The following is a 217,543-nucleotide window of genomic DNA, read 5'->3' on the forward strand; positions in this document are numbered from 1 at the left end:
CGAAGGCTCGCCCATGCCCATGAACACGACCTTGGTGACGCGGCGGCGGGCGCGGGCCAGGGCCACCTGGGCGACGATCTCGGCGCTGCCCAACTGGCGCAGCAGGCCGTCCTTGCCGGTCATGCAGAACACGCAGCCGACGGCGCAACCCACTTGGGATGACACGCACAGGCCATCGCGGGGCAGCAGCACGCTCTCGACCGTCTGGCCATCTTGCAGGCCGATCAACAGGCGGGACGAACCGTCGTCGCCGGGGTGTTCAGAGCGCACCTGAGCCAGGGTGTTCAGGTCAGCCAACAAAGCGGGCAGGGCGTTGCGCACGTCCAGCGGCAAGAAGTCTTCCGGGCGGCGCTTGCCGCTGTCCATGGGCAGCGCCTGCGACCACAGCCGCAAGATTTTGTCTTCGTGGCAGGGCTTGGCGCCGTGGGCGCGCAAACGCTGGCGGATGTCGTCAATGCGCATGGGGTGGCAGTGTAGGCGCTGCGGCCTGGCGCCAGGTGCTCGGCGATGAGCCCGTCCAGCGCTTGAAGGCGCGGGTGAAGGCGCTGACCTCGGAGAACCCCAGCAGGAAGGAGATTTCGCCCACCGAGTATTGGGCGGCGGCCAGGTAATCCAGCGCGAGCTGGTGGCGCGTCTGGTTGAGCACGTCGCGGTAGCTGGTGTCCAGCTCGGCCAGGCGGCGCTGCAGGGTGCGCAGGGTCATGGCCAGGCGGCGGGCGACGTCGTCCTGGCGGGGCTCGCCACTGGGCAGCATCTCTTTCAGCACGGCGGCCAGTTGCTGGGGCAGGCCGCGATCAGGCCAGTGCGAGCGGTAGCGGTCCATGGCCTCTTCGCTGGCCTTGACGACTGCCAGGTTGGCGAAGGACAGGGGCTTGTGCAGCGTGGCGTGGTCAACCACCAGGGCGTTGTCCTCACAACCGTAGAGGGGCGTGCAGCGGAAGACTTTTTCGAACTTGGCGTGGTCTTTGGGGCGCTGGCGTTGCAGGCGCAATTCGAGCGGGACGAAGTCGCGGCCATAGAGCATGCGTGAGCCGCGCACCAGGGTGAGCATGGCGTAGTCGAAGATGCTCCAGACGGTGGCCGCGTTGGCGGTGCCCAGCAGGGCCTGGTCACCCGTGATGGTGAGGCGCCCAGCGCCCTCGTCCAGGTGAAAGCGCACGTCGGCGGCATCAGTCACCACGTGGGCGTAGCGCGCCAGGCGCAGGTACATCTGGGCCAGGTTCTCGGAGGCCATCAGGGCGTAGCCCAGGGCGGTGAAGTTCAGGGGCAGGAACTGCAGAGCCACGTCCACGCCCAGCAGCTCTTCGCCTGTGGCCTGCAGGGCTTTTTGCCAGAAGGCCAGGCCCAGGTGGGCGGGGTAGCGCGCCATGGGGTCGCTCAGGGTGGACAGGTCCAAGCCCACTTCGCGCAGCAGGGCGTCGGCGTCCACGCCGCGCTTGTCCACGGCGCTTTTGGCGGCCAGCAGCCAGCTGCGCAGGGCAGAGGCGTCGGAGGCGGGCAAGGCGGAAGGCGGCTGGGAACTCATGGCGACAGGGTGGGCGAGGCAGGTCAGGTCAAGTCGATTGGCGCAAAGGGGCAAGTATCGGCGACAGGCGGGGCGCAAGATCATGAGATCTCTCATTTCACGACCTCGACATGACATCGCTCACACGAATTGGACTGCGCACCCTCAGCCGCATGGCGGGCTCGACCAAGCTGGATTCGCTGGGCCTGCGCAAGCCGACCGAACAGGTGCTGTACCAGGGCACGAAGATGGGTTTCAAGGCCGTGACGGCCGCCAACCGGGCGTTCAAGTCGGTGAAGAACCTGGGTTCGCCGCAGCGCTTGCCCAAGCGCGGTGCCGGCGACCTGTTCGACCTGGCACCCACCGAAGACCAGCAGATGCTGCGCGAAGCGGCGCGCACCTTTGCCATGGAGCAGTTGCGCGAGGCTGCGGGCAAGGCCGACATGGCCTACGCCGCGCCGCCTGAGCTGCTGGCGCAATGCGCCGAGCTGGGCATCACCTCGCTGGGCATCCCCGAGGCGCTGGGCGGCATGGGCACCGAACGCTCGGCCGTGACGAACGTGCTGATCGCCGAAGCCATGGCCGAAGGCGACATGGGCCTGGCCTTTGCCGCGCTGGCGCCCTCGGCCGTGAGCACGGCGCTGGTGCTGTGGGGCAATGCCGATCAGCAGGCCGACTACCTGGGCGCTTTCACTGGCGAGAACGTGCCTGCGGCGGCCCTGGCCATCCAGGAGCCCACGCCCTTGTTCGACCCCTTCGAGCTGAAGACCCGCGCCGTGGCGCAAAGCGGTGGTGGCTATGTGATCAACGGCCTGAAGTCGATGGTGCCGCTGGCGGCCCAAGCAGAGCTGTTCATCGTGGCCGCGCACATCGAGGGCCAGGGCCCGGCGCTGTTCGTGATCGAGTCGTCCACCAAGGGCTTGTCGGTTGAAGAGGACCGCGCGATGGGGCTGCGCGCCGCGGGGACGGCGCGCTTGAAGTTGGAAGCGGTGGCGGTGCCTGCCAAGGCCTTGCTGGCCGATGGCGCTGCCGAGGTCTACCGCGAATGCATCCAGTTGTCGCGCCTGGCATGGTGTGCGCTGGGCACGGGCTGCGCGCAAGGCGTGCTCGATTTCATCGTGCCTTACGTGAACGAGCGCCACGCTTTCGGCGAGCCGATCAGCCACCGCCAGTCGGTCGCTTTTGCCGTGTCCAACATGTCGATCGAGCTGAACGCGATGCGCTTGCTGACCTGGCGCGCTGCCAGCCTGGTCGATGCGGATGTGGATTTCTTCGAGGCCGCCGCCTTGGCGCGCCGCCTGTGCACCGACAAGGGCATGCAGATTGGCAGCGATGGCGTGCAGTTGCTGGGCGGGCATGGTTTCGTCACCGAGTACCCCGTGGAGCGTTGGTACCGAGACCTGCGCGCGGTGGGTGTGATGGAGGGCGGGCTGCTGATTTGACCCACCGCCTACGCGCTTCGCGCGCCCCCTCAAGGGGGCAACACCAGCGGCCCGGCAAAGCCGGATCCACGGTGTTCGCTGGATGAGACTGGCTTACTGATGAGATTCACGCAATGATCAACCTCGAAATCCCCCGCAAGTTCAAACCCCTGGTGCGCCAGGCCCACGAGACCGCCGCCGAAGTGCTGCGCCCCATCTCACGCAAGTACGACCGCGCCGAGCACAGCCGCCCGGTTGAGTTGGACATGATGGCCGCCGTGATTGACGGCATGAACGAAGGCAACAGCGATGTGGGCGGCACGGGCGCCACCGGCGTGCGCCGTGACGCCAACGATGCGAACCAAGGCAACCGCAACGGCACCAACATCTCCACCTGCCTGTCCATCATGGAACTGTGCTGGGGTGATGTCGGCATGCTGCTGTCGATGCCGCGCCAAGGCCTGGGCAATGCCGCCATCGCGTCGGTGGCCAATGATGAGCAGCTCAAGCGCTTCAAGGGTCGCTGGGCCGCGATGGCCATCACCGAGCCGGGCTGCGGCTCCGACTCGGCCGCCATCAAGACCAGCGCGAAGCTCGACGGCGACCACTACGTGCTCAATGGCGAAAAGATCTACGTGACCGCAGGCGACCGTGCCGACCTGGTGGTGGTGTGGGCCACGCTGGACAAGAGCTTGGGCCGCGCCGCGATCAAATCCTTCGTGGTCGAAAAAGGCACGCCCGGCTTCGAGCTGGTGCGCCTGGAGCACAAGCTGGGCATCCGCGCCTCCGACACCGCGCACTTCATGATCACCAACTGCCGCGTGCCCAAGGAGAACCTGCTGGGCGACCCTGAAGTGAACCCTGAGAAGAGCTTTGCTGGCGTGATGCAGACTTTCGACAACACGCGTCCGCTGGTGGCTTCGATGGCCGTGGGCCTGACGCGCGCCTGCATCGAAGAGATGGGCCAGATCCTGAAGGACTGCGGCTTGACGGTTGATTACAGTCGTCCGCTGCATCGGCAGGCTTCGGCCGTGGCCGATTTTGTGCGCATGCAGGCTGACTATGAGGCGGCGCGTTTGCTGACCTTGCAAGCCGCCTGGATGGCCGACAACGGGCGGCCGAATTCGCTGGAGGCTTCGCTGGCCAAGGCGAAGGCGGGGCGCACTTGTGTGGATGTGGCGCTGAAGTGCGTGGAACTGGCGGGCTCGATTGGGTATACGGAGACGTCGCTGCTGGAGAAGTGGTCGCGTGATGCCAAGATCCTCGACATCTTCGAAGGCACGCAGCAGATCCAGTTGCTGATCATTGCGCGAAGGTTGTTGGGGAAGAGTTCGGCGGAGTTGAAGTAGGGGGCAACCTTGTGTCGGCTTCAGGCTGGTGCGCGAGTCGATGCTGCCTGAGATCCAGCACGGCGCTTGAAGATGTAGTGCGGATGCACTACAATGGGGCCATGAAAACCGCCGTCATCCCCCAAATCCGTGTCGAACCTGAGTTGCGCGCTGATCTTGATTCGGTGCTTCTGCCTGGCGAGACGCTGACTGACTTTGTCGAGGCATCGGTGCGTCGCGCCGTCGAATTTCGTCGCGTACAAACGGACTTCGCCGCGCGGTGCGAAGCATCATTGGCAGCGTACGAGCGCACCGGTGTTTCCATCCCGTCGGATGTTGTCTTGTCCAAGCTTGAGGCGAAGGTCGCAGCAAGGGTGAAGCAGCTTCGCAAATGACGTTCAGAGTCGAGTTCACGCCTGAGGCCGAGGCCGATCTGGATCGCCTTTTCGACATCATGCTGGATCGCGCCGAGACTGCCCTAGAAGCCATGCGTGCCTACGAGGCTGTCGAGGCCATTCGCACCGCTGCCAACAGTCATCTCGCGACCACGCCCTACAGCTATCGCAAGGTCGGTCAACGCCCAACATTGCGTGAACTCATCATCCCGTTCGGCTCCACTGGGTACGTCCTTCGCTTCGATATACGCACCCCTGAGTTGGTCCTCGTTATCGGCGCGCGCCACCAGCGCGAGGAGGATTTCCACTGACAGCGGCTCGCTGAACTGCGACAAGGGAAGGCCCGCAACCGCTGCATCGGAGCCGCCCGTGCTCGATACTGCCCACACCAGTCACGGTCAGTCCTTGCCCTTGACCTTCGGCTTGAATATATGAACGGTCTCACCCCGGCCGAGCATCTCCACGAGTTGGGCTATTCGCCTCGCACGCGTCTCGGCTTTCACGGCCGTTTGAATGCGCCACAAGACCGCATAGCGATTTGTCGCGTTGATCGTCGAGAAGAACGCTTTGGCCGTCGGTGCAGCGTCGAGCGCCGCGATCAGGTCTTCAGGGACCACGGCCGTGCGGGCACCGTCGTACGCCCGAGCCCATCGGCCGTCGGCCTGTGCGGCCTCGACCTGCACGAGGCCCGGTGCCTGCATTCGGCCCGCCTGGATGAGCGCCGCGACCTTGTCGACATTGATTTTCGACCAGACGCTGCGGGCGCGCCTGGGCGTGAATCGTTGGAGGAAATATTGCTCGTCCAAGCCCTTCTTCTGACCATCGATCCAACCCCAGCAGAGCGCGATCTCCACCGCTTCAAGGTAGGTGACGCTGGCATCAATGGCACCGCGCTTGGCGATCTTGAGCCACAGGCCTGCGGACGTGGCGTGGTGCTGTCTCAACCAGGTTTCGAACGCCTTGGCGTTCTTGAACACGGTCGGGGTGTCAGCAGGCTGGTCGATGGACATGCGCGAAGTATGCTTGCCTTGCAACCGCGCTGATCTTCTCCCCACCCCTGCCCCTAAAATGGCGCCCCGATCCCAGCAGTACCCGCCCCCGATGAACATCACCGTCCAAGAAGAACTGCGCGCCTACATCGACCCGCTGACCCCCGACGAACACGACGCGCTGGAGCGCAGCATCCTGGCCGAAGGCTGCCGTGATGCGCTGGTACTGTGGGGCGATGTGCTGGTCGATGGCCACAACCGCCACGGCATCTGCCAGAAGCACGGCATCCCCTTCAACACGGTGCAGAACGCCAGCTTCAAATCGATGGACGACGTGCACCTGTGGATGATCGACCAGCACCTGGGTCGGCGCAGCGTGTCTGACTTTCAACGCGGCGTTCTGGCCTTGCGCAAGAAGGACATCATGAGTGCCCGATTGCAGGCCAGCAAGGCGGCCGCGCCGTCGCCAGAGGCATCGGCTGCGGATGCGTCAGCCAGTGACGCTGCGCCATCCGCCTCGACCCCGCCCTGGGACGTTGACCCCTTGCCCACCCGAGAATCCATCGCCAAGGCCGCGCGCATCAGCAGCAGCACGGTCAGCCAGATCGAGAAGATCCAGAAGGAAGCCACGCCCGAACTGGTCGCGGCCGTGAAGGCGGGCGACATCTCCATCAACGCCGCGGCGGCGGTGGCCTCGCTGTCGGTGGACGAGCAAGTGGCGGCCGTGGCGGGCGGCAAGAAGGAGCTGCGCCAGGCGGCCCGGCAGGTGCGCGAAGCCAAGGCCCAAGCACGCGCCGCGAACGCGCCTGCCGATGCTTCGGCCCCTGAGGGCGATGACTCAGAGTCCCCCGACGCCGTGATCGCCCGCTTGAAGAAAACCGTGGCCGAGCTCAGCACCGAGAACGCCATGCTCAAGGCCCGGATTGCCGAGCTGATGGCGTGATGCGCGATCACCAGCCATGCCCTTGCCCTTGCCCTTGAACTACCTGATCTTCGACCACAGCGAGGACACCGAGGGCATCGGCACTTTCGAGGCCATGGCGTCGGTCACGGCCGACCACCTGGCGGCGGTCCATGCCGAAGTGGCATCAGTGCTGGCCTGGGCCTTCGCCACCTTCACCGACGCGCATGGCCCCTTGGACCAAGGCTTCGACTGGGACCATGACCTCCTGGTGCAGCAGGAGTCCACCACGCTGCACACGGTGACCTTGCTGCTCAGCGGCGGCACGGCCTTTTGCCGGGCCTTCGCCGAGCGCTTTCCGGCCGATTAGGCGGATACTCGGACTTCACCCTTTGGAGTCCCCATGTCGCAGATCCCTTTTTTCCACGAAGCGACCGGGGCCGTCAGGTTCTGGGTCATGGTGAACGATGCCCTGGTGGGCGCCAGCGTCAGCCGCGAAGCCCTGCATTACCGCTTCCGCCCCGATGGTCGTGGTGAAGACCCTCTGGAAACCTACAAAAGCCACTCCGCAGAGATTGACGAGGTGGTGCGGCGCCGGGTGGCACAAGGCTCGATCGAGCCCGTCATGCTGCGCGAGTTCGACCTGCGGCCGGTGGTGGCGCCCAAGGTGTAGCCGCTAGGATGCTGGATTCGCCGGAGCTTTCGGCCACTTCATCTTCCAGCGCCATGCCTTCAACCGTCCAGCCGGTCCTCCTGATCGCCAACCGTGGCGAGATCGCCATCCGCATCGCCCGCGCCGCGCATGAACTGGGCTGGCGCACCGTGGGCCTGGTGGCCGAAGACGACCAGGCTGCCCAGCATGCGTTTCACGTGGATGCGCTGCAAGTCTTGCCCGGCAAAGGCGTGCCGGCCTACCTGAACATCGACCACGTGGTCGCGGCCGCGCAGGCCGAAGGCTGCACGCACGTTCACCCCGGTTATGGCCTGCTGAGCGAGAACGCCGACTTCGCCCGCGCCTGTGCGGTGGCCGGCCTGGTCTTCGTGGGTCCCGCGCCCGAGGTGCTCGACCTGCTGGGCGACAAGGCGCAAGCCCGTGCCTTGGCGCGACGCTGCGGCGTGCCGGTCACCGAGGGCATCGACCGTGCCGTCACGGTGCACGAGGCCCAAGACTTTTTCGCGAGGCTGGGCCAGGGCGGCGCCATGATGATCAAGGCGCTGGCCGGTGGTGGTGGCCGTGGCATGCGCGTGGTCGAGGCCGAGGCCGACATCGCCACCAGCCACGAGCGTTGCCAGTCCGAAGCCCTGGCCGCGTTTGGCCGCGGCGATGTGTATGTGGAACAGTTGGTGCGCCGCGCGCGCCACATCGAGGTGCAGGTGTTGGGCGATGGCAGTGGCGCCGTCAGCCACGCCTGGGAGCGCGACTGCACCGTGCAGCGCAACCACCAGAAGCTGGTCGAGATCGCGCCCGCGCCTGATCTGGACCCGGCCTTGCGACAGCAACTCCTGGACGATGCCGTCAAGCTGGCGCAGGCCGTGAAGCTGCGCGGCCTGTGCACCTTCGAGTTCCTGGTGGACCTGGATCACTCCGGCCGACACTTCTTCATGGAAGCCAACCCGCGCCTGCAGGTGGAGCACACGGTGACCGAGGCCGTGACCAGCCTGGACCTGGTGCAATTGCAACTGCGCTTGTCACAGGGCGCAAGCCTGGCCGATCTGCACGCCACGCAGGCTGACATCGCTGCCCCACGCGGCGCGGCCATCCAGGTGCGCGTGAACGTCGAGCGCATGGGGCCGGATGGCCGCGCTTTGCCAGCGGGCGGCACCGTGCGGGCATACGAGCCACCCAGCGGCCCCGGCATCCGAGTGGACGGCCATGGTCACATCGGCATGCAGCCACACCCCGGCTTTGACACGCTGCTGGCCAAGGTCATCGTGCACCACCCGGCCGGGTTTGACGCGGCCCTGCAGCGCACCCGGCGGGCCCTGGCCGAATTCAGGCTGGAGGGGGTCGACAGCAACATCGCTTTTTTGCAAGCCCTGCTGGCTCATCCCGACCTGGCCAGCCACCGGGTCAGCACACGTTGGTTGCAATGGCACGTGGCCGCGCTGCTGGCGGCCGCGTCCCAACAGCCCAGGCCGCGCGAGCTGGCACATGCCGCTGCGCACCTGGCGCCGGAGGCCCTCAGCATCTCAGGCTTGGCCGAAGGTTGCATCCCCCTCGTCGCCACCGTGCCAGGCTCGCTGGTGAGCTTGCACGTCCACCCCGGCGACACTGTGCGTGCTGGCCAGCGCGTGGCCGTGATCGAGGCCATGAAGATGGAGTTCGAAATCACCGCCACGCAAGGTGGCCGGGTCGAGGCCGTGCTGGCCGAGCTGGGCCACGTGGTCAGCGAAGGCCAGGCCCTGATCGCGCTGGACCCCACCGGCGACGATGGCCAGGCCCACGCCAGCACCGACCAGGCGCACGACCTGGACCACCTCCGTCCCGACCTGGCCGAGGTGATCGAGCGCCACGCTGTGACGCGTGACGACCGGCGCCCCGATGCCGTGGCCAAGCGCCATGCCAAGGGTCACCGCACCGCCCGCGAGAACGTGGATGACTTCCTCGATGCCGACAGCTTCCTGGAATACGGCGCCCTGGCCCTGGCCTCGCAGCGCATCCGCCTCAAGGAGCCCGAGCTGATCGCGCGCAGCCCCGCCGACGGCCTGATCGCGGGCCTGGGCACCGTCAACGCCGCGCAGTTCGGCGAGCAGGCCGCGCGCTGCATGGTGCTGGCCTACGACTACACCGTGTTCGCGGGCACGCAAGGCATCATCAACCACAAGAAGACCGACCGCATGCTGCACCTGGCCTTGCAGCGCGAGCTGCCCCTGGTGCTGTGGGCCGAAGGCGGTGGCGGCCGGCCCAACGACGAATACCCCGGCGTCAGCCTGCTGGACAACATGACCTTCCTGGGCTTGGCGCGCCTGAGCGGCCTGGTGCCATTGGTGGCCATCGTCAACGGCCGCTGCTTCGCGGGCAACGCCTCGCTGGCCGGTTGCTGCGACGTCATCATCGCCACCAAGGACACCAGCATCGGCATGGCGGGCCCCGCCATGATCGAAGGCGGTGGCCTGGGCAAGTTCACGCCCGAAGAGGTCGGGCCCGTCAGCATGCAGGCCCCCAACGGCGTGATCGATGTGGTGGTGGACGACGAGGCCCACGCCGTGCGCGTGGCCCAACAGTACCTGTCGTATTTTCAAGGCGTGACCACCGGCTGGCGATGTGCCGACCAGCGTCTGCTGCGCCACGTGGTCCCTGAAAAGCGCACCCGCGTCTACGACATGCGCGCGGCCATCCACACCTTGTTCGACACTGATTCGGTGCTGGAGCTGCGCCGCGATTTCGCGCCCGGCATGATCACCGCGCTGGTGCGCGTGGAAGGTCGGCCGATGGGCGTGATCGCCAACGACCCGCGCCACCTGGGCGGCGCCATCGATGCCCACGGGGCCGACAAAGCCGCGCGCTTCATGCAGTTGTGCGATGCCTTCGACATCCCCCTGGTTTCGCTGTGCGACACGCCCGGCTTCATGGTCGGCCCCGATGCCGAGCAGACCGCCACGGTGCGCCATTTCTCGCGCATGTTCATCACGGCGGCCAGCATCAGCGTGCCTTACTTCACCATCGTGCTGCGCAAGGGCTATGGCCTGGGCGCGCAGGCCATGACGGCAGGCAGCCTGCTGGCGCCCGACTTCACCATCTCATGGCCGACCGGCGAGTTTGGCCCCATGGGCATTGAAGGTGCGGTGCACCTGGGCTTTGGCAAGCAACTGGCGGGCATCGAAGACGCGGCGCAGCGCCAGCAGGCTTTCGATCAATTGGTGGCCGCCGCCTACCAACGCGGCAAGGGCTTGAACATGGCCAGCCACCTGGAGCTGGACGATGTGATCGATCCGGCTGACACGCGCCGCTGGTTGGTGCGTGGTCTGCTGGCGATGCCCACCGTGCCGCACCGCCGTGGACGAAAGCGCCCATTTGTAGACGCCTGGTGATTTATTTATAGCTGCAAGTGGTGTCATTGATTGCCAGAGGTAACGCCGGTTGAGTCCTGGGCCCGTGTCCCGATACAGTGACCACCTGCATTTGATTGAAGACACCAATGGCCGATTCAGAACAAGACGTGGCAGGGGAGGCGACGGTGCAAACCGAGGCTGACCTGAGCAGCAGCCTGCACCGCCAGCACTCAGTCCTGAGTGGCGTGGCCCTGTCAACGCTCAGCGCCTGTGGCGGAGGCGGCAACGACGAGAAGCCCACGCTCCGCGATCCCAGCGCCTTGCCGACCGCCTGTTTGAGCGCCGGGGTGGCCGTGGCCCTGGCGGCCTGCGGTGGTGGCACTCAGCCCTTCGAGCCCATGACCGAAGCCCGCGCGGCCCGCCTGCTCAACCAGGGCGGCCTGGGTTCCACGCCCGCGCAAGTGACAGCACTGATGCGTGATGGGGCCGATGCGTGGTTCAACGCCCAACTGGCCATGCCTTTGTCGCCCTCGGTGTGGGATTGGGCGCGCGCGCAGGGCTTCGACAACCGCCTGTACGCACGTGGTGACTACGGCCTGGACCAGGCCTTGTGGTGGCGCCTGTGCACTGCCCCGGATGTGTTGCGTCAGCGCGTGGTCCTGGCCCTCAGCGAGCTCTTCGTGGTTTCGCCCTTGAACATGGTGGCCTACTGGAAGCAGTTCGCCTGCCTGGCCTGGTGGGAGCTGCTGGAGCAACATTGCTTTGGCAACTTCCGCGACCTGCTCACGCACATCACCTTGTCACCGGCCATGGGCGTGTACCTGAGCATGCGCGGCAGCAGCAAGGCCGACAGCAGCGGCCGCCAACCCGACGAGAACTACGCGCGCGAGTTACTGCAGCTGTTCACCATCGGCCTGACCACCTTGCAGCCGGATGGTTCACTCACCTCGCCGCCCGTGGACACCTACGACGGCCGGGCTGTCTCGCAACTGGCCAAGGTCTTCACCGGATGGGACGTCGATGGCTTCAACCCCTTCGACCCCGAAGGCCCTTTCGATTACCTGCGCGTGCCCATGGGCTTTCACGCTGATCGCCACGCGGACACCGACAAGAGCGTGCTGGGCGTCAACATCCCGGGCCAGACGTCCGGGCCCGAGTCCATGCGCCTGGCGCTGGACGCGGTCTTCAACCACCCCAATGTGGGCTTCTTCATCGCGCGCCAGCTCATCCAGCGCCTGGTGACCAGCAACCCCAGCAAGGACTACGTGTGGCGCGTGGCCATGGCCTTCAACAGCAATGGCGCCCCCGTGCCCGTGCGCGGCGACATGGCGGCGGTGGTGCGCGCTGTGCTGGCCGACCCGGAAGCCCGCCCCGAGATCACCTTGCCCCCGGCCAGCCAGCCGGCTCCGGCCCAGCCCACCTTGAGCGATGGCAAGTTGCGCGAGCCTGTGCTGCGCCTGCTGCAATGGCTGCGCCTGGTGAACGTCAGCTCCACCGATGGGCAATGGCGCTTCCCGGATCTGTCCGGCAGCGACCAGTTGGGCCAGGCCCCATTGCGCTCACCGTCGGTTTTCAACTTCTTCCGGCCCGGCTACGTGCCACCCAACACGGTCATCGCCACCAAAGGCCTGGTCGCCCCCGAGTTCCAGATCACCAACGAATCCAGCGTGATGGGCTATGCCAACTTCCTGCTGCGGATCATGCCCTTCGGGGGCAACGGCATCCTGCCCAACTACGACACCTGGCTGGCCATGGCCGACCAGCCCGCGCGCCTGGTGGACCAGCTCAACCTGCACCTGACCGGGCGCGTGCTGTCACCCATCACGGTGGACACCGTGGTGGTGGGCGTCAACTCCATCCTCGGCACCTCGGCCAACGAACGCCGCAACCGCGTGGTGGCCGCCTTTTTCCTCATCATGTGCTGCCCCGAATACCTCGTGCAGCGCTGAACGGTGTGACCATGACTTCCGACTCCCTCAGCCGCCGCGCCTTCCTGCAACGTGGCGCCGCCGTGTCCCTGGCCGGTGCCGCCGCGCCGTTCGCCCTCAACTTGGCCACCATGGCCGAAGCCGCCGCGCAGTCGTCGGGCAGCACCGACTACAAAGCCCTGGTCTGCGTCTTTCTGCAAGGCGGCAATGACCATGGCAACACGCTGATCCCATACGACGAGGGCAGCCACGCGGCCTATGCCGCCGCGCGGGGTGGCATCGCCTTGGGGCGCGACAGCCTGGCCGCCACGGCCCTGTCCAACAACCTGGGCGGGCGGCAACTGGCCATGGCGCCCAGCCTGGCGCCGCTCAAGCCCTTGTACGACGCGGGGCGCATGGCCTGGCTGCTCAACATTGGCCCCCTGGTTCAGCCAACCACGCTGGCCCAGTACCAGGCCCGTTCCGTGCCCTTGCCGGCCAAGCTGTTCTCGCACAACGACCAGCAATCGGCCTGGCAGTCCTACGGGCCCGAGGGCTCGCTGGCGGGCTGGGGTGGCAGGTCGGCCGATGCCGTGCTCTCAAGCAATGGCCGGGCCTCGCTGACCTGCATCAACACGTCGGGCAACGCGGTCTACCTGTCGGGCCGCACGGCGGTGCCCTACATGGTCAATCCCTCGGGCGTGCCTTCGCTGTACGCGCTCAATGGCGGCCTGTTCGGTTCGGCCACGTGCGAGACCGCTTTCCGGCAACTGGTCACGCAGACCTCGCAAGCCCATGTGCTGGCCAGCGAGCATGCCCGCGTCATGGCCCGTGCCATCGATGTCAATGCCCAGTTGCAAACGGCCATGGGGGCCACGCCCGCACTGGCCACGGCTTTTGACGGCGCCAACCCGCTGGCCAACCAGCTGCGGATGGTGGCGCAGCTGATCGCGGCGCGCGACCGCCTGGGCATGCGCCGCCAGGTCTTCTTCGTGTCGTTGCCGGGCTTTGACCTGCACGACAACCTGCTCAGCCGCCATGCCGTCTTGCTGGGCCAACTGGCCTCGGGCCTGGTGAGCTTTCAGGCTGCGCTGGACGAGCTGAACGTGGCCCGCAATGTGACCACCTTCACCGCCAGCGACTTTGGCCGCACGCTCAGCAGCAATGGCGATGGCTCGGACCACGGCTGGGGAGGGCATCACCTGGTGATGGGCGGTGCGGTGCGTGGCGCCAACTTGTATGGCCAGTTGCCCAACGCGGGCCTGGGCGGCGAGAGCGACACTGGCCAGGGGCGCTTGCTGCCCACGATGGGCGTGCAGCAACTGGCGGGCTCCCTGGGCCGATGGATGGGGGTGCCGTCTGGTGACCTCAACGCGATCAATCCGGGCTTGGCCTCCTTCAACGCTGGCACCTTGTCCAGCCTGCTCACCGCGTGATCCAGGCTGCTGATGCGGCTACCATGCGGCCTCGTGTCCACCTGGAGTCCGCATGAGCAGCAGCACCAAGCCCAATCAACTCAGCCGCACCATCGCCCGCTTTCAGGGCTTGCCCTCCGGGTTGCGGCCCTGGCTGACCAGTTTCATGCTGGGCAATGTGGTGCCCATGGTGGGTTCGGCCAGCCTGCGTTTCGAGGAGATCTCGAACGAGCGCGTGGTGGTCACCATCCGCAATCGGCGCAAGGTGCAGAACCACATCAAGGGCGTGCACGCGGCGGCCATGGCCTTGCTGGCTGAAACCGCCACCGGTTTTTGTGTGGGCATGAATGTGCCCGACGACAAGCTGCCGCTGATCAAGACCTTGAAGGTGGATTACCTCAAGCGTGCGCAGGGCGACATGAAGGCGGTGGCGCAGTTGCGGCCTGATCAGATTCATCAGATCCGCACGCAAGAGAAGGGCGAGGTCACTGTGCCGGTGAGCATCACCGATGAGTCGGGTGGGGAGCCCATTCAGTGCGAGATGGTTTGGGCTTGGGTGCCTAAGAAGCGTTGATCCTTCAGGCGTGTTGGCGTGCTGGGGGAGTTGCTTCGTGCTGGCAGCGCGGGGCGGGGATGAGTCGGAGGCGGGCGGGGCTCCTATGGTGGCGGTCCACCGCGTAGCGGCGGACTGCGCTCGGTGCTCGGCCACGGCGGGCGGCTGCGGAACTCGCTGTCCTGCGGCCAGCTCAAACAGTCCTCGCCGACCCCTCGCTGCGCGAGGGGCAACCCGCCGTGGCCTGCGCGCCTCGCCGCCCCCGAAGTCGCCCCAACCGCCTCCGCCTCATCCCTGATCGCCCCGCTGGTGGCGTGGCACGGTTCAGGGCGGTGGCATGTCAACGTTGTGGCGTTTGCAGCGTTCGTGCAGTTGGTGTCAAGTTGAGCCGCTGGCGGCCCGCCACCAACTGCCACCGTGGCATGCCACCAGCGGGACCACCAAGCTGAAGCCCTGCCGGAGACCGCCCCAGCCCGCGCCCCGCGCTGCCCAGAAAAAGCAAACTCACCAGCCCCGATGCTCAGCCCACATCCGCCATCCGGTTCACCCGGGCATGGCGGCCCACCGTCTTCACCAGGTCTTCAAGGTTGATCGGCTTGACCACCAGGTCCACCATGCCGACCGCTAGGCACTTGATGCGCTCTTCCGCCATGGCATGCGCGGTCTGCCCAATCACCGGCAAGTCCGGGGCCATCGCCTTGATGCGGCGCGTGGCTTCGTAACCATCCATGCCGGGCATCTGAATGTCCATCAGCACCACGTCAAAAGCCTGCGCACCGTTCTGCGCCAGGCACGCCAAGGCATCCTGACCGCCATCGACCATGGTGACCAGCGCCCCTTCGATCTGCAGCAACTCGTTCAGCACCCACTGGTTGACCTGGTTGTCTTCGGCCGCCAGCACGCGCAAACCCGCCAGGCGTTGCCCGACCTGCGCCACCGCAGTCCCCTCGTCGCCAACGGGCTCGCCCTCGCCGATCGGCACCGGGCGCACCGCAGCCGGTGGCGTGCTGACCAGCGGCAGCACCACCTCGAACCGTGTGCCTTGCCCCAGTTCACTGTGCGCATGGACTGCACCGCCCAGCATCTCCACCAGCCGCTTTGTGATCGACAAGCCCAGCCCCGTGCCGCCATACTGGCGCGTGGTGGAGCCATCGGCCTGCTCGAAGGGCCGGAACAACTCGCTCAACTGCTGCGCGCTCATGCCGATGCCCGTGTCGGCCACGGTCAGCACCAGTTGCCCATCCCGGGCGGCTGCCGACACGCTCACCTCGCCCTGCACCGTGAACTTCACCGCGTTGGACAGCAGGTTCAACAGGATCTGCTCCAGCCGCAAAGGGTCGCTGTCGCACAGCACGGGCAAATCGGGGCTCAGGTGGGTGCGCAAGCCGATGCCCTTGGCCTGGGCGCGCTCCTGGAACTGTGCGGTGGCGCGGGCCAGCAGCTCTTGCAAATTGACCGGCAGCGTCTCGATGTGCAGCTTGCCCGCCTCGATCTTCGAGAAATCGAGGATGTCATTGATGATGCCCAGCAGCAATCGCCCCGAGTCCATGATCTGCGCGAAGATCTGGTGGGCCGAGCCGCCATGGTCCCTGTGGCCGATCTGCGCCAGGCCCAGCACGCCATTGAGCGGCGTGCGGAACTCGTGGCGCAGGTTGGCCCGGAACTCGCTCTTGGTCTGGCTCAGGCGCTCGGCCACCTGGCGCGCTGTCTCCAACTCCACTGTGCGCTGCCGCACGGTCTGCTCCAGGTGCTCCTGCTGGGCCTGCAAGGCCAGCCGCGCCTGCTGCACTTCGCTGATGTCCTGGATGGCGCCTTCCACGCGCACCACCTTGCCATCCTCCAGGATGGGCTCGCCCTGGCTGCGGATCCACTTGCGCACGCCTTTCTCGCTGACCAATTCCAGCTCCAGGGTGTAGGACTGGCCCGAGTCGATGCAACGGCGCATGGTCTCGGAAATCCTGCTGCGCTCGCTGCCCTGGAAATAGCGCAGGCCATCCGTGATGGACATCGACTCGGGCAAGCTGGGGTCCAGGTCCAGGATGCGCGCGGCGCCATCGGTGCGGGTGCCGCGCAGGGTGCTCACATCGATGCTCCAGCCGCCGACCTTGGCCAGCGTGCTCATGCGGTCCAGCAGCGCCTGTTTGTCACGCAAGGCCTCTTGGGCGGTCACATTGGCGGTGATGTCCCGGGCCATGCCGAACATGCCCGCTATCTGGCCTTGAGCGTCGAACATCGGGCCTTTGGTGACCAGGAAGGTCAGCCGCCGACCATCGCGCATGGTCAGGCGGTCTTCGGTGGTCACGGTGACACCGTTGCGCTTGATCTCTTCGTCACCGGCCAGGATCAGCGCGGCGGATTCGGGTGAGAACAGGTCGTGGTCGTTGTGCCCGATGACCTGGTCGATGGGTCGACCAAGGAAGGCGGCAGCGGACTGGTTGACCATGACATACACTCCGGCCTGGTCCTTGACGAAAATGGCGTCGGTGGTGCCGTCGATCACGGCGCGCAGCAATTGTTCGCTGCGCAGCAAGGCCGCTTCGGTGAGGTGCCGTTCGCTCACATCCAGGGCCAGTCCGATGACCACCGTGCCGGTTTTGGTGGGCACGCTGCGGCCGTGGACTTCCAGTTGCACCACGCTGCCGTCACGGCGGCGCCCGGAAAAGGCGTGGCGCATTTCCTGGTCGAGGCCGTCCAGGCGCCGTTGCAATTGCTCGGTCACGCTGGCCAGGTCTTGCGGCATCACCAGATCTCGCCAAGGCACCTTGTTGATGAGTTGCTCGGGGTGGTCGTAGCCCATCATCCGCGCGAACTCGGGGTTGGCGTAGCGCAGGTGTTCGCCCTGAACGATGTAGATGCCCGCCAGCGACTGTTCGACCAGGGCCTTGAACCGGCTGTTGCCGGCCTGCTGTTCGGCCTGCCGAAGCCATTCGATCACCCGGCTCATCAGGATGCCCATGGCGAAGAACACGCCAATGGCCACCACCGAGGTGTTTTGCGCCGACATGAACAGGAACCAGGCCAGGCCCGCAGACAGCACGGTCGCCACGATGCCGGCCACGCCGCCACCCAGCCACGATGCCGCGAACACGGCCGGGTAGAACAGCAGCAGCGCGATGGGTTGGATGGCGGACCAGAAGGTCCACTGGATGGCGGCGGCCACCAGAGGGATGGCCAGGCCCCAGAGCACACCCGCCGCCGAAGCCTTGGGGAGGGGCTCATCGGACAGGCTGCCCTCGGTGTCGTCCGGCACATGCTGCAGGGTGAGCCACAGCATGAGCGCGGTCACCAGGATGAAGAAAAGACCTTTGAGGGTGGAAAAGTGCGTGATGGACGTCACGTCACTGAAGGTGGCCAGCACCCGGTCCGACAGGAATATCCACAATGCCGCGAACACGGCGTAACCCAGCGTTGCCCGAAGGCTGAATCGCTTCCGACGGGAAATCGGCATCAATGCGCTCCTGCACCACCCTGAGGGCTCAGGTGATTATGGTGCCGTGCTCAACGCCGTGCGTGAAAAGTGGCGTGCAGTGTGGTGCCTCGGTCACCTGGGCTTGCGATCAGGCTGCTTCGATGCGTGCCGTGACGGCCTTGCCGCTGCGCAAACCCAGTTTGGCCAGCAGGGCGCGGTCGCGTTCGACTTCGGGGTTACCCGTGGTCAGCAGCTTGTCGCCATAGAAGATGGAGTTGGCGCCCGCCAGGAAGCACATGGCCTGCACGGCCTCACTCATCTGCTGGCGACCGGCCGACAGGCGCACGCGCGCCGTGGGCATGGTGATGCGTGCCACGGCGATGGTGCGCACGAACTCCAGCGGATCCAGCGGTGGGGTGTCGGCCAGGGGCGTGCCGGGCACGCGCACCAGGTCGTTGATGGGCACCGATTCAGGGTGCGTGGGCAGGTTGGCCAATTGGGCGATCAGGCCAGCGCGGCCTTCACGTGTTTCGCCCATGCCGACGATGCCGCCGCTGCACACCTTGATGCTGGCCGAGCGCACGTGCGAGAGCGTGTCAAGGCGGTCCTGCATGTCGCGGGTGGTGATGATGTCGCCGTACAGCTCGGGGGCGGTGTCCAGGTTGTGGTTGTAGTAATCCAGGCCGGCGTTCTTGAGCGATTTCGCTTGAGGTTCGGTCAGCATGCCCAGGGTGCAGCAGGCTTCCAGGCCTTCTTCCTTGATCACGCCGATCAGCTCGGCCACTTTTTCGATGTCGCGGTCTTTGGGGGCGCGCCAGGCGGCGCCCATGCAGAAGCGGCTGGCGCCAGCTTCCTTGGCGGCCACCACGGCCTCGCGCACCTGCTCGGGCGACATCAGCTTGCTGGCCTTGACGCCGGTGTCGTAGCGGGCGGCTTGCGGGCAGTAGCCGCAGTCTTCTTCGCAACCACCGGTCTTGACCGACAGCAAGGTAGCGTGTTCGACCTCGTTCGCATCCCAATGCTGGCGGTGCACCTGCTGAGCCTGCCACATCAGGTCATTGAAGGGCAGGTTGAACAGCGCCAGTACCTCGGCGCGGGGCCAGCGGGCGTCGGCGTCGTCTTCCGGCGTGGTGCAGTCGCCGCCGCAACCATGGGCGTTGAGCACGGCCTTGGGCAACCATTGAACCGTTTGGGTGGTGGTCTGGGCGGACGAGGGGCTGGCGAGTAGGCTGGAAGGCATGGGCTGGACTGCGGACAAAGCAGTGCTGAAACGGTCAAAACAGGCCCCAGTGTAGGCCAGACGACGGGGGAGCGCCAAGCGGTTTGCCAGAGCGCGCTGCCCTGAAAATCGGCCACGGCCGGGGGGTGACGCGCGGGCTCTTTGCGTCAGATCGGCCTGGAGCCCCGGATCGGCATTGCGCTAAGCTCAGGCCATGCGTTTTGAACACCTGATCGAGATCAATGCCGCCAGCGTGGCCACCCAGACCGTGGTGCCACCCTTCACGCGCGAACAGCTCTGGCGCGGCCTGATGGCCCGTGTGCAGACGCCGCAGCGCTTTCCGCTGGGGCCAGACAGCTGCGACTGGCGCGAGGTCGAACCGGGCGTGATCCGGCGCACCGTGAGTTTCGGTGCCAATGCGATGAAGGACGAGGTGCAAGCCGACGCCTTTCAGAAGCTGGAATTCACGCCCGAACCGCATGGCGACACCACGCCCATCCGCCTGACCATCACGATCGAAGAGCCCCACCCTGCCCAGATGGTGCTGCGCTTTGTGTATGAAAGCGTCAGTGAGTTGTCGGCGGAAGAGGCTTACTTCAATGATTACCGCCACAACGCCTGGCTGCACAACGACCGCGACATGGTGCGCACGCTGCGACAGTGGCTGGTGGACGAAGGACTCTAGGAGACCCGAACGATGCGGAACGACGCTTTCATCTGCGATGGCCTGCGCACGCCCTTTGGCCGCTATGGCGGGGCCTTGTCCTCGGTGCGCACGGACGACCTGGCGGCGGTGCCGTTGCGGGCCTTGCTGGCGCGCCACCCCAGCCTGGACCCGGCCCTGATCGACGACGTGCTGTACGGCTGCGCCAACCAGGCGGGCGAAGACAACCGCAATGTGGCCCGCATGGCCGCCTTGCTGGCGGGCCTGCCCATGGACGTGCCGGGCGCCACCATCAACCGCCTGTGCGGCTCGGGCCTGGACGCCCTGGGTACCGCCGCGCGCGCCATCCGCTCGGGCGAGGCTCACCTGATGATCGCCGGGGGCGTTGAAAGCATGAGCCGCGCGCCGTTCGTGACGGCCAAAGCCGACAGCGCCTTCAGCCGCAACGTGGCCACGTTCGACACCACCATCGGCTGGCGCTTCGTGAACCCCTTGATGAAAGCCCGGCACGGCATTGATTCGATGCCCGAGACCGCCGAGAACGTGGCCCGCGAGTTCGCTGTGGGTCGCGAAGACCAGGATCTGTTTGCGCTGGCTTCGCAGCGCAAGGCCGTGGCGGCGCAAGTGGCGGGTTTCTTTGACACCGAGATCACGCCGATCAGCATCGCGCAGAAGAAGGGCGAGGCCACCGTGGTGTCGAAAGACGAGCACCCACGCGAGACCACCCTCGAATCGCTGGCCAGGCTCAAGGGTGTGGTCACGCCCGATGGCACGGTGACGGCGGGCAATGCCTCGGGCATCAACGATGGCGCCTGCGCCTTGCTGGTCGCCTCGGAAGTGGCCGCGCGCGAACACCACCTGACGCCACTGGCGCGCATCGTGGGCATGGGGGTGGCCGGTGTGCCCCCGCGCATCATGGGCATGGGCCCGGCGCCAGCCTCGCTCAAGCTGCTGGCCCGCCTGGGCCTGACCATCGACCAGATGGACGTCATCGAGTTGAATGAAGCCTTTGCCGCACAGGGCCTGGCGGTGATGCGCCAGTGGGGCCTGCACGATGGCGATCCGCGCGTCAATCCGAATGGTGGGGCCATTGCGCTGGGGCACCCGCTGGGCGCATCGGGCGCGCGGCTCGCGCTGACGGCGGTGAACCAGTTGCACCGCATTGGCGGTCGCTATGCCCTGGTCACCATGTGCATTGGGGTGGGGCAAGGCATCGCGGTGGTGCTGGAGCGGGTTTGAAGGGCTAGAGCACCGGGTGCGGCAGCTGCACCGGGCCGGCTGGCTGATGGCCTGCTCGCCCGCTGGACACCGCTTGCTGCAAAACCGGCAGCGCCGCTTGTGTTTGTGTGAGCGTGCTGCCCAGGCCACGCACCACGCAGACGGCGGCTGGGCCGCAACTCGCCGCTTGCCCAACATCATCCTCGTTCAACAGGCCACCGATCGCCACCACGGGCGCCGGGCTGTGGGCCACCCACCAGCGCAGGTTGTTATGGCCTTGCGGCTGCCAGGGCATGTCTTTGGTGGTGGTGGGCAGCACGGGCCCGCAGGCGATCAGGCTGGCGCCGCAACCGGCCGCGCGCGCCAGTTCCCACAGGCTGTGTGAGCTGAGGCCCAAGCTGATGCGGTGTCGAGCCGACAGCAGCAGGGCCTGGTCCTGGGGGCTCAAGGCCAGCAGATCCTCCTGGCCCAGGTGCAGGCCCAGTGAAGCGTCGGTGCTCGCGCTCAAGGCCAGGGCTTCGCGCCAATGGTCATTGATGAACAAGGTGGCCTGGGCCGAGGCGCAGGCGTCCAGGCTGGTGGCCAGTTGCTGGGCCAGGTCGGCTGCCTTCGACTTGCGGCGCAACTGCAGCAGGCGCAAGCCACTGGCCACCCCATCCTTGATGCGATCGGCGCTGTCAACGATGCCGTACAAGCCATCGGCCGGTGCGGTGAAGGGGGCAAAGCGGGTGCCTTGCAAGGCCCAGGGCAGTTGCTCGTCCAGGCCCAGCCAGGGCAAGGGCGCGCCGCCATGGTGCGGGCCTGCCGCAAAGCCTTGGCCCGCGATGACGGGCCCCGCGCCCTGGCCGGCCGCATGGCCTTGGCTCAGCGCATGGTGGGTGAGCATCTTGGCCAGCACCACGGCATCGGCCTCGACATGGCCCAGGGCCAGCGCGGCCGCGATGCCGGTGGCGAAGGTGCAGCCGGTGCCGTGCGTGTGGCGCGTGTCAATCCGGGGCGCCGTCAACCAGCCGGTGGCATGCGGGGTCAGCAGCCAATCGATCGCCTGGGCGGTGGGCGATGCGGGCTCGCCCACCGACACCGCATCGCCCCCGGTGATGACGACGCCGCGCGCCCCCAACTGTTGAAGCTGGCGGGCCATCTCGGGCAACTGGCCCTGGTCCAGGCCATGGCTGGCTTGAGGCCAGGCCAGCAAGCGCGCCGCCTCCAGCCGATTGGGCGTGATCACCGTGGCGCGGGGAATCAACAGCTTGCGGTAGGCGCTCAGCACCGATGGGTCGGCAAAGGTGGCGCCACCGGCCGATGCCCCCAGCACCGGGTCGATGACCAAGGCCAGTTGCCGGTGCGGGTCTTCGCCAGGCGGGGTGGCGGCGCGCAGGTGATCCACCCAGCGTGCCACCGCTTTGATCGCGGCCACGCTGCCCAGCAGGCCGGTCTTGATGGCGCGGGGTGGCAGGTCCAGCGCCAGTGCGGCCAACTGGGCCTCCAGGGTGCCCGCATCGACGGGGACCACGGCCTGCACGCCTTGCGAGTTCTGCGCCGTCACGGCGGCGATCACCGGGCACAGGTGCACGCCCAGGGCATCGGCCGCGCGTTGGTCGGCGCTCAGGCCAGCGCCACCGCTGCTGTCGTGGCCAGCGATGCTCCAGAGGATGGGAAGGCGATGGCTCATGGTCATCACAACAGCACGAAGGGTTGGCCCCCCACCGGCGTGGTGGCCACGGCCACGTCACTGGTGGGCATCAGGCCGGCTTCAAAGCCGGTGCGCCCGGCCTGCACCGCGTGGCGAAAGGCCGTGGCCATGCGCACCGCATCGCCCGACTGCGACACGGCCGAGTTCAGCAAAACGGCATCCATGCCCAGCTCCATCGCGGCCGTGGCGTGCGAGGGGGCGCCCAGGCCCGCATCGACGATCAGGGTGGTGTGGGGCAGGCGCGCACGCAAGGTTCGCAAGGCCCAGGGGTTGAGCAGGCCCAGGCCCGAGCCGATGGGGGCACCCCAGGGCATCAATACCCGGCAGCCAGCGTCAACCAGGCGTTGGCAGGTGACCAGATCGTCGGTGCAGTAGGGCAGCACCTCGAAGCCATCGCTGACCAGTTGGCGTGCGGCATCGACCAGCTCGAAAGGGTCGGGTTGCAAGGTCTGTTCGTCACCCACCACTTCGAGCTTGACCCAATGGGTGTCCAGCAGTTCGCGCGCCATGTGCGCCAGGGTGATGGCCTCGCGGGCGCTGCGGCAACCGGCGGTGTTGGGCAGCAAGTGGGCACCTTGCTCGCGGGCGGTGGCGCGGATGATGTCGACGAAGCCGTTGTCGCCGCCACCGGGCACGGCCAGCGTGCGCTTGAGGCCCAGGGTCAGCACCTGGCTGCCGCTGGCGATGATGGCTTCGCGCAGGACCTGCGGCGAGGGGTAGCCCGCCGTGCCCAGCAGGAAGCGGCTGGTCAGCGGTGTGTCGCCAATGAACCAGATTTTCATCTTCAGCCTCCTGTGATGGCGCTGAAACACAGCACCGCATCGCCATCGTGCAAGGTGTGTTGGCCGCGTTCGCTGCGCGGCACGAACTCGCCATTGACGGCGGTGGCCACGGCGGTGTCGTCCAGGCCTCTGGCCTGGTTCAGGTGGGCCAGCAGATCGGCCACGGTGCTGCCCAGGGGCAGCTGTTGGGTGCCTTGGTCGGTGTGAACGGTGATGAAGCTCATGTCAGCAGTCCAATCTGGTCCAGGGCTTCGTCCACCAACGATGGCGCCAGCAACCAGCCATGGCGGTACAGGCCGTTGATGCGCACGAGGCCGGGCTCGACATGGCACTCGGGCCGGTGGTCGGGCAGGGCTGGGCGCAGGTTGGTGTCCATGCGCAGGATGCGGCTTTCGGCCAGGGCGGGCAGCACGCTGTGGGCGGCGGCCATCAACTCGACCGCGCTGCGCAGCGACATGGGCGAGCGGTCTTCGGTCTCGATCTCGCTGGCGCCCACCAGCACCACGTCGCCGGGGCGGGGCACCACGTAGACGCGGTGACGTGGGTGCAGCAGGCGCACCGGGCGCTTCAAGCCCAGGCCAGGTGCGTGCAGCCAGACCATCTCGCCCCGCACACCGCGCACCGCGCAACTGGCCTTGGCGCCCACGCCGCGCAGGTCGAACACCCAGTCGTAGCGGCGGCCATCCAATTGGCCGGCCTGGATGTGCTGCACGGGTTGCGCCCAGTGCCATTGCACAGCGGGGGCGTCTGCATGCAGGTACTGCAAGGTGCGCACCGTGTCGATGTGGGCCTCGCCCGCCAGCATCCAGGCGTGCAGTCGGCCCATGGTGCTGTGCAGCGAGGGCTCCAGTTGGGTGAGGGCTGCCGCGTCCAGGGCCTGGGGTTGCGCCGCGGCAATCGGTTGAGTGACATCTACCAGGCGTGCGAGCACCCGCCGTGCCGCGCCCTGGTCGCTGCCATGGGCGACCAGCAGGCTGCCATGCTGCTCAAAGAGCCTGGGCATGCCGGGCTGACTTTGGCTGAGCCGATCGGTGATCGCCTGCCAGCGGTCGATGGACTGCCAGCCACGTTGGGCCAGGTCGGGGTCGGCGGTCTCGCGCTCGGCCATCGGGCTGAGCATGCCTGCGGCGGTGAAGCCGGCCGCGCCGTGCCCGTCAAAGGTGGGCACGGGGCCAGCTGCCGGGTCGAAGACGCTGACGCGGTGGCCCGCGTGCGCCAGGGTCCAGGCCATCAGTCGGCCCAGCAAGCCCGCGCCCGCAATGCCGATGTTCATGCTTTGCATGGTGCTGGTGCTCGCTCAGGCCTGGGGCGCTTCCGACTTGATCGGGATGTACAGCTCGCCACCCACCTGCTTGAACTCGGCGGACTTGTCGGCCATGCCCCGGGCGATGGCATCGCCATCGGCCACACCCTGTGCCGCCGCGAACTCACGCACTTCCTGTGTGATCTTCATCGAGCAGAACTTGGGGCCGCACATCGAGCAGAAGTGCGCCACCTTGGAGGCGTCCTTGGGCAGGGTCTCGTCGTGGAAGTCGCGCGCAGTTTCCGGGTCCAGGCCCAGGTTGAACTGGTCCTGCCAGCGGAAATCGAAACGTGCTTGCGACAGCGCATCGTCACGCGCGCGAGAGCCAGGATGGCCCTTGGCCACATCGGCCGCGTGCGCTGCGATCTTGTAGGCGATCAGGCCCTGCTTGACGTCGTCCCGGTTGGGCAGGCCCAGGTGTTCCTTGGGCGTCACGTAGCAAAGCATGGCCGTGCCCATCCAGCCGATCATCGCGGCGCCGATGGCCGAAGCGATGTGGTCATAGCCGGGCGCGATGTCGATGGTCAGCGGGCCCAGGGTGTAGAAGGGCGCCTCGTGGCAGGTCTTGAGCTGCTCGTCCATGTTGGCCTGGATCAGGTGCATGGGCACGTGGCCGGGACCTTCGATCATGGTCTGCACATCGTGCTTCCAGGCGATCTGCGTGAGCTCGCCCAGGGTGCGCAATTCGGCGAATTGCGCCTCGTCATTGGCATCGCTCAGCGAGCCGGGGCGCAGACCGTCGCCCAGCGAGAAGCTCACGTCATAGGCCTTCATGATTTCGCAAATCTCTTCAAAGTGCGTGTACAGGAAGTTCTCTTTGTGGTGCGAGATGCACCACTTGGCCAGGATCGAGCCGCCGCGCGAGACGATGCCCGTGCGCCGTCCAGCGGTCAAATGAATGAAAGGCAAACGCACGCCCGCGTGGATGGTGAAGTAGTCCACCCCCTGCTCGGCCTGCTCGATCAGCGTGTCGCGGTAGATGGCCCAGGTGAGGTCTTCGGCCACGCCGCCCACCTTCTCCAGCGCCTGGTAGATGGGCACGGTGCCAATCGGCACGGGGCTGTTGCGCACGATCCAGTCGCGCGTGGTGTGGATGTGCTTGCCGGTGGACAAATCCATCACGTTGTCGGCGCCCCAGCGGATCGCCCACACCAGTTTTTCAACTTCCTCTTCGATCGACGAGGTGACCGCCGAGTTGCCGATGTTGGCGTTGATCTTGACCAGGAAGTTGCGGCCAATGGCCATCGGCTCCAGCTCGGTGTGGTTGATGTTGGCCGGGATGATGGCGCGGCCACGGGCCACTTCCGATCGCACGAACTCGGGCGTGATCTCGCGCGGGATCATGGCGCCCATGGGGTTGCCGCGCAGGCGTGTTTCGCGCTCGGCATCCTGGCTGTACACGGTGCGCCAGTCGCCCACGCCATCGGCCATCTCCAGGCGGCGCTGGTTTTCGCGGATGGCCACGTACTCCATCTCGGGCGTGATGATGCCTTGGCGCGCATAGTGCATCTGCGTGACGTTGAGGCCAGACTTGGCGCGGCGTGGCGTGCGTTGCAAGGCGGCGGCCGCTTGGCGCAGGGCGGCCATGCGTTCATCGTGGCGCTCGTCGGGCTTGAGGCCATCGTCCACGGCCTGGATGCTGCGGCCGGGGTAGGACTCGGTGTCGCCCCGTGCCAGGATGGCGGCCTCGCGCACGGGCGGCAGGCCGCGCGTCACGTCGATCTCGACAGTCGGGTCGGAATAAGGGCCGGAGCAGTCGTACAAGGTGACGGCTTCGCCATTGGTCAGCGAGACCTCGCGCATGGGCACGCGCACGCCGGGCTGGCTGCCTTCCACGTAGATCTTGCGGGATGCAGGCAAAGGCTCGCGCGTCAGGCGCGTGAGTTCGCTAAAGCCGGCCAGGGCGACAGCAGGATCGGGTGCGTTCATGGGGCGGACTCCTCGGGTGGCAGTGTTGAATCACATGCTCCGAGGGGTGCCTGGGCGAGACGGAATGCTTCCATCGGCCGGGACCGCGCCATTGGCAGGCGTAAGGCCCCATCAGGTACAGCTCTTCTTTCGCCGGTATGAGCCGGATCAAGTTCAGCGGGTTCGGTCTTGGACCATCTCAGCGCAGCACGATGACGACATCATCGCGAGGCACACCCCGGAGCAGTGGCTAGTGTAGTGCCAAGTTGGCTTACTGGGCCAGGGTCGCGGTGGTGGTGGTCAGGTTGCCGGCCGGTTTGACCTGGGCAGGGCTGCCTTCGCGGTCAAACAGCAATTGCCACACCTTCGCGACCAGCGAGGGGCTGGCGGCGGATGAGACTTCTGTGGTGGTTGGTCCCAGGAGGACGAACGCCAGAGCCAGGGGTGCGATGGCAAACAGGGGGCGCATAGATTGGTAGAAAACCTGATATGAAGTTGTTGAGGCCAAGTGTATGGCTCAATTTGTCATCCTGGCACCCCCATTGCAAGGGGTGCACACCCCTAAGGCGGGGGGGTGTCATGCACCGACTGTGGCTATCGGCGTGGCCGCACGATCGTGATGCGGTGATCTCGCTGGGGCGTGGCACCCGACGAGCCACATTGTTGGCATGCGCCATTGGCTTGACCGCAGGCCGCTTTGGCCACAGAAGGTGTGGTTTTCAAGCCCAGCAGCGAGGCCAGGGCGGGCCACCAGCGCCGACCCAGGTAGGCCGCCGCCGCGAGCACGATGCCGAGGGCCACCAGGTCTTGCCAAAGCGGGCTGCCCGGCATGCTCAAGCTCCCCAGGCCAGGGCCAGGCGGTAGACCACCCAGCAGGCGGCGTAGGCCAGTGCGAACAAGTAGGCCGTCATGGCCAGGGGCACCGTCCAGCCGTTGGTTTCACGCTTGACCACGATCACGGTGGACAAGCACTGCGGCGCGAACACGAACCAGGTCATCAGGGACAAGGCAGTAGGCAGGGACCAGGCTTGCCCGATCACCGTGGTCAGCGCGCCGGTGAGGGCATCGCCGGTTTGCGACATGGCGTACACCGTGCCCAGGGCGCTGACCGCCACTTCGCGCGCGGCCAGGCCCGGCACCAGCGCGATGCAGATCTGCCAATTGAAGCCAATCGGCTCAAAAATCACCTGCAGCGCGCGACCGGCCATGCCCGCCAGGCTGTACTCGATGGCCGGGCCGGTGGCATCCAGCGGGGGCGCCGGGTAGGTTGAGAGAAACCACAGGATGACCATCAAGGCCAGGATGATGGTGCCCACGCGGGTGACGAAAATCTGCGCGCGCTCCCACAGCCCCAGCGCCAGGTTGCGCAGGTGCGGCCAGTGGTAGTCGGGCAGCTCCATCAGCAAGGGCTGCGCGTGCGACTGCCGCATGAACAGCTTGAGCACCAGCGCCACGATCAGGCCCGCCACGATGCCTGCGGCGTACAAGGCAAACAGCACCAGTCCTTGCAGGTTGAAGATGCCGCCCACCGTTTGGCTGGGGATGAAGGCCGCGATCAACAGGGCGTACACCGGCAGCCGGGCCGAGCAGGTCATCAGGGGCGCAATCAGGATGGTGACCAGGCGGTCGCGCGGATTGGCGATGGTGCGCGTGGCCATGATCCCGGGGATGGCGCAGGCGAAGCTGGACAACAGGGGGATGAAGGCGCGGCCCGACAGCCCCACGCTGCCCATGACGCGGTCCAGCAAAAAGGCGGCGCGCGGCAGGTAGCCGGAGTCTTCCAGGGCCAGGATGAAGAAGAACAGGATCAGGATCTGTGGCAGGAAGACGAGCACGCCGCCTGCGCCGCTGATGATGCCGTCCACCAGCAGGCCGCGCAGCATGCCTTCGCCCAGGTGCGCGCCGACCCATTCGCCCAGCGCGGCCATGGAGGTGTCAATGAACTCCATCGGCGCGGCAGCCCAGCTGAACACGGCCTGGAAGACCAGGAACATCAGCACGGCCAGGATCACCGGGCCCAGCACCGGGTGCAGCGCGTATTGGTCGATCCGGGTGGTCAAGCTGGGGCCGGTGGCGGGCATCACCACGCACCGCGACAGCAACTCGCTCACGCGCTGGTGGGTGGCTTCCACCGGGATGGCGGTGATGCGTTCGATGGGGCGGATGGCAGGCTGGCCGGACAGCTGCGTCCAGTCCAGCCGGTCCAGTTGCGCCAGCAAGGCTTGCTCGCCCCCGGCTTTCACGGCCACGGCTTCGATCACCGGTACGCCCAACTCTTCCTGCAGTTTGGCCACGTCAATGTGGATGCCGCGCTTGCGGGCCAGGTCCATCATGTTGATGACCAGCACCATGGGGGCATCAAGAGACTGCAGCTCCAACACCATGCGCAGGTTCAGGCGCAGATTGGTGGCATCGACCACGCAGACCAGCCCCACTGGGCTGGCTTCACCGGCGCGAGTACCCGCAATCACGTCGCGGGTGATGGTTTCGTCGGGCGTGGTGGGCAGCAGGCTGTAGGCGCCAGGCAGGTCCAGCACGCGCCAGGCCTGGCCGGCGGGCGACACGAACTGGCCTTCCTTGCGCTCGACGGTCACGCCTGCGTAATTGCCAACCTTCTGGCGGGCACCCGTCAGGCGGTTGAACAAGGCGGTCTTGCCGCAATTGGGATTGCCCACCAGGGCAATCAGCGGGGCGGTCAAGGGGGAAGGCGCGAAGGCCGCATCAGACATGACGGATACTGCCGGTTCGGAATATTCAGGCCTGGACCACTTCGATCAGGGAGGATTCCAGGGTGCGCATCGCGAAAGTGCTGGTGCCCACGCGAACGGCCAGTGGGCCGCTGCCAGCGAACACGCGGCGCAGCACCTCCACCCGCTCACCGGGCACGAAGCCCAGTTCCATCAGGCGGCGCTTGAGCGCTGCCCCGTCTTTGGTGGCGGTGCGGATGTTTCGGATGGTGGCCACCACACGCACAGGCAGCGTGTCCAGGGTGATGGACGAAGAAGCGGGTGTGGGGTGAGCAGCATTCATCTGCCCATTCTAAATCCAAATGCGAACGATTCGCAACTTCTTTGTCGAATGCGCTGAAAGCTGGCTCAAGCCAGGAGCGGCATCGGCAAGGTGTGTTTTTTCTGACCGCAGGCGGCCATGTTGTGGCGGCCGCAATCACATCGGTGTGCAAAAGCAGGGATCCGCGAGTCATCTTCGTCGATCGACGCTGTGAACGAGTCTGTCAAAGTGCAGCCGCTGTCCAGGTCGTCAGGGCCTGGCGTTCCGCCGAAAAACCACAACGCCAATCCATCCAGGCTGTTGGTGTTTGATTTCATGGGGGTCCTCCCTGTCATGGCAACGCCACCCTGAAGGCGTTCTACGACTTGTTCAGGGTGGCGCCACATTTCTTGGATTCAGATCAAGGGCGAACGGCGATTTCGTTCTTGACCGACTTCACGCCCTTGACATCGCGGGCGATGGCGGCGGCCGAGTCCTTCTCGGTCTGGCTCTTGGCGAAGCCCGACAGCATCACGGTGCCGTTCAAGGTTTCAACCTTGATGGAGGCGGCGTCCACCGACTTGGCGTCCACGAACTTGGCCTTGATCTTGGTGGTGATGGCGGCGTCATCGATGTACTCGCCCACGGTGGATTGATCGCGGGTCACGGCGCAGCCGGGAATGATGATCAGTGAAGAGGCGGCCAGGGCCAGGACAGCGGCGGTGCGTTTGTTGAAAAACATGGAAATTCTCCTTTGGGTGACTGGGAACAAAATCGAATCGTCTTGTCTATTTCTTGATCGCGCCGATGCCCAGCAAAGCCAAGCCCACCACGACGATGAACAAGACGAGGAACAGCACGAACAGGAATTTGGCGATGCCTGCGGCGCCTGCGGCGATGCCCGTGAAGCCGAACAGGCCGGCCACCAAGGCGATCAGTGCAAAAAACAGTGCCCACTTCAGCATGGCCATCTCCGAGAAATTGATGTCTGTCGATGTGGAAACTTTAGGTTTCTGCGTGCAGGCCAGGCATCAGCCTTCTGCGCATTCCCATGTAGGACGACGCCCCGTCCAACTGTCGTCGAACGGGGCGCGCGCGGGGCTTGGGCCCGGGCTGAGCAGCGGGGCGGATCAGGTGATCAAGGGCACCGTGGCGCCGATGCGCGTGCCCTGGCCCGGTGCTGATTGCAGGACCAGCTCACCCCCTTCGGCCTCGACCCGGTAGCGCATGCCAAGCAAGCCGTGCGCCGAGCTGGGTTGCTGCGAAGGATCGAAGCCCACGCCGTCGTCCTTGACGGCAATGCAGGCTCGGCCATCCTGGGCGCTCAGGTCCACGGTGACGGTTTTGGCCTTGGCGTATTTGGCGATGTTGGTGAAGGCCTCTTGCACCAGGCGGTACACGGTCAGCGAAGCCGACGGGCTCAGGCTGACGGAATTGAGGTGGCAATCGACCTGCAGGCCCGAGCGCGTGGCGAACTCGCGTGACTGGATCTCCAGGGCGGCCACCAGGCCCAATGTGCTCAAGGACGAGGGGCACAGGTCTTCGACAATGCGGCGCTTGAGCGCGATCACCTCGTTGAGGTTGTCGTTGAGGTGGGCCATGCGCTCGGCCAGCTCGGGCGTGAGTGTGCCCAGGCGCGACTTGATGCGTGCGGCATCGAGCTTGGCGGCGGTGAGCAGGGCGCCCAGTTCATCGTGCAGCTCGCGCGCGAGGCGGCCGCGCTCGTCCTCGCGGATGGTTTGCAGGTAGCGGGTCAGGTCAGTCAGGTGCATGGTGCGCCGCTTGACCTCGAATTCCAGTTGGTCGCGCTCGGCCTGGATGGCCTGGCTTTGGGCCAGGCGCTGGGCGTTGAGCGCGTTGGTCTGCGCCAGGAACATGGTCAGGGCCAGGAAGCTGATGGCGGTCATGGCGGCCACGCCGATGCGGTTGAGCATCAGGGTGTTGTGCACGTCCTCGCGCGCGGTGTTGACCTTGGTGGTTTCGCTCTCCAGCAACTGCGTGGCCACGGCACGCACCGACTCCATGTCCTGCTGGCCGATGTTGGACAGGACCATGGCCCGCCAGGCCTCCTCCTTGCCTTCGTCGTGCAGGCGGATCGTGATGGCCACCTCGCCCAGCTTGCGCTGCGTCAGGATCTGCAGCTCCTGGGCGCTTTTCTGGTTGGCTGCATCCTTGGCGTAATACTGGACCAACCACTTGAGGGCGGCATTGCTGTCGTCAATGGCGCCGTTCAGGGGGGTCAGGTATTCCTGGCGGCTGGTCAGCAAGTAGCCGCGCTGGCTGGTTTCTGTGTCGACCAGGCGACGCAGCAAGGTGTTGATCTGGGTGCGCGCCTGCGCCATCATCCCCATGTCGTCCATGGAATCCGTGGCCTGCCAGTACGAGGTCTCGCTGATGAAGAGCATGGCCAGCGCCGCCAATGCCGCCAACGGAAAGGCATAGGCACTGCGTTTGATCTGTGTCAGGCTTATCATCGTCATCATCCTACTTCCAACTGATCGATCGTCGACCATGATTCGAATTGCCATCATTGACGACCACGCCATCGTGCGCGCCGGACTGCGTCAGTTTTTCTCTGACCAGGTGGACCTGAAGGTCACCGGCGAAGCCTCCACCGGCCGAGAGGCCCTGGAATTGGTGCGGGCGGGTGATGTTGACGTGTTGGTGATGGACCTGTCCATGCCTGATCAGAGCGGTGTCGATGCCCTGGCCGCCATCCGGGCCCGCGCCCCTGACCTGCCGGTGCTGATCCTGAGCGGTTTCCCCGAAGAGCACTACGCCTTGACCTTGCTGCGCCAGGGCGCCAGCGGTTACCTCAACAAGGAGTGCGACCCCGAAGAGATCGTCAAGGCCATCCGCACCGTGTTCCGTGGCCGCAAGTACATCACCGCCGGTGTGGCCGAAATGCTGGCCGATGGCCTGGGCGGCGACCCTGACAAGTCCCTGCACGAGCAGCTGTCCGAGCGCGAGTTCCAGGTGTTTTTGCGGCTGGCCAAGGGCGAGACCATTGGCCACATGGCCGACAGCATGTCCCTGAGCGTGAAGACCGTGAGCACCTACCGCTCGCGCGTGATGGAAAAAATGAACCTGGCTTCGAACAGCGACCTGACCTATTACGCGCTCAAGAATGGGCTGATTCAGTGAGCATTGACCAGCGCCACGCAGTAGTCGATCAGGCTGTCGATCTCGTTGGATTTGTCGAAGACCTGGTCGGCCCCCAGTTCCAGGCAACGCCTTCGCATGTCGGGCGTGGCGTAGTTGCTGAGCACGACGTGCTTGCGCGCTGAAGCCACCGGTTGGGTTTTCTGAAGCACGCCCAACCCTGATCCCCGCTTGATGAAGATGTCGACGATGACCAGATCGCAGGCGTTGTTGCCATCGTTGAGCCAGGCCACGGCGTTGGCTTCGTCTTCCGCTGTGCCGACCACTTCCAGTGACACCATCTCTTCCAGAGTCGCGATGAGGTTCTCGCGAATCACCGGGCTGTCTTCAACAATGAAGGCTTTCAGGGGTGTCATGTCATTGACTGCTCGGTCTGTGGGGCGGTGCATGAAGGGGATTGATCAATTATCGCCGCAGCCCGGTGGGTGGCGCCATTGGAAGATCTCCTAGCTGTTTGTAGGAGCTCACCTACAGTTTCTTGCGTAGGACAAAAACTACGCCAGCTTGCGGCACCGTCCGGTTGGGGAAAGGCGGCGGCTTTTGGACACTGGCGTTCAGCCTGTCGTCAACGATGGGTTCATAACTTAACTACTCGCAAGGAACTCACCATGTCCAAAACCACCACCATCCAAGCCGCTGTCCTGGCCGCCTGCCTGAGCGCCGTGTCGTATGCCAACGCAGCTGGCATGATCACCAAGGCCGACTACCGTGCTGGCAAGGACGCCGCCACCGCCACTTACAAGGCTGACAAGGAAGCCTGTGACAAGTTGGGCGACAACGCCAAGGACGTCTGCATGGCTGAAGCCAAGGCCAAGGAAAAGGTTGCCAAGGCCGAGCTGGAGTACAAGTACACCGGCAAGGCGGGTGACCGCAAGCACCTGGCCGATGTGAAAGCCGAAACCGCCTATGAAGTTGCCAAGGAAAAGTGCGATGACAAGGCTGGCAACGACAAGGACGTCTGCGTGAAGGAAGCCAAGGCCGTGGAAACCAAGGCCAAGGCCGATGCCAAGCTGAACAAGGAAGTCGGCGACGCCTCCAAGGATGCCGTTGATGACAAGATGGACGCCAACTACAAGGTGGCCAAGGAAAAGTGTGACGCCCTGTCTGGCGATGCCAAGTCCAGCTGCATGGACAACGCCAAGATGCACTACAAGAAGTAAGCAAACGCAGGCCCCTTCGGGGGCCTGGTCTGCCAAGGCAAAGAGCCTGCACCCTTTGAAAGGTGCAGGCTCTTTGCTTTGAGGTGCAGTCAGCTCAGCGTGGCTGGCGAGGGTTGGACAGTTGGTGGAACCAAGTGATGAGGTTGTTGGCCAAGGTGCCGACAAAGGGCTGCTTGGCCAGGCCCAGCACCGATTGCGAGACCACGCCTTTGAGCAACAATGACTTGACCAGGCCGCGACCAGGTCGGAACCAGACCAGTGAGCCCCCGATGGCGGCGGCCACCAGCACCAGCGCCAAAGGATGTTTGTTGGCCAGGGGCTGGAGGGCCTCTCGCACCAAGCCGCCGGCCAAGTGAGTGGCAGGGCGCCAGGGATGGCTTTCCCACCAGCCCTGCAGGGCGTTGAAGGTCGAGGACAGGATGGGGTGTTCGCGCAGCTCTCGCATCCAGGCCTGCAGTTGCTCGGGCAGCGCGTGGCCCGATGAGGTGCCATCTTCGGGCGCCTCGTCGGGTGGCGTCAGCCAAAGGCGGATGCGTTCACGAGACTGTTGCAGGCGGAGTTCGGCGGGCAGGGGCGCGCGAGGTGTTTGGCTCATGGGGCGGTTGCTTGCTTGAGCATGGCCAGGTCGGCCGCGATTTGGCGGCGCAAGGCCTGGAAGCCGGGCGTGCGCTCTTCTTGTTTCATGATCACGGCGATGAGGGTGCACAGCGCCGCCATGCCCAAGGGCACCAGCCACAGGGCCCAGGGCATCTGCAGCTGTTGCAATTGAGCGCTGGGCGTGATGAGCCACAGCATGAGTCCAACGCCACCCAGGATCAAGGCCACGGTGGCCAGCAAAGCCAGCACCGCGAACATGATCCAGTGGCGTTTGAACTGGCCCTGGAAGCTGCCTACTTCTTCACCCAATAACTCCGCGTACGACTGCAAGTGTTCGCTCAGCAGTTCGGGCTCGGTGGCCATCAGTTGAAGCAGTGGACGCATCATGTGGCAACTCCCTGGGGCAAAGTTTGGGCTTTTAAACGCGGTCGCGGTTGCGGCTGCTCACCAGCTTGGCAATGGCGAACAGCGCGGCACCCGCAGCAGCCGCAATCAGCACGGACTTGACGGGCTCTTCCTTGATGTAGCTCACGGTGGAGTTGGCCGCGTTGGTGGCTTGCAGGCGCGCGCGCTTGGAGCCTTCGCGCACCGCGTCAACCGTCTTGCGGCTCAGGGCTTCGGCCTGGGCACTGAGGCGGCCAATCAGTGGGGCGGCCTGGTCACCAGCGTCATGCACCTTGTCGGACAGCTTGTCCAGCGCGTTGTTGGCGGCGCGTTGCGTGGTCTTGATGGCGTCGTCGGCGCTTTGGGTGGCGTCGTCGGCGAGTTGCGAGGCGGTTTGTTGGACGGACTTGATGGTAGTCATGGAAGTTCCTTTTGGTGAGTGATCAACAGCAATGCAAGGTCAACTGACGGAGGTCAGGTTTTCTTGATCAGGCTGACGAGAAAACTGGCCACGGCCAGCACGGCAAAAACCACGAACAGCAATTTGGCGATCCCTGCGGCGCTGGCGGCAATGCCACCAAAACCAAACAGGGCCGCAATGATGGCGATCACGAAAAAGACAACGGCGTAGTGCAGCATGAGGTGCTCCTGGTTGTGCAGCGTTGCAGGGCTGCGTTCAGACAGAGATCAGGACTTCTTGTCGATCTTCAGTTGGTTGTCCACGGTGACCACGCCGCTGACGGCAGAGGCCATGGTGGTGGCGCGGTCGCGGGCGGCGTCATCCGGGGCGGTGCCGCTCAAGCGGACGCGGCCATTGCTGGTATCGACGTCGATCTTGATGGCGCTGAGTGTGGGATCAGCCGCCAACTGCGCGTTCACGCGGGTGGTGATGGCAGCATCGCTCAAGGCTTCAGAGGTGTCCTTCTGGGCTTCGGCCGCATTCACTTTGGCGTCGGCGCTGAGTTGCTCCGTTTTCTGTTCGGTGCTGGCGATGACGCTGTCCAGCTTCTGGCCAGCCGTTTCGGTGGTGGGTGTCTTGTTGTCACAGGCAGCCAGGGCCAGCAGACCGGCGGTCAAGGGGGCAATCAGCAAAAGGCGGTGGTTCATGGTGTGTTCCTTCCGTGTTCAATGGGTCAGAGGGTTTGACGACTCAAGGTGTCAACCTGTGATCTCAGAATAGGCTGGAGGCCATGGCGTCGGCATCAGTCAACGCCACGGTGTGTTGTCAGACAACGCCGACAGGCTGGGTATTCAAACGGGATTAACCTCTTGGCACTCGCTTGACTACACCTGACAGGACACCCCCATGTTGCTCAAAGACAAGACCGCCTTCATCACCGGATCGGCCAGTGGCATTGGCAAGGAGATCGCGATGGTGTTTGCCAAGGAGGGCGCCAGGGTTGTGATCGCGGACATGAACAAGGTGGCGGCCGACGCGACTGCTGCCGAGCTGGTGGCCAGCGGCGCGCAGGCCATTGGCGTGGCCGTGGATGTGACCCAGGAAGACCAGGTCAACCAGGCCGTGCAAGCCGCAGTGGACCGCTTTGGATCAGTGGACATCCTGATCAGCAATGCAGGTGTTCAGATCGTGCACCCGGTCGAGGAGTTCGAGTTTGCCGACTGGAAGAAGATGCTGGCCATTCACCTGGACGGTGCATTCCTGACCACCAAGGCTTGTTTGAAGCACATGTACGCCGCAGGCCGCGGCGGGTCGGTCATTTACATGGGATCGGTGCATTCCAAAGAGGCGTCGATGTTGAAGGCGCCTTATGTGACGGCCAAGCACGGCCTGATTGGCCTGGCCAAGGTGGTGGCCAAGGAAGGCGCCAAGCACCAGGTGCGTGCCAATGTGATCTGCCCAGGCTTTGTGCGCACGCCTTTGGTGGACAAGCAGATCCCCGAGCAGGCCAAAACCCTGGGTATCAGCGAGGATGAAGTCATCAAGAACGTGATGCTGAAGGAGACCGTGGATGGCGAATTCACCACCACCCAGGACGTGGCCCAGGTGGCGCTGATGTTCGCGGCCTTCCCGACCAATGCGCTGACCGGGCAGTCGCTGGTGGTCAGCCATGGCTGGTTCATGCAGTGAAAACACCTTTGGAGGCGTGGTGCGCAAAGTCGGCGTCCGCTGACACGGATATCGGCGTCGTCCTACAGGGTTCTAAGGCATGCCCGACAGATCGTGCCTGCGCCCTTCGACACAATCACTTCCAATGTCTCCCAAGTTTTTAGTGTTGAAAGGAATGATCATGAATCGCAAATTGATGGTGGCTGCACTGGTGGTGTGTGCCGCGTTTGGCGTGTCGAACAATGTGCGTGCACAGAGCTTGCCGTCGATCACGGTACCGCCCTCGTCCACCAACACGCCTTACCTGCTCGATTCGCAACGCATGATCGTGCGGAACTCGACCGGTGAGTGCTGGCGCACTGGCTACTGGACGGCCGAACTGGCCCAGAGCACCCCGGTGGCGGGCAGTGACTTCCCCGCTGGTTGCATTTGCGACAAGCCCTTGATGCCCCAAGCGGTTTGCGAACCCAAACCAATGGCCGCCGTGACCCCGCCGCCCGAGCCCGTGGCACCGCCCCCACCCCCCATGGCCACGTCGCAAAAGGTGACGATCCCTGCTGACGCCTTGTTCCAGTTCGACAAGTCAGCCTTGTCAGCTTCGGGCAAGGACAAGCTCACCGTCTTTGCCGACAAAGTCAAGACGCTGAACCTGGAAGCCGTGGTGGCCGTGGGTCACACCGACCGCATTGGTTCCGAGGCTTACAACCAGAAGCTGTCCGAGCGCCGTGCGCAGTCCGTCAAGGACTTCCTGGTGGGCCAGGGCGTGCCGGCTGACCGTGTCTACATCGAAGGCCGTGGCGAAAGCCAGCCTGTGACAGGCACCGATTGCCAAGGCAAGGACAGTGGCAAGAACAAGAAGCTGGTCGAGTGCCTGGCACCTGATCGCCGCGTGATCATCGAAGCCGTGGGTTCACCCCGCTGAGCGGCAACGCTGACTGAGCTTTGAGACCTGACCCGGCCGGGGCAACCTGGCCGGGTCATTTTTTTGCTTGTGACAAGTCACAATGCGGGATCGGACAAGGAACAAGCACCATGGGCATCACATTGACATTGACGGGCCATCAGACCGATTTGGGCGGCGGTTTCGTGGTGCGCCGCATGTTGCCGGCCGCAGCGCGTCAGTCTGTCGGGCCATTCATTTTTTTTGACCACTTTGGGCCGGTGGTACAAGCGCCGAGCATGAACAGCGATGTGCGGCCCCACCCGCACATCGGGCTGGCCACGGTGACCTACCTGTACGAAGGCGCGATGATGCACCGTGACAACCTGGGCACGGTGCAGCGCATCGAGCCGGGCGCCATCAACTGGATGAGCGCCGGGCGCGGCATCGTGCATTCAGAGCGCACGCCCGATGACTTGAAGCACGCGGGCCGCCGCACGCATGGTTTGCAGTTGTGGGTGGCGCTGCCGCAAGCGCATGAGGAATCGGCGCCCAGCTTTGCCCACACGCCCGCCGACCAGATCCCTGAAGTGACGGTGCAAGGCGCCACCATCCGCGTGCTGGTGGGCTCGGCCTGGGGCTTGACCTCGCCCGTGCAGCCCTTGTCGCCCACCTTGTACCTGGACATCAAGCTGGCGGCCGGGCAAAGCCTGACCTTGCCCAAGTTGGCGGAAGAAGCGGCCCTTTACGCCGTGGACCAGGCCTTGACCCTGGATGGCGAGGCCGTGGCAGCGCACACCATGGTGGTGCTGGACGATGATGGGGGTGTGCTGGCCAATGGTGCTGGTGCCGAGGCACGCCTGGTGATCATCGGCGGGGCGCCCTTGGATGGGCACCGCTTCATGTGGTGGAACTTCGTGTCCAGCCAGAAAGAGCGCATCACGCAGGCCGCCCAGGATTGGGACAATGGGCTGTTCAAGAGCGTGCCGGGCGATGACCAGGAGCGCATCGACCTGCCGGCCAAGCGCCCGTATTGAGCTCAAGCCCTAGCAGGCATAAGACGTCACGAAAAGGGGATCGTCGGGTGCCTGGCAATGCACGGCTTGCGCCAGCACCGTCAGGGTGGTGCCGGATCGGAAGTTGAACTCGGCGTTGATGGTGCCAGACGCCGACCAACCCACGGGCAGGTGCCGGTGCAGCACGCCATCGACCATCACGAAGCTGTCTGACAAAGCCCCGATGCACAGGGGCACATCGCCTGTCCAGGTGACTTGGTCAAACCGCAGCACCACACCTTTGACATGGCCTTCTTCGGCGTGAAAGGTGTCCGCCTCCCCTTGCCGCACCAGCGCGGCTGAGAAGCACAAGCACACTTGCTGATCGGCCGTGTCGGTCAACTGCACTTCGGAGCTTTGAAGTTCGAGGGTCCAGTCCATCACCAGCTCAAGGGGTTCACGCGGTAGAAGCCGCACAGCTCATGGTAGAGGCTCGGGTACTGCTCGGCCATGGGCCCGGGGCGCTCAAAGAAGGTCTCGGAGGCCACCGCGAAGAACTCGGCCGGGTTGGTGGCGCCATAGGGGTCGAACAGCGATTCCTCGCCGCGATCGGCCTGCTCCTGCAACTCGTCAAAGGCGTCGTGCATGATTTTTGACCAGCGCCGATAGCGTTCAGGGCCAGGCAGGTTGGGCGCGCCATTGGCCAGGCCGGTTTCCTGGTCAAGCTGGTGCGCAAACTCGTGGATGACCACGTTGTGCGCATCGTCCGGGATGGCCGCGCCTTCGACCGTGTCCTGCCAGGACAGGATCACCTGGCCTTGCGACCACGATTCGCCGGACAGCACTTGCCGCTGGTGGTCCTGCAGCACGCCGGTCTCGTCGGTGTGCACTTTGTCGACGATGAAGGCGCCGGGGTAGACCAGGATCTGGCGCAGCTCGGGGTAGTAGTCGGTCTTGGCGCGGTTGAGGATGAGCAGACAGGCCTGCGCCGCGATGGTGACGCGGACCTCGTCGGTGATGACCAGGCCAGCGCAGCCGATGAAGGCCTTTTCAGCCAGGAAGACCTGGATGTGTTGCTTGAGCTGGAGCTGCAGGTCGGCGGGCAGGGCGCGCAGGTAGGGCACGCGTTTTTTCAGGATGGCGCGCCAAGCGGGCGGGAAAGGTTGGCTGCGCCAGTGGCGGCGGCGCCGTTCGGTCAGCCAGGGCTGCCCGATGAACCAAGCGACCAGCAAAAGGCCCAGGACGGTGACGATGAGCATGGGCAATGGGGCCTCCTTGGGCCGTGCGGGCCTGGCTCAGCAGGTGGGGCCGCCTGGCGCGGTTTCAAGCGCCGGGTGGTCCAGGTCGGGGCGGTGCCAGGGGTCCACATGCGTCATCAGGTTGAGCACCCGGTGGCGTTGCAGCACACGTTGGCGGGCCTCCACAGCGATGTCGTGGCCAGCTTCGACGGTGATCAGGGCATCGACCTCGATGTGCGCGTCCACGATGATCATGTCGCCCATCTTGCGGGTGCGCACATCGTGGACGTTGCTCACGCCTGGGGTGTCCATCAGGGTCTGGCGGATGGCTTGCACTTCGGCTTCGTCCACCGATCGGTCGACCAGATCATGCAGGGCGTCCCAGCCGAAACCCCAGCCCATGCGCGCCACCATGAAGCCGACGATGAGCGCGGCGATCGGATCCAGGATGGGGTAGCCTGCCAGGTTGCCCACGATGCCCAGCCCCACCACCAGCGAAGAGGCCGCGTCCGAGCGGGCGTGCCAGGCATTGGCCACCAGCATGCCGGACTTGACGCGTTTGGCCACCGCCAGCATGTAGCGGAACAGCAGCTCCTTGGCGATGAGGGCTGCGCCCGCCGCCCAAAGCGCGACCACGTGCACCGTCTGCACGGTCTCGGGCGACTGCAACTTGAGGGCGGCGGACCACAGCATGCCCACGCCCACGGCCAGCAGCAAGGCCCCGAGGATCAGCGAGGCGGCGGTTTCGAAACGCTGGTGGCCATAGGGGTGGTCCTCGTCGGCGTCTTTCTGACTGTGGTGGTTGGCGAACAGCACGACAAAGTCGGCCACCAGGTCGGACAGGGAGTGGATGCCGTCGGCGATCAGGCCCTGGGACTTGGCCAGGATGCCCACCACGATCTGGCCCACCGTGAGGACCAGGTTGACGCCCACGCTGACCCAGGTGCTGCGCGAGGCCGCGGTGGCGCGCTCTGCCGGGCTGTGCTGGGCGTCTTCGGAATCGTCGGCAAGGTCATTGAAGTTCATGGACGCATCTTAGCCATGGCTTAAGAAAGCCCTAAGACGCTGTCGGCATCATGAGTGGAAAGGAGCCACCCATGAACTTGCCCGCTGTGTCCCAGATGCCCTTGCGTACCCTGACCGCCTTCACGGCCGGGGTGGCGGCGTGCCTGGTGATGAATCCGGCGCTGGCGGCCACGCCAGCCGATCAACTGGCGGGCTACACCGCCCAGGCGGGCGCACCGGCGGTGCCCAGTCGGGGTCAGTCGTTCTTCACCGCCCGCCATGGACGTGAATGGAGTTGCGCCTCATGCCATGGCGCCGTGCCCACCCAGGCCGCACGGCATGCCTCGACCGGCAAGGTCATCCAGCCACTGGCCCCTGCCTTCAATCCGGAACGCTTCACGGACTCGGCCAAGACCGAAAAGTGGTTTCGCCGCAATTGCAACGACGTGCTGGGCCGCGAATGCAGCGCCGCTGAAAAAGCGGATGTGCTGGGCTGGTTGATCACGCTCAAACCCTGACCAGGAGAAATCATGACGTCGATCCGAGTTCTGTGGGGGCTGCTCATCGCCCTGTGCTGCCTGCAAGCGGCCATCGCCGACGACGGCGAACGCATGACGCGCGTTCCCTTGTTGCCCAAGTACCAGCAAGAATGCGCCGCCTGCCACCTGGCCTATCCACCCGGCCTGTTGCCAGCGGCATCCTGGTGGCGTTTGATGAACACCTTGCCCAAGCACTTCGGCACCGATGCCTCGCTGGACCCGGCCACGGTCAAACAGTTGGCCGACTGGCTCACGGCGAATGCGGGCAGCCACCGCCGCGTGCGCGAGGAGCCTGAGCAAGACCGCATCACGCGCTCGGCCTGGTTCCTGCGCCAGCACGACGAGGTGCCCGCGGCCACCTGGCGCCGCCCTGCGATCAAGAGCCCGGCCAACTGCATGGCCTGCCATGCCGGGGCCGACCGGGGTGATTTCGACGAAGACCGCATCCGGATTCCCAAGTGAGACCATCATGACCACCACGCCATTGAGTTCTTCCCGGCCCACCACCGTACCTGCCCGTCGGCGCATGGTGGATGCCACCACCCGCGCCTTGCACTGGTTGATGGCGCTGAGCTTCACCGGCGCCTACCTCACCGCCGATGGCGAGCGTTGGCGCCTGGTGCACGTCACCTTGGGCTACACCCTGGGCGGTCTGTTGGTGGCCCGCTTGCTGTGGGGGTTGTTCGGGCCACGCCAGGTGCGCTTGTCGGTGCTGTGGCGCAAGCTGCGCAGCCTGCCCACCTGGCTGGCCGCGCCCACCAATGCACGTTTGGGGCAGAACGTGCTGATGGCCTTGGCGGTGGCGCTCATCCTGAGCCTGATCCTGCCTTTGACCTTGAGCGGCTATGCCGTGTGGGACGAATGGGGCGGCGAATGGCTGGAGGAGGTGCATGAGTTCTTCGGCAATGCCCTGCTGGCCGTCGTGCTGCTGCACATCGGGCTGATTGTGCTGCTGAGCCTGTGGCGTCGCCAGAACCAGGCCTTGCCCATGCTCACCGGCCGTGGGCCGGGCCCCGGCCCCGATGTGGCCTCGCGCAACCATGGTTGGCTGGCGCTCGCCTTGGTCGGCGGTGTTGTGGCATTCTGGCTCTGGCAATGGAACGGGGCACCCGGTGCTTCTCCTTCCGACGCCAACCCAACCCTGTCCCGCCATGAGCGCCAGGCCGACCATGACGACGATTGAAAGCCCCCTGTGCCATGCGCCTTCTGCTTGCCGAGGATGACCCCCTGCTGGGCGATGGCTTGCAAGCCGGCCTGCGGCAACTGGGCTTCCAGGTCGATTGGGTGCGCGATGGCCTGGCTGCCGAGCGCGAACTGCGCACCCAGGCCTACGCGGTGGCCGTGCTGGACCTGGGCTTGCCCTTGAAGGACGGCTTGGCGGTGCTGGCCGCGGTTCGCCGTGATGGCATCTCGGCGCCGGTGTTGGTGCTGACCGCGCGTGACGCGGTGCCCGACCGCATCCAGGGGCTGGACGTGGGGGCCGACGACTACGTGGTCAAGCCGGTGGACCTGCAAGAGCTGGCGGCCCGCCTGCGCGCCCTGGTGCGCCGTGCCCATGGCCAGCCTCAGGAATGTCTGCAAGCCCAGGACGTGGTGCTGGACCCGGCCGCCCGCACGGTGAGGCAGGCGGGCACCTTGGTCACCTTGTCGACGCGCGAGTTCGACTTGCTGCAGGCCTTGATGCTCAACGCGGGCCGGGTGCTGTCGCGCGAGCAGATCGAGCAGCACCTCTACAGCTGGGGGCATGAGGTCGACAGCAATGCGGTCGAGGTTCACATCCACCACCTGCGCCGCAAGCTGGGCAGCAGTCTGATCCAGACCGTGCGGGGCGTGGGCTACTTGTTGCTGCGCGAAGCGCCCACCTTGCCATGATCAGCGCACCGCGTTCCATCCAGGGGCGTTTGTTGGCGTGGGTGCTGGGGATGGTCGTGGTCGTGTGGCTGAGCACCGCCGTCATCACCTGGTTTGACGCGCGGCATGAGCTGGAGGAGTTGCTTGATGGCCACCTGGCGCAGGCCGCGGCCTTGCTGGTGGTGCAGCAGCAAGGCGAGATCGAAGACGATCGCCATGACCTTGACGCACCCACTTTGCACCGCTATGCACCCAAGGTGGCCTTCCAGGTGTTCCATGAGGGGCGCCTGGCGCTGCGCTCGGCCAACGCACCTGCCGTGCCCATGGCGCCGCCAGGGCAGTCTTTCCGCGCTGGTTTTGACACCGTGCAGATCGATGGCCTGAGCTGGCGGGTCTTCGCGGCCGAGGGTGGTGAACAGGACGTGCGGGTCTATGTGGGCGAGCAGATGAGCTCGCGCCTGGAGATCCTGTGGGCGGTTTTGCGCAGCACCTTGTGGCCCATGGTCGTGGCGCTGCCGCTGTTGGCGTTGGCGGTGTGGTGGGCCGTGCGTCTGGGGGTGGCGCCCATGCGGCGTTTGGGCCAGGTGCTGGCGCAGCGCGCGCCGCAGGCGCTGCATCCCGTGGCGGTGGCCGGGGCGACGGTGGAGATGTTGCCGATGATCGAAGCCTTGAACGCCTTGTTCGCGCGCATCGACCAACTGCTGGCCTCCGAGCGTCGCTTCACCGCAGACGCTGCCCATGAGCTGCGCACCCCCATCGCCGCGATCCGAACTCAGGCGCAGGTGGCCTTGGCCGAGGCCGACGACCTGGCTCGGCGTCATGCGCTGCTCAACACTGTGCAGGGCTGTGACCGGGCCACCCGCCTGGTGGATCAGTTGCTGACCTTGTCCCGGTTGGAGGCGTCCGATGCCACGGCGCTTGAGGTGGTGGAACTGCGCGCTTTGACCCAAGGTGTGTTGGCCGAGCTGGCACCCAAGGCGCTGGGCAAGCACCAGACCTTGGAGTTCGAAGCGCCCGAGCCCTGCCGTCTGCCTGGCAACGAGACGCTGCTGGCGGTCTTGGTGCGCAACCTGGTGGACAACGCGGTGCGGTACAGCCCACCGTCGGCCCGCGTGACTGTGGTGCTGCGCCAAGAGGCTGGACGTGTGGTGTTGAGTGTGGAGGACAGTGGTCCTGGGTTGGCCGAGGCGGACCGGCGAAGACTGGGCGAGCGGTTTTTCCGGGTGCCAGGCAGCGCGGAGAGTGGCAGTGGACTGGGCTGGTCCATCGTTCAGCGCATTGCCCAGGTGCACCGCCTTGACCTACAGGTCCAGCCCTCGCCCCAGCTCGGCGGTTTGGCGGTGCACGTGAAGGGGGCTGCTTCGCCGCCCGCTTGACAAGGCTTGTAAACTACCTTATGGTAGGTAGTCATGAGCGCTCCCACCCTCACCGCCGAAGTCACCACCCGCAGTCACATCCTGCAAGTGGCGCGCGAACTCATGCAAACACGCTCCTACCTGGGCTTCAGCTTCCAGGACATTGCCGAGCGCGTGGGCATCCGCAAGGCCAGCCTGTACCACCACTTCCCCTCGAAGGAATCGTTGGGCGTGGCGGTGTTGGTGGAGGCCACGCAAAGATTTCGTGATTGGGCGGGCACTCGCGAAGGCCCCCCTGAGCGGCAATTACGGTCTTACTTCAAGATGCTGCGCAACGGCCTGGGCGCGGGCTCGCGCGTCTGTCCTGCGGGCTCTGTGGTGCCTGGTTGGGATTGCATGAACGAGGAAATGCGCGAGGCCGTGCGCCAGTTGCGCGCCGGGCAGGTGCAGTGGCTGACCGGCGTTTTGCGCCAGATGCCGCGGGTAGCCTCGCCCGAAAGCATCGCCGCCCATGTGTTCGCGCTGGGGCAGGGGGCCTTGCTGGCCGCCCGCGCCACTGGCCAGGCGAGTGATTTCGACCAAGCGGTGGCGCCCGCCTTTGCGCTGTTGGGCTTGCCGGATTAGGCCCGCCTTTTTTTACCCGTGAAGACTACCTACTGGATGGTAGAAGGAGATTGTCATGAAAGCCGTCATCGCTGGCTACGCCCGCTCACCCTTTCACTTCGCCAACAAGGGCGCGCTGGCCAAGGTGCGCCCCGACGACCTGGCCGCTCAGGTGGTCAAGGGGCTGCTGCAACGCACCGACCTGGACCCGGCCTTGCTGGAGGACGTGATCCTGGGTTGCGCTTACCCCGAGTCTTCGCAAGGCAACAACCTGGCGCGCATCGTGGGGCTGCTGGCTGGCTTGCCGCACGAAGTGCCGGGCATGACGGTGAACCGCTTTTGCGGCTCGTCCATGCAGGCCATCCACATCGCGGCCGCGCAGATCGAGGCGGGCATGGGCGAGGCTTTCTTGTGCGTGGGCGTGGAGTCGATGACGATGGTGCCGCAAGGCGGCTTCAACTTCTCACCCAGCCCCGAGTTGTTCGAGCATTCGGACGCCTACATCACCATGGGCGAGACGGCTGAGAACGTGGCCGAGCGCTGGAACGTGGCGCGTGCCGATCAGGAGTTGCTGGCCATGCAGTCGCACCAGAAGGCCGCCGCCGCGCGTGAAGGCGGGCATTTGAAGGACGAGATCATCCCCATCCGCACCGCCACGGGCGAGCTGATCGAGGCCGATGGTTGCATCCGGCCTTCAACGTCATTGGAGGCCTTGGCAGCGCTGCGTCCGGTGTTCCGCCCCACGGGCGTGGTCACGGCGGGCACCTCGTCGCCGCTGACCGATGGCGCCTCGGTGGTGCTGGTGACCAGCGATGAGTTCGCGGCGCGTCATGGCCTGAAGGCCACGGCCCGCATCAAGTCTTTTGCCTCGGTGGGCGTGGACCCGGCCGTGATGGGCATCGGCCCGATCCCGGCCACGCGCAAGGCCCTGGCCCGGGCCGGTTTGCAAGTGGCCGACCTGGACGTGGTCGAGATCAACGAGGCCTTTGGCTCGCAAGCGCTGGCCTGCATCCGCGACCTGGGCCTGAACCCGGCCACGGTGAACCTGGACGGCGGCGGCCTGGCCATTGGCCACCCGCTGGGTGCCACGGGCGCGCGCATCACGGGCAAGGCAGCGGCGCTGCTGGTGCGTGAGAATGGCCGCTATGCGCTGGCCACCCAGTGCATCGGCGGTGGCCAGGGCATTGCCACCATCCTGGAGCGTGTTTGATGGATTGCCAGCAAGGACCACCATGAGCCAAAAACTTTTCCTGGACGATTTTGAAGTGGGCCAGCGCTTCGTCAGCGACTCGCACCTGATCGACGAGGCGCAGATCAAGGCCTTCGCGGCGCAGTTCGATCCGCAGCCCTTTCACCTGGACGATGAGGCGGCCAAGTCCACCTTGTTTCGCGGCCTGGCCGCCAGTGGCTGGCACACGGCGGCCATCACCATGCGCTTGATGGTGCAGGGCGGCATGCCGGTTGAAGGCGGCCTCATCGGGGCGGGCGGCGACATCAGCTGGCCCAAGCCGACGCGGCCTGGCGATGTGCTGCATGTCGAGAGCGAAGTGGTGTCGGTGACGCCCTCGCGGTCCAAGCCCCAGCAGGGCATGATGACTGTGCGCAACGAGACCCTCAATCAGCATGGCGATGTGGTTCAAGTGCTGCTGGTCAAGATGGTGGTGCCGCGCCGGGTGTCCTGACATCAAGGGCTGGCGGGCTGGCGAGCTTCCTTGACGTGAGCCTGGCCGGGCACCGGCGGCAGGCCCTTGACGAAAGCGCTCACGTCCTTGAGTGCGGGTGACAACCAGCGCAAGGGTTGTGCGAATGAGCCCACCAGGGACACGTGGCCCACGTGGTCATAGCGTTCGAAGCTCACAGGCACGCCCGCCGCTTTCAGCTTCTCGGCCAACTGCGCGCTGTTGCGCTCGGGGTTGACCTCTTTGTCTTCCTTGGCCGCGCCCAGGAAGGTGCGCGGCGCTTTCGCGCTCACATATCGGATGGGCTGTGACTCCAGCGGCACCTTGGGGTGGTGGAAAACCACGCGTGTCTGCGGATCGATGATGGGGATGAAATCATAGGGGCCGGCCAGTCCGACCCAGCCCGCCAGCTCCGAGGCTTGATGGCCCTGTTGGCCGAGCCAGCGAGGGTCCAGCGCGATCATCGCGGCGTTGTAGGCGCCCGCGCTGTGCCCCATGACCACCACGCGGCGCGGGTTGCCGCTGAAACGCGCTGATTCGTTCAAGGCATAGACGACGGCTTTGGCGCAGTCGGGCAGGAAGTCCGGGTAGGTCACTTCGGGATAGAGCGGATAGTCGGCCACCATGGCCACCATGCCGTTCGCGGCCAGGGCCTCGCCCATGAATCGGTATTGGGCGCGCTCGCCCATGTGCCAGGTGCCGCCATAGAAAAACACCACGACCGGAAAACCACCTTCGGGGGGCTCTGCTTTGGGCTGGTAAACGTCCAGGCGTTGACGAGCCTGAGGGCCATAGGCCACGTCCGGGGTGAGCCGGTAGGTGTCGCTGGGCACCAGGGCATTGATGGCCTGGGTGGCGGAGCAACCCGCCAGCGCGGCCAGCACGCCCCACAGGGCGGCCAGCTTGAACCATTTCTTCAGCATGGCTGATCCGATCATGACTGCATGGAGAGCCCCAGTGTCCCGTGGCCAGGCGCTGCCGTCCATCGGTGAAGCAGAAGCGCGGGCGTAGGCTGAGGCCTACAGCGGTCAGGCTTGGTGGTCCGGAAAGATCGCCTTGCGGATGACGGCGTGGATGCCCAGGTTGCCATCCACGACTTGCGTGATGCCAAAGTCCACGGCCACCGAGATCAGCGAGATGGCCTCGTCTTCGCTGAGGTGGTGCGCGGTCATCAGGTAATGGCGGGCCTTGCGGAAGGCATCGCGCATGGCGGCTTCCAGCGATGACTTCTGGTAGACCTGGGTTTGCGCGTTGGGCCCGAGTTCGGCCAGGTGATTGGGAAAGCTCAGGCCCTGCAGCACCCACTCGTCGTCGGTCTCCAGGAAGGGGTAGTTCAGGTCGGCCAGGAAAGTGCCGGACATCTGCGTCTTCTTGTGCAGCACCAGTTGGAACACGCCAGTGAGCGAGCACTCGATGGCGGTGCCGCACAGCTCGGAGTCGCCTTGCGAGGCATGCGGGTCGCCCACGGAGAACAGCGCACCATCGACCGACACGGGCAGGTAGACCTTGCTGCCTTTGCCCGCACGCCAGTTGTCCAGGTTGCCGCCGAAGTAGCCGGGGGGAATCGAGTCCACCAGGCCCAACTCTTTGGGGGCGACGGCCAGCACGCCGAAGTGAGGGCGAATGGGCACGATGGCTTTGGACAGCACGCCGTATTGCTTGTCGATGCTCGCCTCGTCCACCGGCACACCGGGGTAGTCGATGGTGTCGTGGCGCACGCCGAAGGGATCGGTCTGCGGCGTCCAGCGGTAGTTGTAGACGGCCTTGGCGTGGGGTTGGGCGGCGGTGTCGTGGATCTCGTAGACGGTGACGACCTCGCGCTCCTTGGGCTCGGTCAGCAGGTCTTTGTATTGGAAGCCCCACCAGGTGGCGGCGTTGCTGCCAAAGAGCTTGCCATGGTGCTTGGGGTGGCAACTGGGGCGGGGCAGGATGTCGAGGATGCGGATCTCGAGCACGTCGCCCGGTTCGGCGCCTTGCACGTAGACCGGGCCGGTGCAGATGTGCACGCCGAAGCCTTCGCCCGCGCCGCGCCCGAAGATGGAAGCATCCATCGGGCCGGCGCCGCGACGGTCCACGCCTTTGCGGTCGGAGGTCCAGTGGAAGACGCTTTCGGCGCCGGGGTCGCCGTCGATCATGCGTTCGCGGTCGTCGCTGGCGTGCTGCGTGAGCGTCTCGATGGTCAAGATGTCGCCCGACTTGACCGAGATGGCGTGCTTGAGCGTGCGGCTGAAGTAGCCCCAGTGCACGGTCTTGTCGGAGGCGGGGATGTAGAAATGGTGGGGCGGCGCTTCGGTGGGCGAGGACGTGGTGGCCGATGCCGCGCGCTTGGGGGTCAGCGCCAACGCGAGGGCGTAGCGGGCGTGGTCGCTCAGCAGGTTCTCGAACTGGCTTCGGCGCGCCTCGCCGCTGTCCTCTCGTTGGTCTTGGGCCTGGGCGCTGAGCCGCGCATGTTCGCGCGCGCCCGCAGGCGGCACGCTGCCCAGCGTGGGTCGGCCGCGTTGCAGCACTTGTTGCGCGTCCAGGTTCTTCGGTGGTTCGGCGCGGTAGGCCTTGGGTGACAGCTTGAAGCGGGCCGTGAAGGCGCGGCTGAAATTGGCCGCGTCGTTGAAGCCCCAGCGGAAGCAGAGCTCGGCGATGGTGAAATGCGCCAGCGCGGGGTTGGCCAGGTCCAGCCGGCACCGCTCCAGCCGGCGGGCTTTGAGGTATTCGCTGAAGGTGGTCGATCCCACCTTGAACAGCTTCTGGATGTAGCGGGTACTCAGGCCTTCGAGCCGGCCGATGTCGTCGATCACCAGGTCGGGGTCGCCCAAGCGCGCTTCCATCGATCGGCACACGCGGCGCAGGTGGCCCAGTTGCACGGAGGTGGAGTCCTCAGCGCTGTCCTCGTCCATGTGCGACAGGCAGGCCACGAGCAACTCGGTCAGCGTGGCTTCAATGGGCGGCAACTCGTGGCGGCCCAGGTGGTCCAACTCGTCGGCGATGGATTGGATCAGGTTCAGGCAGACGGCGCCCACGCCAGTGCGCGCCGAAATCTTGTTGAGGTTCTGCTTGCTGGTGCGCACCAGGCGCAGCACGAAGCTGGCCGATTCGAGCTTGACGACCACGGCGCGGAAATCGGTGTTCAGCTCGATGCGCCAGGGGCGGGTGGGTTCCAGCACGATGATGTCGCCGCTGCTGATGGCGACGGTCTCGTCGCCTTCGATGACCAGGCCGCTGCCGGCCAGCAGGCTGAGCACCAGCACGGCGTTGCCATAGCGGTGCGCGTTGCCGGTGTGCGGCACCAACACCTGCGGTGACGAGGACAGCTTGATGAAGACCGAGTCGAGCGCCGAGCTGCACGATGACACGTGGCCATCCAGCGGGGGCAAGGCACGGCCGGGCGTGCCATTGCCCATCAGCACTTTCTCCAACACCTCGGTCCAGGCGGACTGGCGCAGCTCTTCAGGGAAGGCGTTGGTGGAAAAACGCCGCAGGTCGTTCAACATCGGTTCAGGGCTTTCGCGTGGATCGGAAGATCCTCACGGGCACGCGCAAGATCGGTGCCCGCAGTGGTCTGAAGGCCTGAGTTCAGACGCCGCGCGCCGGGAAGATGCTCTTCTTCACCACCGCGTGCACGCCCCAGTTGCCATCGACCACCTGGGTGATGCCGAAGTCCACCGCGATCGACATCAGCGAGATGGCCTCGTCCTCGCCCAGGCGCTGCGTGGTCATCAGGAAGTGGCGCATCTTGTGATACGCGTCACGCAAGGCCAGGTCCACCGATGATTTGCTGTAGATGGCGTTCTGCGCATCGGGGCCCAGTTCGGCCAGGTAGTTGGCGTAGCTGAAGCCGTGCAGCACCCAGTCGTCTTGCGTCTCGAGCAGGGGGTAGTTCAACTCGGCCAACGGGGTGCCGGGCAGGCTGGCCTTCTTGTGCAGGATGAGCTGGAAGGTGCCGGTGAGCGAGCATTCAATGGCCGTGCCGCACAACTCGGAGTCGCCTTGGGATGCATGCGGGTCGCCGACAGAGAACATGGCGCCGGGCACGGCCACCGGGTAATACACCGTGGCGCCCTTGCCGATGCGCCAGTTGTCGATGTTGCCGCCGGTGTAGTTGGGCGGGATGGAGGTGACCATGTCGGCCTCGGCCGGGGCCACGCCCATGGTGCCGAAGTGCGGCCGCACGGGGATGCGGATGTTCTGCAGGATCTTGTCGTTCTTGGTGATGGTGCTGTGGTTGACGGGCACGCCGGGGTAGTCGATGGTGGGGTGGACCACGCCGAAGGGGTCGGTCTGCGGCGTCCACTTGTAGTTGTAGACGGCGCGGGCCCAGTTGCGCTCGCCGGTGGCATCGACCTCGTAGATGGTGACAACTTCACGCTTCTTGGGTTCGGTCAGGGTGTCGCCGTAATGGAAGCCCCAGTTGGCGGCGGCGTTGCTGCCGAAGGCGCGGCCCTTGTACAGCGGGTTGGCACTGGGCCGTGGAGTGACGTCGATGATGCGCACTTCCAGGATGTCGCCCGCTTCAGCGCCCTTGATGTGGACGGGGCCGGTGCAGATGTGCACGCCCTGGCCGCCACCGGCGCCCACCTTGGCGTCCATCGGGCCAGCACCCCGGCGGTTCACGCCTTTTTTCGTGCTGTCCCAGTGGAAGACGCTTTCGGCCCCGGCGTCACCGCGCACCATGCGTTCGGCATCGTCATTGGCGTGGTGGGTGAGGGTTTCGATGGTGACGAAATCACCCGATTCGACCGTGACCACCGGCTTGGCCGATTTGCTGAAGTACCCCCACAGCACGGTGTTGGCGCTGGCGGGGATGTAGTAGTGGCTGGTCATGCCCGAGCCGGGCTTGGCGCTGGCCGCGAAGGCGCTGGGCGTCATCGACACGCTGAGCGCGCTGGCCGAAACGGCGGTGCCGCTGGCCACCATGGCGTCGCGCAAGAAAGACCGGCGCGCGACCTTGAACTCTTCCTTGACGTCTTTTTCGTCTTCGGGCGAGACGCCGTGGGTGCACGTGGGGCTGCAGATGTGTTTGAGCATGGGAGGCTTTCCTGTCGAAGGGATGAACGCGGGTGCTTGCGTTTCATTATTCGAGGCAGGGGGCTTTGGGCGCTTGTCGGACAACGCACAAAAGCTTGTCGCCGCGACCACGGGGTCTCGTTCAGGACTTGGTCGAAGGAGCCCGTGCTGGGTGGGGTGCTGCAGGGCGGCGCTTGATCATGTCCTGAGGGCCTTGTTCGATCATTGTGCCGCTGCGCTGATGCGCCGCAGCCACGAGTGGCGCGATCAATGCGGCTTCGGGCAAGTTGTGCCAATAGCGACGGGGCATCTCGCGCTCCATCATCTTCACCTTGAGCCGGGCGGGGTTGAAGATGTGCTCGTAATAGGTGAGCCACAGTTGCTCACCCGCATCCACGGGGGGCGCATCGTCGCGGTGGGCCCCGGGCTGGAACGTCAGGTGTGCGCCATCCCATTGAGCACAGCGTTCGGGCGTGAGGATGGCCCAGCGCATGTTGGTGAAGCGGCGCTGGAAGAAGGGCGCGGTGGCCTCGACGATGTGGTGGTCGGGCTCGAACCAGGCGATGTGCAGGGGGCCGCCGGCATGCTCATCGGCCACGGTGCGAAAGCGCACAAAGGCGGTCATCTTGTGCATGTCGCGGCGCACGACGCGGGCGAGGTCTTCGAGCGCGCTGCGGTCCGGGTCCAGCGTGTCGTGGCGCAGACCGGGCTGGTGTTGCAGGCGCCACAGCAGGCGGTACATCAGGGCGAAGCGGCGCGGCTCGCGGTGCAGTATGGCGGTCTGGCACAGGGGCAGGAAGAAGGCGGGCACCTTGGGTGGACTGGCCTCATGAGCGGATGCTGACTCGGGGTGCGTCACGGCGGCGTTGGATGGCGCTTCAGCGAACAGGTCGCCCAGGCCCTGGTAGGCCAGCGTCCACGTCACGTCCTCAGGTGGGACTTGCTCGGCCAGCAACTGGCGCGCGGCCTGCCGAAAGCCCGCCAGATCGATGGGCCCGGTCAGTTCAACGGTGCGGTTCAGCATGGTGCGGTGTCGAACAGATCGGTCTGCACGGCGGGCTGGGGCCGCAAACGCGTGGCCAGGTCAGGCGCGTCCAGGCTGCGACCGGGGTGGTGGTCGGCCACGATGACGAAGGGCAGCACTTTCTTGAGCGAGACGCGCAGCACCGACAGGTCGCTGCAACGCACCCGCCGCACGCGCCGGGTCTGCAGCAGGCGCTCGATGGTCTTGACGCCCAGGCCGGGCACGCGCAGCAGCGATTCACGCGGGGCGCGGTTCAGGTCGACCGGGAAGCGTTCGCGGTGGGCCAGGGCCCAGGCCAGTTTGGGGTCGAGGTCGAGCGACAGCATGCCATCCCCTGGTGGCACGATCTCGTCATGCGCGAAGCCGTAGAAACGCATCAGCCAGTCAGCCTGGTAAAGGCGGTGCTCGCGCATCAGGGGCGGCGCTTGAGAGGGCAGGGCGCGCGGCGCATCGGGGATGGGGCTGAAGGCCGAGTAGTAGACGCGGCGCAACTGATACGAGCCGTAAAGCGTGGCGCTGGTGCCCAGGATGGCGCTGTCGCTGGTAGCGTCGGCCCCGACGATCATCTGGGTGCTCTGGCCGCCAGGGGCGAAGCGCGGCGGCAAGGCCACCAGGGGTGCCGAGCGTGGCCGCGAGATGATGGGCGCAGGCGCTGAAGCTTCCTTGGCCTCGTCGATGTGCACACGCAGTCGCGCCATCGAACGCCGGATGGCGGCGCCGTCTTTTTCGGGGGCCAGGCTTTGCAGGCTCTCGGCCGTGGGCAACTCGATGTTGATGCTCAGGCGATCGGCGAAGCGGCCGGCCTGGGCCAGCAGTTCCGGGCTGGCATCGGGGATGGTCTTGAGGTGGATGTAGCCGCGGAAATCGTGCTCTTCGCGCAGCACGCGCGCCACCTCGACCACCTGCTCCATCGTGTAGTCAGGATTGCGGATGATGCCGGAACTGAGGAACAGCCCTTCGATGCAATTGCGGCGGTAGAAGTCCAGCGTCAGCTTCACCACTTCATCCACTGTGAAACGCGCGCGCGGCACGTTGCTGGTGACGCGGTTGACGCAATACAGGCAGTCGTACTGGCAATAGTTGGTCAGCAGGATCTTGAGCAGCGAGATGCAGCGGCCATCCGGGGCGTAGCTGTGGCAGATGCCAGCGCCTTCGGTGGAGCCGATGCCCCGGCCTTTGACCGAATCACGCTGGCTGGTGCCGCTGGACGAACACGAGGCGTCGTACTTGGCGGCATCGGCCAGGATGGCGAGTTTCTGCTGGATGTTCACTGTATAAATATACAGCTGCCAGCCCGCCTCCGCAAGCTTGGAAATTCAGCCGGTGACGGCCATGGTCATGGCCTGATGGATTCGACGGGCCGTTCCGGCAGGGGTGGTGGGCTGATGGCCGGGCGGTTGTCCGACGAGCGCCCCAGCCGGTTCACCAACTGGTCCAGTTCGTCCGATGTCTTGGGCGCCTCACCGTCATCGGCATCGCCGTCCATGGCCGGGTTGAGCGGTTGTTCGCCAGCCGGATCGGTGGTGATCGGGTTGCCCTCCGAGTCCAGCAGGGGCGCGCTTTCATCAACCTCTTCATTGGTGGGGCTCCATTCGCCGTTGCCGGTCACCGGGGGGCGGCGTGGGCTGGTGAACGCCGCCTGTGAATCCACCAGCTTCTGCTTGAAGGCGGTGCGCAAGAAATCGCCCACCAGCAGCAAGGCACTGTGGCCACCCTGGCCCCAGTAACTGCCGCGCATGGTGACGTGCTGGTCGTTGAAGCCCACCCACGCGCCCGTCACCAGTTGCGGGTGCATGACCATGAACCAGCCATCGGTGTTGTTCTGCGTGGTGCCGGTCTTGCCGGCCAGGTCGCCTTCAGGCACGAAGCGCGTGCGCAGCATGGTGCCGGTGCCATAGGTGACCACGCCGCGCATCATGTCGATCAGGTTGTTGACCGTCTCTGCAGACAAGGCCCGGTCCACCTTGTTGGGGCCGAAGACGGCCACTTCTTTGCCTTGTTTGTCGGTGATGCGCTCGACGAAGTAAGGCTGCTTGTGCTCGCCGCCACTGGCGATGGTGGCGTACACCGTGGCCATCTCCAGCAGGGTGACCGGGCTGGTGCCCAGGGCCATCGAAGGCACCGGGTCCAGCGTGCTGTCGGTGATGCCCATGGCCTTGGCCAGCGCGGTGATGCGCGGCAGGCCGGCATCCTGCATGACCTGGGTGGTGATGGTGTTCTTGGACAAGACCAGGCCTTGCCACATGGTCATCGATTCGCCGGTGCTGCCCGACATGTCGGTGGGCCGCCAGACCTTGCCATTGCCCAGGCGCACTTCGATGGGGGTGTCCACGTAGGTGCGGGTGGGCAGGATGCCGGATTCCAGCGCGGCGGCGTACACGATGGGCTTGAAGGTGGAGCCCGGCTGGCGCGCGGCCTGGCCCACGTGGTCGAACTGCTCGTCGGCAAAGTCGCGGCTGCCCACCCAGGCCTTGACCGCACCATTGCGCGGGTCGATGGCCACGAAGCCGGCTTCAAGCCGGGTCTTGCTGGCGCGCACCTTGGCCATCAACTCGGCATCGCCCAGCACGGCCTTCAAGGCCTCGGCGGGGGGCTGGCCTGACTTGATCAGCTTGCGGTAGTCGGGCGTCTTGCGCGCGGCATCGGCCAGCAGTCTGGGATGCTGGCGCCAGAAATGGGCAAAGGCCTTGCCACCTGGGGCACCCTGCGCATAGCTGTCCAGCGAGCGGGAGACCACCGGCATCGAGGCGGCACTCCACTCCAGATCGGCCACATTCTGCAGGGCCTGCGCCTGGCGCTCCACCGCTTTCGTGGCGGCTTCCTGCAGGCGCGAATCCAGCGTGGTGTGGATGACCAGGCCTTCGCGTGACAGGTCGCGGTCGTGCTGATCGGCCCAGTCGTCCAGCCAACGGCGCACCTGGGCGGCGAAGTGCGGGGCCAGGTCCAGGTCCACCGCCTGGTGGGTCAGGCTGACTTGCAAATCCTCTTGCCTGGCCGCGTCGTGATCGGCTTGGGACAGCACGCCGCGTTTGAGCATCTGCGACAGCACCAGATTGCGCCGGGCTTTGGCGCGCTGGGGGTGCAGCACCGGGTTGTAGTAGTTGGTGCCTTTCAGCATGCCGACCAGGGTGGCACTTTCGGCCACGTCCAGTTCGATCGCGGGCTTGTCGAAGTAAGTGTGCGCGGCGGCCTCGATGCCCACGGCGTTGTACAAGAATGGCACCGTGTTGAGGTAAGCCTCCAGGATCTGGTCCTTGGTGTAGATGCGCTCGATGCGCAGGGCGGTGACGATCTCCTTGACCTTGCGGCCCAGGTTGCGCGAGCGGCCGATGTCTTCGGGGAAGAGGTTGCGCACCAGTTGCTGGGTGAGCGTGGAGCCGCCTTCCATGCGGCCAGTGGCCGTGCGCAAAATGGCCTTGAGGCTGCGCAGCCAATCCACCCCGCTGTGTTCGCGGAAGCGGTGGTCCTCGGTGGCGATCAGGGCCTGGGTCACGTAGGGCGAGACCTGGGCCAGCGTGACCGGCTGCAGTCTTTGCTCCTGAAATCGGCCAATGGTCTTGCCGTCGGCCGACAGGATCACGCTGGGCTGCGGCACCTGGGTGGTTTTCAGCTCGGTGATCGGAGGGGCCTGGGTGACCTGGTAGCCCACGAAGATGGCAGCGGCGACGGTGAGGGCTGCAGTGGCCAGCATCAGCCAGGTCAAGGCCTGGCGCAGTGGTGAATTCATGTCAGCTTGGTTGTCCCATGGGTGAATGCCTGAGTGGGCAATTGGCGTGCCCACGGTGCATTGTGGTTCAGCTTGGGGGTCTGCAAAGTTGACATCATGCGCGCAAGAACCGCGGCTGGCTGGCGGTCATCCCCCATCCGCCTGGGGCACCCGGCCTGGTCGCTCAGTGCTCGTTGGGGGCGAGCGTGCCCGCGTGCACGGGCTGGGGGGTGTGGTGGTAGGCGGCGATCAGGGCCTGGTCCAGCTTGCTCTTGGAGAAACGCGCCAATGCATCGACCCGGGCCGCGGCACCCAGGCTGATGCGCAACTCGGGGTCGTCCACGAGCTTGCTGACCATCGCCAGGGCTTCTTCTTCCGAGTGGTAGACCAGGCCATTGATGCCATGCTGGATGAGGTCCAGGTGGTAGGGCAGGGCCGCGACCACGCAGGGCAGGCCCACGGCCATGGCGCTGGCCAGCATCACCGGGAACTCGGTGGATTCGCCCGCCGCGATGAAGACCCAACCGGTGGCCAGGCGGGACGCGATCCTGGCATCGTCGAGGATGGGAAAGGCCCCCACATTGGCGGCCTTGAGCCGCGCGGCCGAGGCGATGCCGACATCACCGATCCAGTTGAAGTTCAGGCCCAGCTCGGCGGCGCTGAGGATCACCGCCAGCCGGGACAGCATTTCCACGCTGCGCCGGTCGTCATGGTGGTCGCCCGAGACCACGAGCGGGCGACGGGCCTCGTTGCGTGGGGTGTTGAAGAACACTTCGTCGAGTGCAGCCTCGATGGTCACGACCGACTGAACGCCATTGACCGCCAGGCGCTGAGCGTCGGACTTGCTGCTGAAAATGATCTCCTGCCTGTGGGTGGGTGACCCGAGTGACAAGCACCATGCCAGCGCCGTCTGGAAAGGGCGCAGCAGGCCCAGCGTGCGCGAACCGTGGGGCGAGTAGAACACCGAGGCCTGCTTCGGGATGCAGCGGCCCATCTGGGTGCCCAGCAACCAAGGCAGAAAACCATGGAGGTGGATGGCACTGAACTGATGGGTGGCGGTGAGCGTCTGCACAGCGGCGGCCACGCCGATCCAGTGCCGGTGCCCAAGGGCATCGACGGGCACGGTCAGCAGTCGCACCTGCACGGGAAACTTGAAGGTGTGAGCATGCCGTGGGTCGTCCAGCATGACGATGGTCTGGTCGTAGCCCGCGTGGGCCAGCGCTTCAGAGGCGGGGCCCAGGAAACTGAAGACGGCTTCGGTGACGCGGCCGACCACATGCAACACGTGCGACGCACCGATTTCTGCTCTGCTGGATGCGTTCATGGCCTGCCTGCTCAGCGAGCGCCTCCTTTGCCCAGCACCACCAGGATGGTTTTCACCAGGATGACGGCGTCATGCCATAGCGTGTGCTTCTCAATGTAGGTGCGGTCCAGTTCCACGCGCTCTTCATAAGTGGTGTCGCTGCGGCCACTGACTTGCCACAGTCCGGTCATGCCGGGCCGAACATGAAGGTAGTGCCACCGAACCTCGCCGTACTTCTCAAGCTCTGCAAGGGTGATGGGGCGCGGCCCGACCAGGCTCATGTCGCCACGCAGCACGTTGAACAACTGGGGTAACTCGTCCAGGCTGGTCTTGCGCAGAAAGCGGCCGACGGGTGTGATGCGGGGGTCGTCGTTCAGCTTCTGATCGCGCTCCCACTCCTTTCGCGCTTCGGCGTTGGTGCGCAGCAACTCCTCCAGGATCTCGCTCGCGTTGAGCACCATGCTGCGGAACTTCAGGCACTTGAAAAGCTGCCCATCCTGCCCGACGCGGTAGTGGCCAAAGAGCACAGGACGACCGTCCTTGCGCCAGATCAGCCAGGCCACCATCAGCATGATGGGGCTGGTCAGCACGATGAGGATGGCGGCGCACAACTGGTTGAGCAGCCTGATCAATCGGTCGTAAGTGGGGCCTTGCTGGCGCAGTCGGGAGCGCACACTCAAGCCAGTGGCCACGTAGGTGGATGGCTTCATGAGTGGGCTTTCAGGCGAGGTTGTCGGCTCATCTTGTGCGCTGAGGTCTGCTTCACGAGGCTCCCCTGAGGTTGTTAACAACTTGCTACTAGCGAGAATCAGACCAAGGTGCAGAAGACGAAGCTTTTGCATCCAAATGGCGCATCAGGTGAAACCCGCACCGAAGTGATCTCGCATGACATGGCTCATGCACCGATCAAGACCAGGATCTGCGGGCGAAGTTGGTGCCATGGCGATTCGTGAGGAGGCACTGAATGTGCATGTCTTTTGGGCATGAGCTTCATGGCCCCCCTTGTTCTGCGTTCACCGGGCATGCCGTTGGCTGGCCGCCGAGCGACCTGGCTGGTGTTGTTGTGCGCCGCTTTGCTGGTGTATGGCCCCACGCTGCGCACTTTGTGGGAGGGCGTCTGGCAGGAGGACCGCCAGTCCCACGGCCCGGTGCTGCTGCTGGTGGCGGTGTGGCTGTTCTGGCATCGCCTTCATCAGCGGGCCGAGCCTGAGGGGGGCAAGGCCCAGTCTGGATGGGGCTGGGCCTTGTTGATCACGGGGCTGGTGTTGCACGCTTTGGGCCGATCGCAATCCTTCGTGACACTGGAGGTGTTGTCGGTGTTGCCGGTGACCGTGGGCATCAGCCTGATCTGCGGTGGCGTGCGCTTGTTCAGGGAGTTGGCGTTTTGCCACTTCTTCCTGCTGTTCCTGGTGCCCATTCCGGATCTGCTGGCCGACGCCATGACCCAGCCTTTGAAACTGGCGGTGTCGGTGACCGTGGAGCACTTGTTGCGCTGGAGTGGCCACGAGGTGGCCCGTGTCGGCGTGACGCTGGTGCTGCCGCCGTATCAATTGCTGGTGGCCGATGCCTGCTCGGGCCTCAGCTCCTTGTTCATGCTGGAAGCGTTTGGCCTGCTCTATCTGAATGTGGTGCGCCACACATCGGCGCGGCGCAATGTGTTGCTGGCCTTGCTGATCGTGCCCATCTCTTTCACGGCCAATGTGCTGCGGGTTCTGTTCCTGGCTGTGTTGACGGTTCATCAAGGTGATGCCGTGGCCAGCGGCATCGTGCACGGCATGTCTGGGGTGATCCTGTTCGTGCCTGCCTTGTTCCTCACGGTGGGGCTGGATGGTGTGTTGCGGCGCTGGGCGGGGCGGCACGAGCGGGCCTTGCCGCTGGGCATGTCGCCAGCAACACGCTCGTCGGCGGTACCGCTCTTGCCTTTGTCTTTGTCGGTGAGAGAGCTGGCGGCCGTCTGCATGGCTTCGCTGGCGAGCGTGGGGGTGGCAGCGGCCTGGACGCTGGAGCCCCAGGCCGACTGGATGTCGCCCCCAGGTCTGGCCCAGGCGATTCCAGAGAAGTTTGGTGCGTGGTCCATCATCCAGAATGCGCCCGTGCAGGTGAACCCGGCGGTGTCGCAACCGGGTGCGCGTACTCAGAAGCAGCCCTATGACGAGGTGGTCCTGCGCACCTACGGCAACCAGTCTGGTCGTCAGGTGATGCTCACCGTGGCTTATGCCTACCGTTTGCAGCAGGAGGTCAAGATCCACCGCCCGCCGGTTTGCTATGCCGCGCAGGGCTTTGAGATCAAGTCGCTCACGCCAGTCATCCTGGACCTGCCCTCCAGCAGGGCAGGTGAGCCTTTCACGGCCTTGCGGATGGAGGCTTCCCGTCATGGCTGGCAAGAGGTGGTGCTGTACTGGATCCGCGTGGGGGACCAGCACAGCGAGAGCGTGGTGGCCTCCCGCCTGCACATCCTGGCAAGGGGGTTGATGGGCCAAGCCACGGACGGCGTGCTGGTGCGGGTGTCGGCGGTGCGCCATCCTGGTGAGAGCGCGGCCGACATCAACCTTCGCCTGGAGGCATTTTTGCGTGAGCTGTACCCGGCCGTCGAGCGGTCGGGTGCGCCGTCTGGCCGCTTGTTGTGGTGAGGCTTCTGGCATGAACCATGCTTCGAAGGATGCATGACTGTCCCGCCCACGCTCATTGTCATCCCCACCTTGAACGAGGCCAGCCACATCGGCGAGGTGGTGACCAGCTTGTTGTCGGGCTTGCCTGACGATGAGGGCATCACGATGGTGGTGGCTGATGGGGGCAGCACCGATGGCACGCAGGACATCGTGATGAGCATGGCGCAATCGCGGCCTCAGCTCAAGTTGCTGTCCAACCCCAAGCGCTTGCAAAGCGCGGCCATCAACCTGGCTGTGCAGCATTTCGGCCAGGGCCGGGAGTTGCTGGTTCGTTGTGATGCGCATGCCAGCTACCCGCCAAAATTCGTTGAACGCCTGTGCCATTCTCTGGAAGCGAACCAGGCCGACGCGGTGGTGGTGCCCATGGATTCGATTGGCGACACACCTTTGCGGCAAGCCATTGCCTGGGTGTCTGACACGCCGGTGGGCTCGGGTGGTTCAGCTCATCGTGGCGGCAAGCAAAGCGGTTTCGTCGACCATGGCCATCACGCGGCTTTCCGCATGGCCTCCTTCTGTCGGGCCGGTGGCTACGATGAATCTTTCAGCCACAACGAGGATGCCGAGCTGGATTGTCGCCAGCGTGTGCTGGGCTCGCGCATCTTTCTGGACAGCACCATCCGCATCGGCTATTGGCCCCGCGCTGACCTGGGCGGGCTTTGGCGCCAGTACTTCAACTATGGGGTGGGGCGCTCCCGCACGATCCGCAAGCACCCTGGCTCCATGCGGTTGCGCCAGTGTGCGGTGCCAGCTCACTTGCTGTTGTCAGTGGTCGCGTTGTTGATCGCGCCCTGGTTTGCCTGGGCGCTGTGGTGGCCAGCTTTTTACCTGACGGTCTTGCTGGGTGTGGGTGTGGCCTTGTCTTTCAAGCACCGTTCTTGGGTGGGGTTGCTGGCTGGTCCGGCGGCCTTCGTGATGCACACGGCGTGGGCGTTGGGGTTCTTCAAGGGTTTGCTGGTGCACCGGGAATCGCCCTGGTCCATGACGACGGCGGTGCCCTCATGAAGGTGCTGTTGCTGGACCCCTCCTTGTTCACCGGGCCTTACGACGCCTCACTCAATGAGGGGCTGGTGGCCGCTGGCGTGCAACCACGCTGGCTGACACGGCCCACGCGCCGGGGTGACCGGCAGGAGATCCCAGAGCAGTACGTGGAGGCCATCTTCTACAAGCACGTGGATGACGCAGCCGCCTTTCCCAAGGCGGTCCGCACGGTGGTCAAGGGCCTGGCGCACCTGGTGGGCCTGGGCCGCATGCTGGGCGCAGTGTGGCGGCATCGGCCCGAGGTGATCCATGTGCAGTGGGTGGTGATCCCGCCGGTCGATCTGGTGGTGCTGTGGGTGCTCAAGCGCTTTTGCCCCATCGTGCTCACGGTGCACGACACCGTGCCCTTCAATGGCGAGCGCATCTCGTTGCTGCAGAACCTGGGATTCCATGGGCCCATCAAGCTGGCCAGCCACGTCATCGTGCACACCCAGGCCGGTCGGCAGGCCTTGATCCGGCACGGCATTGACGCGGACAAGATCGCGGTCATCCCGCACGGGCCACTGAAAGTGCATGCGGTGCCGGAGGTGGGCCGCCCTGCGCGTGATCCCCGGTGGACCTTTGTGCTGTTCGGCGAGCTCAAGCCCTACAAAGGCATCGACCTGTTGATCGAAGCCGTGGGTTTGCTGGCCCCCGCCATCCGTGCCCAGATCAGGGTGGTGATCGCGGGGCGCGAACGCATGGACCTGGCGCCGCTGAAGCAGCGCATCGCGGAGTTGCGTCTGATGGACACGATCGAGTTTCGTCCTCAGCGTCAGAGCAACCAGGAAATGGCCAACCTGTTCGACGACACCGACACCTTTGTCTTTCCCTACCGACAGATCGATGCGAGCGGGGTGTACTTCCTGGTGAAGTCCTTGAACCGGTGGATGATTGCCAGCCGGGTTGGCATCTTCTCTGAAGACCTGCGTGAAGGCGAGCAGGGCACCTTGATCCCGCTGGAATCGCCACAGGCATTGGCCAGCGCGATGGAAGAGGCCATGGCCTCACGCCGTCGGCCAGCGCCTTTGCCGACCAGTGGCACGTGGCTGGGCATTGGCGAGAGCACCAAGCAGATCTACGGCCAAGCCGTCAGCGCCCACCGGGCGCGCTTGCAGGGTAGCCTGGGATGAGCGGCCTGCACCGCAGCTCCTTGCGGCGAAGGGCCGCGCTGTTGATGCTGGCGGGCATGCCGATGGTTGCGCAGCGGGCGGCCTGGAGTGCCGAGCAGGCTGCGATTCGCCCGCGTGCGCCGGTGCGCGAGGCGGGCTACAAGCTGGTGAAGAATTGGGATTTCACGCGCGGCCACTGGACCCAGGACGATCTGCGCAAGGAGTTTCACACACGCTTCATCTACGACAACGGTCGGCTGGATCATGTCAACGATGAATGGTCCCGCTATCGGGACAATGACAACCATGTGTTCACCCGTGAAGGGCTGTCACTGGTGGCCCGTGCGGTCGGCAAGGCCGCCCCAGGGCGGGTTGAAAGCGGCATGCTGCGGTCAAGGTGGTTTGGGCAGTTCGGTGTGTTCGAAGCCCGCTTGAGGGTTCCCCGTGGACGGGGAACCTGGCCCGCGTTCTGGCTGGGGCCGCAAGACCTGGTCTGGCCACCCGAGATCGATGTGGTCGAAGTGGTGAACAACGGACGGGACGACACACGACGCAGTTTCCATTTTCTGCATGGCGTGGGGGCGGCCAAGCAGGCCCGCCGAACCTATGAGCTGGACAAGGGGGGGGCTTACAAGCCCGGCTTCGACTACGCCGATGGCTTTCACGACTTCGCGGTTGAATGGACGCCCACCAGCGTGCGCCACTATGTGGACGAAGTGCTGGTGGCTGACCGCGACTACCGGTGGGTGCACAACGATGGCAGACCGGGTGGTGACGCGCACTTGCTGGTGAACCTGGCCATCGGTGGCGGGTGGCCCGGAGCGCCCGCTGCTGATGCGCTGCCCGCCAGCCTGACCATCGGACACATCCGTGTCTGGCAGCGTTGAGGTCGATCGCGCCATGAACAAGCCGCCCCCCATCGGCCAAAGTAAGGAGCGTGCCGTGGTCAGGGCGGCCATCGTGCTGGTGCTGCTGTCCTGCACCTTGCTGGAGCGCTTTGGTCTCAACCCAGGCGGGGGGGGCTACGCACTGAAGCCCGCCATGTTCTCCATCTACCTGCTGGTGGGCGTTGCTGTCATCGCACGTCAACTGGTGCTGTCCACCGAGCGCCTGCTTTTGTACCTGGTGTGCCTGGGCGTTGTGGTCGCCAGCATGCTCATCAACCTCAACGTGGCGGATGTCGATCGCTCGTCGATGTCGTCCTTCCTGTTGCTGGCCGTGATGTACTTGCCGTTCGTGTTTGTGCTGAAGCAGGACTGGGCTGGTGCGGACCATGCCAACTGGGTGCTTGAGGTTTTCGCCAACATCGCCTTGTTCAGTGCGATGGCCGGCATCGCGCAGTTTGCAGCGCAGTTCGTGGTGCGAGACGCCTGGCTGTTCGATTTCACCTCGTACCTGCCGGAGGCCATTCGGGCCCAAAGTGGCTTCAACACGGTCATCCCCGTTGGTTCGTTGTACAAATCCAATGGATTTTTCTACCGAGAGCCTTCCGGCTTTTCTTTCATCATGGCACTGGCCATCGTGCTTGAAGTGGGGCGCGATCGGCGCTGGTGGCGAATCGCCTGCCTGGGTCTGGCCTTGTTGCTGACCTACTCGGGCACCGGCTTGCTGGCCTTGTTCATCGGGCTGCTGTTTCCTTTTGGATTGAAGACCTTGTCGCGCTATGTGGCGGCCATGCTGTTGGGGGGGCTGGTGCTTTGGTCGTTCGGCGATGCCTTGAACCTGTCCTTCACCGTGTCTCGCGTGGGCGAGTTCAGCTCCGAGCGCAGCAGTGCTTACATCCGCTACATCGCGCCACTGCGCCTGCTGAACGAGACCATGGCCCAGCAGCCCTGGTCCTTCTGGCTGGGATACGGCCCGGGCTCCATCACCCGGACCAGTGCAGACTTCCTGTTCCACGATCCCACCTGGGCCAAGCTGCTCTACGAGTACGGTTTGGTGGGGTTCTTGTCTTTCGTGACGTTTTTTGTCATGGCGCTGAACCGGCCAAACGTGCCCGTGTCGGCCAGGGTCACGCTGTTCTTCGCCTGGCTGATCATGGGAGGGCATTTGCTCAGCCCGGAGATGAACTACATGACCCTGGTCCTGGTGGGCCTGATGCCCTGGGTGGCCTCCCCGGGGCTGCGACCTCAAGCGAGCGTGCCGCCGCGTTCCCCGCCCACTGTCCATGCTGCCTTTAGGTCGGCAAGCTGTGCCCCCTGATTCGATGCACCCACCATGACCCAACATCCACCCCGCATCAGCGTTGTCATCGCCTGCTACAACTACGCGCAGTACGTGGCAGGGGCCATCGAGAGTGCGCTGAACCAGTCGCATCCTGACAAGGAGGTGGTGGTGGTCAACGACGGCTCCCGAGACCATTCACTGGAGATCATCCAGCGCTACGCTGACCGCGTGGTGGTCGTGGACCAGGTCAACCAGGGGCACATTGCCGCCTGCAATGCCGGCTTCATGGCGTCCTGCGGTGAGGTCGTCATCTTTCTGGATGCGGACGACCTGCTGGAGCCCGATGCCCTGGCCAGCGTGGCGGATGCCTGGACGCCAGCGTGTGCCAAGGTTCAGTACGATCTGAAAATCATCAACGGCGCGGGCGAAGACCTGGGGCGCCGCTTCTGTCACTTTGACCCGCGCTACAACGCCGAGGTGGTCCGGGCGCAGTTCGGGCTGACGGGCACCTACCGCTGGCCCGTCACGGCGGGCAATGCCTACAGCCGGTCGTTCCTGGATGAGATGCTGCCCCTGACCATCAGCGAAGCGCCCGATGGCTTGCTGAACACGGTGGCCCCCGTGTTTGGCGACGTCGCCACCATCCCGAGGGCTTTGGCCAGCTACCGGGTTCATGGCGCCAACCTGTGGTCCAACACCGGCAATGACAATGCCCGCTTGCCCAAGCGGATCCAGCACCGCCGACTGGAGGTGGACATCCTGCGCCAGCATGCGGCCAGGCGAGGCGTCGCCATGCCGGATGTCGATGTGCTCGACCACGAGTTGCCCTTCATCAACTACCGGCTCATGGCCTTCAAGCTGGGCCTGGACTACGCTGGCAGCCAGCGCGACACCACAGCTTCATTGGTCTGGCGGGGCTGTGCCTTGGCCATCAGGGAGCGATTGCCGATCAAGATGAAGGTGGGGCACATCGCGTGGTTCCTGGCCCTGGGCATGGCGCCCAGACGGTGGGTGGAGGCCTTGATCAGGCTGCGCTTCAACCGGTCGGAGGTCTTGCGATCCTTCAAGCGGCTGGCATTCAGGGGCTGACATGGCAGCTGGCGGAGGCCTACCCTTGGACTGGCTGCAGCATCGGTTTGAGTTGTCGCGGGGCAGCGCCGCGCACAACGTTCGCCCCATGGAAGGGTTGCGTGGGTTCGCCGTGTTCCTGGTCTTCCTGGTGCACTTTGCTTCGCTGGCCAGTCCCTGGCTGAGCCCGGGCTCGTCCCTGGAGGCGGTGTTTGAGGCCATGCAGGCCGTTGGCAACGCCGGCGTAGACCTGTTCTTCGTCCTCAGCGGCTACCTGATCTACGGATCGCTGATGTCGAGACACCAGCGATTCGCAGGTTTCATGGCGCGGCGCATCGAGCGGATCTATCCCACCTTCACGGTGGTGCTGGCCATCTACCTGGCGCTGTCCTTCGCCTTCCCGGCGGAAAGCAAGATGCCAGGGTCCTTCTGGGGTGGCCTGGTCTACCTTGTCCAGAACTTTCTGCTGCTGCCCGGCATCTTCAACATCAACCCGATGATCATGGTGGCGTGGTCCTTGAGCTACGAGATGTTTTATTACCTGATCGTGCCAGCGGCCATCGCCTGGCTGGGCTTGCGTGAGCGAACGACTCGGTGGCGTGTTGCGTTCTTCTTGATCGTGGCCATGGCCACGGCGCTTTACTGCGCCCTGCATGGCGGGCATGTGCGGCTCATCATGTTCCTGTCGGGCATGCTGCTTTACGAGGCCATGGCAGGCGATGTGGCGATGGCGCCCGGCAGTGGCCTCGGTGTGGCCGGACTGGCCGGGGGGTTGTTGGCCAACCTCTTGCCCGTGGCGGGCGACCTGGGCCTGGCGCTCAAGACGACCGTGCTGTTCGTGTCTTTCCTGGCGCTGTGCCTGGCCTGCTTTCGCGACCCGCACGTTGGCTTGTCCCGTGCCTTCTCATGGACCCCGCTGCGGTGGCTGGGCAACATGAGCTACTCCTACTACCTGCTGCATGGGCTGGTGCTCAAGGCCTGCTTCCATGCGCTGGCCGTGGTGGCGCCTCCAGGCAGCGGGGGCTTGCCTGCCTGGGTGCTCTGGGCCTTGCTGCCGACGCTGTTCGCCATCACCCTGTTGCCATCGGCCGTCTTGTTCCTGGCGGTCGAGCGCCCCTTCTCGCTGGCGCCGCGGCCCCGTCGGGTGCCGGGCTTGAGGGTCATGGGCTGACCTTGCGGTACGCGCGCACCCAGTCGATCTGCAAGGCCTGCGGAAAGGCCGTGTTGTCGATGCCATGGCGCCCTGCCCATTGCCCGCCAATGGCCAGGTTCAGGATGATGTGGGCCGGACCGGCCAAGGCGCCGTCGCTGTAGGTCCAGCTGTGCGTGCGGGTGTAGATCTTCATGCCGTCGATGTACAGCGTGACCGACTCGGGCGTCCACTCGGCCCCCACGGTGTGCCAGCCTTCATGGAAATGGAAGGGTGCGGCCCAGAAGGTCCACATCTTGTCGAACGCAGGGTCCGCGTACAGGTAGGCCGATGGGTACAGGGCCGATGCGCTGATGCCTGAGTGCAGCATGCGCGTGGTGTCTTCCACGCCGTTGTTCACGAATTCGAAGATGTCGATTTCGGGGGGCCAGGAGAGGCGGCCGGTGTCCGAGGCGTCCGAGTTCAGCCAGAAGGCGGGCCACACACCCACGCCGCCAGGCATCTTCACCCGGGCCTCGTAGTAGCCGTAGCGTGCGGTCCAGTCGGATCGGATCATGCCCGACTCGTAGGGCAGACCGGCGTTGGTGCTGCTGTTGACCGGGCGGGCGGTGAGGCTCAGCACGCCATTGGCCACCATGTGGGTGTTGTTGTCGGTGTAACGCTGCTGCTCATCGTTGAGCGTGTCCAGCGTGCCGCCAACCTGGATGAAGCGCGTGAACCACTTCTGCCGGTTGAGGGTGGTGCCATTGAACTCGTCATTGAAGGCCAGCGTGTAATTGGCGGGCACGTGCGAACCTTGCGACGATGCGATGGGCTCGGTTTGGCTGATGGTGGCCCGCATCGTGAGTGAGGTGCTGTCGATCACCGTCCGGGTGCCACTGGTGACCAAGGTGATGTCTGCTTTGCCGACATAGGCTGGCGCCGTGAAGTTGATCTCGTAGTCCTTGAAGGCACTCGAATCGATGGCGACTTTGTAGGTGCGAAAAACCTCCCACCCATTGGCAAGGCGAAAGTTGACGGACGCGGTCGATGCCTGGCCAGCGTTGGCGAGTTTGGCTTTGACCCTCAGGGTGTATGAGCGGCCTGGAACCAGCGTACTGCTGCTCAGCGGCTGCACGGCTTGCCAGCCCAGGTCGAGCGCCTGGCCGCCGGCGCGAAGCAGGCTGGGCGTGAGCACGCCATCCGTCACGCTCCAGAAAGCCAAGCCTTGGCTGAACTGGGGGTTGAGCGCCAACTCCGTGGCTGGAGGAGCTGGCAGGGATGGTGTGGGTGCCGGGGCTGGCGAGGTCACGGCCGCAGGTGTGGCGGGTGGGGTGGCGGATGAGGGGGGCGTGGTGGTTGAGGTGCCACCTCCGCCACCACAAGCCGTGGTCATGGCAACGAGAGAGAGTGCGCACACCCATTTGAAACCGGTCAAAGATCTGAACAACATCACAGCCAACTTCTTCAAGAATGGAAAGGGTCCTCCCTAGATTCGGAGGAAAGCCTTGAAGTCTGAAGAGGTGATCGGTAAGCAGGTCACCTGTCTTGCAACCAGATGTGGTGACTGCTTCGGCTGGCACAGCTTGTGCGTACGTCCTGTCGCAAAGCGTTCGTTGTTTCGTCAAGGATGAGTTCAGTGATCCCTAAAACATTCAGCTCCATTGAAGGCTTGCGAGGGTGGATGGCTTGGTGGGTGGTGATTGGGCACGCCATCCAACTTGCAGGATCAACAAGCTGGTTGCCTGTGGAGGCCACAAAAATACTGTTGAAAGGAGATGCTGCTGTCAATGTCTTCATCATCATCAGCGGGTTTGTCATCACGCACCTTTTGCTCGCCAAACCGGAAAGTTATCGCAAGTACATTGCCCGGCGATTCTTCAGGTTGTTTCCGGTTTATCTGGTTTGTGGTCTTCTGGCAATATACACATTGCCAGAATATATTTATGCCTATGCGGAGCTGCCGTTTGCTGACTATCGTGCAACCCGAGCCGAACGAATTCGCCTGACCGAGGCAAATTTTTCTGCTCATGTGTTCTGGCATCTCACGATACTGCATGGCGCCATTCCTGAATCCGTGCTCAGGTTTGCCAGTTCAAGCATATTGGCGCCTGCCTGGAGCTTGTCTTTGGAATGGCAGTTTTATCTGCTGGCGCCATTCATCGTGCCTGTTTTTGCAACTGGGTTTGCTCGCAAAACAAGGCTGCTTGCCACGGCCTTGGTGTGCGGATTTTTATTTGTGCTGTCCAAACTGTATTTGAAGGATCAGTATCAATATCCATCAATGCTTTTTCTTTCCATTCATTTCTTCATGTTTGGGATTTTGACGAGGATTTTCCTGGGCCTGAAAAGGTATCGAGCCTCGGTTTTGTTGATCCCCACCATACTCCTGATCTGGAAACCTCTGGAGGGCATAATCTGGATGGTCTGGTGTTGCTTCATATTTTGCGAGGCAGGCCTGATCCGCGAGGGGGCGTTGAGCAAGGCGATCGACATCGCTGCTCGGACGTTGGCCACCAACCCCATCAACACAATGCTTGGCCGGTGGTCATTTTCCACTTACTTGGTGCACATTCCCTTGTTTTCTGTGGCTGTTGCCACCCTGCCGCTTTTGCGGCCTACCGTTGCCCAAGACGATGTTTGGTCTGCGGTGTTGGTGGCGATGCTGATACTCCCCCTGGTGTCCTGGTTTCTCTACCGTTATGTCGAGATGACAGGAATCCGCTGGGGCGGTAAGGTGGCAGCACGTTTGAATTGATGAATTCGGAATTCCAAAATGATGAATCTGATTGATTCTGAAGTCAAAACCAAAATATGGGTGATCAGCTTGACCAAGGCGACCGAAAGGCGTGCCGCCTTCAAGGCCACCTTGGAGGGGGCGCCGCTGGATTGGGATTTTTATGATGCGCACACCGGGGTCTCCCCGGATTTGACTTACTCTGAAAAGACCTCAACCCGGCTGAATGGTCGCCCCATGCAGCGAGGGGAGTTGGGGTGTTATTCCAGCCACCACCAATTGTGGAAATGGCTGATTGACAGCCAAGATTACGATCAAATGCTGGTCATCGAGGATGACGTTCACATGGACTGGAACTACGTGCTTGACATCAAAGGCACTGATTTCGCCAAGCTGGGCATCGAATATCTTCGCCTCTTTGCAAAAATGCCGGCAGCCTGGCGCTTCATGGCGTCACCCTTCCTGGACAAATACCGCCATCTGGTCCAGTTCACAGGCTACCCCCTGGGCACCCAGGTTTACCTGTTGACCAAATCGGGCGCTCGAAAATTTGCGGCCAAAGCCAAGAACCTGGAGGCCCCCATTGATGTCTACATGGACCGCACCTGGGAGCACGGTGTGTTGAATCTGGCCATCTTTCCCTTTCCTGCTTTCGAAAGGCACCAGGCTTCCTCCATTGGTGAGGAACGATTCACACAAATCAGTCGGCCCTTGCATGAAAAAATACTGGGGGTTCCCCCCAGGGTTCGCCGCAGACTGCAGTCGCTTTGGTTGCAATGGGGCTTCAGTGGTCTTCAAGCGCGCAGGCTGAAAAAGTCCTTGAAAGCCAGCAGGCCTTGAATCAGCCCCTTGGCCTTGGCCCCAACGCGTCAATGATGGCCCTGAGGCTCTGGATTTTTGTCCGGAACGAAAAGTGTTGTTCCACGTGAGCCCGGCCCCGCTCCGCCCGCTCAGCGGCCGCGGGGGGGTTAGAAAGCGTTTCGATCAGGGCGTTGGCAAACTCTGCCGCCCCGTTGGCGATGATCAACTCACGGCCATGGGTGACGCCCAGCCCTTCGGCCCCAACTGTGGTGGCCACGACCGGGCAAGCGCTCGCCAACGATTCAAGCACCTTGATCTTCACGCCTCCGCCAAAGCGGTAGGGGGCGATGGAAACGGCAGCTTCATCCAGAAAGGCATCAAGGCTGTCCACGAAGCCCAGCATCTCCACGCCCTGCGCCAACAACTCGGGCGTGGCCTTGGGGCATGAGGGGCCTGCCACGCAGAGCCTGGCATGAGGGATGACCTGGCGCACCTTCGGCCAGACGTCGGCCAGCAACCAGCGCAAGCCATCCTCATTGGGTGGGTGTTCGAAGTTGCCGACCATCGCCACGTAAGACCCGGTCGTGGCGCGGGGCTCTGACCTGACGCGGGTGGCCACCGGGCTCAGCACACAAGGTGTGTCGGGCATGAAGGCGCGAAGCACGCCAGCATCGGTTTCGCTCAGCGCCAGCAACAGGTCGGCCTGCTGATAGTGGCGAAACTCGTACTTCACCCAAGACAACCAGGTGCTGCCCTTGGCGAGGAACTTCTTCCAGCCTTGCGCTTTGCGCCACTCCCGATGCGTGGACACGATGGCCACATCTTGCGTGTCCATGATCGTTGGCGCCCCCTCCGCCGCACCAAGGTACTGCGCCACATAAGGAAACTGGAAAATGACCGCCCGAACGCCCGGGCGCGTCGATCCCAGCTTGACGGCTTCCGCCATGGCCGGTGACCACATTCGCTGGGCCCCCACGGGCGCGCCTCCCAGGAGCTGGCGGGCCTTCAAGGCCCAGCTTGGCCCATGTTGCGAGGGGGTGATCGTGGTCACGCTGGCACAGAACTCCTTCAGTGCCCGCTTGCCCTCCTCCACGTCATTGGAGGTCACGTCGAAAGAGATCCAGTGGATGTCGTAGTGCTCGGCAAGGCCTTGAATGATCCTGAAGCAAAGCACCCCGCCGCCAATGCCGCACCTGAGGTGATACACCCAAGGCGCCACGATGACCAGCGCAGGGCGTTGGGTCGTGCGAGCTTCATGACTCAAAACATCGCTCATCAAGGGCTCCGAAGTGCGGCGGTCAAAGAACCAAGTTGTCGCTCATTCCAGGTGTTGGCCGCTTGCAAGGCCGAGCGCTGGAGTTCTGCCCGTCGCGCTGGTTGGGAGAGCAAGGCCATCAGTTGCTGGGCAAAGGCGTGAGGGTTCTGGTCGTCAACCACGACCATGGCCACGTCTGCCAACGCTTCAAGTCCACGCGCGCCTGAAGCCGTGGTGACGCACGGCATGCCGTGGGCCAGCGCATCCAGCAGCTTGATGTTGACCCCGGTGCCCATTTGCACCGGGTTGATGGCCACCGCACCTTGGCTGAAGGCCTCCGACAAGTTTTCAACGAAACCCAAGGGATGCAGCAATTTGCTGGCGGTGAAATGATTAGAAACGGACCCTGCCAGGAACAGCTTGAAGCCCGGGAAGGTGGCCAAGACCATCGGTGCGACTTCGTTGATGAAGTACTCGCAGGCTGCCACGTTGATGGCATTGCTGGAGCCCAGGAACACAGCGCTGGGTGCCTGGCTGGGCTTGAAAGGCTGGGGCTTGGCGATGAGGTGCCCCACCTCGATGACCCGGGTCGCGGACTTGGGGCCCAACCTTTGCCGAAAATCATCGGCCTCCTGCGCCTGGATGCCGATCACCAGGTGGGCCCGTCTGAAGCCTCGTAGCTCTTCCTCATCCGAGGTCGAGTACCACTCGGGTTTCTGTCCGGCCTGTATGTAGGACCGGTGACGCATGCCGAAGCGGTCGTGTGTGTCCAGGATCTTCATCCCGACATCTTCAAAGGCCTCGAAAGCCTTGGACATGAACACGTACTCCACCATGACCACGTCATACCGGTGTTCCGCCTGCAAGCCTTTGAGAAATGCATTGGCCTTGGCGTCGTACCAGTCGTCCAGGCGGTAGGCATGGGCGCGTTCCATCGACAAGGATTTGCCAATCTTTTTAAGAGCGCGCCGAAGCCATGGGCCCTTGGTGGCTTGCCAGGGTGGGACATGCAGTCGCCCGGGGCCGAAACGGACCTTCATGGCGTCAAGGTCCGCTGCTTCCAGCGGCAGGTAGGCAAAGTGAAGCTCATGACCATGGTCTTGCAGTGCGCTGGCGAGCGTTGCAATCCTGGCCCGGTTGCCCGCGCCTGCGGGGTCTGTGGGAACGGGTGAGATGAGGAGGACCTTCATGGACCGGTGTTCAGGGCTCAATGCAATTGCACGATCTCTTGGTCGCCCTTCCTGGCTGAACGAGGCACCATGGCGTCCGCTGCGGCATGCCCAACGGCCAGGTACATCACGATCCTTTCATGCTCCGGTATGGCGCCAACCAAGTGAGCTTTGACGTCAGTGTCTGGCTTGACGCACCAGTTCAGGCAGCACGAGGAAATGCCATGCGCCTGAAGAGCAAGGATCAAGCTCATGGAAAACAGGCCACCATCAATGTAGGGCTCATGGCGTTCCGTGCCGTCAAAGAATGACTTCATGTCAACCGTGATGATGAGCAATCTGGACAGCTGGTGGCCGAAACCATGGTTGCCATTTTGAAGTTGAAGCAAAGCCGTGATGAGATCAGCTTGGGTGTAGATGTGAACCCTCCAGGGCTGCCGATTGCAGGCACTGGGGCTGTACTGGGCACTGTTGATGCACTCGCGCAAGACACCGATGTCGACCTCTTGGGACGTGTACGACCTGACGCTCCTTCGCAGCAGCATGAGTCTGGTGAGTGACTCAAAATCCGTCGCTAGTGCAGTGCCGTGGGGCATGGGGGTTCTCAGATCGACAAGGATGTCCAGGTGCTGCTTCAAGAGGGTGTCGATGTCTTGTGCAAGCCCTTGAGCGCCATCGCTCTGAGGGGGATACAGGTCGATGTGGGCTCGGTATGAACGAAGGGCTTCAATGGCCCCCAGGTAAATGGTGGAGTCTTTTCGAAAGCCTTGTTCATGCCAGCGACGGATCAAGCTCAGCGTGGCCTTGGCAGGGTCAGCGCCAAAGAAGCGTTTGGGCCCGGGCATGCACAGCCCCTTTTCAAGCTTGTGATACTGAAATATCAGTTCCGCCCGGAGCTTCTCATGCTCAATCTCAGGGCCTTCCCAGTGCATGTACTTGATGACCAGTCGCGCATCATTGAAATAGTAAAAGGCCCGCTTCATCAGTTGGCCCTGGCGCAGCAACTTCTCAAAAAAAGGCTTGGAAGACGGCGCGATGGCGGTGACCAACCTTGACGACATGCTGACGACTTTGCCGATTGACATTTCATTTCCTTGAAGCGCTGACCAAGGGCTTGACGTTCAGTTGAGAGGCTGCAAGCACGCTGGGCAAGAACGAGGCCACTTTCTGCCTGAGTTCCTGGAGCTGCTCCGTGAATGCAATCAACAGCGCATACAGCTCTTGGGGGTTGGCCACCTTTGCGGGCGACAGCAGCAGTGAATGGGGCAGCTCGAAGTGGTCCATCAGCCCTTGAAACTTGTCTTGATAGGTCAATGCCGCCACTGGCACGCCCATGCCAAGGCTGGCAATGGCCAAATGCATTCTTCCGGTGATCACCCCGTCCAGCAGACCGGCCATGGCCTTCAACTCTGCCGCGCTCAAGGGTTCGGTGGTGTACCTGAGCGACTCCGGGAAGTCAGCTTTCAGCGCCTGATGGATGACGCGCAAGCAGGTGTCGTCGCCATCGGCCCCTCGGTAATCGTGAGAGAGCAACACCACGCTGACCGGGCGCTCCGTCATGAGCCGATGCAGTGCCGAGATGGCCGATGCATTGATCTTGGCCAGGGCTTCCTCTGTGCGGTCTTTCAAGAGCATGGGGTGGATGTTGAATGCGACCACCGTGTCGCCCGTGGCTCGCCTTGATTCGACCCACTGGGCCATGTCCTTGACGCTGGCCGAATCGACGCAGGCCTTGAGCATGAATGCGGAATCAGTCACCAGTTGTGCAGGTGCTTCGCAGAAATTGTTGAAACGCTTCAATGAAATGTTGTCTCGCACATTGATGGCCAATGTCGGGGTGAGGTTGTTGAAGGGAAACTTCAGATAAGGGCTGGGGCTTTCATTGAAGCTGAATCCCAGCAACGATGCGCGAACGCCTTGTCGGGCAGAAATGTCTGCGGTGGCCAGCAGCCGCAGGGTGGTGTGAGGGCTGTAGTAGCCATCCATGCAGTCGGCGCCCAGCAGCACCAAGGCATCCGGATCAAATTGCTCGATGGCATCAATCGTGGCGCTGAATCCGGCGTCCCAGATCTCGATGGGAATGAAACCCAGTTTCTTGGCGGCGGCGGAGGCTGGTGCAGTGGCGGTGACGACGCCCACCTCCAGGGGCTGTCCCTGGTTCGACAGCTGCCCCACCACGGCCTGCATCATTGCTTCATCTCCTTTGGCCCCGGTCAAGGTCCATGGATCGCTGGGGATGATGACCAGGCGTTTTGGGTGACCGCTGACCACGTGCGCTTTCTTGGCTTGCAAGGTTCTCAGCCGCCAGCCAATCGTCAGCCGTGTCATCGATTTCCAGAGCAGATAGCGTTCTCGCAAGGGCTTCTTTTCGATGGTCATGGGTGGCAGATTCCTGGTGTTGATGCGATCACACCGAAGCTCGGCGGTTCTTGAAGGCAGTGATCACCGCGATGGCCTGCTGGCGTGCCAGCAGGCCGACGAGCACGAAGTAGATGGCAAATCCCGCAGAGGTCAACAGCACCAATTGAGCCAGCGCCGATTCAGTCCACAAAGCGACACTGGGGCGTGCAGCTTGGACAAAAATGACGGCGCAGGTGGATGAAAAAATGAAGGGCCAAAGATTCAAGGCCAGCGTCCGAAGTGATATCCCGATGATTCGTCTGGCCACGATGAAGCTGATGGGCGTGATGCTGAGCTGGCTGAGAACAAACACCACCACGATGGTATTGAGCGTTTGATCCTTGGCCGCGTACAAGCACCCCAGGGTGATGATGGTTTTGGCCGTGATGAAGATCAGGCCAATGTCGGGGCGCCCCATGGCGTTGTAGGCAATGCCGTTGTAGAACTGCAATACCTGGACGGCGCCCAACAGCAGCATCGGCGCCATGATGCTGGCCGCGCTTGTCCATTTGGGGCCGAATACCACCAGCGTCAACTCCGGGGTCACTGCAGACGTGACGCAGAAGATGGGGACCGCGATGGCCGCGCTGACATTGATGGCAGCGTAGTAGGCTTTCTGCAGGGCGACCCGGTCATGGGCCAGGCGAGAAAATGCATTGTGGGCGATGTCCAGAATGGAGGTGCACAGCGTCTGCATCAGGGCTTGATAAATCCTGGTGCCAATGATGTACAGGCCCAAGGCGCTGGCACCCAGCGTGGCCGCGAAGAACAATTCGATGAACCGGGTGTTCGCAAAATCCATCAACGCGGTCAGCAACCTTTGAAAGCCATAAGAGACCATTCTCAGGGTGCCGGGGAAGTCGAATGCGAATGAAAAATTCCATTGAGGGTGGCGCCACAGGATGAGGGCGGTCAAGGCGGATGCGGACAACGACTGCGCGACCAGACTCCATGTGCCATGACCTGCAGAGGCCATCGCCAAAGCCAAAGCGCCAGAGACCAGGGTGGCGATCAGGGACGCCATGGCCAATGCACGGTATTCAAACTTCCTTCGGTACATCGCGTTCTGGCCGAAACAAGCTGCGCTGATCAACATGCCCAGACTGCTGATTCTCAGAACCCATGTGAGTTCTGGGAGCTTCATGACTGCCGCGATCATGGGCGAAAACAGCCAAAGCCCCAGCACGGCCAACATGGCCAGGCCCAGGTTGATGGCAAAGATGCTGTTGAGCTGGCGGTGATTGACTTCCGGTTGCTGTACCACTGCTTCACTGAGGCCCGACTCCACGAAGAGCGCGCAGAGCGCGACGACGGTGGTGGCGGCAGCGAACAATCCCAGTTCGCTCGGCGTCAGTACCCGTGCCAGGAACATGAACACGATGAGGCCGCCAAAACGCAGGCCCCAGTTCTGGACCAGGGACCACAGCAGCCCACTTTGAACTTTTTGGCGAAAGGTGGTGGAGGACATGGGTGATCTTTTCGACAGAGCTGCTAGCGCAACACGCCAACTGCTTTGAGGGTCTTGATCAGCAGTGGCGGCCGGGAGCCCGATGCGAATCGCCAAAGGATGACTTTGCGGGCCATGTGCTGTGGCAGCGTCAGTACCAGCATGGTCCATGCCGCGATGGCGATCTGCCCGTTGCGCCCCATACCCTGCGGCATGAAGGTACCGCGCATCAGATCGGCCAGCATCCGCAAGGCGTGGTCCTGAGGCCAGGGGTGCGTCTGAGGGGCCAGTTTGTAGGAAGCCACGCGGTAAGGCAGCAAGGTGAGGCTGTAGCGGATGGCCTCTTGATTCACCTCATAACCTGCGTTTTTCGCGATGCGTCTGGCGTAGTCGAACAGCTGTGTGGCCCGGGTCACTTCGCGTGCAAAGCGCTGCACATCAAGTCCGGAGAAAGCCCCGTCGTTTTTTCCGTGGATGCGGTAAGACACCAACGGTTTGGGAATGGTGATGACATCGCCCAGGTAAGGTGCGGCGGCAATGCAGCACGAGTCACTCGCGCGTCCACCCGCGTGGTCCAAAGGGAAGATTTTTTCCAGATAGTGGCGGTCATAGACATTGCCCGACCCTGGTGGCGTCGGGTAGGCGCTGGTGTGCATCACCCATTGACGAATCTGTCCAGGTTCGGGCGTCACATGGAATTGCGGCAGGAACGAGCCAATCGGGCGTCCGTCTGCACCAACACAGCGCATTTGAAACTGAACTTTGCTGATCCCTGGTCGCCAGACGCCAGCGACCTCGCGGATGACCGATGGTTCCAGGAAATCATCAGAATCGAGGAAGATGATGACCTGGCCGGTGCTGGCGGCAAAGCCTGTGTTGCAGGCACCGACCTGGCCCTGGTTGGCCTGGTGGATGACCTGGATTCGGTTCGCATGCCCGGCTGCATGGCGAGCGATCACCTCGCGCGAGGCATCGTTGGAGCCATCGTCCACCACGATCACTTCCACGTCCGGCCAATCCAGTGCCAGTGCGCTGTCGATGGCCTGGCCCACGTACTGTGCGTAGTTGTAGTTGGGGATGATCACCGACACTTTGAAGAGTCGGCTGTTGGAGGCGCTCATGGGGTGCTCACGTGCTGGGTGACCTGACTTTCCCGGCGACCTTCGAGAGGTACCAGTTTTCCAGCGTGGTGAGGATTTGTCGGCGGTCCATCACGGGCTTCTCGATCAGCCACCAGGAGCAGTAGGCGATCGCGATCGTGCAAGGCGTGGCCAGCAACATGTTGATGTACCACTCGCGATGCTGGGGCAGCAGCGCCACCACCATCTGCTGGATGGGGTAGCCATACAGGTAGATGCCGTACGAGTAGTCGCCACCGAGCAAGGTCGCTTGGCGAGGTGGGTTGAGCAAGCCCAGGTACACGGTGAAATAGGCGATGGGCAGGGCGGCAAATCGGATGCCATTGGGCAGGGTGATCAGCAGCAGCGACAAGGCGGCCATGGCCAGGGCGCACCGCGCTGACCACACCAACTTGTCTCTGAAGCGGTAGACCAGCAGGCCGGCGATGAAGGCCATCACGAGCGTGGTGCCACCGGCACCGTGGTAGTCCAGGTTAGGGCGCAGGATGGTGTTGCCGATCTGCAAGGCATGGAGCAGGACCATGAACCACAGCAGCCAGATGCGATCTTTGAAGATGCCCAGAACGGCCAGCATGCACAGGACGACGTAGCATGCCAGTTCATAAGGCACGGTCCACAGTTGGCCATTCACCGACTGAAGCGGGTTGGTCTCGAACAAACCGGGCAATTCGTAGTGGATGTGGCCCAGCACGTTCCAGAAGTACATGTGGAAATCGGGGTGGGTCAGGTACTCGCCCAGTGGCAGGGTGGTGAGCAGGGGGCCCAGGATCAGCGCCGACAGCAGCACTTCAACCGACAGCGCCGGCATGATCCGGAACACGCGCAGCCCCATGAAACTCACCAGCGTGCGAGTGCGCTCCAGGCTGCCTGCGACCAGAAAACCGCTCAACGCGAAGAACATGGGCACAATCAGGGTGGTCAGCGAGAAACCCATGTTGGCCAGGCGCCCGTACTGCACATCCGGACCGTAGCTCAGCAAGAAGGCGTGAGACGCGATCACGCCCAACGCCAGCACGATGCGCATGTAGTCAAAGCCGCTGGGGCGGTTGTTCGTGGCCATGAGCCGGGCCGCCAGGGTGGGTTGGCCTGCGGTGAAGAACGTGGTGATCGGGTTCGGCATGGCGGGTTCCCGTCAGAGTTTCAAATGGTCGAACAAGGGCTTCAAGGCCGTCCGCCAAACGCGGTAGCCGGCCTCGTTGATGTGCAACTGGTCAGCGTGGAAGTAACGTTCGTCAGGGCCGCCATCGGCCTTGGCCAGCAAACGGAATAGATCAAACAGGTAGACCCGCTCATGTTGGGCGGCCACCTGCCGCAGCTTGTCGTTCAGGTCGGCGATGTGGGCCAAGGGCACCTTGGCCTGGGGGTTGTTGCGCGGCGGGATCGTGCACAGCACCACCGGCACGTTGCTCGATTGCTGGCGCGCCATGTCCAGCATCAGTTGCAGGTTGACCACCGTGTCGGCGGTGGCTTGCTGGGCGCTCAAGTCGGCCGAACCGATCAGCAGCACGATGGCCTTGGGGTGCAGGGCCAGCACGTCTTCCTGGAAGCGGAACAACAGGCCTCGGCTGACGTCGCCTCCGACCCCTCGATTGGCCACTTTCAGGCCAGTGAACGCTTGTTCCAGATCACGCCAGCCTCCGGTCAAGGAGTCACCAGCGAAGACCACGGCGCCTTGCATCTTCTCCCGCTGCGTCCAGAAGTAGGCCCGGTTCTGGTTCATGTAGTCAAACACACGGATGGCGCCTTGGCCAGGCCAGTCGGCCGCGCGCATCGGATAGGGCGTGGGCCCACTGGATGCCATGCTGGCGGGCGCGGCATTCAAGGGGGCATGGAAGAGTCCGGCCAGGCTAAGGGCCAACGGCCAAAGTGCCCGGGCGGCCAAGGTCTTGTTCCGTGGCGTTGATGAGCGGGCTGGGCGCATCATCAATGCTCGTTCATCACCATGCCCAGCAGCTTGACGGCGCCCTTGTCCAGGCTGGCGGTAAGCTTCTCAAGCGATTTCATGGTGGAGTGGCCGTTGCGGCCCAGTGCGATCGCCGAGCCGCATTTGGCGGCAATCACCTTGGCATCGGCGCCATGCGCGGCGGCGGGTGTGTCCACGATCACGTGGTCGAACTTGTTCAGCAACTCCTGCATCAACACATTGAAGCCTGGACGCTGGAGCAACTCCAGGGGATTGGGTGGAATCGTCCCGGCCGGCAGCACATGCAGGCCGGGCAGGTCGGGCGCCTTGTAGATGGCCTGCACTGTGGTCTCGCGCCCCAGCAGCACGCCGCTGAGACCGGCACCATGGGCAATGCCGAACAACTCGCGCTGCCGGGGGGTGCGCAGGTTGGCGTCGATCAGCAGGGTGTGACCCCCCAGTTGGCTCAGCACGATGGCCAGGTTGGCGGTGAAGAAGGTCTTGCCATCGCCAGGATCGGGGCTGACCACGGCCAGCGCGCGGCGGGTGCCTTCCATGCTCAACGCGTCCGACAGCAACTGGCTGCGCAGATCGCGGAACGCTTCGGCCTGCTCGCCGAAGGGGTCTCGCGCGGCGATCAGCTCAGGCGATCGGTCCACGCCATCCTTGGTGTACGAGTAGTTGAATTGTTGTGAGAGGGCCCACAGCACCTCGTCTGCGCTGGCCAGGCGCAGGGCCACGGCCGCTTCGCCGAAGCGCATCTGGTGACGGCGCTGGTGCTGCACGATCTGCTCGACCTGAGCCTCCGTCAGGTTTTTGGAGCGGCGCAGCACTTCACCGATGGATTGGTCCTCCAGATTTCTCGGGTCTTCGGCGTTGTGGTCGGCGCCGGGGTGCTGGATGGGCGTGGAGGTGGCCAGCGTCAGGTTCATCTGAGGAGGGGGGGTGGTCATGGGATCGATTCAGCGCAGCAGGCGCCAGGGACTGACGTTGGCGGGTTTGACGAAGGACTTGGCCCGCTCGGAGACCTTCTGGGTGCTGGCGGCCGGTAGCACGACCAGCAAGGGGCGCATGAGCCGCTGTGTGATGTCCTCCTCGCTGCGCAGGTGCGGGGTGATCACCTCCAGGGCCAAGGCCACGCCCACGCCCAGCACCGTGCCCAGGATCAAGCCCATCACGATGTTCAGCCCCACGCGGGGCCCCGAGGGGAAGGGCGGCGGCGTGGCTTCTTTCACCACCGACACATTGGTCTGGTTGTTCTGGCTTTCCAGGCTGGTCTGGCTGACGCGGCTGAGCACGTTGTCGTAGGAGCGCTGCGCGTTCTCCACCTCGCGCTGCAGCACCATCACGTCGTTGCGCTGGCCCTTCAGGCGCAGCACCCGGAGGCGTTGTTCAACCAGGGCCGAGCGCACCTCGGCCAGTCGGATCTGGTTGACCTCGCTGTTGATGCCCAGGCTGGCTGACACTTTCTGGGTTTCGGTGTCGATCCGGGACTTCAGTTGGCGGATGTTGGCGCGCAACTCTTGCACTTGGGGGTGCTGGTCACCAAAACGCTCGCTCATCTCGTCCAGCTTGGCCTCTTCGCGCGCCAGTGCGGTGGTCACGCCCACGATCACCGGGTTGTTCAGGGCCTCGGTGACGCGTTCACCACCCTTGCCGGTGGCCGCCTGGTGGCGGGTGGTGGATTCGGTGGCGATGGCCTGCAGGGCGACCAGTTGTGTCGACAGCTCGGACAGCTTGGCGTTCTCGATGTCCAGGCGTTCGTCGGTCGAGGTGATGCCGGTTTCCTGTTGGTAGGCCGACAGCTTGGCCTGGGCTTTCTCAAGCGCCTCACGGGACAGGCGGGCACGCTCGTCGAAGAAGCTGTTGTACTGCCGGGCTGGCTCCGTGCGCAACTCCAGCGTGGTCTCTGTGTAGGCCTGGACGATCGCGTTGGCCATGGCCGCCACAAAACGGCGGTCCGGCCCGCTGAATGACACGTTGATGACGTTCGACTCGCGGGACGGGCGCACCTCCAGCTTGCTGGCGACCACGCCGGCCAGCCATGACTCGAAGTCACCTTCTCCGCGGGTGACTTGGGCCCAGCGCTCTTTCAAGGCGGGGTTCTCGGTGGTCTTGACGATGCGCAGGGCGCGCTTGACCACGCGCTCACTGGCGATGACGTCGGCCTGCGTGGCCACGAACACCGAAGCCAGGCTGGAGGGCACGGCCACGCCCGCGATCGGGTCGATCGAGCCGGTCTTGCCATCCACCAGCACCGACACCGTGGCGGTGTACTGTTTGGGCAGCAACAGGCTCCAGGTGGTCACCATCGCCACCACGATCAGCATCAAGGCCGTGACCAGGCGCCACCTGGCTTTGAGGACCAACAAAAACTGTGCGAAGGACAACATGCAGGTAGCCTGTGCGTGGATCGATACAAGTGATCCGAAGCACAGCCCGTGCCAGAGCCGACCTGGTGTTGCAGGCCACCCCCTCAGTTGCATGGCGCCCCAGCATGGTGCGGTTGATTTCGCAGGCCTGGCGGCCCTGGTCGGCAATTTGACTATCATGCGTGCAACAGTTTTCACACCTTGAAGCCACCTTCCACCCCCCCGGCCGATCCGGCGCGCCGCGTTCCGCTCCAGCGACGCTTGTTCCTGCTGGCCCTTGGCGCCATCCTGCCCCTTGCCGTGGCATCGGGCATCGGCTTGCAGGCATTGGTGAACCAGCAACGCCTGCAAGCCGAACGCGCCAGCATTGACCTGGCCCGGGCTTTGAGCATCGCGGTGGGCGGCGAGTTGCGCCTGAGCATTTCAGCCCTTGAAACCCTGGCCACGACGCCTGGACTGGTCCGGGACCTGGATGCCCCGGGTTTCGAAGCGGTGGCCCGAGACGTTCTCAAGACGCGGCCCGAGTGGCTGCAGATCATGCTGGCCCGCCCGGACGGTGCGGTGATGGCCTTGGGCAAACCACTGCCGGCTGGCCAGTCATTGGCCCATCTGCGCACGGCCGAACCGCGGAGTTTTCAATGGTTGATCGAGCACCGGCAGCCCGTGGTGGGCTACCTCACGGAGGGCTACGGCGGCCGTTGGGGCGTGCCGGTGCGTGTGCCCGTCATCCGCGATGGCCAATTGGTCTTCGTGTTGACGGCCGTGCTGCAGCCCGAGGCCTTGAAGACCCTGATCGAGCGCCAACAAGTGCCCCCGAACTGGCTGGTGTCGGTGTGGGACGCCCAGACCAGGCGCGTGGCCCGCTCCCGTGCGCACGATAAATTCCTGGGGTCGGGGCCGTCGGCAACCTTGCAGGTGCTGTTGGCCAGTGGGGGCATCGAAGGCATCGGGCCCACGCACACCCTGGAAAGCGAGGACGTCTACACCGCCTTCACCCACCAGCGTGATTTCGGGTGGACGGTGTCGGTGGCCGTGCCTGCCAAGGAAATGGCCATGGGCGCCAGCCAGTCCCTCATCGCCTATGGCGGTGGCGTGCTCCTGTCGGTGGTCATCGGCTTGATGGCCGCTTGGACCATGGCCCGCCGCATCAATGGGCCGATGGGTCAGTTGCGCGACGCCGCGCAAGCCTTGGGCCAGGGGCAAGTGGTGCAGGTGCCCCGGGGGGACATCAGCGAGATCCAGGAGGTGGGTGATGCCTTGTTCGCCGCGGCCCACCAGCGCGCCCACAGCGAGGCCGAGCGCGAACGCCTGCTCGCCGCCGAGCGGGTGGCCCATGCCGAGGTGCAGTCCGCCATGCTGCAGGCGCAGACGGCCAACCAGGCCAAGGACGAATTCCTGGCCATGCTGGGCCACGAGCTGCGCAACCCGCTGTCACCCATCGTCACGGCGCTGCACCTCATGTCGCGCCGCGATGCGCATGCCCATGAGTTCGAGCGGCGCATCATCGAGCGGCAGGTCAAGCACATGGTCCGCCTGGTTGACGACCTACTCGACGTCTCCCGCATCACGCAGGGCAAGATCGAGCTGCGGCGCGAGCCGGTGGACATGAAGGCCGTGGTGGAGCAGGCGGTGGAGCTGACCAAGCCCTTGCTGGATTCGCGCGCCTGCCCCGTCCGTTTTGACATGCCGGATCAGCCGGTCATGGTCTGGGGCGATTGGGTCCGCCTGGTGCAGGTGGTGGGCAACCTGCTCAGCAACGCGGCCAAGTTCACGCCGCCCGATGGCTTGATCGAGGTGAGCTTGAAGCAGGGCGTGGATGCCGTGACGTTGTCGGTGCGTGACGAGGGCAATGGCATCGCGCCCGAGTTGCTGCCGCAGGTGTTTGACCTGTTCACCCAAGGCAAGCAGGCCATCCACCGAGGATCTGGCGGCCTCGGGCTGGGTCTGGCCATTGTCAAGACCATGGTGCAGTTGCACGGCGGGCGTGTGAGTGCGGCCAGCCAGGGGCCCGGCCTGGGCAGCACATTCACGATCACCTTGTTGCCCATGGATGCCATCGTGGCCTGGGCCCAGCTCGAGGATGTCCGGGACCCGGCCCTGCAAGGCCAGGAGCGCATCCTGGTGGTCGATGACAACCAGGACGCGGCCGAAACCGTCGCGATGGTCTTGCGCGACATGGGCTACGACGTTCGCACCGCGCACGATGGCCTGGCCGCTTTGGCGGTGCTGGACGAGTTCGTGCCGGAGTTGGCCATGCTGGACATCGGCTTGCCCTCGATGGACGGGTACGAGCTGGCCAGCCGCCTTCAGGCGGACCAGCGCACGCGGCACATTCCCTTGATCGCGGTGACGGGCTATGGCGCCGAATCGGACTTGGCGCGTGCCCTGCAGGCGGGTTTCCTGGAGCGCCTGGTCAAGCCGGTGGCCACGCCGCAGCTGCTGCAGACGATTCGCCGCTTGCTGGCCGCCAAGCCGGTCACGCCACCACGGCCTTGACGCGGTTGCGGCCTTCGCGCTTGGCCTCGTACAAAGCCTTGTCGGCCCGGGAGATCATGACTTGTGGCCCGGCCGATGGGGCTTCGGCACGCACGGTGACCAGCCCCACGCTGATGGTCACCCAGTCGGCCGTGCTGGAGCGCTCGTGTGGCAGGCGCAGCGCGGCCACGGCCTCGCACACACGCTCGGCGGTGAGTCGCGCGGTCTGTGCGCTGGCCTGCTGCAACAGCACGCCAAATTCTTCGCCGCCCAGGCGCGCCACCAGGTCGTTCGGGCGCCGCGTGCTGCTGTTCAGGGCCTGGGCAATCGCTTTCAGGCAGGCATCGCCGGCCTGGTGTCCGTAGAAATCGTTGTAGGCCTTGAAGTGGTCCACGTCGATCATCAGCATGGACAGGGGCGATCCCTCCAGGCTGGCCCGCGACCAGGCCTGCTGCAGGTGCTCGTCAAAGTGGCGGCGGTTGGCCACCTGGGTCAGCGCATCGCTGCGTGACAGCCGTTGCAGTTCTTCCTGGGCGGTTTGCAGTTCCGCCAGGATCAGTTGGTCTTGCAGCCCCAGCAGGTAGCGGCGCCGTTGGCGTTTTTCCGCCAGGTAGTTGGCCATCAGGCTGATGCCCACGGCAAACAGCACCATGTCCACCATGGGGATCAGGATGGCAGTCGGCATGGGCGGGCCATACAGCCCGGCCACGCCATGCATGGCCAGGATGCCTGTGGCCGTGACCACCGCCACGGCGAAGCGCGTGGACTGGACCAGGGTGGCATACAGCAGCACCACCATCAGGCCCGCATGGTAGAAGTATGCGTGGGGGCTGTGGCTGGCCAGGAGCAACGCCAACAAGGTGCCCGCCGCCGCCCATCCGCTGATGACCGCGGTCCAGTCCGCGAAAGCGGGGCCGAACAGCGCCACCAGCCGCGCCATGTGCCGGTGGGCCAGGTGGATGGTCAACAGGCCCAGTGGGGTGATCACGGCCAGCCGCAAGGTCAGCGCCAGCTCGAACACATCGGGCACCACCAGCCAATCGACCAAAAGGAAGGACACGTACAGGACCAGGCCGAAGCCGCCACTGGCCAGGGCCGCTTGAGTTCGCTGTGGGCCAAGGTCCTGCTTGAACTGGTTTTCCAGCGCGGGCGCAAACCGAAGGCCGACGCGCCGGGTCGACAAGGCGTGCGCCAGTGCGGGCTTCAACGCGCTGTTCATGCAGCAGCCTGGCCTTGTCGCGCGTTGGCGCAGCGGACGCAGTCTCGGCCATTGCGCTTGGCATCGTACAAAGCCTGGTCGGCGGCGGCCACCCAGTCATGGACCGAGACCCCGCCACCGTCAATCTGACCGCTGCACAGGCCGACGCTGATCGTCACGTGCAGCTTGGGCGAGTCTTCGTGAGGAATGGCCAGATCACGCACGGCCTGGGCGATGCGCTCGGCGGTCCTCAGGGCCTCATCGGGCGGCACGCCGTGCAGCACGGCGATGAATTCTTCGCCGCCATAGCGGGCCAGCAAGTCCCCGGCTCGGCGCAGGTCGTGCTGCAGTGCCTGGGCCACGGCGCGCAGGCAGGCATCGCCCGCCGGGTGGCCGTGGCGGTCGTTGTAGGCCTTGAAGTGGTCAATGTCGATCATCAGCACGGCCAGATGCCCATGGCCATGTTGCGCGCGTTGCCACAGCTGGCCCAGGTGCTCGTCGGCGTGTCGGCGGTTGGCCACCAGCGTCAAAGGGTCCAGGCGCGCCAACTGGTCCAGCTCGGTGTTGAGGTCGGCCAGGCGTGTCCTCAAGAGCCGATGGCGCAGGCTCATGAGGTAGTTGTGGCGCTCTTCGGCCTCCAGCTGGTACAGGAAGTAGAGGCTGCAGCTGGCGGTGGCCGCGGTGGCCACCAGCACCGGCAGCAGCCGCCGCAGGTCGCCCATGGCTTCGGTCAGTGACAAACCGGTCCAGCTCACGGCCAGCAGCATCAAACCAGTGGCCATGGCGGCCAGTTGGAACCGGGGTCGCAAGAGCACGTTGAGGTAGAGGATCACCATGGCGCTGCCCAGCAATTGCAATTGCCGCAACGGGCTATCGCTTTGGGACAGCAGGTACAGGTTCAGGCCGACGATGCTCAGGCCGATGCCCACGGCCTGCCATTCGGGCGCCCGGCGGCCCACCGTCACCTTGAAGGTGAGGGCGGTCAGCAGGGCGACCGTGGCCAGGAATCCCAGCCGCAGCCACAGGGCCAGGGTGAAAACGTCCGGCGTCATGGCATGGTCCGCCAGCAAGAACAGGCACATGAACGCGCTCATCAGCACCCCGGCCAGTTGCGTGGCCTTGAGCTGTTCACGGCGCCTGGCATCGCGAAAACGCCGTTCGATGGCGGGCTCGAAGCCGAGCAGTCGGCGTGGTGCGCGCAATGCCGCATCCACCTGCTCGAGCAGGGCGGGCTCATCGGGGGGCAGGGGCGAAGGAGGCAGCATGCAGTGCAGCTCATGAAAAACATGGAATGGGACTGTTCCATGATCCGCGAAGCGTCGGTCTGAAAACCTGTGTTGCCCGCCGGCCCGGCCTCAGCTGTGCCAACTATCGCACGGCGCGATGAGCCTACTCCCCTGTTCGCGGGGTGGGCCTTTGCCTAGTCGGCCCATGAGGATTGCCCTCCTGGCCTCGTGAAGCGCCTTGTGGCGCGCCCATGAAAAAGGCCCCTCCATCACGGAGGGGCCCCAGGGCCGACAACGGGGTCAGCCAAAAATCATCAGAACTTCACGGGGGCAGGTGGCTTCACGGCGAACGAGTAGGTCTGGCCGGGGCCGGACATGAAGGCCGACAGGATGGCCGAGATGCCGCAACCCTTGATCTGCGGGAAGGTCGTCGTGCCGGAGAAGCTCAGGCCACCATTGCCCAGCGAGGAGACCGGGCCCGTGAACTTGATGGGGAAGGCCACTGGCGTGACGGTCTTGCATTCGCCAAAGGAGATGCCCGACAGCGACGTGATGGTGATGTTGGCATAGACGACGCCGTCAATGTTCAACTGGCCTTGGTTGTCCAGGACCACGGTGCCTGTGGCCTGACCCACTGGCGTGATCCGCAGGCCGACGGCCGAGCCGATGCCCAGGATCTTCAGCGATTGCTTGAAGTCAGGCACCACCAGGTCACCCGTCAGGCGCTTGGCCGTGACGTCGGCGTTGGCCGAGAAGGTCGAGGTGGCTGGCAAGGTCACCGTTTGCGCCAAGGTCTTCAAGCCCACGGTCGCGGTCAGTGGCCACTTGTCCAGCGTGACCACGAAGTTGCCGCCGCCTGGATTGGCGGTGGACTGGGGATCTGCGGCCACGGTGTTGCAGGTGCTGGTGGCAGCCTTGCCTGCGAAGCGGTCGCCCAACCAGGTCAGCACGGTGGGCGCAGCCTGGAACTGGGTCACGATGTGCTCGCTGGGGTACACGTCGAAGCTGACGTTGGAGAACTTGCTGCAGTAAGCCTTCTTCAGGTTCACGGCCTGGTCGATCGGGATGAACTCGTCAGCCTTGCCGTGGTACTGGTACAGCGGCACGGAGACCTTGTCACCACCCAGATCCTGCGCCTTCAAGGTCGCGTTGATGGCGGGGATGGCCGTCAACTGGTCCAGCGTCTGATTGCCCGTGGTGTACTCGGACAGGTTGTCGTTCATCAATTCGAACAGGGACTCGAACACGCACTGTGTCTTGCCCTTGGCAATCGCGGCTTGGCCCGCAGCATTGGCCAGGGTGTCCAGCGGGATGGCGGTGGGGTACTGTTGGGCCAGGCCGATCACGCCGCCGAACAGGAAGGAGGCACCTGCGCTGCCGTCAAGGTAGTCGGCCGTGCGCAGGAAATCAGCCGGCACACCGCCAGCGGCCACGCCCACCAGGTTCACGCTCGGTGCATAGGCGGCGTGGCGTTGGGCGGCCCAGGCAGCGCTTTGGCCACCTTGCGAGTAACCCCAAATGGCGGTCTTGGTGCTGGCGCTGATGCCGCCAAACGGGATCTGGGTGGCGGCGCGGACGATGTCCAGCACGGCATTGCCTTGCGAGGCACCGGCCAAGTAGGTGGGGGTGCTGCCCGTGGTGTAACCCTGGTAGTCGGACACCAGCACGGCGTAGCCAGCCTTCAAGGCGGCGGTGATGTTGGCGGCTTCATAGTCAGTACCACCCACCATTTGCAGCGAAGGTGCGCAATTTTGGGCCAGGCCGTGTGTGCCAACGGCGTAGGAAACGGTGGGGCGTGTGCCGCCACCCGTCCAAAGGGCGATGGGCACCAGCACGGTGCCGGTGACGACATTGGGGGCGCCGAGCGAGTCGGTCGACTTGTACATGACGGCCCAGGCCTTGGTGCTCGGCGCGTCGGCGCCCAGCTTGACCGTGGTGCTGCGGTAGGAAATCAGGTCACCGTGGACGCCGCTCGGGGTGGACGCGGGTGCTGTGTAGAAAGCGAGGCCGGCGGGGCCGACGGATGGGGCAGCATAGGCGCTCGTCATCGCCAAGGTCAATGCGGCCAGGGGCAGGGTCAATGCCCGGATGTTTGAATGGGTGCAGTTCATGTTCTCTCCAGAGTCACTAGGAAGCCGGTCAATAAAACGTAAGCCGGTTATCAGCAATCGATTAATCGCTTGCAGGTAGTTTGACAAAGGAGAAAAGCAGTTTCGCAAAGGGTTTTCCGCTAAAAAGTCACGCCAGGCGGGTGGGGCCCCTTGAACATGGGGTTGGAAAACACCATGGCAAAGGATGAACGCCCGCCAGCTTGCTGGCGGGGCCGTGGTCAGCGTATTTTGGCCGGCACGAAGGGCAGGTAGAACTCGCTGGCGACAAATTGCTGGCCCTGGCCCGCCGGTCCGGTGATGGTCTGGTGGGTCCCCACAGCCAGCACGCCCGTGCTGCCCAAGGCCTGGAAGCCCGCATCCACACGATCAGGCTTGGCCCCTGAAGCGGCCAGGTCCAGCCCGTGGATGTTGCGGCCGATGGGGTAGTTGAGCACCGTCTCGCGGATGGACGGGCAAGGGGTGGTGATGCAGACGATGCCGCTGTTCTTCAAGGCCGAGAACACGCCGGAGGGCTTGCTCAAGGCCTGGCCCACCCAGGCCTCGCTGATCACCAGGGTGTCCACCTTGGTGGCGCCGTTTTTCAAGGCCACCAGCTTGCCCCCGGCCAGCGCGTGTCCGGGCGTGAAAGATTGTTCGAAGGCATCGCGGTCTTCGGGCGACCAGCGCAAGGCGCTCGTATTCAGGGTGGCCACATGGCAATCCTTTTGCAAAGTGCCATTGGCACAGCGGGTCAGCGCGCGGTTCACCGCCTTGACGAAGTAGCCGCCGCACACCGGGTAAGCGCATTTGCGCAGGTCCAGGCGCGTCACGATGTAGTGGCTGGAAAAGGGTGTCGGACTGACGATGGGGGCCGATTGAGCCAGGGCCGTGCTGCTCAGCACCAGGCAGGCCAGGGCGGACGAAGCGAATTTGTTCAACATGGCGAATTCCTCAGTTTGTGGGTGATCAACCCCGTGGCAAGGGGCTGGCGCATCTTAGGAACGATCGATTCGCCTGAACAAGCCCCAATGTGTGTCAGGACGTGGAAACCCCACCCATTCCGGGGAAATTCTTCATTCATCACTTCCACACCCCTCTGCAAGTCCTTATTTCATAAGGACTTTTTTTCTGAGAATCTTCTTGCAAAAACTTCCTAAGTCTTTGATTTCATTGAAGATTTTTTCACTTCTCCCCTTGTTTCAGGGGAGGTGATCGGTTAAAGTGGGATTTAGTGCACTTTTGTGGAGTTTTGTGTGAGTCTGGTCTTTCAGGGTGCTTCGGCGTTGGCGTTGGATGCGAAGGGACGGTTGGCCGTGCCTGCGCGGCACCGCGACGTCCTGCAGGCCCTGTGCGAAGGCCAACTCACCCTGACCAAACACCCTGAAGGCTGCCTGATGGTGTTCCCTCGCCCCGCCTGGGAAACCTTCCGCGACAAAGTCGCCGCCTTGCCCATGTCCGCCTCCGGCTGGAAGCGCATTTTTTTGGGCAACGCGATGGACGTCGAGATCGACGGCGCCTCGCGCTTCCTGGTCTCGCCAGAATTGCGCGCCGCTGCCGGTTTGAGCAAGGAAGTGATGTTGCTGGGCATGGGCAGCCATTTTGAACTGTGGGATGCCCAGCGCTACGCCGCGCACGAGGCCGAAGTCATGGCCCAGGCCATGCCCGACGCCCTGCAAGACTTCACTTTCTGACCGCGATGCACCAGGAGCAAACACCTTGGCAGCACACCACCGTCCTGCTGCCCGAGGCGGTCAATGCCTTGTGGGGTCCGGAGGTGGGCCCGCATCCGCAAGGTTTGTACGTGGACGCCACCTTCGGGCGCGGCGGCCATTCGCGTCTGCTGTTGTCTCACCTGGGGCCGCAAGCAAAACTGCTGGCGCTGGACCGCGATCCGGAGGCGATCGCCCATGCGACCGCTGGTCCGCAAGCCATCACCGACCCGCGTTTTCGCATCGAGCATGCCGCCTTCTCCAATTGGGGCGAAGTGGTCAGCGAGCTGGGCTTGGGGCCTGTGCACGGTTTGCTGATGGACATCGGCGTGTCGTCGCCGCAGATCGACAACCCCGAGCGCGGGTTCAGCTTCCGCTTCGATGCGCCGCTGGACATGCGCATGGACACCACCCAGGGCGAGAGCGTGGCCGACTACCTGGCCCATGCCTCCATCGATGAACTGGCAGAGGTGATACAGACCTATGGAGAAGAACGGTTTGCTCGCCCGATTGCAAAGGCGCTTGTGGCTCGCCGCGAGGCAGGGCAGCCCGTGCGAACCACGGCCGAGTTGTCCAACGTCGTGGCTGGTGCGGTCAAAACGCGTGAAGCCGGCCAGAACCCCGCCACACGCACCTTTCAAGCTCTACGGATTCACGTCAACCGCGAGCTTGGTGAGTTGCAAGACGCGCTGGAGGCAGCCTTGAAGATGCTGGCCCCTGGCGGTCGTTTGGCGGTCATCAGTTTTCATTCGCTGGAAGACCGCATCGTCAAGACCTTCATCGCCAAGCACAGCCGCGATGAGGTGGACCGCCGCGCGCCGTTTGCGCCACCCAAGGCCAAGTTGCTGCATTCGCTGGGCCGCATCAAGCCGTCTTACGACGAGGTTGATGGCAACCCGCGTTCGCGTTCTGCCGTGTTGCGCGTGGCCGAGCGCTCTGACGTGCCTTGGTCGCATGAGCTGGCGCAGCCCGAGGGTGCTGGAGCGGGCAAAGGCCGTGGCAAGGGTGGGCGAAAGTGATGGCGCGGCTCAACCTGCTCCTCGTGGCCATGCTGCTGTGCAGTTGTGTCTGGCTGATCCGCTCCAGCTACGATTCGCGGCGGCTGTTCGTCGAGCTTGAGCGGGCCCAGAGCCGCGAGCACGAACTGCAAAACGAGCGTGAGCGCTTGTTGTTGGACAAGCGTGCGCAGGCCACGCCTTTGCGCGTTGAAAAACTGGCCCGAGAAAAGCTGCGCATGTTCAGTGCCACGCCTGCCGTCACGCACTACGTGAACGAGTCGGCTTCTGCGCCGGTGGGGGGGGCGCCATGAGCCGCGTGGGCGACCTGATCCGCCGGTTGTTCAGCCTGCCGCGCAGGCAGAACGCCTCGGCCATGCCCACGGTGCGCTATGCCACCAGCCCTTTGCTGGCCTCGCGCACGCCGCCTTGGCGCGTGAAGTTTCTGATCGGTGCCATCGGCCTGGGCTTTGCCGTGCTGATCGGGCGTGCCGCCTGGATCCAGATCATCCACAACGATTTCTATTTGCAGCAGGGTGCCAGTCGCTACGAGCGCCGCATCGAGTTGCCGGCCAACCGTGGTCGCATCCTGGACCGCAATGGTGAGTTGCTGGCCTCCAGCGTGCCCTCGCCCTCGCTGTGGGTCATTCCCAAGGATTTCGAGGCTACACCCGCGCAGTTCAAGGCCTTGGCCAAGCTGCTGAACATGAAGTCCTCCGAGCTGAAAAAACGCCTGGGCGGCAATCAGAACTTTGCCTGGCTGCGTCGCCAGGTGGATGACAGCGTGGCCCAGCAGGTGGCCGCGCTCGGCATCAAGGGCGTGCACGAGATCAAGGAAACCAAGCGCCAGTATCCCGAAGGTGAAGCCGCCGCGCACATCGTGGGCTTCACCAACATCGAGGATGAAGGCCAGGAAGGCATCGAGCTGGCCTACCAGAAGCAGTTGATCGGCCGCGATGGTGTGCGTCACGTCATCAAGGACCGATTGGGCCGGGTGGTCGAATCCGTGGGTGACCTGATCCCTGCCGACGACGGCCGCGAGATCCGTTTGTCGATCGACGCCAAGATCCAGTTCTACGCCTACCAGCGCATCCGCGACGCCGTGGCCGCACAGAAGGCCAAGGCCGGCAGCGTGGTGGTGCTGGACGCGCAGACGGGCGAGATCCTGGCTCTGGCCAATGTGCCCAGCTACACGCCCTCGGATCGTCGCAACCTGACGGGCGCGCAACTGCGCAACCGTGCCCTGACCGACACCTTCGAGCCCGGCTCGACGATGAAGCCTTTCATCATCTCGTGGGCGCTGGAGACCAACCGCGTCAAGCCCGAGACCGTGATCAGCACGGGCGCTGGCCGCATGACCATCGATGGCGCCACCATCAGCGATTCGCACCCGCATGGTGACCTGACGGTCGAGCAAGTCCTCCAGAAGTCCAGCAACATCGGCACGGCCAAGCTGGCGTTGCAGTTCCAGCCCAAGGAAATGTGGGAGCTGTACACCGCGGTGGGCATGGGTCAGAAGCCGCAGATCGGCTTCCCGGGCGTGGTCACGGGGCGTTTGCGGCCTTACAAGAGTTGGCGCCGCATCGAGCAGGTCACCATGAGCTATGGCTATGGCCTGTCGGCCAGCTTGCTGCAGCTGGCGCAGGCCTACACCGTGTTCGCTCGCGATGGCGAGCTGATCCCGATCACGCTTCTCAAGCGCGATGATGGCGATGAAACTGCGACGCCCCAAAGCCTGGCTTTGCGAACCGACTACAAGCCTGGTCAGGGTATGCCGGCAGGGGAGTTGGTGCCCGTTCGTGGCACGCGCGTGTTCTCGCCCGAGACCGCACGCGAGGTTCGCAAGATGCTGGCCATGGCCGCCTCCAATGGCGGCACGGCGCCCAAGGCCCAGGCCATGGGCTACAGCGTGGGCGGCAAGACCGGCACCGCGCACAAGCAAGAAGGCAAGGGCTACTCCGGCAACAAATACCGTTCGTGGTTCGTCGGCATCGCGCCCATCAGCCATCCGCGCATCGTGGTCGCGGTGATGGTGGACGAGCCGGGCAATGGCGTTTACTTTGGCGGGGACGTGGCCGCGCCCGTGTTCAGCCAGGTGGTTGAGCAAACCCTGAACCGCCTGGGCGTGATGCCCGACCTGGACGTGCGGCCCGACATCACGGCCATGCAAAGCGTGGAGGAAAGCTTCTGATGGGCCTGATCCTCACGTCCGTCGATGATGCCCTGGCATGGCTGCGCCAGCAGGGTGTTCGGTCGCTCACGGTGAACAGCCGCGCGGTGGCCGAGCAGGCGCATCAAGGCGTGGGCTTCATCGCCTGGCCAGGTGCCGCGCGCGATGGCCGTGCTTTCGTGTCGCAAGCCTTGCAGGATGGCGCCCGCGCCTGCCTGGTCGAGGCCGATGGCGTTCAGGCCTTCGCGTTCAGCGATGCCCGTGTGGCCGCGTTCAAGGGCTTGAAAGCCGCCAGTGCCGAGATCGCCCATGGCTTCTATCACGAGCCCAGTGCGCAGCTGGACGTGGTGGCCGTGACGGGCACCAATGGCAAAACATCGACCTCGTGGTGGACGGCGCAGGCGCTCAGCGCCGTGGGCCGCCAATGTGGTGTCATCGGTACCTTGGGCGTCGGCCAACCTGGGGCGGGCGACTTTGTGCCCACGGGTTTGACCACGCCCGACCCCGTCACCCTGCACGCCACCTTCCGCCACTTTGCGGATCAAGGCTGCCAGGCCGCGGCCATCGAGGCCTCGTCCATCGGCATCGAAGAGCAGCGCCTGGGCGCCACACGGATCAGCGTGGCCCAGTTCACCAACTTCACTCAGGACCACCTGGACTACCACGGCAGCATGGCCGCCTACTGGGAAGCCAAGCGGGCCTTGTTCGATTGGCCTGGCCTGCGCGCGGCCGTGGTCAACCTGGACGACCCGGCGGGCGGCTCGCTGGCCGATGGCGTGAGTGCACGCGGTCTGGACCTGTGGACCTATGGCCTGGTGCACACGGCACGGTTGCAGGCCACCGGCCTGACGCACCACGCCGAGGGCATGGCCTTCACCCTGGTCGAGCGCGATGCCGACCTGGACGCCGCGCTGGACCACGTCGAGGTCCACACCCACCTGGTGGGCGAGTTCAATGCTTCGAACCTGCTGGCGGTGATCGGTGCCTTGCGCGCTTTAGGTGTGCCCTTGAGCCAGGCCGTGGCTGCTTGCGAGAACCTCACGCCCGTGCCCGGGCGCATGCAGCGGGTGGCTTTGCCGCAGTTGGCGCCAGAAGGCCAACCCGTCGTGGTGGTGGACTACGCCCACACTCCCGATGCCTTGAAGAAAGCCCTGTGCGCTTTGTCGCCCTTGGCCAAGGCCCGGGGTGGCCAGTTGTGGTGCGTGTTCGGCTGTGGCGGCAACCGCGACCCGATCAAGCGCCCGCTGATGGGCGCGATTGCCGAGCAGTTCGCCGACCACCTGGTGCTGACCAGCGACAACCCGCGCGACGAGAAGCCCTGCTTCATCCTCTCGCAGATCATGGCCGGCATCGCGCGCCACGACGACGTCGACGTGCTGGATGATCGCGCTGAAGCGATCGCCGATGCGGTCTCGCGCTGCGACCCGAAAGACGTGGTGCTCATCGCGGGCAAGGGCCATGAAACCACCCAGGAAGTGGCGGGCGTCAAAACCCCGTTCTCCGACACCGACCAGGCTACTCAGGCTTTGGGGCGCCGCTTTGGCGCACCTGTTCAAGGCAGTGCACCCATGATGACCCTTGGTTTGGCCCAACAGCTTTTGCCAGGCTCGACCTTGACGGGTGATCCGGCCACGCCGCTGATGCGTGCCCACACCGACACCCGCACCCTGCAACACGGCGACCTGTTCGTGGCCCTGCGTGGTGAGCGTTTCGACGCGCACGACTTCTTGCCGCAGGCGCGCGAAGCCGGAGCGGTGGCTGCCCTGGTGCAGCGCGGACTGGGCAGTTCGGGCTTGCCGGGTTTGACCGTCAGCGACACGCGCGCGGCCCTGGGCTGGCTGGCCGCGGGCTGGCGTTCGCGCTTTGACATCCCCTTGATCGCCGTCACTGGCAGCAATGGCAAGACCACCGTCACCCAGATGGTCGCCTCGATCCTGCGGGCCTGGGTGGTTGAGCAAGGTCTGCCCGAGGCGGCCTTGTCCACGCAAGGCAACTACAACAACGAGATTGGCGTGCCGCTGACCTTGTTGCGCTTGCGCGAAGGCCAGCACCGCTGCGCCGTCGTCGAGTTGGGCATGAACCACCCGGGTGAGATTGCGCAGTTGTCGGCCATCGCGGCCCCCACCGTGGCCCTGGTCAACAACGCCCAGCGCGAGCACCAGGAGTTCATGCACACGGTCGAGGCCGTGGCGCGTGAAAACGGCGCGGTGTTGCAGGCTTTGTCGCGCGGCGGCGTGGCGGTTTTCCCGGCCGATGACGAGCATGCCCCGATTTGGCGCAAGCTGGCCAACGGGTGCCGCGTGCTCGACTTTGCCACCGAAGGCCAGGCGGCGGTGACCGGCCAGGCCACCTGGCAAAGCCAGCCCTCACCGCATTGGGTGATCGCGCTGAGCACGCCGGCAGGCCAGGCCGATGTCAAGCTGCCCATGGCGGGTGCGCACAATGTGCGCAATGCGCTGGCCGCCACCGCTTCCGCCTTGGCGGCAGGCGTGCCTTTGAGCGCCGTGGTTAAGGGCCTGGAGGCCTTCGAGCCGGTCAAAGGCCGCTCGCAGTTGCATGGCATCCAGCGCCAAGGCCGCGATGTCACCCTGATCGACGACAGCTACAACGCCAACCCGGATTCGGTGCGCGCCGCCATCGACATGCTGGCTGGTTTGCCCGGCCCGCACTGGCTGGTGCTCGGCGACATGGGCGAGGTGGGCAACCAGGGCCAGGCCTTCCACGAAGAGGTGGGGCGCTACGCCCGCGAGCGTGGCATTGAGCAGTTCTGGGCCGCTGGCACTTTGTGCGCCCACGCGGCCCAGGCCTTTGGCGCCAGCGCCCGCCATTTCCACAGCGCCGCCGACATCGTGGCCGCGCTCAACACAAAGACCGGTGCGCCTGAAGCCGCTTCGGTCCTGGTCAAGGGGTCTCGCTTCATGAAGATGGAACAAGTCGTCGCCATGTTGTTGGGAGGCGCCCATGCTGCTTAGCCTGACCGAATGGCTGCAAGTGTTGCACCCCGAGTGGGGCTTCCTGCGCGTCTTCCAGTACCTGACCTTCCGCGCGGTGATGGCCGCCATGACCGCTTTGCTGATCGGCCTGGCGCTGGGCCCCACCCTGATCCGCAAGCTCACCGAGCTGAAGATCGGCCAGCCCATCCGCGACTACGCGATGCAAAGCCACCTGACCAAACGCGGCACGCCCACCATGGGCGGCGCGCTGATCCTGCTGGCCATCGGTGTGTCCACGCTGCTTTGGTTCGACTGGTCCAACCGCTTCGTGTGGATCGTGATGATCGTGACCACGGGCTTTGGCGCCATTGGCTGGGCCGACGACTGGCGCAAGGTGGTGCACAAGGACCCGGAAGGCATGCCCTCGCGCGAGAAGTATTTCTGGCAGTCCATCATTGGCCTGGTCGCGGCGCTGTACCTGGCCTTCAGCGTGTCCGAGACCAACAACCTGCGCGTGCTGGAGTTGTTCTTCCGCTGGATTGGTTCGGGCTTTTCGAACGACCTGCCGCCCAAGGCCGACCTGATCGTGCCCTTTTTCAAAACCGTGAGCTACCCGCTGGGCGTGTGGGGCTTCATCGTGCTGAGCTACATCGTGATCGTGGGCACCAGCAACGCGGTGAACCTGACCGACGGCCTGGATGGCCTGGCCATCATGCCGGTGGTGATGGTGGGCTCGGTGATGGGCATCTTCTGCTACGTCACCGGCAACGCCGTGTTCTCCAAGTACCTGCTGCTGCCGCACATCCCGGGGGCGGGCGAGCTGATGATTTTTTGCGCTGCGATGGCGGGGGCGGGGCTGGCCTTTTTGTGGTTCAACGCCTACCCGGCCGAGGTTTTCATGGGTGATGTGGGCGCACTGGCCTTGGGCGGCGCGCTGGGCACCATCGCCGTGATCGTGCGCCAGGAGATCGTGCTGGCCCTGATGGGCGGCGTCTTTGTGCTGGAGGCGCTGTCCGTCATGGTGCAAGTCGGTTACTTCAAGTACACCAAGAAGAAATTTGGCGAGGGCCGTCGCATCTTGCTGATGGCGCCCTTGCACCACCACTTTGAAAAATCCGGCTGGAAAGAAACGCAGGTCGTGGTCCGCTTCTGGATCATCACCATGCTCTTGTGCCTGCTGGGCCTGTCCTCTTTGAAGCTGCGCTGAGCCGCACCAACACGAAACACATGCACTACCTCCGCGACATCACCGTGCTGATCCTGGGTCTGGGCGACTCCGGCCTGGCCATGGCGCGCTGGAGTGCTCGCTGCGGGGCGATCGTGCGCGTGGCCGACACGCGCGAGGCACCACCGCAGGCGGCTACCCTGGCGCAGGACGTGCCGGGCGCGAGCTTGCACGTGGGCTTGGGGCTTGACTTGCTGAACGGTGTCAAGCTGGTGCTGAAGAGCCCGGGCCTGGCCCCGACTTCGCCCGAGGTGGCCGCCTTGATGGAGAAAGCCGATGAACTGGGCATCCCGATGCGTGGCGAGTTGTCGCTGTTCGCCTCGGCCCTGGCTGATCTGAAGGCCGATCGGGGTTACGCGCCCAAGGTGATCGCCATCACGGGCACCAATGGCAAGACCACGACGACCTCGCTGACCGCCCAGTTGATTGAACGGGCGGGCAAGCGCGTGGGCATGGCGGGCAACATCGGCCCGACTTTGCTGGACACCTTGGGCGCGGCGCTGGACATGGAGCCTGAGCCGTTGGGCGAGATAGAAGCACCCGTTGCCGAGGTCGCTCCAGCCACCGACGAAGAAGCCGTGGTGGCCGAATCGCAGCCTGAAGTTGCAGCTGATGCCGAACAGGAACCTGAGCGTGAACTGGACGCCCCCGGCGAAGAGCCCGCGCCCACCGCCATCCCCGACGATGCCGATGCACCCCTGATCGTCCTGACCCCACCGCCACCGTCCGCCCCGGTGTTCGAAGTGCTGCCCGAAGTCTGGGTGCTGGAGTTGTCCAGCTTCCAGCTCGATGGCGTGAGCAACTTCGAGCCCAGCGCGGCCGTGGTGCTGAACATCACGCAGGACCACCTCGACTGGCACGGCACGATGAAAGCCTATGCCGCCGCCAAGGCCCGCATCTACGGCAAGCACGCCATCATGGTCATCAACCGCGATGACCCGGCTGTGCTGGCCATGGTGCCCGAGCCCGAGGTCATCAAGTCCGGGGTCAAGGGTCGTCCGGCCAAGGTGGTGCACCGCCATCTCGTTAACTTTGGTCTTGATGCGCCACAGCGCCCCGGCGACTTTGGCCTGGTCACCGAAAGCGGCATGGCCTGGCTGGTGCGCGCCCTGGAAGCCGATCCCACCATCAAGCGCAAGAAGGGCGACGAGGAAGAAATCATCCTGCAGCGCCTGATGCCGGCTGATGCCTTGCGCATCCGCGGGCGCCACAACGCCTCCAATGCCCTGGCGGCACTGGCCTTGGCCACGGCGGTGGGCTGCCCGCTGGCGCCCATGCTGCATGGCTTGCGCGAGTACCGTGGCGAGCCGCACCGGGTGGAGCACGTGGCCAGCGTGGCAGGCATTGACGCCATCGACGACAGCAAGGGCACCAACGTGGGCGCCACCGTGGCCGCGCTGCAGGGCCTGGGTTCCGACCTGTCGCCCGGCAAGCTGGTGCTGATCCTGGGCGGCGATGGCAAGGGCCAGGACTTCGCGCCTTTGGTCGATCCCGTGGGCCGCTATGCACGCGCCGTGGCCTTGATCGGCCGCGATGGGCCAGCCTTGCAAGAAGTCCTGTCAAGCGCCAGCGGCGCGAACGGTGAGGCTCTGAGCCTGCAAGGCCACGACAGCCTGGAAGCCGCCACGCGCTGGGCGTTCGAGCAGGCCCGGCCGGGTGATGCCGTGTTGCTCAGCCCCGCTTGTGCCAGCCTGGACATGTTCCGCAACTACGGCCACCGTGCCCAGGTGTTCATCGACACCGTGCGCGAGTTGGCCATCGAACGGGGAGAGGTCGCATGAACGTCAGCGCCTTCAATCCGATGTCCTGGCTGGGTGGTTTGCGCGAGCGCTTGTCGAGCTGGCGTGGCCAGCATGGCGAGGGCCACGGTGCCTTGCCCGTGCGCGACCGCATCAACATCCTGGCCCAACCTTCCAAGGTGATGGGCTTTGACCAATCGCTGGTGTGGGTGGTGCTGTCGCTGTTGGCCCTGGGCCTGATCATGGTCTATTCGGCCTCCATCGCCTTGCCAGACAGCCCCAAGTTCGCCAAGTACACGCCCGCCTATTTCTTCAGCCGCCACCTGTTCTTCCTGGTCCTGTCCTTGATGGTCGCCGCCGTGGTCACGCAGATTCCCTTGTCCACCTGGGAGCGTGTGGCGCCGTGGTTGTTCGTCCTGTCCTTGTTGCTGCTGATGCTGGTGTTGATCCCGCACGTGGGCAAGGGCGTCAATGGTGCACGCCGCTGGCTACCGCTGGGCGTGATGAACTTCCAGCCCTCCGAGTTGGCCAAGCTGGCCATCACCCTTTACGCGGCCGACTACATGGTGCGCAAGATGGAGGTGAAGGAACGCTTCTTCCGCGCCGTGGCCCCGATGGCCGTGGCCGTGGCCGTGGTGGGCTTGCTGCTGCTGGCCGAGCCCGACATGGGCGCCTTCATGGTGATCGCCGTGATCGCCATGAGCATCCTGTTCCTGGGCGGTGTCAACGGGCGCATGTTCTTCCTGATCACGGCCGTGCTGGTGGGCGCCTTCGCGCTGATGGTGTCGCTCAGCCCTTGGCGGCGTGAGCGCATCTTTGCCTACCTGGATCCGTGGGATGAAAAGAATGCGCTGGGCAAGGCCTACCAGCTGACCCACTCGCTGATCGCCTTCGGGCGTGGTGAGATTTTTGGCGAAGGCCTGGGCTCCAGCCTGGAGAAGCTGCACTACCTGCCCGAGGCGCACACCGACTTCCTGCTGGCCGTGATCGGCGAAGAGCTGGGCTTCATTGGCGTGGCCGTCGTCATCGGCGCCTTCTTCTGGCTGGTGCGCCGCCTGTTCCACATCGGCCGCCAGGCCATCGCGCTGGACCGGGTCTTCTCAGGCCTGGTGGCGCAGGGCGTGGGCGTGTGGATGGGTGGCCAGGCCTTCATCAACATGGGCGTGAACCTGGGGGTGTTGCCGACCAAGGGCCTGACCTTGCCGCTGATGAGTTACGGCGGCTCGGGTGTCATGCTGAACTGCATCGCACTGGCCATCGTATTGAGGGTGGACATCGAGAACCGCCAACTCATGAGAGGAGGCCGCGCATGAGTGCTCACCACCTCGTGATCATGGCGGCTGGCACCGGCGGGCACATCATGCCGGGCCTGGCCGTGGCCAAAGAGCTGCAAGAGCGTGGCTGGACCGTCAGTTGGCTGGGCACCGACACAGGCATGGAAAACCGCCTGGTGCCGCCCACCGGCATCCCGCTGGACACCATCGCCTTCAGCGGCCTGCGCGGCAAGGGTATGTTGCACACCATGACCGGCGGCATGCGTCTGCTCAAAGCCTTCACTGAATGCTTCAACATCCTGGGCAAGCGCCGGGCCTCCGCCGTGCTGGGCATGGGTGGCTACGTGTGCTTCCCCGGCGGCATGATGGCCGCGGCCCGTGGCCTGCCCCTGGTGCTGGTCAATGCCGATGCCGCCATGCTGATGAGCAACCGCGCTTTGCTGCCGGTGGCCGATGCCGTGGCTTTTGGCTTCGACGGCCCGGCGGCCAATAGCACCAAGCTGGCCCGCGTCACCGGCAACCCGGTGCGCGCCGAGATCGAAGCCATCGCCGTGCCAGCAGAACGCTTCCAGGGCCGCACCGGGCCGCTGCGCGTTTTGATGGTCGGTGGCAGCCTGGGGGCGGTCACGCTCAACAAGGTCTTGCCGCAAGCCTTGGCGAAGATCCCAGCAGGCCAGCGCCCCAAGGTCACTCACCAGACCGGCATGGCCAACTTCGACGACGTGAAGGCTGACTACGCGGCTTTGGGCCTCGACACCGTGCGCGATGTCGAGGTCGTGCCCTTCATCAACAACATGGCGCAGCGCCTGGCCGACTGCGATGTGCTGGTGTGCCGGGCCGGTGCCATCACCGTCAGCGAATTGTGCGCGGCGGGTGTGGCCAGCATCCTGGTGCCGCTGGTGGTGTCCACCACCTCGCACCAACGCGACAACGCCGCCTACATGGCCGAGCACGGCGCGGCCGTGCACCTGCCGCAAACCGAGCTGACGGCGGAATCGCTGGCCCAACGCCTGCAGGCCCTGACGCGCGAAGGCCTGCAGGCCATGGCCACCCAGGCCCGCGCCCTGGCCCGCCCGAACGCGGCGGCCGCCGTCGCCAATGAGATCGAGAAACTTGTGACCACCAGTTCGAAAAGGGCGTCCGCATGAAGCACGCCGTCAAACACATCCACTTCGTTGGGGTTGGCGGGGCCGGCATGAGCGGCATCGCCGAGATCCTGCACAACCTGGGCTACACCGTGTCCGGCTCGGACCAGAGCGACAGCGCCACCTCGCGCCGCCTGGCCTCTCTGGGCATCAAGGTGTTCATGGGCCACGACGCCGACCATGTGCTGGGCGCCGAAGCCGTGGTCACGTCCACCGCCGTGCGGGGCGACAACCCCGAAGTGATCGCTGCGCGCGCCAAGCGCATCCCCGTGGTGCCGCGCGCGGTCATGCTGGCCGAGCTGATGCGCTTGAAGCGCGGCATCGCCATCGCCGGCACGCACGGCAAGACCACCACCACCTCGCTGGTCACCTGCATCCTGGCCGAGGCCGGGGTCGATCCGACCTTCGTGATCGGCGGCAAGCTCAACAGCGCTGGGGCCAACTCAGCCTTGGGCAAGGGCGACTACATCGTGGTCGAGGCCGACGAATCAGATGCCTCCTTCCTGAACCTGCTGCCCATCCTGGCCGTCGTCACCAACATCGACGCCGACCACATGGACACCTACGGCCATGACTTCGCCAAGCTGAAGCAGGCCTTCGTTGATTTCCTGCACCGCATGCCTTTTTATGGCGCGGCCATCTTGTGTGCGGATGATCCCGGCGTGCGCTCGATCATTCCGCTGATCTCGCGCCCGGTCATCAGCTACGGTTTTGGTGAAGACGCCCAAGTGCGCGCGGTCGATGTCGAAGCCCTGCCTGGTGGCCAAATGCGTTTTGTGGTCCAGCGCCGCAACGGCAGCGTCATGCCCGACCTGCCCGTCACCCTGAACCTGCCCGGCGTGCACAACGTGCTCAACGCCCTGGCCGCCATCGCCGTGGCCACCGAGATCGAGCTGCCCGACGAGCCCATCGCCAAGGCTTTGTCCGAGTTCACCGGCGTGGGCCGCCGCTTCCAACGCTATGGCGAGTTGCGCGCCGCCGATGGTGGCCGCTTCACCCTGATCGACGACTACGGCCACCACCCGGTCGAGATGGCGGCTGTGATCAGCGCGGCTCGCGGTGCCTTCCCAGGCCAACGCCTGGTGCTGGCCTTCCAGCCGCACCGCTACACCCGCACGCGCGATTGCTTCGAAGACTTTGTGAAGGTGCTGGGCACGGCCGATGCCGTCTTGCTGACCGAGGTTTACTCCGCGGGCGAGCAACCCATCGTGGCCGCCGATGGCCGCGCCTTGACCCGCGCCGTGCGCGTGGCTGGCAAGGTCGAACCCCTTTTCGTGGATGACATGGCCGAGCTGCCCAGTGCCATCGCGCACAACACGCGCGATGGCGACGTGGTGATCTGCATGGGCGCCGGCTCCATGGGTGGCGTGCCGCCCAAGGTTGTCGAGCTGTTGAAGGATGTCCAACCATGAGCCTGATGAACTTGCCTGTCCCCACCATCGATGCCAAGTCGCTGGGCAAGGTCGCCGTGCTTTTCGGCGGCACCTCGGCCGAGCGCGACATCTCGATCATGTCGGGCTCCGGTGTGCTTCAGGCCCTGCAATCGCAGGGCGTGGACGCGCACGCTTTTGACCCGGCCGACCGGCCCTTGCAAGACCTGAAGACCGAGGGCTTTGACCGTTGCTTCATTGCCCTGCACGGACGCGGTGGTGAAGACGGCACGGTGCAAGGTGCGCTCGAACTGCTGGGCATCCCGTACACCGGCTCCGGCGTGATGGCCTCCAGCATCGCCATGGACAAGATCATGACCAAGCGCATCTGGCGCTTCGAAGGCTTGCCCACGCCCGACTGGCGCATGGTCTCGTCCGCCGAGGAATGCTCACAGGCTTTGGCCATCCTGGGCGCGCCCATGATCGTCAAGCCCTCGCGCGAAGGCTCGTCCATTGGCCTGACCAAGGTGACCGACCCAACGCAGTGCGCCACCGCCTACGCGGCCGCCGCCCAGCACGACCCTGAAGTGCTGTGCGAGCAGTTCATCGAGGGCGAAGAAACCACCTGCCCGGTGCTGCTGGTACAGGGCGAGGCGCAGGCCCTGCCGGTGATCCGCATCGTCGCGCCTGGTGGCAATTACGACTACCAGAACAAGTACTTTACCGACGAGGTCAAGTACCTCTGCCCCAGCCAGCTCGGCGCGGACGAAGAGGTCGAGATCCGGCACCAGGTGCTACGTGCTTTCAAGACACTGGGTTGCCGGGGCTGGGCGCGCGCCGACGTGATGATCCGCCACACCGACCGCCAGCCCTTTCTGCTCGAGATCAACACCTCGCCCGGCATGACCAGCCATTCCTTGGTCCCGATGTCGGCCAAGGCGGCGGGTCTGAGCTACGAACAACTGTGCCTCACCCTGCTGGCCTCGGCCACGCTGGACTCTGCCAAGTAACCGACAAGACCTGACCTGACCATGTTGGCCAACGCCGCCCTCAACCCCCACCCCAGCGAGATGCCGCAAGACGTCCGCTGGATGAATGCCGCGTCTGCCGCGCTGGCAGGGTTGGCGCTGGCCGTGGTGTTGGCCTCCGGTCTGGTCAAGTTGTCGCGCCTGCCATTCTTCAACATCCAGCAGTTGCAGATCGATGGTGAGCTGCAGCGCAACAACCTGGCCACGGTGCGCGCCAATGCCTTGCCGTACCTGAGCGGGGGCTTCTTCAACCAGGACCTGTTCAAGGCTAGGGACGCCTTCGAAGCCGTGCCCTGGGTGCGCCGCGCCGTCGTGCGCCGCGTGTGGCCCAACCAGTTGCGCGTCACGCTGGAAGAGCACCGTCCCGCCGCCTACTGGCGCCACGAAGCACGCGACGACCAACTGGTCAACACCTTCGGCGAGGTTTTCGACGCCAACCTGGGCGACGTGGAAGACGAGCCCTTGCCCACGCTGGCCGCGCCTGCCCATCCTTCGCCTGACCAGTCGCGCGTGATGCTGGAGATGCTGCGCCGCCTGCAACCACTGGTGGCGCCTTTGCAAGCCGAGATCGACACCCTGCGCCTGACCGACCGGGGCTCGTGGAGCCTGGAGTTGGACAGCGGCGCTGGCATTGAACTGGGTCGGGGCACCGCCGATGAGTTGGCCGAGCGCCTGCAACGCTTCGTGCGAACCGTGCCCGAATTGCACCGCCAATACCCTGCGCCGCTGGTGCAAGCCGATTTGCGCTATCCCGAAGGCTATGCCGTCAAGCTGCGTGGCGTGGCCACTTTGCAGGAGGCGGCCAGCAAGGCAGCACTCAAGGCCAAGCTGGCGGCGCAAAACGCGGCCTGGGCCGCCCGCCAACGTCAGCAGCAAGCACAACATTAACCGAACACCACACACACCATGCCCAAGGAATACAAGGATCTGGTTGTCGGACTCGACATCGGCACCGCCAAAGTGATGGCGGTGGTGGCCGAAGTCATGCCCGGTGGCGAGTTGCGCCTGGCCGGCCTGGGCGTGGCGCCCAGCCACGGCCTCAAGCGCGGCGTGGTCGTCAACATCGACGCCACGGTGCAGTCCATCCAGCAGGCTTTGAAAGAAGCCGAGCTCATGGCCGACTGCAAGATCAGCCGCGTCTGGACCGGCATCACCGGCAGCCACATCCGCGGCCAGAACAGCACCGGCATGGTCATCGTGCGCGACAAGGAAGTGGCGCCCATCGACGTGCAACGCGTGGTGGAAACCGCCAAGGCCATCAACATCCCCAACGACCAGCGCCTGCTGCTGGTCGAGCCGCAAGAGTTCATCATCGATGGCCACGAGGTCAAAGAGCCCATCGGCATGAGCGGTGGGCGGCTTGAAGTCAAGGTGCACATCGTGACCGGTGCGCAAAGTGCGGCCGAAAACATCGTCAAGTGCGTGCGCCGCTGCGGCCTGGAAGCCGAACAACTGGTGCTCAACCCCAGCGCGTCCAGCGCGGCCGTGCTGACCGAAGACGAAAAATCATTGGGCGTGGCCCTGATCGACATCGGCGCTGGTACCACCGACGTGTCCATCTTCACCGATGGCTCGGTGCGGCACACGGCCGTCATCCCGATCGCTGGCGATCTGATCACCAGCGACATCGCGATGGCCCTGCGCACGCCCACGAAGGACGCCGAGGACATCAAGGTCGACCATGGCGTGGCCAAGCAGATGTTGGCCGATCCGAACGAACAGGTCGAGGTGCCCGGCCTGGGCGACCGCGCCCCGCGCATGCTCTCGCGCCAGGCTTTGGCCGGTGTGATCGAGCCGCGTGTTGAAGAGATTTTCTCGCTGGTCCACCAGGTGATCCGCGAGTCTGGATACGAGGAACTGCTGTCATCGGGCATCGTGCTCACCGGCGGCTCGGCGGTCATGCCGGGCATGGTCGAGCTGGCCGAAGACATCTTCCTCAAACCCGTGCGCAAGGGCATCCCCTTGTACTCGGGTGCACTGCACGACATGGTGGCCAGCCCGCGCTCGGCCACCGTCATGGGCTTGCTCGAAGAGGCAAGACTCGCGCGAACGCGCGGGATGAAGGCGGCGCAGAAGGCCGGGTCGGTTCAGACCTGGTTCGGACGCATCCGCGATTGGTTCATTGGTAATTTTTAAACAAGAGCTTCACTGGCTCGACTTTATTCATTCACTGGCAACTGCTTGAAATATTGGAGGTACGACATGGCAATCGAAATGATTGAAAACTTCGACCTGGGAACCCAGATCAAGGTGATCGGGGTGGGTGGCGGCGGCGGCAACGCAGTCGACCACATGATCGCCCAGGGTGTTCAGGGTGTGCAGTTCATCTGCGCCAACACGGATGCACAGGCATTGAACCGCTCCAGCGCGGACATGCAGATGCAGCTGGGCAACAGCGGGCTCGGCGCCGGGTCGAAACCCGAAGCCGGTCGCGTGGCGGCTGAAGAGGCGGTCGAGCAGATCAAAGCGGCCCTCGATGGCGCACACATGGTCTTCATCACCGCCGGCATGGGCGGCGGCACGGGCACGGGCGCAGCACCTGTGATCGCGCGCGTGGCCAAGGAAATGGGCATCCTCACCGTCGGTGTGGTGACCAAGCCTTTCGAGTTCGAAGGCGGCCGCCGCATGAAGCAGGCCGACGCTGGTCTGGCCGAGTTGGAAGCCAACGTCGACTCGCTGATCGTGGTGCTGAACGAGAAGCTGCTGGAAGTCCTGGGCGATGACATCACCCAGGAAGAAGCCTTCAAGCAAGCCAACGATGTGCTGAAGAACGCCGTCGGCGGCATCAGCGACATCATCCACATCCCGGGCCTGGTGAACGTGGACTTCGAAGACGTCAAGACGGTGATGAGCGAGCCTGGCAAGGCGATGATGGGCACGGCCACCGCGTCGGGCCCTGACCGCGCCACCAAGGCGGCTGAATCGGCCGTGGCCTGCCCGCTGCTGGAAGGCATCGACCTGTCGGGCGCGCGTGGCGTGCTGGTGCTGATTGCCGCGGGCAAGAGCAACTTCAAGCTGAGCGAGTCGCGCAATGCCATGAATACCATCCGCCGCTATGCCGCGGAAGAGGCTCATGTCATCTACGGCACCGCCTACGACGAAAGCCTGGGCGACCAACTGCGCGTGACCGTGATCGCCACGGGCCTGAGCGCTGGCCGCCGTGCGCAAGCGCCGATGTCGGTGGTGCACAGCGCCGCGCAAGCGCATGGCCAGGTCTTTGCCCGCACGGGCACGGACAACCTGCCGGTGTTGAACCACCAGGTGCATGGTGGCTCGTCCGGTCTGGGCATGGGCGCCACCTCGGGCCACAACGACTTCAGCGGTTTGAACACGCCCAGCGTGTGGCGCTCTGGTCGCACCCAGGCGGCTGCGAAGGTGGATGCTTTGGCCAGCAATGGCATGGACGAGATCGAGATTCCTGCTTTCCTGCGCAAGCAGGCGGACTGATCTCTACGTTGCTTAGATAGTCAGTCGTACCGAAGTCCAGTGAACTCCAAGGCGCCCTGCGAATGCGCAGGGCGCCTTGAGTCCATGGCTCGCTGAATCAATTCTTGCGGCCCTCAGCCCGGGATTTCGCCCACGCGATCTCGATGGCCGTGACGCGCGCATCCTGGATCGCCTTGCCGATGGCCGGTCCCTGCTTGCCCGTCTCCATGCATTTCGAAGCCACCTTGGCCGTGTCCACGCCCAAGGCGATGTCCAGCGCCGCTTGCAACCGCGCGGCCTGGGGGTAGGGTTCCTCGTCCATGCCCAGTCGGCCGCGTGCATCGCACTCGCAGGCCAGGAGCACTTGCTTGAAGCGCTGAGGCTTGCGGATGGCATCGCATCGCTCCAGCAGCCGCAAGGTGGGCGCCGCTTTCAAATCCCCACTGCGGTGGATGTTGCCGTGCTCGCGAGCGACCACGTCGGCCAGCTCCCGGCAATCAACCGGCGCCCGCAGGCGCTCGCTCACCGCCTTGAGCAGTCGGGCGCTGCGCTCTTCGTGCCCGATGTGGCGCGGCAGGAGGTGCTCGGGTGTGGTGCCCTTGCCCAGGTCGTGGCCCAGGCAGGCGTAGCGCACGGCCAGGTCGGCTTGCAGGCGGGCGCTCATGTCCAGCACCATCATCAGGTGCACACCGGTGTCGACCTCGGGGTGGTACTCCGCCCTTTGCGGCACGCCCCACAGGCGTTCGACCTCGGGCAGCAGGCGGGCCAGGGCGCCGCAGGAGCGCAGCACCTCGAACATGCGCGAGGGCTTGCTTTCCATCAGGCCTCGTGAGAGTTCCTGCCAGACGCGTTCGGGCACCAGGTGGTCCACCTCGCCGTGCTCGACCATGTCCTGCATCAAGGCCAGGGTTTCGGGCGCCACGCTGAAATCGTCAAAGCGAGCGGCGAAGCGGGCCAGGCGCAGGATGCGGACCGGGTCTTCCGAGAAGGCGGGCGAGACGTGGCGCAGCACTTTGGCGGCCAGGTCACGTTGGCCACCGTGGGGATCGACCAGTTGCCCGGATTCGTCTTCGGCAATGGCGTTGATGGTCAGGTCACGGCGCGCCAGGTCTTCTTCCAGGGTCACGTCGGGCGCGGCGTGAACGACGAACCCCCGGTAGCCGGGCGCGGTTTTGCGTTCGGTGCGGGCCAGGGCGCACTCTTCCTTCGTGTCGGGATGCAGAAAAACCGGGAAATCACGGCCTACCGGGGTGTAGCCCAGCCCGATCAACTCATCGGGCGAGGCGCCCACCAGCACCCAATCCCGGTCGCCGGCAGGCCGACCCAGGAGTCGGTCGCGAACGGCACCACCCACTAAAAAACGCTTCATGGGTGGGAGTGTATCGGGGCGGACGCACCTGTTTGGAAAGGGGGGGTGAACACATCGTGGTGCCGTTTTACCCCCTCTTTCAAGGGGGCCTTGTGCCATTGCAGTGCAAATATGGCCGATTTTCCGAGCTCAGTGGCACGTTCAGATTTGGCACGCTTCGTGCAGTTAAAAAAGCACTTGCAGTAGGTATTTTCTCGGAAGGGATTGATCATGAAAATGACTTCATTGGGCAGTTTGACCAACTCGGCCTTCAAACACACCAAGCGGGTGGCCGCTGTGGTGACGACGGGCCTGGCCTTGGCCACCGCCAGCGTGTCTTCGCAGGCAGCGGTCGAGGTGGTCACGGGCACCTTGGACGCCACGACGGTGCCGTTCGGGCTGGACTTGCTCGCCTACGATTTCTCGTCGGGCAACTATGCGTTGACGGTGCTTGGTTCACCGGTGTTGAGTTTGTTCACAACCAGCTATGCACCGGTCAGCCCCATCACTTCAGGCGTGCCGGGTGTCACCACCTACTCGTTCGCCGGACTGTCGGGCAGCTACCTGATCAGCTTGTTCGGCGTGGCGGACTCACCCTATACCCTGGTGATGTCGGGCACGGGCACGATCACCCCCACGGCCGTGCCTGAACCTGAAAGCTATGCTTTGGCCTTGGCGGGTCTGGGTGCGGTGGCCGTCTTGATGCGCCGCCGCCGTCACGGCGACGACAAGCGCGACTGAGGGTCTCCCGGCAGTGGTGCCGGGCATCTTCTCAACCCTGGCAATGCTTGGCCAGCGCCAGGTACTCGGCCACCGGCACCTCTTCAGCGCGGCGTGTCACGTTGAACTCGACGCTCACCCCGCGCGCGGTCAGCCAGGCGCCCAGCGTGTGACGCAGCAATTTGCGCCGCTGAGAAAACGCCACGGTCACGATCTCGCCCAGCAGCTTCTGGTTGATGCCCTCAATGGGCGGCAGGGGCACCATGCGTACCACGGCGGAATCCACCCGGGGGGGCGGATCGAAGGCGGTGGGCGGCACGTCCACCACCGACTCCATGTGGTAACGCCACTGCAGCATCACGCTCAGGCGCCCGTAGTCTTTGCAGCCCGGCCCGGCCACCATGCGGTCCACCACTTCCTTTTGCAGCATGAAGTGCTGGTCTTCCACCTGGTCGGCCCAGGGCAGCAGGTGGAACAGGATGGGCGTGGAGATGTTGTAGGGCAGGTTGCCGATCACGCGCAATTTTTGCGGTGCGTGTGTTTGCGCCAGCGCGCCAAAATCGACCTTGAGCACGTCGGATTCGATGACGGTCAGCTCCGGGCGCTGGCGCAAGCGTTGCACCAGGTCCCGGTCCAGTTCGATCACGGTGAGGTGCTCGCACTCGGCGACCACGGGGTCGGTCATCGCCCCCAGGCCGGGGCCGATCTCCACCAGTGCCTGGCCCGGCTTGGGCTTGATGGCGCGCACGATGTCTTCGATGACGCCGACATCGGCCAGGAAATGCTGGCCAAAGCGCTTGCGCGCGAAGTGGCCCTTGTGGCTGCTTTGGCGATCAGGGGGCATCGCGCAGTTCCACGTACGCGGCAGCGCGCAGTTCCTTGGCCCATTCTTCGTAGGTGGCCTCGAATTGCTGCTCGCGCAGCACGCTGCGGGCTGCTTCCTTCTTTTGCTGCTCGCTCAACTCGACTTCCTTGCGCTCGATCAGCTGGATCAGGTGCACGCCGAAACGGGTCACCACGGGTTCGGAGACCTGGCCGGGCTGCAGGGCCAGCAGCGCTTTCTCGAACTCGGGCACGAACTGGCCGGGGGCCGTCCAGCCCAGGTCGCCACCTCGCATGGCGCTGCCATCTTCGGAGTATTGGCGGGCCAGCTGCGCGAAGCTGGCCTGGCCGCCCACGATCTGCTTGCGGATGTCGTCCATGCGGCGAGCGGCCATCCTGGCGTCCAGTTGCGGCGTGGTGCGGATCAGGATGTGGCGGGCCCGTTGCTGGGTGTAGGTGGCCTTGCCCGAGTTCTCGCGCTCGACCAGCTTGACCACGTGGAAACCGGCGCCCGAGCGGACCAGGGGCGCCACCTTGCCCACGGCCAGGTTCTTGACCGCGTCGACGAACAGGTCGGGCAAGCGACTGGCCGGGCGCATGCCCACCGTGCCGCCTTGGTCGCGGGTGTTGGTGTCGGCCGAATTGGCCTTGACCAGTTGGGCAAAGTTTTCACCCTTGCTGGCCCGTTGTTGCAGCTCCAGTGCCTTGGCTTGAAGCGCCTGAACCTGGGCCGGGCTGCTGCCTTCGGGCACGACGATCAACAGGTGGGCGATGTTGTAGGAGGTCTCGCCCAGGCCTTCGGCGCCCTTGGCATAGAACTCGGCCACATCGGCATCGCTGACCTGGATGCGCGCGTTGACCTCGCGCTGACGCACCCGCTCCAGCAGGATCTGCTCGCGCAGGCTGTCGCGGTAGCGTTGATAGTCCAGGCCGTCGGAGCGCATGCGGTCTTTCAGGTCTGCCACGGTGATCTTGTTCTGCGTGGCGATGTTTTCGATCGCCGCGTCCAGTTCGGCCTCGGGCACCTCCATGCCTGAGGTTCTGGCGAAGGAGAGCTGCACCTTCTCATTGATGAGGGCGTCCAGCACCTGCTGGCGCAGGGCTTCGCCCGCAGGCAGGCGCGAGCCGGCCGGGGCCGATTCCTGGATGCGGCTGACGCGCTTTTCCACCTCCATGTGGGTGATGGGTTCCTGGTTGACCACGGCCACGATGTAGTCGGCGGTGCTTTGCACGCCGGCCAGCTTGAGCTCGGTGCTCAGGCCGCGGTTGCCCGAGATGCGTGGCGACACCGAGGGGGCGTCGTTGCGCTTGAACCCCTGGGCCTGGGTTTCAGGGCCCGCCATCAGCAGGGCCATGATCAAGCACAGCCCTGGGACAAGCCGGTGGCGACGGGGCTGGCAGGGCGCGGTGTGGGTGGGGGGCGTGGAGTGGTCAGTCATCAGAGGAGGGGGGCAAGGTGCTCGGGGCCGTCAGCACGCTGTGGTCTTCGCGCAGCAGCCGGTAGCCAGGGATATTGTCCTTCAAAGCGCGCAGGGGGCTGGAACCCAGGCGTGACAGGCCGACCAATTCGAGTTGGAACATGAAACGGGTGCTGGCCTGGTCGCGGCCCACCGACAGGCGTTCGGCCACGATCCGGCCGATCCAGCAGCCAGCGTCGTACTCGAAACCATACAGGGTGTCGGCGAAACGGCTGTCGCGCAGGCTGTAGTTCAGGCGGCCCACGCTGTACCAGGTGCCTTTGCAACTCGATCCGCCAGCCGTGGGCTTGTCGAAGTTCATGGCGGTGGTTTCCGCAACGGCCTGCCTGGCCATGTCGTTCATTGGTGGCTTTTTGCCGAAGATGGGCCATTGCCAGCCCAGGGCCAGTTGCTCACTGCTGTCACGGGTGTAGCGGTAGTCGGCGCTGATGGTCCGCCAGGCGCCCGGCGAATAGCGCACGCCAATCACCGAGCGTTCGTTGCGGTGCCCTTGGGCGCTGAACTGGGCGGTGCCGCTCAAGGTCCAGTGAGGCGCCACGGTGGTGGAGCCCAGCAACAGCAGGTCGGACAGCTTTTGCCGGACCGGGGCTTCGTCGTTGGGCGTGATGCGCTGGGTAGAGAACAGCACCCCTTGCACCAGGCCCAGGCGCATGGCTTCGGCGCCGGTCAGCGGGTTCAGCAGGCGGGTGGTCACGCCCAGGTTGATCTTGTTGGCGTCGGAGATCCGGTCAACGCCAGTGAAGGCGTTTTCGTCGAAGCTGGAGTACTGGTTGAAGTCGCGCGGCGCGCTGTCGAACAAGGGCAGGTCCGACTGGTTGCGGTAGGGCGTGTAGACGTACTCCACGCGCGGCTCCAGGGTCTGGATCAGGTCTTGCCCGAAGTAGTTCGCCTGGCGTTCCAGCGTGGCGCTGCTGTCCACGCTGAAGGTGGGGATGAAACGCGAGGCTTCTTTCCGGCCAGTGGCCAACGTGCGGTCCAGCGAATAGCTGACCGCATGCAGGGTGAGGCGGGGCGTGATGGCGATGCCGCTGTCGCCCATCGGGCGCTCCAGCCTGGCGATGGCGTGCACGCGGTTACCGCTGATGCGGGTGGTGTCTTCGTTGGTGAAGCGGTTGAATTCGCCGGTCAGGTTCCAGGCCCAGCCGGTCTCGGAGGTGCTGCGGCTGTGCACGCCCAGTTGGGGTTCGCGCCGGTAGGGCGAGATCACCTGGGTCTCGGCATCGGCGGTGGGCGACAGGTCGCGCAGCGTCTGCCAGGTCTGCACATTGGCGTACAGCGAGGTCTGGCTGTTGCCCAGGCCCCAGTTGCGCGTGTTGAGCTGGCGTTCGATGCTGGCGTGGCTGTCGTACAGGCGAGGGGTCAGCGAGGGCAGGCCGCGCGGGAAGTCTTTCCAGTAGTCGTCGTCCGAGACGCGGCGCCAGCGCAGTTCATAGTTGGTCACCGTGGGGTTGCCGCTGGTGTTCAGGTCGCCCTGGTGTCTGAAGTCGACCAGGCCGCGTGAGCGGCCCGCCACGTCGTCATGGGGCAGCATGTAGGCGTGCAGGGTGCCCGAGTCACTGCGCAACAGGTAGCGGTACTCGCTGTCCAGACCCACGCCACGCCGGGTGGAGATGGTGGGCGTGAGGGTGGCGTCCTGGTTGGGCGCGATGTTCCAGTAGTAAGGCTCGGCCAGTTCGAAGCCGCTCTTGTTGTCCACGTCGAAACTCGGCGGCAGCCAGCCCGATTTGCGCGCGTCCGACAGCGGAAAGGTCAGCACGGGTGCGCCCAGGATGGGCACGCCCAGGAAGCGGATCACGGCCCCTTCAGCGCGGCCTTCATTCGCGTCGATGTCCATCGTCACCTTGCGCGTGCTGAGCACCCAGTCGGGCTCGCCCGGGCTGCCGTCGGCGGTGTTCTCGGGGGTGCAACTGCTGTAGGTGGCGTTGGTGGCGCGCAAGCGGTTGTTGCCCAGGAACTCGACCAGTTCGGCGTGCCCGCCTGCGTTGGTGCGGGCAAAGCGGTAATTGGGGTTGACGAACTCGCCTTCCAGGGTGTCCAGCTTGAGGGTGAGCTCAGGGCCGCTGTAGAAATCACCGCGCCGCGTGATGCGCACATTGCCCACCGCCTTGGCCGTGTTGTCGGCATAGGTGTGGGTGACTTCGTCGGCACGCACGATCAGGTCGCCTTGCTTGAGCCGCACCGACCCGGTGGCCCGCATGCGGTCATCGGGCTGGCCTTCCAGGTGGTCCGCCTCGAAAAACAAGGGCAGGGCCGGGTTGCCCTGGCCGGCGATGGGCACGTCCAGGTTGAACGAGAAGCGCAGCGGGTCGGCCGACGCTGATGCCGATGCGGGTGGCGCGGCATTCGCCGCCGCAGCCTGAGCATGCACGGGCGTTGAGAAACCCAGCGGGGCAGCCACCAGGGCAGCGGCCAGGGCGATCGGGGTCCAGCGGGCGGACAGGGGGCGGGCGGTGGATCGGGTCACGGTGTGGGGCGGGCGCTGTCCTGGATGGAAGGGGCGCCGCTTCGGCAGCGGCCTTGCCTACAATCGGGGGATTATTTCACGCGCTCACACCCATGCCTTCTTTTGATTCCATTGTCTGGCTTGAAGCCGATCGCCAGGCGGCGTTTCACCAATGGTTGAACGGGCTGGCGCCCGTCCATGGCCTGCGGCCCGAGACCTTGCGTTCGGCCAGCGCCGATGCCAGTTTTCGCCGCTACTTCCGGGTGGATGCGCAGGGCGCTGCGGCGTCTTTCATCGTCATGGATGCGCCGCCCGCCAAGGAGGATTGCCGCCCCTTCGTGTCGATTGCGCGCCTGTTGCATGCGGGGGGGGTGAACGTGCCCGAGGTGCTGGCCTGGGATGAGATGCAGGGCTTCATGCTGCTGACCGACCTGGGCGAGCACACCCTGCTGTCGACCCTGAATGCCGGGGTGGAAGTGGGCAACCTGGAAACCCCCGACAGCCGGGCCCGCTATGTGGCGGCCCTGGATGAGCTGCTGCGGCTGCAGGCCGTGGCCCCGCCCGCCAACATCCCGCCTTACGACGATGCCCTGCTGCAGCGCGAGATGGACTTGTTCCCCGATTGGTACCTGACGCAACTGCGCGGCCAGAAGCTCGACGAGATCCAACAGGCGATGCTGGCCAAAACCTTCGGCCTGATCAAGTCGCAGGTGCTGTCGCAGGCCACGGTGCTGGTCCACCGCGATTACCACAGCCGCAACCTGATGGTGAACGTCGACGACACGAAGGCCCGCCCTGGCGTCATCGATTTCCAGGACGCCGTGGTGGGCCCCTTGACTTACGACCTGGTCTCCCTGCTGCGAGACGCCTACGTGTTCTGGGATGAAGAAACCCAGCTGGACCACGCCGTGCGTTACTGGGAGCGGGCGCGCAAGCAGGGCCTGCCCGTGCCCGCAGATTTTGGCGATTTCTGGCGCGATCTGGACTGGATGGGCCTGCAGCGGCACCTCAAAGTGCTGGGCATCTTTGCTCGATTGGCCTTGCGCGACGGCAAACAGGGGTATTTGGCCGACATTCCCCGGGTCTGGACGCATGCGCACAAAGTGTGTACTCGCTATCAAGGATTGGGCCCATTGGCCAAGCTGTTGGAAGCGGCCGAGGCCAGCACCATGGGCATCCAGCGCACGGTGGGCTACACCTTCTAGGCGCTGGCTTGCGCTGGGGGTACGCAGAGGGGATAATGTTCGACTTGATGAATCAAAACACACCCCTCGCGGCAGAGTTGCCGCCCACGCCCTCGACCGTCCCAGAGACAGTTTCCGCAGAGGCCGCTCCCATCCCCAGCGCATTGTCCGCTGACGTGGCACCCGAAGAACCCCTGCGGTTCGACACGTTGCCCCTGGACCCGAAACTGCTGCGCGCCATCGTGACGCAGGGTTACCTGTCCATGACGCCCATCCAGGCCAAGGCGATTCCCCTGGTGCTGCAAGGCCGTGATGTGATGGGCGCCGCCCAGACCGGCACTGGCAAGACCGCCGCGTTCTCGATCCCGCTGCTGCAGAAGATGCTCAAGCACGAGAACCCCAGCATGTCGCCCGCCCGCCACCCGGTGCGCGCCATCGTGCTGGCCCCCACGCGCGAACTCGCCGTGCAGGTTGCCGCCAACGTCACCAACTACGCCAAGCAGACCAATCTGCGCGTGGCCGTGGTGTTCGGTGGCATGAACATGAAAGAGCAGACGCTTGAGCTCAAGGCTGGCGTCGAAGTGCTGATCGCCACCCCAGGCCGTTTGCTGGACCACATCGAAGCCAAGAACTGCAACCTTGGCCAGGTTGAGTACGTGGTGCTGGACGAAGCCGACCGCATGCTGGACATCGGCTTCCTGCCCGATCTGCAGCGCATCCTGAGCTACCTGCCCAAGCAGCGGCAGACCTTGTTGTTCTCGGCCACGTTCTCGCCCGAGATCAAGAAGCTGGCGCAAAGCTACTTGCAAGACCCGATCCTGGTGGAAACCGCCCGCCCCAACGAGACGGCCACCAACGTCGAGCAACGCTTTTACCGCACCACCGACGACGACAAGCGCGCCGTGATCCGTCAGATCCTGCGCGAACGCGGCATCACGCAAAGCATCGTCTTCGTGAACTCCAAGCTGGGGGCATCGCGCCTGGCCCGTTCCTTCGAGCGCGATGGCCTGCGCACCTCGGCCCTGCACGGCGACAAGTCGCAAGACGAGCGCCTGAAGGCCCTGGCCGCCTTCAAGGCCGGTGAAGTCGATCTGCTGGTGGCCACCGATGTGGCCGCGCGTGGCCTGGACATCGCGGCATTGCCAGCGGTGTTCAACTTCGACATTCCTTTCGGTGCCGAAGACTACGTGCACCGCATTGGTCGCACTGGTCGCGCTGGTGCCTCCGGTTTGGCCGTGTCGCTGGTCACGTCATCCGATGCCCGCCTGATGGCCGACATCGAAAAGCTGATCAAGAAGAAGATCGAGGTCGAGCCTTTCGAACTGGAAGCCGAGCGCCGTCCGCGTCGCGAATCGCGCTATGAAGAGCGTTCGGAGTCCTCTCCCGCGCCGTCGTTCTCGCCGGAGGCTGATCGCGCTGAATCGCCGCGCGAAGCTGGTCGCCCGACGCGCCCTGCGCGCCCGGCCTACCGTCGAGCCGAGTCGGCCGATCCTTTTTTCAACAAGCCCTACGAGCCTGCGCCCGACGCCGATCCTGTCTGGGAAGACAAGAACGCCGGCCCCAGCACCAGCGCTGGCAGCAGCGTGTCGCGCTTCATCAAGCCCAAGCGCAAGGTCGCGGCCTTGCTGGGCGGCCCCGGCTCACTCTGCCGTTGAAGTTTCGCGGGTGCGCTGCTGTCGCCACACCGAGGGTGACACGCCGTACTCGCGCTTGAAGGCCTGGCTGAACGCAGCCTCCGAGGCATAGCCCACCTGGTCGGCCACGCGGCTGACCGACATGCCGCTGTGGTTGCCCAACTGCCGTGCGGCCAGCCGCATGCGGTGGCGGGTCAGGTAGGTCAGAGGCGGTTCGCCCAAAGCCTGGCTGAAACGGTCAGCAAAGGCTGACCGAGACAGGCAGGCATGCTGCGCCAGCTCGGGCACGGTCCAGTTGTGGCGCGGGTTCTGGTGCATCTGCGCCAGGGCCACCGACAGGGCCCGGTCCTTCAAGGCGGCCAGCCAGTTGCCCGAGTCTTCAGGGATCGACTCCACGTAGTCCCGCAGGCATTCCATGAAGAGGATGTCGCCCAGGCGGTTGATGATGGCCTGCTGTGCAGGTCGGCGCGCGGACACTTCCTGCGCCAGGAACTGCAATCCGATGCCCAGCCAAAGGGGTGGGGCCTCGCCCAGGCCATGCAGGTGCATCAGTGGGGGCAGGGCGGCGATCAAAGGTGCCGCCATGTCGATGTCAAAGCGTGCATGGCCGCTGATCAGTCGGCACACCGGGCCGCCGCCACCGAGCTTGAGGGCGTCCAGGTCCGAGGTGCTCAGGTGGGGCACGAGGTCTTCTGTCTGCGCCATGGTGTGGGGCTTGTCCTGCACTTTGTGCGCGCTGCCGGCGGGCAGCACCAGCAGGTCGCCGGTCTGCATCAGCAAGGGCTCTTCACCCTCGCGGATCAGCCAGCATTGGCCGGCGCCCACCGTGTGGAAGGCTGCCAGGCCGGGCGTGTGCATGTGCAGCGACCACGGCGCGGTCATCTCGGTGTAGGCAAACACGACACCATTGAAATGCATGTCGTCCAGGATCAGGCTGAGTGGGTCCATGGCGTGAGCATGCCATGCTCTGCAAGTGCCGAGCCGCCGCGGTTTTTGTGCGATCCGCCAGCGTTGAAGCGGCTCAGGGTTAACGTGGATGGGTGGGCGGCGTATCAGTGAAGCGAAGCGGCTTTCTGGTGCTTCACACACAAGCCGCTTCGTTTGACACTGCGGTCAGCTTCTACAGGAGTTCACCTTGCAACAACCCACCACCCTCCCCGCCGTCTGGGTCGATTCAAAGCGCTACATGTGGCTGCTCAGCCCGGCCGTCACCCTGGTCGCGGGCGCTGGCCTGCTGGCTTTCTGGAAGTACGAGCAGACCTGGCTGCTGTGGCTGGGCTTTGGCATTTTGTATGGCGTGATTCCCGCGCTGGACTGGCTCATTGGCGAAGACCGCAACAACCCTCCCACCGAAGCCTTGGCCGAACTGGAAGCCGACCGCTACTACAGCTGGGTCACCTACGCCTTCGTGCCCATGCAGATGGCCATCCTGTGCTTGGGTGGCTGGCTCGCCGTCACCCACGACCTACCCTGGTACCACCTGCTGGGCCTGAGTCTGAGCGTGGGCATCATCAACGGCATCGGCATCAACACGGCGCATGAGCTGGGCCACAAGAAATCCAAGTTCGACCGCTGGCTGGCCCGCATCGCGCTGGCGCCCACCCTGTATGGCCACTTCTTTGTCGAGCACAACCGCGGCCACCACAAGAACGTGGCCACGCCGGATGACCCGGCCAGCTCGCGCTTTGGTGAATCGTTCTACGCCTTCCTGCCCCGCACCGTGATTGGCAGCTTCCGTTCGGCCTGGCACCTGGAGGCCGAGCGCCTGGGGCGCCTGGGCAAAAGCGCCTGGAGCGTGCAGAACGAGAACCTGCAATCGTGGGCCATGTCGGTGGTGTTGTTCAGCGCCATGGTTGCCGTGCTGGGCTGGGCCGTGCTGCCCTTCCTGATCATCCAGGCCGTGTATGGGTTCTCGCTGCTGGAGGTGGTGAACTACCTGGAGCACTATGGCCTGCTGCGCCAGAAGGGCAAGGATGGCCGCTTCGTGCGTTGCGAGCCCGAGCACTCCTGGAACAGCAACCACATCGTGACGAATCTGTTCCTGTACCACCTGCAGCGCCACTCCGATCACCATGCCAATCCGACGCGGCACTACCAGTCCTTGCGCCACTTCGACAACAGCCCGCAATTGCCGTCCGGCTATGCCGGCATGATCGTGCTGGCCTACATTCCGCCACTGTGGTTTGCCTTGATGAACAAGCGCGTGCTGGCGCACTACAAGGGCGACATGAGTCTGATCAATCTGCAACCGTCCAAGCGCGCCGAGTTGCTGGCCCGCTACCAGGGGTCGGCCCAGCAGGCCCGCGCTTGAGGAGGAGCGCGCCCATCATGCGATACCGCTGCCCCAATTGCGACCATGTCTATGACGAAGCCCAAGGCGAGCCTCACGATGGCTTTCCCCCGGGCACAGCCTGGTCCCTGATCCCCGAAGACTGGTCCTGCCCTGGTTGTGCCGTGCGCGACAAAGTGGACTTCGAGGTGCTGGACACCTGATCTGCTTGTAAAGTTCGTGGTGATGCCACCCTGAGGTCTGCCAGACCGCGCCACCCATGAGCACCGCTGCTGCTGTCCCGGACGACGACCTGCTCGATTCGGGCTACCTGAGTGCGCTGCGCCAGCAAATGGTGAAGTTCGCCCAGATGCACCTGGGCGATGCGCATTTGGCCGAAGACGCCGTGCAAGAGGCCTTGGCCGGTGCCTTGGTGGGCGCTCAGCGCTTCGCGGGCCGCGCCGCCCTCAAGACCTGGGTGTTCGCCATCCTGAAGAACAAGGTGGCCGACGTGCTGCGCCACAAGCAGCGCATGGTCGACGCCAGCAGCCTGTGTAAGGAAAACGAGGAAGGCGCGACCAATGATTTATTTGACCAGCGCGGTCATTGGTTGTCGGACAGCCGACCCACCGCCTGGGACAACCCGCAGGCCTGCCTGGAGCAGCAGCAGTTCTGGTTGGTCTTTGAGGCGTGCCTGGATGGCGTGCCCGCCCAGTTGTCGCGCGTGTTCATGATGCGCGAGTTCATGGGCTTCGAGACCGACGAGATCTGCGACACCGTGGGCATCACCCAAGCCAATCTGTTCGTGATGCTGCACCGGGCGCGCCTGCGTTTGCAGGCTTGCCTGGGCCAGCGCTGGTTCGATGCCAAAGATGCGCCGAAGAAGAAGGGACGTCGATGAATTGCGATCGAGCCACCCGCCTGATGTCCGAGTCACAGGACCGCCCGTTGAGCCGTGGTGAGCGCACGGCGCTGGAGGTCCACGCCTGGATGTGCGTGGGCTGCCGCAACTTCCGCAAGCAGGTGGGATTTTTGCGCCAGGCCATGCAGGCCTTTGCCAAGCGTCAGGACGATGACGATGAGGAGCCGGGTGCGGGCCGGGTGTAAGAAGTCGGCGGCTTGAGCGACTCATGCATGAGCAACATCTTTCAGGAGCCTCGGCATGACCTCACTCATCGAACGCTGGATTGAACCCGCCGTGCAACTCGCCCAGCGCGCCGAGCCCTGGGCCCAGTCCCTGGCTTTGTTGGCCGCGCGCCTGTACTTGCTGGACGTGTTTTTCAGATCAGGCCTGACCAAGCTGCAGGATTGGGAGTCGACCTTGTTCCTGTTTGCCGAGGAATACCACGTGCCTGTCTTGCCCCCCGAACTGGCCGCCTGGCTGGGCACGGGCGGTGAGCTGGTCTTCCCGGTGTTGTTGGCCGTTGGCCTGCTCAGTCGTCCGGCGGCATTGGGCGTTTTCTTCCTCAATGCGGTGGCGGCCTACAGCTACCCGGACATCAGCCTGGCGGGCATGAAGGACCATGTGCTGTGGGGCGTTCTGAGCTTGGCTCTGGTGCTGTTCGGGCCGGGCCGACTGGCCCTGGACGCGTGGTTGATGCCCCGCTGGCTGCCTGCTCTGCGCAAGCATTGATCAGGGCAATTCAACGCCCTGCAATCGCGCCGCGATGGTGGCGCCCCGGCCCGCCACATAAGCGGAATGAGGGTTCTTTTCAAAGCGTTTGGGAGCCGGCAGCATCACCGCTAGGCGGCCCGCAGGCGTGGCGCTCAACTGGCTGGCATCGACGCGGAAATAGTGGCGTGCGGCCGCTTGCGCGCCAAAGATGCCCTCGCCCCATTCCACGTTGTTGAGGTAGACGCCCAGGATGCGTTCCTTGCTGAGCAGGCCTTCCAGCATGAAGGTGATCGCGAACTCCTGGCCCTTGCGCAGGAAGTTGCGCTCGCCACTCAGGAACAGGTTCTTGGCCAGTTGCTGGGTGATGGTCGAGCCACCGATGACCTTGGGCGTGGCACCGAGGGCGCGCGCGGGCGGCTCGGGCGGCTTGCGCCCGCGCGCCTGGGCCCGCGCCACGGCCCGTTCATAGCGGGCCTGGGCCTGTGCGCGGGCCTTGTCCACCCTGGCTTGCGCCTGGTTGTTGCGCTTCCAGGCGTTTTCCAGCGCATCCCATTCGACGCCGCTGTGGTCCGCAAAGTTGGCGTCTTCCGAGGCGATGACGGCGCGCTTGAGGTTGTCGGAGATCTCGTCATAGGGGCGCCATTCCTGGCTCCACAGCACCTGGTGATTGTCACGCGCCAGCCTGAACACCTCGCTGCGCTGGAAGGTAGTGGACTGCGGATCGACCACTGTCATCAGCGCGATGCGCGCCAGGAAATACAGCTGCAGCGACAGGCCGCCCAGCACGATCAGGACCACGATTCGCCAGACGTTGCGCATCACAGAGGTTTCTTGTTCTGGAGGGTTGAAGGCGCATCGATCTGCGCCCGCAATGCGGCCAGGACCGGCCCCGTGTCAGGCCGGACGCCGCGCCACAGGGCGAAGCTTTCGGCCGCCTGTTCGACGAGCATGCCCAGGCCATCGCGCGGCACGGCATGGTAGTGGTGCGCCCATTGCAAAAAGGGCTGCGCGGCCGGGCCATACATCATGTCCAGGGCCAGGGTGCCGGGGCGCAGTACGCCCGGGCCCACGGGCACGTCACCGCCTGACAGGCTGGCCGCCGTGCCGTTGATGAAGACGTCGTAGGCTTGGCCGGCGTTGTCCAAGGCGCGGGCGGTCAGGCGCACGCCATGCGCGGCCGCCCAGTCGGCGTGCCGGTCGACCAGGGCCTGGGCCTTGTCGAAGCTGCGGTTGGCCAGGACGATCTCGGCAGGGCCTGCTTCGATCAGCGGGCCCAGGGCCCCCGCGCTGGCGCCGCCAGCCCCCAGCAGCAGCACGCGCTGGCCGCTCAGGGCCACGCCCGCGTTGACGGTGATGTCGCGCACCAGGCCCACGCCATCGGTGTTGTCGGCCAGCCAGCCGCCTTCTGCCTGGGCATCAAAACGCAGGGTGTTGGCGGCCTGGGCCAGCTCGGCGCGCGGTGTGCGTTGCGCGGCCATCTCGAAGGCTTCGAACTTGAAGGGCACGGTGATGTTGCAGCCCCGCGCGCCGCTGTCGGCAAAGGCTTGCAGCGCGGCCTTGAAACCATCCAGGGGGCACAGCAGGCGCCCATAGTCCACGGCCTGCCCCGTTTGTTGGGCGAACTGCTGGTGGATGGCGGGCGAGCGGCTGTGCTCCACCGGGTTGCCAGCGACGGCGTAGCGGTCACTCATGGGGCGCTTCCTGAATTGGGCATCACCGCCTGGGTCGAGGCTTCCAGCGCGGCATCGCGCGTGAAACGGAACCGAGACGAGATCAGCAGCAGGTCGCGGCCCTGGCTCACTTCCAAAGGCACGGCGCCAAAAGGCCCGGCCTTCTTGACGATGGATTGCGCGCGCTTGTCGAGTTGTTTGTTACCCGAGCTTTGGGTCACGATCGCCTCGACCACCTGGCCCCTGCGGTCGATCCACGTCTCCATCACCAGCTCGCCATACAGCTTCTTGCCGTTGTTGCCGGTGGGGAAGTGCTCGGTGCCAGCCCGCTCGATGATGGTGCGGAAGTGGCTGTAGTACATCGCGTCGGTCGACTTCAGCGTGGCCGGGCTGAGGTAGCGCTTCTTGGGGCGCGAGTTTTCAGCGCGGATGCGTTTGTCGATCTCGGCCAGCAGCTCGGTGAGCTGGCGGCGGCGCTCTTCGTCGGCGCGGTTCTGGGTGCTTTCCAGCTTCTGGCGGGGTTGTGGCGGTGGCAGGCTTGAGAGCTCGTTCTGGATCTGGGTGAGCAGTTGCTGCTGCTCAACCTGCATCATCTCGACCATGCGCTGCGACTCGTCGAGCGCCTCGCCCACCTCGGTTTGAAAGGCGGGTGGCAGCGGCGAAGTGGCCCGGCCTTCGCCTTCGCCACCACCGACCAGGTTGTGCTGGGCCAGCGCCTGGGCCTTGTCAGGCCGCTGCTCGCTGCCGGCGTTGACCAGGATCACTTCCAGCGGCGTGTCCTTGAAGACGCGGTTGAAGCCTTCTGGGTCGACGAAACGCACGGTGAGCCCTACGGTATGCACGGCGATGGACACCCCCAGACAAATCTGGAGCAGTGTCAGCTTGACCAGCATTGGCTTCAGGCGTTGCAGCATGGATGCTCTTGGGGTTGGCTTCAAGCCTCTGGGCTGGCGGGGGCTGGCGCATCGGCGTCGGTCACGTCGATGGCCAGCGTCAGCGGTCCTGCATTGTCCAACGCTTCGTCGGCATCATCACCCTCGGCATCACCCTGATCGGCGGTGGCCGCAGTTTCATCAATGCGGGCGATGACGCTGGCATGCACGTCCAAGGTCAGCTCGTCCACACCGGTGACGCGAACACGCACCCGGGCATTGCGCGGCAGGCTGTCGGCGCCAATGGCCCTGAACACCAGGGGCAGGCTGTCGGCGCGCACCAGGCCGTTGATCATCACGGCGCAATCCAGCTCGGTGATGTTCTGCTGGCCCAGGTGGCGCAAGGTCCAGTAGCGCTCCAGGTTCGACTGGAAGCCGTTGTAGGTGCTGTAGGCCGCGTCAAAATTGGAGATGATCGAGAACAGGTCGGCATCCTTCGGCTTGAAGGGCGCCACCAGGGCGGCGGTGCGGCCATGCTTGGCCACGGCGATGATCTGCCACTGGTTGACCAGGTCCACATAACGTCGCAGCGGCGAAGTGGCCCAGGTGTATTGCGCCACGCCCATGCCGGCGTGCGGCAGGGCCTTGGTGCCCATGCGCACCTTGATGCCGGGCTGCAGGCTGGCCTGGCTGCGGTAGATGCCGGGCAGGCCGAAATCGTTGAGCCAGCCGCCCCAGGTGTTGTTGGCCAAAATCATGGCTTCGGCCACGATCAAATCGAGCGGCGAGCCGCGCTGGCGCGTGCCGATGACGACCTGCTCGGTGCCCGTGGGCTCAGTGCGATCTTCGGTGGTGTTCTCGCTGCCGTCGGGTTCGACCAGCTTGAAGGTGTAGTCGGGGCGGTTGAAGTTCTCGGGCTTGCCTCGCACCACTTCACGCTGGGCCTTGAGGTGCTTGGCCAGGCGGAAGGCGAAGGTCAGCTCGGGCGCGAAGGCATAGGTGGCCTCCAGCTCACCGTTGAGCGTGCCTTCGGTCACCACGCCATCGAGTTTGTCGTGGCGCAGGTTGGCGGCGATCGGCACGGTCTCCAGGCGCGTCTCGCTGCCTTTGACTTCGAGTGTGGCTTCGTCATAAGTGACGTACAGCGACACGGCGGGGCAGTTTCGGCCTTCTTGCAAGGTGTAGCGCTGCACCACCTCGTCGGGCAGCATGGTCAGCTTGTGGCCGGGCATGTAGACGGTGGACATGCGGCTGCGCGCGACCACGTCCACCGGCGTGCCGGGCGCGATGGCCAGGCCGGGCGCGGCGATGTGGATGCCGTAGATGACCGTGCCCGTGCCCAGGCCTTGCACCGACAGGGCATCGTCGATCTCGGTGGTGCTGGAATCGTCGATCGAAAATGCCTGCACGGGGGCCAGGGGCAGCTCGTCCTTGATGGGCGGTGCGTCCAGGGCCGGGAAGCCCGTGCCCTTGGGGAAGTTCTCGAACAAGAAGCGCCGCCAGTGGAACTGGTAGGGGCTGTCGATGGCACCGGCGTCTTTCAGCAAATCCAAAGGTGCGCGTTGCGAACGCTTGGAGGCCTCGACCACGGCCTTGTACTCGGCGCCGTTCTTGTCGGGCTTGAAGAGGATTTTGTAGAGCTGCTCGCGGATGGGCGCGGGGCAACTGCCCTTGACCAGGTCTTCGGTCCACGATTCGATTTGCGCGGCGATTTGCTTTTTGCGCTCGATGGCGACCAGGGCCTGCTTGAGGATGTCTTCTGGCGCCTTGCGGAAGCGGCCCTTGCCACGGCGGTGGAAATAGTGCGGCGCGTCGTACAGGCGGAACAGCATGGCTGCCTGCTGGATGGCGTCGGCCTTGTCGCTGAAGTATTCCTTGGCCAGGTCTTCAAACCCGAACTCGTCCTCCGGGGCGACTTCCCAGACCAGGTCCAGGTCGATCTCGCCCGCCTGGGCGGCGCCCTGGGCCAGCACCTCGGCCGGGTTCGGCTTGGCGAACTTGATCAGCACGTTGGCGGTTTTCGCCTTCACGCGCTTGCCCGAATCAAGCTCGATTTGCATCGAGCTGTCGGCTTCGGACATCACACGGCCAGCCTGGAATTTTCCGGCGTCGTCAAAAAGGGCAAACATCAAATGTGGTTTTCGGCAAAGGAATCAGCCGCCATTGTCCTACGCCCCGGTGTTGTTCGGAACAGCCCAGTTTTCGACCTTCAGGCCGGGCACGCGCTCGAACTCACGGGTGTTGTTGGTGACCATGGTGAAGCCCAGGGCCAATGCATGGGCGGCGATCTGGGTATCCAAGGGGCCAATCGGTGTGCCTGAGCGTTCAAGGTGGGCGCGCACGTTGCCGTAGACGTCTGCCGCTGCTTGGTCAAATGGCAGGATCTGCAGGCTGGACAGGAACTGGGACAAGGCCAGGCGGTTGCGGGCAGAGCCGCTCTTGGCCACGCCGAAATACAACTCTGCTGCCGTGATGCTGGAGACGGCCAGGGTGTCGGACGCGTGCTGGCGCAACCGCTCGATCACAGCCAGGGGCGTCTGTTTGATGGTGTAGATGCAAATGTTCGTGTCGAGCAGGAAGCGGGCTGTCACAAGTCCTCCCGCGCGTCGGGCTGGGCGGGCTGCTCGCGGTCAGGAAAGTGCTCAAACAAGGCCAGGGACGCGATCAACCGCTCGACGCGGTTGGAAGATGCCGGGCGCAAGATCAGGTCAGAGCCCACGCGCTCAATCTCGACCTCGTCGCAGGCCAGCTGGAATTCGAGCGGAATGCGAACCGCCTGCGAGTTGCCGCTTCGAAAAACACGTGTGGTGGTCATGGTGGAATCTTGGTATATATATTGCAAGTATATACATGCATGGGCATTACCGCAAGAGGCCTAGAAACCGCGAAACGGCGGGTATGTGCGGGGCGAAATCCGTCAGGGCGTGGTCCCCGCCATCCAGCAAGGTCATCGGCGTGCCGGGGTAGTGCGCCACCATTTCGCGCCAGTCCAGCACCTCGTCGCCCTTGGCGATGATGGGCAGGTAGCGCTCGGGGCGGGTGATGGGGTAGGGCGCTATGGCCTTGAATTCGTCGATGAATTCAGGGCGGAAGAAAAATTTGGCGTCGGGGTCGTGGAAGTTGCTCAGCTCGCCGATGTAGCGGGCCAGATCGCGCGCCGGGGCCACGGCTGGGTTGATGAGCACCGCTGGGCAGCCGGTTTTTTCCGCCAGCACCGTGGCGTAGAAACCGCCGAGGGAGGAGCCCATGACGGCCATGGTGTGGTGGGGCCAGTCGGCCACTTGCGCCCGGATGTCGGCCCAGGCCTGCTCAGGCGAGGGGGGCAATTGCGGGCAGGCCCAGGTGACGGACTGGCCTTGCGCGTTCAAGGCTTCAACGATGGCGGCCATCTGTTGCGCCTTGGCAGAACGCGGCGAGGATCGAAAGCCGTGCAGGTAGAGCAGGTGCGTGGTGGTCATGGGCCATCACTATGACACCTGCCAGCGCCGGGGCGCGCGTCAATGGTGTCGCTGTTTCGAAAGCTCTGCCGTGCTGTGCAGGCCGCGGGCAGCCAGGTGGGTGACGACGGTGATCATGACGAGGGACATCAGTGCGATGGTCAGCATGGGAGCCTCCTGTTTTGTGAGTGACCAGCATGCGCTCATCCATGACCCCGCGAATGAGGGATTTACCTTAATAAAAATGTCATATTGATTTGTTATTGCGTTTTGTGTGGGAAGTGCGCATCAAGCCATGAGCCATTCAGCTCATGCGCCGACGCGACAGCAGCATTGCGCTCAGGCCCGCCAGGATCAAAGCGGCCGTGGCAGGCTCTGGCACCGTGGTGGCCGTGTCCACGCCCGACAGGTTCAAGCGCCAGAAGGTGCCTTTCTGGTCGTTGGCGTTGACGTTGTAGCTGGGCTGCATCCATTGCGAGATCAAGGTCGGTGTGCTGCCGTCCAAGGCAAAGCCTTGGGACAACTGCGTGCCGTTGGCGTAGTTGGGCGCTGCACCCAGGGTGACCAGGTACTGGCCCGCCATCAGGGTGGCCAGTGACAAACCGGCGTCGTAGAAGCCTTGGGCCGGGCCGATGGTGTGGTCATCGTCGTTGTCGCCGACCAGGTTGTAGCCGCTGCCGTCCTTGATCCACAAGGTCAGGGTGGGGTCGAAGTTCAGGCCGTCGGTCCACGAGTCGGTCCACAGGCGGACCTGGCTGCTGGCCGCGTTGAGGGTGAAGGCCACCTGCACCACATCCGTGTTGTAGGCGAGGTCGCCATCAAAGCTGAAGTTGGCGGCCTGCGCCTGCAGGCTGCTCAAAGCCAGGGCAGCGGCGGCGATGGCCGCAGGGCGAATGAAGGGTGACAGGGCTTGCATCATCTGGTCCTTTGAAGGGGGGCTGGTGGCCGGGGTGATTCACTCAAGGCGCCAGGGCCGGGGCGTTGGGGCGTGGTGTGGTCTGGGCCGAGGGCGCCAGTCGGTTGCTGCCGTCCCGCACTTCAAACGCGGTGCCGAAGGTCTGCACATGGCTGATGCTGGCCACGGTGTCCACGAACCACCACTCGGCCACCACGCGTTGGGGGTTGGCATCGACCAGCATGTAGCCGCGCTGGTTCAGGTCGATGTATTTGAAGTGGGGGTTGACGCCGCGCAGGAAGGCGGCGGTGCTGCCTTGCGGGTCGGCGATGCCGGGCGAGGTGATCGAGGTGCCGACGAACTCGACCGCGTGCGAGCCCTCGCCAGTCAAGGGGTTGTAGCCCCCTGCGGCCACGATGGGGTTGTTGGGGTCCTGGCTCAGGTCGGCGGCCCAGGAGCTGTGGATGTCTCCTGTGAGCACGACCACGTTGTTGACGGCGGGTTGGCTGTTGCTGCCCTTGAGGATGTCGTAGACGCGGTTGCGGGCGGGCTGGTAGCCGTCCCATTGGTCCGAGTTCAGGAACAGGCCGCCACCCGCAGCATTGGCCGCCGCGACGCCTTTGAGCTGGGCGAACATCACGCCTTGGCCCAGGAAGCGCCAGCGCGTGGCCGAGCCGCGCAAGCGTTGGGCCAGCCAGGCTTCCTGAGTGGCGCCGAGCAGGCTGCGGGCTGGGTCGGTGAAGCTGCCGCTTTGGGTGAAGAGCGTGCCCAGGCCTGGCACCGGGATCGTGGCCTGAAGCTGCTGAGATCGGCCGCTCAGGCGCTCTTCCAGCATCACCAGGTCGACCAGGTCGCCGTACTGGAAGGCGCGGTGGTTGCGTGCCAGGTCGGTCGGGTCCACCGGTCGCACCGGCATCCACTCGTAGTAGGCCTGCAAGGCGGCGTTGCGACGGCCAATCCAGGTGCCCTCGGCGCCTTCGGTGTGGTTCTGCGCGCCATCCTTGTAGGCGTCGTTGGCGGTTTCGTGGTCGTCCCAGATGATGACCCAGGGGTGCTGGCGGTGGGCCTCTTGCAGGTCGGCATCGCGCTTGTATTGGGCGTGGCGTGCACGGTAGTCGCTCAGGGTGATGATCTCGGTGGCAGGCTCGGTGGGGCGCACGTTGCCGTACTGGCCACTGCCATACTCGTAGAGGTAGTCGCCCAGGTGCATGACCAGGTCCAGGTCGGCGCGTTCGGCGATGTGTCGATAGGCGTTGAAGTAGCCGTGGGCATGGTTGGAGCAGCTGGCCACGGCCATGCGCAGGCGGTGGGTGCTGCCCACGGGCAAGGTCTTGGTGCGGCCGACGGGCGAGCTGCTGCCTTCGGCGCTGAATCGATAGTAGTAGGTGGTGTTGGGCTTGAGCGGGCCAGCATCGACCTTGACGGTGAAGTCTCTGGCCGGGCTGGTTTTGGTGCTGCCGCGCAGCACGACCTGGGTCAAGGCAGGGTCGGTGGCCACGGTGTAGCTCACGGTGATCGCCGCGTTGCGGGGCGATGAAACACGGGTCCACAAGATCACGCGGTCGGCGAGTGGGTCACCGCTGGCCACGCCATGCTGAAACAGCGGTCCGGCGTTGGTGGCCGCCAGGGCTTGGCCGATGGGCAGCGCTGGCGCGGTGGCCAGGATCATGGCGGCCGATCCGGAACGCTTGAAAAAATCGCGGCGATTGGTGCCCTGGGGGCGTGGCGTTTGGCGTTGTGGGCGGCCCATCTCGTTTCCTTCCTTGCTGGCTGACAGTGCGCCAAAGCGGGCATCGCTTTGGCGCCAGGCAAGTATGGAAACCTTGTTTGACAGGGCGGCGACAGTGGCCAGCCGGAGGGATCATGGGCCGCTGGAGCGGGCCCTCACTGAGGCTGTTCGGTGGTTCGCCACGGCGCCCGCATGCCGTCTTCGTGTCGTCGCTCTCGGGCTTCTTCGATCAGGCCAGACGATTGCAGGATATCCGCCACGTCTTGCGGTCCCTGCTGGAACTTGCAGACGCGGGCCAGGGCCTCCAGCGGCGTGAAACCATTGACGAGGAGCAGCAAGCGGCGGTGCTCGTCGTTCATGGTGGGCGTCACCGATGGCATGGCCGCCGCTTGCCCTTTTGGGGTGCGGCGGTAGACAACATTGGTGCGTGAAGAAGAGACTTGCGGGTTCATGTTCATTACTCCAGTGCATTGGGTGAATGAAGAAGCATGGTGGTGCATTCCCAGCAGGTGTCCGGGAACACCTGCTGGGTTAAGCAAGACGCATGCTTGCAAGTCCGCCAAGCCGCGCGTGGGTCAACACGCGGCCCGGGTCATGCCTGGCGACGGCGGCGCAGCAAGGCGATGGTGCCCAGGCCCAGGGCCGCCAGCAGGATGCTTTCGGGTTCGGGCACGGCCTGCGTGTAGGCGAAGTTGTCCATCACCACGCCATCACCTTGCACGGTGATGTAGGCGATGTCGGCATGGGCCAGGCGGATGCCTTGCGTCACCGAGAAGTTGGTGGAATAGATCAACTGGCTGTCATCCAGGTCCACGCCATCGAGCGAGGTCGCGAACGAACCCAGGGTGAAGGTCTCCGAGCTGCCGTCGATGCCGTAGGCCGTGACCGTGGTCAGGCGGTCGTCACCGGCTTCTTCGTACATGCTCCAGTCGGCCAGGAAGGCGCGGGTCTTCAAGCCGTTGAAGTCGATGCGCAGGGTCATGTCGCCAATCTTGTCGAACGACAGGAAAGACTTGCCAGCACCCCAGCTGCCATTGATGCCCAGGTCGGTGGCAATGCGTTGGCCAACGGTGAAGTCGCCGTCTTGCGAGCTGAGCGTGACGGGAGGGACGTTGGCGCTGTAGGACGAGCCGATGCCGATGAACAGGCCGTCTTCCGCGTTGAAGTCAATGACTTGCGCGGGGGCGGGCAGTTGGCTGGTCTGGTTGATGAGCGCAGCTTGGGCCTGGAAGGCCACAGAGGCCAAACCCAGGGCGGCGATGGTGAAAATGTGACGCATGTGGATACTCCTTGATGGGTGCGGATCAATCAGCTGCCGACGATGCCGCCGTTGGTCTTGGTGATGACCACGACGCCCGAGCGGGGGCGGCCGCCGACGACGGTTTGACCCGCCGAATTGGTGGCGAACTGGCTGGCGGGCCAGTTCGAGAACTGGGTGGGGTTGGCGGGGTTGGTGGCCTCTTCGCCGGGATGCTGGATGCCCAGGAACATGGACTTGCCGTCGGGTGTCATCACCACGCCCGTCACCTCGCATTGCAAGGGGCCGGTGAGGAAGCGCTTGGTTTTGCCGGTCGCCGGGTCGGCGCACACCATGCTGTTGGCACCGATGTTGGTCCAATCCCCGCTCGCGTCGCCTTGTTGGTCGGTCTGCACCCACAGGCGGCCGTACTTGTCAAACCAGATGCCGTCCGGCGCGCCGTAGTCTGCCGAGCCGTTCGGTGCATCAACGATGTTGCCGGTGTACTGGGCGGCGGGCGTCTTCGAGGTAGCGGTGTCACCAGCCTGGACAAAGAGATCCCAGGTGAAGGTCAGCGAGGTGACGTTCTTGCCATCTTCGCGCCAGCGGATGATGTGGCCATACAGGTTGTTGGCACGCGGATTGGCGGCATCGACAGCGGGGCGGGCTGAAGCGGCGGTGGTTGAACCGTCAGGGTTGTTGGTGGTGGGCGTGGCTGATGAGCCTCGGCGGTTGTTGTTGGTCAGGGTGCAGTACACCTCGATGCCATCAAAGCCACAGCCCTTGGGGCGGGCTGCCGTCCATTCAGGGCGGTCCATCATGGTGGCGCCAAGTGCATCGGCGGCCATGCGGGTCTTGATCAGGATCTTGGCCAGCACTTCTGTGTCGTCAATGCCCGCAAAGTTGGGGTTGTCGCGCAAAGCCACGCCATCGACGCCGATGCTGCCGGGGACCAAAGGCAGCCAAGTGCCTGTGCCATCAGCATTGAACTTGGCCACGTACAGCACGCCGTTGTCCAGCAGGGTTCGGTTGGCGCCGCGGTTGGTCGGGTTGTAGCGGCCAGCGCTGACGAACTTGTAGATGTACTCGTTGCGCTCGTCATCGCCCATGTACACGCCAACTTCGTTGTTGGGGCCCAGCACGGTCCATGCGCCTTCGTGTTTCACGCGGCCCAAGGCCGTGCGCTTGACGGGCACACTGTAAGGATCGAAGGGGTCGAGCTCAACCACCCAGCCAAAGTGGTTCGGCTCCAACGGGTTCTGCGCCAGGTCAAAGCGTGGGTCCACCGTGTGCCAACGGTATCCAAAACCACTTGCATTCAGTCCGTAGCGGTTGTTCAGTTTGCCCAGCTCAGTGGTGCTGGCTGGCAGGCTGCCGTTGCTGCCGAAGTAGCCGTTCCAGTTCTCTTCGCCGCTGAGGTAGGTTCCCCAAGGGGTCACGCCATGGCCGCAGTTGTTGAGCGTGCCAAAGCAATCAAAGCCGCTGTTGCTGCCAATCTCGTGTGAGCCGGTGGCGGTGATGTCGTACTGCTTGGACTTCATCAAGGCATGACCGGCGGCCGGGCCACTCAAGCGCATGGGCGAGTTGCCCGTCAGGCGGCGACCATAGGCCGAGCTGCTGACAACGCCCCAGTTGCCTGAGGTGTTCTGCACCTCGACCACGGCGAGCCCGTGGGCGGCTTGTGACTTGCGGGCCTTGGCAATGCTGTAATTGGCCTGGCCGTCGGGGTGAAGCACGGCTTCGTGGGTGTACTCATGGTTGGTGACCAGCAAGCCGCGCTGGCTGGATTCCACGCCCCGGCTCACAAAGCCAAAGTAGTGCATGCCGTCAATGTGGGCACCAAACTGCTTGCTTTGCTGTGCGGCTGTTTCAGAGGCGGTGCCTGAGAAAGGCAGGCCGCCAGGCATGATGGGGTCTCCCCAAGCCACGAGCAGCTTGGTGGTGTGGCCCGCGGCAACGCGCACGGCGTCTGGCACGGGGGCCAGGGCTGCTGGCAAGTTGTCAAAGCCGATGGGCACTGCGGTGCCATCAACGCAAGCGGCTTGGACGGTGCCGACCAGGCCAGACAGGGTGACACCACCCACCATGGCCAGAACTGGGGCGCTGGCTGCACCCTTGATGAACGTGCGGCGCGATGAGCTGACCTTGTCGATCACGTCATGAATGGACTCATTGCCTGACAAGTTGAGCGTCAGGTCATTGGTCGGGTGAAAGGAACCTTTCATACTGCGTCTCCGGCTGGTTAAGAGAAGAATGAGGCGCAGCATAGAAAAACTTCGTGTCAGCACGAAGACAAGCGGCGCGCTGAAGGATTGGCGCCAAAGGGCTTGTCACAAAGCTGTCAGCAATGGGCCGATAGGATCATGGCTCTCCCCGTCGCGAGGTCTGGCGGGGCATGAAGGATCCCCCTGATGAACAAGTGCAAAACGCCCCGGGCTGGGGTGTTGGTTGAGCTCGTCCCCAACTTTCGCCAGTCGGGCTTCACCTTGCTCGAACTGCTGGTAGTGCTGGTCATCATTGGCCTGCTGGCGGGCTACGTGGGCCCGAAGTTCTTTGCGCAGATTGGCAAGTCCGAAGTCAAGACGGCGGCCGCGCAGCTGGACGCGCTGGGCAAGGCCCTGGACCAATACCGCCTGGACACCGGCCACTACCCCGCGACCGAGCAGGGCCTGGGCGCCTTGTGGGTCAAGCCCGGTGACGAGACCCGTTGGTGGGGGCCCTATTTGCGCAAGGCCCCGCCCAAAGACCCGTGGGGCCGCGAATACCAATACCGCGCACCAGGCGAGCATGGCGACTACGACGTGTTCTCGCTGGGCAAGGATGGCCGCGAAGGCGGCGAGGGCGAAGACCAGGACATCACCAATTGGTGATGCTGCAGGGTCCCACAATGAGCCTCCCATCTTTGAATGCCTTGTTCGCGCCGCGCACCCCTGCTTTGCGGGCCAAGGACTTTCCGCGCCGCCTGTTCTGCCAGGAACTTGCGGTGCTGCTGGACGCGGGCATTCCCCTGTTGGAATCGTTGATCACGCTGCGCGAGAAGGAAGCGGCCAAGCCCGTGGTCCAGGTGCTGAGCTCCTTGATCGACGCTTTGTCGGAAGGCAAGACCTTGTCGCAGGCCATGCGCTTGACGCCGGTGGCCTTCAGCTCTTTGTTGATCGCCTCCATTGAAGCCAGCCAACGCACGGGCCAGACGCCCGAGGCCCTGCGCCAGCATGCCGTGTACCTGGCCTGGTTGAGTGGCCTGCGCGACCAACTGGTGGGCGCGGCCATCTACCCGGCCATCCTGATCAGCGCCAGCTTCCTGGTGATCACCTTCCTGACCGTGTTCGTGGTGCCGCGCTTTGCCGACATCTACGAAGGCATGGGCGGCGAGTTGCCCTGGTTGTCGGGGGTGTTGCTCAGCACGGGCAAGGCGGTGGGCGAGCACCCCTGGCTGGTGCTGATGGGCTTGGGTGCCCTGGTGGCCGCGGCCATGGCCGCCTGGCGTGCGCCCACGGTGCGCGCGGCGGTGTCCGACTGGCTGTGGCAGGTACCTTATGTGGGCGAGCGCTTGCGCCTGGTTGAGCTGGCCGCGCTGTACCGCACCTTGGGCTTGCTGCTGCAAGCTGGTGTGGCCGTGGTGGCGGCCCTGGAAGCTTCGGCCGAACTGGTCAGCCCCTCACTGCGCCCGGCGCTGTCCTTGGCCACGCAGCGGGTGCGCGAGGGCGCCCGCCTGTCCGACTGCCTGCACCAGCATCAACTGACCACGCCGGTGTCATTGCGCATGATGCGCGTGGGCGAACACACCGGCGAGCTGGGCCCGATGCTGGACCGGGCCGCGACCTTCTATGACGAAGAGCTGGCCCGTTTCACCGATTGGGTGGGGCGTGTGGTCAGCCCGGTGCTGATGCTGATCATGGGCGTGTTGATTGGCGGCATCGTGGTGCTGATGTACCTGCCCATCTTCCAGGTGGCGGAGCAGATCCAATGAGCGCGGTCTTGCAATCGGTGCCTCACCAAGTGCCTGGGCCGGTGCCTGCGCAGGATCACCAGCCGGATTGGTCCCGCTGGTCCTTGGCGCAGGCGATGCGCTTGCGCGTGGTGGTGGCCCGCGATGCCAACCAGGTCTTGTGGGCGCTGAGCCCCACGCCCGACGATGTGATGCTGCGCGATGCGGTGGGCCGCCAAGTGGCCCAATCATTGCGCTGGCGGCAGGTGAGCGACGAGGTCTTGTCCGGTCTGCTGGCCCTGGGTGAAGAAGACTTTGAAGCCCGGGGCACGTTTGCCCACGTGGGCCACGATGAGGCGGGTGCGGAAGAGGCCGGTCACGCGTTGTCGGTGGACACCATCAGCCGCCAGAGCAGCCCCGTGGTGCGTCTGCTGGACGCCACCTTGTTTGACGCGCTCAAGGCCCAGGCCAGCGACCTGCACCTGGAATCCACCGCATCGGGCATGGTGATTCGCCACCGTCTGGACGGTGTGATGGTGAAGGTGGGCGACGTGGGCTCGCGCGAGGTGGCCGAGCAATTGGTGTCGCGCCTGAAGGTGATGGCCGAGCTGGACATCGGCGAGCGCCGCTTGCCGCAAGATGGCCGCTTCAAGCTGCGCGTGCAGCAAAGCACCGACAGTGGCGTGCGCGATGTCGATTTCCGCGTCTCGATCATGCCGTCCAGCTTTGGCGAAGACGCCGTGCTGCGCATCCTGGACCGATCGCGCTTGTCGACCGAGGCCGAAGCCCTGAGCCTGGAAGGCCTGGGCTTTGACGCCGACGACAGCGCCGTGGTGCGCCGCCTGGCGGGCAAGCCTTACGGCATGCTGCTGGTCACCGGCCCCACCGGCAGCGGCAAGACCACCACGCTGTACGCCGTGGTGCAAGAGATCAACGATGGCCGCGACAAGATCATCACCATCGAAGACCCGGTGGAGTACCAACTGGGCGGCGTGGTACAGATCCCCGTCAACGAGAAAAAGGGCCTGACCTTCGCGCGCGGCCTGCGCTCCATCCTGCGGCACGATCCAGACCGCGTCATGGTCGGCGAGATCCGTGATGCCGAAGCCGCCCAGATCGCCTCGCAAGCCGCGCTGACCGGCCACCTGGTGCTGTCCACCATCCACGCCAACAATGTGTTCGACGTGGTCGGCCGCTTCATGCACATGGGGCTTGATCTGTACAACGTGGTGTCGGCCCTGAATGGTGTGGTGGCACAGCGCCTGATGCGCAAGCTGTGCACCCACTGCGCCAAGCCATGGCAGCCACAGGCCAGCGATCTGAAGGCCGCCATGCTGCCGCTGGACACGCACGGCAAGTTCCACCAGGCCGTCGGTTGCCCGCAATGCCGTGGCACCGGCTACCGGGGGCGCAAGGCCATCTCCGAGATCCTGTTGATGGACGACACCCTGCGCGACCTGATCGTGAGCCGTGCTTCGCTGATCAGGATCAAGGCGCATGCGCGCTCCAGCGGCACCAGGCTGCTGCGCGAATCGGCGTTGGCCTGCGTGTTGCGGGGCGAGTCCACGCTGGACGAACTCAACCGCGTGACCCTGGCGGAATGATGCGCTTGACGACGAGCTGGCGTCCCCACCAAGTGTGCTTGCGGCCCTTGAGCCCGCAGGCGGGGCACGAGGTGGCGCTGAAGGCGTGGGCCCAATGGTGCGAGCAGAACGCGGGCAGCACCTGCGAGCTGGCCTTGTCGGGGCACTGGTTGATCACTTGCGCCGCACCGCCGGAGCAGGCCTTGGCGCAATGGGACCATTACCTGGGCTTGAACGCCATCGCCCTTGAGCAAGGCTGGGTGCTGCGCTCGGTGTCGATGCCGTCCTGGAGCCTCAGCTGCGCCGCGCCACGCGCCCTTGTGGATGGCCTGAAGAACACCGCGCGTGAGCACTCGGTGAAGCTGCAGTGGGTCGGGCCTTGGTGGGCGCGCGATGCACAGCGGTGGCTGACAGCATTGGCCAAAGTGCCAGACCCGTCCTCGGACGAACACACCTTCAACGCGATGGAGGCTGGTTTGTGCACTCACCTCACGGTGGGCCTGGATGGCCAGGGCAAGCGCTGCCTTCGCCAGGTTTGGGCGGAGGCCTCTGACGAGGCCGGTCTGCCGGAGGCCGTGGCGCCCACTCAAGCGCGCACTGAACAGACCAGGCTGGACATGGCCGCCGACACGTCGTTGGCTCCCTGGCCCAACCCGGGATCGAACACCTGGCAGTCCGGTTGGGCCGACGAGCTGGATTTTGCGGGGCCGCGTGTGCGGACGGCGTTGTGGTCCTGGGCCCTGTTGATCATGGGCGTGGCCGCTTGCATGGCTGTGGCCGAGCAAGCCCAGGAAGCCACTGTGGCTCAAGCCGAGGCCCAGGCCATGTTGCACCGGCTTGAACGTGCCAAGCACCAGCAGACCATGGCGCGCGCAGCACCTCGCGCGGCTTCGGCGGCAGGCCTGCCTACGCGCCAGAAACTGGATGAAGCGTCCACGCGCCAGGCGGCCCAGGTGGCGCAGTGGCTGGCCTATCCCTGGTCAGCGGTGATCGGACGCGTGGAGCAATCAGCCTTGCAAGAGCAGGCCGTGTTGACCGGCTTCAGCCTGGACATCAGCAGCCTGGGCGCCAAGCTTGATGCTCGCCCGCCCGTTCGCCTGCAGGCCGCGCTGCGCGACGATGCGTCGGCTTTGCGCTGGGTGGCGGCGCATGGTGACGGCGCCCAGATGTTGGGGCGCAGTGCCTTGAGCGCGCCCTTCGAGGCCATGACAGGCCACTATGCCCTGCGCGCCGAGGCCACCTGGCCTGCGGGGGTGCAGCCATGATGGCCAGCACGGTGGTGAAGCGCCTGGGCCTGCCAGGACTGCTCGGCACCTTGTTGCTGGCCGGTGCGGCTTGGTGTCAGTGGGACTGGTTGCCTCAGCAGCGGGATCAGGCCGAGGTGCAAGCCTCCAAAGCGCGTCAGCTTCGACACGAGTTGCTGCAGTCTGCGCAAGCGATCGGAGGGCCAGCCAGCACCTTGACACCCGCCGAGGCCTGGCAGGCCTTGTGGCAGAAAATGCCTGAAGCAGCGCAGCGCACACCCTTGCAATCTGCCGTGATGGCCTCGGCCCGCGACCGTGGCTTGATCTTGACGACGGTGCAGTTCAATGGCACCGCACAAGGCAGCACCGGCCTGTGGCGCCAGCGCCTGATCCTGCCGGTGGAGGGGCGCTACGCGGACGTGCGCGCCTGGCTGGGCCAGTTGCTGAGCGAACCCGCCTTGAGTCTGGACGCGCTGGACATCCAGCGAGCCGATGTCATGAGCGATGCCGTCAAGGCCAAGGTGAGTATCTCGCTGTGGTGGCGTCAGGCGCCCGTCCTGACCAAGGGAGTGCGCTGATGCGGCCGCCCATGTTGATCGCCTTGACCCTGGCTTTGGCATTGACTGCCTGGGTGGCCTTGCAAGGTGACGACAGCACCGTGGAGCCCGTGCGCCAGGGCGCCAACGCTGAGCGGCGAGGTGGCGGCAGCGCCCCTGCCAAGCGCCCCGCCAAAGTGGACGAAGACCAAGCCCAGCGGCTGGTGGCCAGCGTGGCGCAATGGCAGTCTCGCCAGCCCCTGCCACCTCTGACGCCGGACACCGCCATGCCGTGGGGATCGCAACGGCCCCCGCCGCCACCGCCCCCTGAAGTGGTGTCAGTCGCCCCGCCACCGCCCATGGTGCCGCCATTTCCTCACGCCTGGGTGGGACGCTTCAACGACCCGGCCCAACGCGCCATCGTCTCCGGCACCGATTCGACCTGGGTGGTGGCCGTGGGCGACGTCATCGACGGCCAGTGGCGCATCGACCAAATCCAGGAGCGGCAGATGAAGTTGACTTACCTGCCGCTGCAGCAACACCAGACCGTTGCCATGAAAGCACCATGAAGTATTTGCTACCAACACTCGCCTGCGTGGCGGCCTTGCTGCTGAGCGCCTGCGCCAACCCGGCCTTGCGCGATGCCCAGGCCTTGAGCCAGGCCGGGCAGCACGAGGCCGCCCTGGCGCAATTGCAGGCCGCCCTCAAGCAACAGCAGGACGACCGTGAGCTGCGCATCGCCGTGCTCAAGCAAACCGACACCACCGTGGCCTACCTGATCTACCAGGCCGATGTGGCCCGCGCGGCAGGCCGCCTGGACGGGGTAGAGGCCGTGCTCAAGCGCCTGGAGGCTGCCGCCCCGGAACATCCGCGAACTGTGTGGCTGCGCAGCGAGGTGGACCGGCTCAAGCGGCACCAGCGCCTGCTGAGCGAGGCCCAGCAATCCTTTGACGCAGGCGCCTACGAGCGCGCCGAAATCACCTTGCGAACCATCTTGAGCGAAGACCTGGGCAGCACCTCGGCCCGCAGCCTGCTGACGCGCGTGGAGGAACTGCGGGCCAATCAGACGCGCCAGGTCAGCACGGTGCAACTGGCCACGGCGGGCAAGCCGATCACGCTGGAGTTCCGCGAGGCCAGCCTGCGTACCGTCTTCGAATCCTTGGCCCGGGCCGCCAACGTCAACTTTGTGTTCGACAAGGATGTGCGCGGTGACGCCAAGGTCACGCTGTTCTTGCGCAACACCACCGTGGACGAGGCCATGCGGGTGATCCTGAGCACGCAGCAATTGGGTTCCAAGCTGCTCAATGACAACACCATGCTGGTGTTCCCCAACACCGCGCAAAAGCAGCGCGATCTGCTGGACACCGTCACGCGCAGTTTCTACTTGGTCAATGCTGATCCCAAGCAGGTGCAGACCTTGATCCGCACGGTGGCCAAGTCCCGCGATGTCTACGTGGACGACCGGCTCAACCTGCTGGTCGTGCGCGACACGCCCGAGGTGATCCGCCTGGTCGAACGCCTGGTGCAAAGCGTGGACCTGCCCGACCCCGAGGTCATGCTCGAGGTCGAGGTGATGGAGGTCTCCAGCAAAAAGCTCACGGAGATCGGCATCACCCCCGTGGACAAAGCCAGCTACGGCGCGCTGCCCACCACCATCAACACCCTGAGCTCGCTCAAAGGCCTGCAGTGGAGCACCACCAACCCACTGGCGATTGCCACCCTGCGGGGCACCAGCGGCAGCACCAACATGCTGGCCAACCCCAAGATCCGCGCCCGCAACCGCGAGAAGGCCAAGATCATGCTGGGCGAGAAGCTGCCGGTGTTCACGTCCAACCTCGTGGCGGGCACGGGCGGCGGTGCATCGACCACCATCACCTACCTGGACGTGGGCCTCAAGCTGGACATCGAACCCCAGGTGCAACTGGACAACGACGTCACCATCAAGATCGCGCTGGAGGTGAGCACCGTCACCGGCCGGGTGGATGGCCCGGCGGGCTCGGGCTCGTCAGCCTACCAGGTGGGCACGCGCCAGGCCACCACCACCTTGCGTTTGAAAGATGGCGAAACCCAGATCCTGGCCGGCCTGATCAACGACGATGAAAGCCGCAGCTCGGCGGGCATCCCCGGCTTGCATGACCTGCCCGTGGCGGGCCGCCTGTTTGGCACCACCAAGGACGAGCACAACAAGACCGAGATCGTGCTGCTGGTCACGCCGCACATCGTGCGCAACCTGCCGCAGCCGGACACCTCCGGGTCGGCCATGCCTTCGGGAACCGAAGCCCAGCCAGGCGCGGCGCGCTTGTTGATCAAGGAAGGCACGGCGGGCTCCAACGCTGGCCAAGGGGCGTCGCCCCGTGGCGTGGTGCAAAACCGTTTCCGACCCGGCGCCGCCGCCAAAGCCCAGCCCGAGATCACGGGCCCCGAAGAGGTCATGCCAGGCGCCAGCTTCCAGGTGACGGTGCGCAACCCCACCGACCTGCCTTTGCAAACCACCGTGCTGTTTGATTCGCAATGGCTGGCCGGGCCCGGGGGGGCGGAGGGTGGTGTTGCGATCGAAGTCCCGCCGCAGGGCAGCCAGGTGCTCACCTTGTCGGCAAAACCCGCCAGCGCCCCGGTTGAAGCGACGGTGAGCCTGGCCAGTGGTGGCGCATCGTTGTTGCTGCGCATTCGCCCCAGCGGTGCCGAAGCCCCGCCCGCGGCCGAAGAACCTGCGCCTCCCGCCCCGGACCGTTGACATGACCGCCCGGCACGCCCATCGAACGCGCGGCTTCACCCTGATCGAGATGATCGTGGTGGTGATGATGGTGGGCATCCTGGCCAGCGCGGCCATGCCGCTGGCCGCCTTGCACAAACGCCGCGCGCAAGAGGCCGATCTGCGCCAGGCACTGCGCACGGTGCGCACCGCCATTGACGACTACAAGCGCGCCTGGGACCAAGGCCGCATCGAGAAGAGAGTCGATGAAACGGGCTACCCACCCAGTCTGGAGGTGCTGGTCCAGGGTGTGCCGGATGCCACCTCACCCAAGGGTGATCGCATCTACTTTCTGCGCCGCCTGCCCCGCGATCCATTTGCGGATGACCCCAGCGTGCCAGCCGCCGCCACCTGGGGCTTGCGCAGCTACGCCAGCCCGCCCGATGCGCCCGCGCCGGGCAAGGATGTGTTCGATGTCCATGTCTTGCGAGACGGGGTGGCCATGGACGGCACGTCTTACCGTGATTGGTGAATGAGGTGCCCATGAAGCAAGCCCGCGGCTTCACCCTGATCGAGCTGATCGTGGTGCTGGCCATCATCGCGCTGCTGGCCAGCATCACGGCCCCACGCTACTTCAGGTCGGTCGAGAACGCCCGCGAGGCCAGCTTGCGCACTTCGCTCAACGTCATGCGCGATGCCATCGACAAATACCTGGGTGATCGCGGCACGTATCCCGCCTCCCTGGATGATCTGGTGCAACGCGGCTACATCCGCCAGATCCCGCAAGACCCGGTCACCGGGCGGCCTGACAGTTGGCAAATGCTGCCGCCGCCTGCCGACAGCATCAACCAGGGTGGCATGGCCGATGTGCGCAGCGGCGCCGCAGGCAAGGGCCAGGATGGCGTCCCCTTCAGTGAATGGTGAGTGCGTGCCCATGCTTGCACGCACCCGACGTCTTGGCGGCTTCACCTACCTGATGCTGCTGTGGTGGGTGGCCGTCAGCAGCGTGTTGCTGGCGGCCTTGGGTCAGAGCTGGTCCATTGAGGCACGCCGCCAGCGTGAAATGGAGCTGGTGTTTCGTGGCGAGCAGATCAAGGCCGCCTTGCTGTCTTACCAGGAATCCTCGCCCACATTGCCCAAGACCTTGCCAACGCGATTGGAAGACTTGATCGAGGATCAGCGTGGCCCCGACATCAAGCGCCACCTGAGGAAGTTGTGGCCCGATCCCATCACTGGCTCCAGCCAATGGGGATTGGTGCGCGAGGGCGGAGTCATTCGGGGCGTCTACAGCACCTCAGACCGGCAGCCTTTGCGCGCCCCCCAGGGTGTCAGCACCTACCAGGAGTGGCGATTCGAGGCGGATGAATCAACCGTCAACAAACCGTCACCTGATGTGCCTAGTATCGCCCTCCCATGAGCCTCCTATCCCTTGCGCCTGAACAATCCGAATCCCTGTTGCGCCTGATCGAGGCCTCGGTGCAGGTGTCGCGACGCTACCAGTTCTACCTGTGGACGCAAGGCGACCTGCAGCGCCTGATGCAGCACAAGCTGGCCAGCTGCGGTGCGTATGACATCGGCATGCGCGAGTTGGCCTTTGATGTGCTCAACAGCGTGGTGGTGCCCCCCGAGCTGATCGCCGCCTTGTCGGATGGGCACTCACCTGTCATGACCTACTTGTTGACCGAGTGGGGCAAGTCACGCCAGCAAGCTTGCTGGATCGATTTGACCGACTTCGCGACGATGGATGCCGTGGCCGCGGGCTTGTGTGACATCGGCTACCGCTGCCTTCTCACGCACGGCGCCAGCCGGCCAGGGCGACCCAACGACATGGAGAGCTTCTTCGTGTTTGGGCTGCCTGGGGCCAAGCCCGATGACCAGTCGGCCTACGCCCTCAACATCATGATGCCCTACCTGCATGCCACCTACCTGCGCGTGCACACCACCGAGCGCGAGATGGCTGGGCCGGGGCGGGCAGGCCGTGGCGGGTTTTCCGAGCCGCCCGGTCGTGCGCGTTCAGCGGTCTCCATCACCGAGCGTGAGCGCGAGATCCTGCGGTGGGTGCGCGATGGCAAAAGCAACCAGGCCATCGCTGATGAGTTGAACATCAGCGCGCTCACGGTCAAAAACCACATTCAAAAGATCTTGCGCAAGCTCACCGCCGCCAACCGTGCGCAGGCAGTGGCCAAGGCCATGTCCATGAATTTGTTCGGGGCAGGGCAGGAGTCTGCGTCTTCAACCCCGGTGGTGCAGTGGACGGCGTGATCCGAACGGACTACGAAACAACCCCTGGGCACTGCATGGCGTGTCACTTGCGTATCGAAGAATCCGAGTTGTTGAGAAATTAACAAGAATTTGAATTTCACGCGTTCTTTGATGAGTTTGCCCTGGCGGGCAAGCCGCCCAACGACATCACCGCACAAGACCTCACACAGGGGGGCTTCGCTTGCCAGTGGTTGCGATCAGGCGGTTGTTCACAACCTTTCCTATTCACTACCCTTTTGGAGAAACAAGCATGATGAAGATCAAGACCCTGGTGGCTGCCGCCGCCTTCGCTGTGACCGGTTCCGCTTTCGCTGCCATCGGTACTCCCACCACCACCGCCACTGGCGGCGAAATGTCCCTTCACATCTTCAGCCAATCTGCTGAAGCCACCTACCAGCTCGACTCTGGCGTTCTGTTCAACGACTTCAATCTGGCCGCGCTGGCTGCCACGCCTGGCACGCCTTACACCTGGAACGCCACGCTGGACGCTGCCACTGACACGGCCTTCGCCTCGTTCCTGGCTTTGGCTGGCTCGGCTTCGGACCTGAAGTTCGCCTTCTGGGGTGGCGACAACAATGGCGTGACTGCTTCTGCGCGCAACATGGTTTCTACCGTGAGCGTTGGTGGCAATGCTGGCGTCATCACCAATGGCAACATGCTTGACAGCATGAACCAGATGCAAAACTACATTGCCATCGTCAATGGCAAGCAAGGTGGTGGTTTTGCCGCCAACGGCTCCAGCTTCTTCACCCAGTCTGAAGGCGCCGGTCACTACTATGTGAACGACAAGCCCACGATGAACACCAAGTTCCCCATCGGCAACGATGGCTCGGTTGGTACCACATTGAAGGTGTACAGCTTTGCTCGTTCGAGCACTGCGTTGCTTGGCGATGCCATCGAAACCGAAATTGGCGAGTTCAGCATCAATCGCCTGAACGACACGCAATACAGCGTGGCTTTCACCACCCCGGTTCCTGAACCCACCAGCATGGCTCTGGCCCTGGTTGGTCTGGGTGCCCTGGGCATGATGGCTCGTCGCCGCCGCGCCAAGTAATCCTGGCAGGCCTTGGGCCTGTCGTTCCACCCGCATGTCTGACTCAACCTTCTGGGCCGCTCTGGTCCAGAGGGTGGTCTGAACACGTCCCCTCGCTGAAATTTTCAAGGATTCCACCATGAAACTGCGCATCGTTACCCTGGCCGCTCTGGCCGCCATCGCTGGTCAAGCTCACGCCCTGACCATCGCCGACATCGCCACCAAGCGTGCTCTGCCCGCCACCAACCCCGACAAGCTGTTTGAAGTTCACTTCTCCGGCGCTTCGGCCCTGTCGGCTGTCATCGGCGGCCTGTTCACGCAAAACTGCGTGGCCGGCACCCTCGACACCTACGTCAGCAACTTCACTGACGGCGCATTCGCTGGCGACACCGCCAACGGCCAATCTGTCAAGGCCTACACCTGCCGCATCATCGTTGACACCGCTTCGGTCAAGAACGACTTCGGCCCGGCCTTCAGCGGCAAGTACGTGGTTTTCCAGAAGTCTGACCAAGGTGGTTCGGGCAATGGCGTGTTCCCCGTGGCTTACAGCCAAACCCTGCCTTTCCTGAACCTGACGGCCGCCAACTGCGCCGGTCTGGTCTGCAACAGCAACGGCTATGTGAAGGCCCCTGATGGCGGTGTGTCCGACGTGGCCCCCACCGGCTTCAACCCTGATCAAAATCGCCCTGCCGTGCCGGTGGACTTCACCGACACCAGCTTGTTCCCCAATGTCTCCAACAGCAATTTTGCCCGTGTTGATGGCGTGGTGAACACCGTCTTCGGTCTGGCTGTCAGCACCCCTTTGTACACGGCCCTGCAAGCTGACCAAGGTTTGGCTGCCACTGTACGCCCCACGGTGCCCAAGGCTGTGATCGCTTCTATGTTGGCCAATACGTTTGACCCCAGCATCAGCTGGAAGGCTTTGTTGCCCAACAGCCCTGCGGTCAATGAGCAACAAATCAACATCTGCCGCCGTGTCAATGGTTCAGGCACCCAAACGTCTGCCAACGCATTCTTCCTTGAGTATCCCCGCAATGCTCTGAGCCTGCTGCCTGCCACCAATGCTGGCAATTCCGAGTTCGCCAACGACATCAACAACATTGGCAACGCTGGCCTCATCATGGTGTACGAGGGTTCTTCTTCGGGCAACGTGCGTTCTTGCCTGGACAAGGCCAACGACACCGCTTCGTTCGCCATTGGCCACATCTCGCTGGAAAATGCTGAAACCGCCAAGTGGAAGTTCGCTGCCGTTGACGGCGCTGTTGCCAGCCGCGACAACGCCAAGAAGGGCCACTACCACTACGCGTTTGAATCGACCATGCAAATCAACAACGCTGCTCCTGCCACGCAGAAGAGCTTCTTGAACGGCATGATTGATTCGGCCAAGAAGTCGGTCAACCTGAACTCGCTGCCTGCTGCTGCTCAAAATGGCGTGATGGCCCTGCCCACGGCGGCCGATTGCGCTGCTGCTCCCTTCGGTGGCTACGCTGCCGGTTCCACCGCTGAGAAGTTCTGCTCACGCGTCAGCCGCCCTGGCGTGGATGACGTGCTGATCATCGCTCGCTGAATGAGTGATTGATTGGCCGCCTGGATGGGGCCAATGCAAGCCTGAAGCAAAACCCGCGGTGCCTCATGGCCTGCGGGTTTTTTTATGTTTGTACATGTCCTGGAAAAACTGATTGCGCGGTTGACCCTATTTAATAATTCAACTATTATTGAATAATGGAAGAAAAGGCCGTCGTCAAATCCCTCGCAGCACTGGCCCAGCCCGTGCGCTTGCGCGTCTTTCGCGCCTTGGTGGTCGCTGGTCCCCAGGGTCTGACGCCTGGGGACTTGGCTGCACAGTTGGAGGTGGCCGCCACCACGCTGTCGTTCCACCTCAAAGAGCTGATGCACGCTGACCTGGTCAGCCAGGAACGCGATGGCCGGCACCTCATCTACCGGGCGGCCTTTGATCACATGGATGGTCTGCTCGGTTATCTGACCGAGCACTGCTGCCAGGGCCAGCCCTGCATTCCCACCCCTGCCACACCGTCCGGCAAGCCCGCGCGTAAGGGGGCTTGCGCCACCTGCTGAAACATTGATTTCTGTTGAGGTTAAAAATGAGCGATCAGTTGTTGAATGTTTTGTTCATCTGTACCGGTAACTCGGCGCGTTCCATCCTGGCCGAGGGCATCCTCAATGCCATGGGCGGCAAGCGCTTCAAGGCCTATTCGGCGGGCAGCCACCCCAAGGGTGAGGTCCATCCGATGGCGCTGGATGTGCTGCAGCGCCTTGGCATGGCACAGCAAGAGGGCTTTCGCAGCAAGAACTGGGACGAGTTCGCTTCGCCCACTGCACCCGTGATGAACTTTGTCTTCACCGTTTGCGACAACGCGGCAGGCGAGGTCTGTCCGGTCTGGCCAGGGCAACCCTTGACGGCTCACTGGGGCGTGTACGACCCCGCAGCCGTTGAAGGCAGTGAAGACAAGAAGTACCACGCCTTCAATGATGTTGCGCAGATCCTCAAGCGTCGCATCGAGCTGATGCTGTCGCTGCCGCCTCAAAGCCTGCAGTCCTTGTCCATCCAGGCCCAACTCAACGCCATTGGCCAATCCTGAAGCCCGCCATGACCACCCACGTTCTGATCCTGTGCACGCACAACTCCGCCCGCAGCGTGCTCTCTGAAGGCATGCTCAACCACCTGGCCGCCAAGCTGGGCAAAGACGTCAAGGCCCACAGTGCGGGCAGCGCCCCCAGTGGCCGCCTGAACCCCTTCGCCATCGAGGCGCTCAACAACGCGGGCATTGATACTGCGACCTACCGCAGCAAGAGTTGGGATGAGTTCAGCGTTGATGGCGCGCCACCCCTGTCCATCGTCATCACGGTGTGCGACAGCGCGGCGGCCGAGACCTGCCCGGTCTTCTTCGGTGGCCAGGGCCAGCCGGTCAAGGTGCACTGGGGCTACCCCGATCCGTCCAACGCCGAAGGTGGGGATGAGGGGAAGCGCCGCGCGTTTGAGCTGACGCGTCAGGCCATTGGCTACAAGATGCTGCAGTTGCTGGCCTTGCCACTAAACACGATGAGCAAAGAGGCCTTGCGCACGGCATTGGAGGACATCGGCCGTGCGTGACAACACCATGAAATCGCCGCACCCGCTGCTGGGCCGAGCGCTGCTGGCCGAGGCCCTGGGCACCATGCTGCTGCTGGCCATCGTCATCGGCTCCGGCATCATGGCCGAGCGCCTGTCTGGCGGCAACACGGCCGTGGCCTTGCTGGCCAACACGGGGGCCACCGTCGGCGGCCTCTACATCCTGATCGAGGTGTTTGGCCCGATCAGTGGGGCGCAATTCAACCCGGCCGTGTCACTGGTGATGATGCTGCGCGGCGCCTTGCCCAAATCGCACGCCTTGGCTTATGTGCCGGTTCAACTGGCCGCGGCAGTGGCGGGTGCCTGGCTGGCCCACGCCATGTTCGACATGCCATTGCAGCAGATCTCCAGCAAGCTGCGCACGGGCCAGGGCCAATGGATCGCCGAAGCCGTGGCCACGGCGGGCTTGTTGCTGGTGATCCTGCGTGCCCCGGCAGGCAAGGCCAGCGCCATGGTCGCGGCTTACATCGGCGCAGCCTATTGGTTCACCGCCTCCACCTCGTTTGCCAACCCCGCCGCGGCGGTCGGCCGCATGATGAGCGACACATTCGCGGGCATCGCACCCAGCAGCGTGCCCGGTTTCGTGGCCTCGCAACTGGTGGGCGCCTGCGTTGGCTGGGCATTGGCCTACGCGCTCACGCCTGCTAATACACCCACACCATCCAAGTCATGAGCGAAGTCACCATCTATCACAACCCGAAGTGCGGCACGTCGCGCAACACCCTGGCTTTGATCCGCAATGCGGGCATCGAACCTCAGGTCATCCACTACCTGGAGACGCCGCCTACGCGCGATCAACTGGTTCAACTGATTGCTGCCTGCGGCATGTCCGTGCGCGAGGTGCTACGCAGTAAGGGCGAGGTCTATGACGAGCTCAAACTGGATGACGCCAAGTGGACCGACGATGAGCTGTTGGATTTCATGATCGCGCACCCGATACTGATCAACCGCCCCATTGTGATCACCGCCATGGGCACGAAGCTGTGCCGCCCTTCGGAGCTGGTGCTGGACATCTTGCCGCTACCCCAGCAAGGGCCCTTCACCAAAGAGGACGGAGAAGTGGTGATTGACGAGCAGGGGCGCCGCCTTGTCTGACGCCGTTGCTCAACTGCAGGGGCTGCCCCAGGTGGCTGCCGAGCATTTTCAGGTGCCGGACCTGGCCCGTTTGATGTCCGCTCAGACATCGACCCACGCGCCGCGCTTCTTGCTGCTGTATGGCTCTTTGCGCCAGCGTTCCTTCAGCCGTCTGGTGGTCGAGGAGTCGGCCCGTTTGCTGCAGGCCATGGGCGGCGAGGTGAAGATCTTCAACCCCAGCGGCTTGCCGCTGCCAGACGATGCGCCTGACACCCACCCCAAGGTGGTTGAACTGCGTGGGCTGGCCCAATGGGCCGAAGGCATGGTCTGGTGCTCACCCGAGCGCCATGGCGCGATGACCGGCATCATGAAGGCGCAGATCGACTGGATCCCCCTGAACAGCGGCGCCGTGCGTCCCACACAAGGCAAGACCCTGGCGGTCATGCAGGTCAGCGGCGGCTCGCAATCGTTCAATGCCGTCAACCAGATGCGGGTTCTGGGGCGCTGGATGCGGATGATCACCATCCCCAACCAGTCGTCGGTGGCCAAGGCTTTCCTGGAGTTTGACGAGCACGACCGCATGAAGCCCTCGGGCTACCACGACCGTGTGGTGGATGTGCTGGAGGAACTCGTCAAGTTCACCTTGCTCACGCGTGACGTATCGCCCTACCTGGTGGACCGCTACAGCGAGCGCAAGGAGAGCGCTGAAGCCTTGATGAAGCGCGTGAACCAGGCGTCGATCTGACGGCTTTTGACCATACCTTGATCACGCGCAGGAAAATCTTGGTGAGCAGGTGCCACAGTGTGGGCTCTCAAGGAGCGCACGATGGACATCAAGGTATTGGGGTTGGGGTGCAGCAAGTGCCGCATCACCGTCGAGATGATTGAACGGGTGGCCAAAGCTTCTGGGGTTCCCGTGGAGATCACCAAAATCGAGAACCCGGACGAGATCAGGCGCCTTGGCGTCCAGGCCACCCCCGCCGTCATGATCGGCGACCAGATCGTGCACAGCGGCGGCTTGCCGTCACATGAAGAGGTGCAGTCCTGGCTCAAGCCCCAGTCACTGGGGTTTCTCCGTCACCCGACCCGGCACTTGTTCTTCACCGGCAAAGGTGGCGTCGGGAAAACATCGCTGTCCACCGCGACCGCCCTCACGCTGGCGGACGCCGGAAAAAAGGTACTGCTGGTCAGCACCGACGCGGCCTCGAACCTCGATGAAATGCTGGGCATTGAGCTTCGCAACATCCCCACCCCCGTGCCTGGTGCACCGGGGCTGTCGGTGCTCAACATCGACCCCGATGTGGCGGCGGAGACCTACCGCCAGCGCGTGCTGGCGCAAATGGAGGCGCGAACCACCGAGGCCGAACGGGCCACGGTGCGTGAGCAGTTGTCCGGCTCATGCACGACCGAAATCGCCTCGTTCGACGAGTTTTCTAACCTGCTGGCCGGTGATGCTGCCGATTACGACCACATCGTGTTTGACACGGCGCCAACCGGACACACATTGCGCCTCCTGAGCCTGCCCAAGGCCTGGAGCGGTTTCCTCAAAGACAACGACCGAGGCGCCTCCTGCCTGGGGCCGCATTCGGGCCTGAAAATGCAGGAGGAGCGTTTCAATGCGGCTCTCGTTGCCTTGTGTGATCCCGCGCTCACCACCATCGTGCTGGTGGCACGTGCCGAGCGCAGTGCGCTGGCCGAGGCCGCTCGCACCTCCGATGAATTGCGGGTGCTGGGCCTGAGTGAGCAGCAGTTGGTGATCAACGGCGTGTTCAGGGCCACCGATCCGAACGACGGCGTGGCGCGTGCCATTGAGGCCTTGGGCCAGCAAGCGCTGGATGCCATGCCGGATGCTTTGCGGGCCTTGCCCCAAAGCACGGTGCCTTTGCGCGCCTTTGACACGGTGGGCTTGCCCGCCTTGCGCGCCTTGCTGAGCGATTCGCCGCCGACCAGCGGGCAAGCTCGCTCACTGGTCGATGAACCGCCACTGGCAGCCGGGCACATTGACCAACTGGTGGACGAACTGGCGGCGGCCGGGCGCGGCTTGATCATGGTGATGGGCAAAGGCGGCGTGGGTAAAACCACGATCGCAGCCGCCCTGGCCATTGGCCTGGTCAAGCGCGGGCACGCTGTTCACCTCACCACCACCGACCCGGCCGCCCACCTGGCCATGACGCTGGATGGCGAGTTGCCGGGGCTGCAAGTGGGGCGCATTGACCCGAAGCTGGAGACCCAGCGCTACATCGACAAGATCATGGCCGCGCGTTCGCCGGGCCTGGATGAGCAGGAGCGTGCCTTGCTGCTGGAAGACCTGCAGTCGCCTTGCACCGAAGAGGTCGCGGTTTTTCATGCGTTTTCCAGAACCGTTGCCGAAGCGCGCAGTGGCTTTGTGGTGCTGGATACCGCGCCAACCGGTCACTCCCTCCTGCTCATGGACGCCACCGGTGCCTACCACCGCCAGATGACGCGGGAGTTCGAGGGCAAGGCCTCGGTGCATGTGGTCACACCGCTCATGCGGCTGCAAGATGCCAGCTACACCCGCATCATCCTGGTGACGCTGCCAGAGGTGACGCCAGTGTCCCAAGCCGGGGCGCTGCAAGACGACCTGCGCCGCGCCAAGATTGAACCTTATGCGTGGGTGGTCAACAAATCCATCCTGGCTGCAGGCACCCATGACCCTTTGCTGCAAGCCCGGTTGGTCGGAGAAAGGCAGCAGATGGGCAGGTTGGCCGCAGGGCTGGCGCAGCGCACATTCGCTGTGCCGTGGGTGCCGGAAGCACCGGTGGGCCTGGCTGGTTTGTCAAAGCTGTTGAACGCATGAAATGAGCTGAATGGTTGATGCCTTTGATGTCATTTCCATGACACTCGTTCGCGGGGGAGCCTGCCGCATCACGGGATGAATGAGCCGAACGGCTCATGATGGCGCGCGGAAGTTTCATGGCGGCTGGTCAGACTCGCGGCCACCATGAAGTTCATTTCTCATCCCGTGCGCCCGTGTTTCAAAGCCATTTGCGTGGCCATCGCCGTGTGTTGGGCGCCGCTGGCCCAGGCCGCCGAGCCTGACGCCATCAAGGCCAGCCGCTTCGACATCCAGGAATTCGAGATCGAGGGCAACAGCGTCTTGCCCGTCACCTTGGTCGAGAAAGCCGTTCAACCATTCCTGGGGCCCGACAAAGCCCTCGCGGACATGGAAGGCGCCCGGGCCGCCCTGGAAAAGCTTTACCAGGACACTGGCTACATCTCCGTTTATGTGGAAGAGGCCAGTGGCCGCATCCCGGAAGACGGCATCGTGCGTCTGCGGGTGGTGGAGGGCACGATTGGCCGCGTCAAAGTCAGCGGCTCGCAGTACCACAGCCAGGCTTACATCCGCGACAAGGTGCCCGAGATGGAGCCCGGCAAGGTGCCCAACTTCACGCTGGCCCAAGCGCAGCTGGCCGATTTGAACCGCACCGAGGAGCGGCGAGTTCAACCCGTGGTCAAGCCCGGCCAACTGCCCGAGACGGTGGACATCGAGCTGCAGGTGATCGACCAGTTGCCAATGCAGTTCAATATTGAGTTGAACAACCGCCAGGTGCAGTTCACCGAGCCGTGGCGCTTGCAGGCCACGGCGCGCTACAACAATCTGTGGCAGGCCGATCATTCGATGTCGCTCACGGCCATCACCACGCCGCAGAACATCGACCAAAGCAAGGTGTTGGCGATGTCGTACACCATCCCTCTGCAGGGCAGCGATGCCTGGTTGGGCTATGCCGTGCTGTCCGACAGCCTGGTGGAGCCGCTGGGCTCGGCCAATGTGGTGGGCAAGGGCTTTGTGCTGGGCGTGAAACGCATTTGGGGCTTGCCAGGCAGCAGCACCTTGCAACACACCTTGGCAGTCGGCGTGGATTACAAGGATTCGCAAGAGCGCATCAAGGCCGATGGCAGTGAGTTGTCGAGCCCATTGCGCTACGTGCCGGTCAAGCTGGACTACAACGCCAATGCGCAGACCGAGGACACCAGCTCGACCTTGTCATTGGGTGGGGTGCTGGCCTTGCGCGGTGTGGTGCGCCAGTCATTGGACTGCGCCGACACGGGGGCGGTGGACCAGTTCGCCTGCAAGCGCGAGGGGGGCGACGGCAGCTTTGCCGCCATGACGATTGATGCCACCCACACCCGCCCCTTGTGGCGCGGGGCACTGGAAGGTTGGCAGACCCGGTGGCGACTGGGCGCGCAGATCACCAGCCAGCCGCTGGTGGGGGGCGAACAGTTCTCGATTGGCGGCACGGACTCGGTGCGCGGCTACTACGAGGCCGAAGCCATTGGCGACGTGGGGGTGCACACCGGCGTCGAGCTGCGCACCCCCAATGTGGCCAAGCGAGAAGGGTATGGGCTCAGCGCTCTGGACGAGTTGCAAGGGCTGGCGTTTGTTGAAGGCGGCCTGGTGCGCACCTTCAACCCTGGCTTTGCCTACGCCCGAACGGGCCTGGCCTCGGTAGGAGTGGGCCTGAAGTTCAGGGCCCGCAAGGTGTTCAGCGCCCAGGTGGACCTGGCCTGGCCCCTGCGCGCCACCGACGCCACCAAGAAAAACGATCCCCGTGTGCATGCCCGCTTGGGCCTTGATTTTTAAGCTTGCCCGCCGTTCGCCTGTTGTTTGCTGTTGACCCGAGATTTGCCATGACCACCTCACGCCACCCCCGCCGCCGCACTGCGCCTGCCACCTTGCCTCGTCTGCGTCCGCTGGCCTGGGCCGTGGCGGTGTTGATGGGACCAGCTTGGGGTGCGCCGGGCTTGCAAGAGATTCCGGTGAAGTCCGATGTCTGGATCAAGCCTGGGCAAGGGGCCGGAAGCTATGTGGTGAACCAAGGGCTCAACTCCGTGACAGCCACGGTGCAGCAGGTCAGCCGGCGCGCCATCTACAACTGGAAGTCGTTCAACATCGGTGCCAATGCCACCGTCAATTTCGACATGCAGGGTGGGGCGGGCTCCAGTGCGTTGAACCGCATCCACGATCAGAACCCCAGCCAGATCTTTGGCAAGCTCAATGCCAATGGCGAGGTGCTGCTGATCAACCGCAACGGGATCATCTTTGGCAAGGGCGCTCAGGTCAATGTGCAGGGCTTGATCGCTTCCACCCTGGACATCAATGACGACGTGTTCTTGGGGGGCTTCACCACCATCGACACTATCAATCCGACCTTTGAGTGGAAGGATGCCGAGGGTGTGGCGACCTATGCGCCAGAGGATAACTTTGTGAGGGTGGAGGCGGGTGCGGAGATCACCACGGCTTCCGGGGGGCGGGTGTTCCTGATGGCGCCCAAGGTTGAGAATGCGGGCGAGATCACCACGCCGGGTGGGCAGACCGTGCTGGCGGGGGGTGAGAAGGTCTGGTTGAAATCGCCTGACAAGGGAGCCATCTATGCTTCGGAGGCCAACCCCAAGTTCACAGCCACGCGCGGATTGCTGGTGGAGGTGTCGGGTGCGGGTAGCGCTACCAACCTGGGCAAGATCCTGGCCCAGAAGGGCAATATCACCTTGGTGGGCTATGCCGTGCGCAATGCCGGAAAGCTGCAAGCCACCACCTCGGCCACGTCCAATGGGTCGGTCTTTCTGCAGGCTCGCCGGGTGACCGAAACGCCCGCGGCGAACAAGCCAGTGATGGCAGACCAGGGGGGGCAACTGACCTTGGCGGAAGGCAGCCGCATCGAGATCACACCCGACAACAGTGAGGCCTATGACAGCAACAGCACCTTCACGCGGTCGCGGGTCCACCTGTCTGGCCAGACCATCTCCCTGGAGCAGGGCAGTGCTATCTTGGCCCAGGGCGGCATGGTCGATGTGCGTGCGGAGGACAGGCCCAGCTATACCAGCAGATCCGTCGCGTTCGAAGGCGCGATAGGAGATGACGGGGCTGATCCGTTCATTGGCGCGGGGGCGGCGCCTTCAACCACCGCCCGCGTTGTGTTGGGCAAGGACGTGGTGATTGATGTGTCCGGCACCACGGACACCACGGTGGGCGTGGACCGAAACTTTGTGACCACCGAGCTGCTCGGCGCCACTGACCTGAAGGATTCGCCCTTGCAAAAGGGCGGTGCGCTTTACCCGGGTCTGGCACAGACCAAGCTTACCTTTGACATCCGTGATTCGGCCGCTGTCATCGGGCACACCAAAGACGATGCCGGCAGCAGCTACCTGTTGGGCGTGAAGAAAACCGCGGGCGAACGCCTGGCGGATGCTGGCAGCGTGGTCCTGGCGTCCACGGGTGCGGTGGTCACGCACCAGGACAGCTTGGTCAATGTGTCGGGTGGTCAGGTGAACTACACCAGCGCCGTGGTCAAGCCCACGCAACTGCTGGGCGCAGATGGCAAGGTTTACACCGCCAACACCGCGACCAAGGATGTCCTGATCACGAAGGTGCTCACCAAGGCGGTCACCGACGACACCCGATTTGGCCCAGTCACCGCTCCGGGCACCAGCTTGCAGGGCCGTTTGGAAACGGGCTATGTGGAAGGCCGCGCGGGTGGTGAACTGGCCATCTTCGCGCCCAAGGTGGTGGCAACCGGGCAGGTCAAGGCGGGCACCGTGGCGGGCGAGCGACAGCGCCTGGGCAAAGACAAGCTGGCCATCGCCTCGGCGATCAGGCTGGGGTCGTTGAAGATGATGAACGCTTCCAGCGCCAATGCCATCTTGCAAGGCATGACCATCACCGCGGATGCGCAACCCTTGTCCCCAGATTTTTGGGACGATGCCATCGAAGGCGAGATCACCGGGGGCAACCGCGTGTCGGCGGCGACCCTCAATGCCAGCGGTGCAGGCGTGATCGAAGTAGCGTCGGAAGGGTCCATCACTGTGAGCGACGGCGCTGATCTTCGCTTGGCCGATGCAGCGCAGCTGACCTTGCGTTCGCGGGCCATGGCTCCTGGTGATGGCATCTCGTTGGGCGGCAACATCACAGGCCGTGGCGCCAGTGTCAACGTGAGTTTGGTTCCGGTGTCGGTCGACATTCAAGCCGGAAGCATCACGCTCAAGTCCGGCAAGACGATTGACGTCGCCGGCAACTTTGTGAATCGCCAAGTTGGCGGTGCGAACCAACAAGCCGCGTGGGCAGGTGGCAACGTGACGCTGGCGTCGGCGGGTGGCCTTGACCTTCAGGATGGCAGTGCCATCAACGTGTCGGGAGGCGCCACGGTGTCTTCAACGGGCGCGATGGTGGGGACCCGGGCCGGGGCCATCATCCTTGAATCACAAAATGCTGTGGGATCTGAGCAGCCCTTGTTCGGGGATGTTCACCTGGGGGCCACCTTGCTGGGCCAGCAGATGGTCAACACCGCAAAGTCGCTGAACGACAGCAGCCGAAGCGACGCGGAAAGCGGCAAGCTGCGCATCAAGGTGGGCGATGTCCGCGTGGTGGCCGCTGACGGTGGCCCTGCCATCCGTGAAGGCCTCACCCAGGATGGCATGACGATCAGCACGGATCTTTTCTCGCAAGGGGGCTTCAGGAACTTTGACCTGGAAGGTGTGCGCCATCTGGACGTGGCTGGCAATGCCGTCATCGATCCGCAGGTCAGGCAATGGACGCCCAAAGCCAGTGCGGCATGGGCTGCTTCGGGCAGCGCGATGAATGCCGTGACGACGGCGGTGGTGAACCCGCAGGGGCAGCGTCCTTCAGTGAACCTCAGCCTGTCCTCCAAAGGCCATCTGCCCAATGATGCGGCTAACATGCCAGACAACGGCAGCTTGACATTGAACGCTGGCAGCCAGATCAAGCTGGGCCCCAAGAGCGCGGTCAACCTGACGGGGGGCAACGAGTTGCTGGTCAATGGTCTGGTGCAAGCCGCGGGTGGGAAAATCGCCCTGGACATGGTCGGCATGCCCAATGACAAGGATAGAACTGTCTCGGAGAAGTATGTCGGGCGGTATCAGCTCGGCAGCACGGCGGTCCTCGACGTGTCGGGTACCACCGTGCTCAAGCCGAGCAGCAACGGGTTGCGCCAAGGTGAGGTCCTGAATGGCGGCAGCATTAGCCTGGGGCTGACTTCAGGCACCGGCAGTGTCGTGACGGTGGCGCAGGGCGCCAAGCTCAAGGCCAACGGCGCCATCGACCAGTTGTACGTGAGCCTGCCTTCGGTGAGTGGCGGCACCGTCACCCAACGGCAAGCCGTGGCCAGCGATGGCGGCAGCATCAGCGTGGTCGCTGGTGCGGGGGGAGGTGTGCTGGCGGGCGATCTGCAAGCCAAGGCTGGTGGTGCGCAGGCCATGGGCGGCACCTTGTCCGTGAGCAGCACGGAGACCGTGCGCCTGCAAACGGGGTTGGTGGATGACCAGCAAGCCACTGAGGCAGGCGTCATCACGGTGTCGGCCGACATGGTGAGACAGGGCGGCTTTGCCGACCTCAAGCTCAAAGCCAGAGAGCACATCGAGCTGAAGGGTGCCGTGGACTTGGCCATGCGCCGCAACCTGGTGCTTGATGCGCCCGTGTTGATGGCCAAGGATGCAGCGCAGTCGCTGCTGAAAGCGGCCTCCGTTCTGGCATGGACCAGCACCACCAATGGCCAGCCCGCCGCGGGCGAAGGTGTGGGGGCCTGGTTGACCTTGCAGGGCGGATTGCTGGACCTGTCAGGTCAAGTGGCCACGGATGGCGTCAGCCAGTTGACCCTGGTGGGTGATCAGGAAGTTCGTCTGCGAACCTTGGCCGCGGGCGCGGGGGGCGGGGGATTGACCACGGCGGCCGATGTCGTGATCAAGAGCCCGCAGTTGGTGGGCAGTACCGGCAGCAGCTACACGCTGGATGCATCAGGCCATGCCTTGTCCATCGAGGGCGGTCGGCCTGCCGCAGCGTCACCTTTGTCTGTCGGCGCCAGCCTGGCGTTCAAGGCAGCCACCATCGACCAGCGGGGCACCATCCAGGCCCCCTTTGGCCAGATCACCTTGAGCGCCACCGAGCGTGTGACCTTGCACGAAGGCAGTGTGACCTCGGTGTCGGGCGATGGGATCACCGCGCCATACGGCACCACCACGGGTGGTCAGGACACCTGGCAGGTCAACGGCCAGACCATTGACCGTTTGCCGGAGAAGACCATCACCGTGGAGGCACCCGGTCAGTTGGTGGAGTTGAAGGCGGGTTCCACACTGGACCTCTCTGCAGGGGGCAAAGTGGTCGCGTGGGAGTTCGTGGCCGGGCCCAATGGCTCCAAGGACGTTTTCACAGGCAGCTTTGACACCACGGGCACCTTTGCCGTGGTGCCGACGGTCAAAGGCTACGCTCCGATTGACGCTCAGTTGCTGAGCGACACCGCCGGGGTCAACGACTTGCTGGGCTTCAACACCGCGCGCCAGATCACCTTCGGGGCTGGTGGGCCTCTGCCGGCGGGTACTTACACTGTCCTGCCAGCCCGCTATGCATTGCTGCCGGGGGCCTTCCTGGTCCGACCCAGCAGCAAGGCCAACCTGGCCGTGGGGCAGAGCGTGACACAGCCCATTGGATCCACCTTGGTGGGCGCGACGCTGAGCACCTTGGGTGCCGGGCCATCTGCTGCTGCACCGGCGACCTACGAGGTCATGGCGCAAGCCGTGGCCAGACGCTCCAGTGAAATCCGTGAAGCCAACGCCGACACCTTCTTCGCAGGCAAAGCGGCGGCGGCTGACCAGGCTGCACCACGGGGCACGGCCCAAGGCGGCACGCTCAACCTGGCGGCCACGCGTTTGAGCCTGGAGGGCCGAGCGCTCTTCAAGAGCGGTGGGGAGTTGAACATCTCTTCCGACAAGATCCGCGTGGTGAGCGATGGCACAGCGGCCAATGTGGCCGCGACCAACCATCCTGATGCGCTGATTCTGACGGCGGACCAACTCAATGCCACCGGTGCCGGTTCGTTGATGCTGGGCGGCACGCGCCAAGGGCAGAGCACCACGGTGGCCAGTGGCGATGCATCGGGCGGGGCTCGCCAGACGGTGGTGTCCGCCTCCGACGTGGTCATTGACCAGGACGTGAGCCTGCATGCAGGCGCAGACATCATTCTGGCCGCCAACGGCAAGGTCTTGGTGGCCGATGGCGCCCAGATCGAATCCCGGGGAACAGGGGCTTCGGAAGCCCTGGCCTTTGAGGGGGATGGTGCCTTGGTGCGCGTCAGCGCGGACAGTTCCGCCACCAGCGCGCGCACCAACACCCTCCGAGAAAAGGGCGAGGTCGTGCTGGGCGAGGGCGTGATCCTCAAGGGAGGTGCCGTGACCGTGGAGGCGACACAACGCACCGAGGTGGCAGGTACCGCCAAGCTCGCGGGCGACAGCTTGACCCTGGGGGCCGGCCGCATGGCAGTGGGCGATGGCGCGGCACAATCGCTGGCCGATGCCGGCGACACCAGCACACTGCTGTTGAACCCCACCTTGACAGCGCAGTTGTCCGCGGCCAAAGCTTTGACCTTGCGCAGCTTCGATGGCATTGACTTCATCGGGCAGGCTCAGTTGGGAAGCGCGAATCAAAGCCGCCTGACCTTGGATTCGGCTGCCTTGCGAGTGCTTGATGGCCCCAGTGGTCAGCCTTCGGTGGCGCATGTTCAGGCCGGCAGTGTCAGTTGGACCAACACCAGTGGCAGCAGTGCGGTCGCGGCAGAGGCGGGCACCGTGGGCAGCCGTTTGACGCTGTCGGCCACCGGCCAAGGTGGTGCGGATGGCCATGTGCGTTTGGGCAGTGGCACGCTGGCCATGTCGGGCGCTGAAACCAATCGCATTGAAGCGGCTGGCAGCGTCGTGGTGCAAAGCCGACGCCAGGCAGTGACCAACACGCAGGATCAGGTGGTCTCCACCACCCCGGTGGTCACGCAACTCAGTAGCACGGGTAACCTCACGTTGCAGGCCAAGTCCATCACCACGCGCACGGGTGACAACGGTGAGATCGCGGCGCAAGGGGCTTTGAGGATTGAACGACCTGGTGATGCCACTGGCAAGCTGGCGGCCACCGCTGGCTCGGGGGGGCGATTGACCCTCAAAGGCCAAAGCATTGAGCAAGCGGGCACGGTCGAACTGTCATCGGGGGCCTTGCGTTTGCAAGCCAGTGGCGTTGACGGCCAGGATGCCATCACCTTTGGAGCTGGATCCATCACCAACCTGGCGGGGCGCAGCAAGGTGATGGACGGCATCACGGTGGCCACGCCCGGCGGAGACTTGAGCGCCACGGCGGCCGCAGGGCACATCCGCTTGAACGAAGGCAGCGTGATCGATGTCTCGGCAGGGACTGGCGCCGCAGGCATCAGCGCTGGCAGCGTCACCCTGAGCGCGCCCACAGGACAGGTCAGCCTGGACGGGACCATCAAGGCCTCGGCAGGGGTGGGGCAGACCGGTGGCAGCTTGTCGATTGACAGCCTGGAGGCCGTGGACCTGGCCAAGCTGGCCAGCCGCATCGCGGCGCAGCAAACAGCCCAGCAGCGCAATTTCAGCCAGGCCTTGACTGTGCGGCAGCGCGCGGGTGACATGACGGTGGGCTCGGAAACGACCCTGCGCGCGGCCGACATCAAGCTGGTCAGCGATGGCGGTGCCTTGACCGTCAACGGGCAACTGGACGCCAGCGGCGCCCAGGCCGGATCGATCAAGCTGGCTGCCAAGGGCGACGTGATCCTGGTCGGCAGCGAGGGCCAACTCGCTGCCATCAAGGCGAGCGCCACGCAGGCTGGTGCCCAGGGTGGCGAGCTGACCATTCACAGCGATGGCGGATCGATCGGCCTTCGTCAGGATGCCGTGGTGGACCTGAGCGGCGGCGCGGCAGGCCAGGGTGGTCAGGTGGATCTGCGGGCGGTGCGCACAGCGGGCAATGAGGTGCCCATCGAAGCCATCGCCAGCCAGATGACGGGTGTTGACCGCATCACGGTGGAGGGCGTCAAGGTCTACCAACAAAGCACGATCAACCAGACCTTCATCGACAAGGTCAAATCCGATAACACTTCGTTCATCGGTGCCACGGGCCAGAACGCCAGCAAGATCGTGGACCGCCTGGCATCGGTCAACATCGACCTGGCCACCAAGCTGGCGGTGCGCTCGGGCGCTGAAGTGCGCAGCACGGGCGACATGACCGTCTCGGCCGACTGGAATCTGCTGAGCTTCAATGCCAATGGCACCGTCAAGCCCACTGGCAACGGCCAGCCCATGAACCTGACCTTGCGGGCGCAAGGAGATCTGAAGGTTCAGGCCAGCTTGAGTGATGGCTTCCGCTCCTCGGGCACCAGCGCCACGACGGCGGCCAAGGTGGCCCCCTTGGGGTTGATCACCCCTGGGGAGGGCGCTGACCTGACCTTGGTGGCGGGGGCGGATTTGGGTTCGTCTGATGTGACCGCCATCAAGCCTGTTCTGACGGGTGACGATGCCGCCAGTGCCAAGGGCAACGTCATCATCGGCGCGACCAACAAGGACGTGTTGGTTCGCACCACCACCGGGGACATTGCGGTTGCCGCGAGCCAGAAGGTGCAACTGCTCAACGACCGGGCGGTGGTGTACACCACAGGACGTGTGGCCACGGAGGCCGAGGTGGGCAGCCCGGTTGCACCGCCTGTGAATGCGCTCAACAATGGCCTGTTCATCGGCGAAGGGTCCGGCTTCAACCTGGTGCGTCAGGGCCTGTACCTGACGGACGCTGGCAGCGTGCAGCTCACAGCGGGCAGCGATGTTGAATCGTTGGCAACGGGCGCCGCGCAGTACGGCACCGAATGGTGGTGGCGCGCCGGTGGCACCGTGGACGAAAAATTCGACCTGACCTGGTTCAGCCGCTACGACAAGTTCCAGCAAGGCATTGCCAGCTTTGGCGGGGGTGATGTTCGCGTGCAGGCTGGCGGCAGTGTCAGGAACATCGGGGTGTCGTCGGCCAGCAGTGGCTACGTGAACGCTGAAACTGGCACCACCACGCAGTTCGCGGGCGGCGCGGTGGCGATCAAGGCCGCTGACGACGTCGAAGGCGTGTTCATCCATGCGGGTGGTGCCAGCCTGAACGTGGCCGCAGGTCGGGACATCAAGGCCAGCCCGACGCGTGCGGCGCCGCAGATCCACTACCAGGACACGTCGGCCAGCATCTGGTCTCGTCAGATGCTGAAGCTGGGCGCGATCACCGAGGTGGGCTCCGTGAACTCGGCCAGGCAGAACAAGGCCAAGTCGAGCTTCCAGGTGGTGGGCTTGGCCCCGAATGCGAGCATGGCCGTGCTGTCTTCTGGTGGAGATGTTTTGTTGAGTTCTGAATTGCCCGCCAACGGCGAGGTGATACAGAGCACGGACCTTGGCGTGGCACACCTTTTCCCCAAGGTCACTCAGGTGGCCGCGCCCGAGGGCGCCCTGCAAGTGGCCACGCTGAACCAGGCCAGCGGCACGGGTGCCGACTTGAGTCTGTTGGCGCAGGGGGCACTTCAGGTGGACAAACTGCGGGTCAAGGTCCTTGATTCCGGCGACACGCCGACCGTCCTCCTTGTGCGAAACGACAAAGGTGGCGACGGCCCTTCGGATCTGACCTCGGTTTTCCTGCAGAAGGCATTCGAGCTCGGGTCGAGAGAGCCGGTGCGGCTCCTGTCGGAGACTGGATCCGTGTCCTTGAACGAGGCGCTCGTGAGTAACCCGGTCCGGGTGGTGGCCGCCAAAGACATCACCGCAGGGTCTGTGGTGCTGCAGCACCAATCGGACCAGGAGCTGTCGCTGATCCAGGCGGGACGTGATGTGAACCTCATCACCAGCGCGACGGGCTTGAAGACGCACGGACCGGGTGACGTGGTGGCGGCTGCGGGCCGTCATCTGAACGTGCTCGCGGTGCCAGGTGTCACCGCTCTGGGCAACCGCGAGAACGACTTGCTGCCCGAAGGCAGTGCCAACCTCACCTTGTTGGCTGGCGTGGACTTGGCCTCCGGGCAGAACTATGGCAAGGCCGCGCAAGACCATTACGAGTTGCTCGGCGTGGCCGGTATCGGCAAGCTGTCGGGCACGGCCGAAGAGCGGCGAACGCAAGCCTTGGCTTTGGCTGCAGAGATGGGCCTGGACGGTGCCGAACTCAGGACTTTTGTTCAACACCGACTGATGTTAGAGAAGGCCCCCACGCTGGCCGAGGCCCTGGTGGCTTTTGACGGCATGCCTGTGGAGCAAAAGCTGTTGTTCATCAACCGCAAGCTGACGGCGGACGTGCGCCAAGCGGGCCGAGCGGCCGCGGTGGCCGCCGATCAGCAAGCCAAGGACCTGGCCTATTTGCCGGGCTACCAGGCCATTGATGCCGTGTTCCCTGGTTTGACCGACGGCAAGGCCACGGCCAACGTGCTGATGGGCGCCAGTCAGGTCAAGACTTTGCAGAACAGCCCCATCACGGTGATGGCGCCCGGCGGCGGCATCAACGTGGGCCAGTTGAGCGGCAGCGATCTCAGCGCCGCGCCTGAACTGGGCATCGTCACCACCTCGGGCGGCAACATCACAACCCTGGTGCGCGACAACATCGACATCAACCAGTCGCGCATCTTCACGGTGGCCAAGGGCGATTTGTTGCTGTGGTCTTCCAAGGGCAACATCGATGCGGGTCGTGGTGCCAAGACCGTGACGGGCGCACCGCCGCCGGTCTTCCGCCTGGAAAACGGGCAGTTTGTGGTCGACACCTCCGGATCGTTCTCGGGCAGTGGCATTGCCGCCTTGGACGAAGACAGCGCCCTTGACCTGTTCGCGCCGCGCGGTGAAATCAACGCGGGCGATGCCGGCATCAAGGCCGTCGGTGCCTTGTTCCTGACGGCGATGCAAATCGTCGGCGTAGACAACATCGCCGCAGGCGGCCCGTCCATCGGCGTGCCCGCTGCCCCTCCCGTCGGCAACGCCGCCACCAACGTCGGCTCCCTGGGCCAATCCGCCACCGCGGCCGGCAACGACGCTGGCGAAAACAGCGCCTCCAAACGACGCAACCGACGCCAGGTGTTGCTGGAGCTGTTGGGTTTCGGTGGCGAATTACCCGACCCAGCCGCCGGTTGTCGTGATGGTGTCACGCAAGAAGGCGATTGTGCTGACTCTGTGAAGTGAGCCAATCGGCTCATCGCCGACTTCTCTCTTTTTGATTTGATGATTGATTGAAATGACCATGCGCAAATTGACGATGGCCCTGGCTTGGGCAGCCTTGGTGCCGGCCCTGGCCCCACAGACCGCTCACGCCTGGTGGAACCCCGATTGGACGCAGCGCACGCGCGTCACCCTCAACACCACGGCGCAGGGCGTGGAGACCAAGGAAGCCGTGGCCGCCACGGTGGTGCCGGTGCGACTGCACTCAGGCAACTTCGACTTCCTGGCCGCCAAGCCCGATGGCAGTGACCTGCGCGTGGTGGCGGGCGATGACAAAACGCCCTTGAAGTTTTGGGTGGAGCGCTTTGACGGCACCAACGAGCTGGCCTTGATCTGGGTGCAAGTGCCCTCCATCCTGCCGGGCACCGACAAGAACGAGATCCACGTCTACGCCGGCAATGAGACGGCAGCGGCCGAGCCAAGCGGTAGCGACTTGCTGGACGCATCGACCGCTTTGGCGGTTCACTTCTCCGAGAAAGACGGCCCTGCCGCTTCCGTGGACCGAGACCCCAATGGCCTGATGGCTTCGGCCGCGCGCCTGAGTGGCCAGGCCCTGGTGTGGCCAGCCTCTGACAAAACCCGTGCGCCAGCGGCCGGCCCCTGGAGCGTGAGCTTGTGGGTCAAGGCGGCCAACGCCAATGGCGTGTTGTTCCAGCAAGGGCCCGTCAAGGTGGCACTGGCCAATGGTCAGGTGCAGGCCTCGGTCGGTACCACGCAGACATCTGGCGGGCAAGTGCCGGTGGATGCCTGGGCCCACATTGCCGCCACCTTGGGTGGTGGCAAGTGGACCTTGTACGTCAACGGCGCCCAAGCAGCGCAAGCCGATGCTGCACCTGGCACCGCCGCCATTGAAGGTGATGTGGCCGTGGGCACCGGCTTGCAAGGCCTGGTGGATGAAGTGCAGGTGCACACCACAGTGCGCAGCGCTGAATGGATCAAGCTGGCCCATGCCGCCCAAAGCGCCGATGCCAAGCTCGTGGCCACCAAAACCGAAACCGCTGAAAATGCGGAAGCCGAAGAAGGTGGTGAGCAAGGCCACATGGGCATCCTGGTGAGCAACCTCACCGTGGATGCCTGGGTGGTGATCGTCATCCTGGGCATCATGATGGTGCTGGCCTTCTGGGTGATGATCAGCAAGTCCATGCTGGTGGGCCGCACCGACAAAGGCAACCGCGCCTTCTTGTTGAAGTTCCGCGAAGCCAAGGACGTGATGGCCGTGCAGGGCTCCTACCAGCACTCGTCGCTGGCCCGCTTGTACGCGGCTGGTTTGCATGAGCTGAAGAAGCGCGACGTGGGCAAGGCCGAAGCCAAGCCTTTGTCTGGCGCCTCCATCGATGCCGTGAAAGCCGCCATCGATGCCGACCTGGTCCGTGAAAGCCAGGAGCTGAACTCGGGCATCGTGCTGCTGACCATTGCCATCGCCGGTGGGCCCTTCCTGGGCCTGCTGGGCACCGTGGTGGGCGTGATGATCACCTTCGCGGCCATCGCCGCGGCGGGCGATGTGAACGTCAACGCGATTGCGCCCGGCATCGCGTCGGCGCTGCTGGCCACGGTGGCGGGCCTGGCGGTGGCCATCCCGGCCTTGTTCGGCTACAACTACCTGGCCTCGCGCATCAAGAACATCTCATCCGACATGCAGATCTTCATTGATGAGTTCGTGACCCGCGTGGCCGAAGTTCACGGAGCGCGCTGATGTCCGCTGACATCAAGGGCGACCTCCAGGCCTACGACGACATCAACATCACGCCGATGTTGGACCTGGCGTATGTGCTGCTGGTCACCTTCATCATCATGACCACGGCCTCGGTGCAGGGCGTGAAGGTGAAGTCGCCCGTCACGCAGGCCGCCAACAACCTGGCCAAGCCGCAAACCCGCGGCATCACCATCACCACCGATGGCCAGGTGTACCTGGACGCCTACCCGGTGACCATGGACCAGCTGCGCAGCAGCCTGGCCCAGTACAAGGCGGCCAACCCCAACCTGCCCGTGGTGCTGAAGGCCGATGCCTCGGCGCAGTACGAGAAGGTGATGGACGTGCTGAACGTGGCCAAGAGCCTGGACATCACCGAAATCGGCTTGGTCACCAAGCGCGCGCAGTAAGTAAGGAGCGCCGGCGATGAAAGTTCAAGACGAAACCAAGCCCTACGACACGATCAATGTCACGCCCATGCTGGACCTGGCTTATGTGCTGCTGGTGGTGTTCATCCTGATGACCACCGCCTCCGTGCAGGGCTTGAACGTGAGCATGCCCAAGCCCAGCAACAAGCCGGTCACCGAGCAGCACGATCTGCGGATTGTGCAAGTGCTGGCGGATGGTGGCGTGACGATCAATGGCGTCGGTGTCAGCCTGACCGAGCTGGAAAGCCAGTTGGGCCAGGCCAAGGCGGCCGACCCCAAGATGACGGTGGCCATCAAAGGCGATGCCAAGGCGCATTACGACAAGGTGGTGTCGGTGATTGACCTGTGCAACAAGCTGGAGGTCAACATGGCGTTGGTGACCACCCGCATCGGCACGTGAGCGCGTCCAGCATGAACGATTCAGCACAAGTGAGCCCTCATTTCGAGGCAGCCGCCACGGTGTCATCCACCCGCGATTGGCGAACCATCGCCATGGGTTTTGGGGTGCTGCTGGCACTGGCCGCCCTGGTGTGGTGGGGCATGAGCCAGGTCGGAACGGGCAAAGGTGCACCCAAGCGGCAGACCGCCAAAGTGGCCTTGATGCCCGACACTCCGCCACCTCCCCCCAAGGAAGAGCCCAAGAAGGAGCCACCCAAAGAGGAGCCCAAGGAGACCGTGCAGCTCAACCGGCCACAGCCTACGCCCACCCCGGCGCCACCTGGCCAGCAGCTCAAGGCGGAAGGCGCGGCGGGTGAGGGCGGTAGCCCCTTCGCGGCGGGCAGTGTGAGCAAGGACTACACCGAAGGCAAGCCGGGTGGGGGCGGCGCCAGCGCGCCATCGGCACCGGTCGATCGCCAGAAGTTCCGCTTGTTCGCCGATGGATTGACGCGCCGACTGCAGTCGGAGTTGGAGCGCCAACTCGGCAGCTCCGAGTTGCCCCGGATGAAATTGTCCCTCCAGGTCTGGCTGGACGACACGGGTGAAATTGCCCGCTACGAGATGAGCGGCCTCAGCCGTCCGGAGCTTGACCGTGAAGTGCGCGAATCGCTGGACAAAGCCAAGGCCAACTTGCGCAGCCGTCCCCCGGCGGGCATGCCCCAACCCATCAACTTGAGCATGACCGTGATGCCCCAAGGCGGCTGATAGCGGCCTGACTCACTTGCATTAATCAGAGAATTTTCATGAACGTTTTCCCAACCTGCCCCCTTCCTCGTTCCTCCGTGGCGGTGATGATCGCTTTGGCTTTGACGTGCTCGATGAGCACCGCGCAAGCCCAGGTCCCCACGGACGAGAAAGCGCAGCTTGAGCAGTTGCGCAACACCACCTATGGCCTGATCCAGGCCTTGATCGATGCTGGCCTGCTCACCAAGGAGAAGGCCGATGCCTTGCTGCTGGCGGCCAAGCAGCAGGCCCAGGCCGCGCCTGCACAACCGTCTGGCACGGCGGCCGCTGCCGATGGCGCCAAGCGCTCGGTCATCCGCGTGCCCTATGTGCCTGAATCTCTGAAGGCCGAGATGCGCGACGAGGTCAAGCGCGAAGTGCTGGCCCAGGCGCGCACCGAGCGCTGGGGTGAGCCTGGCGCATTGCCGTCGTGGTTGAACCGCATTGCCCTGGAGGGCGATGTGCGGGTGCGCTGGCAATACGAAGATTGGGCCAATGACAACGCCACCCCGTTCACCTTTTATTCGCAGGCCGACACGCCCGCCTGGGCACCTGATCTGGTCAACACCACGGGCAACCGCAACCGGCTGACCATGCGCGCGCGCCTGGGGATCACCAGCGACCTCAAGTTCGGCTTCAAGACGGCCTTGCGTTTGAGCACGGGCAATGCGGGGCCGGTGTCCACCTCGCAGACCTTGGGCGGAGGGGACGGCAACTTCAGCAAGTACGCGGTGTGGGTCGACCGTGCCTCCTTGCAGTGGGATGCCTACACACCGGATGTCACCTTGACTGCGGGGCGCATGGCCAATCCGTTCGCGGGCTCTGACCTGGCCTGGCCGGATGATCTGAACTTCGATGGCGTGTCGGCCCGCTACCAGCTCAAGCTCAATGACACCAACCAGGTGTATGCCACCGCTGGTGCTTTTCCCTTGCAAGAGTTTGAAGTGGCCAGCACCGACAAGTGGCTGTATGGCGTGCAGATGGGGGCCAACCTGGACTTGAACCCCAAGAACAAGTTCAGCCTGGGTTTGGCCTTGTATGACTTCAAAGGCGTGGAGGGTTTGTATGACGGCGCCGACACGCCGACCGCCGTCGTGGCCAAGGCCGGTGGCTACCTGAGTTCGCAGTACCCCACATCGGTGCGGCAGAAGGGCAACACCCTCATCCGCCTGAACACCACGAACGGATTGCCTGCGCCGGCCTGGGGCTTGGCCTCCAAGTTCCGTCCCCTGGTGTTGAACCTGGGCTACCAAACCACCGCGATGGAATCGGTGACCTTCAAGACCTCGCTTGACTTGATCAAGAACACGGGCTTTGACCTGGCTGAGATCAACAGCCGAACGGCCGCCCCCATCTCATTGGCCGAGAAAACCACGGCCTTGCAAGTGCGAGCGCAGCTTGGCAGCCCCAAGCAAGAGTTGCGCGGCGACTGGACGGCCTTCCTGAGCTGGCGAAAGTTCGAGCGCGATGCCTGGGTGGATGCGTTCACCGACACGACCTGGCACCTGGGTGGAACCAACTATTCCGGCTGGTCCATTGGCGGCGCCTACTACGTGGGCCCCCGCACCTCGGCCGGCTTGCGCGTGACCAGCACCCGCAACCTGGAGGACGGCGTCCTGATCGGTGGTGTGTCCAATGTGAGCAGCGCGCCCTTGAAGATCGACGTGATTCAGTTGGAGTTGAATTCGCGCTTCTGAAGCTGAATCGGCAAATCCAAGGACACGAACATGAATCAGCTATTGAACAAAAAAACCCCGGTGATGCTGGCATTGACCTTGGCGTTGTTGGCCTCGGTCTTGCCTGCGCAGGCGCAGGAGAAAGCCAGCCGCGAACGGGAGGCCTTGCGCCGCGTTCAACAAGCCCTGCGCACCGCCCAGGAAGAGCAAGGCACCTTGCAGCGTGACAAGGCCAAGCTGGCCGCTGAGAAAGACAGTCTGTCGCAGGACATGAGCAAGCTGGATGGTGAGCTCAAACGCACCGCCTCCAAGGTGAGTTCGGCCCAAGCGGAAGCCCGTGCGGCGCAGTCCCGATCAAGTCAGCTGGAGACCGAACTCACCGCCGTCAAGGCTGAGCTGGACATGCTGAAGGCGCAGCACGAAGAGCAGGGCCGAAAGCTCCAGGAAAGCCAGTCACGTGTGGCGGCCGTCACGGCCATGCTGGAGCGAAGCACTCAGGCCCAGAAGGTGCTCGAGGCGCGCAATCAGCAGCTCTACAAAGTGGGGGTGTCGGTGGTCGAGGTATACCGCAGTCGCAAGCCGGCCGACACCTTGGCGCGCCAGGTGCCCGTGTTGGGCATGGGTGAGGTCACGCTGGAGAACGTGGCGGAGTCCTGGCTGGACCGCCTGGAGGAAGCGCGCTTCAAAGAGTAGAGCGCGCTTCGAAGCCTCAGGTCACGAATCGATGGTGATGGGATCAGGGGCCAGCAACTCATCCAGCTGCTGGATCCACTTGCCCAACACAGACTTTTGCGCCAGGTGGTCTTCGGCGAACCGCCGTGCCAGCACGCCCAACGCCTGGCGGGCATCCGGTTGATTGGCCAGCGACTCAATCGCGCCTGCCAGCGCCACCTTGTCATCCGGCGGCACCACGATGCCGCAGCGCGACACCACGTGGGCCATCTCCGTGCCCTCATGGCAGGTGGCCACCACGGGCCGACCGCTGGACAACATGCCCGACAGTTTGGAGGGCAGCACCAAGTCTTCGGCCTCGGGGCATTGGGGCAACAAGTGGATATCGGCCAGGCCCAGCAACTCGCCCAGGCGCTCAACGGGTTGCAAGGGAAGCAGCCGCACATTGCCTAGTTCTGCGCACGCTGCTTCCAACTGAGGCTTCATCACCCCATCGCCACAAATCACAAATTCAACGTCGGTGCGGTGCGCCAGCAGCCTGGCGGCTTCGGGGATCATCATCAAACCTTGCTTGCTGCCCAAGGTGCCCGAGAACAACACGACCGTGGCGCTTTGCGAGATGCCCAGCTCTTCCCGATAGGCGCTCACATGGCCCAGTGGCTGCACCTTGTCCACATCAACCCAGTTGGGAAAGTGCCGAATGCAGTCGCGGTCCACGCCCTTGTTCCGCAAGCGGTCCACCATGCGTTTCGAGATGGACGACACCACATCGAAGCGCCTGAGCATGCGCCGCTCCAGCCACAGCAGGGCCTGGCGCGCGCCTCGGCCTTCCATCAGGCCCATCTTGAAGGCCACGTCGATCTCGAAGTCCTGCACATGCAGCCAGGCCTGGGCGCCTGACAAGCGCGCGGTCAGCCAACCCGTGGGGGCGCACACAAAGGCGGGGGCCACGGTCAACACCACGTCTGGGCGCCAGCCCACTTGCCGCAGCATCACAGGCAAGGATGAGGCAGCGAAGGTCAACAGGTGAAGGATGCGCTTGAGGCCGCTCGGCCTGGAGGGCACCCACAAGGGCGCGCGCCACACGCGTGCGCCTTTCCACACCTCGTGGCGATAGGGTGGCCAGGCGTAGCCTTCGGCGATTCTCCAGTCGGGGTAATAGGGCGGTGCGGCCACCACGCGAACCTCGTGTCCTTCTGACACCAGCCACTCGGCCATCTCGCCAGAGTACTTGCCAATGCCGGTGGGTTCGGGGGCGAAATTGGCGCTGTAAATGAGAATCTTCACGGATGTTCTTTCAGCGCTGCGTGACAAGGCTGCCCAGTGGTCCGAACGGACCATGGGTTCTCTCGTTTTGAATGGGGATGACTCGACCTTTGGCGCCGTGCCGCGTTGCGCTTCAGGTGCTACGAATGGTGACAACCCGGGGTGTCACGTTCATGAACCGGCGTGGGCCGTATGGCGTCAGGCGGTGACTTGCGCTTGCGTGCTGTTGGCAAAGACCGACTGGTAGATGGACAGGTAGCGCTCGATGGCGCTGTGCGTGGTGAACTGCGCGGCCCAGGCGACTCGGCGTTGGCGCTGTTCATGGTCATCCTGGGTGAGCACCGTTTCCAAAGCATCGGCGCCGTGCTCGGCCCAAGGGCGAAGATCCTCGCCCGCTTGCAGCAAAGGCAGGTAAGAAGCCAGGGGGCCCGCGATCTCATTCATCGGGGCATCGTTGGTGGTGATGACCGGGCAGCCACAGGCCTGTGCTTCCACGAGGGGCCAGCCAAAGCCTTCGGCCAGGCTGGGGAACAAGAAGGCGCTGGCGACGGAGTAGGCCGCCTCCAACGCGGCGTTGTCGATGCCCTGGTAAAAGTGAATGCGGCCCTGGGGCGGCACTTGGGCGAGTGCTGCCAGGGTTTCGGCGCTGGAAGGATGGGGGCTGACCATCCACAAGGGCAAGGGTTCGGCATGCCTGGCGGCATAGCGCGCATACAGGTGAATGATGCCGACGGTATTTTTGTACCACTGGCCGCCCCCCACGTGCAGGATCATGCCCTGGGCACTGCCGGTGAGGCCTGCGCGTTCCAGCATCTGGATGGCCTGTTGGCGCGGCACGGGCTTGTAGGGGTAGTTCAGGCCGTTGTAGACGACGCGCGATGTCTGGGCCCTCACCAGGCCGTGTTCCACCAGATCGGCCTGCGTGCGTTGCGAGACGCAGATGAAGTGCTGCGCCCGTTGAAAGCCCCAACGGATGTACCGTTGGTAAAGCCGGCCCGTGGCCGAGGTGGGGTTCTGCGGGATGTGGCCCAAGGCCGATCGCAAGGCCAGCAGATCATGAGCATGGACCACGTGGGGCAGGTGTCTGACCAGGGGCACCCACGGGCCCAGGGCCTGATCGCACAGCACATAGAGGGTGTCTGGCGCCTGCTTCATCAGGCGCACCTTCACCTGCAATGGAAAGATCAGGTACTGGTCCACATACCCCGCCCACTTGGCCAGGCGCGTGTGCTGGAACAGCGCGTGGGCATGGGCCTGTGGTGCCCAGTAGTCCACGTCGTAGCCTTTGGTCTGCATGGCCGTGCCAATCATCCGAGCGAAGCGCGGCATGCTCTGCGAACGCATGAAGGGTGGGTGGCAGAAAAATACGAACTTCATGCGGCCATTGTGGGCAGCGCATGTGACGGCATCACTACGGTGCTCAACGGGTAAGCAGGCGTAAGAACAGTTCTGCGTGTGCTATTTCAACGCTCGTCCATGCTCATCCGGACCGATCATGGCGCGTTGCGGCGGCCACCGCGGTTCACCAAGAGATGGGGCATGGGTTCGAGATTCTGGACATTGACGCAAGCAGGCTTGATGGCCGCGGCCCTGGTGGCTTGTGGTGGCAGCGGTGCGGATCACTGGGGTGCTTGTGAAACCTCGGGGTCAGCGCAGGCGGCCACCGTGACACCCGTGGCCCCAGCCGTTCTGCCTGCAGCCCCCGCCGCCGTCACGCCGAAGCCCGGCCAGCCGACCCGGCAAGAGGCGACCCGATTTTTGACCCAGGCCACCTTTGGCCCCACCCAGGCCGAGGTGGCGCGTGTGATGGCGGTGGGTTACCAGGCGTGGCTGACAGAACAGTTCGCCTTGCCCGCATCGGCCACCTCGCACACCGCGGCTTGGGATGCTGCCAACCGTGCCATCATGGCCTTGGACGCTGGCCAGAAAGCCAGCAGTGGTGAAGTGAGCAGCAGCTTCTGGCGCCAGGCGGTCACATCGCCTGACCAGCTTCGCCAGCGGGTGGCCTTCGCCTTGTCCGAGATATTCGTGGTGTCCACCAGCGACAGCTGCGGTGGCAATGGTTACAGCCGCGGCGCGGCAGGCTACCTGGACATGTTGGGCCGACAGGCCTTCGGCCACTACCGTGATCTTCTGCGTTCGGTGGCCTTGCACCCGGTCATGGGCTGCTACCTCACCTACTTTCAGAATCAGAAAGAGGACATGAGCACGGGGCGCCTGCCCGACGAGAATTTCGCCCGCGAGGTCATGCAGCTGTTCTCGATCGGCTTGTACCAGCTCAACCAGGATGGCAGCTTCAAGCTTGATGCCAGCTCGCAGCCGCTGGAGGCTTACACGGCCAGCGATGTGTCGGGCCTGGCCAAAGTGTTCACCGGCTGGAGCCTGACCTGTGCCGAGGGCTTGACCGCCAGTTGCTTCTTCTCCAACCCCAGTTGGCCAGAGCAGTTCGTCTCGGACCTGCGAGGTTTCTCGCCATACCACTCGGGCGCTGAGAAGCGCTTCTTGGGGGCCGTGGTGCCCGCCAGCGCCCAGCCCTCGCCCGAGGCCGCCCTGAACGTGGCGCTGGACACCTTGTCTGCCCATCCCAATGTCGGGCCATTCATCGGCAAGCAGTTGATCCAGCGCCTGGTGACCAGCAACCCCAGCCCCGCCTACGTGGGCCGGGTGGCCTCAGCCTTCAAGGCCTCGGGCGGCAGTTTGCGGGCCATGGTCTCGGCCATCTTGCTGGACCCTGAAGCGCGCGACATGTCCGTCCTGGCCAGCCCTAGCTTTGGCAAGGTGCGTGAACCCATCCTTCGGTTCTCGGCGGTTCTGCGTGCCTTCGAGGCGCGCTCGGACAGCGGCATGTTCCTGATCACCACCACCACCGATCCGGGGGATTCTCTGGGGCAGTCGGCATTGGCCTCGCCTTCGGTGTTCAACTTTTTCAGGCCCGGTTACGTCAAGCCAGGCTCCTTGTCGGCCGCTGCCAAGCTGGCGACGCCCGAGTTGCAGATCGCCACGGAGACCAGCGCGGCAGGCTATGTGAACTTCATGACCCGCTTCATCTGGAGCGGCACGGGCCGCCATGGGTTTGACAACCAGGCCAAGCGCGCCGATGTCCAACTGGACTACAACCTGAACCCGAACAGCCCCTGGCTGGCCATGACCGACACACCGGCCTCGTTGGTGGACGAGCTCAACCAGCGTTTGATGTACGGCACCATGCCGACCGCCTTGAAGTCGGAAATCGTCCAGGCCATCACCGCCCTGGACTTCCGATCATCCATGCCACCGACGGCTGAGCAGATTGCCGACACGCGGCGGCATCGGCTCTGGTCGGCCCTGTTGCTGACCGTGGCCTCTCCTGAATACCAGGTTCAAAAATGAACGACCCATTGTCTTGCGCTGGCCGCCGTCTGTTCTTGAAACAGGCGGGCGCTTTGGCCACCTTGGGCGCGGGCGCTCCCCTGGCCTTGAACCTCGCTGCTGCTGGCGCTGCGGCGGCGGCCACCGCTTCCGATTACAAGGCACTGGTCTGCGTGTTCCTGCACGGTGGCAATGACGCCTTCAACACCGTGCTGGCCACCGATGACGACTCGTGGGGCAGCTACACCGAGGTTCGCCACCAACTGCCCGACTCCATCGCCTTGCTGCGCAATGCGACCGCCAACCGCACTGCCAGACCGGGCACACCCGCCTGGCTGGGCGGGGTTTTGCCCATCACGGCGGCCACCGCACAAGCTGGGCGAAGCTTCGCCTTGCACCCCTTGCTGGGCGACCTGCAAGGCCTGTTCAACACCAGCAAGCGCCTGGCCGTGGTGGCCAATGTGGGCCCCTTGCTGGAGCCTTTGAGCAAGGCCGATTACCTGCAAGGCCTCAAGCGCAAACCCCGCAAACTCTTTTCACACAACGACCAGCAGAGCACCTGGATGGCCTTGGCGCCCGAGGGGGCCTCCGTGGGGTGGGGCGGGCGCATGGCCGACATGCTGGCCAGTGCCCAGGGCGGCAGCCTGTTCACCGCCATCTCGGCCAGTGGCGATTCGGTGTGGCTCACGGGCCAGACGGTGCGCCAGTACCAGGTCAGCCCCGCCGGGCCCATCCGCCTGGGCACCATGCCTGATTCAAAAGGCGTCAGCCGGGTTTACGGCTCAGACGTGGTCGGCGCCGCCTTGGAGCGCGTTGTGTCCAGCTCGCGCAACAACCACGTCATGGCCGCCGACCTGGCCGGGGTGACCCAGCGCAGCATGCAGGCCGAGCGCATCCTCTCCAGCGCCTTGCCCAGTGCGGCCTTGGCGCCCTTTGGCCCCGCCACGGCCTTGCAATACACCACCTTGGCGGGCAGCCGGGCCCCCAACCCTTTGGCGCAACAGCTGCAAGTGGTGGCGCGCACCATCGCGGCCCAGCGCACCTTGGGCGTCAAGCGCCAGGTGTTCTTTGTCAGCCTGTCGGGATTCGACACCCACAGCGATCAGAACCGCGCCCACGCTGATCTGATGGCGCGCCTCAACCACGGCCTGCAGTACTTTGACAACGCCTTGATGGCCCTGGGCGTGTCGCCCCAGGTGACCACTTTCACGGCCTCCGACTTCGGCCGAACCTTCACCAGCAATGGCGATGGCTCTGACCATGGCTGGGGCGCGCACCATTTGGTCATGGGCGGGGCCGTGCAAGGCGGCGATGTGCACGGCGACTTTCCCATGCTGGGCAGGAAGAACCGGCGCGACAACCTGTTCGATGCCAGCCCGGACCAGATCCACAACGGCATCCTGCTGCCCAAGGTTTCGGTGGACCAGTACGGCGCGGCCCTGGGCCAATGGTTCGGGTTGGGCGCCGGTCAGTTGGCCGACATCTTTCCCAACCTGGTCAACTTCTCGGGCGCGAGTCGGTTGGCGTTGATGAAGGCGTGAGCTTGCTCAGGGCTTGTCGCTGTACTCGCGCACCTTGAGCGCGATCATGTGCTCGTAGATGGCGCGCAGCACGGCGTAGATGAAGCCCGAGCGGCCATCCAGGAAGCCGCGCTTGCCGACGTACAGCAGCAGGAACATCACCAGCGGCCGAAACGGCAGGCGGTAATACAGCTCCTTCTGGTGGAAGCGGCGCACATTGGGGTCGCGGGCCGTGAAGGCGCTGACCACGCTGAAGCCAGACTGGCCCTGCCGGTTCTCCATGATCTGGCGCGCCTCCAGCGTGCTGTACCAGTTGTGCTTTTCAAACCAGAAGCCGATGCCTTTGCTGAAGGGCAGGTGGTTGAAGTGCGCCTTCAACTCACCCACCGGGCCATCAACCCTTGTCACCGGGTTGGTCAGGCGCTCATAGCGGATGCTGGCGGGCTTGAACAATCGGATGTTGAAGGGCGAAGGCGTGACGTGCTTGAGCCAGGTGCCAAACAGGTAGTCGCGCCTTTGCACCCGGAAGGCCACACAGTCACCGGCATGCCGCACCGCATGCTGCATCGCGGCGATCAGCTCGGGCGTGAGCCGTTCGTCGGCGTCGCTCTGGTACACCCAATCGTGCTTGAACGGGATGTGGGCCAGCCCCCAGTTCTTGTGCGTGGACTCGTTGTCGTACACGCGCTGGGTCACCTTGGCACCGTAGCGCTGCGCCACCTCCAGGGTCCGGTCGGTGCTCATGGAATCGAACACGTGGACATCGTCCGACCAGGTCATGGTGTCCAGGCAGCCCGGCAAATCCTGCTGCTCGTTCTTGGTCAGGATCAGGATGGAGATGCCGCTCATGGCCGCGCCACCTGCTGGTCACGCTCGCCCACCCGGCGCACGGGCACACCGGCCCAGACGCCCCACCCTTCATGCAAGGATTTGGACACCACACCGCGCGCGGCCACCACCGAGCCTTCGGCGATGACCACGCCGGGGCACACAAAGCTTTGCGCACACAGCCACACATGCCGCTTGAGCGTGATGGGCGCAGTGGTCAGTTGCAGGTTGGGGCTGTTGAAATCGTGGGTGCCCGCGCACAGGTAGCTGCCTTGCGACACCACGGCGTAGGACTCGATGTGGATGTGGTCCATGCTGTAGAGGACCGCCCCTTCGCCAATGCCGACGAAGCTGTCGATCGTGAGGTGCCAGGGCGCCCAGACCTTGACGGAGGGGTGCACATGCACATGGTCACCAATGCGGGCCCCAAAGGCGCGCAGCAAGGCGCGCCGCCAGGCGTGCAGGGGCCGGGGTGTGGGGCGGAACAGCACCATCCAGGTGATGTCCCACAGTTGCCTGGCCAGGCGTTGCCGGAGCGAAAACGAGGGCGCGGTGTAGGAGTCGGTGCCTTGGAGGATCATCGTGATCGGCATTGTCTGGGGGCAATGTGACAAGACACCACATGCATGCCTGCACGTGCCGTCACATGCGTTTGCTAGCGTGGCGGGATGAGCAAGCCATCCCAACACCATCCCTGGTTCGACGTGGTCCGTGGCCTGAGCGCGCTGCTGGTGTGCGCGGGGCATCTGCGCGCTGTGCTGATGGTGGATTTTGCCGACATCGAGCACCCCGCGCTGTGGCATCAGGCCTTCTATGCCCTGACCGGGTTGGGCCACCAGGCGGTGATGGTGTTCTTCGTGCTCAGCGGCTTCTTCGTGGGTGGGGCGGTCCTCAAGCCGGGCTTTGAGGCGAGGGCGTATGTGGTGGCCCGCCTGGCCAGGCTGTGGGTGGTGCTGCTGCCCTGCTTGTTGATCACTTGGGCGCTGGACACCGTGACCCTGCAGGTGGCGCCCTCGATCATGGTGGGGGCGCACCAGGCCCAATGGCACTCTGGCCCGCAGGCCGGTCTTTACGACGCGGGCGCCCTGACCTTCCTGGGCAATGCCTTGTTCTTGCAGACCGTGGCCGTGCCCATCTTTGGGAGCAACAGCCCGCTGTGGAGCCTGGCGCACGAGTTCTGGTATTACGTGATGTTTCCCTTGCTGGCCGTGGGCGCGGGCTGGGCTGCCCATGGCACCGGCAGCATGGTGCGCGCCTTGGCCTTGGGCGCGGCCTTGCTCCTGCTGGTGGGCTTGCCCCGTGAGCTGGTCCAGGGCTTTGCGGTGTGGCTGATGGGCGTGGTGGCCTGGTGGTGCACGCAGTTGGCGCCGGGCTGGGTGCGCTTCATGGCACAGCGGCTCATGCCCTTGACCACGGGGCTGTTCCTGGTCGGCCTGGCCTACAGCAAATCCAAGGCCTGGCAAGCTGCGCTGGGCGTGAACGCGGACCTGTTGCTGGGGGCGCTGTTCGCCTTGTGGTGCCTGTCTTTGGCCGGGCCGGGGCCTGCGCTGTCCGGCTGGTCAGGCCGCCTGGCCAAACGCCTGTCCGACCTGTCGTACTCGCTGTACTTGTCGCACTTTCCCTTGCTGATGCTGTTGGCGGCGTTGTTCGTGAAGGCGCCTGATCGTCTGCAACCAGGCGGGCCAGCCCTGCTGACTTTTGCAGGCGCCTTGGCACTGTTGCTGGGTCTGGGCTGGCTGGTGTGGTGGTTGTTCGAGCGGCACACCGCCCAGGTGCGGCGGTGGGCAGTTCAGGCGTGGGCCGGTCTTTGGAAGAGCATCAGGCTGTAGCGCACGCCAGCGTAGACCAGCAGGTAGAGTGCCAGCCGCTGTGGAAAATCCCGCAGGTAGAAGCCGATGTTGTAGACCAGCGAATCGCCGCCCAGCCCGTAGATGAAGATCACCCAGGTCGAGCACATGGCCATGGGCGCGATGTCAAAGCCGTTGCCCCGCCGTGAAAAGCTGTCCAGGATCACGTAGGTGGGCAGCAGCGTCAGGCACACCACCAGGGGTGCCCAATCCAGGCCGAACAAGGCGATGGTGTGGGCCCACACCGAGCCGGTGGCATAGCCGCCCAAGGTGCCGTCCGGCCCCTCGCTCAGGTAGCGGTTGAAATCGGCAAAGGTGTACATCAGCTCGTTCTTGTCCACCTTGAGGCCCAGCGCATCCAGCATCGGCTGGGGCAGGATCGCCAGCACCTTGTCCTCGGTCAGTTGCCAGATTGCTCGGCGGTCTGAAGCGGTGGTGGTCGCGAAGTGGATGTTGTTGTCGTGGAACTTGGTCTCCGAAAATCGTGCGATGACGGGGTTGTCCAGGTAGGCCTCGTCATAGCGCTTGAACTCGGCGCCGTCTTGCGCGGCTTGTCGGTACTGCTGCAGGCGCGTGCGGTCGGCCAGCGTGCGGAGGGTTTCTTCGACCATCTCCATGCGCTTGAGTTGAGCCACCTTGTCGCGGTTGATGACCATGGCCACGGCGAGGTCGGCGAACAGCACGATGGCGATCGACGCCGCGACGGTCAGCACGGCCAGGCGGTGGATGGTTCGGCGGGTGATGGGCGTTGGGTCTTGCAGAAAGTAGACCAGGAAGATCAGGCAGGCCTGCACCGGGCCGATGGCCATGAGCTGGCGGCCATTGCGGGCCATGGCCACCACGATGAGGATGGCCAGGTAGGCCAGCAGCAAGGGGCCTTGCTTCCTGATGTCGCAGTAGGCCTCGCCAAGGCGCCGGTGGTAGATCAGGATCAGGAAGGGCATGTAGGCCAGGAAGCTGAAGGCCTGGAAGGCCTTGCCGCCCACATCGCCGGTGGCGGTGCCGCCCGCCGTGGCCATGGCCACTAGGCCGATGGCGGTCATGATCCACAGCGTGTTGATGGGGGGGATCGACAAGGCGCCCATGGGGGCCAGCACCTGGTGGGCGATGAAGTCGCGGATGGCGTTTGTCACGGCCAGGTGGCGGTACACCCAGTGCGTGCCCACGGCCAGCACCTGCACACAGGCCAGCACCGCAAAGGTCACCTCGGGCCAGCGCAGCAAAGCGATGAAGGGGGTCCAGCTCAAGGTCTGGGCCAGCAGGGCTGCGTACTGCGTGGTCACACACATGCCCAGGATCGCCAGCGATGAGATCGGGTAATCGATGGGGGCTTTGGAGCGCCACAGGTACTGGATGACCAACGACGAGGAGGCCACCACCAGCGCGACGCAATTGAGGTTGGCCACGCTGGGGTCGATTCGCAGTTGGCACAGCGCGCACAGCAGGCTGAGGGCCTGCATCAGGCCAAAGAACAGGTCGAGCTTGTTGGCGCGCATGCTCATGAAGCCTGGAGGTTGGCCAGGCGCTTGAGAACCGCACGGCACAGGTCTTCGTTGCCGACCTGGTTGGCCAGCAGCCGACGTTGTCCTGCCTGCCTGATCTTCTCGCGCAGGCTGGGGTTGGCCAGCAGGGCTTTGCAATGCGCGGCGCATTCCTGGGCGGATGACCAGAACACCGCTTCTTCGCCATCGCGGTAAAGCTGCAGGTGTTCGTCCGTGCGTTGCGCGCACAGCAAACCACCGGCCGCCGGGATCTCCATGGTGCGGGTGGTGTGCTGGTCCCGGTTGCCTTTGGACAGCATGCCGATGCACAGGCGTGCACCACGGATCGCATCGACGTAGGCCTGGCCCGACAGGCTCTGGCCACGCCAATAGGGTTGAAGCGCAGGCCACACATCGGAGCTTTGCCAGTTGTCGCCCCAGATGGCGGGCTTGAGGCCTTGCCGGATCAGGTCCAGCATGAACAGGTCGCGGCCTTCACCCTTCATGCGCCGGCCGATGAAAACGATGTCGTTGTCGTAGAGGGGGTCAACCGGGCGGGCTTCGTCGATGGGGCGGTGGGCCACCTCGTCGTGGCTCATCCAGACGCGGAGCACGTCGCGCGCCCCCAGCGCCTGGAACTCGGCCACGTTCATGGGCCGCACCACCACACACAGGTCGTAGGCGGGGATGGCGCTGCGCAAGGTCATGAACCGTGCCCGGTCGCGCGTGCCCGAGGGATCGTCGTGGTTGAAGAGCACCAATTGCGTGGCGTGGGCTTTCAGTTGCTGCAGGGCGGTCAGGCTGAGCAGTTCGCCGTTGTCGACCCAGCACAGGTCGTGGCCAGGGTGGCGTGCCAGCTGTGTCTTCAGCCATTGGTTCACCACCGACCGGATCATCAGGTAGCCCGTGCGGTAGTGCAGGGCGCCGAGAAGTCCTCGGGTGTGCGGCTCGACGGCCTGGTAAGGGTCGAGCACATCGACGTGGCAGCCCAGGCGGCGCAAGGCCTCGGCGCGGTGCCCCGAGGTGGAGGACGGGCTGGAGGCACCCAGGTACAGAACACGCATGTCATGCCCTCCCAAGGGCTTGGTAGATGCTGCGTGCGCTGGTGCCATAGTCGCGCCAGCCGCCAGCATCCTTCACCTTGAGCAGGGCCTGGCGGCTCATCTCCGCGCGCTTGGCGGGGTTGTCGGCCAGCGACTGCAGGCGTGCGGCCAGGGCTTCACTTTGGCGCGTGGGCACGATGAAGCCTTCCCGCCCATCGGTGAGGAGGTCGCGCGCCCCGGTGTGGTCCGTGCCGATCACGACGCAGCCACAGGCCATGGCCTGCGACAACACCATGCCAAAGCCATCCTGAACACTGGGCAACACCATCGCATGGCTTTGGCTCATCAGCGACTTCAACTCGGCCTGTGGCACGTGGCCCAGCAAGCGCAGCTCATCGGGCCACAGGCCGTGGGCCTTCATGCGCTCGATGAACACGGGCGATGGTGCGCCAGCGAAGGTCAGCGATTTGCGCGGATGCCTGATCATCTTGTAGGCCTGGAGCAGGTAGGGGAGGCCTTTGTTCAGGTTCATGCCGCCCACGTACAGCACATCGAACTGCCCGGGCACCGGCTGACCTGTCGGTTTGAACATCTGCAGGTTGACGCCGTAAGGCAGCATGCGCAGCTTGTGCGCTGGCACGCCGGCCTGGATGAAGGACATCACGCTGAAACTGGACGGCACGGTGATGCAGTCGGCCATCTCGTACTCGGCCTCCTCGCGGGCGATGACGCGCGGGTCGATGCCGTCAAAGGGCACGCCCCAGCGGTCAGATTCTTCGCGCAACAGGGTGTCTTGCACGCGGATGTGCGAGGAGCCCCGATCACAGACATACCGGGCCCCGCGTGCTTGCGCGGCCTGGCCGCTGCGAAGGCCGGAGCCCGACAGGCCGACAAAGACATCGCAGGCGGGCAGGTGGCGTGCCACGTGGGCGTCCAGCGAAGTCTTGCTCAACCACTCCCATTCGCGCACGAGGCGCTTGCCCAGCAGGTGCCGTTTGGGCATGGCCATGTAAGACGCCTGAACCCAGGGCCAGCTTCGGACCTTGTCGGGGGGCAATCCTTCACGCCCCAGCTTGAAGCGCGGGTAGCCCGTGAAGAGGGCCTCCAGGCAGCGGTGGGCGTGGAGCTCGCGGGCCAGGTCGAAGGTGTGGAACCGGCCGGGTGCGGACAAGACAACTTTCATGGTGCGTGAACCAGGCGATGCGCCATGAACAGGCACAGCAGGGCGATGGCCGACTCGGCCGCGAGCATGCCCAGGCCGACACCGTTGATGCCCCAGATGCCGCCCAGGGCGTGTGACAAGGCAAACGCCAGCGCCGCGGCCAGCAAGGACCACTGCGCCAGCGCGATGTGCTGGTTGGTGGCCATGAGCAGAACGCGGGGCACGTGCCAGCTGCCGCAGATGGCGGCGTAGGCCAACAGGGCCCACATCAGCCCGGCCTGGTACCCGATGGCGTCATGGGTCCACAGGCGCAGCAAGTTGGGGCCGATCAGGCACAGCACCAGGCTCAATCCCACGGACAGCGCCAGCCCCAGGACCAAGGAGCGTTGATACAGGGGCTTGGTGGCCGGGCCACCACCCAGCCCGAACAGGCGCGAGAACTCGGCCCACAGCGCGTGCCCGAAGGTGGCCGTGACTTGCACCGCCACACGCGCGATCGTGCGGTAGGTGTTGAAGAGGGCCACCACGGCCGGACCGAACTGTTGGCCCACCAGCAAGGTGATGCCCTGGAAGCTGATGGCATTGGCCAGCGGAAACAGCATGAAGGACAAGGCCGGTTTGAGCATGGCCCGCACCTCGCCCCAATGGGCGTGTTGCGTGCCCCAGCGCAGGCCAGCACTGTCCTGTCGGCTGATCAGGCCGGTGGCCACCACGCCCAGCAGCCGGGCGCACAGGCCCCCCACCGCCACGGCGGTGAAGCTGCCCCACACCCACAGCCCCACCATCCACCCTGCCCATTCCAGCAAGCGGATGAGGGTGCCCAGCGTGGTGCCCAGCGCGTATCGGCCGGTGGCCTTGAAGATGGCCTCGGCCAGGCCACCAAACAGGGCCAGCAGCACACCGCCCACCAGGGCGGCCAAGGCCAGTCGCTCATCGCTGCTGTCCAGGCCGGGGATGGGCGCCAGCATCACGGTTGGCAAGCTCAGCAAGGCCACGCCGGTGCAGGTCAGCAGCATGAACACCAAAGCGCTTTGAAAGACCGTGTTGGCCTGCGGTGCCTGGCCTTGGCCCATGGCCATGGTCATGCGGTTGCCCGCGGTGGCCACCATGCCCACGTCGGCCATCGACAGGTAGGCCGGCAGGGCCGACAGCATGAGCCAGGTGCCATACGTGGCCACATCCCAGTGGTGCAGGAACAGCGGCAGGGATGCCAGCTGGATGCCGATGCTGACGGCTTGTCCAAACGCATTGGCCCCCAGTGCGGCCACGATCCGGCGAATGACCGGGCTCACCTCAGGTGTCCTGCTGGCCGATGATGCGTCGGCGATCTTCGGGATTCATGGCGCCCAGCAAATCCTGGATGAAGCGATCTTGAAGTCCGAAGGGCTGGGGCAGGCGCGTGACCTCCGAAACCCGGAACAACATGCCATCCGATCGGTAGCCCTTGAGGGCCATCTTGATGCGGGCCAGGTTGCGATCACGCGATCCGCGCGACACCTCGTCACCCACGCGAATGAAAAAGGTGAGGGGCTCGGTGCGCCGAGGGCCCATGGTGGTGATCAGTTGCACGGCCTCGATCGGACCAAAGGCTGAACTCACCGTGTGCTCCATGCGCTTTTCCACCCGGAAGCCTTGCGAGGGGTAGCAGGCCTCGGGTGTGTGCAGCTGGGTGTCGTTGGATTGGTCCCGACCGTAAGCGATCGACAGCATGATCTTGCGTCCGGTGGGGCGGTGCAGGTAGGTGCGCGCGAAGGTCTCGCTGTACAAGCGCATCAGGTTCTCTTCCTGCACGGGATTGACCACTGATTTCTGCGCGTAAGGCAGCTCCTGCCATTCACCGAAGCGTGTGGGGATCAGGGTAGCGTAATGGGGCTCGCCAATGACATCGGCCCAGTACTGGCGTGGCTTGAGCAGCTCGGCCGCCGCGACCGAGCCCACCATGATGAGCACGGCGATGAACAGCGCGCTGGCCTTGATTCTGGAAGGTCTGGGCAGCATGGCATTCACCTTGTGGGGGCCGACAGCCATGCCGATGCCCAGCGCAGCAAGCCATCGATTGAGACGATCAGGATCAGCGCGACCAGGAAGAGCACGGCCCCGGCGAACCCGTGCAGGAAGCCTTGCCCCACCTCGTCGCCGAAGTGGTAGGTGAGCAAGGCCAGGAAGATGACGCGGATCATGTTGGCCGTGAACGAGATGGGCACGATCAGCAGGCCCAGCGCGACATTGCGCAGCAGCGATGAATGGCGGGCCACGTTCAGGTAGAAGATGCCCATGGCCTCCAGCATGAACAAGGTGCGCATGCCCGCGCAAGCGTCGGCCACCAGCAACTGGTACTGGCCGATGTTGATGACCACCCCGGTGTGGGTGATGGGGTAGCCCGCGGCCCACAGCAGGTTGCTCACGGCGATCGAGATGTTCAGCTTGATGAACTGGCTGATCGGGTCCAGCAGGAAGCCGGGGATGGGCACCATGAAGAGCAGGAAGAACAGCGGGAACTTCAACTGGTTCAGCAGGGGCGTGCCACCGGCCATCAGCACCACGCCCAGCATCATGGGGATGAAGGCGAACACCTCGAAGTAGATGACGCCCAGCGCCCTGCCCGCCACGTAGAACAGGAAGCCCACCGCGAACGCTGGCCAGCACCAGCCGCGGTGAGGTGGCTCCCCTGGTGGGGCGGTGTATTCACGCCAGCGCGTGATCAGCAGCCACATCGACATGGCCAGCATGATCGGGCCATGGCTGTGCTCGCCTTTGGCCCACAAGCCGGTTTCGTTGTCTTGCAGCAGGTCCCACAAGGTCAGCGCGAACATGGCCAGCAGGCCCAGGGCCAGCACCACCATGTCCAGCGGGATGCTCAAGGGTGCGGATTTTCCGGGCAGCGTGTTGGCGGCCAGGGACGGATTACTCGTGGTAGTCATAGGTCTGGAAGCCGGCTGATTTGATCAGGCTGTCGCGTTGGGCCGAGGCATGGTCGCTGCGGACCATCTCGCCGACCAGCTCGCGCAAGGTGGTTTGCGGGCTCCAGCCCAGCTTGGATTTGGCTTTGGAGGGGTCGCCCAGCAGGGTTTCCACTTCGGTCGGGCGGTAGTAGCGCGGGTCCACCCGCACGACCACGTCACCCACCCGGCAGGTTGCCAACAGCTGGCCGTTCACCGAGCGGATGTCGGCCACCATGCCGACCTCGCGCTCGCCTTGGCCTTCAAAGACCAGGGTGATGCCCAGCTCCTTGGCCGCGAACTCCACGAACTGGCGCACGCTGTACTGCACGCCGGTGGCGATGACGAAGTCTTCGGCCACGTCCTGCTGCAGCATCAGCCACTGCATCTCGACGTAGTCGCGCGCATGGCCCCAATCGCGCAGGGCGCTCATGTTACCCAGGAACAGACACTCTTGCAGGCCCAGCGCGATGCGGCTGATGGCCCGCGTGATCTTGCGCGTCACGAAGGTCTCGCCGCGCACCGGGCTTTCGTGGTTGAACAGCACGCCATTGCAAGCGTACATGCCATAAGCCTCGCGGTAGTTCACCGTGATCCAGTAGGCGTACAGCTTGGCCACCGCGTAAGGGCTGCGCGGGTAGAAAGGCGTGGTTTCCTTCTGGGGGATCTCTTGCACCAGGCCATACAGCTCGGAGGTCGAGGCCTGGTAAAAGCGCGTTTTCTTCTCCAGACCCAGGATGCGGATGGCTTCCAGCAGGCGCAGGGCCCCGATGCCATCGGCGTTGGCCGTGTACTCGGGCTCTTCAAAGCTCACGGCCACGTGCGACTGCGCGGCCAGGTTGTAAACCTCGTCGGGCTGCACCTTCTGCATGATGCGGACCAGGCTGGTGGAATCGGTCAGGTCGCCGTAGTGCAGGATGAAGTTGCGGTTGTCAACGTGCGGATCCTGGTAAAGGTGGTCGATCCGGTCGGTGTTGAACAGGCTGGAGCGGCGCTTGATGCCATGCACCTCGTAGCCCTTCTTCAGCAGAAACTCCGCCAGGTAGGCGCCATCCTGCCCGGTGACGCCGGTGATCAATGCAGTTTTTCGGGATGTCATGGGGTGGCTTTCAGAACTCGTTCATCAACACGCCACCGAACTTGACGGAGGCCTTGTTCAGTTGCTTGACCAGCTTTTGCAGGTGAGGCACGCGGCTGCGGTTCTGGCGCGCGATCACCAAAGCCGAGCCACAGTGCGAGGCGATGATCCGCGCGTCCGAGCCCAGTGAGGCCGCCGGGGTGTCCACCAGCACATGGTCAAACTTGCCCAGCAGCTCGCGCAGCAACAAGCTGAACGCGGCTTGCTGAAGCAGCTCGACCGGGTTGGGGGCCACCACGCCAGCGGGCAGCAGGTACAGGTTGGGCAGGTGCTCGACAGGCTTGATCACATTGGGCTCGGCCCGCCCCGCCAGGATGCTGGTCAGGCCGGGGCCCGCGTCCACGCCGAACACTTCGTGCAGGCGGGCCGATCGCAGGTCGGCGTCCACCAGCAAGGTGCGGCCGGGCAACTGGCTGAAGGCCACGGCCAGGTTGGCGGCGATGAAAGATTTACCATCGCCCACATCGGGGCTGACCACCGCCAGGGCATGGCGTCCGGCGTCATCGCCCATGGCCGACATCAGCAACTGCGAGCGCAGGTCGCGGAAGGCCTCGACCTCCTCGCTGAACGGATCATTGGCCACGACCAACTCTTCATTCAACTTCTGCTCGGCCGTGGGCGCATAGGGGTAGTGGAACTGCTGCGACAAGGCCCACACCACGTCGGCGGGGCGCGCGAATCCCAGAGCCACCACCGCCTCGCCAAAGCGGACGCTGTGCTGGCGTTGGTGGTCCAGTGCCTGCAGTACCTGGTCGGCCGACAAGCCCTTGGTCCGGCGCAGGATGTCACCCAGCGAGGCGTCTTCGATGACGCGGTGTTCTTGTGATGAGTTCATGGGCTTGGCAGCGGCGGTTCAGGCCAGGGCCTTGACTTGTCTGGGCATGGGGCGAAATCGCTGGGGCAATTCCGAGTTCTTCAAGCGCTTCTTGAAAGCGGGGATCGAGCCCATGGGGGGCAGGTGGGTCAGGCCCTCGATCTCGCCATAAGTGCGCAGTCGGCGGTCACGGCGCTCGGCCAGCAAGGCAGCGGTCAAGGCCAACACGATGCCGGCCACACCACCCAGCGCGATGTTGTTCAACACGCGCGGTCCCGAAGGCACGGAGGGGGCGGTGGCGTACTCCAGTGCGGCCACGTTGTCCAGCAGGGCCTTGCTTTCCAGGTGGGTGTTGTTCTGGCGAATCAATACGCCTTCGTAGGCGCGCTGGGCGTTGTCGGCATCGCGCTGCAGCATCGAGGCCTGGTCGCGCACGGCCTTCATCTTGAGAACCTTGCTGCGTTGGGCTTCCAAAGAGCTTCGGATCTGGGCTTCGCGCGATTGGTTGACGGCGTTGCTGATGCCGAAGCTGCCACTGACCCGGCGCACTTCCAACTCGATCTTGCGGCGCATGTCGGCAATGCTGTTGCGCAACTCGCGCACCTGAGGGTGTTCGTCGCCCAGCTTGGTGCTCAGCTGTTCCAGCTGGTTCTCTTGCTGAACCAGGTTGGCCTTCAAGGTACTGACCAGCGGGTTCATCATCACGTCCTGGGTCTTGTCGCCCTGGGCGTTCACGGCGGCCTGGCGGCTGATGGAATCGGCCACGGCCGACTGCATCTGCACGAGCTGAGAGGACAGCTCGTTCAAGCGCGCCATTTCCACGTCCAGTCGCTCATCCGTCACCACGATGCCTTCCTTTTGCTGGAAGTCGGACAGGCGAGATTGGGTCGCTTGCAATTGCTCGCGCAGTTGCTTGGCATTGGTGTCGAAGAACTGGTTGTACTGCTTGGCCGGATCGGTGCGAAGCTGCATGTTCACATCCAGGTAGGCCTTGATGAAGGCATTGACGATGGCCGCCGAGAAGTTGGGCTCGGCCCCGGTGTAAGCCACGTTGATGACGTTGGAACCCCGCGAGGGATGCACTTCCAGCGACAAACGAAACCGGTCTGCCAGCCAGCCTTTGAAGTCGCCTGTGCCCTTGGTGGCGTCCATCCAGTTCTGGCGCAGGGAAGGGACCTCGTTCAGCCTCAAGTCCGCGACCACCTTGAGCGCCACGCGCTGGCTGGTCATCACGTCGATCTGCGTCATCAGGAAGCTGGGCGATGCCGCGCCTGACAAGACCACGCCCGCGATCGGATCGGGCGACTTGATGTCCACCACCACCGAAGCCACAGCGGTGTAGGTTTTGGCTTTGAGCAGGGTGAATGCCGTCACGCTGCTCAGCACCAGAAGGAAGATGCCGCTGGCGATGATCCAGCGTGCCCGCAAGATCGCGAACAGTTGTTCGAAGGTCATGGTTGACCCCAGGCACCAGGGATGAATTCGTACTGCATGGACATCGATCAGAGCGTTCGGAAAGTGACTTAGGCCAAGGTGCGGCGGAGTCTAAAAACTTTCTGTGACAGTTCTCCACATGGCATGTCCGGCGATGCCTGACGCACTGTCGATCACGGTGTTGTCACAGTCCGGGGCTAGGCTCGAATGCATTGGCCATGCCATGGTCGGCGTCATCGAACGTGTTTCACACCGCCAAATCTCGGGTCTTTGTCTCATGTCTTTTCGCATCCTCCATTGCATCTCCTCGGTGAACCCGGTGGGGGGCGGTCCCATTGAAGGCGTCAAGCAGTTGTCCGCCGTCAACCTGAGGCACGGCAACACGGTGGAGGTGGTTTCGCTGGACGATCCCGACAGCCCCTGGGTGAAAAACTTCCCCATCAAGTGCCATGCCATGGGGCCTTCCAGTGCGCCTTACCGCTACTCGTCCAGGCTCGTGCCCTGGCTGTGTGAGCACCGCGGCAACTACGACGTGGTCATCGTCAATGGCATCTGGGAGTACCACTCCTTCGCGGCCTGGCGGGCGCTGCAAGGATCGTCCACACCGTACTTTGTTTACACGCACGGCATGCTGGACCCCTGGTTCAAACGCACCTACCCACTCAAGCATCTGAAGAAATGGTTGTACTGGCCCTGGGCCGAGTACCGGGTATTGCGCGACGCCACCGCCGTGATGTTCACTTGCGAGGATGAACGGCTCCTGGCACGCCAGTCTTTCTGGCTCTACAAGTGCAACGAGCACGTGGTCAACTACGGCACCAGCGCGCCCACGGGTGACGCCGAGGTGCAGCGCCGGGTGTTCCTGGAACGCTTTCCGCACCTGGTGGGCAAGCGCTGCTTGTTGTTCCTGGGTCGGGTCCACGTCAAGAAGGGGCCAGACCTGCTGCTGAAGGCCTTCGCCGCCTTGCTCAATCGCCTGCCTGCCGAGCAGTCCAGGGACTTGCACATCGTCATGGCCGGCCCGGCTGATGATGCTTATGGCGTGGAGATGAAGGCTTTGGCCACCTCGCTGGGGCTGGCGCACCACATCACCTGGACCGGGATGGTGTCGGGCGATCTCAAGTGGGGCGCGTTCCACAGCGCCGATGCCTTCATCCTGCCCTCGCACCAGGAGAACTTCGGCATTGCGGTGGCCGAGGCCCTGGCCTGCGCCGTGCCGGTGCTGATTTCCAACCAGGTCAACATCTGGCGCGAGGTGCAGCAGGCCGGTGCCGGGCTGGTGGATTCGGATGACCTGCCGGGCACCCAGCGGCTGCTGGACCGATGGGTCCAGGCTGACCCGGCGATGTGGGCGCAGATGAAGCGCGATGCCTTGGCCTGCTTCCATCAGCGCTTCGTGATCGAGCGCAGTGCAGAGTCCCTCATCAAGGCCATGGAGATCCACGGCTTGCGGCGGCATGAGCCCGCCAGGGGCTTTGTCAATGGGGCGCACAATGAAGTCGGAGGTACCCCATGACATTCAAATTCAAATCCCAAGCCACCGGTGACCTGTTGATGCTGTCGGCACACGCGCACGCCTTGTTGCACCACATCGGCAAGTCGTCCGATCCCAAGGGCATCCTGACGCCGGAGGAGATGCCGGCCGCGCTGGCCGCCCTCAGGTCCTTGCCCTTGGATGAGATCTCCGAGGAGGGCGCGTCCGCAAAGCAGGACGGTGACGGCGAGCAGCCTGAGGCCGATGCGGTGGATCTGCGCCGCCGCGCCTGGCCTCTGATCCAGATGATCGAAGCCGCGCAGGCGGCCAAGGAGCCCATCGTCTGGGGTGTTTGACCGGCCAACTCAGGCATCATGGGTGACATGAGCGATCACATCACCCGCCTGCTGGTCATTCGCCATGGCGAAACGGCCTGGAACCTGGAGGCGCGCATCCAGGGCCACACCGACATCCCTTTGAACGAACATGGCCGCTGGCAGGCCGAGCGCCTGGCCCTGGCCTTGTCCGATGAAGGACTGGATGCGCTCTACACCAGTGACTTGCAGCGCGCGCGAGACACCGCGCAGGCCGTGGCGCGCGCCACCGGCCTGCCCTTGCAGTTGGACCAGGGCCTGCGCGAACGCAACTTCGGCCGCCTGGAAGGCATGACCCAGAACCAGGTGGCCTTGCAATGGCCCGAAGAGGGCCGACGCTGGCGCGAGCGCGATCCCAGCTATGGCCCTGCAGAGGGCGAGACCTTGCAGTCGTTCTACCAACGCTGCATTGACACCGCCGAGCGCCTGGCCCGCTTGCACCCCGGTCAGACCGTGGCCCTGGTGGCCCATGGGGGCGTGCTGGATTGTTTTTACCGCGCTGCCAACCACATTCCTTTGCAGGCGCCACGCACCTGGACGATTGGCAACGTCAGCATCAACCGGCTGCTTTACAGCCCCGAAGGCTTCAGCCTGCTGGGCTGGGCCGACACGCGGCACCTGGACGACGAAGTGGGCCTGGACGAGACCAGCGATGGCGACGTGGCCTTGAGCCCGGACAAGTAAAGGTCGATGGCTTGCGCGCCAGTGCGGGTCAGGTGGAAGAGTTTGTCGTCCAGCATCCAGGTGTTGATCAGGCCGCTCACCAGCGCCTGCAAGCCCACGGTCATCACGCGGGCGCTGGGTTGAGACGCCACCAGGCCCAGCTTCTGCGCGCGCTTCAAGGCTGTTTCAAGGTGAGCCTGGCAGTTCAGGTGCACCCTCACATGGCGTGCGCGCACATCGCTCAGCTCGTCCACGTACTCCACCTTGTTGACGGCGATGCCGATCACGCGGCGCGTGCGGGGTTCGGTGGCGATGCGGGTCAGGGCGTCCATCATGGCGGCGCGGACCTGCGCCAGCGGGTCGTCGGTGGCCTCTTGTCCTACTCGGCCGATGGTCTCTTCGATGGGCGAGGTGCTCCTGTCCATCATCGCGTTAAAAAGAGCGGCTTTGTCCTTGAAGTGCCAGTAAATGGCGCCACGGGTCATGCCCGCTGCCTGGGCAATGTCCTGCAGGGAGGTTCGCGACACACCTTTGTCCGCAAAGACAAGTTCAGCGGCATCCAGCAGTTGTTCACGCGTCAGCAGGGCGTCTTCTTTGGTGCGGCGCATGGGGAGGTGTCCGGTTTCATCAAGTCAGTCAATTCAATGTGGCTGATTGTGACTGATTTCATTTCATACATACAAGAATGTATGTATAGTTGCCAAATTGATTGACCAGACAAGTATTTTTGAAGAGGTGATCCATGGCGAGCCATGACAAGGGAATGATTCGGCGCAGCAGCGCTTGGGCCGTGCTGGCCGTGACCGCCTCTTTGCTCGCCGCTTGCGGGCCCAAGGCGGCGGCACCCGCTGCCGCGCCGGGTGGCGGCATGCCGCCTGCGCAGGTTGGCGTGGTCACGGTGCAGCCGCAAACCGTGCCCATCATCACCGAGCTGCCAGGTCGCCTGGAGGCCTCGCGCGTGGCCCAGGTTCGCGCCCGCGTGGCCGGCATCGTGCAGCAGCGCATTTTTGTCGAAGGCTCCGACGTGAAGGCCGGGCAGGTGCTGTTCCAGATCGACCCGAGCAGTTTCAAGGCGGTGCTTGACAGCGCCCTGGCTTCGCAGGCCAAGGCCGAAGCCAACTTGAGCCAGGCCACGGCCTTGGTGGGCCGCTACCAGCCGCTGCAAGCCGCCAAGGCCATCAGCCCGCAAGAGTTTTTGAACGCCCAGGTGGCGCAAAGCCAGGCGCAAGCGGATGTGGCTGCCGCCAAGGCCGCCGTGCAGACCGCGCGCATCAACCTGGGTTACGCCACGGTCACCGCGCCCATCTCTGGCCGCATTGGCCGCGCGCTGGTCACCGAAGGCGCCTTGGTGGGGCAGGGTGATGCCACGCAGCTGGCCCTGATCCAGCAAACCAATCTTTTGTACGTCAACTTCACGCAATCGGCCGCCGAGGTGCTCAAGCTCAAGCAGGCCATGGCCCAGGGCAAGCTCAAGCGCGCCGGTGGCCAGGCCGCCAGCGTGCGCGTGCTGCTGGACGATGGCACCGAGTACCCCTTGCCCGGCAAGCTGCTGTTCTCTGACCTGAGCGTGGACAGCACCTCGGGCCAAGTCTCGCTGCGCGCCGAGGTGCCCAACCCGGACGGCGCCTTGATGCCGGGCTTGTACGTGCGAGTGCGCCTGGAGCAAGCCCAGGTCGATGGCGGCATCTTGCTGCCCCAACAGGCCGTGACCCGCTCTACACAGGGCGACACGGTGATGGTGGTGGGTGCCGATGGCATGGTCAAACCCCGTCCGGTCAAGCTGGGCGGTGCCAAGGGCAACCAGTGGGTGGTGCTGAGTGGCTTGAAGTCTGGCGAGCAAGTCATGGTCGATGGCTTCCAGAAGATGATGAACCCCAAGGCGCCGGTCAAGGCCGTGCCCTGGCAGCCCACGCCGTTGCCGGGTGCCGCGTCGGCCCCTGCGTCTGCGCCTGATGCAGCCGCTTCGCGCTGAGGGAGTCTGACATGCCTCGCTTCTTCATCGACCGGCCCATCTTCGCGTGGGTGATCGCCTTGTTCATCCTGGTGTTTGGTGGCGTGGCCATCACCCAGTTGCCCATTGCCCAGTACCCCACGGTGGCGCCGCCGTCCATCGTGATCAGTGCCACTTACCCCGGTGCCTCGGCCAAGACGCTGGACGACAGCGTGGTCAGCGTCATCGAGCAGGAACTCAATGGCGCGCCCGGCCTGGCCTACATGGAATCGGTCAGCCAGGCCAATGGCACGGGCTCGATCACCGTGACCTTCGAGCCCGGCACCAACATCGACCTGGCCCAGGTTGAGTTGCAGAACCGCTTGTCACGCGCCTCGCCGCGCTTGCCAGCGGCGGTGACTCAGCAGGGTGTGAAGGTCGATAAATCGCGCAGCAACTTCCTGATGTTCGTGATGCTGTCGTCGAGCAACCCGGAGCAGGATCCGGTCTTCCTGGGCGACTACGCCTCGCGTAACGTCATCCCTGAACTGCAGCGCGTGCCCGGCATCGGCCAGGCGCAGTTGTTCGGCACCGAGCGCGCCATGCGCATCTGGGTGGACCCGGCCAAGCTGGTGTCCTTCGGCCTGACCGCCGCCGATGTCAACAACGCCATCAGGGCACAAAACACCTTGGTGCCCGCGGGCGGCATTGGCGAGCGGCCCAACATCGTGGAGCAGACTGTGGCGGCCACCGTGGTGGTCAGCGGCCAGTTGGCCAACGTCGAGCAGTTCGGCAACATCGTGCTGCGCGCCAAGACGGATGGCGCCGTGGTGCGCATGCGTGACGTGGCCCGCATCGAGTTGGGGGCGCAAACCTACGGCACCTATGCCCGCTTGAATGGCAAGCCCGCCAGCGGCATCGGCCTGCAACTCTCGCCCACGGGGAATGCCCTGCAGACCGCTGAAGCCGTGCGCAAGCGCATGGCCGAGCTCAAGCAGTATTTCCCCAAGGGCGTGGATTTCTCCATCCCTTACGACACCTCGGGCTTCGTCAAGATCTCCATCAGCCAGGTGGTTGAAACGCTGATCGAGGCCGTGGCGCTCGTGTTCGTGGTGATGTTCATCTTCTTGCAGAACCTGCGCTACACGCTGATCCCGACCCTGGTGGTGCCGGTGGCCTTGCTGGGCACCTTCGGGGTCATGTCGGTGGCAGGGTTCTCGATCAACGTGCTGACCATGTTCGGCATGGTGCTGGCCATCGGCATCCTGGTGGACGATGCCATCGTGGTGGTTGAGAACGTCGAGCGTCTGATGGCGCAGGAGGGGCTGTCGCCGCTGGAAGCCACGCGCAAGGCCATGGGCCAGATCAGTGGCGCCATTGTCGGCATCACCGTGGTGCTGGTGTCGGTGTTCATCCCGATGGCCTTCTTCAGTGGCTCGGTGGGCAACATCTACCGCCAGTTCTCGCTGTCGATGGTGTCGTCGATGCTGTTCTCGGCTTTCCTGGCCTTGTCGCTGACGCCCGCCTTGTGCGCCACGCTGCTCAAGCCCATCCCCGAGGGACACCATGAAAAGCGCGGCTTCTTCGGCTGGTTCAACCGCCGCTTCACCGCGACCACGCATGGTTATGAAAGCTCGATCGCCAAGCTGGTCAAGCGCGGTGGCCGCATGTTGATCGTGTACGCCGTGTTGGTGGGCGTGGTGGGTTGGCTGTATGTGCGCATGCCCTCGTCCTTCCTGCCCAGCGAAGACCAGGGCAACCTGATCGTCAACGTGCAGTTGCCACCGGGCGCCACGTCCAACCGCACCGAGACCGTGATCGCGAAGGTCGAGGACTACTTCCTCAAGCAACCGGAAGTGCAGTCGGTGGTCGGTGTGGTGGGCTTCAGCTTCTCCGGCTCGGGCCAGAACGCCGCCTTGGCTTTCGTCACGCTGAAAGATTGGGACGAACGCCAGGGTGCCGGGCACTCGGCGCAAGACCTGGCGGGCAAGGCCTTTGGCGCACTGATGGGCATCCGCGATGCCTTCATCTATCCGCTCAACCCGCCGCCGATCCGCGAACTGGGCAATGCCACGGGCTTCTCGCTGCGCTTGCAAGACCGCGCCGGCCTGGGCCCCGCCGCCTTGCTGGCCGCGCGCAACCAGATGCTGGGCATGCTGGCGCAGAATCCCAAGGTCACCGGGGTCCGCCCCGATGGCCTGGAAGACGCGCCCCAACTTCAGGTGGACATCGACCGCGACAAGGCCAACGCCCTGGGCATCGGCTTCGACGCGATCAGCGCCACCTTGTCCACGGCCCTGGGCTCCAGCTACATCAATGACTTCCCCAACCAGGGGCGTCTGCAACGCGTGGTGGTGCAGGCCGAGGCCAAGGACCGCATGCAGGCCGACCAGATCCTGCAGCTCAACGTGACCAACAACCAAGGCCAGAGCGTGCCGCTGTCCTCCTTCGCGACCACGCGCTGGATCACCGGCCAGATGCAGGCGGTGCGCTACAACGGCTACCCCGCCATGCGCCTTTCGGGCGACGCGGGCAAGGGCTTCAGCACGGGCCAGGCCATGGACGAGATCGAGACCCTGGCCAAGCAATTGCCCCAAGGCATCGGCATCGAATGGACCGGCCTGTCGCGTGAAGAGAAGTTGTCGGGTTCGCAAGCGACCCTGCTGCTGGGCTTCTCGCTGCTGGCGGTGTTCCTGTGCCTGGCGGCCTTGTATGAAAGCTGGACCATCCCGCTGGCTGTGCTGCTGGTGGTGCCGCTGGGCTTGCTCGGCTCCTTGCTGGGGGCGTCGTTCCGCGACCTGCCCAACGACGTCTACTTCAAGGTGGGCCTGATCACCATCATGGGCCTGTCGGCCAAGAACGCGATCCTGATCATCGAGTTCGCCAAAGAGCTGCACGACAAGGGCATGGGCCTCATCGAGGCCACCTTGCAAGCCTGTCACCTGCGTTTCCGCCCCATCATCATGACTTCGCTGGCCTTCATCCTGGGCGTGTTGCCCCTGGTGCTGGCCAACGGCGCAGGTTCAGCCGCGCAACGCGCGATCGGGACAGGCGTGATGAGTGGCATGATCGCGGCCACAGTGCTGGCGGTGTTTTTCGTGCCGGTGTTTTTTGTGGTGGTGATGACGTGGCTCAACAAGGGCGCCAAACACCCCAAGACCCCCAACGCCTCCGAGGCAGAGGTCGTCCCTCATGACTAAATTCACTGCTGTCAAATCAACCCTGGCCCTGGCGGCCATCCTGGCCCTGGGCGCCTGCTCGCTGACGCCCGATTACAAGCGCCCCGATGCGCCGGTGGCCAGCGACTGGCCTCAGGCGCCCAGCCCGGCGGCATCGGCCGCCTCTTCGGCATCGTCGGCCGCCAATGCGACCGAACTGCCCTGGAGCACCTACTTCCCGGATGCCCGCCTGCAGGGCCTGATCCGCAAGTCGCTGGAGAACAACCGCGACCTGCGCGTGGCCGTGCTCAACATCGAGCAGGTGCGGGCTCAGTACCAGGTGACGCGTGCGGACCAGTTGCCCACGCTGAACGCCTCGATCACGGGCACGCGCCAGCCTTCGACCGTGGCACCTTACCCGGTCACCACGACGGCACAGGGTGGGGTGACCATCACCGCCTTCGAGCTGGACCTGTTCGGCCGCTTGCGCGCGATGAGCGCCGCGGCCAGCGCGCAGTTGCTGGCCACGGAAGAGGCCCGCAAGTCCGCGCACATCAGCCTGGTGGCCGCGGTGGCCAACACCTATTACGCGATCTGGGCCGACCGTTGGCAACTTGCCCTGGCCGAGCAAACCTTGCAGGCGCGCCAAGGCTCGATGAAGCTGCAGCAGCTCAAGTTCGACAACGGTGTCCTCAACGAGCTGGATTTGCGTTCGACGCAATCGGTGCTGGAAGCTGCGCGCATCAGCCGTGCGCAGGCGCAGCGTCAACTGGCGCAGGACACCAATGCCCTCAACTTGCTGCTGGGTGAAACCGCCCCGGCCGACCTGCTGCCGCCCGCGCCTGTGCTGCCCACCGCCAGCGCCATGGAGGACCCGCAAGCCGTGTCCGCCCTGGTGCGCGACGCCTTGTGGCCCGGTTTGAGCGAGCTGCCCGTGGGCTTGCCGTCCGAAGCCTTGCTCAAGCGCCCCGACATCGCCCAGGCCGAGCAAGAGCTCGTCTCGGCCAACGCCAACATTGGTGCGGCCCGGGCCAACATGTTCCCGCGCATCAGCCTCACGGCCAGCGCGGGCGTGGTCAGTGACTCGCTGTCCGGCCTGTTCAGCGATGGACGCAGTGCCTGGAGTTTCTCGCCCGGTGTGGTGCTGCCCATCTTTGACACGGGTCGCAATCTGGCGCTGATCGACAGCGCCAAGGTCAAGCGCGAGATTGCCGTGGCCCAGTACGAGAAAGCGCTGCAAAGCGCCTTCCGTGAAGTGGCCGATGCCCTGGTGGCGCGCAGCAGTTTTGCCGACCAGGCCCAGGCCCAGCAGAACCAGACCGATGCCGAAGCGGCCCGTCTGCGCCTGGCCACCTTGCGCTACAGCAGTGGCGTGGCCAGCCAGCTGGATTTGCTGGATGCGCAGCGCAGTCTGTTTGCTTCACAACAGGCCCTGATCTCGGCGCAGCTGGCGCGCCAGCAGGCGCACATCACGCTGTACAAGGCGCTGGGTGGCGGCTGGACGCCGCCCGAGCCAACCTCAGTTCGTTAACTTGCGGATCAGTCGCGCGCCCAGCTTGTTGACGTTGTTCAATGACAGCAAGTGGGCGTGGATCCAGCCCAGGGCACCGTTGTTGAACAGTTCCTGCACGGTGTCCGGCGGCAACTTGTGCAGCTTGTCTTCGTCGACCACCTTGAAACCGTTCAGCGTGATGTGCTGCTCGGCCAGTTTGAAGTCGATGTTGCGGTCCACCAGCAACTCCAGCTCAACCAGGCGCTTGGCAAACGCTGTGGTGCGCTGCATGTCGTTGTGAAAATCCAGCAAGAACTTCTGCAACTGCTGCAGGTAGGCCGTGTCCTTGCCTTCGGCATCGAACAGGGCCTCGCCGTCGGTGGCGTTCAGGCCGTCAAAGGCCTCGTCCACGCACACCGTCAGTTGCGTGCTGCCGGGTTGCTCGGCCAGCACAAAGGGGTAGCGGCGGATGAAGGCGGGCACGTAGCAGTGCGTGTCCCAGGCGCCGTGGTCGTCGATCAGCAGGTTTTCCTTGTCGCGCAGGCCCACCACGGACACCAGGGTGTGCTGGTCGCCCGAGGCGACGAACACGCAGGGAAAGTCCAGCGCGGCCAGCGGCAGTTCGGTCGCGGCCAACAACACGGAATTGGTCTCGCGCGCAAAGTTCAGCTTCTTGTCGCTGGCCTTGACGCGAAGTTGGCGGTGCTGCTCGCGGTTGACCGGCACCAGCTTGTCGTACATCAACAAAGTTTTCATGGCACGTCCCCTTCGGTTGGGCCAGGATCGGCCCGTGGCAGATTATGGTCAGTTTCAATGACGGCCCAGTGTCGCGATAATCCCATCCTGTGAACACCCCTGGTCTGCCCCTTCCCCGGTCGCGCTGGTCGCTTTACCTGGACCTGATCCGCTGGAACCGTCCCCAGGGCTGGCTGCTGCTCTTGTGGCCCACTTTGGCGGCCCTTTGGTTGGCGGCAGGGGGCTTTCCGGGCTGGCATCTGCTGTTGGTGTTCACGCTGGGCACCATCCTGATGCGCAGCGCGGGTTGCGCCGTCAACGACGTGGCCGACAGGGATTTTGACCGCCACGTGCAACGCACGGCCCAGCGGCCGGTGACCAGCGGGCAGCTGTCGGTGAAAGAGGCTTTGGCGGTGGGGGCCGTGCTGGCCCTGGTCTCGTTCGCCCTGGTATTGACCACCAACGCGCTGACCATCGCGATGTCTTTCGCGGCGCTGGCCGTCACGGTGATCTACCCCTTCACCAAGCGTTTCGTGTCCATGCCTCAGGCGGTGCTGGGCGTGGCCTTCAGCTTTGGCATCCCCATGGCCTATGCGGCGGTGGGCGATCATGTTCCGGCGCAGGCCTGGTGGTTGGTGCTGGGCAACCTGGGCTGGGTGCTGGCCTACGATACCGAGTACGCCATGGTCGATCGCAATGATGACCTCAAGATTGGCATCCGCACGTCGGCCATCACCTTGGGGCGTTTCGATGTGCTGGGTGTGATGGGTTTTTATGCCCTGTGCATCGGCTGCTGGGCCATGGTGGGCCATGAGGCTGGACGCGGCGTCTGGTATTTCGCGGGTCTGGCGGTGGCGGCGCTGCAGGCTTTGTGGCATGGCTGGTTGATCCGCCGCCGTGACCGTGATGGCTGCTTCAAAGCCTTCCGCCTGAACCACTGGCTGGGTTTGAGCGTGTTCGTGGGCCTGGTGCTGGACACGGTGCTGGCGGGCTGAGTTGGCGGGCTGTGGCTGGGAGCGCGAGGCGGGGATGAGCCGGTGGCTGGCAGGGCTCCTATGGTGGCGGTCCACCGCTGCGCGGCGGACTGCTCTGCGGTGCTCGCCAGGGGCGGGGATCGTCCGAAACTCGCCTTCGGCTCAAACAACGGACGATCCTTTTTCCGCCCCAGGCTGCGCTCCTCGACGCCCCCGAAGTCGCCCCGCCAGCCACCGCCTCATCCCTGATCGCCTCGCTGGTGGCGTGGCACGAAAAAGAACCGTGCTGCGCCACCAGCGGGGCGAAACAAGGGCTGGGGTGGCATCCGGCGGGGCGCCTGCTTGGTGCTGAGAAGCGGAGTGCCGAGGTGGGCGCGCGATAGCGCGCATCGTCATCTGACTGGCCGTGGTTGTTTGAGTGCAGCGGCCAAAGGCCGCGCAGCGAGTTCCACGGCCCCACCTCGGTGCGAGCATCGCAAGGCAGTCCCGCGCAGCGGGACCACCAAGCTGAAGTCCCGACGGATGTCGACCCAGCCCTCGCCCCGCGCTGCACCGATCAAACGCTCACAACGTGGTGAGCCCGCCCAACCTTAGCGCCCGAACTCATCCCCCAACTCGCCCGCCCGCTGCTGCGCGGCGCGCATGGCGGCCACGAACGCCGCCTTGACGCCATTCGCTTCCAGGCTGCTCAGCGCCGCGTAGGTGGTCCCGCCCTTGGACGTGACCCGCTCGCGCAGCACCGAGGGTGGTTCGGTCGATTGCGACGCCAGGGTCGTGGCCCCCGCAAAGGTGGCCAAGGCCAAGGCGCGGCCTTGCTCGGCATCCAAACCCATGTCCGCCGCCGCCTGCACCATCGCCTCAATGAAATAGAAAACGTAAGCCGGGCCTGAGCCCGACAGTGCCGTCACCGCATCCAGGTCGCTTTCCTGCTTCACCCACAGCCATTGGCCTGTGGGCGCCACCATGTCCTGCACGGCCTGCTTCTCAGCCTCGCTGACCTCCGGCCGGGCAAACAGCCCGGTGATGCCTTGCCCGACCAAGGCCGGGGTGTTGGGCATCGCGCGCACCACGCGCGGGGTGCCCAGCAGGCGGGCCATGTCGCTGGTGCGCAGGCCGGCCATCACGCTGTAGTGCAAGGCTTGGGCTGTGTGTGCACCACAAGCGGCGGCCGCGTCCTTGAACTGCTGCGGCTTCACCGCCCACACCACGGTGGACACGGTGGACAGGGCCACATCAGGCGAGGGCAGGGCGCTCACGCCCAGGGTTTGCTGCAAACGCAGGCGCTGCTCTTCGCTCGGGTCGATGACCAGGATGCTGCTGGCCGCGCGGCCTTGCCGCAACAGGCCGCCGATGATGGCGGTGGCCATGTTGCCGCCGCCGATGAATGCGATGTCAAAAGATGAAGTGCTCATGGGACGTGATCATGCCGCATCCAGGATGCGGATCAGCTCGCTGGGGTTCAGTGGTTTGCGCAGCAGCGTGACGCCCACGCTGGCCGCTTGCGAGCCCAGGTCGGCGGTGGCGTCGGCCGTCAGCAGGAAGGCGGGCAAGTCTTCTCCGAACTCGTAGCGCAACTGGGCTATGGCCTCCAGGCCGGTGATGCTCAGGCCCAGGCGGTAGTCGCTGATCACGGCCACGGGCAAATCGCCCAAGGGCATCTCGCCCGAGGTCTGAAGCGCGGCCACGGCCTCCACCGCGAGGTCGGGCGTGTGTCCGGTGGCGGCTTGCCAGCCGTTCTGGCGCAGCACCAGCGCCATGCTGTCCAGCACCTGGGGTTCGTCGTCGATCAACACCACCACACCGCGCTGATTCGGGTCTTTGGGCGCATCCTGGCTGACGCCCACGGAGTTGGGCGATGGTGCGGCGATTGCCTCGCGCAGCGGCAGCCGCAACGAGAAGCAGGAGCCACGCCCCAGCTTTGACCGCACGGTGACCTGAACGCGGCCCAGGCGTGCCAGCCGCCGCACCACCGCCAGCCCCAGCCCCAGGCCTTCGCCCGAGCGACGTGCCGTGGTGTGCGCTTGAAAATAGTCGTCAAAAATGCGTTCGCGGTGCTCGGGGGCCACGCCCACCCCACTGTCCCACACTTGGCAGAGCACCCAGCGCCCCCGCACCCGGGCACGTAAGCGCACCTGCCCCTGGTGTGTGTAGCGCACGGCGTTGTTGAGCAGGTTGCGCAAGATGCGCTCGGTGATGTGCGGATCGGCCTGCACCCAGGCGTCGGTGGCGTCCACCTGCCAACTCAGGCCCTTGTTGGCGCACAGCACCGCGAACTCGTGGTCCAGGCGCCGGTACAGGGTGGACAAGGCCAGGGCCTGGGGTTGGTGCTCCACCCGTTCGGCATCAATGCTGGCCACGTCGAACATGCGCTCGAACAAAGTGCTCAGTGATCGCAGCGAGGTGCTGATCTTGGACAGCAGATCCTGCCCTTCGGCCTGGGGCACCCAGGGGGTGAGGGCGTTGGTGAGCAGCATCATCACGTGCAGGGGCTGGCGCAGGTCGTGGCTGGCGGCGGCGAAGAACTCGCTCTTTTGCCGGTCGGCGCCCTCGGCCAGGGCCTTGGCCAGTGTGACCTGGTTGATCTCGTGGCGCAGTTGCAGCACCAGCGCGGCGTTTTCGTGGCGAAGCAGGGCGCCTTCGCGCAGGCGCCGGCTGATGCCGGAGGAGATGAACATGCAGGTGATCATCGACAGCAGCAGCACCACGGCCAGGTAGACAGAACTGTCTTCGTGATCAACCAGCAAACGTGCACTGACCAGCAGCAGCAGCGGAAAGCTGCCAAAGAAGCCGACGATCCAGTCGTGCACCAGCACCAGCATCAGCGTGTAGCCGTACACCACCACAGCCGCCACCAGGCTCATTTTCCAGCTGGGTGTGGCCACGCTCAGCAAGGCCACGCCCATCAGGCCCCAGAACACGCTTTGCAGCAGATGCCAGCCCACCAGGGTGGCGCGCCAGGTGCGGTAGCCCGAGGCGGCGATGCCAAAGCGCTGAAACCGCCGGGCCATCAGGCCCACGACGGCCCACACGATCAGCAGGCCGATGGCCGGGGCGACCCAGTGCCAGCGCGGCAGGGGCGAATCCTTCACCATCCAGGCCAGCAACAGCAGCGCAGGGATCTGCGGCAAGACCGAGCCGGGCGTGATGCGCCAGCTGTCTTGAAGCAATTGCAGGTCGATGCGGGATTCGATGGGCGCCAGCCCCTTGAGGGAGCCGCGCCACCAACTCACGGTAGCTGCTCCTCGACGGGCGCCTGGCGGGAGCACAACAGGACCAACTGCGTGCGGCTGTGCACCTTGTAGGCCCGGAAGATGGCGCTGACATGCAGCTTCACGGTCTCGGGGCTGATGCCCAGCGCGGTGGCGATCACCGGGTTGGAGCAGCCGCGCGTGATCCAGGTCAGCACGTCTTTCTGACGCGGGGTGAGCTTGATGCTGGGCAGCAAGTCAGGTGAATCGGGCAGGGTGGCCGCCGGGCTGGACAGCAGATCGGCCGGAAAGTGCAGCCGCCCCTCGACCAGGGCCTGCAGCGCCGTCATGAAGCCATCGAGCTCACCCAGCTTGGGGATGAAGCAGGAGGCGCCGTGGTGGATGCACTCCAGCGCCAGTTGCGCGTCGGTGCTGCCGGTGATGATGCCGATGCGTTGGGTGGTGGCCACCTGGCGCACATGCTTGAGGGTGTCCACGCCACTGCTGTCGGGCAGGCCCAGGTCCAGCAGGACCGCGTCGATCGGGTCGGCGGCCGAGTTGGCCAGGTGCGACAGGGCGCCGCGGCAGGTGTTGGCCTGCGAAAAGCGTGCTGCGGGTTGCAGGCTGCGGATGGCGTGCATCATCCCTTCACGGATGAGGCTGTGATCATCAACTAACAGGTAATGCGGAGATTGGTGATCCATGGCGCCTTCTTCTGGGCGTGATCTTATCTGGGCCGTCAGCGTTGTCCAAAGATGGCGGACCCAATTCGTACCATGGTTGACCCTTGTTCCACGGCCATTTCGAGGTCGGCGCTCATGCCCATCGACAAAGTATCCAGTGTTAACCCGTGATCACGCAGTTCATCGAACACTTCTCGTATCTTTTTCAGGGCCTGGTGTTGGGTGGACGCGTCGGTGCTGGGGGCTGGCAGCGCCATCACCCCCCTTAATTGCAGGTGGGGCAGTTGGGCCACGGCCTGTGCCAGGGCCAGGGCCTCGGCCGGATCGACCCCGCTTTTGCTGGCCTCGCCACTGGTGTTGACCTGCACGCAGACCTGCAAAGGCGGCAGGTGCGCAGGCCTTTGTTCGCTCAGGCGCTGGGCGATCTTCACGCGGTCCACCGTGTGCACCCAGTCGAAGTTTTCGGCCACCACGCGGGTCTTGTTGCTCTGTAGCGGCCCGATCAGATGCCATTCGATCTGCGGGCGCAGGTCGGCCAGCTCGGCCATCTTGTCCACGGCCTCTTGCACGTAGTTTTCACCAAAGCGGTGCTGTCCGGCCTCAAAAGCCTCGCGCACATCGGCTGCCGGAAAGGTCTTGCTGACCGCCAGCAATGTGACACCATCGGCCGGACGGTCCACTTTTGAACAAGCCTGCTTTATTCGGCTTTGCACGAGTTGTAGCTTGCTGGTGATCGTCGCCATAATGGTCTGTCAAGAAATCCCGGCCCCAATCATCCATGGATATCACCCAACTTCTCGCCTTCTCGGTCAAGAACAAAGCGTCTGACTTGCACTTGTCGGCGGGTTTGCCCCCCATGATCCGGGTGCACGGCGATGTGCGGCGCATCAACGTCGATGCGCTGGACCACAAACAGGTCCACGACATGGTGTACGACATCATGAACGACGCCCAGCGCAAGATGTACGAAGAAACGCTGGAGTGCGACTTCTCGTTCGAGATCCAGGGCCTGGCGCGTTTCCGGGTCAATGCCTTCAACCAGAACCGGGGCGCTGGCGCCGTGTTCCGGACGATTCCTTCCAAGATCCTGACGCTGGAGCAGCTCAACGCGCCCAAGATCTTCGCCGACCTGGCGCTGCGTCCGCGCGGCTTGGTGTTGGTCACCGGCCCCACCGGTTCGGGCAAGTCCACCACGCTGGCCGGCATGGTCAACCACCTGAACGAGTCCGAATACGGCCACATCCTGACGGTGGAAGACCCGATCGAGTTCGTGCACGAATCCAAAAAGTGCCTGATCAACCAGCGCGAGGTCGGGCCGCACACCATGAGCTTTTCCAACGCGCTGCGCTCGGCACTGCGCGAAGACCCGGACTGCATCCTGGTGGGCGAAATGCGCGATCTGGAAACCATCCGCCTGGCCCTGACCGCCGCTGAAACTGGCCACTTGGTGTTCGGCACCCTGCACACCTCCAGCGCGGCCAAAACCATTGACCGGGTGGTCGACGTTTTCCCGGCGGCTGAAAAAGACATGGTCCGCGCCATGTTGTCCGAATCGCTAGTGGCGGTGATCTCGCAGTCGCTGTGCAAGCTCAAAGATGGCTCGGGCCGCGTGGCCGCCCACGAGATCATGGTGGCCAACGCCGCCATCCGCAACCTGATCCGCGAAAACAAGATCGCCCAGATGTACTCGGCCATTCAGACCGGCAACAACGCCGGCATGCAGACGCTCGATCAGAACCTGAGCGACTTGGTGCGCCGCAACCTCATCTCGCCCGCCGAAGCCCGCTCCAGGGCCAAGTCGCCCGAAAACTTCCCGGGCTGACATGAGACGTTTGCTGGACCGATTCAAAAGCACGAGCCCTGGCGACACCTTCTCGGAGCGCGAAGCCGACGACGAAGGTTTCTTCTCCACCCAGTTCATGGAGCGCCCCGAAATCTCGCGGGCTGCTTCGGCCTGGACCTCGCGGGCCCTGGCCGTCGGCGCCCAGAGCCTGGACCCCCAGGTGGGGGTGGCTTTGCTGCTCAAAGCCTGGCTTGATGACACCTTCACCAGCCTGATGGGCGAGGCCGAGTGCGACAAACTGCGCACTCACCTCGAATTCGTCACTGTCCCGGCCGGCCGGGAGTTGATCGTGCAGGACGAAAAGGGCGACTATGCCCTGGTGATACTGGAAGGCCTGGTGGCCGTCGATCGCGTGCAGCCCACTGGCGAGCGCGCGCGCCTGGCCGAATTGCGCGAAGGGGATGTCTTGGGTGAAATGTCCTTGCTGGATGCCGGGGCGCGTTTCGCGTCCTGCCAGACGCTGAGCCGCTGCTCCCTGGCCGTCATCACGCGCAGCGCGCTGGACGAGTTCGCGATCGAAGAGCCACGCCTGGGCTTTGCCCTGATGGCGGGTGTGGCTCGCCGCCTGTCCCTGCGCATGCGCCAGCTCAGCGCGCGTTTGGGCGCCCTGCTCACGGCCGGTTGATTTACAGTCCACACAACACCATCGTCGTCTAAAACATTCAACGGGATTCACGCCATGGAACGCGATCAGGCCTCCAAATTCATCAACGATCTGCTCAAGCTGATGATCGCGCGTGGGGGCTCCGACTTGTTCCTCACCGCCGAATTTCCGCCCGCCATCAAGGTCGACGGCAAGGTCACCAAGGTGTCGCCGCAACCGCTGACGGCGCAGCACACCATGGCCCTGGCCCGTTCCATCATGAACGACAAGCAGGCGGCCGAGTTCGAGCGCACCAAGGAGTGCAACTTCGCCATTTCGCCAGGTGGGGTGGGGCGCTTCCGCGTGAACGTGTTCGTGCAGCAAAGCTTCGTCGGCATGGTGCTGCGGACCATTCCGCAGCAACTGCCCACGGTCGATGCCATGGGCCTGCCGCAGATCCTGAAAGAGGTGGCGATGAACAAGCGCGGCCTGGTCATCCTGGTGGGTGGCACGGGTTCGGGCAAATCGACCACGCTGGCGGCCATGGTTGATCACCGCAACGAGAACACCTACGGCCACATCATCACCATCGAAGATCCGGTCGAGTTCGTGCACCCGCACAAGAACTGCATCGTCACCCAGCGCGAGGTCGGCATCGACACCGATGGCTGGGAGATGGCCTTGAAGAACACCCTGCGCCAAGCCCCCGATGTGATCCTGATGGGCGAAGTTCGCGACCGCGAGACCATGGAGCACGCCGTGGCTTTCGCCGAAACCGGCCACTTGTGCATGGCCACCTTGCACGCCAACAGCGCCAACCAGGCGCTGGACCGCATCATCAACTTCTTCCCCGAAGAGCGCCGCACGCAACTGCTGATGGACCTGTCGCTGAACCTGAAGGCACTGGTCTCGCAACGCCTGCTGCCCCGCCAGGAAGGCAAGGGCCGCGCGGCAGCGGTCGAAATCCTGCTCAACACCCCCTTGATCTCCGACATGATCTTCAAGGGTGAGGTCGGCGAGATCAAGGAGATCATGAAGAAGTCGCGCGAGCTGGGTATGCAGACCTTCGACCAGGCCCTGTTCGACCTGTTCGAGAACAACGACATCACCTTTGAAGACGCGCTGCGCAACGCCGACTCGGTCAACGACTTGCGCCTGCAGATCAAGCTGCACAGCCAGCGCGCGCGCAGCACGGATCTGTCGTCCGGTACCGAGCACTTCAAGATCGTCTGATGACCGTGAGCAAAACCTACGAAGCCGTGGCGCCACACAAGGTGGCCTTCCTGGGCTTGGGCACCATGGGCGCGCCCATGGCGGCCCACCTGCTCAAAGCCGGCCACCAGGTCACCGTCTACAACCGCACGCAGGCCAAGGCCCTGGCCTGGGTGGCCGAGCATGGCGGCGCCTGGGCGGTGTCACCGCGCGAAGCGGTGCGCGAGGCACAGATCGTGTTCACCTGCGTGGGCAATGACGACGATCTGCGCAGCATCACCGTGGGGCCCGAGGGCGCCTTCGGTGCCATGCCGGATGGCAGCGTGCTGGTGGACCACACCACCACCTCGGCTGAGGTGGCCCGCGAACTCGCTCAAATCGCCCGCGACCAAGGCCTGCATTTCATCGATGCCCCCGTCTCGGGTGGCAACCTTGGGGCCATCAACGGCGTGCTGACCATCATGGGTGGCGGCGATGCCGACGCATTCAGCCGCGTTCAGCCCGTGTTGCAGGCCTATGCCCGCGCGGTCACCCACCTGGGCGCCAGCGGCTCGGGCCAACTGGCCAAAATGGTCAACCAGATCTGCGTGGCCGGGCTGTTGCAAGGCCTGTCAGAAGCCTTGGCGTTTGGCCAGACCGCGGGCCTGGACATGCAGGCCGTGCTGGGCGTCATCACGCAAGGCGCGGCCGGCAGCTGGCAAATGCAGAACCGCGGCCCCACCATGGTCAATGACCTGTTCGACTTTGGTTTCGCGGTTGACCTGATGCGCAAGGACCTGGGCCTGTGCCTGGATGAAGCCAAACGCCTGGGGGCCCGACTGCCCGCCACGGCCCTGATCGACCAGTTCTATGCTGATGTGCAGGGCATGGGCGGCGGCCGCTGGGACACCTCCAGCCTGATCCGCCGTTTGCGCTGACCCCTGCCCCCAGGGGGTCAGGGATTGGACGCCGCTGGTGAAGCGGGCCGGGGTGGCGGCAGCTTGCGCGCCAGTTCATCCTCGGTCATCAGCTGGAACACCTTGACCACCTTGGTCACGCCGCTCACGCCGGAGGCCAGTTCAGCCGCCCGGTTGGCTTCGCGCTCGGTCACCAGGCCCATCAGGTAAACGTCTCCTCGCTCGACCACGATCTTGAAGGCGTTGGAGAACATGTCGCGCGCGTCCACGAAGCTCGCCTTGATCTTGCCCTTGATCAGCATGTCGCTGGAGCGTGAACCCAGCGAGCTGGCGCCCATCACGGCCAGTTCATTGACCACGGATTGCACGTTTTCGACCCGCGCCACTGCTTGTTCCACGGCGGTGCGATCCGCCTCCGACGCCACTTCGCCCGTCAACAAAACCAGGCGGTTGTAGGAGGTTGCGTTGACGTGGCTACTTTCGCCCACCGTTTCGCGGATGCGCGAAGAGGCCTTGATCTCGATGCCCTGGTCTTCCAGCTGCGTGCCGGAGGTGCGGCGGTCCGAGGCCATGAAGGCCCCGCCGATGGCCGAGCCCAGCACCAGCGGCGCGCAACCGGCCGTCAGGTTCAAGGCCAGCGCCAGCGCCGTCCAGCGGCCAAAGCGTCCCAGGTTCTGCAATGTGTTGATTTTTTTCAAGCCACGTCTCCTAGCAAATGGGTGTCCACGGCCTCGCACAGGCTGTGCAGGGCCAGCCAGGCCACGGCGAAAAGCCGGGCCGCCTGGTGTCCGGGTAAAGGTACCCAGACATCGGTGTCTCTCAGCAGCGGGCCCAGCACCGAAGCGGCCTCGCCCGTGAAGAGCACCAAAGTCAGATCTTGTTCGCGGGCCGCTTCGGTGGCCGCCACCAGCGCGGGCTCATCGCGTTCCAGTGAAAACGCCAGCCAGATGTCGCCGGGGTGGCCCAAGGCGCGAACCTGTGCGACCAGGTTGTCGTCCTTGCTGGGCACGGCCAGGGCGGCCAGCGGCGGGCGTTCGCGGCTCACGCCCCTGACCAGCAGCGAGGCGGTCTGTTGCGCCAGCCATTCGGCCTCGGCCACGCCCGCGCACAGCACCTTGCCGCCCGCCGTCAGCGTGTGCGTGATGGCCTGGGCGGCGTAGTGCAGGTGCAGCGCCAACCGATCCGCCGACTGGTAAAGCACATCGGCGGTCTCCAGGAAGGGCTGCTGCGAGAAAGGTTGCTGAAATGGTGTGTCCGACATGAAGGTCGATGATAAGGGCTATGCCGAGGTGTCGAAGGCGGCCACGATCCATTCCAGTGCATCGCCGTCGATGGCCACCACGTCGAAGCGGCAAGGCGGCCAGGGGTTCAGCTGCATCAGGTAATGCCGCGCGCCTCGGATGCAGCGCTGCTGTTTGCCGCGCCCGATGCTGGCCGCCGCGCCACCGTGGTCGGCACCACTGCGCTGGCGCACTTCCACGAACACCAAAGTGCCGTCCCGATCATCGCGCATGATCAGGTCCACCTCCGCGCCGCGTGCCGACGGGCCGCGCGCGACCCGATAATTGCGCTCAACCAGCTCCAGACCCTGCGCCTGCAAATAGGCCAGGGCGCGGCCCTCCGCCTCATCTCCCCGGGATTTCGTCGTGACCTTCGATGCCAATGTGCTGCTCCAGGCCGCTTCTCACGCGGCCGCCGGCCAGCAGTATCCCAAAGGGGCGCTCTACCTGGTCGCCACCCCCATCGGCAACCTCGCCGACATGACCTTGCGCGCCATCCAGGTTTTGGTCCTGGCCGACGTCGTGGCGTGCGAGGACACTCGCGTCACGGGTGGCCTGCTGCGACATTTTGGCCTGGACAAGAAGATGATGGCCGTCCACCAGCACAACGAAGCCAGCGCGGCCCACCAGGTCATCGAGGCCCTGCAGCAAGGCCAACGCGTGGCCTACGTCAGCGATGCCGGCACGCCCGCCGTGTCCGACCCTGGCGCGCAATTGGTGGCTCGAGTCCAGGCGGCGGGCCTGCGCGCCGTGCCCATCCCGGGCGTGAGCAGCGTCACCACCGCGCTCAGTGTGGCGGGCGACACCGCCAGCACCGGCTTTCACTTCATGGGCTTCCTGCCGCCCAAGGGCGCCGCGCGCGCCACGGCCCTGGCCGAAGCCCTGACCTGGCCGGGCAGCCTGGTCTTGTTCGAAGCCCCCCACCGCATCGACGACCTGGCCCGCGACCTGCAAACGCACGCCGCCCACCGTCAGGTCACCCTGTGCCGCGAGCTGACCAAGCAATTCGAAGAAATCGCCACCCTGGGCGTGCCCCAGTTGCCCGAGTGGATCAAGGCCCAGCCGCACCGCGACCGGGGCGAATTCGTCGTGGTGGTCCACGCCGCCGGTGCGGTCGCGGCCGCTGACGAGTTCTCCACCGAGGTGCTGGCCTTGCTCCAGGCCCTGTCGTCACATCTGCCCATCAAGCAGGCGGCCGGACTGGTGGCCGATGTCACCCGTCTGCCTCGCAAAGCCCTCTACGAGAAAGCCCTCAGCTGGCGCCAGGCCGACGAGCAGTCCTGACAGCCTTTGTTCCCTGAACACTGGGTTCGCGGGCCGGGCAAACCCCGGACTCAAGGGCTAACCCGAGCGACTTGCCAATTATTTAACGGAATACTCGCGCCATCGTTCATATAACGATTTGCGTCATAAATTAGCTGCACCGCAACACGGTGCGAGTGACTTCCTTAGGAGATTTGCAATGAAATTCGGATTCACCTTGCGCGCCGTGTGTGCCGCCGTTGCCGTGGCCGGTGCCGTCATGGCCCCCGCCGCCCACGCTGGCACAGCCTCCAAGACCAAGTACCCATTGGTGCTGGTTCACGGCTTCATCGGCTTCGACAACATCGTGGGCATTCAGTACTTCTACACCATCCCCGGCGCCCTGCGTGACGACGGCGCCACCGTCTACATCGCCTCGGTCAACCCCTCGCAAACCACGGAATTCCGCGGTGAAGAGCTGATCCAGCAGATGAAGCAATGGGCCGCCAAAGACGGCGTCAAGAAGTTCAATCTGATCGGTCACAGCCACGGCGGCCCCACCGTTCGTTACGCGGCAGGCACCGTGCCCACCATGGTGGCCAGCGTGTCCACGGTGGCCGGTACCCACTTCGGCAGCAAGGTCGCTGATGACATCCTGGCGGGCACCACCCCCGGTGGCGGCTTCGACCAAACCGCCACGGCGGGCCTGAAGCTGATCTCGTGGTTGACTGGCAACAAGACCACCAGCGACACGGACCTGCTGACCGCCTTGAATGCGCTGAGCGCCCCCGGCGCGGCTGCTTTCAACGCCAAGTACCCCGCTGGTGCGCCCACCACGGTCTGCGGTCAAGGCCCCAGCAGCGCCAAGGTCGCTGGCAACAGCATCCTGTTCTACTCGTTCTCGGGCACCTCGCTCAAGACCAACACCAGCGACATCTCCGACGCGCTGTTGGCCTACACCGGTGACTACTTCAAGGGCGAGGCCAACGACGGCTTGGTGTCGCGTTGCTCCAGCCACTGGGGCAAGGTCGTCAAGGACAACTACCCCTGGAATCACCTGGACGAAATCAACCAGGTCCTGGGCGGCATCGGCAAGGGCGCGCCTGAACCCGCAGCCTTCTACAAGCAGCATGCCAACCGCCTGAAGTGGGCTTTCCTGTGATGGGTTGATACTCCGGGCTGAGCACCTCAGCCTTTGAGTCAGGCAAGGGTCGCCTCCACAAGAGGTCGGCCCTTGTTGTCGTTTGGCGTCATAGGTTTCCCGGGTGTGGTGTGCGCGACTTGCCCGAATAATGCGGGCAGCCGGGAAATTCCCTTGGCTTTGACAGGACGTGTGTGATGCAAGTGCGTGGAATGTGGGCGACGGGTCTGTTGGCCGTCGTCATCGGGGTGGGCAGCGTCGTGCTCTGGCAGCGCTCTTCTACCGAGACTTCGGTGTCGGGGCCGCAGGGCGTCAACCAGGAAACCAAGGGCTGGGGCTTCATCGGTGGCCCCAAGGACACGGCGGCCAGCGCCGCGGCGGCCTCCGCGCAAGTGCGCTCTCCGGATCAGGTGCGCGTGCGCCTGTTCAAGGAAGGCTCTTTTGCCGGCACCGAGCCCGCCGGCAACTGGTGCGTGAGCGATCAGAAACTCAAGCCTTGTCCGGAGCTGCGCAGTCGCTTCGAGTACTACGTCCTGGGCCTGGGCGAAGTCACCATCGAAGAAATCCGTGGCCTGATCCAGGACGAGGCCAAGCGTGCCAATGGCGATGCCCTGGCCGCCCAGATCATGGCCGTCTGGGACAAATACTGGCAGGTGCGCACCTACGCCTGGCGCCACAAATTCATCCAGGCCGACCGCAGCACCTGGATGCCGGTGTTCGAGGAGCAGCGCGCCGTGCGCCGTCAGCTCCTCGGCCAGCCCTGGGCCGAAGCCTTCTTCAAGGAAGACGAGCAGCACTTCCAGGAGTATTACGCCCAACTCGAATCCGGCTTGCCGCCACCACCTGATCCCGGCGAGCCTGTGCCCCAGATGGCCCCCGGCAAAGACCCCGCCGCCGTCCGTGCCGAGCGCGTGGCCCGCTATGGCGAAGCCGCCGCCAACCGCCTGGACAAGGCCGATGCGGAATGGGCTGACTGGGAGCGCCGCCTGAACGCTGCCAAAACCGAGTGGGATCGCTTGCAAAAGGCCGCCAACCTGTCGGATGTTCAGCGCAAGGCTGAAATGAGCGCCTACATCAAGTCCAACTTCGCGGCCGACGAACAACTTCGCGTGCAGGCCCTTTTACACCTGTGATTGCACCTGTGATCACATGGCCTCTGGCAAGACTCCTACAATGACCTCATGATTGCTGTTGACGCCACCATCGAACGACTCCACACCGCCCGCGAACTCCTGCTCGCGCCCTACGGTCTGGATGAATCCACACTGCTCAAGGCCCTCAAGGTCATCACGGAGCACCGCGTTGACGACGCGGACCTGTACTTCCAGTACACCCGCTCCGAAGGCTGGAGCCTGGAAGAGGGCATCGTCAAATCCGGCAGTTTCGGCATCGACCAAGGCGTGGGCGTGCGCGCCGTGTCTGGCGAGAAAACCGCTTTTGCCTACTCTGACGACATTTCCGAGGCAGCCTTGCTGGACGCCGCCCGAACCGTCCGCACCATTGCCTCCGCCGGCCAAAGCCGCCGCGTCAAGGTCGGATCGCAAACCGTGGCGGGCAGCCGCACCCTTTACCCCGCCTTCGATCCCATCGCCTCGCTCGACAGCGCGGAGAAGGTCGCCTTGCTCGAAAACATCGAAAAGCGCGCCCGCGCCAAGGACCCCCGCGTCGTGCAGGTCATGGCTGGTCTGGGCTGTGAGTACGACGTCGTCATGGTCGCCCGCGCCGACGGCACCCTGGCCGCCGACGTGCGCCCGCTGGTGCGCCTGTCGCTCACCGTCATCGCCGAGCAAAACGGACGCCGCGAAGTGGGCTCCTCCGGTGGCGGTGGCCGCTTCGGCCTGGCTTATTTCACCGACGACATGCTTCAGCGCTACGTCGATCAGGCTGTGCACGCCGCCTCCGTCAATCTGGAGGCCCGCCCGGCGCCCGCTGGCGAAATGACCGTGGTGCTGGGTAATGGCTGGCCCGGCATCCTGCTGCATGAAGCCGTCGGCCATGGCCTGGAAGGCGACTTCAACCGCAAGGGCTCCAGCGTGTTCTCGGGCCGTGTCGGCCAGCGCGTGGCCGCCAAAGGCGTCACCGTGCTCGACGATGGCACCATCCCGGACCGCCGCGGCTCCCTGAACGTCGATGACGAAGGCTGCGCCACCGAGCGCACCGTGCTCATCGAAGACGGCATTCTGCGTGGCTACATCCAGGACGCCACCAACGCGCGCCTCATGAAGGCCAAGCCCACGGGCAACGGTCGTCGTGAAAGCTACGCCCACGTGCCCATGCCCCGCATGACCAACACCTACATGCTGGCCGGCGACAAGGATCCGCAAGAAATCGTCGCGTCCATCAAGCGGGGCCTGTACGCGGTCAACTTCGGCGGTGGCCAGGTCGACATCACCAGCGGCAAGTTCGTCTTCTCGGCCTCCGAAGCCTATTGGGTCGAGAACGGCAAGATCCAGTACCCGGTCAAGGGTGCGACCCTGATCGGCAATGGTCCCGACGCGCTCACCCGCATCAGCATGATCGGCAATGATCTCGAACTGGACAGCGGCGTGGGCACCTGCGGCAAAGATGGCCAAAGCGTGCCTGTCGGTGTCGGCCAACCCACTTTGCGCATCGATGGATTGACTGTTGGCGGAACTGCTTGACACTCTTTCCAAAAGTAGTGCATAATCGACTTCTTCGCTGAAACAAGGTTTGAGTTCCAGCCCAAGTCCCTCGACTGACCTGATGAAAATTCAGTGCGGTTGCTGCGGCGGGTAAATCAAGGGCTCAGGCTTTATTTCAGATCCGCCCGTTCTACGGGCCCAAGACTGACTGTTCGTTGTTGTGCAATTTTTGCGCAGCCGAAAAGCCAAGTTGGGGTAAGTACACCATGATTCAAATGCAATCGCGACTTGACGTCGCTGACAACACGGGTGCCAAGAGCGTCATGTGCATCAAGGTGCTCGGTGGCTCCAAGCGTCGTTACGCCGGTATTGGCGACATCATCAAGGTCAGCATCAAAGAAGCTGCTCCTCGTGGTCGCGTCAAAAAAGGCGAAGTCTACAGCGCTGTGGTCGTCCGCACCGCCAAGGGCGTTCGTCGTCAAGACGGTTCGCTCATCAAGTTTGATGGCAATGCAGCTGTGCTGTTGAACGCCAAGCTGGAGCCCATCGGCACCCGCATCTTCGGCCCCGTGACGCGTGAACTGCGTACCGAGCGCTTCATGAAGATCGTGTCGCTGGCTCCTGAAGTCCTCTGATCCTCTGGCGTAGCTGCAAAGGACACACAGCCCATGAACAAGATTCGTACAGGCGACCAGGTCATTGTGTTGACCGGTCGCGACAAAGGTAAGCGCGGCACCGTTTCGGTCCGCGTGGATGAAGACCATCTGGTGGTCGATGGCGTGAACATGGTTAAAAAGCATGTTCGCCCCAACCCCATGAAGGGCACCACCGGCGGCATCGTTGACAAGACCATGCCCATTCACCAGTCCAACATCGCCATCTTCAATGCCGCCACCGGCAAGGCTGATCGTGTTGGCATCAAGCTCCTGGCTGACGGCAAGAAAGTTCGCGTCTTCAAGTCCAGCGGCGAAGAAATCAAGGCTTGAGGTTCAAGATGACTCAACAAACTGCACGCCTGCAAGACTTTTACCGCGAGACTGTCGTTCCGGCGCTCGTTGAAAAGTTCGGCTACAAGTCCGTGATGCAAGTGCCCCGCCTGACCAAGATCACCTTGAACATGGGTGTCTCGGAAGCGGTGTCCGACAAGAAGGTCATGGAACACGCTGTGAGCGACCTGACCAAGATCGCAGGCCAAAAGCCCGTGGTCACCATGTCGCGCAAGGCCATCGCCGGTTTCAAGATCCGCGAAAACATGCCCATCGGCTGCATGGTCACCCTGCGTGGTGTCCGCATGTACGAATTCCTGGACCGTTTCGTCACCGTTTCGCTGCCCCGCGTTCGTGACTTCCGCGGTATCTCGGGTCGTTCATTCGATGGTCGTGGCAACTACAACGTCGGTGTGAAAGAACAGATCATTTTCCCGGAAATCGAGTACGACAAGATCGACGCGATCCGTGGTCTGAACATCAGCATCACCACCAGCGCGAATACCGACGACGAGGCCAAGGCCCTGTTGACGGCATTCAAGTTCCCCTTCAAGAACTGAGGTAGACCGTGGCAAAACTGTCTCTGAAGCAACGCGAAGAAAAGCGCGAAAAGCTGGTGGCGCAATACGCCAAGAAGTACGCCGAACTGAAAGGCATCATCAATGATGCCAAGAAGTCCGACGAAGAGCGCTACGCCGCTCGTCTTGAGCTGCAAAAGTTGCCCCGCAATGCAAACCCGACCCGTCTGCGCAATCGTTGCAGCTTGACAGGTCGTCCGCGCGGTACGTTCCGCCAATTTGGCTTGGGTCGTTCCAAGATCCGTGAATTGGCTTTCGCTGGCGACATCCCCGGTGTCACCAAGGCAAGCTGGTAATCGGCTAGGGCACGAACAGGAGTTATTCCATGAGCATGAGTGATCCCATCGCCGACATGCTGACTCGCATCCGCAACGCACAAATGGTCCAAAAGACCAGCGTCACGATGCCGTCATCAAAGTTAAAAGTCGCGATCGCCCAGGTCCTGAAGGACGAAGGTTACATCGACTCTTACGTCGTTGCAGGCGAGGCTACCAAGCCTGCGCTTGAAATTTCGCTGAAGTATTACGCCGGTCGCCCGGTCATCGAGCGCATCGAGCGAGTCAGCCGTCCCGGCCTTCGCATCTACAAGGGTCGCCACGACATCCCTCAGGTCCAAAACGGCCTGGGTGTTGCCATCGTGACGACGCCCAAGGGTGTGATGACCGATCGCAAAGCACGTGCTGCCGGTATCGGTGGCGAAGTGCTCTGCTACGTCGCCTAACCCTTAGGAGCATCGCAATGTCCCGCGTAGGAAAAATGCCGATCGCCGTCCCGAAGGGTGTGGACGTGCAGATCTCTGCAGAACAAATCACCGTCAAGGGCGCCCTGGGCACCCTGACCCGCCCTCAGCACCGCCTGGTCGCCGTGAAAAACGACGCCGGCGTGTTGAGTGTGGCGCCGGCTGACAACAGCACTGAAGCTGATGCCATGTCCGGTACCATTCGCGCCCTGTTGAACAACATGGTCAACGGCGTGAGCAAGGGTTTCGAGAAAAAGCTGACGCTGGTCGGTGTGGGCTTCCGTGCCCAAGCCCAAGGCCAGAAGCTGAACCTGCAAATCGGGTTCTCTCACCCAGTCGTCAAGGACATGCCCGCCGGCATCAAGGTCGAGACCCCGTCTCAGACCGAAGTGCTGATCAAGGGTGTGGATCGTCAGGTCGTCGGCCAGATCGCCGCAGAAGTGCGTGCCTTCCGTCCTCCCGAGCCCTACAAAGGCAAGGGCATTCGTTATGCCGACGAGCGCGTGGTCTTGAAAGAGACCAAGAAGAAGTAAGGAGCTGATTCATCATGTCTACCAACAAGAAAGAACAGCGCCTGCGCCGCTCGCGTCAAACCCGTGCACGCATCGCGCTCCAGGGCGCGGCCCGTCTCTCGGTGTTCCGCACCAACCTGCACATCTACGCCAGCGTGATTTCTGGCGATGGCAACACTGTCATCGCCTCGGCCTCAACCGCCGAAAAAGAAATCCGCACCCAATTGGGCGCGGCTGGCAAAGGTGGCAATGTGGACGCCGCAACGCTGATTGGCAAGCGAATCGCCGAAAGGGCGAAAGCTGCTGGCGTCGAGAAGGTGGCTTTCGACCGTGCGGGCTTCGCCTACCACGGCCGTGTCAAGGCATTGGCTGAAGCGGCTCGCGAAGCCGGTCTTCAGTTCTAAGCCGCGTCTGGCAACCGGAAGGAATTCAA

200 protein-coding genes and 1 riboswitch (1 of these 201 only partly in view) are annotated in these 217,543 nt (G+C 64.4%); of the genes, 111 read left to right on the top strand and 89 right to left on the bottom strand.

Going from position 1 to position 217,543, the window contains the following annotated elements; translation table 11 throughout:
* On the bottom strand, positions 1-462 hold the 5' portion of the coding sequence (locus tag Q7V20_RS01305; protein WP_304786359.1) for an RNA methyltransferase. The gene continues 588 nt to the left of window position 1, outside the view; only the first 462 of its 1,050 coding nucleotides appear in the window; its start codon is at positions 460-462; its stop codon lies off the left edge, out of view.
* Positions 452-1,525 carry an AraC family transcriptional regulator gene (locus tag Q7V20_RS01310; protein WP_304786361.1) on the bottom strand — a complete coding sequence of 358 codons (1,074 nt, stop codon included), beginning with the start codon at positions 1,523-1,525 and terminating at the stop codon, positions 452-454. The genes Q7V20_RS01305 and Q7V20_RS01310 overlap by 11 nt, the downstream gene beginning before the upstream one ends.
* Positions 1,526-1,635: 110 nt before the next feature.
* Between Q7V20_RS01310 and Q7V20_RS01315 the strand changes: the two genes are divergently transcribed.
* The 4 genes from Q7V20_RS01315 to Q7V20_RS01330 all read left to right on the top strand — a co-directional run bounded on the left by Q7V20_RS01315 (position 1,636) and on the right by Q7V20_RS01330 (position 4,959).
* Complete coding sequence (locus Q7V20_RS01315) at positions 1,636-2,946, top strand: acyl-CoA dehydrogenase family protein (RefSeq protein WP_304786363.1); 1,311 nt, start codon at positions 1,636-1,638, stop codon at positions 2,944-2,946.
* Between the two features lie 113 nt (positions 2,947-3,059).
* Entirely contained in the window at positions 3,060-4,274 is a 1,215-nt protein-coding gene (locus Q7V20_RS01320; protein WP_304786365.1) for an acyl-CoA dehydrogenase family protein, read from the top strand.
* A 101-nt stretch (positions 4,275-4,375) separates the two neighbouring features.
* Positions 4,376-4,648, top strand: coding sequence for a YlcI/YnfO family protein (locus tag Q7V20_RS01325; RefSeq protein ID WP_304786367.1), 273 nt, complete (start codon positions 4,376-4,378; stop codon positions 4,646-4,648).
* On the top strand, positions 4,645-4,959 hold the full coding sequence (locus Q7V20_RS01330) for a type II toxin-antitoxin system RelE/ParE family toxin (protein ID WP_304786369.1): 315 nt from the start codon (positions 4,645-4,647) through the stop codon (positions 4,957-4,959). The genes Q7V20_RS01325 and Q7V20_RS01330 overlap by 4 nt, the downstream gene beginning before the upstream one ends.
* An 87-nt stretch (positions 4,960-5,046) precedes the next feature.
* Here the strand turns inward: Q7V20_RS01330 and Q7V20_RS01335 are convergent, their stop codons facing one another.
* Positions 5,047-5,658, bottom strand: coding sequence for a YdeI family protein (locus tag Q7V20_RS01335; RefSeq protein ID WP_304786371.1), 612 nt, complete (start codon positions 5,656-5,658; stop codon positions 5,047-5,049).
* Positions 5,659-5,749: 91 nt separating this feature from the next.
* Between Q7V20_RS01335 and Q7V20_RS01340 the strand changes: the two genes are divergently transcribed.
* The 7 genes from Q7V20_RS01340 (at position 5,750) to Q7V20_RS01370 (ending at position 14,427) form a co-directional block, all read left to right on the top strand.
* A complete protein-coding gene (locus tag Q7V20_RS01340; protein ID WP_304786372.1) occupies positions 5,750-6,580 on the top strand; it encodes a hypothetical protein in 831 nt (276 codons plus the stop codon).
* Positions 6,581-6,596: 16 nt separating this feature from the next.
* Positions 6,597-6,908, top strand: coding sequence for a hypothetical protein (locus tag Q7V20_RS01345; protein ID WP_304786378.1), 312 nt, complete (start codon positions 6,597-6,599; stop codon positions 6,906-6,908).
* A gap of 33 nt (positions 6,909-6,941) precedes the next feature.
* Positions 6,942-7,211, top strand: coding sequence for a DUF1488 family protein (locus tag Q7V20_RS01350; protein WP_304786380.1), 270 nt, complete (start codon positions 6,942-6,944; stop codon positions 7,209-7,211).
* A gap of 53 nt (positions 7,212-7,264) precedes the next feature.
* Positions 7,265-10,570 carry a carboxyl transferase domain-containing protein gene (locus Q7V20_RS01355; protein ID WP_304786382.1) on the top strand — a complete coding sequence of 1,102 codons (3,306 nt, stop codon included), beginning with the start codon at positions 7,265-7,267 and terminating at the stop codon, positions 10,568-10,570.
* Positions 10,571-10,677: 107 nt separating this feature from the next.
* A complete protein-coding gene (locus Q7V20_RS01360; protein WP_304786384.1) occupies positions 10,678-12,480 on the top strand; it encodes a DUF1800 family protein in 1,803 nt (600 codons plus the stop codon).
* An 11-nt stretch (positions 12,481-12,491) separates the two neighbouring features.
* Entirely contained in the window at positions 12,492-13,874 is a 1,383-nt protein-coding gene (locus tag Q7V20_RS01365) for a DUF1501 domain-containing protein (RefSeq protein ID WP_304786386.1), read from the top strand.
* Between the two features lie 52 nt (positions 13,875-13,926).
* Entirely contained in the window at positions 13,927-14,427 is a 501-nt protein-coding gene (locus tag Q7V20_RS01370; RefSeq protein WP_304786388.1) for a DUF4442 domain-containing protein, read from the top strand.
* Between the two features lie 499 nt (positions 14,428-14,926).
* Here the strand turns inward: Q7V20_RS01370 and Q7V20_RS01375 are convergent, their stop codons facing one another.
* Complete coding sequence (locus Q7V20_RS01375; RefSeq protein ID WP_304786390.1) at positions 14,927-17,854, bottom strand: PAS domain S-box protein; 2,928 nt, start codon at positions 17,852-17,854, stop codon at positions 14,927-14,929.
* A gap of 109 nt (positions 17,855-17,963) precedes the next feature.
* Positions 17,964-19,055, bottom strand: a complete 1,092-nt coding sequence (gene bioB, locus Q7V20_RS01380) for a biotin synthase BioB (RefSeq protein WP_304786391.1) — start codon at positions 19,053-19,055, stop codon at positions 17,964-17,966.
* Between the two features lie 193 nt (positions 19,056-19,248).
* Here bioB and Q7V20_RS01385 point away from each other — a divergent pair, with 193 nt between their 5' ends.
* Positions 19,249-19,719 (top strand): AtaL-like protein, encoded by a 471-nt coding sequence (locus Q7V20_RS01385; RefSeq protein ID WP_304786393.1) that lies wholly within the window; start codon positions 19,249-19,251, stop codon positions 19,717-19,719.
* Between the two features lie 12 nt (positions 19,720-19,731).
* The gene (gene pcaF, locus Q7V20_RS01390; RefSeq protein WP_304786395.1) at positions 19,732-20,937 is read left to right on the top strand and encodes a 3-oxoadipyl-CoA thiolase; all 1,206 of its coding nucleotides are present in this window, start codon (positions 19,732-19,734) and stop codon (positions 20,935-20,937) included.
* A 4-nt stretch (positions 20,938-20,941) separates the two neighbouring features.
* On the opposite strand, the gene Q7V20_RS01395 is transcribed toward pcaF, so the two are convergent.
* The 13 genes from Q7V20_RS01395 to Q7V20_RS01455 all read right to left on the bottom strand — a co-directional run bounded on the left by Q7V20_RS01395 (position 20,942) and on the right by Q7V20_RS01455 (position 32,073).
* Positions 20,942-22,588 carry a bifunctional hydroxymethylpyrimidine kinase/phosphomethylpyrimidine kinase gene (locus tag Q7V20_RS01395; protein ID WP_304786397.1) on the bottom strand — a complete coding sequence of 549 codons (1,647 nt, stop codon included), beginning with the start codon at positions 22,586-22,588 and terminating at the stop codon, positions 20,942-20,944.
* Positions 22,589-22,593: 5 nt separating this feature from the next.
* Positions 22,594-23,391, bottom strand: coding sequence for a thiazole synthase (locus Q7V20_RS01400; RefSeq protein WP_304786399.1), 798 nt, complete (start codon positions 23,389-23,391; stop codon positions 22,594-22,596).
* A 2-nt stretch (positions 23,392-23,393) separates the two neighbouring features.
* The gene (gene thiS / locus Q7V20_RS01405) at positions 23,394-23,615 is read right to left on the bottom strand and encodes a sulfur carrier protein ThiS (RefSeq protein ID WP_304786400.1); all 222 of its coding nucleotides are present in this window, start codon (positions 23,613-23,615) and stop codon (positions 23,394-23,396) included.
* Positions 23,612-24,673 (bottom strand): FAD-dependent oxidoreductase, encoded by a 1,062-nt coding sequence (locus tag Q7V20_RS01410; protein ID WP_304786402.1) that lies wholly within the window; start codon positions 24,671-24,673, stop codon positions 23,612-23,614. The genes thiS and Q7V20_RS01410 overlap by 4 nt, the downstream gene beginning before the upstream one ends.
* A gap of 15 nt (positions 24,674-24,688) precedes the next feature.
* The gene (gene thiC, locus Q7V20_RS01415; protein WP_304786404.1) at positions 24,689-26,623 is read right to left on the bottom strand and encodes a phosphomethylpyrimidine synthase ThiC; all 1,935 of its coding nucleotides are present in this window, start codon (positions 26,621-26,623) and stop codon (positions 24,689-24,691) included.
* A 107-nt stretch (positions 26,624-26,730) separates the two neighbouring features.
* A riboswitch (TPP riboswitch) is annotated at positions 26,731-26,853 on the bottom strand.
* 20 nt (positions 26,854-26,873) lie between these two features.
* On the bottom strand, positions 26,874-27,071 hold the full coding sequence (locus Q7V20_RS01420) for a hypothetical protein (RefSeq protein ID WP_304786406.1): 198 nt from the start codon (positions 27,069-27,071) through the stop codon (positions 26,874-26,876).
* A 125-nt stretch (positions 27,072-27,196) separates the two neighbouring features.
* Entirely contained in the window at positions 27,197-27,433 is a 237-nt protein-coding gene (locus tag Q7V20_RS01425; protein WP_304786408.1) for a hypothetical protein, read from the bottom strand.
* A gap of 2 nt (positions 27,434-27,435) precedes the next feature.
* A complete protein-coding gene (locus Q7V20_RS01430; protein ID WP_304786410.1) occupies positions 27,436-29,331 on the bottom strand; it encodes a ferrous iron transporter B in 1,896 nt (631 codons plus the stop codon).
* A gap of 25 nt (positions 29,332-29,356) precedes the next feature.
* A complete protein-coding gene (locus tag Q7V20_RS01435; protein WP_304786412.1) occupies positions 29,357-29,632 on the bottom strand; it encodes a FeoA family protein in 276 nt (91 codons plus the stop codon).
* A 65-nt stretch (positions 29,633-29,697) separates the two neighbouring features.
* Positions 29,698-29,928: a hypothetical protein gene (locus tag Q7V20_RS01440; protein ID WP_304786413.1), complete on the bottom strand. Its 231-nt coding sequence runs from the start codon at positions 29,926-29,928 to the stop codon at positions 29,698-29,700.
* Positions 29,929-30,011: 83 nt separating this feature from the next.
* Entirely contained in the window at positions 30,012-30,332 is a 321-nt protein-coding gene (locus Q7V20_RS01445) for a BON domain-containing protein (RefSeq protein ID WP_304786415.1), read from the bottom strand.
* A gap of 46 nt (positions 30,333-30,378) precedes the next feature.
* Positions 30,379-30,555, bottom strand: a complete 177-nt coding sequence (locus tag Q7V20_RS01450) for a DUF1328 family protein (RefSeq protein WP_304786417.1) — start codon at positions 30,553-30,555, stop codon at positions 30,379-30,381.
* Positions 30,556-30,720: 165 nt separating this feature from the next.
* Positions 30,721-32,073, bottom strand: a complete 1,353-nt coding sequence (locus Q7V20_RS01455) for a CHASE3 domain-containing protein (RefSeq protein WP_304786419.1) — start codon at positions 32,071-32,073, stop codon at positions 30,721-30,723.
* Between the two features lie 28 nt (positions 32,074-32,101).
* Here Q7V20_RS01455 and Q7V20_RS01460 point away from each other — a divergent pair, with 28 nt between their 5' ends.
* Entirely contained in the window at positions 32,102-32,734 is a 633-nt protein-coding gene (locus Q7V20_RS01460) for a response regulator transcription factor (RefSeq protein WP_304786421.1), read from the top strand.
* Here the strand turns inward: Q7V20_RS01460 and Q7V20_RS01465 are convergent.
* Positions 32,728-33,108, bottom strand: coding sequence for a response regulator transcription factor (locus tag Q7V20_RS01465; protein WP_304786423.1), 381 nt, complete (start codon positions 33,106-33,108; stop codon positions 32,728-32,730). The genes Q7V20_RS01460 and Q7V20_RS01465 overlap by 7 nt on opposite strands.
* 252 nt (positions 33,109-33,360) lie before the next feature.
* On the opposite strand from Q7V20_RS01465, the gene Q7V20_RS01470 reads away from it, so the two are divergent.
* Entirely contained in the window at positions 33,361-33,912 is a 552-nt protein-coding gene (locus Q7V20_RS01470; protein WP_304786425.1) for a hypothetical protein, read from the top strand.
* A 94-nt stretch (positions 33,913-34,006) separates the two neighbouring features.
* Here Q7V20_RS01470 and Q7V20_RS01475 read toward each other — a convergent pair whose 3' ends face one another.
* The 5 genes from Q7V20_RS01475 to Q7V20_RS01495 are packed head-to-tail and all read right to left on the bottom strand — an operon-like array spanning position 34,007 to position 36,000.
* Positions 34,007-34,507, bottom strand: coding sequence for a hypothetical protein (locus Q7V20_RS01475; protein WP_304786427.1), 501 nt, complete (start codon positions 34,505-34,507; stop codon positions 34,007-34,009).
* Positions 34,504-34,896, bottom strand: coding sequence for a hypothetical protein (locus Q7V20_RS01480; RefSeq protein ID WP_304786429.1), 393 nt, complete (start codon positions 34,894-34,896; stop codon positions 34,504-34,506). The genes Q7V20_RS01475 and Q7V20_RS01480 overlap by 4 nt, the downstream gene beginning before the upstream one ends.
* A 31-nt stretch (positions 34,897-34,927) precedes the next feature.
* A complete protein-coding gene (locus Q7V20_RS01485) occupies positions 34,928-35,314 on the bottom strand; it encodes a hypothetical protein (protein WP_304786431.1) in 387 nt (128 codons plus the stop codon).
* 53 nt (positions 35,315-35,367) lie between these two features.
* On the bottom strand, positions 35,368-35,532 hold the full coding sequence (locus Q7V20_RS01490) for a DUF1328 domain-containing protein (protein WP_230180303.1): 165 nt from the start codon (positions 35,530-35,532) through the stop codon (positions 35,368-35,370).
* A 48-nt stretch (positions 35,533-35,580) separates the two neighbouring features.
* Complete coding sequence (locus tag Q7V20_RS01495) at positions 35,581-36,000, bottom strand: BON domain-containing protein (RefSeq protein ID WP_304786434.1); 420 nt, start codon at positions 35,998-36,000, stop codon at positions 35,581-35,583.
* A gap of 199 nt (positions 36,001-36,199) precedes the next feature.
* Between Q7V20_RS01495 and Q7V20_RS01500 the strand changes: the two genes are divergently transcribed.
* From Q7V20_RS01500 to Q7V20_RS01510, 3 genes are all read left to right on the top strand, one after another.
* Positions 36,200-36,982, top strand: a complete 783-nt coding sequence (locus tag Q7V20_RS01500) for a 3-hydroxybutyrate dehydrogenase (RefSeq protein ID WP_304786436.1) — start codon at positions 36,200-36,202, stop codon at positions 36,980-36,982.
* A 160-nt stretch (positions 36,983-37,142) separates the two neighbouring features.
* Positions 37,143-37,883: an OmpA family protein gene (locus tag Q7V20_RS01505; RefSeq protein WP_304786438.1), complete on the top strand. Its 741-nt coding sequence runs from the start codon at positions 37,143-37,145 to the stop codon at positions 37,881-37,883.
* Positions 37,884-37,993: 110 nt separating this feature from the next.
* Positions 37,994-38,878, top strand: a complete 885-nt coding sequence (locus Q7V20_RS01510) for a pirin family protein (RefSeq protein WP_304786440.1) — start codon at positions 37,994-37,996, stop codon at positions 38,876-38,878.
* 9 nt (positions 38,879-38,887) lie between these two features.
* Here the strand turns inward: Q7V20_RS01510 and Q7V20_RS01515 are convergent, their stop codons facing one another.
* From Q7V20_RS01515 to Q7V20_RS01525, 3 genes are read right to left on the bottom strand one after another with little or no spacing between them, the layout of a single operon-like run.
* Positions 38,888-39,277 carry a hypothetical protein gene (locus Q7V20_RS01515; protein WP_304786441.1) on the bottom strand — a complete coding sequence of 130 codons (390 nt, stop codon included), beginning with the start codon at positions 39,275-39,277 and terminating at the stop codon, positions 38,888-38,890.
* Positions 39,277-40,095 (bottom strand): zinc-dependent peptidase, encoded by an 819-nt coding sequence (locus Q7V20_RS01520; protein WP_304786443.1) that lies wholly within the window; start codon positions 40,093-40,095, stop codon positions 39,277-39,279. The genes Q7V20_RS01515 and Q7V20_RS01520 overlap by 1 nt, the downstream gene beginning before the upstream one ends.
* A gap of 36 nt (positions 40,096-40,131) precedes the next feature.
* Positions 40,132-41,100 carry a cation diffusion facilitator family transporter gene (locus Q7V20_RS01525; protein ID WP_304786445.1) on the bottom strand — a complete coding sequence of 323 codons (969 nt, stop codon included), beginning with the start codon at positions 41,098-41,100 and terminating at the stop codon, positions 40,132-40,134.
* 149 nt (positions 41,101-41,249) lie between these two features.
* Between Q7V20_RS01525 and Q7V20_RS01530 the strand changes: the two genes are divergently transcribed.
* From Q7V20_RS01530 to Q7V20_RS01565, 8 genes are read left to right on the top strand one after another with little or no spacing between them, the layout of a single operon-like run.
* The gene (locus Q7V20_RS01530) at positions 41,250-41,597 is read left to right on the top strand and encodes a DUF1924 domain-containing protein (protein WP_304786740.1); all 348 of its coding nucleotides are present in this window, start codon (positions 41,250-41,252) and stop codon (positions 41,595-41,597) included.
* 12 nt (positions 41,598-41,609) lie between these two features.
* Entirely contained in the window at positions 41,610-42,080 is a 471-nt protein-coding gene (locus tag Q7V20_RS01535; RefSeq protein WP_304786447.1) for a diheme cytochrome c, read from the top strand.
* 7 nt (positions 42,081-42,087) lie between these two features.
* Complete coding sequence (locus Q7V20_RS01540; RefSeq protein WP_304786449.1) at positions 42,088-42,801, top strand: cytochrome b/b6 domain-containing protein; 714 nt, start codon at positions 42,088-42,090, stop codon at positions 42,799-42,801.
* A 14-nt stretch (positions 42,802-42,815) separates the two neighbouring features.
* A complete protein-coding gene (locus tag Q7V20_RS01545) occupies positions 42,816-43,490 on the top strand; it encodes a winged helix-turn-helix domain-containing protein (protein WP_304786451.1) in 675 nt (224 codons plus the stop codon).
* Positions 43,490-44,845 carry an ATP-binding protein gene (locus tag Q7V20_RS01550; protein WP_304786742.1) on the top strand — a complete coding sequence of 452 codons (1,356 nt, stop codon included), beginning with the start codon at positions 43,490-43,492 and terminating at the stop codon, positions 44,843-44,845. The genes Q7V20_RS01545 and Q7V20_RS01550 overlap by 1 nt, the downstream gene beginning before the upstream one ends.
* 33 nt (positions 44,846-44,878) lie before the next feature.
* Positions 44,879-45,448, top strand: coding sequence for a TetR/AcrR family transcriptional regulator (locus Q7V20_RS01555; RefSeq protein ID WP_304786453.1), 570 nt, complete (start codon positions 44,879-44,881; stop codon positions 45,446-45,448).
* Between the two features lie 55 nt (positions 45,449-45,503).
* Positions 45,504-46,637, top strand: a complete 1,134-nt coding sequence (locus Q7V20_RS01560; protein WP_304786455.1) for a thiolase family protein — start codon at positions 45,504-45,506, stop codon at positions 46,635-46,637.
* A 22-nt stretch (positions 46,638-46,659) separates the two neighbouring features.
* On the top strand, positions 46,660-47,109 hold the full coding sequence (locus tag Q7V20_RS01565; RefSeq protein WP_304786457.1) for a MaoC family dehydratase: 450 nt from the start codon (positions 46,660-46,662) through the stop codon (positions 47,107-47,109).
* 2 nt (positions 47,110-47,111) lie between these two features.
* Here the strand turns inward: Q7V20_RS01565 and Q7V20_RS01570 are convergent, their stop codons facing one another.
* From Q7V20_RS01570 to Q7V20_RS01605, 8 genes are all read right to left on the bottom strand, one after another.
* Positions 47,112-48,029 carry an alpha/beta hydrolase gene (locus Q7V20_RS01570; protein WP_304786459.1) on the bottom strand — a complete coding sequence of 306 codons (918 nt, stop codon included), beginning with the start codon at positions 48,027-48,029 and terminating at the stop codon, positions 47,112-47,114.
* Positions 48,030-48,134: 105 nt separating this feature from the next.
* Positions 48,135-50,591 (bottom strand): acetamidase/formamidase family protein, encoded by a 2,457-nt coding sequence (locus Q7V20_RS01575; protein ID WP_304786461.1) that lies wholly within the window; start codon positions 50,589-50,591, stop codon positions 48,135-48,137.
* 82 nt (positions 50,592-50,673) lie between these two features.
* A complete protein-coding gene (locus Q7V20_RS01580) occupies positions 50,674-52,125 on the bottom strand; it encodes an acetamidase/formamidase family protein (RefSeq protein ID WP_304786463.1) in 1,452 nt (483 codons plus the stop codon).
* Positions 52,126-52,246: 121 nt separating this feature from the next.
* Positions 52,247-53,128, bottom strand: coding sequence for a TIGR03915 family putative DNA repair protein (locus Q7V20_RS01585; RefSeq protein ID WP_304786465.1), 882 nt, complete (start codon positions 53,126-53,128; stop codon positions 52,247-52,249).
* Positions 53,122-54,399 carry a putative DNA modification/repair radical SAM protein gene (locus Q7V20_RS01590; protein ID WP_304786467.1) on the bottom strand — a complete coding sequence of 426 codons (1,278 nt, stop codon included), beginning with the start codon at positions 54,397-54,399 and terminating at the stop codon, positions 53,122-53,124. Before Q7V20_RS01590 ends, Q7V20_RS01585 begins: the two co-directional genes overlap by 7 nt.
* Before the next feature lie 65 nt (positions 54,400-54,464).
* A complete protein-coding gene (locus Q7V20_RS01595; protein ID WP_304786469.1) occupies positions 54,465-56,855 on the bottom strand; it encodes a penicillin-binding protein 1A in 2,391 nt (796 codons plus the stop codon).
* A 163-nt stretch (positions 56,856-57,018) separates the two neighbouring features.
* Complete coding sequence (locus tag Q7V20_RS01600) at positions 57,019-58,158, bottom strand: glycosyltransferase (protein ID WP_304786471.1); 1,140 nt, start codon at positions 58,156-58,158, stop codon at positions 57,019-57,021.
* A gap of 11 nt (positions 58,159-58,169) precedes the next feature.
* A complete protein-coding gene (locus tag Q7V20_RS01605) occupies positions 58,170-58,847 on the bottom strand; it encodes a sugar transferase (protein WP_304786473.1) in 678 nt (225 codons plus the stop codon).
* Between the two features lie 282 nt (positions 58,848-59,129).
* Between Q7V20_RS01605 and xrtB (Q7V20_RS01610) the strand changes: the two genes are divergently transcribed.
* Genes xrtB (Q7V20_RS01610) through Q7V20_RS01640 form a run of 7 tightly spaced genes read left to right on the top strand, consistent with a single transcriptional unit; the run spans position 59,130 to position 67,340 of the window.
* Positions 59,130-60,767, top strand: a complete 1,638-nt coding sequence (gene xrtB / locus Q7V20_RS01610) for an exosortase B (RefSeq protein WP_304786475.1) — start codon at positions 59,130-59,132, stop codon at positions 60,765-60,767.
* Positions 60,768-60,800: 33 nt separating this feature from the next.
* The gene (locus tag Q7V20_RS01615) at positions 60,801-61,808 is read left to right on the top strand and encodes a glycosyltransferase family 2 protein (protein ID WP_304786477.1); all 1,008 of its coding nucleotides are present in this window, start codon (positions 60,801-60,803) and stop codon (positions 61,806-61,808) included.
* The gene (locus tag Q7V20_RS01620; RefSeq protein ID WP_304786480.1) at positions 61,805-62,956 is read left to right on the top strand and encodes a glycosyltransferase family 4 protein; all 1,152 of its coding nucleotides are present in this window, start codon (positions 61,805-61,807) and stop codon (positions 62,954-62,956) included. The genes Q7V20_RS01615 and Q7V20_RS01620 overlap by 4 nt, the downstream gene beginning before the upstream one ends.
* Positions 62,953-63,822 (top strand): glycoside hydrolase family 16 protein, encoded by an 870-nt coding sequence (locus Q7V20_RS01625; protein WP_304786482.1) that lies wholly within the window; start codon positions 62,953-62,955, stop codon positions 63,820-63,822. Before Q7V20_RS01620 ends, Q7V20_RS01625 begins: the two co-directional genes overlap by 4 nt.
* On the top strand, positions 63,806-65,137 hold the full coding sequence (locus Q7V20_RS01630; RefSeq protein WP_304786484.1) for an O-antigen ligase: 1,332 nt from the start codon (positions 63,806-63,808) through the stop codon (positions 65,135-65,137). Before Q7V20_RS01625 ends, Q7V20_RS01630 begins: the two co-directional genes overlap by 17 nt.
* Positions 65,138-65,152: 15 nt before the next feature.
* Positions 65,153-66,190 (top strand): glycosyltransferase family 2 protein, encoded by a 1,038-nt coding sequence (locus tag Q7V20_RS01635; protein ID WP_304786486.1) that lies wholly within the window; start codon positions 65,153-65,155, stop codon positions 66,188-66,190.
* A gap of 25 nt (positions 66,191-66,215) precedes the next feature.
* Positions 66,216-67,340: an acyltransferase gene (locus Q7V20_RS01640; protein WP_304786487.1), complete on the top strand. Its 1,125-nt coding sequence runs from the start codon at positions 66,216-66,218 to the stop codon at positions 67,338-67,340.
* Here Q7V20_RS01640 and Q7V20_RS01645 read toward each other — a convergent pair.
* Positions 67,330-68,751 (bottom strand): glycoside hydrolase family 16 protein, encoded by a 1,422-nt coding sequence (locus Q7V20_RS01645; protein WP_304786489.1) that lies wholly within the window; start codon positions 68,749-68,751, stop codon positions 67,330-67,332. The two genes, Q7V20_RS01640 and Q7V20_RS01645, sit on opposite strands and share 11 nt — an antisense overlap.
* Before the next feature lie 186 nt (positions 68,752-68,937).
* Between Q7V20_RS01645 and Q7V20_RS01650 the strand changes: the two genes are divergently transcribed.
* Positions 68,938-70,056: an acyltransferase gene (locus tag Q7V20_RS01650; RefSeq protein ID WP_304786491.1), complete on the top strand. Its 1,119-nt coding sequence runs from the start codon at positions 68,938-68,940 to the stop codon at positions 70,054-70,056.
* Between the two features lie 18 nt (positions 70,057-70,074).
* Positions 70,075-70,875, top strand: coding sequence for a glycosyltransferase family 25 protein (locus Q7V20_RS01655; RefSeq protein ID WP_304786492.1), 801 nt, complete (start codon positions 70,075-70,077; stop codon positions 70,873-70,875).
* A gap of 1 nt (position 70,876) precedes the next feature.
* On the opposite strand, the gene Q7V20_RS01660 is transcribed toward Q7V20_RS01655, so the two are convergent.
* The 10 genes from Q7V20_RS01660 to epsF (Q7V20_RS01705) are packed head-to-tail and all read right to left on the bottom strand — an operon-like array spanning position 70,877 to position 82,542.
* Entirely contained in the window at positions 70,877-72,112 is a 1,236-nt protein-coding gene (locus Q7V20_RS01660; protein WP_304786494.1) for a glycosyltransferase family 4 protein, read from the bottom strand.
* Positions 72,112-73,281, bottom strand: a complete 1,170-nt coding sequence (locus tag Q7V20_RS01665) for a glycosyltransferase family 4 protein (protein WP_304786496.1) — start codon at positions 73,279-73,281, stop codon at positions 72,112-72,114. The genes Q7V20_RS01660 and Q7V20_RS01665 overlap by 1 nt, the downstream gene beginning before the upstream one ends.
* 17 nt (positions 73,282-73,298) lie before the next feature.
* The gene (locus Q7V20_RS01670) at positions 73,299-74,345 is read right to left on the bottom strand and encodes a nitroreductase family protein (RefSeq protein WP_304786498.1); all 1,047 of its coding nucleotides are present in this window, start codon (positions 74,343-74,345) and stop codon (positions 73,299-73,301) included.
* Position 74,346: 1 nt separating this feature from the next.
* Positions 74,347-75,639: a polysaccharide pyruvyl transferase family protein gene (locus Q7V20_RS01675; RefSeq protein ID WP_304786500.1), complete on the bottom strand. Its 1,293-nt coding sequence runs from the start codon at positions 75,637-75,639 to the stop codon at positions 74,347-74,349.
* A 28-nt stretch (positions 75,640-75,667) separates the two neighbouring features.
* Positions 75,668-77,128: a lipopolysaccharide biosynthesis protein gene (locus Q7V20_RS01680; RefSeq protein WP_304786502.1), complete on the bottom strand. Its 1,461-nt coding sequence runs from the start codon at positions 77,126-77,128 to the stop codon at positions 75,668-75,670.
* Positions 77,129-77,151: 23 nt separating this feature from the next.
* Complete coding sequence (locus Q7V20_RS01685; protein ID WP_304786504.1) at positions 77,152-78,228, bottom strand: glycosyltransferase; 1,077 nt, start codon at positions 78,226-78,228, stop codon at positions 77,152-77,154.
* Positions 78,229-78,235: 7 nt separating this feature from the next.
* Positions 78,236-79,366 carry an acyltransferase gene (locus tag Q7V20_RS01690; protein WP_304786506.1) on the bottom strand — a complete coding sequence of 377 codons (1,131 nt, stop codon included), beginning with the start codon at positions 79,364-79,366 and terminating at the stop codon, positions 78,236-78,238.
* Between the two features lie 12 nt (positions 79,367-79,378).
* A complete protein-coding gene (locus Q7V20_RS01695) occupies positions 79,379-80,170 on the bottom strand; it encodes a GDSL-type esterase/lipase family protein (RefSeq protein WP_304786508.1) in 792 nt (263 codons plus the stop codon).
* Entirely contained in the window at positions 80,170-81,102 is a 933-nt protein-coding gene (locus Q7V20_RS01700) for a polysaccharide biosynthesis tyrosine autokinase (protein ID WP_304786510.1), read from the bottom strand. The genes Q7V20_RS01695 and Q7V20_RS01700 overlap by 1 nt, the downstream gene beginning before the upstream one ends.
* Positions 81,103-81,111: 9 nt before the next feature.
* Complete coding sequence (epsF, locus tag Q7V20_RS01705; protein WP_304786512.1) at positions 81,112-82,542, bottom strand: chain length determinant protein EpsF; 1,431 nt, start codon at positions 82,540-82,542, stop codon at positions 81,112-81,114.
* 180 nt (positions 82,543-82,722) lie between these two features.
* On the opposite strand from epsF (Q7V20_RS01705), the gene Q7V20_RS01710 reads away from it, so the two are divergent.
* The gene (locus tag Q7V20_RS01710) at positions 82,723-85,017 is read left to right on the top strand and encodes an ATP-binding protein (protein ID WP_304786514.1); all 2,295 of its coding nucleotides are present in this window, start codon (positions 82,723-82,725) and stop codon (positions 85,015-85,017) included.
* Here the strand turns inward: Q7V20_RS01710 and Q7V20_RS01715 are convergent.
* The 4 genes from Q7V20_RS01715 to Q7V20_RS01730 all read right to left on the bottom strand — a co-directional run bounded on the left by Q7V20_RS01715 (position 84,998) and on the right by Q7V20_RS01730 (position 90,451).
* Positions 84,998-86,215, bottom strand: coding sequence for a diguanylate cyclase (locus Q7V20_RS01715; RefSeq protein ID WP_304786516.1), 1,218 nt, complete (start codon positions 86,213-86,215; stop codon positions 84,998-85,000). The genes Q7V20_RS01710 and Q7V20_RS01715 overlap by 20 nt on opposite strands.
* Positions 86,212-87,459 (bottom strand): diguanylate cyclase, encoded by a 1,248-nt coding sequence (locus tag Q7V20_RS01720; protein ID WP_304786518.1) that lies wholly within the window; start codon positions 87,457-87,459, stop codon positions 86,212-86,214. Before Q7V20_RS01720 ends, Q7V20_RS01715 begins: the two co-directional genes overlap by 4 nt.
* A 275-nt stretch (positions 87,460-87,734) precedes the next feature.
* Positions 87,735-89,531, bottom strand: coding sequence for a lipase family protein (locus tag Q7V20_RS01725; RefSeq protein WP_304786520.1), 1,797 nt, complete (start codon positions 89,529-89,531; stop codon positions 87,735-87,737).
* Between the two features lie 218 nt (positions 89,532-89,749).
* On the bottom strand, positions 89,750-90,451 hold the full coding sequence (locus Q7V20_RS01730) for a DUF6748 domain-containing protein (protein ID WP_304786522.1): 702 nt from the start codon (positions 90,449-90,451) through the stop codon (positions 89,750-89,752).
* Between the two features lie 318 nt (positions 90,452-90,769).
* Here Q7V20_RS01730 and mraZ point away from each other — a divergent pair, with 318 nt between their 5' ends.
* From mraZ to ftsZ, 14 genes are all read left to right on the top strand, one after another.
* A complete protein-coding gene (gene mraZ, locus Q7V20_RS01735) occupies positions 90,770-91,201 on the top strand; it encodes a division/cell wall cluster transcriptional repressor MraZ (RefSeq protein WP_230180713.1) in 432 nt (143 codons plus the stop codon).
* Positions 91,202-91,206: 5 nt separating this feature from the next.
* The gene (gene rsmH / locus Q7V20_RS01740) at positions 91,207-92,238 is read left to right on the top strand and encodes a 16S rRNA (cytosine(1402)-N(4))-methyltransferase RsmH (RefSeq protein ID WP_304786524.1); all 1,032 of its coding nucleotides are present in this window, start codon (positions 91,207-91,209) and stop codon (positions 92,236-92,238) included.
* Positions 92,238-92,528, top strand: coding sequence for a cell division protein FtsL (gene ftsL / locus Q7V20_RS01745; protein ID WP_304786525.1), 291 nt, complete (start codon positions 92,238-92,240; stop codon positions 92,526-92,528). Before rsmH ends, ftsL begins: the two co-directional genes overlap by 1 nt.
* A complete protein-coding gene (locus tag Q7V20_RS01750) occupies positions 92,525-94,405 on the top strand; it encodes a peptidoglycan D,D-transpeptidase FtsI family protein (RefSeq protein WP_370652384.1) in 1,881 nt (626 codons plus the stop codon). The genes ftsL and Q7V20_RS01750 overlap by 4 nt, the downstream gene beginning before the upstream one ends.
* On the top strand, positions 94,405-97,356 hold the full coding sequence (murF, locus tag Q7V20_RS01755; RefSeq protein ID WP_304786527.1) for a bifunctional UDP-N-acetylmuramoyl-L-alanyl-D-glutamate--2,6-diaminopimelate ligase MurE/UDP-N-acetylmuramoyl-tripeptide--D-alanyl-D-alanine ligase MurF: 2,952 nt from the start codon (positions 94,405-94,407) through the stop codon (positions 97,354-97,356). Before Q7V20_RS01750 ends, murF begins: the two co-directional genes overlap by 1 nt.
* Positions 97,346-98,524: a phospho-N-acetylmuramoyl-pentapeptide-transferase gene (gene mraY / locus Q7V20_RS01760; protein ID WP_304786529.1), complete on the top strand. Its 1,179-nt coding sequence runs from the start codon at positions 97,346-97,348 to the stop codon at positions 98,522-98,524. The genes murF and mraY overlap by 11 nt, the downstream gene beginning before the upstream one ends.
* Positions 98,525-98,544: 20 nt before the next feature.
* The gene (murD, locus tag Q7V20_RS01765) at positions 98,545-100,323 is read left to right on the top strand and encodes a UDP-N-acetylmuramoyl-L-alanine--D-glutamate ligase (RefSeq protein ID WP_304786530.1); all 1,779 of its coding nucleotides are present in this window, start codon (positions 98,545-98,547) and stop codon (positions 100,321-100,323) included.
* Positions 100,320-101,594 carry a putative lipid II flippase FtsW gene (gene ftsW / locus Q7V20_RS01770; protein ID WP_304786532.1) on the top strand — a complete coding sequence of 425 codons (1,275 nt, stop codon included), beginning with the start codon at positions 100,320-100,322 and terminating at the stop codon, positions 101,592-101,594. The genes murD and ftsW overlap by 4 nt, the downstream gene beginning before the upstream one ends.
* Positions 101,591-102,703, top strand: coding sequence for an undecaprenyldiphospho-muramoylpentapeptide beta-N-acetylglucosaminyltransferase (murG, locus tag Q7V20_RS01775; protein ID WP_304786534.1), 1,113 nt, complete (start codon positions 101,591-101,593; stop codon positions 102,701-102,703). Before ftsW ends, murG begins: the two co-directional genes overlap by 4 nt.
* The gene (gene murC / locus Q7V20_RS01780; protein WP_304786536.1) at positions 102,700-104,112 is read left to right on the top strand and encodes a UDP-N-acetylmuramate--L-alanine ligase; all 1,413 of its coding nucleotides are present in this window, start codon (positions 102,700-102,702) and stop codon (positions 104,110-104,112) included. Before murG ends, murC begins: the two co-directional genes overlap by 4 nt.
* Before the next feature lie 5 nt (positions 104,113-104,117).
* Positions 104,118-105,080, top strand: a complete 963-nt coding sequence (locus tag Q7V20_RS01785) for a D-alanine--D-alanine ligase (RefSeq protein WP_370652391.1) — start codon at positions 104,118-104,120, stop codon at positions 105,078-105,080.
* 21 nt (positions 105,081-105,101) lie between these two features.
* Positions 105,102-105,986, top strand: coding sequence for a cell division protein FtsQ/DivIB (locus Q7V20_RS01790; RefSeq protein WP_304786540.1), 885 nt, complete (start codon positions 105,102-105,104; stop codon positions 105,984-105,986).
* 18 nt (positions 105,987-106,004) lie between these two features.
* Positions 106,005-107,234 carry a cell division protein FtsA gene (gene ftsA, locus Q7V20_RS01795; RefSeq protein ID WP_300544033.1) on the top strand — a complete coding sequence of 410 codons (1,230 nt, stop codon included), beginning with the start codon at positions 106,005-106,007 and terminating at the stop codon, positions 107,232-107,234.
* Between the two features lie 66 nt (positions 107,235-107,300).
* The gene (gene ftsZ / locus Q7V20_RS01800; protein ID WP_300544031.1) at positions 107,301-108,545 is read left to right on the top strand and encodes a cell division protein FtsZ; all 1,245 of its coding nucleotides are present in this window, start codon (positions 107,301-107,303) and stop codon (positions 108,543-108,545) included.
* Between the two features lie 97 nt (positions 108,546-108,642).
* Here ftsZ and Q7V20_RS01805 read toward each other — a convergent pair whose 3' ends face one another.
* Positions 108,643-109,893, bottom strand: a complete 1,251-nt coding sequence (locus tag Q7V20_RS01805) for a multifunctional CCA addition/repair protein (protein ID WP_304786545.1) — start codon at positions 109,891-109,893, stop codon at positions 108,643-108,645.
* A 210-nt stretch (positions 109,894-110,103) separates the two neighbouring features.
* Between Q7V20_RS01805 and Q7V20_RS01810 the strand changes: the two genes are divergently transcribed.
* Positions 110,104-110,613: a PEP-CTERM sorting domain-containing protein gene (locus tag Q7V20_RS01810; RefSeq protein ID WP_304786547.1), complete on the top strand. Its 510-nt coding sequence runs from the start codon at positions 110,104-110,106 to the stop codon at positions 110,611-110,613.
* Positions 110,614-110,644: 31 nt separating this feature from the next.
* On the opposite strand, the gene rsmA is transcribed toward Q7V20_RS01810, so the two are convergent.
* From rsmA to Q7V20_RS01825, 3 genes are all read right to left on the bottom strand, one after another.
* Positions 110,645-111,436 carry a 16S rRNA (adenine(1518)-N(6)/adenine(1519)-N(6))-dimethyltransferase RsmA gene (rsmA, locus tag Q7V20_RS01815; protein ID WP_304786549.1) on the bottom strand — a complete coding sequence of 264 codons (792 nt, stop codon included), beginning with the start codon at positions 111,434-111,436 and terminating at the stop codon, positions 110,645-110,647.
* Positions 111,426-112,769, bottom strand: coding sequence for a peptidylprolyl isomerase (locus Q7V20_RS01820; RefSeq protein WP_304786551.1), 1,344 nt, complete (start codon positions 112,767-112,769; stop codon positions 111,426-111,428). Before Q7V20_RS01820 ends, rsmA begins: the two co-directional genes overlap by 11 nt.
* A gap of 76 nt (positions 112,770-112,845) precedes the next feature.
* The gene (locus tag Q7V20_RS01825; RefSeq protein WP_304786553.1) at positions 112,846-115,356 is read right to left on the bottom strand and encodes an LPS-assembly protein LptD; all 2,511 of its coding nucleotides are present in this window, start codon (positions 115,354-115,356) and stop codon (positions 112,846-112,848) included.
* A gap of 92 nt (positions 115,357-115,448) precedes the next feature.
* Here Q7V20_RS01825 and Q7V20_RS01830 point away from each other — a divergent pair, with 92 nt between their 5' ends.
* Together Q7V20_RS01830 and Q7V20_RS01835 are read left to right on the top strand one after the other, a co-directional pair.
* Positions 115,449-116,540 (top strand): aminoglycoside phosphotransferase family protein, encoded by a 1,092-nt coding sequence (locus Q7V20_RS01830; protein ID WP_304786554.1) that lies wholly within the window; start codon positions 115,449-115,451, stop codon positions 116,538-116,540.
* A 47-nt stretch (positions 116,541-116,587) separates the two neighbouring features.
* Positions 116,588-118,174 (top strand): DEAD/DEAH box helicase, encoded by a 1,587-nt coding sequence (locus tag Q7V20_RS01835; RefSeq protein ID WP_304786556.1) that lies wholly within the window; start codon positions 116,588-116,590, stop codon positions 118,172-118,174.
* On the opposite strand, the gene Q7V20_RS01840 is transcribed toward Q7V20_RS01835, so the two are convergent.
* Positions 118,160-119,101 (bottom strand): AraC family transcriptional regulator, encoded by a 942-nt coding sequence (locus Q7V20_RS01840; RefSeq protein WP_304786558.1) that lies wholly within the window; start codon positions 119,099-119,101, stop codon positions 118,160-118,162. The genes Q7V20_RS01835 and Q7V20_RS01840 overlap by 15 nt on opposite strands.
* A gap of 238 nt (positions 119,102-119,339) precedes the next feature.
* On the opposite strand from Q7V20_RS01840, the gene Q7V20_RS01845 reads away from it, so the two are divergent.
* The 5 genes from Q7V20_RS01845 to Q7V20_RS01865 are packed head-to-tail and all read left to right on the top strand — an operon-like array spanning position 119,340 to position 122,055.
* Complete coding sequence (locus tag Q7V20_RS01845; protein ID WP_304786747.1) at positions 119,340-120,464, top strand: alkane 1-monooxygenase; 1,125 nt, start codon at positions 119,340-119,342, stop codon at positions 120,462-120,464.
* A gap of 17 nt (positions 120,465-120,481) precedes the next feature.
* Positions 120,482-120,646 (top strand): rubredoxin, encoded by a 165-nt coding sequence (locus tag Q7V20_RS01850; protein WP_370652385.1) that lies wholly within the window; start codon positions 120,482-120,484, stop codon positions 120,644-120,646.
* 56 nt (positions 120,647-120,702) lie between these two features.
* On the top strand, positions 120,703-121,323 hold the full coding sequence (locus Q7V20_RS01855) for a sigma-70 family RNA polymerase sigma factor (RefSeq protein ID WP_304786560.1): 621 nt from the start codon (positions 120,703-120,705) through the stop codon (positions 121,321-121,323).
* The gene (locus Q7V20_RS01860; protein ID WP_304786562.1) at positions 121,320-121,529 is read left to right on the top strand and encodes a zf-HC2 domain-containing protein; all 210 of its coding nucleotides are present in this window, start codon (positions 121,320-121,322) and stop codon (positions 121,527-121,529) included. The genes Q7V20_RS01855 and Q7V20_RS01860 overlap by 4 nt, the downstream gene beginning before the upstream one ends.
* 55 nt (positions 121,530-121,584) lie before the next feature.
* Entirely contained in the window at positions 121,585-122,055 is a 471-nt protein-coding gene (locus Q7V20_RS01865) for a DoxX family protein (protein ID WP_304786564.1), read from the top strand.
* Here Q7V20_RS01865 and Q7V20_RS01870 read toward each other — a convergent pair whose 3' ends face one another.
* From Q7V20_RS01870 to Q7V20_RS01925, 12 genes are all read right to left on the bottom strand, one after another.
* The gene (locus Q7V20_RS01870) at positions 122,056-122,856 is read right to left on the bottom strand and encodes a transglycosylase domain-containing protein (RefSeq protein ID WP_304786566.1); all 801 of its coding nucleotides are present in this window, start codon (positions 122,854-122,856) and stop codon (positions 122,056-122,058) included.
* Positions 122,856-123,728 carry a shikimate dehydrogenase gene (aroE, locus tag Q7V20_RS01875; protein ID WP_304786568.1) on the bottom strand — a complete coding sequence of 291 codons (873 nt, stop codon included), beginning with the start codon at positions 123,726-123,728 and terminating at the stop codon, positions 122,856-122,858. The genes Q7V20_RS01870 and aroE overlap by 1 nt, the downstream gene beginning before the upstream one ends.
* Complete coding sequence (locus Q7V20_RS01880) at positions 123,725-124,621, bottom strand: energy transducer TonB (RefSeq protein WP_304786571.1); 897 nt, start codon at positions 124,619-124,621, stop codon at positions 123,725-123,727. The genes aroE and Q7V20_RS01880 overlap by 4 nt, the downstream gene beginning before the upstream one ends.
* A 20-nt stretch (positions 124,622-124,641) precedes the next feature.
* Positions 124,642-126,708: a ribonuclease catalytic domain-containing protein gene (locus tag Q7V20_RS01885; protein ID WP_304786573.1), complete on the bottom strand. Its 2,067-nt coding sequence runs from the start codon at positions 126,706-126,708 to the stop codon at positions 124,642-124,644.
* A 39-nt stretch (positions 126,709-126,747) separates the two neighbouring features.
* Positions 126,748-127,170 carry a type II toxin-antitoxin system VapC family toxin gene (locus Q7V20_RS01890; RefSeq protein ID WP_304786574.1) on the bottom strand — a complete coding sequence of 141 codons (423 nt, stop codon included), beginning with the start codon at positions 127,168-127,170 and terminating at the stop codon, positions 126,748-126,750.
* A complete protein-coding gene (locus Q7V20_RS01895; protein WP_304786576.1) occupies positions 127,167-127,394 on the bottom strand; it encodes an antitoxin in 228 nt (75 codons plus the stop codon). The genes Q7V20_RS01890 and Q7V20_RS01895 overlap by 4 nt, the downstream gene beginning before the upstream one ends.
* A 46-nt stretch (positions 127,395-127,440) precedes the next feature.
* Positions 127,441-128,037 carry a YqiA/YcfP family alpha/beta fold hydrolase gene (locus tag Q7V20_RS01900; protein ID WP_304786578.1) on the bottom strand — a complete coding sequence of 199 codons (597 nt, stop codon included), beginning with the start codon at positions 128,035-128,037 and terminating at the stop codon, positions 127,441-127,443.
* A gap of 283 nt (positions 128,038-128,320) precedes the next feature.
* Entirely contained in the window at positions 128,321-128,935 is a 615-nt protein-coding gene (locus Q7V20_RS01905) for a DVUA0089 family protein (RefSeq protein ID WP_304786580.1), read from the bottom strand.
* Positions 128,936-128,975: 40 nt separating this feature from the next.
* Positions 128,976-130,661 carry an alkaline phosphatase gene (locus Q7V20_RS01910; protein ID WP_304786582.1) on the bottom strand — a complete coding sequence of 562 codons (1,686 nt, stop codon included), beginning with the start codon at positions 130,659-130,661 and terminating at the stop codon, positions 128,976-128,978.
* A 134-nt stretch (positions 130,662-130,795) separates the two neighbouring features.
* Entirely contained in the window at positions 130,796-131,092 is a 297-nt protein-coding gene (locus Q7V20_RS01915) for a hypothetical protein (protein ID WP_304786584.1), read from the bottom strand.
* 140 nt (positions 131,093-131,232) lie between these two features.
* On the bottom strand, positions 131,233-131,919 hold the full coding sequence (locus Q7V20_RS01920) for a PEP-CTERM sorting domain-containing protein (RefSeq protein WP_304786586.1): 687 nt from the start codon (positions 131,917-131,919) through the stop codon (positions 131,233-131,235).
* Between the two features lie 29 nt (positions 131,920-131,948).
* On the bottom strand, positions 131,949-134,102 hold the full coding sequence (locus Q7V20_RS01925) for a PhoX family phosphatase (protein ID WP_304786588.1): 2,154 nt from the start codon (positions 134,100-134,102) through the stop codon (positions 131,949-131,951).
* A 186-nt stretch (positions 134,103-134,288) separates the two neighbouring features.
* Here Q7V20_RS01925 and gspG point away from each other — a divergent pair, with 186 nt between their 5' ends.
* From gspG to Q7V20_RS02065, 28 genes are all read left to right on the top strand, one after another.
* Complete coding sequence (gene gspG, locus Q7V20_RS01930) at positions 134,289-134,747, top strand: type II secretion system major pseudopilin GspG (RefSeq protein ID WP_304786590.1); 459 nt, start codon at positions 134,289-134,291, stop codon at positions 134,745-134,747.
* 17 nt (positions 134,748-134,764) lie between these two features.
* Positions 134,765-135,847 (top strand): type II secretion system F family protein, encoded by a 1,083-nt coding sequence (locus Q7V20_RS01935; protein ID WP_304786592.1) that lies wholly within the window; start codon positions 134,765-134,767, stop codon positions 135,845-135,847.
* A complete protein-coding gene (locus Q7V20_RS01940) occupies positions 135,844-137,409 on the top strand; it encodes a GspE/PulE family protein (protein WP_304786594.1) in 1,566 nt (521 codons plus the stop codon). Before Q7V20_RS01935 ends, Q7V20_RS01940 begins: the two co-directional genes overlap by 4 nt.
* A 5-nt stretch (positions 137,410-137,414) precedes the next feature.
* A complete protein-coding gene (locus Q7V20_RS01945; RefSeq protein ID WP_304786596.1) occupies positions 137,415-138,653 on the top strand; it encodes a hypothetical protein in 1,239 nt (412 codons plus the stop codon).
* The gene (locus Q7V20_RS01950) at positions 138,650-139,210 is read left to right on the top strand and encodes a hypothetical protein (protein WP_304786599.1); all 561 of its coding nucleotides are present in this window, start codon (positions 138,650-138,652) and stop codon (positions 139,208-139,210) included. Before Q7V20_RS01945 ends, Q7V20_RS01950 begins: the two co-directional genes overlap by 4 nt.
* Positions 139,210-139,737, top strand: coding sequence for a hypothetical protein (locus tag Q7V20_RS01955; protein ID WP_304786600.1), 528 nt, complete (start codon positions 139,210-139,212; stop codon positions 139,735-139,737). Before Q7V20_RS01950 ends, Q7V20_RS01955 begins: the two co-directional genes overlap by 1 nt.
* Positions 139,734-141,902 carry a secretin N-terminal domain-containing protein gene (locus Q7V20_RS01960; protein WP_304786602.1) on the top strand — a complete coding sequence of 723 codons (2,169 nt, stop codon included), beginning with the start codon at positions 139,734-139,736 and terminating at the stop codon, positions 141,900-141,902. The genes Q7V20_RS01955 and Q7V20_RS01960 overlap by 4 nt, the downstream gene beginning before the upstream one ends.
* A 1-nt stretch (position 141,903) precedes the next feature.
* Positions 141,904-142,392, top strand: coding sequence for a type II secretion system protein (locus Q7V20_RS01965; protein WP_304786604.1), 489 nt, complete (start codon positions 141,904-141,906; stop codon positions 142,390-142,392).
* An 11-nt stretch (positions 142,393-142,403) separates the two neighbouring features.
* A complete protein-coding gene (locus Q7V20_RS01970; protein ID WP_304786606.1) occupies positions 142,404-142,784 on the top strand; it encodes a type II secretion system protein in 381 nt (126 codons plus the stop codon).
* A gap of 10 nt (positions 142,785-142,794) precedes the next feature.
* On the top strand, positions 142,795-143,277 hold the full coding sequence (locus Q7V20_RS01975; RefSeq protein ID WP_304786608.1) for a type II secretion system protein: 483 nt from the start codon (positions 142,795-142,797) through the stop codon (positions 143,275-143,277).
* On the top strand, positions 143,274-144,122 hold the full coding sequence (locus Q7V20_RS01980) for a LuxR C-terminal-related transcriptional regulator (protein ID WP_304786610.1): 849 nt from the start codon (positions 143,274-143,276) through the stop codon (positions 144,120-144,122). Before Q7V20_RS01975 ends, Q7V20_RS01980 begins: the two co-directional genes overlap by 4 nt.
* A 250-nt stretch (positions 144,123-144,372) precedes the next feature.
* Positions 144,373-145,176: a PEP-CTERM sorting domain-containing protein gene (locus Q7V20_RS01985; RefSeq protein WP_304786612.1), complete on the top strand. Its 804-nt coding sequence runs from the start codon at positions 144,373-144,375 to the stop codon at positions 145,174-145,176.
* 118 nt (positions 145,177-145,294) lie between these two features.
* Entirely contained in the window at positions 145,295-146,722 is a 1,428-nt protein-coding gene (locus Q7V20_RS01990; RefSeq protein ID WP_304786614.1) for a hypothetical protein, read from the top strand.
* Between the two features lie 155 nt (positions 146,723-146,877).
* A complete protein-coding gene (locus Q7V20_RS01995; RefSeq protein ID WP_304786616.1) occupies positions 146,878-147,231 on the top strand; it encodes a helix-turn-helix transcriptional regulator in 354 nt (117 codons plus the stop codon).
* 26 nt (positions 147,232-147,257) lie between these two features.
* Complete coding sequence (locus Q7V20_RS02000; protein ID WP_304786618.1) at positions 147,258-147,755, top strand: arsenate reductase ArsC; 498 nt, start codon at positions 147,258-147,260, stop codon at positions 147,753-147,755.
* Between the two features lie 8 nt (positions 147,756-147,763).
* Positions 147,764-148,267, top strand: coding sequence for an arsenate reductase ArsC (locus Q7V20_RS02005; RefSeq protein ID WP_304786620.1), 504 nt, complete (start codon positions 147,764-147,766; stop codon positions 148,265-148,267).
* Between the two features lie 7 nt (positions 148,268-148,274).
* A complete protein-coding gene (locus Q7V20_RS02010; RefSeq protein WP_304786751.1) occupies positions 148,275-148,958 on the top strand; it encodes an MIP/aquaporin family protein in 684 nt (227 codons plus the stop codon).
* A complete protein-coding gene (arsC, locus tag Q7V20_RS02015) occupies positions 148,955-149,380 on the top strand; it encodes an arsenate reductase (glutaredoxin) (protein WP_304786622.1) in 426 nt (141 codons plus the stop codon). Before Q7V20_RS02010 ends, arsC begins: the two co-directional genes overlap by 4 nt.
* A complete protein-coding gene (gene arsH, locus Q7V20_RS02020; protein WP_304786623.1) occupies positions 149,373-150,104 on the top strand; it encodes an arsenical resistance protein ArsH in 732 nt (243 codons plus the stop codon). Before arsC ends, arsH begins: the two co-directional genes overlap by 8 nt.
* Before the next feature lie 81 nt (positions 150,105-150,185).
* On the top strand, positions 150,186-152,177 hold the full coding sequence (arsA, locus tag Q7V20_RS02025; protein ID WP_304786625.1) for an arsenical pump-driving ATPase: 1,992 nt from the start codon (positions 150,186-150,188) through the stop codon (positions 152,175-152,177).
* A gap of 144 nt (positions 152,178-152,321) precedes the next feature.
* Positions 152,322-153,962: a ShlB/FhaC/HecB family hemolysin secretion/activation protein gene (locus tag Q7V20_RS02030; RefSeq protein WP_304786627.1), complete on the top strand. Its 1,641-nt coding sequence runs from the start codon at positions 152,322-152,324 to the stop codon at positions 153,960-153,962.
* Between the two features lie 47 nt (positions 153,963-154,009).
* Positions 154,010-164,341: a filamentous haemagglutinin family protein gene (locus Q7V20_RS02035; RefSeq protein ID WP_304786629.1), complete on the top strand. Its 10,332-nt coding sequence runs from the start codon at positions 154,010-154,012 to the stop codon at positions 164,339-164,341.
* 58 nt (positions 164,342-164,399) lie between these two features.
* A complete protein-coding gene (locus Q7V20_RS02040; RefSeq protein WP_304786631.1) occupies positions 164,400-166,070 on the top strand; it encodes a DUF2341 domain-containing protein in 1,671 nt (556 codons plus the stop codon).
* A complete protein-coding gene (locus Q7V20_RS02045; protein WP_230180377.1) occupies positions 166,070-166,477 on the top strand; it encodes a biopolymer transporter ExbD in 408 nt (135 codons plus the stop codon). Before Q7V20_RS02040 ends, Q7V20_RS02045 begins: the two co-directional genes overlap by 1 nt.
* Before the next feature lie 16 nt (positions 166,478-166,493).
* Positions 166,494-166,895 (top strand): biopolymer transporter ExbD, encoded by a 402-nt coding sequence (locus tag Q7V20_RS02050; protein ID WP_304786634.1) that lies wholly within the window; start codon positions 166,494-166,496, stop codon positions 166,893-166,895.
* A gap of 11 nt (positions 166,896-166,906) precedes the next feature.
* The gene (locus Q7V20_RS02055; protein WP_304786636.1) at positions 166,907-167,638 is read left to right on the top strand and encodes a hypothetical protein; all 732 of its coding nucleotides are present in this window, start codon (positions 166,907-166,909) and stop codon (positions 167,636-167,638) included.
* A gap of 38 nt (positions 167,639-167,676) precedes the next feature.
* On the top strand, positions 167,677-169,353 hold the full coding sequence (locus Q7V20_RS02060) for a putative porin (protein WP_304786638.1): 1,677 nt from the start codon (positions 167,677-167,679) through the stop codon (positions 169,351-169,353).
* 30 nt (positions 169,354-169,383) lie between these two features.
* A complete protein-coding gene (locus Q7V20_RS02065; RefSeq protein WP_304786640.1) occupies positions 169,384-170,025 on the top strand; it encodes a hypothetical protein in 642 nt (213 codons plus the stop codon).
* Between the two features lie 21 nt (positions 170,026-170,046).
* On the opposite strand, the gene Q7V20_RS02070 is transcribed toward Q7V20_RS02065, so the two are convergent.
* The gene (locus tag Q7V20_RS02070; RefSeq protein WP_304786642.1) at positions 170,047-171,291 is read right to left on the bottom strand and encodes a glycosyltransferase WbuB; all 1,245 of its coding nucleotides are present in this window, start codon (positions 171,289-171,291) and stop codon (positions 170,047-170,049) included.
* Positions 171,292-171,468: 177 nt separating this feature from the next.
* On the bottom strand, positions 171,469-172,647 hold the full coding sequence (locus Q7V20_RS02075; RefSeq protein WP_304786644.1) for a glycosyltransferase family 1 protein: 1,179 nt from the start codon (positions 172,645-172,647) through the stop codon (positions 171,469-171,471).
* A 162-nt stretch (positions 172,648-172,809) separates the two neighbouring features.
* Here Q7V20_RS02075 and Q7V20_RS02080 point away from each other — a divergent pair, with 162 nt between their 5' ends.
* The gene (locus tag Q7V20_RS02080; protein ID WP_304786646.1) at positions 172,810-174,639 is read left to right on the top strand and encodes a DUF1800 family protein; all 1,830 of its coding nucleotides are present in this window, start codon (positions 172,810-172,812) and stop codon (positions 174,637-174,639) included.
* Positions 174,636-176,159, top strand: coding sequence for a DUF1501 domain-containing protein (locus tag Q7V20_RS02085; protein ID WP_304786648.1), 1,524 nt, complete (start codon positions 174,636-174,638; stop codon positions 176,157-176,159). The genes Q7V20_RS02080 and Q7V20_RS02085 overlap by 4 nt, the downstream gene beginning before the upstream one ends.
* Before the next feature lie 6 nt (positions 176,160-176,165).
* On the opposite strand, the gene Q7V20_RS02090 is transcribed toward Q7V20_RS02085, so the two are convergent.
* Both Q7V20_RS02090 and Q7V20_RS02095 read right to left on the bottom strand, forming a co-directional pair.
* Positions 176,166-176,987 carry a glycosyltransferase family 2 protein gene (locus tag Q7V20_RS02090; RefSeq protein ID WP_304786650.1) on the bottom strand — a complete coding sequence of 274 codons (822 nt, stop codon included), beginning with the start codon at positions 176,985-176,987 and terminating at the stop codon, positions 176,166-176,168.
* Positions 176,984-177,547, bottom strand: coding sequence for a putative colanic acid biosynthesis acetyltransferase (locus Q7V20_RS02095; RefSeq protein WP_304786652.1), 564 nt, complete (start codon positions 177,545-177,547; stop codon positions 176,984-176,986). Before Q7V20_RS02095 ends, Q7V20_RS02090 begins: the two co-directional genes overlap by 4 nt.
* Before the next feature lie 87 nt (positions 177,548-177,634).
* Here Q7V20_RS02095 and Q7V20_RS02100 point away from each other — a divergent pair, with 87 nt between their 5' ends.
* Positions 177,635-178,795, top strand: coding sequence for an acyltransferase (locus Q7V20_RS02100; RefSeq protein ID WP_304786654.1), 1,161 nt, complete (start codon positions 177,635-177,637; stop codon positions 178,793-178,795).
* Here Q7V20_RS02100 and Q7V20_RS02105 read toward each other — a convergent pair.
* Genes Q7V20_RS02105 through epsF (Q7V20_RS02145) form a run of 9 tightly spaced genes read right to left on the bottom strand, consistent with a single transcriptional unit; the run spans position 178,756 to position 188,845 of the window.
* A complete protein-coding gene (locus tag Q7V20_RS02105) occupies positions 178,756-180,315 on the bottom strand; it encodes a hypothetical protein (protein ID WP_304786656.1) in 1,560 nt (519 codons plus the stop codon). The two genes, Q7V20_RS02100 and Q7V20_RS02105, sit on opposite strands and share 40 nt — an antisense overlap.
* The gene (locus Q7V20_RS02110) at positions 180,312-181,358 is read right to left on the bottom strand and encodes a glycosyltransferase (RefSeq protein ID WP_304786658.1); all 1,047 of its coding nucleotides are present in this window, start codon (positions 181,356-181,358) and stop codon (positions 180,312-180,314) included. The genes Q7V20_RS02105 and Q7V20_RS02110 overlap by 4 nt, the downstream gene beginning before the upstream one ends.
* Position 181,359: 1 nt before the next feature.
* Complete coding sequence (locus Q7V20_RS02115; protein ID WP_304786659.1) at positions 181,360-182,520, bottom strand: glycosyltransferase family 4 protein; 1,161 nt, start codon at positions 182,518-182,520, stop codon at positions 181,360-181,362.
* The gene (locus Q7V20_RS02120; protein WP_304786662.1) at positions 182,517-183,791 is read right to left on the bottom strand and encodes a lipopolysaccharide biosynthesis protein; all 1,275 of its coding nucleotides are present in this window, start codon (positions 183,789-183,791) and stop codon (positions 182,517-182,519) included. Before Q7V20_RS02120 ends, Q7V20_RS02115 begins: the two co-directional genes overlap by 4 nt.
* A 1-nt stretch (position 183,792) precedes the next feature.
* Positions 183,793-184,497: an exosortase C-terminal domain/associated protein EpsI gene (locus tag Q7V20_RS02125; protein ID WP_304786664.1), complete on the bottom strand. Its 705-nt coding sequence runs from the start codon at positions 184,495-184,497 to the stop codon at positions 183,793-183,795.
* A 5-nt stretch (positions 184,498-184,502) separates the two neighbouring features.
* On the bottom strand, positions 184,503-185,420 hold the full coding sequence (gene xrtB, locus Q7V20_RS02130) for an exosortase B (protein WP_304786665.1): 918 nt from the start codon (positions 185,418-185,420) through the stop codon (positions 184,503-184,505).
* On the bottom strand, positions 185,404-186,537 hold the full coding sequence (gmd, locus tag Q7V20_RS02135; RefSeq protein ID WP_304786667.1) for a GDP-mannose 4,6-dehydratase: 1,134 nt from the start codon (positions 186,535-186,537) through the stop codon (positions 185,404-185,406). The genes xrtB (Q7V20_RS02130) and gmd overlap by 17 nt, the downstream gene beginning before the upstream one ends.
* A gap of 10 nt (positions 186,538-186,547) precedes the next feature.
* On the bottom strand, positions 186,548-187,411 hold the full coding sequence (locus tag Q7V20_RS02140) for a polysaccharide biosynthesis tyrosine autokinase (RefSeq protein ID WP_304786669.1): 864 nt from the start codon (positions 187,409-187,411) through the stop codon (positions 186,548-186,550).
* 18 nt (positions 187,412-187,429) lie between these two features.
* A complete protein-coding gene (gene epsF, locus Q7V20_RS02145) occupies positions 187,430-188,845 on the bottom strand; it encodes a chain length determinant protein EpsF (protein ID WP_304786671.1) in 1,416 nt (471 codons plus the stop codon).
* 256 nt (positions 188,846-189,101) lie between these two features.
* Between epsF (Q7V20_RS02145) and Q7V20_RS02150 the strand changes: the two genes are divergently transcribed.
* Genes Q7V20_RS02150 through Q7V20_RS02160 form a run of 3 tightly spaced genes read left to right on the top strand, consistent with a single transcriptional unit; the run spans position 189,102 to position 191,356 of the window.
* Positions 189,102-190,340, top strand: coding sequence for a glycosyltransferase (locus Q7V20_RS02150; protein ID WP_304786672.1), 1,239 nt, complete (start codon positions 189,102-189,104; stop codon positions 190,338-190,340).
* Positions 190,337-190,654 (top strand): DUF1840 domain-containing protein, encoded by a 318-nt coding sequence (locus Q7V20_RS02155; RefSeq protein WP_304786675.1) that lies wholly within the window; start codon positions 190,337-190,339, stop codon positions 190,652-190,654. The genes Q7V20_RS02150 and Q7V20_RS02155 overlap by 4 nt, the downstream gene beginning before the upstream one ends.
* A 27-nt stretch (positions 190,655-190,681) precedes the next feature.
* Positions 190,682-191,356: a histidine phosphatase family protein gene (locus tag Q7V20_RS02160; protein ID WP_304786677.1), complete on the top strand. Its 675-nt coding sequence runs from the start codon at positions 190,682-190,684 to the stop codon at positions 191,354-191,356.
* On the opposite strand, the gene Q7V20_RS02165 is transcribed toward Q7V20_RS02160, so the two are convergent.
* The gene (locus Q7V20_RS02165) at positions 191,242-191,943 is read right to left on the bottom strand and encodes a TetR family transcriptional regulator (RefSeq protein WP_304786679.1); all 702 of its coding nucleotides are present in this window, start codon (positions 191,941-191,943) and stop codon (positions 191,242-191,244) included. The genes Q7V20_RS02160 and Q7V20_RS02165 overlap by 115 nt on opposite strands.
* Before the next feature lie 134 nt (positions 191,944-192,077).
* On the opposite strand from Q7V20_RS02165, the gene Q7V20_RS02170 reads away from it, so the two are divergent.
* From Q7V20_RS02170 to Q7V20_RS02180, 3 genes are read left to right on the top strand one after another with little or no spacing between them, the layout of a single operon-like run.
* Complete coding sequence (locus Q7V20_RS02170; RefSeq protein WP_304786681.1) at positions 192,078-193,307, top strand: efflux RND transporter periplasmic adaptor subunit; 1,230 nt, start codon at positions 192,078-192,080, stop codon at positions 193,305-193,307.
* A gap of 11 nt (positions 193,308-193,318) precedes the next feature.
* On the top strand, positions 193,319-196,465 hold the full coding sequence (locus Q7V20_RS02175; RefSeq protein ID WP_304786683.1) for an efflux RND transporter permease subunit: 3,147 nt from the start codon (positions 193,319-193,321) through the stop codon (positions 196,463-196,465).
* Positions 196,458-197,954, top strand: coding sequence for an efflux transporter outer membrane subunit (locus Q7V20_RS02180; protein WP_304786685.1), 1,497 nt, complete (start codon positions 196,458-196,460; stop codon positions 197,952-197,954). The genes Q7V20_RS02175 and Q7V20_RS02180 overlap by 8 nt, the downstream gene beginning before the upstream one ends.
* Here Q7V20_RS02180 and Q7V20_RS02185 read toward each other — a convergent pair.
* On the bottom strand, positions 197,943-198,671 hold the full coding sequence (locus tag Q7V20_RS02185; protein WP_304786686.1) for a SapC family protein: 729 nt from the start codon (positions 198,669-198,671) through the stop codon (positions 197,943-197,945). The two genes, Q7V20_RS02180 and Q7V20_RS02185, sit on opposite strands and share 12 nt — an antisense overlap.
* An 89-nt stretch (positions 198,672-198,760) precedes the next feature.
* Here Q7V20_RS02185 and ubiA point away from each other — a divergent pair, with 89 nt between their 5' ends.
* The gene (gene ubiA / locus Q7V20_RS02190) at positions 198,761-199,645 is read left to right on the top strand and encodes a 4-hydroxybenzoate octaprenyltransferase (protein ID WP_304786688.1); all 885 of its coding nucleotides are present in this window, start codon (positions 198,761-198,763) and stop codon (positions 199,643-199,645) included.
* Between the two features lie 569 nt (positions 199,646-200,214).
* On the opposite strand, the gene proC is transcribed toward ubiA, so the two are convergent.
* The 4 genes from proC to Q7V20_RS02210 are packed head-to-tail and all read right to left on the bottom strand — an operon-like array spanning position 200,215 to position 204,238.
* Positions 200,215-201,036, bottom strand: coding sequence for a pyrroline-5-carboxylate reductase (gene proC, locus Q7V20_RS02195; protein WP_304786690.1), 822 nt, complete (start codon positions 201,034-201,036; stop codon positions 200,215-200,217).
* A 9-nt stretch (positions 201,037-201,045) separates the two neighbouring features.
* Positions 201,046-202,854: an ATP-binding protein gene (locus Q7V20_RS02200; protein ID WP_304786692.1), complete on the bottom strand. Its 1,809-nt coding sequence runs from the start codon at positions 202,852-202,854 to the stop codon at positions 201,046-201,048.
* Positions 202,851-203,516, bottom strand: coding sequence for a response regulator transcription factor (locus Q7V20_RS02205; protein WP_304786694.1), 666 nt, complete (start codon positions 203,514-203,516; stop codon positions 202,851-202,853). Before Q7V20_RS02205 ends, Q7V20_RS02200 begins: the two co-directional genes overlap by 4 nt.
* Positions 203,517-203,551: 35 nt before the next feature.
* Positions 203,552-204,238 (bottom strand): YggS family pyridoxal phosphate-dependent enzyme, encoded by a 687-nt coding sequence (locus Q7V20_RS02210; protein ID WP_304786696.1) that lies wholly within the window; start codon positions 204,236-204,238, stop codon positions 203,552-203,554.
* A gap of 35 nt (positions 204,239-204,273) precedes the next feature.
* Here Q7V20_RS02210 and Q7V20_RS02215 point away from each other — a divergent pair, with 35 nt between their 5' ends.
* Genes Q7V20_RS02215 through Q7V20_RS02230 form a run of 4 tightly spaced genes read left to right on the top strand, consistent with a single transcriptional unit; the run spans position 204,274 to position 208,050 of the window.
* Positions 204,274-205,317, top strand: a complete 1,044-nt coding sequence (locus tag Q7V20_RS02215) for a type IV pilus twitching motility protein PilT (protein WP_230180412.1) — start codon at positions 204,274-204,276, stop codon at positions 205,315-205,317.
* 1 nt (position 205,318) lies between these two features.
* Positions 205,319-205,963: a Crp/Fnr family transcriptional regulator gene (locus tag Q7V20_RS02220; protein ID WP_304786700.1), complete on the top strand. Its 645-nt coding sequence runs from the start codon at positions 205,319-205,321 to the stop codon at positions 205,961-205,963.
* Between the two features lie 54 nt (positions 205,964-206,017).
* Positions 206,018-207,154, top strand: coding sequence for a PilT/PilU family type 4a pilus ATPase (locus Q7V20_RS02225; protein WP_304786702.1), 1,137 nt, complete (start codon positions 206,018-206,020; stop codon positions 207,152-207,154).
* On the top strand, positions 207,154-208,050 hold the full coding sequence (locus Q7V20_RS02230) for an NAD(P)-dependent oxidoreductase (RefSeq protein WP_370652389.1): 897 nt from the start codon (positions 207,154-207,156) through the stop codon (positions 208,048-208,050). The genes Q7V20_RS02225 and Q7V20_RS02230 overlap by 1 nt, the downstream gene beginning before the upstream one ends.
* 17 nt (positions 208,051-208,067) lie before the next feature.
* On the opposite strand, the gene Q7V20_RS02235 is transcribed toward Q7V20_RS02230, so the two are convergent.
* The 3 genes from Q7V20_RS02235 to Q7V20_RS02245 are packed head-to-tail and all read right to left on the bottom strand — an operon-like array spanning position 208,068 to position 209,692.
* Complete coding sequence (locus Q7V20_RS02235; RefSeq protein WP_370652390.1) at positions 208,068-208,727, bottom strand: BON domain-containing protein; 660 nt, start codon at positions 208,725-208,727, stop codon at positions 208,068-208,070.
* Positions 208,724-209,290 (bottom strand): SIS domain-containing protein, encoded by a 567-nt coding sequence (locus tag Q7V20_RS02240; RefSeq protein WP_304786704.1) that lies wholly within the window; start codon positions 209,288-209,290, stop codon positions 208,724-208,726. The genes Q7V20_RS02235 and Q7V20_RS02240 overlap by 4 nt, the downstream gene beginning before the upstream one ends.
* A gap of 18 nt (positions 209,291-209,308) precedes the next feature.
* The gene (locus Q7V20_RS02245) at positions 209,309-209,692 is read right to left on the bottom strand and encodes a YraN family protein (RefSeq protein WP_304786707.1); all 384 of its coding nucleotides are present in this window, start codon (positions 209,690-209,692) and stop codon (positions 209,309-209,311) included.
* Between Q7V20_RS02245 and rsmI the strand changes: the two genes are divergently transcribed.
* The 11 genes from rsmI (at position 209,676) to rplR (ending at position 217,514) form a co-directional block, all read left to right on the top strand.
* Positions 209,676-210,593 carry a 16S rRNA (cytidine(1402)-2'-O)-methyltransferase gene (rsmI, locus tag Q7V20_RS02250; protein ID WP_304786709.1) on the top strand — a complete coding sequence of 306 codons (918 nt, stop codon included), beginning with the start codon at positions 209,676-209,678 and terminating at the stop codon, positions 210,591-210,593. The genes Q7V20_RS02245 and rsmI overlap by 17 nt on opposite strands.
* Positions 210,594-210,771: 178 nt before the next feature.
* Complete coding sequence (locus Q7V20_RS02255) at positions 210,772-211,713, top strand: triacylglycerol lipase (RefSeq protein ID WP_304786711.1); 942 nt, start codon at positions 210,772-210,774, stop codon at positions 211,711-211,713.
* Between the two features lie 176 nt (positions 211,714-211,889).
* The gene (locus tag Q7V20_RS02260; RefSeq protein ID WP_304786714.1) at positions 211,890-212,825 is read left to right on the top strand and encodes a lipase secretion chaperone; all 936 of its coding nucleotides are present in this window, start codon (positions 211,890-211,892) and stop codon (positions 212,823-212,825) included.
* Between the two features lie 48 nt (positions 212,826-212,873).
* The gene (tldD, locus tag Q7V20_RS02265; protein ID WP_304786716.1) at positions 212,874-214,334 is read left to right on the top strand and encodes a metalloprotease TldD; all 1,461 of its coding nucleotides are present in this window, start codon (positions 212,874-212,876) and stop codon (positions 214,332-214,334) included.
* Between the two features lie 227 nt (positions 214,335-214,561).
* Entirely contained in the window at positions 214,562-214,930 is a 369-nt protein-coding gene (gene rplN, locus Q7V20_RS02270; protein ID WP_125241506.1) for a 50S ribosomal protein L14, read from the top strand.
* A 33-nt stretch (positions 214,931-214,963) separates the two neighbouring features.
* Complete coding sequence (gene rplX / locus Q7V20_RS02275; protein ID WP_300543800.1) at positions 214,964-215,281, top strand: 50S ribosomal protein L24; 318 nt, start codon at positions 214,964-214,966, stop codon at positions 215,279-215,281.
* Between the two features lie 8 nt (positions 215,282-215,289).
* Positions 215,290-215,841: a 50S ribosomal protein L5 gene (rplE, locus tag Q7V20_RS02280; RefSeq protein ID WP_300543798.1), complete on the top strand. Its 552-nt coding sequence runs from the start codon at positions 215,290-215,292 to the stop codon at positions 215,839-215,841.
* Between the two features lie 8 nt (positions 215,842-215,849).
* Positions 215,850-216,155, top strand: coding sequence for a 30S ribosomal protein S14 (gene rpsN, locus Q7V20_RS02285; protein WP_304786728.1), 306 nt, complete (start codon positions 215,850-215,852; stop codon positions 216,153-216,155).
* A gap of 29 nt (positions 216,156-216,184) precedes the next feature.
* Positions 216,185-216,580: a 30S ribosomal protein S8 gene (rpsH, locus tag Q7V20_RS02290; protein ID WP_230180426.1), complete on the top strand. Its 396-nt coding sequence runs from the start codon at positions 216,185-216,187 to the stop codon at positions 216,578-216,580.
* Between the two features lie 17 nt (positions 216,581-216,597).
* On the top strand, positions 216,598-217,131 hold the full coding sequence (gene rplF / locus Q7V20_RS02295) for a 50S ribosomal protein L6 (RefSeq protein ID WP_304786731.1): 534 nt from the start codon (positions 216,598-216,600) through the stop codon (positions 217,129-217,131).
* A 14-nt stretch (positions 217,132-217,145) separates the two neighbouring features.
* Positions 217,146-217,514 carry a 50S ribosomal protein L18 gene (gene rplR, locus Q7V20_RS02300; RefSeq protein ID WP_290663592.1) on the top strand — a complete coding sequence of 123 codons (369 nt, stop codon included), beginning with the start codon at positions 217,146-217,148 and terminating at the stop codon, positions 217,512-217,514.
* Positions 217,515-217,543: the final 29 nt, after the last annotated feature.

Source organism: Aquabacterium sp. (assembly GCF_030652515.1).
In the GTDB taxonomy this organism is placed as follows: domain Bacteria; phylum Pseudomonadota; class Gammaproteobacteria; order Burkholderiales; family Burkholderiaceae_C; genus Aquabacterium.

What these genes read in the sequence shown, in the direction of transcription:
- Q7V20_RS01975 (WP_304786608.1), top strand. Translation starts at nt 142,795, where the DNA reads ATGCTTGCACGCACCCGACGTCTTGGCGGCTTCACCTACCTGATGCTG.
- Q7V20_RS02230 (WP_370652389.1), top strand. Translation starts at nt 207,154, where the DNA reads ATGACCGTGAGCAAAACCTACGAAGCCGTGGCGCCACACAAGGTGGCC.
- Q7V20_RS01535 (WP_304786447.1), top strand. Translation starts at nt 41,610, where the DNA reads ATGACGTCGATCCGAGTTCTGTGGGGGCTGCTCATCGCCCTGTGCTGC.
- Q7V20_RS01575 (WP_304786461.1), bottom strand. Translation starts at nt 50,591, where the DNA reads ATGTTGAACGACCTGCGGCGTTTTTCCACCAACGCCTTCCCTGAAGAG.
- Q7V20_RS01355 (WP_304786382.1), top strand. Translation starts at nt 7,265, where the DNA reads ATGCCTTCAACCGTCCAGCCGGTCCTCCTGATCGCCAACCGTGGCGAG.
- Q7V20_RS01870 (WP_304786566.1), bottom strand. Translation starts at nt 122,856, where the DNA reads ATGCGCAACGTCTGGCGAATCGTGGTCCTGATCGTGCTGGGCGGCCTG.
- Q7V20_RS02205 (WP_304786694.1), bottom strand. Translation starts at nt 203,516, where the DNA reads ATGGATCACCAATCTCCGCATTACCTGTTAGTTGATGATCACAGCCTC.
- murD (WP_304786530.1), top strand. Translation starts at nt 98,545, where the DNA reads ATGCACTACCTCCGCGACATCACCGTGCTGATCCTGGGTCTGGGCGAC.
- Q7V20_RS02035 (WP_304786629.1), top strand. Translation starts at nt 154,010, where the DNA reads ATGACCACCTCACGCCACCCCCGCCGCCGCACTGCGCCTGCCACCTTG.
- pcaF (WP_304786395.1), top strand. Translation starts at nt 19,732, where the DNA reads ATGCGGAACGACGCTTTCATCTGCGATGGCCTGCGCACGCCCTTTGGC.
- Q7V20_RS01680 (WP_304786502.1), bottom strand. Translation starts at nt 77,128, where the DNA reads ATGTCCTCCACCACCTTTCGCCAAAAAGTTCAAAGTGGGCTGCTGTGG.
- Q7V20_RS01365 (WP_304786386.1), top strand. Translation starts at nt 12,492, where the DNA reads ATGACTTCCGACTCCCTCAGCCGCCGCGCCTTCCTGCAACGTGGCGCC.
- Q7V20_RS01895 (WP_304786576.1), bottom strand. Translation starts at nt 127,394, where the DNA reads ATGACCACCACACGTGTTTTTCGAAGCGGCAACTCGCAGGCGGTTCGC.
- Q7V20_RS01730 (WP_304786522.1), bottom strand. Translation starts at nt 90,451, where the DNA reads ATGTTGAACAAATTCGCTTCGTCCGCCCTGGCCTGCCTGGTGCTGAGC.
- Q7V20_RS01330 (WP_304786369.1), top strand. Translation starts at nt 4,645, where the DNA reads ATGACGTTCAGAGTCGAGTTCACGCCTGAGGCCGAGGCCGATCTGGAT.
- Q7V20_RS01395 (WP_304786397.1), bottom strand. Translation starts at nt 22,588, where the DNA reads ATGAGCCATCGCCTTCCCATCCTCTGGAGCATCGCTGGCCACGACAGC.
- Q7V20_RS02040 (WP_304786631.1), top strand. Translation starts at nt 164,400, where the DNA reads ATGCGCAAATTGACGATGGCCCTGGCTTGGGCAGCCTTGGTGCCGGCC.
- gspG (WP_304786590.1), top strand. Translation starts at nt 134,289, where the DNA reads ATGAACAAGTGCAAAACGCCCCGGGCTGGGGTGTTGGTTGAGCTCGTC.
- Q7V20_RS01310 (WP_304786361.1), bottom strand. Translation starts at nt 1,525, where the DNA reads ATGAGTTCCCAGCCGCCTTCCGCCTTGCCCGCCTCCGACGCCTCTGCC.
- Q7V20_RS01750 (WP_370652384.1), top strand. Translation starts at nt 92,525, where the DNA reads ATGAGCCGCGTGGGCGACCTGATCCGCCGGTTGTTCAGCCTGCCGCGC.
- aroE (WP_304786568.1), bottom strand. Translation starts at nt 123,728, where the DNA reads ATGAGTGACCGCTACGCCGTCGCTGGCAACCCGGTGGAGCACAGCCGC.
- Q7V20_RS02215 (WP_230180412.1), top strand. Translation starts at nt 204,274, where the DNA reads ATGGATATCACCCAACTTCTCGCCTTCTCGGTCAAGAACAAAGCGTCT.
- Q7V20_RS01855 (WP_304786560.1), top strand. Translation starts at nt 120,703, where the DNA reads ATGAGCACCGCTGCTGCTGTCCCGGACGACGACCTGCTCGATTCGGGC.
- murC (WP_304786536.1), top strand. Translation starts at nt 102,700, where the DNA reads ATGAAGCACGCCGTCAAACACATCCACTTCGTTGGGGTTGGCGGGGCC.
- Q7V20_RS01905 (WP_304786580.1), bottom strand. Translation starts at nt 128,935, where the DNA reads ATGATGCAAGCCCTGTCACCCTTCATTCGCCCTGCGGCCATCGCCGCC.
- Q7V20_RS01605 (WP_304786473.1), bottom strand. Translation starts at nt 58,847, where the DNA reads ATGAAGCCATCCACCTACGTGGCCACTGGCTTGAGTGTGCGCTCCCGA.
- Q7V20_RS02000 (WP_304786618.1), top strand. Translation starts at nt 147,258, where the DNA reads ATGAGCGATCAGTTGTTGAATGTTTTGTTCATCTGTACCGGTAACTCG.
- Q7V20_RS01970 (WP_304786606.1), top strand. Translation starts at nt 142,404, where the DNA reads ATGAAGCAAGCCCGCGGCTTCACCCTGATCGAGCTGATCGTGGTGCTG.
- Q7V20_RS01615 (WP_304786477.1), top strand. Translation starts at nt 60,801, where the DNA reads ATGACTGTCCCGCCCACGCTCATTGTCATCCCCACCTTGAACGAGGCC.
- Q7V20_RS01435 (WP_304786412.1), bottom strand. Translation starts at nt 29,632, where the DNA reads ATGAATGCTGCTCACCCCACACCCGCTTCTTCGTCCATCACCCTGGAC.
- Q7V20_RS01360 (WP_304786384.1), top strand. Translation starts at nt 10,678, where the DNA reads ATGGCCGATTCAGAACAAGACGTGGCAGGGGAGGCGACGGTGCAAACC.
- Q7V20_RS02260 (WP_304786714.1), top strand. Translation starts at nt 211,890, where the DNA reads ATGCAAGTGCGTGGAATGTGGGCGACGGGTCTGTTGGCCGTCGTCATC.
- Q7V20_RS01385 (WP_304786393.1), top strand. Translation starts at nt 19,249, where the DNA reads ATGCGTTTTGAACACCTGATCGAGATCAATGCCGCCAGCGTGGCCACC.
- Q7V20_RS01850 (WP_370652385.1), top strand. Translation starts at nt 120,482, where the DNA reads ATGCGATACCGCTGCCCCAATTGCGACCATGTCTATGACGAAGCCCAA.
- Q7V20_RS01860 (WP_304786562.1), top strand. Translation starts at nt 121,320, where the DNA reads ATGAATTGCGATCGAGCCACCCGCCTGATGTCCGAGTCACAGGACCGC.
- Q7V20_RS02075 (WP_304786644.1), bottom strand. Translation starts at nt 172,647, where the DNA reads ATGAAGTTCGTATTTTTCTGCCACCCACCCTTCATGCGTTCGCAGAGC.
- Q7V20_RS01810 (WP_304786547.1), top strand. Translation starts at nt 110,104, where the DNA reads ATGAAAATGACTTCATTGGGCAGTTTGACCAACTCGGCCTTCAAACAC.
- Q7V20_RS01340 (WP_304786372.1), top strand. Translation starts at nt 5,750, where the DNA reads ATGAACATCACCGTCCAAGAAGAACTGCGCGCCTACATCGACCCGCTG.
- Q7V20_RS01430 (WP_304786410.1), bottom strand. Translation starts at nt 29,331, where the DNA reads ATGTCTGATGCGGCCTTCGCGCCTTCCCCCTTGACCGCCCCGCTGATT.
- proC (WP_304786690.1), bottom strand. Translation starts at nt 201,036, where the DNA reads ATGAGCACTTCATCTTTTGACATCGCATTCATCGGCGGCGGCAACATG.
- Q7V20_RS02170 (WP_304786681.1), top strand. Translation starts at nt 192,078, where the DNA reads ATGGCGAGCCATGACAAGGGAATGATTCGGCGCAGCAGCGCTTGGGCC.
- Q7V20_RS01440 (WP_304786413.1), bottom strand. Translation starts at nt 29,928, where the DNA reads ATGAAATCAAACACCAACAGCCTGGATGGATTGGCGTTGTGGTTTTTC.
- Q7V20_RS01915 (WP_304786584.1), bottom strand. Translation starts at nt 131,092, where the DNA reads ATGAACCCGCAAGTCTCTTCTTCACGCACCAATGTTGTCTACCGCCGC.
- Q7V20_RS02160 (WP_304786677.1), top strand. Translation starts at nt 190,682, where the DNA reads ATGAGCGATCACATCACCCGCCTGCTGGTCATTCGCCATGGCGAAACG.
- Q7V20_RS01410 (WP_304786402.1), bottom strand. Translation starts at nt 24,673, where the DNA reads ATGCAAAGCATGAACATCGGCATTGCGGGCGCGGGCTTGCTGGGCCGA.
- Q7V20_RS01885 (WP_304786573.1), bottom strand. Translation starts at nt 126,708, where the DNA reads ATGTTTGCCCTTTTTGACGACGCCGGAAAATTCCAGGCTGGCCGTGTG.
- mraY (WP_304786529.1), top strand. Translation starts at nt 97,346, where the DNA reads ATGCTGCTTAGCCTGACCGAATGGCTGCAAGTGTTGCACCCCGAGTGG.
- Q7V20_RS01445 (WP_304786415.1), bottom strand. Translation starts at nt 30,332, where the DNA reads ATGTTTTTCAACAAACGCACCGCCGCTGTCCTGGCCCTGGCCGCCTCT.
- murF (WP_304786527.1), top strand. Translation starts at nt 94,405, where the DNA reads ATGGGCCTGATCCTCACGTCCGTCGATGATGCCCTGGCATGGCTGCGC.
- Q7V20_RS01495 (WP_304786434.1), bottom strand. Translation starts at nt 36,000, where the DNA reads ATGAACCACCGCCTTTTGCTGATTGCCCCCTTGACCGCCGGTCTGCTG.
- Q7V20_RS01685 (WP_304786504.1), bottom strand. Translation starts at nt 78,228, where the DNA reads ATGAGCGCCTCCAACAGCCGACTCTTCAAAGTGTCGGTGATCATCCCC.
- Q7V20_RS02175 (WP_304786683.1), top strand. Translation starts at nt 193,319, where the DNA reads ATGCCTCGCTTCTTCATCGACCGGCCCATCTTCGCGTGGGTGATCGCC.
- Q7V20_RS01570 (WP_304786459.1), bottom strand. Translation starts at nt 48,029, where the DNA reads ATGCTGAAGAAATGGTTCAAGCTGGCCGCCCTGTGGGGCGTGCTGGCC.
- Q7V20_RS01940 (WP_304786594.1), top strand. Translation starts at nt 135,844, where the DNA reads ATGAGCGCGGTCTTGCAATCGGTGCCTCACCAAGTGCCTGGGCCGGTG.
- arsA (WP_304786625.1), top strand. Translation starts at nt 150,186, where the DNA reads ATGGACATCAAGGTATTGGGGTTGGGGTGCAGCAAGTGCCGCATCACC.
- Q7V20_RS01910 (WP_304786582.1), bottom strand. Translation starts at nt 130,661, where the DNA reads ATGGGCCGCCCACAACGCCAAACGCCACGCCCCCAGGGCACCAATCGC.
- Q7V20_RS01470 (WP_304786425.1), top strand. Translation starts at nt 33,361, where the DNA reads ATGTCCAAAACCACCACCATCCAAGCCGCTGTCCTGGCCGCCTGCCTG.
- Q7V20_RS01840 (WP_304786558.1), bottom strand. Translation starts at nt 119,101, where the DNA reads ATGGACCCACTCAGCCTGATCCTGGACGACATGCATTTCAATGGTGTC.
- Q7V20_RS02030 (WP_304786627.1), top strand. Translation starts at nt 152,322, where the DNA reads ATGAAGTTCATTTCTCATCCCGTGCGCCCGTGTTTCAAAGCCATTTGC.
- Q7V20_RS01400 (WP_304786399.1), bottom strand. Translation starts at nt 23,391, where the DNA reads ATGAAAATCTGGTTCATTGGCGACACACCGCTGACCAGCCGCTTCCTG.
- Q7V20_RS01475 (WP_304786427.1), bottom strand. Translation starts at nt 34,507, where the DNA reads ATGAGCCAAACACCTCGCGCGCCCCTGCCCGCCGAACTCCGCCTGCAA.
- Q7V20_RS01585 (WP_304786465.1), bottom strand. Translation starts at nt 53,128, where the DNA reads ATGCTGAACCGCACCGTTGAACTGACCGGGCCCATCGATCTGGCGGGC.
- Q7V20_RS02065 (WP_304786640.1), top strand. Translation starts at nt 169,384, where the DNA reads ATGAATCAGCTATTGAACAAAAAAACCCCGGTGATGCTGGCATTGACC.
- Q7V20_RS01660 (WP_304786494.1), bottom strand. Translation starts at nt 72,112, where the DNA reads ATGAGCGATGTTTTGAGTCATGAAGCTCGCACGACCCAACGCCCTGCG.
- Q7V20_RS01965 (WP_304786604.1), top strand. Translation starts at nt 141,904, where the DNA reads ATGACCGCCCGGCACGCCCATCGAACGCGCGGCTTCACCCTGATCGAG.
- Q7V20_RS01935 (WP_304786592.1), top strand. Translation starts at nt 134,765, where the DNA reads ATGAGCCTCCCATCTTTGAATGCCTTGTTCGCGCCGCGCACCCCTGCT.
- Q7V20_RS02185 (WP_304786686.1), bottom strand. Translation starts at nt 198,671, where the DNA reads ATGAAAACTTTGTTGATGTACGACAAGCTGGTGCCGGTCAACCGCGAG.
- Q7V20_RS01375 (WP_304786390.1), bottom strand. Translation starts at nt 17,854, where the DNA reads ATGCCGATTTCCCGTCGGAAGCGATTCAGCCTTCGGGCAACGCTGGGT.
- Q7V20_RS01565 (WP_304786457.1), top strand. Translation starts at nt 46,660, where the DNA reads ATGAGCCAAAAACTTTTCCTGGACGATTTTGAAGTGGGCCAGCGCTTC.
- Q7V20_RS01540 (WP_304786449.1), top strand. Translation starts at nt 42,088, where the DNA reads ATGACCACCACGCCATTGAGTTCTTCCCGGCCCACCACCGTACCTGCC.
- Q7V20_RS01690 (WP_304786506.1), bottom strand. Translation starts at nt 79,366, where the DNA reads ATGCCGAACCCGATCACCACGTTCTTCACCGCAGGCCAACCCACCCTG.
- Q7V20_RS01485 (WP_304786431.1), bottom strand. Translation starts at nt 35,314, where the DNA reads ATGACTACCATCAAGTCCGTCCAACAAACCGCCTCGCAACTCGCCGAC.
- rplE (WP_300543798.1), top strand. Translation starts at nt 215,290, where the DNA reads ATGACTCAACAAACTGCACGCCTGCAAGACTTTTACCGCGAGACTGTC.
- Q7V20_RS01695 (WP_304786508.1), bottom strand. Translation starts at nt 80,170, where the DNA reads ATGATGCGCCCAGCCCGCTCATCAACGCCACGGAACAAGACCTTGGCC.
- Q7V20_RS01995 (WP_304786616.1), top strand. Translation starts at nt 146,878, where the DNA reads ATGGAAGAAAAGGCCGTCGTCAAATCCCTCGCAGCACTGGCCCAGCCC.
- Q7V20_RS02220 (WP_304786700.1), top strand. Translation starts at nt 205,319, where the DNA reads ATGAGACGTTTGCTGGACCGATTCAAAAGCACGAGCCCTGGCGACACC.
- Q7V20_RS02225 (WP_304786702.1), top strand. Translation starts at nt 206,018, where the DNA reads ATGGAACGCGATCAGGCCTCCAAATTCATCAACGATCTGCTCAAGCTG.
- ftsL (WP_304786525.1), top strand. Translation starts at nt 92,238, where the DNA reads ATGGCGCGGCTCAACCTGCTCCTCGTGGCCATGCTGCTGTGCAGTTGT.
- rplN (WP_125241506.1), top strand. Translation starts at nt 214,562, where the DNA reads ATGATTCAAATGCAATCGCGACTTGACGTCGCTGACAACACGGGTGCC.
- murG (WP_304786534.1), top strand. Translation starts at nt 101,591, where the DNA reads ATGAGTGCTCACCACCTCGTGATCATGGCGGCTGGCACCGGCGGGCAC.
- rpsH (WP_230180426.1), top strand. Translation starts at nt 216,185, where the DNA reads ATGAGCATGAGTGATCCCATCGCCGACATGCTGACTCGCATCCGCAAC.
- Q7V20_RS01700 (WP_304786510.1), bottom strand. Translation starts at nt 81,102, where the DNA reads ATGACCACCCCCCCTCCTCAGATGAACCTGACGCTGGCCACCTCCACG.
- Q7V20_RS01325 (WP_304786367.1), top strand. Translation starts at nt 4,376, where the DNA reads ATGAAAACCGCCGTCATCCCCCAAATCCGTGTCGAACCTGAGTTGCGC.
- tldD (WP_304786716.1), top strand. Translation starts at nt 212,874, where the DNA reads ATGATTGCTGTTGACGCCACCATCGAACGACTCCACACCGCCCGCGAA.
- Q7V20_RS01510 (WP_304786440.1), top strand. Translation starts at nt 37,994, where the DNA reads ATGGGCATCACATTGACATTGACGGGCCATCAGACCGATTTGGGCGGC.
- bioB (WP_304786391.1), bottom strand. Translation starts at nt 19,055, where the DNA reads ATGCCTTCCAGCCTACTCGCCAGCCCCTCGTCCGCCCAGACCACCACC.
- Q7V20_RS02180 (WP_304786685.1), top strand. Translation starts at nt 196,458, where the DNA reads ATGACTAAATTCACTGCTGTCAAATCAACCCTGGCCCTGGCGGCCATC.
- Q7V20_RS01555 (WP_304786453.1), top strand. Translation starts at nt 44,879, where the DNA reads ATGAGCGCTCCCACCCTCACCGCCGAAGTCACCACCCGCAGTCACATC.
- Q7V20_RS01955 (WP_304786600.1), top strand. Translation starts at nt 139,210, where the DNA reads ATGCGGCCGCCCATGTTGATCGCCTTGACCCTGGCTTTGGCATTGACT.
- Q7V20_RS01880 (WP_304786571.1), bottom strand. Translation starts at nt 124,621, where the DNA reads ATGCTGCAACGCCTGAAGCCAATGCTGGTCAAGCTGACACTGCTCCAG.
- Q7V20_RS01425 (WP_304786408.1), bottom strand. Translation starts at nt 27,433, where the DNA reads ATGCCGGGCAGCCCGCTTTGGCAAGACCTGGTGGCCCTCGGCATCGTG.
- Q7V20_RS01785 (WP_370652391.1), top strand. Translation starts at nt 104,118, where the DNA reads ATGAACTTGCCTGTCCCCACCATCGATGCCAAGTCGCTGGGCAAGGTC.
- rplF (WP_304786731.1), top strand. Translation starts at nt 216,598, where the DNA reads ATGTCCCGCGTAGGAAAAATGCCGATCGCCGTCCCGAAGGGTGTGGAC.
- Q7V20_RS01670 (WP_304786498.1), bottom strand. Translation starts at nt 74,345, where the DNA reads ATGTCAATCGGCAAAGTCGTCAGCATGTCGTCAAGGTTGGTCACCGCC.
- Q7V20_RS02110 (WP_304786658.1), bottom strand. Translation starts at nt 181,358, where the DNA reads ATGCGTGTTCTGTACCTGGGTGCCTCCAGCCCGTCCTCCACCTCGGGG.
- Q7V20_RS01835 (WP_304786556.1), top strand. Translation starts at nt 116,588, where the DNA reads ATGAATCAAAACACACCCCTCGCGGCAGAGTTGCCGCCCACGCCCTCG.
- Q7V20_RS01925 (WP_304786588.1), bottom strand. Translation starts at nt 134,102, where the DNA reads ATGAAAGGTTCCTTTCACCCGACCAATGACCTGACGCTCAACTTGTCA.
- Q7V20_RS01725 (WP_304786520.1), bottom strand. Translation starts at nt 89,531, where the DNA reads ATGAACTGCACCCATTCAAACATCCGGGCATTGACCCTGCCCCTGGCC.
- Q7V20_RS02055 (WP_304786636.1), top strand. Translation starts at nt 166,907, where the DNA reads ATGAACGATTCAGCACAAGTGAGCCCTCATTTCGAGGCAGCCGCCACG.
- Q7V20_RS02090 (WP_304786650.1), bottom strand. Translation starts at nt 176,987, where the DNA reads ATGAGCGGCATCTCCATCCTGATCCTGACCAAGAACGAGCAGCAGGAT.
- Q7V20_RS02105 (WP_304786656.1), bottom strand. Translation starts at nt 180,315, where the DNA reads ATGAGCATGCGCGCCAACAAGCTCGACCTGTTCTTTGGCCTGATGCAG.
- epsF (WP_304786671.1), bottom strand. Translation starts at nt 188,845, where the DNA reads ATGACCTTCGAACAACTGTTCGCGATCTTGCGGGCACGCTGGATCATC.
- Q7V20_RS01345 (WP_304786378.1), top strand. Translation starts at nt 6,597, where the DNA reads ATGCCCTTGCCCTTGCCCTTGAACTACCTGATCTTCGACCACAGCGAG.
- Q7V20_RS01625 (WP_304786482.1), top strand. Translation starts at nt 62,953, where the DNA reads ATGAGCGGCCTGCACCGCAGCTCCTTGCGGCGAAGGGCCGCGCTGTTG.
- Q7V20_RS01985 (WP_304786612.1), top strand. Translation starts at nt 144,373, where the DNA reads ATGATGAAGATCAAGACCCTGGTGGCTGCCGCCGCCTTCGCTGTGACC.
- Q7V20_RS02080 (WP_304786646.1), top strand. Translation starts at nt 172,810, where the DNA reads ATGGGTTCGAGATTCTGGACATTGACGCAAGCAGGCTTGATGGCCGCG.
- Q7V20_RS02095 (WP_304786652.1), bottom strand. Translation starts at nt 177,547, where the DNA reads ATGATCCTCCAAGGCACCGACTCCTACACCGCGCCCTCGTTTTCGCTC.
- Q7V20_RS01665 (WP_304786496.1), bottom strand. Translation starts at nt 73,281, where the DNA reads ATGAAGGTCCTCCTCATCTCACCCGTTCCCACAGACCCCGCAGGCGCG.
- Q7V20_RS01515 (WP_304786441.1), bottom strand. Translation starts at nt 39,277, where the DNA reads ATGGACTGGACCCTCGAACTTCAAAGCTCCGAAGTGCAGTTGACCGAC.
- Q7V20_RS01845 (WP_304786747.1), top strand. Translation starts at nt 119,340, where the DNA reads ATGTGGCTGCTCAGCCCGGCCGTCACCCTGGTCGCGGGCGCTGGCCTG.
- Q7V20_RS02140 (WP_304786669.1), bottom strand. Translation starts at nt 187,411, where the DNA reads ATGAACTCATCACAAGAACACCGCGTCATCGAAGACGCCTCGCTGGGT.
- Q7V20_RS02155 (WP_304786675.1), top strand. Translation starts at nt 190,337, where the DNA reads ATGACATTCAAATTCAAATCCCAAGCCACCGGTGACCTGTTGATGCTG.
- Q7V20_RS02165 (WP_304786679.1), bottom strand. Translation starts at nt 191,943, where the DNA reads ATGCGCCGCACCAAAGAAGACGCCCTGCTGACGCGTGAACAACTGCTG.
- Q7V20_RS01715 (WP_304786516.1), bottom strand. Translation starts at nt 86,215, where the DNA reads ATGAACAGCGCGTTGAAGCCCGCACTGGCGCACGCCTTGTCGACCCGG.
- Q7V20_RS02050 (WP_304786634.1), top strand. Translation starts at nt 166,494, where the DNA reads ATGAAAGTTCAAGACGAAACCAAGCCCTACGACACGATCAATGTCACG.
- epsF (WP_304786512.1), bottom strand. Translation starts at nt 82,542, where the DNA reads ATGTTGTCCTTCGCACAGTTTTTGTTGGTCCTCAAAGCCAGGTGGCGC.
- Q7V20_RS01900 (WP_304786578.1), bottom strand. Translation starts at nt 128,037, where the DNA reads ATGACCACCACGCACCTGCTCTACCTGCACGGCTTTCGATCCTCGCCG.
- Q7V20_RS02115 (WP_304786659.1), bottom strand. Translation starts at nt 182,520, where the DNA reads ATGAAAGTTGTCTTGTCCGCACCCGGCCGGTTCCACACCTTCGACCTG.
- Q7V20_RS01505 (WP_304786438.1), top strand. Translation starts at nt 37,143, where the DNA reads ATGAATCGCAAATTGATGGTGGCTGCACTGGTGGTGTGTGCCGCGTTT.
- Q7V20_RS02125 (WP_304786664.1), bottom strand. Translation starts at nt 184,497, where the DNA reads ATGCTGCCCAGACCTTCCAGAATCAAGGCCAGCGCGCTGTTCATCGCC.
- thiS (WP_304786400.1), bottom strand. Translation starts at nt 23,615, where the DNA reads ATGAGCTTCATCACCGTTCACACCGACCAAGGCACCCAACAGCTGCCC.
- Q7V20_RS01980 (WP_304786610.1), top strand. Translation starts at nt 143,274, where the DNA reads ATGAGCCTCCTATCCCTTGCGCCTGAACAATCCGAATCCCTGTTGCGC.
- rplX (WP_300543800.1), top strand. Translation starts at nt 214,964, where the DNA reads ATGAACAAGATTCGTACAGGCGACCAGGTCATTGTGTTGACCGGTCGC.
- Q7V20_RS01315 (WP_304786363.1), top strand. Translation starts at nt 1,636, where the DNA reads ATGACATCGCTCACACGAATTGGACTGCGCACCCTCAGCCGCATGGCG.
- Q7V20_RS01370 (WP_304786388.1), top strand. Translation starts at nt 13,927, where the DNA reads ATGAGCAGCAGCACCAAGCCCAATCAACTCAGCCGCACCATCGCCCGC.
- Q7V20_RS01620 (WP_304786480.1), top strand. Translation starts at nt 61,805, where the DNA reads ATGAAGGTGCTGTTGCTGGACCCCTCCTTGTTCACCGGGCCTTACGAC.
- Q7V20_RS01500 (WP_304786436.1), top strand. Translation starts at nt 36,200, where the DNA reads ATGTTGCTCAAAGACAAGACCGCCTTCATCACCGGATCGGCCAGTGGC.
- Q7V20_RS02240 (WP_304786704.1), bottom strand. Translation starts at nt 209,290, where the DNA reads ATGTCGGACACACCATTTCAGCAACCTTTCTCGCAGCAGCCCTTCCTG.
- Q7V20_RS01675 (WP_304786500.1), bottom strand. Translation starts at nt 75,639, where the DNA reads ATGACCATCGAAAAGAAGCCCTTGCGAGAACGCTATCTGCTCTGGAAA.
- Q7V20_RS01525 (WP_304786445.1), bottom strand. Translation starts at nt 41,100, where the DNA reads ATGAACTTCAATGACCTTGCCGACGATTCCGAAGACGCCCAGCACAGC.
- Q7V20_RS01820 (WP_304786551.1), bottom strand. Translation starts at nt 112,769, where the DNA reads ATGGCCCTGCTGATGGCGGGCCCTGAAACCCAGGCCCAGGGGTTCAAG.
- Q7V20_RS01545 (WP_304786451.1), top strand. Translation starts at nt 42,816, where the DNA reads ATGCGCCTTCTGCTTGCCGAGGATGACCCCCTGCTGGGCGATGGCTTG.
- Q7V20_RS01560 (WP_304786455.1), top strand. Translation starts at nt 45,504, where the DNA reads ATGAAAGCCGTCATCGCTGGCTACGCCCGCTCACCCTTTCACTTCGCC.
- Q7V20_RS02210 (WP_304786696.1), bottom strand. Translation starts at nt 204,238, where the DNA reads ATGGCGACGATCACCAGCAAGCTACAACTCGTGCAAAGCCGAATAAAG.
- Q7V20_RS01865 (WP_304786564.1), top strand. Translation starts at nt 121,585, where the DNA reads ATGACCTCACTCATCGAACGCTGGATTGAACCCGCCGTGCAACTCGCC.
- Q7V20_RS02150 (WP_304786672.1), top strand. Translation starts at nt 189,102, where the DNA reads ATGTCTTTTCGCATCCTCCATTGCATCTCCTCGGTGAACCCGGTGGGG.
- Q7V20_RS01720 (WP_304786518.1), bottom strand. Translation starts at nt 87,459, where the DNA reads ATGCTGCCTCCTTCGCCCCTGCCCCCCGATGAGCCCGCCCTGCTCGAG.
- Q7V20_RS01530 (WP_304786740.1), top strand. Translation starts at nt 41,250, where the DNA reads ATGAATCCGGCGCTGGCGGCCACGCCAGCCGATCAACTGGCGGGCTAC.
- Q7V20_RS01830 (WP_304786554.1), top strand. Translation starts at nt 115,449, where the DNA reads ATGCCTTCTTTTGATTCCATTGTCTGGCTTGAAGCCGATCGCCAGGCG.
- Q7V20_RS01990 (WP_304786614.1), top strand. Translation starts at nt 145,295, where the DNA reads ATGAAACTGCGCATCGTTACCCTGGCCGCTCTGGCCGCCATCGCTGGT.
- Q7V20_RS02100 (WP_304786654.1), top strand. Translation starts at nt 177,635, where the DNA reads ATGAGCAAGCCATCCCAACACCATCCCTGGTTCGACGTGGTCCGTGGC.
- Q7V20_RS01335 (WP_304786371.1), bottom strand. Translation starts at nt 5,658, where the DNA reads ATGTCCATCGACCAGCCTGCTGACACCCCGACCGTGTTCAAGAACGCC.
- Q7V20_RS01460 (WP_304786421.1), top strand. Translation starts at nt 32,102, where the DNA reads ATGATTCGAATTGCCATCATTGACGACCACGCCATCGTGCGCGCCGGA.
- Q7V20_RS01465 (WP_304786423.1), bottom strand. Translation starts at nt 33,108, where the DNA reads ATGACACCCCTGAAAGCCTTCATTGTTGAAGACAGCCCGGTGATTCGC.
- Q7V20_RS01520 (WP_304786443.1), bottom strand. Translation starts at nt 40,095, where the DNA reads ATGCTCATCGTCACCGTCCTGGGCCTTTTGCTGGTCGCTTGGTTCATC.
- ftsW (WP_304786532.1), top strand. Translation starts at nt 100,320, where the DNA reads ATGAACGTCAGCGCCTTCAATCCGATGTCCTGGCTGGGTGGTTTGCGC.
- Q7V20_RS01480 (WP_304786429.1), bottom strand. Translation starts at nt 34,896, where the DNA reads ATGATGCGTCCACTGCTTCAACTGATGGCCACCGAGCCCGAACTGCTG.
- xrtB (WP_304786475.1), top strand. Translation starts at nt 59,130, where the DNA reads ATGGCCCCCCTTGTTCTGCGTTCACCGGGCATGCCGTTGGCTGGCCGC.
- Q7V20_RS01655 (WP_304786492.1), top strand. Translation starts at nt 70,075, where the DNA reads ATGATGAATCTGATTGATTCTGAAGTCAAAACCAAAATATGGGTGATC.
- Q7V20_RS01595 (WP_304786469.1), bottom strand. Translation starts at nt 56,855, where the DNA reads ATGAATTCACCACTGCGCCAGGCCTTGACCTGGCTGATGCTGGCCACT.
- ftsZ (WP_300544031.1), top strand. Translation starts at nt 107,301, where the DNA reads ATGGCAATCGAAATGATTGAAAACTTCGACCTGGGAACCCAGATCAAG.
- Q7V20_RS02085 (WP_304786648.1), top strand. Translation starts at nt 174,636, where the DNA reads ATGAACGACCCATTGTCTTGCGCTGGCCGCCGTCTGTTCTTGAAACAG.
- Q7V20_RS01490 (WP_230180303.1), bottom strand. Translation starts at nt 35,532, where the DNA reads ATGCTGCACTACGCCGTTGTCTTTTTCGTGATCGCCATCATTGCGGCC.
- Q7V20_RS01645 (WP_304786489.1), bottom strand. Translation starts at nt 68,751, where the DNA reads ATGTTGTTCAGATCTTTGACCGGTTTCAAATGGGTGTGCGCACTCTCT.
- Q7V20_RS01350 (WP_304786380.1), top strand. Translation starts at nt 6,942, where the DNA reads ATGTCGCAGATCCCTTTTTTCCACGAAGCGACCGGGGCCGTCAGGTTC.
- Q7V20_RS01790 (WP_304786540.1), top strand. Translation starts at nt 105,102, where the DNA reads ATGTTGGCCAACGCCGCCCTCAACCCCCACCCCAGCGAGATGCCGCAA.
- Q7V20_RS01950 (WP_304786599.1), top strand. Translation starts at nt 138,650, where the DNA reads ATGATGGCCAGCACGGTGGTGAAGCGCCTGGGCCTGCCAGGACTGCTC.
- Q7V20_RS01600 (WP_304786471.1), bottom strand. Translation starts at nt 58,158, where the DNA reads ATGAACGCATCCAGCAGAGCAGAAATCGGTGCGTCGCACGTGTTGCAT.
- Q7V20_RS02045 (WP_230180377.1), top strand. Translation starts at nt 166,070, where the DNA reads ATGTCCGCTGACATCAAGGGCGACCTCCAGGCCTACGACGACATCAAC.
- Q7V20_RS02010 (WP_304786751.1), top strand. Translation starts at nt 148,275, where the DNA reads ATGAAATCGCCGCACCCGCTGCTGGGCCGAGCGCTGCTGGCCGAGGCC.
- ftsA (WP_300544033.1), top strand. Translation starts at nt 106,005, where the DNA reads ATGCCCAAGGAATACAAGGATCTGGTTGTCGGACTCGACATCGGCACC.
- Q7V20_RS02005 (WP_304786620.1), top strand. Translation starts at nt 147,764, where the DNA reads ATGACCACCCACGTTCTGATCCTGTGCACGCACAACTCCGCCCGCAGC.
- Q7V20_RS01920 (WP_304786586.1), bottom strand. Translation starts at nt 131,919, where the DNA reads ATGCGTCACATTTTCACCATCGCCGCCCTGGGTTTGGCCTCTGTGGCC.
- rsmH (WP_304786524.1), top strand. Translation starts at nt 91,207, where the DNA reads ATGCACCAGGAGCAAACACCTTGGCAGCACACCACCGTCCTGCTGCCC.
- Q7V20_RS01450 (WP_304786417.1), bottom strand. Translation starts at nt 30,555, where the DNA reads ATGCTGAAGTGGGCACTGTTTTTTGCACTGATCGCCTTGGTGGCCGGC.
- Q7V20_RS01805 (WP_304786545.1), bottom strand. Translation starts at nt 109,893, where the DNA reads ATGAAGCGTTTTTTAGTGGGTGGTGCCGTTCGCGACCGACTCCTGGGT.
- Q7V20_RS01455 (WP_304786419.1), bottom strand. Translation starts at nt 32,073, where the DNA reads ATGATGACGATGATAAGCCTGACACAGATCAAACGCAGTGCCTATGCC.
- Q7V20_RS02060 (WP_304786638.1), top strand. Translation starts at nt 167,677, where the DNA reads ATGAACGTTTTCCCAACCTGCCCCCTTCCTCGTTCCTCCGTGGCGGTG.
- xrtB (WP_304786665.1), bottom strand. Translation starts at nt 185,420, where the DNA reads ATGACTACCACGAGTAATCCGTCCCTGGCCGCCAACACGCTGCCCGGA.
- Q7V20_RS01420 (WP_304786406.1), bottom strand. Translation starts at nt 27,071, where the DNA reads ATGCGCCCCCTGTTTGCCATCGCACCCCTGGCTCTGGCGTTCGTCCTC.
- Q7V20_RS01960 (WP_304786602.1), top strand. Translation starts at nt 139,734, where the DNA reads ATGAAGTATTTGCTACCAACACTCGCCTGCGTGGCGGCCTTGCTGCTG.
- gmd (WP_304786667.1), bottom strand. Translation starts at nt 186,537, where the DNA reads ATGACATCCCGAAAAACTGCATTGATCACCGGCGTCACCGGGCAGGAT.
- Q7V20_RS01320 (WP_304786365.1), top strand. Translation starts at nt 3,060, where the DNA reads ATGATCAACCTCGAAATCCCCCGCAAGTTCAAACCCCTGGTGCGCCAG.
- Q7V20_RS02255 (WP_304786711.1), top strand. Translation starts at nt 210,772, where the DNA reads ATGAAATTCGGATTCACCTTGCGCGCCGTGTGTGCCGCCGTTGCCGTG.
- arsC (WP_304786622.1), top strand. Translation starts at nt 148,955, where the DNA reads ATGAGCGAAGTCACCATCTATCACAACCCGAAGTGCGGCACGTCGCGC.
- rsmA (WP_304786549.1), bottom strand. Translation starts at nt 111,436, where the DNA reads ATGCCCCCTGATCGCCAAAGCAGCCACAAGGGCCACTTCGCGCGCAAG.
- Q7V20_RS01580 (WP_304786463.1), bottom strand. Translation starts at nt 52,125, where the DNA reads ATGCTCAAACACATCTGCAGCCCCACGTGCACCCACGGCGTCTCGCCC.
- thiC (WP_304786404.1), bottom strand. Translation starts at nt 26,623, where the DNA reads ATGAACGCACCCGATCCTGCTGTCGCCCTGGCCGGCTTTAGCGAACTC.
- rplR (WP_290663592.1), top strand. Translation starts at nt 217,146, where the DNA reads ATGTCTACCAACAAGAAAGAACAGCGCCTGCGCCGCTCGCGTCAAACC.
- Q7V20_RS01635 (WP_304786486.1), top strand. Translation starts at nt 65,153, where the DNA reads ATGACCCAACATCCACCCCGCATCAGCGTTGTCATCGCCTGCTACAAC.